The 230,686-nt window shown below is 36.4% G+C and carries 227 protein-coding genes, 2 tRNA genes, 4 pseudogenes and 1 riboswitch (1 of these 234 cut by a window edge); of the genes and pseudogenes, 108 read left to right on the forward strand and 125 right to left on the reverse strand.

What is annotated here, in order from left to right:
* Positions 1–163: 163 nt before the first annotated feature.
* Positions 164–1,837: a glutamine--tRNA ligase/YqeY domain fusion protein gene (locus OK18_RS01545; protein ID WP_053329264.1), complete on the reverse strand. Its 1,674-nt coding sequence runs from the start codon at positions 1,835–1,837 to the stop codon at positions 164–166.
* A 154-nt stretch (positions 1,838–1,991) separates the two neighbouring features.
* Between OK18_RS01545 and OK18_RS01550 the strand changes: the two genes are divergently transcribed.
* Positions 1,992–3,122, forward strand: coding sequence for an alpha/beta hydrolase (locus OK18_RS01550; RefSeq protein WP_053326855.1), 1,131 nt, complete (start codon positions 1,992–1,994; stop codon positions 3,120–3,122).
* A 407-nt stretch (positions 3,123–3,529) separates the two neighbouring features.
* On the opposite strand, the gene menC is transcribed toward OK18_RS01550, so the two are convergent.
* A complete protein-coding gene (gene menC, locus OK18_RS01555; protein ID WP_053326856.1) occupies positions 3,530–4,534 on the reverse strand; it encodes an o-succinylbenzoate synthase in 1,005 nt (334 codons plus the stop codon).
* Complete coding sequence (gene fbp, locus OK18_RS01560) at positions 4,534–5,550, reverse strand: class 1 fructose-bisphosphatase (protein ID WP_050020086.1); 1,017 nt, start codon at positions 5,548–5,550, stop codon at positions 4,534–4,536. Before fbp ends, menC begins: the two co-directional genes overlap by 1 nt.
* Before the next feature lie 323 nt (positions 5,551–5,873).
* Here fbp and OK18_RS01565 point away from each other — a divergent pair, with 323 nt between their 5' ends.
* From OK18_RS01565 to OK18_RS01585, 5 genes are all read left to right on the forward strand, one after another.
* Positions 5,874–7,112 carry an aspartate kinase gene (locus OK18_RS01565; RefSeq protein ID WP_053326857.1) on the forward strand — a complete coding sequence of 413 codons (1,239 nt, stop codon included), beginning with the start codon at positions 5,874–5,876 and terminating at the stop codon, positions 7,110–7,112.
* Positions 7,113–7,134: 22 nt separating this feature from the next.
* On the forward strand, positions 7,135–8,976 hold the full coding sequence (locus OK18_RS01570; RefSeq protein WP_050020085.1) for a lysophospholipid acyltransferase family protein: 1,842 nt from the start codon (positions 7,135–7,137) through the stop codon (positions 8,974–8,976).
* Between the two features lie 108 nt (positions 8,977–9,084).
* A tRNA-Phe gene (locus OK18_RS01575) sits at positions 9,085–9,157 on the forward strand.
* 605 nt (positions 9,158–9,762) lie between these two features.
* Positions 9,763–10,650, forward strand: a complete 888-nt coding sequence (locus OK18_RS01580) for a tetratricopeptide repeat protein (protein ID WP_053326858.1) — start codon at positions 9,763–9,765, stop codon at positions 10,648–10,650.
* Between the two features lie 140 nt (positions 10,651–10,790).
* A tRNA-Phe gene (locus tag OK18_RS01585) sits at positions 10,791–10,863 on the forward strand.
* A gap of 252 nt (positions 10,864–11,115) precedes the next feature.
* On the opposite strand, the gene OK18_RS01590 is transcribed toward OK18_RS01585, so the two are convergent.
* The 7 genes from OK18_RS01590 to OK18_RS01625 all read right to left on the reverse strand — a co-directional run bounded on the left by OK18_RS01590 (position 11,116) and on the right by OK18_RS01625 (position 22,543).
* Positions 11,116–11,610, reverse strand: coding sequence for a hypothetical protein (locus tag OK18_RS01590; RefSeq protein ID WP_053326859.1), 495 nt, complete (start codon positions 11,608–11,610; stop codon positions 11,116–11,118).
* A gap of 193 nt (positions 11,611–11,803) precedes the next feature.
* Positions 11,804–12,460: a hypothetical protein gene (locus tag OK18_RS01595; protein ID WP_053326860.1), complete on the reverse strand. Its 657-nt coding sequence runs from the start codon at positions 12,458–12,460 to the stop codon at positions 11,804–11,806.
* A 296-nt stretch (positions 12,461–12,756) separates the two neighbouring features.
* Entirely contained in the window at positions 12,757–13,518 is a 762-nt protein-coding gene (locus OK18_RS01605) for a LytR/AlgR family response regulator transcription factor (protein WP_053326862.1), read from the reverse strand.
* A 74-nt stretch (positions 13,519–13,592) separates the two neighbouring features.
* Positions 13,593–14,912, reverse strand: a complete 1,320-nt coding sequence (locus OK18_RS01610) for a RagB/SusD family nutrient uptake outer membrane protein (protein WP_053326863.1) — start codon at positions 14,910–14,912, stop codon at positions 13,593–13,595.
* A gap of 10 nt (positions 14,913–14,922) precedes the next feature.
* On the reverse strand, positions 14,923–18,255 hold the full coding sequence (locus OK18_RS01615; protein WP_053326864.1) for a SusC/RagA family TonB-linked outer membrane protein: 3,333 nt from the start codon (positions 18,253–18,255) through the stop codon (positions 14,923–14,925).
* A gap of 6 nt (positions 18,256–18,261) precedes the next feature.
* Positions 18,262–20,847, reverse strand: coding sequence for a zinc-dependent metalloprotease (locus tag OK18_RS01620; protein ID WP_053326865.1), 2,586 nt, complete (start codon positions 20,845–20,847; stop codon positions 18,262–18,264).
* Positions 20,848–20,959: 112 nt separating this feature from the next.
* Complete coding sequence (locus OK18_RS01625) at positions 20,960–22,543, reverse strand: histidine kinase (protein ID WP_053326866.1); 1,584 nt, start codon at positions 22,541–22,543, stop codon at positions 20,960–20,962.
* 230 nt (positions 22,544–22,773) lie between these two features.
* Here OK18_RS01625 and OK18_RS01630 point away from each other — a divergent pair, with 230 nt between their 5' ends.
* From OK18_RS01630 to OK18_RS01640, 3 genes are read left to right on the forward strand one after another with little or no spacing between them, the layout of a single operon-like run.
* Entirely contained in the window at positions 22,774–23,949 is a 1,176-nt protein-coding gene (locus tag OK18_RS01630) for a thioredoxin family protein (protein WP_053326867.1), read from the forward strand.
* A gap of 7 nt (positions 23,950–23,956) precedes the next feature.
* A complete protein-coding gene (locus OK18_RS01635) occupies positions 23,957–24,577 on the forward strand; it encodes a DUF3575 domain-containing protein (protein WP_053326868.1) in 621 nt (206 codons plus the stop codon).
* A gap of 4 nt (positions 24,578–24,581) precedes the next feature.
* Entirely contained in the window at positions 24,582–24,788 is a 207-nt protein-coding gene (locus OK18_RS01640) for a hypothetical protein (protein WP_050020078.1), read from the forward strand.
* On the opposite strand, the gene OK18_RS01645 is transcribed toward OK18_RS01640, so the two are convergent.
* Positions 24,789–25,979: an exo-beta-N-acetylmuramidase NamZ family protein gene (locus OK18_RS01645; protein ID WP_053329265.1), complete on the reverse strand. Its 1,191-nt coding sequence runs from the start codon at positions 25,977–25,979 to the stop codon at positions 24,789–24,791. It abuts the gene before it with no gap.
* A 4-nt stretch (positions 25,980–25,983) separates the two neighbouring features.
* Between OK18_RS01645 and OK18_RS01650 the strand changes: the two genes are divergently transcribed.
* Positions 25,984–27,213 carry an ABC transporter permease gene (locus tag OK18_RS01650; protein WP_050020077.1) on the forward strand — a complete coding sequence of 410 codons (1,230 nt, stop codon included), beginning with the start codon at positions 25,984–25,986 and terminating at the stop codon, positions 27,211–27,213.
* A gap of 124 nt (positions 27,214–27,337) precedes the next feature.
* Positions 27,338–28,336 carry a PLP-dependent cysteine synthase family protein gene (locus OK18_RS01655; protein WP_053326869.1) on the forward strand — a complete coding sequence of 333 codons (999 nt, stop codon included), beginning with the start codon at positions 27,338–27,340 and terminating at the stop codon, positions 28,334–28,336.
* An 83-nt stretch (positions 28,337–28,419) separates the two neighbouring features.
* Here OK18_RS01655 and OK18_RS01660 read toward each other — a convergent pair whose 3' ends face one another.
* Genes OK18_RS01660 through OK18_RS01670 form a run of 3 tightly spaced genes read right to left on the reverse strand, consistent with a single transcriptional unit; the run spans position 28,420 to position 30,213 of the window.
* Entirely contained in the window at positions 28,420–28,947 is a 528-nt protein-coding gene (locus OK18_RS01660) for a YcxB family protein (RefSeq protein ID WP_053326870.1), read from the reverse strand.
* 39 nt (positions 28,948–28,986) lie between these two features.
* A complete protein-coding gene (locus OK18_RS01665) occupies positions 28,987–29,289 on the reverse strand; it encodes a chaperone modulator CbpM (protein ID WP_050020072.1) in 303 nt (100 codons plus the stop codon).
* 3 nt (positions 29,290–29,292) lie between these two features.
* Complete coding sequence (locus OK18_RS01670; protein ID WP_053326871.1) at positions 29,293–30,213, reverse strand: DnaJ C-terminal domain-containing protein; 921 nt, start codon at positions 30,211–30,213, stop codon at positions 29,293–29,295.
* Positions 30,214–30,306: 93 nt separating this feature from the next.
* Here OK18_RS01670 and OK18_RS01675 point away from each other — a divergent pair, with 93 nt between their 5' ends.
* A complete protein-coding gene (locus OK18_RS01675) occupies positions 30,307–31,506 on the forward strand; it encodes a dicarboxylate/amino acid:cation symporter (protein ID WP_053326872.1) in 1,200 nt (399 codons plus the stop codon).
* A gap of 33 nt (positions 31,507–31,539) precedes the next feature.
* Here the strand turns inward: OK18_RS01675 and OK18_RS21595 are convergent.
* A pseudogene (locus OK18_RS21595) lies at positions 31,540–31,674 on the reverse strand (DUF779 domain-containing protein); the annotation flags it as partial.
* On the opposite strand from OK18_RS21595, the gene OK18_RS20820 reads away from it, so the two are divergent.
* A complete protein-coding gene (locus OK18_RS20820) occupies positions 31,666–31,827 on the forward strand; it encodes a helix-turn-helix domain-containing protein (protein WP_082129114.1) in 162 nt (53 codons plus the stop codon). The pseudogene OK18_RS21595 and the gene OK18_RS20820 sit on opposite strands and share 9 nt — an antisense overlap.
* Positions 31,828–31,947: 120 nt before the next feature.
* Here OK18_RS20820 and OK18_RS01680 read toward each other — a convergent pair whose 3' ends face one another.
* The 14 genes from OK18_RS01680 to OK18_RS01745 form a co-directional block, all read right to left on the reverse strand.
* Positions 31,948–33,630 carry a RagB/SusD family nutrient uptake outer membrane protein gene (locus OK18_RS01680; protein WP_050020461.1) on the reverse strand — a complete coding sequence of 561 codons (1,683 nt, stop codon included), beginning with the start codon at positions 33,628–33,630 and terminating at the stop codon, positions 31,948–31,950.
* Positions 33,631–33,642: 12 nt separating this feature from the next.
* The gene (locus OK18_RS01685) at positions 33,643–36,489 is read right to left on the reverse strand and encodes a SusC/RagA family TonB-linked outer membrane protein (RefSeq protein WP_050020070.1); all 2,847 of its coding nucleotides are present in this window, start codon (positions 36,487–36,489) and stop codon (positions 33,643–33,645) included.
* A 691-nt stretch (positions 36,490–37,180) separates the two neighbouring features.
* Positions 37,181–38,650 carry a RagB/SusD family nutrient uptake outer membrane protein gene (locus OK18_RS01690; protein ID WP_053326873.1) on the reverse strand — a complete coding sequence of 490 codons (1,470 nt, stop codon included), beginning with the start codon at positions 38,648–38,650 and terminating at the stop codon, positions 37,181–37,183.
* A gap of 19 nt (positions 38,651–38,669) precedes the next feature.
* Complete coding sequence (locus OK18_RS01695; protein ID WP_053326874.1) at positions 38,670–41,504, reverse strand: SusC/RagA family TonB-linked outer membrane protein; 2,835 nt, start codon at positions 41,502–41,504, stop codon at positions 38,670–38,672.
* Positions 41,505–41,922: 418 nt separating this feature from the next.
* Positions 41,923–43,251, reverse strand: a complete 1,329-nt coding sequence (locus tag OK18_RS01700) for a hydroxymethylglutaryl-CoA synthase family protein (RefSeq protein WP_053326875.1) — start codon at positions 43,249–43,251, stop codon at positions 41,923–41,925.
* 284 nt (positions 43,252–43,535) lie between these two features.
* Positions 43,536–46,046, reverse strand: a complete 2,511-nt coding sequence (locus tag OK18_RS01705; protein WP_053326876.1) for a M1 family metallopeptidase — start codon at positions 46,044–46,046, stop codon at positions 43,536–43,538.
* A gap of 23 nt (positions 46,047–46,069) precedes the next feature.
* Complete coding sequence (locus tag OK18_RS01710; protein ID WP_053326877.1) at positions 46,070–46,288, reverse strand: hypothetical protein; 219 nt, start codon at positions 46,286–46,288, stop codon at positions 46,070–46,072.
* Positions 46,289–46,370: 82 nt separating this feature from the next.
* Positions 46,371–47,165 carry a thymidylate synthase gene (locus OK18_RS01715; protein WP_053326878.1) on the reverse strand — a complete coding sequence of 265 codons (795 nt, stop codon included), beginning with the start codon at positions 47,163–47,165 and terminating at the stop codon, positions 46,371–46,373.
* Positions 47,166–47,311: 146 nt separating this feature from the next.
* Positions 47,312–47,962 (reverse strand): hypothetical protein, encoded by a 651-nt coding sequence (locus OK18_RS01720; protein ID WP_053326879.1) that lies wholly within the window; start codon positions 47,960–47,962, stop codon positions 47,312–47,314.
* 11 nt (positions 47,963–47,973) lie between these two features.
* Positions 47,974–48,414, reverse strand: coding sequence for a hypothetical protein (locus tag OK18_RS01725; RefSeq protein ID WP_053326880.1), 441 nt, complete (start codon positions 48,412–48,414; stop codon positions 47,974–47,976).
* 70 nt (positions 48,415–48,484) lie between these two features.
* On the reverse strand, positions 48,485–49,834 hold the full coding sequence (locus OK18_RS01730) for an alpha-amylase family glycosyl hydrolase (protein ID WP_050020061.1): 1,350 nt from the start codon (positions 49,832–49,834) through the stop codon (positions 48,485–48,487).
* A 126-nt stretch (positions 49,835–49,960) separates the two neighbouring features.
* Positions 49,961–50,557, reverse strand: a complete 597-nt coding sequence (locus OK18_RS01735) for an IS1096 element passenger TnpR family protein (protein ID WP_050020060.1) — start codon at positions 50,555–50,557, stop codon at positions 49,961–49,963.
* 134 nt (positions 50,558–50,691) lie between these two features.
* Positions 50,692–51,723 carry a sensor histidine kinase gene (locus OK18_RS01740; RefSeq protein ID WP_050020058.1) on the reverse strand — a complete coding sequence of 344 codons (1,032 nt, stop codon included), beginning with the start codon at positions 51,721–51,723 and terminating at the stop codon, positions 50,692–50,694.
* A gap of 48 nt (positions 51,724–51,771) precedes the next feature.
* Positions 51,772–52,449: a response regulator transcription factor gene (locus OK18_RS01745; protein WP_050020056.1), complete on the reverse strand. Its 678-nt coding sequence runs from the start codon at positions 52,447–52,449 to the stop codon at positions 51,772–51,774.
* 198 nt (positions 52,450–52,647) lie between these two features.
* On the opposite strand from OK18_RS01745, the gene OK18_RS01750 reads away from it, so the two are divergent.
* Together OK18_RS01750 and OK18_RS01755 are read left to right on the forward strand one after the other, a co-directional pair.
* Entirely contained in the window at positions 52,648–55,278 is a 2,631-nt protein-coding gene (locus OK18_RS01750) for a TonB-dependent receptor plug domain-containing protein (protein WP_053326881.1), read from the forward strand.
* Between the two features lie 36 nt (positions 55,279–55,314).
* Positions 55,315–56,535, forward strand: coding sequence for a hypothetical protein (locus tag OK18_RS01755; RefSeq protein WP_050020054.1), 1,221 nt, complete (start codon positions 55,315–55,317; stop codon positions 56,533–56,535).
* A gap of 138 nt (positions 56,536–56,673) precedes the next feature.
* Here the strand turns inward: OK18_RS01755 and OK18_RS01760 are convergent, their stop codons facing one another.
* From OK18_RS01760 to OK18_RS01775, 4 genes are all read right to left on the reverse strand, one after another.
* Complete coding sequence (locus tag OK18_RS01760) at positions 56,674–57,912, reverse strand: amidohydrolase (protein ID WP_053326882.1); 1,239 nt, start codon at positions 57,910–57,912, stop codon at positions 56,674–56,676.
* Between the two features lie 80 nt (positions 57,913–57,992).
* Positions 57,993–58,838: an AraC family transcriptional regulator gene (locus OK18_RS01765; RefSeq protein ID WP_050020052.1), complete on the reverse strand. Its 846-nt coding sequence runs from the start codon at positions 58,836–58,838 to the stop codon at positions 57,993–57,995.
* Positions 58,839–59,143: 305 nt separating this feature from the next.
* Positions 59,144–59,815 carry an ankyrin repeat domain-containing protein gene (locus OK18_RS01770; RefSeq protein WP_228377678.1) on the reverse strand — a complete coding sequence of 224 codons (672 nt, stop codon included), beginning with the start codon at positions 59,813–59,815 and terminating at the stop codon, positions 59,144–59,146.
* A 13-nt stretch (positions 59,816–59,828) separates the two neighbouring features.
* Positions 59,829–61,163: an amidohydrolase gene (locus OK18_RS01775; protein ID WP_053329266.1), complete on the reverse strand. Its 1,335-nt coding sequence runs from the start codon at positions 61,161–61,163 to the stop codon at positions 59,829–59,831.
* A gap of 157 nt (positions 61,164–61,320) precedes the next feature.
* Here OK18_RS01775 and OK18_RS01780 point away from each other — a divergent pair, with 157 nt between their 5' ends.
* Complete coding sequence (locus OK18_RS01780; RefSeq protein WP_050020051.1) at positions 61,321–61,674, forward strand: hypothetical protein; 354 nt, start codon at positions 61,321–61,323, stop codon at positions 61,672–61,674.
* 72 nt (positions 61,675–61,746) lie between these two features.
* Here the strand turns inward: OK18_RS01780 and hemL are convergent, their stop codons facing one another.
* From hemL to OK18_RS21600, 4 genes are all read right to left on the reverse strand, one after another.
* Positions 61,747–63,036 carry a glutamate-1-semialdehyde 2,1-aminomutase gene (gene hemL / locus OK18_RS01785; RefSeq protein WP_053326883.1) on the reverse strand — a complete coding sequence of 430 codons (1,290 nt, stop codon included), beginning with the start codon at positions 63,034–63,036 and terminating at the stop codon, positions 61,747–61,749.
* 68 nt (positions 63,037–63,104) lie between these two features.
* Entirely contained in the window at positions 63,105–64,163 is a 1,059-nt protein-coding gene (locus OK18_RS01790) for a glucosaminidase domain-containing protein (RefSeq protein ID WP_053326884.1), read from the reverse strand.
* Positions 64,164–64,177: 14 nt separating this feature from the next.
* The gene (locus OK18_RS01795) at positions 64,178–65,086 is read right to left on the reverse strand and encodes a 1-aminocyclopropane-1-carboxylate deaminase/D-cysteine desulfhydrase (protein ID WP_053326885.1); all 909 of its coding nucleotides are present in this window, start codon (positions 65,084–65,086) and stop codon (positions 64,178–64,180) included.
* A 205-nt stretch (positions 65,087–65,291) separates the two neighbouring features.
* A complete protein-coding gene (locus OK18_RS21600) occupies positions 65,292–65,618 on the reverse strand; it encodes a hypothetical protein (RefSeq protein WP_050020048.1) in 327 nt (108 codons plus the stop codon).
* A gap of 40 nt (positions 65,619–65,658) precedes the next feature.
* On the opposite strand from OK18_RS21600, the gene OK18_RS01805 reads away from it, so the two are divergent.
* From OK18_RS01805 to OK18_RS01815, 3 genes are all read left to right on the forward strand, one after another.
* On the forward strand, positions 65,659–65,841 hold the full coding sequence (locus tag OK18_RS01805; protein ID WP_053326886.1) for a DUF5522 domain-containing protein: 183 nt from the start codon (positions 65,659–65,661) through the stop codon (positions 65,839–65,841).
* Position 65,842: 1 nt separating this feature from the next.
* Positions 65,843–66,370, forward strand: coding sequence for a DUF4136 domain-containing protein (locus OK18_RS01810; RefSeq protein ID WP_053329267.1), 528 nt, complete (start codon positions 65,843–65,845; stop codon positions 66,368–66,370).
* A 369-nt stretch (positions 66,371–66,739) separates the two neighbouring features.
* A complete protein-coding gene (locus OK18_RS01815) occupies positions 66,740–68,536 on the forward strand; it encodes an endonuclease (RefSeq protein ID WP_053326887.1) in 1,797 nt (598 codons plus the stop codon).
* Between the two features lie 72 nt (positions 68,537–68,608).
* Here OK18_RS01815 and tssD read toward each other — a convergent pair whose 3' ends face one another.
* The 3 genes from tssD to namA form a co-directional block, all read right to left on the reverse strand.
* Positions 68,609–69,013: a type VI secretion system tube protein TssD gene (tssD, locus tag OK18_RS01820; protein ID WP_050020045.1), complete on the reverse strand. Its 405-nt coding sequence runs from the start codon at positions 69,011–69,013 to the stop codon at positions 68,609–68,611.
* A gap of 171 nt (positions 69,014–69,184) precedes the next feature.
* The gene (locus OK18_RS01825; RefSeq protein WP_050020044.1) at positions 69,185–69,463 is read right to left on the reverse strand and encodes a DUF2752 domain-containing protein; all 279 of its coding nucleotides are present in this window, start codon (positions 69,461–69,463) and stop codon (positions 69,185–69,187) included.
* Between the two features lie 20 nt (positions 69,464–69,483).
* Positions 69,484–70,536, reverse strand: a complete 1,053-nt coding sequence (gene namA, locus OK18_RS01830; RefSeq protein WP_050020043.1) for an NADPH dehydrogenase NamA — start codon at positions 70,534–70,536, stop codon at positions 69,484–69,486.
* Positions 70,537–70,639: 103 nt separating this feature from the next.
* On the opposite strand from namA, the gene OK18_RS01835 reads away from it, so the two are divergent.
* Entirely contained in the window at positions 70,640–71,122 is a 483-nt protein-coding gene (locus OK18_RS01835; protein ID WP_053326888.1) for a cytidine deaminase, read from the forward strand.
* Positions 71,123–71,299: 177 nt separating this feature from the next.
* Here the strand turns inward: OK18_RS01835 and OK18_RS01840 are convergent, their stop codons facing one another.
* The 6 genes from OK18_RS01840 to OK18_RS01865 form a co-directional block, all read right to left on the reverse strand.
* Positions 71,300–71,608, reverse strand: coding sequence for a barstar family protein (locus OK18_RS01840; RefSeq protein WP_050020042.1), 309 nt, complete (start codon positions 71,606–71,608; stop codon positions 71,300–71,302).
* An 86-nt stretch (positions 71,609–71,694) separates the two neighbouring features.
* Positions 71,695–72,204, reverse strand: coding sequence for a ribonuclease domain-containing protein (locus OK18_RS01845; RefSeq protein WP_050020041.1), 510 nt, complete (start codon positions 72,202–72,204; stop codon positions 71,695–71,697).
* Between the two features lie 57 nt (positions 72,205–72,261).
* Positions 72,262–73,053 (reverse strand): NAD(+) synthase, encoded by a 792-nt coding sequence (nadE, locus tag OK18_RS01850; protein WP_050020040.1) that lies wholly within the window; start codon positions 73,051–73,053, stop codon positions 72,262–72,264.
* Positions 73,054–73,067: 14 nt separating this feature from the next.
* Entirely contained in the window at positions 73,068–73,601 is a 534-nt protein-coding gene (locus OK18_RS01855) for a GNAT family N-acetyltransferase (RefSeq protein WP_050020038.1), read from the reverse strand.
* Complete coding sequence (locus OK18_RS01860) at positions 73,567–74,124, reverse strand: GNAT family N-acetyltransferase (protein WP_053329268.1); 558 nt, start codon at positions 74,122–74,124, stop codon at positions 73,567–73,569. The genes OK18_RS01855 and OK18_RS01860 overlap by 35 nt, the downstream gene beginning before the upstream one ends.
* 8 nt (positions 74,125–74,132) lie before the next feature.
* Positions 74,133–74,771 (reverse strand): leucine-rich repeat domain-containing protein, encoded by a 639-nt coding sequence (locus tag OK18_RS01865; RefSeq protein ID WP_053326889.1) that lies wholly within the window; start codon positions 74,769–74,771, stop codon positions 74,133–74,135.
* A gap of 52 nt (positions 74,772–74,823) precedes the next feature.
* Here OK18_RS01865 and gldB point away from each other — a divergent pair, with 52 nt between their 5' ends.
* The 9 genes from gldB to OK18_RS01910 all read left to right on the forward strand — a co-directional run bounded on the left by gldB (position 74,824) and on the right by OK18_RS01910 (position 82,256).
* Positions 74,824–75,810 (forward strand): gliding motility lipoprotein GldB, encoded by a 987-nt coding sequence (gene gldB / locus OK18_RS01870; protein ID WP_082129249.1) that lies wholly within the window; start codon positions 74,824–74,826, stop codon positions 75,808–75,810.
* A 472-nt stretch (positions 75,811–76,282) separates the two neighbouring features.
* Complete coding sequence (gldC, locus tag OK18_RS01875) at positions 76,283–76,606, forward strand: gliding motility protein GldC (protein ID WP_050020037.1); 324 nt, start codon at positions 76,283–76,285, stop codon at positions 76,604–76,606.
* An 89-nt stretch (positions 76,607–76,695) separates the two neighbouring features.
* A complete protein-coding gene (locus OK18_RS01880) occupies positions 76,696–77,835 on the forward strand; it encodes a cystathionine gamma-synthase (RefSeq protein WP_053326890.1) in 1,140 nt (379 codons plus the stop codon).
* Between the two features lie 65 nt (positions 77,836–77,900).
* Entirely contained in the window at positions 77,901–78,347 is a 447-nt protein-coding gene (locus OK18_RS01885) for a GNAT family N-acetyltransferase (protein WP_053326891.1), read from the forward strand.
* A gap of 44 nt (positions 78,348–78,391) precedes the next feature.
* The gene (locus OK18_RS01890; RefSeq protein WP_053326892.1) at positions 78,392–78,904 is read left to right on the forward strand and encodes a DinB family protein; all 513 of its coding nucleotides are present in this window, start codon (positions 78,392–78,394) and stop codon (positions 78,902–78,904) included.
* Between the two features lie 188 nt (positions 78,905–79,092).
* Positions 79,093–79,521: an IS200/IS605 family transposase gene (gene tnpA / locus OK18_RS01895; RefSeq protein ID WP_053326893.1), complete on the forward strand. Its 429-nt coding sequence runs from the start codon at positions 79,093–79,095 to the stop codon at positions 79,519–79,521.
* Positions 79,522–79,800: 279 nt separating this feature from the next.
* Positions 79,801–80,349 carry an L-threonylcarbamoyladenylate synthase gene (locus OK18_RS01900; RefSeq protein ID WP_053326894.1) on the forward strand — a complete coding sequence of 183 codons (549 nt, stop codon included), beginning with the start codon at positions 79,801–79,803 and terminating at the stop codon, positions 80,347–80,349.
* A gap of 106 nt (positions 80,350–80,455) precedes the next feature.
* Positions 80,456–80,800, forward strand: coding sequence for a nuclear transport factor 2 family protein (locus tag OK18_RS01905; protein WP_050020034.1), 345 nt, complete (start codon positions 80,456–80,458; stop codon positions 80,798–80,800).
* Positions 80,801–80,837: 37 nt separating this feature from the next.
* Complete coding sequence (locus tag OK18_RS01910) at positions 80,838–82,256, forward strand: CCA tRNA nucleotidyltransferase (RefSeq protein ID WP_053326895.1); 1,419 nt, start codon at positions 80,838–80,840, stop codon at positions 82,254–82,256.
* A 175-nt stretch (positions 82,257–82,431) separates the two neighbouring features.
* Here the strand turns inward: OK18_RS01910 and OK18_RS01915 are convergent, their stop codons facing one another.
* The 3 genes from OK18_RS01915 to pafA all read right to left on the reverse strand — a co-directional run bounded on the left by OK18_RS01915 (position 82,432) and on the right by pafA (position 87,311).
* Positions 82,432–83,502 (reverse strand): DUF5074 domain-containing protein, encoded by a 1,071-nt coding sequence (locus OK18_RS01915; RefSeq protein WP_050020033.1) that lies wholly within the window; start codon positions 83,500–83,502, stop codon positions 82,432–82,434.
* A gap of 18 nt (positions 83,503–83,520) precedes the next feature.
* Positions 83,521–85,347: a TonB-dependent receptor plug domain-containing protein gene (locus tag OK18_RS01920; protein ID WP_053326896.1), complete on the reverse strand. Its 1,827-nt coding sequence runs from the start codon at positions 85,345–85,347 to the stop codon at positions 83,521–83,523.
* A gap of 29 nt (positions 85,348–85,376) precedes the next feature.
* A riboswitch (cobalamin riboswitch) is annotated at positions 85,377–85,554 on the reverse strand.
* Between the two features lie 110 nt (positions 85,555–85,664).
* Positions 85,665–87,311 (reverse strand): alkaline phosphatase PafA, encoded by a 1,647-nt coding sequence (pafA, locus tag OK18_RS01925; RefSeq protein ID WP_050020030.1) that lies wholly within the window; start codon positions 87,309–87,311, stop codon positions 85,665–85,667.
* A gap of 228 nt (positions 87,312–87,539) precedes the next feature.
* On the opposite strand from pafA, the gene OK18_RS01930 reads away from it, so the two are divergent.
* Entirely contained in the window at positions 87,540–88,076 is a 537-nt protein-coding gene (locus OK18_RS01930) for a GNAT family N-acetyltransferase (RefSeq protein ID WP_053326897.1), read from the forward strand.
* An 83-nt stretch (positions 88,077–88,159) separates the two neighbouring features.
* Here the strand turns inward: OK18_RS01930 and OK18_RS01935 are convergent, their stop codons facing one another.
* On the reverse strand, positions 88,160–89,500 hold the full coding sequence (locus tag OK18_RS01935; RefSeq protein ID WP_053326898.1) for a M28 family metallopeptidase: 1,341 nt from the start codon (positions 89,498–89,500) through the stop codon (positions 88,160–88,162).
* Between the two features lie 154 nt (positions 89,501–89,654).
* Between OK18_RS01935 and OK18_RS01940 the strand changes: the two genes are divergently transcribed.
* On the forward strand, positions 89,655–90,203 hold the full coding sequence (locus tag OK18_RS01940) for a hypothetical protein (protein WP_053326899.1): 549 nt from the start codon (positions 89,655–89,657) through the stop codon (positions 90,201–90,203).
* A gap of 647 nt (positions 90,204–90,850) precedes the next feature.
* Here OK18_RS01940 and OK18_RS01950 read toward each other — a convergent pair.
* The gene (locus OK18_RS01950; protein ID WP_053326901.1) at positions 90,851–91,612 is read right to left on the reverse strand and encodes a S24 family peptidase; all 762 of its coding nucleotides are present in this window, start codon (positions 91,610–91,612) and stop codon (positions 90,851–90,853) included.
* A gap of 111 nt (positions 91,613–91,723) precedes the next feature.
* Here OK18_RS01950 and OK18_RS01955 point away from each other — a divergent pair, with 111 nt between their 5' ends.
* Genes OK18_RS01955 through OK18_RS01985 form a run of 7 tightly spaced genes read left to right on the forward strand, consistent with a single transcriptional unit; the run spans position 91,724 to position 96,754 of the window.
* The gene (locus OK18_RS01955) at positions 91,724–91,918 is read left to right on the forward strand and encodes a hypothetical protein (protein WP_053326902.1); all 195 of its coding nucleotides are present in this window, start codon (positions 91,724–91,726) and stop codon (positions 91,916–91,918) included.
* 32 nt (positions 91,919–91,950) lie between these two features.
* The gene (locus OK18_RS01960; RefSeq protein ID WP_082129115.1) at positions 91,951–94,002 is read left to right on the forward strand and encodes a hypothetical protein; all 2,052 of its coding nucleotides are present in this window, start codon (positions 91,951–91,953) and stop codon (positions 94,000–94,002) included.
* A 21-nt stretch (positions 94,003–94,023) separates the two neighbouring features.
* Positions 94,024–94,947 carry a hypothetical protein gene (locus tag OK18_RS01965; protein WP_053326903.1) on the forward strand — a complete coding sequence of 308 codons (924 nt, stop codon included), beginning with the start codon at positions 94,024–94,026 and terminating at the stop codon, positions 94,945–94,947.
* A complete protein-coding gene (locus OK18_RS01970) occupies positions 94,947–95,561 on the forward strand; it encodes an AAA family ATPase (RefSeq protein WP_053326904.1) in 615 nt (204 codons plus the stop codon). Before OK18_RS01965 ends, OK18_RS01970 begins: the two co-directional genes overlap by 1 nt.
* 13 nt (positions 95,562–95,574) lie before the next feature.
* Positions 95,575–95,874 carry a hypothetical protein gene (locus OK18_RS01975; protein WP_053326905.1) on the forward strand — a complete coding sequence of 100 codons (300 nt, stop codon included), beginning with the start codon at positions 95,575–95,577 and terminating at the stop codon, positions 95,872–95,874.
* A gap of 3 nt (positions 95,875–95,877) precedes the next feature.
* A complete protein-coding gene (locus OK18_RS01980; protein ID WP_053326906.1) occupies positions 95,878–96,075 on the forward strand; it encodes a hypothetical protein in 198 nt (65 codons plus the stop codon).
* A 19-nt stretch (positions 96,076–96,094) separates the two neighbouring features.
* Entirely contained in the window at positions 96,095–96,754 is a 660-nt protein-coding gene (locus tag OK18_RS01985) for a DUF3164 family protein (RefSeq protein ID WP_053326907.1), read from the forward strand.
* A 314-nt stretch (positions 96,755–97,068) separates the two neighbouring features.
* Here the strand turns inward: OK18_RS01985 and OK18_RS01990 are convergent, their stop codons facing one another.
* Entirely contained in the window at positions 97,069–97,239 is a 171-nt protein-coding gene (locus tag OK18_RS01990; RefSeq protein ID WP_156173197.1) for a hypothetical protein, read from the reverse strand.
* A 156-nt stretch (positions 97,240–97,395) separates the two neighbouring features.
* On the opposite strand from OK18_RS01990, the gene OK18_RS01995 reads away from it, so the two are divergent.
* Both OK18_RS01995 and OK18_RS02000 read left to right on the forward strand, forming a co-directional pair.
* Positions 97,396–97,635 carry a hypothetical protein gene (locus OK18_RS01995; RefSeq protein ID WP_053326909.1) on the forward strand — a complete coding sequence of 80 codons (240 nt, stop codon included), beginning with the start codon at positions 97,396–97,398 and terminating at the stop codon, positions 97,633–97,635.
* Between the two features lie 37 nt (positions 97,636–97,672).
* The gene (locus OK18_RS02000) at positions 97,673–97,870 is read left to right on the forward strand and encodes a hypothetical protein (RefSeq protein WP_053326910.1); all 198 of its coding nucleotides are present in this window, start codon (positions 97,673–97,675) and stop codon (positions 97,868–97,870) included.
* Positions 97,871–97,954: 84 nt separating this feature from the next.
* Here the strand turns inward: OK18_RS02000 and OK18_RS02005 are convergent, their stop codons facing one another.
* From OK18_RS02005 to OK18_RS21570, 3 genes are all read right to left on the reverse strand, one after another.
* Complete coding sequence (locus tag OK18_RS02005) at positions 97,955–98,275, reverse strand: hypothetical protein (protein ID WP_053326911.1); 321 nt, start codon at positions 98,273–98,275, stop codon at positions 97,955–97,957.
* A 527-nt stretch (positions 98,276–98,802) separates the two neighbouring features.
* A complete protein-coding gene (locus OK18_RS02010) occupies positions 98,803–99,540 on the reverse strand; it encodes an imm11 family protein (RefSeq protein ID WP_053326912.1) in 738 nt (245 codons plus the stop codon).
* A gap of 3 nt (positions 99,541–99,543) precedes the next feature.
* Positions 99,544–101,778, reverse strand: coding sequence for an AHH domain-containing protein (locus OK18_RS21570; protein ID WP_053326913.1), 2,235 nt, complete (start codon positions 101,776–101,778; stop codon positions 99,544–99,546).
* A 727-nt stretch (positions 101,779–102,505) separates the two neighbouring features.
* Here OK18_RS21570 and OK18_RS02020 point away from each other — a divergent pair.
* Genes OK18_RS02020 through OK18_RS02030 form a run of 3 tightly spaced genes read left to right on the forward strand, consistent with a single transcriptional unit; the run spans position 102,506 to position 103,576 of the window.
* Positions 102,506–102,805, forward strand: coding sequence for a hypothetical protein (locus tag OK18_RS02020; RefSeq protein ID WP_053326914.1), 300 nt, complete (start codon positions 102,506–102,508; stop codon positions 102,803–102,805).
* Positions 102,795–103,052 carry a hypothetical protein gene (locus tag OK18_RS02025; protein WP_156173198.1) on the forward strand — a complete coding sequence of 86 codons (258 nt, stop codon included), beginning with the start codon at positions 102,795–102,797 and terminating at the stop codon, positions 103,050–103,052. The genes OK18_RS02020 and OK18_RS02025 overlap by 11 nt, the downstream gene beginning before the upstream one ends.
* Before the next feature lie 2 nt (positions 103,053–103,054).
* Positions 103,055–103,576: a hypothetical protein gene (locus OK18_RS02030; RefSeq protein WP_053326916.1), complete on the forward strand. Its 522-nt coding sequence runs from the start codon at positions 103,055–103,057 to the stop codon at positions 103,574–103,576.
* Here OK18_RS02030 and OK18_RS02035 read toward each other — a convergent pair whose 3' ends face one another.
* The 7 genes from OK18_RS02035 to OK18_RS02065 are packed head-to-tail and all read right to left on the reverse strand — an operon-like array spanning position 103,577 to position 111,430.
* Complete coding sequence (locus tag OK18_RS02035; RefSeq protein ID WP_053326917.1) at positions 103,577–104,128, reverse strand: hypothetical protein; 552 nt, start codon at positions 104,126–104,128, stop codon at positions 103,577–103,579. It lies immediately after the preceding gene.
* The gene (locus OK18_RS02040; protein WP_053326918.1) at positions 104,125–104,634 is read right to left on the reverse strand and encodes a phage virion morphogenesis protein; all 510 of its coding nucleotides are present in this window, start codon (positions 104,632–104,634) and stop codon (positions 104,125–104,127) included. Before OK18_RS02040 ends, OK18_RS02035 begins: the two co-directional genes overlap by 4 nt.
* The gene (locus tag OK18_RS02045; protein WP_053326919.1) at positions 104,627–106,543 is read right to left on the reverse strand and encodes a tape measure protein; all 1,917 of its coding nucleotides are present in this window, start codon (positions 106,541–106,543) and stop codon (positions 104,627–104,629) included. The genes OK18_RS02040 and OK18_RS02045 overlap by 8 nt, the downstream gene beginning before the upstream one ends.
* 7 nt (positions 106,544–106,550) lie before the next feature.
* A complete protein-coding gene (locus tag OK18_RS02050; RefSeq protein ID WP_053326920.1) occupies positions 106,551–108,983 on the reverse strand; it encodes a phage portal protein family protein in 2,433 nt (810 codons plus the stop codon).
* 22 nt (positions 108,984–109,005) lie between these two features.
* Positions 109,006–109,437 carry a phage protein Gp36 family protein gene (locus OK18_RS02055; protein ID WP_053326921.1) on the reverse strand — a complete coding sequence of 144 codons (432 nt, stop codon included), beginning with the start codon at positions 109,435–109,437 and terminating at the stop codon, positions 109,006–109,008.
* Positions 109,438–109,448: 11 nt separating this feature from the next.
* On the reverse strand, positions 109,449–110,999 hold the full coding sequence (locus OK18_RS02060; RefSeq protein WP_053326922.1) for a hypothetical protein: 1,551 nt from the start codon (positions 110,997–110,999) through the stop codon (positions 109,449–109,451).
* Complete coding sequence (locus tag OK18_RS02065) at positions 110,999–111,430, reverse strand: hypothetical protein (protein WP_053326923.1); 432 nt, start codon at positions 111,428–111,430, stop codon at positions 110,999–111,001. Before OK18_RS02065 ends, OK18_RS02060 begins: the two co-directional genes overlap by 1 nt.
* 167 nt (positions 111,431–111,597) lie before the next feature.
* Here OK18_RS02065 and OK18_RS02070 point away from each other — a divergent pair, with 167 nt between their 5' ends.
* The 28 genes and pseudogenes from OK18_RS02070 (at position 111,598) to OK18_RS20825 (ending at position 128,402) form a co-directional block, all read left to right on the forward strand.
* Entirely contained in the window at positions 111,598–112,758 is a 1,161-nt protein-coding gene (locus OK18_RS02070; RefSeq protein WP_053326924.1) for a head maturation protease, ClpP-related, read from the forward strand.
* Positions 112,759–112,761: 3 nt separating this feature from the next.
* Positions 112,762–113,700 carry a hypothetical protein gene (locus tag OK18_RS02075; RefSeq protein WP_053326925.1) on the forward strand — a complete coding sequence of 313 codons (939 nt, stop codon included), beginning with the start codon at positions 112,762–112,764 and terminating at the stop codon, positions 113,698–113,700.
* 11 nt (positions 113,701–113,711) lie between these two features.
* Positions 113,712–114,167, forward strand: a complete 456-nt coding sequence (locus OK18_RS02080) for a CHAP domain-containing protein (protein WP_053326926.1) — start codon at positions 113,712–113,714, stop codon at positions 114,165–114,167.
* Position 114,168: 1 nt separating this feature from the next.
* Positions 114,169–114,681 (forward strand): hypothetical protein, encoded by a 513-nt coding sequence (locus OK18_RS02085; RefSeq protein ID WP_053326927.1) that lies wholly within the window; start codon positions 114,169–114,171, stop codon positions 114,679–114,681.
* Positions 114,674–115,219: a hypothetical protein gene (locus OK18_RS02090; RefSeq protein ID WP_053326928.1), complete on the forward strand. Its 546-nt coding sequence runs from the start codon at positions 114,674–114,676 to the stop codon at positions 115,217–115,219. The genes OK18_RS02085 and OK18_RS02090 overlap by 8 nt, the downstream gene beginning before the upstream one ends.
* The gene (locus OK18_RS02095; protein WP_053326929.1) at positions 115,188–116,444 is read left to right on the forward strand and encodes a DUF2586 family protein; all 1,257 of its coding nucleotides are present in this window, start codon (positions 115,188–115,190) and stop codon (positions 116,442–116,444) included. The genes OK18_RS02090 and OK18_RS02095 overlap by 32 nt, the downstream gene beginning before the upstream one ends.
* 2 nt (positions 116,445–116,446) lie before the next feature.
* Positions 116,447–116,881, forward strand: a complete 435-nt coding sequence (locus OK18_RS02100) for a hypothetical protein (protein ID WP_053326930.1) — start codon at positions 116,447–116,449, stop codon at positions 116,879–116,881.
* A gap of 101 nt (positions 116,882–116,982) precedes the next feature.
* Positions 116,983–117,318 carry a hypothetical protein gene (locus tag OK18_RS02105; protein WP_156173199.1) on the forward strand — a complete coding sequence of 112 codons (336 nt, stop codon included), beginning with the start codon at positions 116,983–116,985 and terminating at the stop codon, positions 117,316–117,318.
* 44 nt (positions 117,319–117,362) lie between these two features.
* On the forward strand, positions 117,363–117,515 hold the full coding sequence (locus OK18_RS21025; RefSeq protein WP_156173200.1) for a hypothetical protein: 153 nt from the start codon (positions 117,363–117,365) through the stop codon (positions 117,513–117,515).
* Positions 117,502–118,098, forward strand: coding sequence for a DUF6046 domain-containing protein (locus tag OK18_RS02110; protein ID WP_053326932.1), 597 nt, complete (start codon positions 117,502–117,504; stop codon positions 118,096–118,098). Before OK18_RS21025 ends, OK18_RS02110 begins: the two co-directional genes overlap by 14 nt.
* Positions 118,098–119,099 (forward strand): hypothetical protein, encoded by a 1,002-nt coding sequence (locus tag OK18_RS02115; protein ID WP_053326933.1) that lies wholly within the window; start codon positions 118,098–118,100, stop codon positions 119,097–119,099. The genes OK18_RS02110 and OK18_RS02115 overlap by 1 nt, the downstream gene beginning before the upstream one ends.
* Entirely contained in the window at positions 119,074–119,574 is a 501-nt protein-coding gene (locus OK18_RS02120) for a hypothetical protein (RefSeq protein ID WP_053326934.1), read from the forward strand. Before OK18_RS02115 ends, OK18_RS02120 begins: the two co-directional genes overlap by 26 nt.
* Positions 119,575–119,579: 5 nt before the next feature.
* Positions 119,580–119,876, forward strand: coding sequence for a hypothetical protein (locus tag OK18_RS02125; RefSeq protein WP_053326935.1), 297 nt, complete (start codon positions 119,580–119,582; stop codon positions 119,874–119,876).
* A 31-nt stretch (positions 119,877–119,907) separates the two neighbouring features.
* Positions 119,908–120,054: a hypothetical protein gene (locus OK18_RS02130; protein WP_156173203.1), complete on the forward strand. Its 147-nt coding sequence runs from the start codon at positions 119,908–119,910 to the stop codon at positions 120,052–120,054.
* Positions 120,054–120,353, forward strand: a complete 300-nt coding sequence (locus OK18_RS02135; protein WP_053326937.1) for a hypothetical protein — start codon at positions 120,054–120,056, stop codon at positions 120,351–120,353. Before OK18_RS02130 ends, OK18_RS02135 begins: the two co-directional genes overlap by 1 nt.
* Position 120,354: 1 nt before the next feature.
* Positions 120,355–121,242, forward strand: a complete 888-nt coding sequence (locus OK18_RS02140) for a hypothetical protein (protein ID WP_053326938.1) — start codon at positions 120,355–120,357, stop codon at positions 121,240–121,242.
* Positions 121,242–121,736, forward strand: a complete 495-nt coding sequence (locus tag OK18_RS02145) for a hypothetical protein (protein WP_053326939.1) — start codon at positions 121,242–121,244, stop codon at positions 121,734–121,736. Before OK18_RS02140 ends, OK18_RS02145 begins: the two co-directional genes overlap by 1 nt.
* Positions 121,736–122,623: a hypothetical protein gene (locus OK18_RS02150; RefSeq protein WP_053326940.1), complete on the forward strand. Its 888-nt coding sequence runs from the start codon at positions 121,736–121,738 to the stop codon at positions 122,621–122,623. The genes OK18_RS02145 and OK18_RS02150 overlap by 1 nt, the downstream gene beginning before the upstream one ends.
* A 3-nt stretch (positions 122,624–122,626) precedes the next feature.
* Entirely contained in the window at positions 122,627–124,561 is a 1,935-nt protein-coding gene (locus OK18_RS02155) for a hypothetical protein (RefSeq protein ID WP_053326941.1), read from the forward strand.
* 9 nt (positions 124,562–124,570) lie between these two features.
* Positions 124,571–125,065, forward strand: a complete 495-nt coding sequence (locus OK18_RS02160) for a hypothetical protein (protein WP_053326942.1) — start codon at positions 124,571–124,573, stop codon at positions 125,063–125,065.
* Between the two features lie 2 nt (positions 125,066–125,067).
* A complete protein-coding gene (locus OK18_RS02165; protein WP_053326943.1) occupies positions 125,068–125,484 on the forward strand; it encodes a hypothetical protein in 417 nt (138 codons plus the stop codon).
* A complete protein-coding gene (locus OK18_RS02170; protein WP_053326944.1) occupies positions 125,481–125,861 on the forward strand; it encodes a hypothetical protein in 381 nt (126 codons plus the stop codon). The genes OK18_RS02165 and OK18_RS02170 overlap by 4 nt, the downstream gene beginning before the upstream one ends.
* Positions 125,862–125,872: 11 nt before the next feature.
* Positions 125,873–126,001, forward strand: a complete 129-nt coding sequence (locus OK18_RS21815) for a hypothetical protein (RefSeq protein ID WP_262486621.1) — start codon at positions 125,873–125,875, stop codon at positions 125,999–126,001.
* Positions 125,998–126,684, forward strand: a complete 687-nt coding sequence (locus OK18_RS21605) for a hypothetical protein (RefSeq protein WP_228377679.1) — start codon at positions 125,998–126,000, stop codon at positions 126,682–126,684. The genes OK18_RS21815 and OK18_RS21605 overlap by 4 nt, the downstream gene beginning before the upstream one ends.
* A pseudogene (locus OK18_RS21920) lies at positions 126,630–126,818 on the forward strand (hypothetical protein); the annotation flags it as partial. The gene OK18_RS21605 and the pseudogene OK18_RS21920, both read left to right, overlap by 55 nt.
* A 39-nt stretch (positions 126,819–126,857) precedes the next feature.
* Positions 126,858–127,130 (forward strand): hypothetical protein, encoded by a 273-nt coding sequence (locus OK18_RS21820; protein ID WP_262486622.1) that lies wholly within the window; start codon positions 126,858–126,860, stop codon positions 127,128–127,130.
* Positions 127,117–127,773 carry a formyltransferase family protein gene (locus tag OK18_RS02180; protein WP_053326945.1) on the forward strand — a complete coding sequence of 219 codons (657 nt, stop codon included), beginning with the start codon at positions 127,117–127,119 and terminating at the stop codon, positions 127,771–127,773. Before OK18_RS21820 ends, OK18_RS02180 begins: the two co-directional genes overlap by 14 nt.
* A 98-nt stretch (positions 127,774–127,871) precedes the next feature.
* The gene (locus OK18_RS20825; RefSeq protein WP_228377721.1) at positions 127,872–128,402 is read left to right on the forward strand and encodes a putative glycolipid-binding domain-containing protein; all 531 of its coding nucleotides are present in this window, start codon (positions 127,872–127,874) and stop codon (positions 128,400–128,402) included.
* A 149-nt stretch (positions 128,403–128,551) separates the two neighbouring features.
* On the opposite strand, the gene OK18_RS02190 is transcribed toward OK18_RS20825, so the two are convergent.
* From OK18_RS02190 to OK18_RS02200, 3 genes are all read right to left on the reverse strand, one after another.
* The gene (locus tag OK18_RS02190; RefSeq protein ID WP_050020025.1) at positions 128,552–129,478 is read right to left on the reverse strand and encodes a malate dehydrogenase; all 927 of its coding nucleotides are present in this window, start codon (positions 129,476–129,478) and stop codon (positions 128,552–128,554) included.
* Between the two features lie 116 nt (positions 129,479–129,594).
* Positions 129,595–130,146, reverse strand: coding sequence for a biliverdin-producing heme oxygenase (locus OK18_RS02195; protein WP_053326947.1), 552 nt, complete (start codon positions 130,144–130,146; stop codon positions 129,595–129,597).
* 20 nt (positions 130,147–130,166) lie between these two features.
* A complete protein-coding gene (locus tag OK18_RS02200) occupies positions 130,167–132,365 on the reverse strand; it encodes an ATP-binding protein (RefSeq protein ID WP_053326948.1) in 2,199 nt (732 codons plus the stop codon).
* A 379-nt stretch (positions 132,366–132,744) separates the two neighbouring features.
* Between OK18_RS02200 and OK18_RS21030 the strand changes: the two genes are divergently transcribed.
* The 6 genes from OK18_RS21030 to OK18_RS02225 are packed head-to-tail and all read left to right on the forward strand — an operon-like array spanning position 132,745 to position 138,920.
* Positions 132,745–132,912 carry a hypothetical protein gene (locus OK18_RS21030; protein ID WP_156173204.1) on the forward strand — a complete coding sequence of 56 codons (168 nt, stop codon included), beginning with the start codon at positions 132,745–132,747 and terminating at the stop codon, positions 132,910–132,912.
* 28 nt (positions 132,913–132,940) lie between these two features.
* Entirely contained in the window at positions 132,941–134,104 is a 1,164-nt protein-coding gene (locus OK18_RS02205; RefSeq protein ID WP_053326949.1) for a porin, read from the forward strand.
* A gap of 19 nt (positions 134,105–134,123) precedes the next feature.
* On the forward strand, positions 134,124–135,554 hold the full coding sequence (locus OK18_RS02210) for an anion permease (protein WP_050020022.1): 1,431 nt from the start codon (positions 134,124–134,126) through the stop codon (positions 135,552–135,554).
* 16 nt (positions 135,555–135,570) lie between these two features.
* The gene (locus OK18_RS02215) at positions 135,571–136,227 is read left to right on the forward strand and encodes a succinate dehydrogenase cytochrome b subunit (RefSeq protein WP_050020021.1); all 657 of its coding nucleotides are present in this window, start codon (positions 135,571–135,573) and stop codon (positions 136,225–136,227) included.
* Between the two features lie 10 nt (positions 136,228–136,237).
* Positions 136,238–138,154 carry a fumarate reductase/succinate dehydrogenase flavoprotein subunit gene (locus OK18_RS02220; RefSeq protein ID WP_053329269.1) on the forward strand — a complete coding sequence of 639 codons (1,917 nt, stop codon included), beginning with the start codon at positions 136,238–136,240 and terminating at the stop codon, positions 138,152–138,154.
* A 13-nt stretch (positions 138,155–138,167) separates the two neighbouring features.
* The gene (locus OK18_RS02225; RefSeq protein WP_053326950.1) at positions 138,168–138,920 is read left to right on the forward strand and encodes a succinate dehydrogenase/fumarate reductase iron-sulfur subunit; all 753 of its coding nucleotides are present in this window, start codon (positions 138,168–138,170) and stop codon (positions 138,918–138,920) included.
* A gap of 282 nt (positions 138,921–139,202) precedes the next feature.
* Here OK18_RS02225 and OK18_RS02230 read toward each other — a convergent pair whose 3' ends face one another.
* The 3 genes from OK18_RS02230 to OK18_RS02240 form a co-directional block, all read right to left on the reverse strand.
* The gene (locus OK18_RS02230) at positions 139,203–139,973 is read right to left on the reverse strand and encodes a cyclase family protein (RefSeq protein WP_053326951.1); all 771 of its coding nucleotides are present in this window, start codon (positions 139,971–139,973) and stop codon (positions 139,203–139,205) included.
* Positions 139,974–140,165: 192 nt separating this feature from the next.
* Complete coding sequence (locus OK18_RS02235; RefSeq protein ID WP_053326952.1) at positions 140,166–141,128, reverse strand: hypothetical protein; 963 nt, start codon at positions 141,126–141,128, stop codon at positions 140,166–140,168.
* A gap of 211 nt (positions 141,129–141,339) precedes the next feature.
* On the reverse strand, positions 141,340–142,353 hold the full coding sequence (locus OK18_RS02240) for a nucleoid-associated protein (protein ID WP_050020017.1): 1,014 nt from the start codon (positions 142,351–142,353) through the stop codon (positions 141,340–141,342).
* 511 nt (positions 142,354–142,864) lie between these two features.
* Here OK18_RS02240 and OK18_RS21420 point away from each other — a divergent pair.
* From OK18_RS21420 to OK18_RS02270, 8 genes are all read left to right on the forward strand, one after another.
* The gene (locus tag OK18_RS21420; protein ID WP_167336347.1) at positions 142,865–143,029 is read left to right on the forward strand and encodes a hypothetical protein; all 165 of its coding nucleotides are present in this window, start codon (positions 142,865–142,867) and stop codon (positions 143,027–143,029) included.
* A 6-nt stretch (positions 143,030–143,035) separates the two neighbouring features.
* Entirely contained in the window at positions 143,036–143,392 is a 357-nt protein-coding gene (locus OK18_RS02245; protein WP_050020015.1) for a DUF7674 family protein, read from the forward strand.
* An 82-nt stretch (positions 143,393–143,474) separates the two neighbouring features.
* On the forward strand, positions 143,475–143,606 hold the full coding sequence (locus tag OK18_RS21825) for a hypothetical protein (RefSeq protein WP_262483483.1): 132 nt from the start codon (positions 143,475–143,477) through the stop codon (positions 143,604–143,606).
* A 51-nt stretch (positions 143,607–143,657) separates the two neighbouring features.
* Entirely contained in the window at positions 143,658–144,053 is a 396-nt protein-coding gene (locus OK18_RS02250; RefSeq protein WP_050020455.1) for a DUF7674 family protein, read from the forward strand.
* A 142-nt stretch (positions 144,054–144,195) separates the two neighbouring features.
* Complete coding sequence (locus OK18_RS02255; RefSeq protein ID WP_156173205.1) at positions 144,196–144,786, forward strand: hypothetical protein; 591 nt, start codon at positions 144,196–144,198, stop codon at positions 144,784–144,786.
* Between the two features lie 340 nt (positions 144,787–145,126).
* Positions 145,127–145,918: a helix-turn-helix domain-containing protein gene (locus OK18_RS02260; RefSeq protein ID WP_053326954.1), complete on the forward strand. Its 792-nt coding sequence runs from the start codon at positions 145,127–145,129 to the stop codon at positions 145,916–145,918.
* 158 nt (positions 145,919–146,076) lie between these two features.
* Positions 146,077–146,502 (forward strand): DoxX family protein, encoded by a 426-nt coding sequence (locus OK18_RS02265; protein WP_053326955.1) that lies wholly within the window; start codon positions 146,077–146,079, stop codon positions 146,500–146,502.
* A gap of 6 nt (positions 146,503–146,508) precedes the next feature.
* Positions 146,509–146,862 carry a cupin domain-containing protein gene (locus OK18_RS02270; protein ID WP_053326956.1) on the forward strand — a complete coding sequence of 118 codons (354 nt, stop codon included), beginning with the start codon at positions 146,509–146,511 and terminating at the stop codon, positions 146,860–146,862.
* Positions 146,863–146,951: 89 nt separating this feature from the next.
* Here OK18_RS02270 and OK18_RS02275 read toward each other — a convergent pair whose 3' ends face one another.
* The gene (locus OK18_RS02275; RefSeq protein WP_053326957.1) at positions 146,952–148,088 is read right to left on the reverse strand and encodes a cytochrome-c peroxidase; all 1,137 of its coding nucleotides are present in this window, start codon (positions 148,086–148,088) and stop codon (positions 146,952–146,954) included.
* 91 nt (positions 148,089–148,179) lie between these two features.
* Positions 148,180–148,713, reverse strand: a complete 534-nt coding sequence (locus OK18_RS02280) for a hypothetical protein (protein WP_053329270.1) — start codon at positions 148,711–148,713, stop codon at positions 148,180–148,182.
* 233 nt (positions 148,714–148,946) lie between these two features.
* Between OK18_RS02280 and OK18_RS02285 the strand changes: the two genes are divergently transcribed.
* On the forward strand, positions 148,947–150,902 hold the full coding sequence (locus tag OK18_RS02285; RefSeq protein WP_053326958.1) for a TonB-dependent receptor plug domain-containing protein: 1,956 nt from the start codon (positions 148,947–148,949) through the stop codon (positions 150,900–150,902).
* 89 nt (positions 150,903–150,991) lie between these two features.
* On the opposite strand, the gene OK18_RS02290 is transcribed toward OK18_RS02285, so the two are convergent.
* From OK18_RS02290 to OK18_RS02305, 4 genes are all read right to left on the reverse strand, one after another.
* Positions 150,992–151,840, reverse strand: a complete 849-nt coding sequence (locus OK18_RS02290) for a carboxypeptidase-like regulatory domain-containing protein (protein ID WP_053326959.1) — start codon at positions 151,838–151,840, stop codon at positions 150,992–150,994.
* Between the two features lie 223 nt (positions 151,841–152,063).
* Positions 152,064–153,959, reverse strand: a complete 1,896-nt coding sequence (dnaK, locus tag OK18_RS02295; RefSeq protein WP_053326960.1) for a molecular chaperone DnaK — start codon at positions 153,957–153,959, stop codon at positions 152,064–152,066.
* A 198-nt stretch (positions 153,960–154,157) separates the two neighbouring features.
* Positions 154,158–154,862: a hypothetical protein gene (locus OK18_RS02300; RefSeq protein ID WP_053326961.1), complete on the reverse strand. Its 705-nt coding sequence runs from the start codon at positions 154,860–154,862 to the stop codon at positions 154,158–154,160.
* Between the two features lie 49 nt (positions 154,863–154,911).
* Positions 154,912–155,454: a hypothetical protein gene (locus OK18_RS02305; protein ID WP_053329271.1), complete on the reverse strand. Its 543-nt coding sequence runs from the start codon at positions 155,452–155,454 to the stop codon at positions 154,912–154,914.
* 181 nt (positions 155,455–155,635) lie between these two features.
* Here OK18_RS02305 and ppk1 point away from each other — a divergent pair, with 181 nt between their 5' ends.
* The 5 genes from ppk1 to OK18_RS21040 all read left to right on the forward strand — a co-directional run bounded on the left by ppk1 (position 155,636) and on the right by OK18_RS21040 (position 159,941).
* Positions 155,636–157,735, forward strand: a complete 2,100-nt coding sequence (gene ppk1 / locus OK18_RS02310; RefSeq protein WP_053326962.1) for a polyphosphate kinase 1 — start codon at positions 155,636–155,638, stop codon at positions 157,733–157,735.
* Positions 157,704–158,588, forward strand: a complete 885-nt coding sequence (locus OK18_RS02315) for a Ppx/GppA phosphatase family protein (protein WP_050020008.1) — start codon at positions 157,704–157,706, stop codon at positions 158,586–158,588. The genes ppk1 and OK18_RS02315 overlap by 32 nt, the downstream gene beginning before the upstream one ends.
* A 244-nt stretch (positions 158,589–158,832) precedes the next feature.
* Entirely contained in the window at positions 158,833–159,300 is a 468-nt protein-coding gene (locus OK18_RS02320; RefSeq protein ID WP_316932803.1) for an NAD-dependent epimerase/dehydratase family protein, read from the forward strand.
* 181 nt (positions 159,301–159,481) lie between these two features.
* Complete coding sequence (locus OK18_RS21035; protein WP_156173207.1) at positions 159,482–159,631, forward strand: hypothetical protein; 150 nt, start codon at positions 159,482–159,484, stop codon at positions 159,629–159,631.
* A 136-nt stretch (positions 159,632–159,767) separates the two neighbouring features.
* Complete coding sequence (locus tag OK18_RS21040) at positions 159,768–159,941, forward strand: hypothetical protein (protein WP_156173209.1); 174 nt, start codon at positions 159,768–159,770, stop codon at positions 159,939–159,941.
* A gap of 54 nt (positions 159,942–159,995) precedes the next feature.
* Here the strand turns inward: OK18_RS21040 and OK18_RS02325 are convergent, their stop codons facing one another.
* Positions 159,996–160,244, reverse strand: coding sequence for a NifU family protein (locus tag OK18_RS02325; RefSeq protein ID WP_050020005.1), 249 nt, complete (start codon positions 160,242–160,244; stop codon positions 159,996–159,998).
* A 49-nt stretch (positions 160,245–160,293) separates the two neighbouring features.
* Complete coding sequence (locus tag OK18_RS02330; RefSeq protein WP_053326963.1) at positions 160,294–161,400, reverse strand: Mrp/NBP35 family ATP-binding protein; 1,107 nt, start codon at positions 161,398–161,400, stop codon at positions 160,294–160,296.
* Positions 161,401–161,551: 151 nt separating this feature from the next.
* Here OK18_RS02330 and OK18_RS02335 point away from each other — a divergent pair, with 151 nt between their 5' ends.
* Positions 161,552–162,007 (forward strand): hypothetical protein, encoded by a 456-nt coding sequence (locus OK18_RS02335; protein ID WP_050020452.1) that lies wholly within the window; start codon positions 161,552–161,554, stop codon positions 162,005–162,007.
* A 344-nt stretch (positions 162,008–162,351) separates the two neighbouring features.
* Here the strand turns inward: OK18_RS02335 and OK18_RS02340 are convergent, their stop codons facing one another.
* Together OK18_RS02340 and OK18_RS21045 are read right to left on the reverse strand one after the other, a co-directional pair.
* Entirely contained in the window at positions 162,352–164,694 is a 2,343-nt protein-coding gene (locus OK18_RS02340) for an outer membrane beta-barrel family protein (RefSeq protein ID WP_053326964.1), read from the reverse strand.
* A 190-nt stretch (positions 164,695–164,884) separates the two neighbouring features.
* Positions 164,885–165,052, reverse strand: coding sequence for a hypothetical protein (locus OK18_RS21045; protein ID WP_156173211.1), 168 nt, complete (start codon positions 165,050–165,052; stop codon positions 164,885–164,887).
* Between the two features lie 49 nt (positions 165,053–165,101).
* On the opposite strand from OK18_RS21045, the gene OK18_RS02345 reads away from it, so the two are divergent.
* Positions 165,102–165,938: a discoidin domain-containing protein gene (locus OK18_RS02345; protein ID WP_053326965.1), complete on the forward strand. Its 837-nt coding sequence runs from the start codon at positions 165,102–165,104 to the stop codon at positions 165,936–165,938.
* A gap of 113 nt (positions 165,939–166,051) precedes the next feature.
* Here the strand turns inward: OK18_RS02345 and OK18_RS02350 are convergent, their stop codons facing one another.
* The gene (locus tag OK18_RS02350; RefSeq protein ID WP_053326966.1) at positions 166,052–166,774 is read right to left on the reverse strand and encodes a phytanoyl-CoA dioxygenase family protein; all 723 of its coding nucleotides are present in this window, start codon (positions 166,772–166,774) and stop codon (positions 166,052–166,054) included.
* Between the two features lie 5 nt (positions 166,775–166,779).
* On the reverse strand, positions 166,780–168,030 hold the full coding sequence (locus tag OK18_RS02355) for a dicarboxylate/amino acid:cation symporter (protein WP_050019999.1): 1,251 nt from the start codon (positions 168,028–168,030) through the stop codon (positions 166,780–166,782).
* A gap of 221 nt (positions 168,031–168,251) precedes the next feature.
* On the opposite strand from OK18_RS02355, the gene OK18_RS02360 reads away from it, so the two are divergent.
* The 4 genes and pseudogenes from OK18_RS02360 to OK18_RS02375 all read left to right on the forward strand — a co-directional run bounded on the left by OK18_RS02360 (position 168,252) and on the right by OK18_RS02375 (position 174,160).
* Entirely contained in the window at positions 168,252–168,734 is a 483-nt protein-coding gene (locus OK18_RS02360; protein ID WP_053326967.1) for a BON domain-containing protein, read from the forward strand.
* A gap of 6 nt (positions 168,735–168,740) precedes the next feature.
* The gene (locus tag OK18_RS02365; RefSeq protein ID WP_050019998.1) at positions 168,741–169,160 is read left to right on the forward strand and encodes an SH3 domain-containing protein; all 420 of its coding nucleotides are present in this window, start codon (positions 168,741–168,743) and stop codon (positions 169,158–169,160) included.
* Between the two features lie 94 nt (positions 169,161–169,254).
* The gene (locus OK18_RS02370; protein WP_053326968.1) at positions 169,255–171,999 is read left to right on the forward strand and encodes a TonB-dependent receptor; all 2,745 of its coding nucleotides are present in this window, start codon (positions 169,255–169,257) and stop codon (positions 171,997–171,999) included.
* A 301-nt stretch (positions 172,000–172,300) separates the two neighbouring features.
* Positions 172,301–174,160 (forward strand): annotated as a pseudogene (locus OK18_RS02375) (CocE/NonD family hydrolase).
* Between the two features lie 263 nt (positions 174,161–174,423).
* Here OK18_RS02375 and OK18_RS02380 read toward each other — a convergent pair.
* The 3 genes from OK18_RS02380 to speB form a co-directional block, all read right to left on the reverse strand.
* A complete protein-coding gene (locus OK18_RS02380) occupies positions 174,424–175,035 on the reverse strand; it encodes an alpha-ketoglutarate-dependent dioxygenase AlkB family protein (protein WP_053326969.1) in 612 nt (203 codons plus the stop codon).
* 232 nt (positions 175,036–175,267) lie between these two features.
* Positions 175,268–176,110: a bifunctional helix-turn-helix domain-containing protein/methylated-DNA--[protein]-cysteine S-methyltransferase gene (locus OK18_RS02385; RefSeq protein WP_050019995.1), complete on the reverse strand. Its 843-nt coding sequence runs from the start codon at positions 176,108–176,110 to the stop codon at positions 175,268–175,270.
* A gap of 69 nt (positions 176,111–176,179) precedes the next feature.
* The gene (gene speB, locus OK18_RS02390; protein WP_053326970.1) at positions 176,180–177,037 is read right to left on the reverse strand and encodes an agmatinase; all 858 of its coding nucleotides are present in this window, start codon (positions 177,035–177,037) and stop codon (positions 176,180–176,182) included.
* Between the two features lie 367 nt (positions 177,038–177,404).
* Between speB and OK18_RS02400 the strand changes: the two genes are divergently transcribed.
* The gene (locus tag OK18_RS02400) at positions 177,405–178,064 is read left to right on the forward strand and encodes an HAD family hydrolase (protein WP_053326972.1); all 660 of its coding nucleotides are present in this window, start codon (positions 177,405–177,407) and stop codon (positions 178,062–178,064) included.
* A 114-nt stretch (positions 178,065–178,178) separates the two neighbouring features.
* Here OK18_RS02400 and OK18_RS02405 read toward each other — a convergent pair whose 3' ends face one another.
* The 5 genes from OK18_RS02405 to OK18_RS02425 all read right to left on the reverse strand — a co-directional run bounded on the left by OK18_RS02405 (position 178,179) and on the right by OK18_RS02425 (position 182,750).
* Complete coding sequence (locus tag OK18_RS02405; protein WP_050019993.1) at positions 178,179–179,573, reverse strand: type III PLP-dependent enzyme domain-containing protein; 1,395 nt, start codon at positions 179,571–179,573, stop codon at positions 178,179–178,181.
* A 122-nt stretch (positions 179,574–179,695) separates the two neighbouring features.
* Positions 179,696–180,571 (reverse strand): tyrosine-protein phosphatase, encoded by an 876-nt coding sequence (locus tag OK18_RS02410; RefSeq protein WP_053326973.1) that lies wholly within the window; start codon positions 180,569–180,571, stop codon positions 179,696–179,698.
* A 220-nt stretch (positions 180,572–180,791) separates the two neighbouring features.
* Positions 180,792–181,421 (reverse strand): thiamine diphosphokinase, encoded by a 630-nt coding sequence (locus tag OK18_RS02415; RefSeq protein WP_050019991.1) that lies wholly within the window; start codon positions 181,419–181,421, stop codon positions 180,792–180,794.
* On the reverse strand, positions 181,411–181,980 hold the full coding sequence (locus OK18_RS02420; protein WP_050019990.1) for a cob(I)yrinic acid a,c-diamide adenosyltransferase: 570 nt from the start codon (positions 181,978–181,980) through the stop codon (positions 181,411–181,413). The genes OK18_RS02415 and OK18_RS02420 overlap by 11 nt, the downstream gene beginning before the upstream one ends.
* Before the next feature lie 185 nt (positions 181,981–182,165).
* Positions 182,166–182,750 carry a hypothetical protein gene (locus OK18_RS02425; RefSeq protein WP_053326974.1) on the reverse strand — a complete coding sequence of 195 codons (585 nt, stop codon included), beginning with the start codon at positions 182,748–182,750 and terminating at the stop codon, positions 182,166–182,168.
* A gap of 184 nt (positions 182,751–182,934) precedes the next feature.
* Between OK18_RS02425 and OK18_RS02430 the strand changes: the two genes are divergently transcribed.
* The gene (locus tag OK18_RS02430; RefSeq protein WP_053326975.1) at positions 182,935–183,426 is read left to right on the forward strand and encodes a DinB family protein; all 492 of its coding nucleotides are present in this window, start codon (positions 182,935–182,937) and stop codon (positions 183,424–183,426) included.
* 82 nt (positions 183,427–183,508) lie between these two features.
* On the opposite strand, the gene OK18_RS02435 is transcribed toward OK18_RS02430, so the two are convergent.
* Positions 183,509–184,462: a helix-turn-helix transcriptional regulator gene (locus OK18_RS02435; RefSeq protein WP_050019988.1), complete on the reverse strand. Its 954-nt coding sequence runs from the start codon at positions 184,460–184,462 to the stop codon at positions 183,509–183,511.
* A gap of 75 nt (positions 184,463–184,537) precedes the next feature.
* Between OK18_RS02435 and OK18_RS02440 the strand changes: the two genes are divergently transcribed.
* Complete coding sequence (locus tag OK18_RS02440; RefSeq protein WP_156173213.1) at positions 184,538–185,131, forward strand: Crp/Fnr family transcriptional regulator; 594 nt, start codon at positions 184,538–184,540, stop codon at positions 185,129–185,131.
* A 204-nt stretch (positions 185,132–185,335) separates the two neighbouring features.
* Positions 185,336–185,773: a carboxymuconolactone decarboxylase family protein gene (locus OK18_RS02445; RefSeq protein ID WP_228377680.1), complete on the forward strand. Its 438-nt coding sequence runs from the start codon at positions 185,336–185,338 to the stop codon at positions 185,771–185,773.
* Positions 185,774–186,007: 234 nt separating this feature from the next.
* On the opposite strand, the gene OK18_RS02450 is transcribed toward OK18_RS02445, so the two are convergent.
* Both OK18_RS02450 and lptB read right to left on the reverse strand, forming a co-directional pair.
* Entirely contained in the window at positions 186,008–187,735 is a 1,728-nt protein-coding gene (locus OK18_RS02450; protein ID WP_053329272.1) for an ABC transporter ATP-binding protein, read from the reverse strand.
* 562 nt (positions 187,736–188,297) lie between these two features.
* Positions 188,298–189,023: pseudogene (gene lptB, locus OK18_RS02455) on the reverse strand (LPS export ABC transporter ATP-binding protein); the annotation flags it as partial.
* A 246-nt stretch (positions 189,024–189,269) separates the two neighbouring features.
* On the opposite strand from lptB, the gene OK18_RS02460 reads away from it, so the two are divergent.
* Positions 189,270–189,563 (forward strand): TM2 domain-containing protein, encoded by a 294-nt coding sequence (locus OK18_RS02460; RefSeq protein ID WP_053326977.1) that lies wholly within the window; start codon positions 189,270–189,272, stop codon positions 189,561–189,563.
* 62 nt (positions 189,564–189,625) lie between these two features.
* On the opposite strand, the gene hemB is transcribed toward OK18_RS02460, so the two are convergent.
* On the reverse strand, positions 189,626–190,615 hold the full coding sequence (gene hemB, locus OK18_RS02465) for a porphobilinogen synthase (protein WP_053326978.1): 990 nt from the start codon (positions 190,613–190,615) through the stop codon (positions 189,626–189,628).
* A 118-nt stretch (positions 190,616–190,733) separates the two neighbouring features.
* Between hemB and OK18_RS02470 the strand changes: the two genes are divergently transcribed.
* The 3 genes from OK18_RS02470 to OK18_RS02480 all read left to right on the forward strand — a co-directional run bounded on the left by OK18_RS02470 (position 190,734) and on the right by OK18_RS02480 (position 193,415).
* Complete coding sequence (locus OK18_RS02470; protein WP_050019983.1) at positions 190,734–191,084, forward strand: T9SS type A sorting domain-containing protein; 351 nt, start codon at positions 190,734–190,736, stop codon at positions 191,082–191,084.
* A 105-nt stretch (positions 191,085–191,189) separates the two neighbouring features.
* On the forward strand, positions 191,190–192,101 hold the full coding sequence (locus OK18_RS02475; RefSeq protein ID WP_050019982.1) for an ABC transporter ATP-binding protein: 912 nt from the start codon (positions 191,190–191,192) through the stop codon (positions 192,099–192,101).
* Between the two features lie 3 nt (positions 192,102–192,104).
* Complete coding sequence (locus tag OK18_RS02480; RefSeq protein WP_050019981.1) at positions 192,105–193,415, forward strand: ABC transporter permease; 1,311 nt, start codon at positions 192,105–192,107, stop codon at positions 193,413–193,415.
* 107 nt (positions 193,416–193,522) lie between these two features.
* Here the strand turns inward: OK18_RS02480 and OK18_RS02485 are convergent, their stop codons facing one another.
* From OK18_RS02485 to OK18_RS02520, 8 genes are all read right to left on the reverse strand, one after another.
* The gene (locus tag OK18_RS02485) at positions 193,523–194,191 is read right to left on the reverse strand and encodes a porin family protein (RefSeq protein ID WP_050019980.1); all 669 of its coding nucleotides are present in this window, start codon (positions 194,189–194,191) and stop codon (positions 193,523–193,525) included.
* Positions 194,192–194,212: 21 nt separating this feature from the next.
* Complete coding sequence (gene sucD, locus OK18_RS02490) at positions 194,213–195,085, reverse strand: succinate--CoA ligase subunit alpha (RefSeq protein WP_050019979.1); 873 nt, start codon at positions 195,083–195,085, stop codon at positions 194,213–194,215.
* A gap of 90 nt (positions 195,086–195,175) precedes the next feature.
* The gene (locus tag OK18_RS02495) at positions 195,176–196,078 is read right to left on the reverse strand and encodes a UDP-3-O-(3-hydroxymyristoyl)glucosamine N-acyltransferase (RefSeq protein WP_050019978.1); all 903 of its coding nucleotides are present in this window, start codon (positions 196,076–196,078) and stop codon (positions 195,176–195,178) included.
* A 67-nt stretch (positions 196,079–196,145) separates the two neighbouring features.
* Entirely contained in the window at positions 196,146–196,712 is a 567-nt protein-coding gene (gene efp / locus OK18_RS02500) for an elongation factor P (RefSeq protein WP_050019977.1), read from the reverse strand.
* A gap of 105 nt (positions 196,713–196,817) precedes the next feature.
* Positions 196,818–197,612 (reverse strand): acyl-ACP--UDP-N-acetylglucosamine O-acyltransferase, encoded by a 795-nt coding sequence (gene lpxA, locus OK18_RS02505; RefSeq protein ID WP_053326979.1) that lies wholly within the window; start codon positions 197,610–197,612, stop codon positions 196,818–196,820.
* Positions 197,613–199,010, reverse strand: a complete 1,398-nt coding sequence (locus tag OK18_RS02510; protein WP_053326980.1) for a bifunctional UDP-3-O-[3-hydroxymyristoyl] N-acetylglucosamine deacetylase/3-hydroxyacyl-ACP dehydratase — start codon at positions 199,008–199,010, stop codon at positions 197,613–197,615.
* Positions 199,003–200,034, reverse strand: coding sequence for a UDP-3-O-(3-hydroxymyristoyl)glucosamine N-acyltransferase (gene lpxD / locus OK18_RS02515; protein WP_053326981.1), 1,032 nt, complete (start codon positions 200,032–200,034; stop codon positions 199,003–199,005). Before lpxD ends, OK18_RS02510 begins: the two co-directional genes overlap by 8 nt.
* 80 nt (positions 200,035–200,114) lie before the next feature.
* On the reverse strand, positions 200,115–201,332 hold the full coding sequence (locus OK18_RS02520; RefSeq protein ID WP_050020451.1) for an HD domain-containing protein: 1,218 nt from the start codon (positions 201,330–201,332) through the stop codon (positions 200,115–200,117).
* A 190-nt stretch (positions 201,333–201,522) separates the two neighbouring features.
* On the opposite strand from OK18_RS02520, the gene OK18_RS02525 reads away from it, so the two are divergent.
* The 3 genes from OK18_RS02525 (at position 201,523) to OK18_RS02535 (ending at position 205,811) form a co-directional block, all read left to right on the forward strand.
* The gene (locus OK18_RS02525; protein WP_082129119.1) at positions 201,523–203,184 is read left to right on the forward strand and encodes a S41 family peptidase; all 1,662 of its coding nucleotides are present in this window, start codon (positions 201,523–201,525) and stop codon (positions 203,182–203,184) included.
* A gap of 131 nt (positions 203,185–203,315) precedes the next feature.
* On the forward strand, positions 203,316–204,860 hold the full coding sequence (porX, locus tag OK18_RS02530) for a T9SS response regulator signal transducer PorX (RefSeq protein ID WP_053326983.1): 1,545 nt from the start codon (positions 203,316–203,318) through the stop codon (positions 204,858–204,860).
* 186 nt (positions 204,861–205,046) lie between these two features.
* Positions 205,047–205,811 carry an exodeoxyribonuclease III gene (locus tag OK18_RS02535; RefSeq protein WP_050019972.1) on the forward strand — a complete coding sequence of 255 codons (765 nt, stop codon included), beginning with the start codon at positions 205,047–205,049 and terminating at the stop codon, positions 205,809–205,811.
* 67 nt (positions 205,812–205,878) lie between these two features.
* Here the strand turns inward: OK18_RS02535 and OK18_RS02540 are convergent, their stop codons facing one another.
* The 25 genes from OK18_RS02540 to OK18_RS02660 form a co-directional block, all read right to left on the reverse strand.
* A complete protein-coding gene (locus OK18_RS02540; protein WP_050019971.1) occupies positions 205,879–206,250 on the reverse strand; it encodes a septal ring lytic transglycosylase RlpA family protein in 372 nt (123 codons plus the stop codon).
* A gap of 869 nt (positions 206,251–207,119) precedes the next feature.
* Complete coding sequence (locus tag OK18_RS02545; protein ID WP_050019970.1) at positions 207,120–207,854, reverse strand: hypothetical protein; 735 nt, start codon at positions 207,852–207,854, stop codon at positions 207,120–207,122.
* 33 nt (positions 207,855–207,887) lie between these two features.
* Positions 207,888–208,529 (reverse strand): hypothetical protein, encoded by a 642-nt coding sequence (locus OK18_RS02550; RefSeq protein ID WP_050019969.1) that lies wholly within the window; start codon positions 208,527–208,529, stop codon positions 207,888–207,890.
* 392 nt (positions 208,530–208,921) lie between these two features.
* On the reverse strand, positions 208,922–210,223 hold the full coding sequence (rimO, locus tag OK18_RS02555) for a 30S ribosomal protein S12 methylthiotransferase RimO (RefSeq protein ID WP_050020450.1): 1,302 nt from the start codon (positions 210,221–210,223) through the stop codon (positions 208,922–208,924).
* Positions 210,224–210,319: 96 nt separating this feature from the next.
* Complete coding sequence (rfbC, locus tag OK18_RS02560; RefSeq protein WP_053326984.1) at positions 210,320–210,865, reverse strand: dTDP-4-dehydrorhamnose 3,5-epimerase; 546 nt, start codon at positions 210,863–210,865, stop codon at positions 210,320–210,322.
* Between the two features lie 17 nt (positions 210,866–210,882).
* Positions 210,883–211,845, reverse strand: a complete 963-nt coding sequence (locus OK18_RS02565; protein WP_053326985.1) for an MraY family glycosyltransferase — start codon at positions 211,843–211,845, stop codon at positions 210,883–210,885.
* Positions 211,845–212,750, reverse strand: a complete 906-nt coding sequence (locus tag OK18_RS02570; protein ID WP_053326986.1) for an NAD-dependent epimerase/dehydratase family protein — start codon at positions 212,748–212,750, stop codon at positions 211,845–211,847. The genes OK18_RS02565 and OK18_RS02570 overlap by 1 nt, the downstream gene beginning before the upstream one ends.
* 1 nt (position 212,751) lies before the next feature.
* Positions 212,752–213,696, reverse strand: coding sequence for a CgeB family protein (locus tag OK18_RS02575; RefSeq protein ID WP_156173214.1), 945 nt, complete (start codon positions 213,694–213,696; stop codon positions 212,752–212,754).
* A gap of 97 nt (positions 213,697–213,793) precedes the next feature.
* Positions 213,794–214,927 (reverse strand): NAD-dependent epimerase/dehydratase family protein, encoded by a 1,134-nt coding sequence (locus OK18_RS02580; protein WP_053329273.1) that lies wholly within the window; start codon positions 214,925–214,927, stop codon positions 213,794–213,796.
* 5 nt (positions 214,928–214,932) lie between these two features.
* Entirely contained in the window at positions 214,933–215,526 is a 594-nt protein-coding gene (locus OK18_RS02585; protein WP_053326988.1) for an LbetaH domain-containing protein, read from the reverse strand.
* Positions 215,523–216,635: a glycosyltransferase gene (locus OK18_RS02590; RefSeq protein ID WP_053326989.1), complete on the reverse strand. Its 1,113-nt coding sequence runs from the start codon at positions 216,633–216,635 to the stop codon at positions 215,523–215,525. Before OK18_RS02590 ends, OK18_RS02585 begins: the two co-directional genes overlap by 4 nt.
* Before the next feature lie 3 nt (positions 216,636–216,638).
* The gene (locus tag OK18_RS02595) at positions 216,639–218,309 is read right to left on the reverse strand and encodes a glycosyl hydrolase family 28-related protein (RefSeq protein ID WP_050019965.1); all 1,671 of its coding nucleotides are present in this window, start codon (positions 218,307–218,309) and stop codon (positions 216,639–216,641) included.
* Entirely contained in the window at positions 218,296–219,285 is a 990-nt protein-coding gene (locus OK18_RS02600; RefSeq protein WP_053326990.1) for a glycosyltransferase family 4 protein, read from the reverse strand. Before OK18_RS02600 ends, OK18_RS02595 begins: the two co-directional genes overlap by 14 nt.
* 9 nt (positions 219,286–219,294) lie before the next feature.
* Positions 219,295–220,401, reverse strand: a complete 1,107-nt coding sequence (locus tag OK18_RS02605) for an EpsG family protein (protein WP_050019964.1) — start codon at positions 220,399–220,401, stop codon at positions 219,295–219,297.
* On the reverse strand, positions 220,401–221,399 hold the full coding sequence (locus OK18_RS02610; protein ID WP_050019963.1) for a CgeB family protein: 999 nt from the start codon (positions 221,397–221,399) through the stop codon (positions 220,401–220,403). Before OK18_RS02610 ends, OK18_RS02605 begins: the two co-directional genes overlap by 1 nt.
* Before the next feature lie 3 nt (positions 221,400–221,402).
* Positions 221,403–222,296: a glycosyltransferase family 2 protein gene (locus OK18_RS02615; RefSeq protein ID WP_053326991.1), complete on the reverse strand. Its 894-nt coding sequence runs from the start codon at positions 222,294–222,296 to the stop codon at positions 221,403–221,405.
* On the reverse strand, positions 222,293–222,919 hold the full coding sequence (locus OK18_RS02620) for a CatB-related O-acetyltransferase (protein WP_053329274.1): 627 nt from the start codon (positions 222,917–222,919) through the stop codon (positions 222,293–222,295). The genes OK18_RS02615 and OK18_RS02620 overlap by 4 nt, the downstream gene beginning before the upstream one ends.
* 46 nt (positions 222,920–222,965) lie before the next feature.
* Entirely contained in the window at positions 222,966–223,772 is an 807-nt protein-coding gene (locus OK18_RS02625) for a glycosyltransferase (protein WP_050019959.1), read from the reverse strand.
* A 46-nt stretch (positions 223,773–223,818) separates the two neighbouring features.
* Complete coding sequence (locus OK18_RS02630; RefSeq protein WP_053326992.1) at positions 223,819–225,300, reverse strand: oligosaccharide flippase family protein; 1,482 nt, start codon at positions 225,298–225,300, stop codon at positions 223,819–223,821.
* The gene (locus tag OK18_RS02635) at positions 225,300–226,400 is read right to left on the reverse strand and encodes a DegT/DnrJ/EryC1/StrS family aminotransferase (RefSeq protein ID WP_053326993.1); all 1,101 of its coding nucleotides are present in this window, start codon (positions 226,398–226,400) and stop codon (positions 225,300–225,302) included. The genes OK18_RS02630 and OK18_RS02635 overlap by 1 nt, the downstream gene beginning before the upstream one ends.
* A gap of 13 nt (positions 226,401–226,413) precedes the next feature.
* Positions 226,414–226,899, reverse strand: coding sequence for an acyltransferase (locus OK18_RS02640; protein WP_053326994.1), 486 nt, complete (start codon positions 226,897–226,899; stop codon positions 226,414–226,416).
* Positions 226,892–227,320: a sugar 3,4-ketoisomerase gene (locus OK18_RS02645; protein WP_053326995.1), complete on the reverse strand. Its 429-nt coding sequence runs from the start codon at positions 227,318–227,320 to the stop codon at positions 226,892–226,894. Before OK18_RS02645 ends, OK18_RS02640 begins: the two co-directional genes overlap by 8 nt.
* Entirely contained in the window at positions 227,307–227,711 is a 405-nt protein-coding gene (locus tag OK18_RS02650) for a sugar 3,4-ketoisomerase (protein ID WP_050019953.1), read from the reverse strand. The genes OK18_RS02645 and OK18_RS02650 overlap by 14 nt, the downstream gene beginning before the upstream one ends.
* Position 227,712: 1 nt before the next feature.
* Positions 227,713–228,705: a mannose-1-phosphate guanylyltransferase gene (locus OK18_RS02655; RefSeq protein WP_053326996.1), complete on the reverse strand. Its 993-nt coding sequence runs from the start codon at positions 228,703–228,705 to the stop codon at positions 227,713–227,715.
* Positions 228,705–230,686, reverse strand: the 3' portion of a protein-coding gene (locus tag OK18_RS02660; RefSeq protein ID WP_053326997.1) for a GumC family protein. It continues 373 nt past the right edge of the window; only the last 1,982 of its 2,355 coding nucleotides appear in the window; its start codon lies beyond the right edge, outside the window; its stop codon occupies positions 228,705–228,707. The genes OK18_RS02655 and OK18_RS02660 overlap by 1 nt, the downstream gene beginning before the upstream one ends.

The following is a 230,686-nucleotide window of genomic DNA, read 5'->3' on the forward strand; positions in this document are numbered from 1 at the left end:
TTTGTATTTGTTTTTTTGTTGTATTAAGTGCAAACTGATATATTTTTCCTCACTAATCTTCCAAACCGGCCCGTGAGATCTGTAAAATATTTGTACTTTCTTGCTTAAATAAAAAACAGGACTTAAAAATTAAGCCCTGTCCTATTTATCTATATAAATATTTTTACTCCGGCTTATAAGAGTCTTTTAAGGTCACAGTTCTGTTGAATACAAAATTTGTATCCGTAGAATCCTGATCCTTCGTAAAATATCCTATTCTCTGGAACTGAAGAGGTTCCCCTACCGCAACATCTTTTAAAGACGGTTCAGCAAAGCCCTGAACTGTTGTTACAGATTCAGGATTAATAAAGTTTAAGAAGTCTACATCTTTTTCCGCATCCGGTTGTTCAACGGTAAACAGTTTATCGTAAATTCTTACTTCCACCGGAATCGCATGTTTTGCGGATACCCAGTGTAAAGTTCCTTTTACTTTTCTTAAACTTTCTTCTGTACCACTTCCTGACTTACTTTTTTCATCATAAGTAGCATAGATGGCCGTGATTTCTCCGTTTTCATCTTTCTCTACCCTTTCCGCCTTAATGATATAAGCTGATTTTAGACGGACTTCCCCACCCAGTTTCAGTCTGAAGAATTTATTGTTCGCTTCTTCTTTGAAGTCTTCACGTTCAATATATAATTCTCTGGAAAAAGGGATTTCCCTTGTTCCTGCATCTTCCTGTTCCGGATTATTTTCGGTCTCCAGCCATTCTTCCTTATCTTCAGGATAGTTCTCTATTATTAATTTAACAGGATCTACAACCGTCATTACACGTTTTGCTACTTTATTCAGGTCTTCCCGTACGCAGAAATCGAGCAACTGGATTTCGATCAGGTTTTCTCTTTTTGCTACACCTACTTTTTCAATAAAGTTCCTGATAGCCGTGGGAGTAAAGCCTTTTCTTCTCATTCCCGAAATTGTAGGCATTCTCGGATCATCCCATCCTGTCACTACTCCTTCTGCTACAAGCCTTTGCAGCTTTCTTTTGGAAGTGATCATATAGGAAACATTCATCCTTGCAAACTCCCTTTGTTTTGGAGCGACTTTGGATTCGTCATACACCTGCTCCAGATACCAGTTATAAAGAGGTCTATGATTTTCAAACTCCAATGAACATAGCGAATGAGATACCTGCTCCAGGTAATCCGATTCACCATGAGCCCAATCATACATAGGATAGATCTTCCACGCGGTACCTGTTCTGTGGTGGGGCCTTTTCAGTATTCTGTACATCACAGGGTCACGCATATTCATATTAGGTGATACCATATCGATTTTTGCACGAAGTGACATTGCCCCTTCCTCGAATTCACCGTTTTTCATTCTTTCGAATAAATCAAGGGATTCTTCAACAGGACGGTTTCTATATGGAGATTCTATTCCCGGCTCTGTAGGATTCTTTCTTTGCTCTGTAATAACTTCAGACGGCTGCTCATCTACGTAAGCTTTTCCTTCTTTAATCAATTGCACTGCCCATTCGTAAAGCTGCTGGAAGTAGTCTGATGCATACAATTCCTTATCCCACTTGAACCCAAGCCATTCAACGTCTTTTTTGATAGAATCTACGAATTCCTGTTCTTCTTTTTCAGGATTCGTATCGTCGAAACGAAGGTTTACGGGAGCATTGTATTTTTCACCCAAACCAAAATTGATGCAGATGGCTTTTGTGTGCCCTACATGCAGATATCCATTCGGTTCAGGGGGAAAACGGAAACGAATCTGATCTCTTTTCAGTCCGTTTGCCAAATCATCTTCTATAATTTGCTCAATAAAATTGAGTGATTTTTTTTCTTCTTCCATTAAAGTTGCTTTTATTTTATGCAAAAAAAGTGGTACAAAGTTACGGAAAAATAAATCTTTATGAAAGTCATAATTTAAAAGCTTATTAATTGCTAATTCAGTATTTTTCATTAATTTAGAGCAAAACTAAAACCACTGTAACAAATTAAAAATCATGGCTGTTTATATACTAAGCAATCGGAAGATTGTACGTTATAAAGGAGAAAGGGTCGATTCTTTTTCCAACGACGAATACTCAATCCCCAATTTCAGGATTGCTAAATGTAATTTCGACAATTACAAAGAACCCAGTGCCCAGGCAAAAAAAAAGAAAGATTACACCAACAGGAATATACTAGATTACAAACTTTTCTCCGAACCCGAAAAACAAGGATACCAGGAAGTACTTGACGTTTTACTCAGTGAAAAAGGCATAAAACCATCAGTATTAACAGCCAATAATTTAGGTGGAACACAACGGATGTTCTATGAATTATACAAAAATATGTCGTCAGCAAAGGACAGAAGTGATGTATTAATTTTCATTCATGGCTATGCCTATACGTTCGATGATGAGTTAAAAGCTATAATTGATCTGAAAAAACTCTTCATTGACAATCCAGCTTCTCCCGTAGAACATATCCTTTTTGTAAGCTGGCCGGCCTCCAGCAGCCTTGTTCCGCTGACTTATTTTGATGACAAGGCATCAAGCATTAATTCCGGAACCTCATTATTAAGATTATTCTATTTCTACACTCAGTTCCTAAAAGATATTTTTTCCAGCCGCGACCTGGCCCCATGCAATCAAAGGATCCATATTATGGCTCATTCTATGGGAAACAGGGTACTTCAAAGCATGCTGTACAGTCTTAAAAGCGAAAATATCCTACGGGTAATTGATCAGGTCATTCTGCTGAATGCCGATGTTACCTATAAAGTATTTGAAGACTCTGAAAATTCATTTAATAAACTACCTTTATTGGCTAACCGGATTTCTGTTTATCTGAACAGGCAGGATGTCATTCTGGGGATTTCACAGTTTACCAAAAATATCCTTACCCCAAGACTTGGTAAAAACGGACCCAGCAATATTGAACCATTTAAGGATATTGTTTCCATTATTGATTGTACGTTTGTAAAAGACGACCTTTTAAACAGCTTTAAATTTGAAGTGGGAAATCATTGGGGATACCTTTCAAGTTCGCAGGTTCAAAGTGATATTTTCCAAAATTTATACGGAATAGATAGGAATTTAATCACCAATAGAATCAAAAATAACGAAAACATTTTCACAATTATTGCTTAACAATGACGTAAAATTAGCTTAATAAAGTTAACCGTATGTTAAATTTATTCTTGCCTATGAGACTGGCACAGAGATTGCCAATTCATAAACAAGGGAATTACAATTTTTTTATCATGAAACAGATTAAAAAAAAGCTTTCTCATATCGTAAAATATATCAAGAAAGCGATTTTCGTAAAAGATGTGATTTAAATAAGGGACAATAACTTATAAAATTATAGATATCCGAGCCTAGCATTACTACTTCAGCTTATTACCGTACCGGAGATTAATTCCTACAATTCTATTGCAGGAATTGGTTCCTAATGCTCATTACATGATAAATGTTTGATTAGCTGTATGAACTGAAGCCGGATCAGGCAACAGAGTGCTGGACATTGGAATAATCTTTAATCCTGATTATGTTGCTTATTTTCTGAACCACAACAGCTCGTTTCTGAGTTCAAGATGTGATTCAAAGTTATTGACAAATAAAGCTCCGGTACCTAATCCCTGAGGCATCGGATTTTTTTTGGTAAAAGTATACTGGGCAATAGCATTCAATCCTATATTACTTTCCAGTGCAGAGGTGATCCACCAGCCAATATTCTGGTTTTCGGCTAAAGAAATCCATTCATCTGAACCGGAAAACCCACCCACTAAAGCTGGTTTTAAGATAATATACTGCGGTTTTATACATTCTAAAAGCCTTTTCTTTTCTTCTGCATCAACTATACCGATCAATTCTTCATCCAGAGCAATCGGCGTAGGCGTGGTAGCACATAATCCGGCCATATCATCCCAACGTCCAGCTTTAACAGGCTGTTCAATGGAGTGAATATCCAAATCTGCCAGTTGCTGCAAAACAATTACCGCTTCATCTTTGCTGAAACCTCCATTGGCATCAACACGCAATTCCAACTGATCTTTAGAAAACTTTTTCCTTAATTTCTGAAGGATAATATGTTCTTCTTGCCAATTGACTCCTATTTTTAATTTAATACAATGGAACCCTTTTTCCAGTTTGTCCTGAATCTGTTCTTCCATATATCCGGCATCACCCATCCAGATCAGACCATTGATGGTAATGGCAGATTTTCCCTCCGTAAATTCGCTCGGAAAATATAGGTTGCCTCCGTTTTTTAAATTTAAAAGAGCCTGTTCATATCCAAACCATATGGATGGAAAATCCTTTAATTCCTCTTTTAAGTAGGCAGAATTTTGTGTAATATTGTTACAAAGCCATTTTAACCGGTCTTCATAGTCTGGTCTGTCATCAAAACTCAACCCTCTGAAAATTGCACACTCTCCTGTTCCTTTCTTACCCTCTTCTGAAATTTCCAGAATGAAAGTTTCCTTATCAAGCAAAACGCCGCGAGATGTTCCACTCGGGCGCTTAAATTGTAATAAGTATTTAAAATATGATGCTTTCATTATTTTACGCTGTCAATACGCATAAATTCTTCTGCTTTCTCTACCATTTCAATGCTTCCGCAGAAAAACGGAATTCTCTGGTGAAGTTCTGTAGGTTCTACTTCCAAAATCCGTCTGAATCCGTCTGTTGCTTTCCCACCAGCCTGCTCTGCAAGGAATGCCATAGGATTACATTCATATAATAATCTTAGTTTACCGTTCGGAGCCTGCGAATAAGAAGGATAGATATAAATTCCTCCCTTCAGCATATTTCTATGGAAATCCGCTACTAAGGAACCAATATATCGGGAAGTATAAGGGCGGTCACCTTCTTCCATCTGGCAGTATTTAAGGTAATTCTTTACTCCCTGAGGGAACTTGATATAGTTTCCTTCATTGATGGAATAAATTTTTCCGCTTGCCGGAAACTTTAAATTCGGGTGAGAAAGATAGTAGGTTCCCAAGGAAGGATCCAGCGTAAATCCGTTTACTCCGTTACCCGTTGTATACACGATCATTGTTGAAGAACCATAGATAACATACCCTGCGGCAATCTGATTCACTCCTTTCTGTAAGAAGTCTTCCAGCTGTACCGGAGTTCCCGGTTCAGTAACTCTCCTATAAATGGAGAAAATCGTTCCTACGGAAACATTGACATCAATATTTGAAGAGCCATCCAAAGGGTCAATCAATACGACATATTTACTTAAATGCCCGTTTTCTCCGCATTTGATATCGATAAAGTCATCATTTTCTTCTGATGCGATACCACACACCACTTCTCTTTGGGAAAGCGCAGTAATAAATATTTCGTTGGCAAGAACATCCAGTTTCTGCTGCTCTTCTCCCTGAATGTTTTCATTTCCGGATTTACCTAAAATATCGGCAAGCCCGGCTTTATTTACTTCTCTGTTTACCACTTTTGAAGCCAACCTTATAGCACTTAGAAGACGGGAGAGTTCCCCTGTGGAATACTGAAAATCTTCCTGTTTATCAATAATAAATTCTCCTAGCGTCTGTAATGATTGATCTGACATATTTTACTTTTTATGTTTTCCCCAAATTTCGGAAAATTTATCACATTAGGAAAATTTAATTACAAAAGAGATTAAAGACTGTATATCAACACAATACACATAAAAATTCTCATTATGTTGAATAAAGACAGATAAAGATATCTTCAGATTTGTTGTCTGAGGTTAGCAAAAACTCAGATTATGTGAGGAATTATTGGATTTTAAGGAAATCTTAATTTCATCGGATTATCAGGCTATTTCATATCTCGTTGTAAATTTATAATTTTGACGTCCGTAAAAAACTCATGTAATTTTTATCTAACAATTTTATTTTTAACAATTTAATGAAAATTTTCAAGTTTGGTGGAGCGTCTGTAAAGGACGCTGACAGTGTGAAAAATGTGTCCATGGTTTTAAAAAGCCAGGGATTTGCCAAGTGTTTGCTGGTAATTTCGGCAATGGGCAAAACGACAAATGAGTTGGAAAAAGTTGTAGAACTTTATTTCAAGAAGGATAACTATCAAGCTGAGATTGAAAAGATAAAACGAAAACACATTGAGATTGCGGAAGGTCTATTTCCTGAAAATCATGCGGTTTTTGCGGAAATCAATCTCTTTTTTGATGATATCGACTCATTTTTAAGGAGAAATAAATCTCCTAATTATAACTTCGTGTATGACCAAGTGGTGAGTTGCGGAGAAATGATTTCAACAAAGATTGTGAGTGAATACCTGAATGAAATTCAGTTTACCAATCAGTGGCTGGATGCCCGGGATTATGTAAAAACAGACAGTGCATACAGAGAAGGGATTGTGGATTGGGTGAAGACCGAAGAGTTTATTTCCAGTTTAAATCCCGAGATTTGCTATGTTACTCAAGGTTTCATCGGTTCGGATGATAATAATTTCACTGTAACATTAGGAAGGGAAGGATCAGATTATTCTGCGGCTATTTTTGCGTATTGCTTAAATGCAGAAGCCATGACGATCTGGAAAGATGTACCGGGAGTAATGACAGGAGATCCGAGAAAATTCAATGATGTATCTCTTCTCTCCCATATATCTTATGAAGAGGCAATTGAAATGGCTTATTACGGAGCAAGCGTCATCCACCCGAAGACATTACAGCCTTTACAGCAAAAAAACATTCCTTTTTATGTAAAGTCTTTTGTAGATCCTACGAAAGAGGGAACTAAAGTAGGGGCTTCAGAAAAGAATCAACAGGAAGAAACTTATATTTTAAAAGAAAACCAGGCTCTGTTAAAAATTTCTACAAGGGATTTTTCTTTCATTGCAGAGGATCATATGAGCTTAATTTTCGGGTATTTATCCAAATATAAAATCAAAGTTTCCCTGATGCAGAACTCTGCTATCTCCCTGGCCTTATGCCTGGAGGATAAGTTTAATCACCTTGAGGAACTTAACGAGGAGCTTCAGAAATTTTTTAAAACTGAAGCAATTAAAAATGTATCTTTATTCACAGTAAGAAATGCGAAGATGGATCATATTGATAGATTTTACCAGGAAAAAAATGTATTATTGGAACAAATTTCCAAGAATACACTTCAAATGGTAACACAATAATATTAATTGCGACTAAACACACATGAGTTTAATTTCGAAAAACGATCTGATCAAAGCTTCCGGCTTAAGTAAACTGGGGTTCCTAAAGAATCCTGTAGCATCTGCTGTGATGAGCGTTGCTAAAATAAATGAAGTAAATAAATTATACGATAAACTAAAAGACAAGGAAGGTAAAGACTTTTTCGACTCATTTGTGAGAGAAAGAAATCTAAGCTATGTAGCTTTTGAAGAAGATTTAGCGAAGATTCCTAAAACAGGACCGTTTGTTTTGGTTTCCAATCATCCGCTGGGTGCTATTGACGGGATCCTGATGTGCAAAATTCTTACAGAGGTTCGTCCTGATTTCAAGGTAATGGGTAATTTCCTTTTGGATAAAATCAAGCCCATGGCTCCATACGTAATCGCTGTAAATCCGTTTGAAAACAGAAAAGAAGCTTACAGCAGTTCTTCGGGCATGCGCGAAACCCTCAAGCATTTACAAAACGGAGGCTGTGTAGGTATTTTCCCTGCAGGAGAAGTTTCCAACAAAAACAATCCTTATGGGGAAATCTTAGATAAAGAATGGGAAAAAACGGCACTTAAGCTCATCAGAATGGCTAAAGTGCCGGTAGTTCCTATGTATTTCCATGCCAAAAACAGCCGTTTGTTTTATCAGGTTGCTAAACTGCATCCGAATTTACAGACCCTGATGCTTCCTGCAGAAATGATGAATGACAGGGAAAAACCCATCAGAATCAGAATCGGGCGACCAATCGCCGTAAAGGCAATGGACGAAATGGAAACCATTGAGGAGCTCGGAGAATTCCTGAAACGTAAGGTATATATGATGAAATCTTATTATGAAAAGAGAAAATCCCTTGCGCAAAGCATTAATCTTCAGAATCTATCCGTAAAGTTTCCTTTATTAAAAGAAGAAAATATTGTTCAGAACATTATTGATGAAACTCCTGTAGAAGACATTATCAAAGACGTTGATAAACTGAGAGGAACGGATAAAATGTTGTTCAGCAATGGAAATTATGAAATTTACTTTACTACTTATGAGGAAATCCCTTCTATTATGAGGGAAATCGGACGCCAGAGGGAACTTACCTTCCGTGCAGTAGGTGAAGGAAGTAACCTTCCGTTCGACCTGGATGAATATGACAAGCATTATCACCATCTTTTCCTTTGGGACAATGGCGAGAAAAAACTGGCAGGAGCCTACAGAATGGCACTGGGCAGAGAGGTAATGAAAAGATACGGCATCAAAGGTTTCTATACAAGTTCTTTATTTGAATTTGAACAGGACATCCATCCTTTCTTTAAAAAGGTAATCGAAATGGGCCGTGCCTACATCTGTCAGGAATATCAGCAGAAACCTCTTCCGCTTTTCCTGTTATGGAGAGGAATTGTACATGTCTGCCTGAGAAATCCTGACCATAAATTCCTGATGGGAGGAGTAAGCATCTCCAACAAATTTTCAGAGTTTTCAAAATCGCTGATGATTGAATTTATGCGTTCCAATTATTTTGATTCCGCAGTGGCTCAATACATTACCCCAAGGAATGAATACAAGGTCAAATTGCGCGACAGGGATAAAAATATCTTCTTTGAAGAAATGGAATCCGACCTGAATAAACTTGACAAGATTATTGATGATCTTGAACCGGAATTAAGATTGCCTGTTCTGATCAAAAAATACATCAAGCAAAATGCAAAAGTGATTGCTTTTAATGTAGATCCTAATTTCAATGATGCAATCGATGGATTGATGTATATCCGGATCAGTGATCTTCCGGAAAACACCATTAAACCGGTATTGGAAGAGATGAGCGAACAAATCAGAAAAGAACAGGAAAATAATACAACTGAGAATCAGTAAGTTTTAGCTTTACTCAAAAAAAGTGCGATGAATACTTGCTTTGTATACTAAAACTTGCTACTTTTGCATCACTTTAAAACAACGAAGTAAGACAAACAAAAATATAATGGTTTCTTAGCTCAGTTGGTAGAGCAATGGATTGAAAATCCATGTGTCCCTGGTTCGATTCCTGGAGAAACCACTTGAAAACCTCTGATTAGTCAGAGGTTTTTTTGTTATAGGATAATTACTACATTTTTGCTTCCAACTTACCCTGGATAACAACATTACCGGATCAAGCGCAAAAGTTGTGGTCTTATAATATTCAGATCTATTTAATTTTCAAAATTCACGCAAAGGATTCTTTTTGATTACTCTTTATTTTAAGTAAGCTAAGAAATGAATCGATTTTTAATCGATTCTGATGAAGCGAAGACTTTGCATGCACTTAGCCAGCAGCTATGCTGTCTTCTTTGCTTACTTGAAATAGAACATTATTTTTTAAACTTTGCGTGAAAAAACGATCTCAATAATTTTGACGCTAATCAATAATGAACAGAATTTTTATATTCAGACCAATTTATTATGTCCCCAACTTTTGCTCCTGATCCTATTTTGCCTCTTAACTCACTTACAAAATAGTAATCTGATAAGATCTTGCATTTAAATGTATATTTTGATCACTCAATCTCGCCAGCCATTAGCTTTGATATTTATTTCTTTTTCAAAAATTATCTGTAATACATCTCTCTTTTTTGTATTTTTATTTATCATTTTTTTAAATGATTATTTATAAACTAATACCCTATGAAAAGAAAAACCGACATTTACATGCTATTCTTTCTATTGTTTTCGGTAAAAATATTTTCCCAGACAACAGATAATCCGGAACTGCAAAAAATGGCAGATGATGACCAGAACGCCAGAAAAGCATCTAAAATCAACTGGAAAGTTTTAAACAAAGAAGACAGTTTAAGACGTGCCAGAATTTATGTGTTAATAAAGGAAAATAAAGTGAATACTGCAAAAGATTATTTTAATTCCGGTATTGTCTTTCAACATGGTGGAGATACAATTTCCTCCGGAATGGCTGTCAAAAGCTTTGAAAAAGCCTTGCAACTCGATCCGGGCTTAAACCGCTGGTGGTACGCTGCTGCTGTAGACAGACATTTGATGCATCAGAACAAACCTCAGATCTATGGCACCCAATATATCAAGGATTATACAACAAATAACAAATGGGCAAGATATAAAATAGATACTACCCAGGTAACTGATGAACAAAGAAAATATTACGGTGTAAAATCCCTTAAAGAGCAAGAGGAAAATGAAAGGGAAATGAATCTCATTCCCCTGAATGATGCCTATATTTCTCGTCCATCAATTGATAAGTTAATTTCATTTATCATTTCAGAGCATAAAAAAGGAATAAAGTCTACCTATAATACCAGTGAAAGTGAAATCAACAACTTCGGATATCAGCTTCTTCGGGAAAACAAAATAAATGATGCCCTGAAAATATTCAGATTAAATATTCAGCTCTATCCCAATGCCTGGAACACCTATGACAGTTATGGGGAAATACTTTTAAAAGTTGATAAAAAGAAAGAAGCTTTGGAAAACTATAAAAAATCCCTGGAGCTCAACCCTGATAATGAAAATGCCAAAAAAGTTTTAAATACCTCAAACAACTAGTATACAAATATTTGAGTTCATAATACCATTCTATGTTTTTATTTTTTCAAAATTAATTGTAAAAAACTTGCATGATATTACAAAATATTATACTTTTGCATCACTTTAAAACAACGAAGTAAGACAAACAAAAATATAATGGTTTCTTAGCTCAGTTGGTAGAGCAATGGATTGAAAATCCATGTGTCCCTGGTTCGATTCCTGGAGAAACCACTTGAAAACCTCTGATTAGTCAGAGGTTTTTTTGTTATAGGATAATTACTACATTTTCGGCTTCCAACTTACCCTGGATAGCAACATTATCACAGTAGGAATATTAATTCCTCTATCAATATTTAATTTAGTCGTTTCATTTAATAACTTCCGCCTTTACTTTACTTTCGGCATTTACTTAGTTTCTTGTGGTGTTGTAATGTTTCAGGAAGATGAATAGGTTATCAATTATTAACCTATACTCCTCTATCACTAATCTACCCAAGTTTCAAATGGCATATTTAAATTAAGAGCATTTTGAAATAAATTTCTTAATTCTATAAAGTAGTATTTTAAAACTTCTTTATTATCATCATAAAATTCACCTCCGATACTTAATATTTTTAAATACTCTGTACTTTGGTAATAAACAGTATTTTCAAAGTTATTCTGTCCACCATATTTTTGAAGAATAGAATTAAAGAATTCATTTTCCAGTGTAGGAATAACCTGACTATCAATAAAGTTTATTGCCTCTTGAATATCTGCAGGTACAAAATGAGCTATATCATTATCACTAGTATAAATTCCTTCGGAAATATTGTAACTAACCCGATATGCCCATTCAGAAAGGGTGGCATCAAAAACTTTTTTATTTCGTTGATTATCAATCTGTGTAGAATAATACATCATTAAAGAGTATGTTCCAAAATCGATTTCAACAAATGAATTATTTTTTAATTCAAAATATATTTTTCTTGTTCTCATTTTTAGACTTTCAAAAGAAACTTTTGGATGAATCAAAATTACCCATTCAATGTCTCAAAATTTACTCTAGACTTTTCCTACATATCCCATATTTACAGATATCCCAGGTTATTTCTCAGATAGGAAAACTTTAATTTCCATTTTTTATTCCTTATATTTAATCTGTACGGGATGTTTTCAAAGAGAAATCAACTTATGAATTCTCTAATGACTGATACTCTGCCCACATTGCATTAACTTTTTCCTGATCAAATATATCAGTTACGTATCTCCCTTCGGGTACCAGTAATTTATATTGGGCATCAATATATTCCATAAACCCATCATCCATAGATGGTAAACTAAAATCTACACTAGCGGGATCTTTGCTTACTTCGTAATAAAATTTATCTACGCTTACACTTAAGTATCCTTCAAAACACTGCACACTACCCTTTGACAAAAGTCTGTAAGCAGATTCATATGGGTGGGGCAAATGAAAATAAGGTTCAAAAACAGTTGGATATTCTGCCCTTAATATATTCCAGTAAATGTAATAATACAGATATAAATAATCAAAGGATCTATGATCTATATTGATGGAAACTCCTTCAAGCAGGTTGAGCCTGTAAAAATCTATATCCAGTAATTCTTTTCTAAGTTCAGGAAATAAGATCCGGATCAGATCATTTCGATCTTTATACCGCATGAGGTTGTATGAAAAATCAAAATTTAATGTTTCGCACCATTGTTTCATGGTATTCAGATAATTCTTAAACAAAAGGATATTGCTGGGACCACCATTCATATCGGGATTTTTCTGGGCTTTAAAGACCAACAGTTCTTTTATAAAGTCTTCGTTTATTTTCATTAAGGTTATATATTAGTTAATCTCTTTTACTAATCCATCAATGTTATTGAATAATTAAATTGCTCAAAATAAACTTCATAAATTTATAATTTGTACAATGTATTTTCTAAAAACCATCACTAATATTATGATTAGCTATCTTAACATTGTATTTCCGAACAGGATTAAATGTAATTTTATTGTAAAGTTTAATATTATAATTATCAGTATATTCATTATTTTAAATATACCTAAAATTGAAGTAAATGTTAGGTTTTGTATTGATGATAAAATCCCGAAGACCGTTTCAGGCCTTTTTAATTTTTCAGCCAGTTCAGACATTCAGTAATCTGCATTTTACTGATAAACACCTCATCGCTCACTTCAGGCTTGGGAGAAAGTTTTAATTCTACTTTTTGGCTTGAGTGTTTGATAATTTCTGCAATTGCTTCTTTATTGATGATAAACTTCCGGTTTACCTTAAAGAAGACCTGTGGATTCAGTTTCTGAATAATATCCTTAATTGTATCATCATAAATATAGGTCTGATTATCCATTGTAGTAAGGAAAAGGTATTTTCCGGAAGCAAAGAAATAAGCGGTATGATGTTCGTCTATAGATTTAAGCTTATTGCCTTCTCTTACCATGAACCGTTTCATGATTTCAGAGCTCCTATTCTGTAAGGTAGATATTGATTTCAGGGTAAGTTCCGGATCAAAATTATTCCTGATGGAAACAAATTTCTGTAACGCCTGATGGAGATCTTCGTCTTCAAAAGGTTTCAGGAGATAATCGATTGTAAAATGTTTGAAAACCCTCATTGCATATTCATCAAATGCCGTAATAAAAATAACAGGGGTAAACAATTCTACCTGCTCAAAGATTTCCAGGCTCATCCCATCCCCTAAATGAATATCCATAAAAATAAGATCAGCGGAGCTGTTCCCGAAGAATTCTATTGCCTGCTTTTTAGAACGAAGAATTACGATTTCAGTGACGGGGACAATGTCTTGTTTATCTAAAAGGCCTTTCAGATAATTAACAGCCAGCAATTCGTCTTCTATAATGGCAATTTTCATAACCTTACAAAAATACAAAAAAACCGCCAGAACGGTTAAATTCTGGCGGTTTCAGGGAATGTTAATATGAAATTTTATAAATTAGGATTGTTCTTTTTCGCACTCATCGGATATTCTATGGTATATCTTGGATCATTTTGCTGGAGAATATATTCCTTACCATTAATCATATGGCTTATTTTTTTCTGGTTTGTCCTTCTTAAATCGAACCAGCGTTGTCCTTCTAAGGCGAATTCCCTGTATCTCTCATCCATGATGAAATTCATGAACGCTTCCGAATTCATTGAAGACACTGCATTTTGCACAGCAGTAAAACCGTCCGGTGTATATCTGTTCTTCAAAACTTTAAGAAGTGTTTCTTTAGCTTCGCTCATTTTATTCAGCTTTACTAATGCTTCAGATTTTATAAAATACTGTTCTGCCGTTCTGAAAGACACCCTGAAATCTGAGCTTCCTCCTTTAATGACCTTGTATTTATTCCCATTTTTTTCAAAATAGATTCCAAACCTTTTGTCTGTAGAGCTATTGTATGATGATAGCAGATCCTGAGACACAAAACATAGGTTCTTAATAGAATTATCCCATGTATTATCCAAAGCCATAATAGATTCGGGAGAGGCATAATGGTTGGGAACTGTATTCGCTGTATTCAAATCCGTCAGGTCTCCTTTTACAGCCAATACCTCATCAGCATAGTATAACGCCTTGCTCCAGTCTCCTTCATAGAGAGCAATCCGTGCCTGGAAAGCCATTAATGCTGTTTTTGAAAATCTATAGTTGACACCCACTGACTGTTTTTGCTCTACCATAAGCCCCTCCGCTTTTTGAATATCCGCATGAACCTGCTGATAGACTTCCTGTACAGAAGAAGGCTTTAGCACCTGCTCAAGGTCAATTTCCAGACTGACAGGCACTCCCCTGTCTGTAGAAGCTGTAGCACTGTTGTATGGCTTCCCGTAGAGGTTAACCATATCAAAATATAAATAAGCCCGGAGTGCATAGGCTTCTGCAAGAATTTGATTTTTTTCGGGAGATTCTTTCATCGTCTTACTGCCTTCATTGATGATCTGATTCAGATAAAAATTCACGGCATAAAAACTTACCCAGGGAAACTCCGTGGATGAGGAATCGTTATTGGAGTCTTTCCACATCGCAATTTCACGGTAAGAAATAAAGTCCATTCCGTTTTCATCAAGATTCACTTCATCAGTACGAAGTGCTGTCAATGATTTATGAACCGGGTATTTTGAGTAAGCTGATGTAAGTACTTTACGGTAATCTTCAACAGTAGCAGGAATGATTTTCCCTTCAGGCTGAATATCCAAAAAACGGTCACAACCTATATGAGTAAAGCTAATGACTGCTAATGCTATGAATGTAGTTATTTTTCTCATTTTTCAAGTTTTAAAAAGAAACATTAAAGCCTACTGTAACTGATTTGGTAATAGGCTGTGCATAAATATTACCATAGGTTTCCGGATCAAAATATCCTTTGTACCCGTTACTGAATACAAACAGGTTACGTCCTTCAATACTCAGCCTAAGACTGCTGATCCCCATAGGACTTGTAAATTCCTTCGGGAGGGTATATCCCAAACGGATACTGCTGATTCTTACATAGCTGATTTCCTTTGCCCAAACATCAAGCAGGCTGTAAGCATTGGAACGGTTTCCCGCAAACCATTTGTTTGCCATCCATCCATTTGGGTTAGCCTCCATATCCGGGCTTGTAATTCCCGGAAGAGAAGAACCAGCTTCGTAGATATCCCGTGTGTAATTTCGCCCTCTGTCTAATTCCATTCCGCGGTAGGAAGGCGTTCTCATTACAGTCTGCTTTAGATTGACCGTTGCAGAAACAGTCAGGTCAAAATTGTGTATTTTAAAGGTATTGATGATCCCTCCTGTAAATTTCGGGTCTCTATCTCCCACGTATGTAAAAAGATTTCTCAGTTCAGCATTTGAAAGTTTTGTATCTACAAGCTGCCCCGGAAGAAAATCTTCGTATACATCATATAGTTTGAAAAACTCTGCTGCCGATACTTTTTCATCCCCTTTCCAGAACATTGGATTTCCAAATTCATCCATTCCCGCTGTTTTCAAAGCGAAAACAGCATTTACCGGAAGACCTTCCCTGGAAGGAAGCAAAGAATTGTCACGAGGCTGTTCACTTAATACTGTACTTTTATTATGGGCAAAGTTAATAGTAGTGGTCCATTTGAAATGATCCTTATTGATATTTCTTGTAGACAATGCCAACTCAAAACCTTTGTTCGTTAAACTCCCCCAGTTCATCATTGTATATTCAAATCCTGTTTCAAGCGGGGTTTCTTTCATACTGATCATATCCGTTCCCTTTCTATTGTAAATATCTGCGGTAAGATTGATACGGTTTTGGAACAACCCTAAGTCAACACCAAAATTGACGTTGGTTGTTTTTTCCCAGCGAAGCTTATCGTTCGGAGGGCTGATTACATTGATAATTCCTTCTTTCATCCCCGGGAGAATCGTTGCGTCATTATATTCTCCAATAAAGAAAGGTGAAGTATTACGGTCAATATTTCCCTGAAGACCATAGGAAGCCCTGAATCTAAGATTAGAAATTGCAGAAATATTTTTCATAAAATTCTCTTTGGTCACCAGCCACGATCCTGAAACAGCCCATATTGGCAGGTATTTATACTTTTTATTAACCCCGAATAGGTTGGTTCCATCATATCTTACACTTCCGAAAAATGTATACTTCTGATCATAGGTGTAAGAAGCAGTAGCAAACATAGAAGCATATGCATTCTCTATTGGCGGGTTTTCACGATAGGTTTCATACCTTTTGTCCGCTGCAAAGCTTGAATTCGGAAAAACAATTGCTGTAGCCCTTCTCGTTGCAGGATCATACCCGAATGCCCTTGTAACCGTAGTATTATCTTCTGTTTTACGGATTTCAGTTCCTGCCATCAAATCAATTTCATGCTTTGAATTAATTTTGGTACTGTATGTTCCCTGTAATTTCCAGTTATACTGGAAGAAATCATTATCCCAGTTCTGTTTTACCGCACCGGCAGGTAAGAAATAATGGTATCCCCCATCTTTATAATAGCGGGTATTTTCCTTCATTTTCCTGGTAAAATACGTATTCTCAGCAGCATACTTTTCGGTTTTATTGGCATCATACTGAATACCTAACTGAGAAGTGAATCTCAAATTTTTTGAAGCCTTATATTCTAAATCCAATATTGCCTTCAATGAGTTGTTTTTCAGGGTATAGCTGGTATTTTCCCTTTCTTCCAGGAAATTAAAAGGAATATACCGGTCATCAAAACCATCCATATCTCTGTCATACCTGTAGCTTCCGTCCGCATTGAAAGGAGTCAGGTAAGGATTGGCATTCCTTGAATAATTTACAGGATTAATAGACGCATCAGCATCCGTAACAAATGACTCACGCTCACTTTGGGTCCCAAAAACAGAGATTCCTGCGTTTAGTTTATCGCTTAATTTATAGTTGTTTTTCAGAGTCAGGTTATAACGCTTAAAACCTGTTCCTATCGTTGTACCTTCTTCATCATAATATCCTAACGAGAAGTAATAGTCTGCACGGTCACTACCTCCTGAAACACTCAAACCGTACTGCCTGTTGATGGCGTTTCTGTACAATAATTTTCCCCAATCCGTATTGCTATTCCTTAAACCATCTATCTGCTGGCGGGTCATTGAATTCAACGCATCCAAACCACCATTTCTGAAGGCATCAAGTTGCCCGTTTTGAGTTAAAATTCGCATCACTTCCCCTTTATCAGCGCGATAGGTTAAATCGGTACGTCTGGCAAGCATCAGTTCAAGATCAACTTTCTCCGATGCATTTAGGAGATTAAGCTTGCCAAAATCAGGGCGGGCAGTTACAAAGGTATCTGCGGAGAAATTCAATTTTAGACTTCCTTTTTTCCCTTTTTTGGTTGTAATTGAAATAACCCCGTTTGCTGCTCTTGCTCCATAGATTGCAGTAGCTGCAGCATCTTTAAGGATGGTTATATCTTCAATATCATTAGGATTCAGTCCTGCAATAGAAAAATTCTGAAGCTGGTCAATATTATCTTTATCACTGAAATTAGGAACATCGTTTCCTTCTAAAGGAAGCCCGTCAATCACCCATAACGGATCCTGCGGACCGGATAAAGAAGCTGTTCCACGGATTCTGATTTTTGCAGGACTCCCCGGGGATCCTGTTTCAGGAGTAACCGCTACCCCCGCGATCTGGCCTGACAGCATCTGATCTACACTTGCAACCCCAGCCTGGGTAATTGCATCCATTTTAACGGTAGAAACTGCTGAAGTCTGCTTACGCTTTTCAATCTTCTGATATCCGGTGATGATAACTTCCTGTATTTTATTTTTATCTGAAACTTCAGGAGTCAGCCTTATCATATAATTGGTTTTCCCTTCACTGATCTGAATGGTCCTGGACTCATATCCCGGATAACTCACCAATACTGATCTGGTATCTGCAGGAACTTCCAGAATAAATTTCCCATCCTTATCGGTTACAGTACCTACAGACACACTTTCAATAATCCCGTCCAGCTCGGTTTTAGTAGACACAGATTGTGTTTCAATCTTTATAGATGCTCCTGTAATGACAGCAGAGGTATTTCCGTCTTCTATTTTTCCGGTAATGGTTCTCTTTTCCTGGGCCAGTGCAACCTGAGCCGCCAAAAGAGGTAAAAGTATTAGAGATTTCTTCATAGTTGATTATTTTTTTAAAGCCTCTTCAATTCGAATGATTAAGTCTGTGTAATGAGCCCTGGAAGCCTCATCTCCTTTGTATCTGGTCCTGTTCAGCAAGTCTAGTACTTTTTGCAGCTCTGCCCTTTTATAAGTGGTTACTTCAGAAACCCTTTTCATGGATGAATAATTAATATTTCTGAGATTCTTATCTGCTTCGTGATAATTGCAGATCAACGGCATATTCAGTGTTTCACTGGTTTTCAGGCTTTTCACAGCTGTTTTTTCAAATAGTTTATTCACTGAAACAATCAGGGCATCCACATAATTTTTCTGTGTCATCCTTTCAAGAATTGTAAGGCTTCCTCTTTTATTAAAAATGGCACTTCTTACCTGGTCAAATAGGTTTTCCACCGTATAGATTTCTTCTTTTGAACCTGAGACTTCATGTTTCAATTCATTTTCAAGTAATCTCAATAGCCTGTCGTCCACAAACAAAGAATAGATATTGGCATACTGCATTCCTCTTGCTAAAGTGTATGGAGTCTGCTCAAATGGCCCCATTGGTGAATTTTTAACAGGATAGGTTTTCTCAGTAATCGGATTGAAGAATAACCACTCCGGAAGATTAATTGAATTTGTAATCAGATAATCTACTGCCCTTCTCTGGGTTTCAGCAGGCACTGCTTCATATGCTTTTTTCTTATTACCAAAAACCGTGTTATTCAGGTAAATTCCTCCTACATTCGCCATGACATGACCTGTATACAGATCCCATTGCCCGATAGCCCCCAAATACAGTTTGCCCGCATCCGTATAATCTTTACCGTCTTCATAAGCCCATTTTAAAAGGTTATTGACTACTACCTTCAGGTTTTTCATTCCGTATTCACTGGCTTTCATTGCATCATCACCCAAATCTTCCGATTGTGAACGCGGATCGATTGTTTCCAGGTAGTTTTGCTGTTCACCATAGAAATACATAGGATCATCCTGGTGCTTTTCGATGAGGTTTCTTAATGCTTTTTTTTCGGAAAATTCATCCGGATACCACCTATATCCCCATTCTATGGCATATTTGTCATAAATACCGATTTTAGGGGTAATGGCAGTAACACCATCTTCTGGTTGAGCCACATAATTATAACGTGCATAGTCCATGATGGAAGGAGCCGTTCCCCCCATTTTATCTGTAAATTCTTTTGAACGAAGGGACTCTACCGGAAAGGCAAAGGAGGCTCCCATATTGTGTTTCAATCCAAATGTATGTCCTACTTCGTGGGATGATACAAACCGGATAGCCTCTCCCATATGCTCATTGCTGAATATATTTCCTCTTGCTTTGGGATCTATAGGCCCTGTCTGGATCCTCATCCATTCCTGGAGGGAAGTCATCACATTGTGCCACCAGATGATATCCGCTTCGATAATTTCACCACTCCTCGGATCCACTACTGAAGGCCCCATCGCATTTGATTTAGGAGAAGCAGCATACGTGATTACCGAATATCTTACATCATCAATATCAAAATCTTCGTCTTTTTCATCCGGCATTCTGGCTATTATGGCATTTTTGAAACCTGCCTGCTCAAAAGCGACCTGCCAGTCGTGAACTCCCGCAATGATTTTTTCACGCCATTGTTTTGGGGTTGCCGGGTCAATATAATAGACAATCGGCTTTTTAGGCTCAACAAGTTCTCCTTTTAAATATCTTTCACGGTCTTCATCTTTAGGTTCCAGGTTCCATCTGGTAATAAAGAACTTTTCATCCATTCTTTGCTGCTGATCATTAAAGGCCCAGTGTTTTTCGCTGAAAAATCCCACTCTCGGATCGGCTATTCTCGGCTTCATCGGGGTTTCAGAAAGCAGTACAAGATTAGTGGTTACTCCTAAGGTCACCGGCAGATCAACACCTCCTTCGTTTACAGAAGTGGTTAATTGGGATTTAACAACAAGGTTCTTAGGAAATGTCTTTACGCCTTCGATATAAGAAAGGCTTGATTTCACTGATCCACCAAGACCTACGTTCGCCAGAACGTCATTAAAGCTTTTCTGGTTACCATCAAAGACTTTATTAACTTTAATGGCTACCGACGTAGAATCATTGTTTTGAGCTTCAATATCAAAAACTTCAATGACAGATTCTGAAAAATTGTCTTTTACAGATTTTGTAATAGCATCATTTTTAGGAGAAGACACTTTTGCCACTGAAGTTTTAACCCAAACTTTTCTGGCTACCGTATCCCGGTGAAAGGAAATCACTTTATTTTCGTAATTCATCCCTTTATTCAACCCTGCTTCATTCACCTGCATAGGGACTTGGGAGAGTTTGTTGACAACCAAAAACTGACGTCCCATTAAAGTATCAGGAATTTCAAAATAAACATCTGTTTTTACCTGAATTGTATTGAAAAGCCCTTTTTTATAGATACCTTTCTTGATCAGGTCTTCAATTTTTTTTGTTTTTTTTGATGATGAAAGTTCTGTCTTTTCAGTTTTTTCCTTCGTTGTTTTTACAGTGTCCTTTTTCTGTGCCAGAACTGCCGGCGATGCCATAGCAAGTCCTAAATACAGAGCCAGTCTGTAATTCTTCATTACAATAATCCGATTCATTCCAAATAGTAAATATCTTAGTTTCAGCGGGCAAAGCTATAGGTATACAAAATCATATAGATCATATTAGGGAGTGAAAGGTGATTTTTCGGGAGTGAGTGGATTTTCAATTTCACTTCATTAGCGGTAAAAAACATATGAAATATTCACCATCTACAGAAATATTAAGAGAATTAATCCTAAAATATTCATAAATTTGAGTTAAATAATTAATTCCAAACTTCTCTCCTTGCACAGGTTCTGTTTTAGGCTGCCAGGTATTTTTCACAACAATCCCGTTTTCTTCAATACTAATGATGATTTCCAGCGGCTGATCTATGGTGGCAACATTATGTTTTATTGCATTTTCCGTAACGATTTGAAGTGACAGATAAGGAATACGTTTTTCCAGGCTTTTGGAATCATTAATAATGACTTCGAATCTCAGTTCCTCATCAAACCTGCTTTTCAAAAGCTCCATATATTTCCGGATAAAATCAATTTCTTTCGAAACCAAAACAATATTTTCTTTTGGAGGTACAATAAGATATCTGTAGATCTTGGAAAGATTCATGGTAAACTTCTGAGCATTCTCCTTATTAATTCCAATGAGCATATATAAAGAATTCAGGGAATTGAACAGAAAATGCGGATTGATATTATTTTTAAGCTGCTGAAGCTGGTTGATTATTTCCGCTTTATGCATTTTTTCATTTTCAATCAATAACAGATTCTTTTCTGATTGAATTTTTTCTTTTTCCTGGTAAGCAACATTGGCAGCTCTTTGAAATAAAATAAAAACGGTTACAATAAGAAATAAAGCCGCCAGAAAAATATAGGTTGTATAGGTTTTAATCTTATATACATTTTCATCGATGATGAAATTGACATGGTTCACTACTGTATATCCTTCAAAATTATCCGTTTTTAATGGTTTTATGAAGCGGGTGACTTCTACCCCAAGATATTCAGAAGTGGCAGTTCCCTGGGTATATCCGGTCCTGCTTGTACTGCATACAGTGTCTTTTGGGTTAATATCTGTAAATTCAAAAATATTCTTTCCCAAATATTTCTTCTCAGGATGGGTAATGCAAATGCCTTCTTTGGTGAAAACATACGCATAGGTATTAGAATTTTTATCTACATTGATAAAATACTGGTGAAGGTCATCCAAACTTACTGTAGATCCATAATACAGGACATTTTTATCAGGTAAAATCAGAGAATCATAGCTCACCCAAAACAAACTGTCTTTATGGGTAACCAAAATATTCCTGAAATCTCCAGCCCCATCATTTTCTAAAGTAATTGTTTTTTCTATATCCTTCTTGTTCCTGAAAATATCTGATAAAAAACCATCTCTTTCGGATTTTCCAGCTGCTTTATTTTCATAGTAATACCAGCTATCCGTTAATAGATTGCGTTTTTTATTCAGGTCATTCAATACCGAGGAATAGTCTTTATAATTTTGTAAACCATCTTTCCGGATCAGTGCCCGTAACAGATATTGATAGTCTTCAATATTTTTGAATTCTTTTTCTATAGATTCATATTTCCGGAAGAACGTCTTCTTAGCAAAGTCTTCTGTATTTTTCTGGCTATCACGGGTGATTAAAAAACTCAGAATAGCCAATGCTGCCACAGCAATTAAGCAGGCAGATAAAGCAGTGATATAAATAGATTTCCGGGATAAGGCGTGTTTAAAATTAATCGTCAAGATTCTCTAAATTGTTGTATTACTTCCACATATAAATAAGCAGTTGCAAAATTATAACAAAGTATTGAGGACTATAAAGTGAATTATTTTTTATCACTGTAAACATTACTCATTTACAACAATTGCTGTTTGATAGTCTTAAAATTAGTTAATATAGCGGTATCAATTGCAGATTGATCTTTTTATATTTTGAAAATTAATTATCTTCGCCTACAAATCTTATTTGAAAAATGAAGAAGCTCATCTCCGGGATATCTATTTTTTGTACTGTAATCGTCTCTGCCCAAGAGTCCATCCAATTTCAGGAATTACCATTCAAGGATATCATTGCAAAGGCTAAAAAGGAAAAAAAACTGGTCTTTATTGACGCCTATGCTTCCTGGTGCGGACCGTGCAAACTGATGGAAAAAAATGTTTTCACTCAGAAATCTGTCGGAGAGTATTATAATACCAACTTTATCAATGCAAGATTTGATATGGAAAAAGGAGAAGGAAGGGATATTGCTGCAAAATTCGGGGTGCGATCCTATCCTACTTATCTTTTTCTGAATGGTGAAGGCGAGCTGGTGTCACGAAATACCGGTTATATGGAAGAAAGTATGTTCATCGCTATGGCGCAGGACATCAATTCCCCGGGTAATAAGAAAGGATCTCTGAGAGACCGGTTTGCCAGCGGAGAAAAAGATCCTGAGTTTCTGATCAATATTATGAAGTTAAACTCTTCTTCAGACTATGATTTTGCCAAGAAAGCTTCTGAAAGATATTTCGAAAACAAAAAAAAGACGGAGGAGCTTTCAAAAGAGGAAATTGGTTTTCTTTTATATTTTTTAAAATCAACTGAAGACAGTAATTATGCTGCCTTCACTTCCAGAAAGGCTGAAATTATTAAATACCTTCCGGAAGAAACCTATAAAGAATTTGACGCACAGCTGAAGTTATCCAAAATAGTGGATCAATCCATTGATGAAAAAAACAAAAGGATCAATGAAGAATATTTCATGAAATCTGCCATACCATTGGTAGGACAACAGGCAGCCACAACAAAACTTAATCAGACAAAGCTTGCGTATTATGAGCAAAACGCCAATTTCCCGGAATATGAAAAGGCAGCCTTAGAGTATTATAAAAACGCTGATGCATTCGAACCTAATGAACTTTTAAGAGCTGCTTGGGTATTCGTTGATCATATCAAAACACCAGCTTCATTAAAGAAAGCTACAGAATGGGCAGAAAAATCTGTTATGAGGGGAGAGACATCTGAAAACACTTATATTCTTGCAAAGCTTTATTTTCTTACCGGCAATAAAGAAATGGCAAAAAATTACGCAGAAATGGCAAAAAATATAGCTGTTCAGAGCAGCAAGGATTCCAAACTGGCGGAAGAATTATTAAATCAAATAAAATAACACATTGATGAACTACAAATTATTAACAGGAAGTATCCTGGCCCTTTTAACAATAGAAACCCTAACTGCTCAGGAACAGGAAAATCAAAAGAGCTTATACATAAAAGGGAATGCATTATTTGCACCAATAGGAATACTAAATATTGGGATAGAAAAACAAATAAAGCCTAAGTACACCCTTCAGGGAGATATCTTTATCTCACCATGGAAATCTTTTGCAGGGCATAAATTACAGATTTATTCCGCCTCCATAGAAGGAAGATATTATTTCAAGGAAGCTTTTAAACATTGGTATATAGGAGCTAATATTGGTCTTTCTGCTTTTAATCTTCAAAAATGGAATTATTGGAGCGGCACCTATGTTACCAATGAAGGAGAATTCCTTGATAGTTCTAATCTTTATCAAAAAGGATTTTCAATTATGCTGGGGGTAACAGGAGGTTACCAATTCCAGTTATCTGACCGTTGGAATCTTGACGTTTACGCCACAATAGGTACATCTCAAGGTTTTTACAAAGGATATGATAGCACTACCGGAAAACGCTATGATGGAACAGATGGCGTTAACAGAAGCGGAGAAATCATTCCTTACAGGGGAGGCATAATGATCTCTTATAAATTAAAATAATACAATGAAGTTATTAGGAAGAAATCATATTATCATTTCAGTGATCACATTTGTGATCCTTTTTTTAATGAATTATATAGGGAATGATTTGCCTGATAAATTACAACGAGCCCTGCTTACTGCTTTTGCAGGGGTGATTGGGCTAACAGTTGGGCTTTTCATTTTAAATAAAGGAAAAAATGATAAAAACCCGCCTCAAAATTTTGATTAATCAGTCTTTATAAATAACGTATCGGGTTCTTATTTTTTCAAAATTTTCCAGATCTTTTTTCCATGAAGATTTAATTTCCGGAATCGATTTGCCAGCAATAATTTGTTTCCTAAGCTCATCGGTTCCGGCTAATGTATCAAACCATAGGTTTTTCAAAAAGAAATCCTGTTGAGGGTTTTTATAGGCTTTATAAGCTTTTATTACCCACTCAAGGTTTAATTCTCTTAAATCCCCGGGATAGTTGGAAAGATTTTCTCCATAACATAATTTTCCGTTCAGGAAAGGATCCTTAGCTCCAAAATTAGGCCTTGGCGTAAACTGATAAGGCAAACTTTGTGTCCACGGAGAACCATAAACCTGGAAAGGCAAATCTGTACCTCTTCCTACAGAAACCTGGGTCCCTTCAAAGAAGCATAAACTTGGATATAAGTTAATCGATTTATCGTTAGGCAAATTTGGTGATGGCCTGTCTGACATTGCGTAACGCTGTTTTTTATGATAATTCTTCATCGGAATAAGGGTGTATTTTGCCTGTACTCCATTTTTCAGCCATTTTTCTCCGTTCACCATTTTCCCATATTCCCCTATCGTTAACCCATATACTACAGGAACTTCGTGCATTCCCACAAAGCTGGACCACTTTTTTTTCAGAACCGGCCCATCCGTATAACCATCATGCGGATTAGGGCGGTCAAAAACCATGATTTCAACATTATTTTCAGCACCGGCTTCCATTAAATAAGACAAAGTAGAAATATAAGTATAGAATCTTACCCCTACATCCTGGATATCAAAAACAACTATATCGATATCCTTTAATTGCTCGGGTTTCGGCTTTTTGTTGCTGGCATATAAAGAAACAATCGGGATTCCTGTTTTCACATCCACGCCATTTTTCACTTTTGCACCGGCATCAGCATCTCCTCTGAAACCATGTTCGGGGGCAAAAATAGCTTTAACCTTAATATTATTTTTAACTAAAAAATCTACTACATGGGTTTTGTCACTCATCAACCCCGTCTGATTGGTAACCACCCCTACTGTTTTACCCTTTAACAATGGTAAATACAACTCTGGTTGATCTGCTCCGGTTTTAAAATCAGATTGAATTTGAGAATAATATTGGTTGAATACTCCTAAAAAAATTAGGCAAATCAGAAGTAAATTTTTAATTTTGAAATCTAAATTCATAAGCTTGAAATTTCCTTTATATTTCTCTAGAAAAATAGCATTTTCCAAAGATAACAAAAATAACCTTTCAAGGGTTATCATCTTCATTGGCAGACTTTCTGTAGCTTTGGGGATCATTGTGTCCTTAATCACGGTGGCTACCGGTTTTGGTTCTAAAAAAGCTATTAAGGAAAGACTTGCGGATTTCAGCGGTCATATTACTGTAAGGTCTACCCGGTCCAATTCTTCATACAACACTTCTGTTCTTGATAATCAGGGGTTAAATCTTCCTAAAATAAAAGAGCTCCCGGATGTGGAAAGTGTTCAGAAGTATGCAACAGTAACGGGAATTATGCGGAATGAGCATAGTTTTGCCGGAATTATTTTTAAAGGAATCGGGAAAGATTTTGACAGTGCAAGGTTTAAAAAATTTCTCATTGCAGGAACTACTCCTAAGGTGACTGAAAAAGGATTCAATAACAATGTTACCATTTCACAAAAGGTGGCCAATGATCTTCATCTTAAACTTAACGACAGTATTGTTACCGTATTTTCAAAAACCGACCAGAAACCTATCTACCGGAAATTCAGGGTTATCGGAATTTTCAAGACCGACATCAAAATGATAGATGATCAATTTGTCATTGGTGGTATCAATCACGTAAGAAAAATCCAGGATATGAAACCTGATGAAATCGGAGGTGTTGATATCTTCCTTAAAAATGTCAATGACATTGATAAAGACTTCCCTGAAATTGAGAAACTGATCGGTTATAAAAACTATGCAGAGAAAGCCACTGAAAAATTCCCTCAAATTACTGATTGGATCAGTATTTTCGATACCAATATTGCTTTGATTATCATTATTATGCTGATTGTTGTGGTAATTAATATTATTATGGTTCTTTTAATTCTTATTATTGAAAGAACTAATTCTATTGGTCTTCTTAAAACTTTAGGGGCAAGCAATTCCCAGATTAGAGCAACTTTCATCAATTATACGCTGATCATCATGATTCCGGGGCTTCTATACGGAAACGCCATTGGACTGGGACTTATCCTGATTCAGAAATTCTTTGGAATAATCAAACTCAATCCTGAAAATTATTATGTGAGTACGGTTCCTGTGGACCTCAACCCAATCGCTATTATTTCTATTTCCGTAGGGATCCTGATTATTTCCGGGCTGGCTCTGATCATTCCCAGCTATCTGATCAGTAAGATTTCACCGGTAAAAGCCATTAAATATAATTAGAAATTAAAAACAGGCTGCTGTTAAATATTGTTGATCAATCCTCTTCAATATATAGCATCCATCTATCAGTCTAAGGTATGGATAATTTTAAAAGCATTATCTTTGCACCGCATATAAAACATTTATGAAATACGCAAAAAATATTCTTGAAACTATAGGAAATACACCCTTAGTACAACTTAACAAAGTATTGGGAGAAGATTTTCCTGCACTGGTTTTAGCAAAGGTAGAAACATTCAATCCCGGGAATTCCGTAAAGGACAGAATGGCTCTTAAAATGATAGAAGATGCCGAGAAAGATGGCAGACTAAAACCGGGAGGAACCATCATTGAAGGAACTTCCGGAAATACAGGAATGGGACTGGCACTGGCTGCTATCATCAAAGGATACAAATGTATTTTTGTGACCAATTCCAAGCAATCAAAAGAAAAATGTGATATTCTTCGTGCCGTAGGAGCTGAAGTAATCGTTTGTCCTACTGATGTAAAACCAACTGATCCGCGTTCTTATTATTCAGTTTCCAAAAGACTGGCTAAAGAAACGGAAAACGGATGGTATGTAAATCAATATGATAATTTATCCAACAGAGCGGCTCATTATGAATCTACAGCACCTGAAATCTGGGAACAGACAGAAGGCAAGCTGACTCATTTTGTGGTAGGTGCCGGAACCGGAGGTACCATTACGGGATGTGGGACTTTTTTCAAAGAAAAAAATCCGGATATTAAGGTAATTGGAGTAGACACTTATGGTTCTATTCTGAAAGAATTCCATGAAACCGGGGAACTGCATTATGATCATGCCTATACCTATATTACAGAAGGAATCGGGGAAGATATTATCCCTGAGAACTATGATATGTCGGTGATTGATCATTTTGAAAAGGTAACAGATAAAGACGGAGCTATCTATGCAAGAAAGCTGGCAAAAGAAGAAGGAATTTTCTGTGGATATTCTGCCGGTAGTGCTATTGCTTCTCTTGTTCAGATGAAAGAGCAGTTTACCAAAGATGATGTCATTGTGGTTTTGCTTCATGACCATGGTTCCAGATACGTAGGAAAAATCTACAATGATGAGTGGATGAAGGAAATGGGCTGGCTGGAAGAAAGCAAGGAAGCCTAAGAAAGCAGATAACGAATTATTATAGGCAAAAAGCCATTCGTATATAATAAAAAACGGGACAAAATTTTGTTCCGTTTTTATTTTTATTGTCTGATATTTTCTTTCAATGTTTTCTTGAGAAAACTGTATTCCTTATCACTCATTGATTTCTTTGGAAACATGTAACTGTATTTTCCTTCGAGGGAAATAAATTTTTCATTAACCTCAAAATGCTCAAAATCTTTCCACTCACTGGTTTCTTTTTCTCCATCAATGTTGATGGTAAAAAAATTCTGATCAAACCTGATCTCATATATTGTACAGTTTTCAATGAGGTTCAGGTAATGATTAACCTGCTTTTTCCATCTTGAAACTTTGTTGATGCTTACAGAAAGAAAAACAGCGCAAAGTAAAAGTATAAAACTTAAAAAGTATAAAATACCTACATTATCTTTACCTAAACTATCTTTAAATAGAAAGACGACCAGTACAACAACAGCTGCAGCAATAGTTGTTATCGTCTTGCTTTTTGTGGTAGGCGAAAAAAGCAGACTGCCCTGATTACCATTAAAATAAATATCTTCAAAATTCTTTCTGTCTGATTTTAGTCTGATCACCTTTTCCTCGCTCATAGTTTGTATATAGTTTGTTGTAAAAGCTACAAAACTAAACTAAATATCTTCATATTCATTATTTATGGCAGAAAGTTTATTCATCAGCTCTCTGTTTCTTCGTTTGAGAGCTTCCAGCTTTTTCAGCATATTATGAATTACTTCTAAACCAGGCAGGTTAATTTCAAGATCATAGTACCAATTCGCAAACTTCTCCAGCTCAGGTAAATCTTCATACATTAAATAACGGATGTTATCTTCTGTCTGTACATGAAGCAGGCCGTAATCTACCAATTCGTCAAAAAAAGTGACTTCTATATTATATATTCTTACGAGTTCTTCCCGTGATATTCTTTCGCTCATGACCTAGGAATTTTTCAATTGTTCAAAAAGTTCTTTCTGCTTTTCTGTAAGGTTGGTAGGCAGCTTTACTTCATAGGTTACAAATAAATCACCATACTGTCCTTCTTTTTTATAGACAGGAAACCCTTTTCCTTTCAATCTTACCGTAATCCCGGATTGGGTTTCCGGCTTCACTTTAAGATTAACACTTCCTTCCAAAGTATTGACTTTAACCTCACCTCCTAAAACCGCTGTATATAAATCTATGGATACTTTCGTTTTCAGATCATCACCAATCCTTTCAAAATTGGGATCTACCGGAATGTTAAATGTGATATAGAGGTCTCCGTTCGGGCCACCGTTTACTCCCGGATTTCCGTGGCCTTTCAATTTGATCTGCTGGCCATCGTAAACTCCCGCAGGAATTGTGATTCTTACCTTTTTGCCATTGATCTCAAAAGTTTGCGGATGAGTTTTTGCGGCATCTCTTAAATTTAAATTCAATTCAGCATGTATATCCTGTCCTTTGAATTTCCCTGAGGCACTTCCCCGGGAACTTCTGCCAAAGCCTCCGCCCGCACCCCCAAACATATTCTGGAAGAAATCTGAAAAATCTTCACCTTCTCCAAAATCCGCTCCTGAGAATCCTCCTCCATAGTCATAGTGGCTTTGCTGCTGGTACTGTCTTTGTTGTTGCTGGGCTTTTTCATATTCCTCACCGTGTTTCCAATGTTCTCCGTACTTATCATATTTAGCACGGTTTTCGGGATTGCTGAGTACTTCATTAGCTTCGTTGAGTTCCTTAAATTTTCTTTCAGCTTCTTTGTCGTCAGGATTAAGGTCCGGATGCAGTTTTCTTGCCAGTTTTCGGTAGGCTTTTTTAATGTCATCCTGGGTTGCGCTTTTATCTACGCCTAAAATCTTATAGTAATCTATATAAGCCATAGAAACGATGTTTACTCAAATTTATGAATTTTAGGTCTGAAAATTGTATAAAGAAATGTTAAAAATAAACCTATCTTTGATAAAAAGCCCTGCATGAAAGAGGTATTAAAAAACTATTCCGGAATTATATTTTTACTATTAGGAATTATCGTTGGAAGCATTATTGGTATTGTAGCCCCAGGTTTTGTAGAATACATTAAGCCATTGGGAGACATTTTTCTTAATCTTCTTTTTGTAAGTGTAGTTCCTCTGGTATTTTTTGCCGTTTCCAATTCTATCGCTTCGCTGGAACAGCAATCTAAGTTTGGAAAAATCATCCTTGTGATGGCTCTTACATTTTTATTCTTTATTCTGACAGCTGCTATTTTTACAATTTGTGCTGTCTACCTGTTTCCTGTTTCGGGAGTTTCCGGCAGTTCAGAGTTAATAGCAGAAGCTGCCGACAATGATACGTGGGGAAACCGGATTGTAAGTTTCTTTACGGTAGGAGAATTCACGGAACTGTTCTCAAGGAGAAACATGCTGGCTCTTTTAGTATTTGCATTTTTAACAGGTTTTGCTGCCAGAAAAACCGGGGAGAAAGGAGAACCTTTCAGCGTTTTTATTGCTTCAGGATATGAAGTTATGAAGGAACTGCTTTTATTGGTTATGAAGCTTGCGCCTATTGGTTTGGGAGCTTATTTTGCTTATCAGGTTGCTACATTAGGTCCGCAGCTTTTTGGGTTTTATGCTAAACCGCTGGGGTTATATTATATTGCAGGAATTATCTACTTCATTGTCTTTTTTTCTATTTATGCATTCATGGCGAACGGTCAGAAAGGGGTTAAAAGTTTCTGGACAAATGCGATCTACCCTACCCTTACAGCTATCAGTACCTGCAGCAGCTTTGCCACAATGCCTGCAAACCTGCAAGCTGCCTCAAAAATAGGTATTCCAAGTTCAATAGCCAATCTGGTTATTCCTATCGGGACAACACTTCATAAAAACGGATCTTCCATGTCTTCCATTATTAAAATTTATGTGGCATTTTTAATTATAGGGAAAGATTTTTTTGATCCGGCCAACCTGCTTTTAGCTTTAGGAATTACGGTTTTTGTGAGCATCGTAGCCGGTGGTATTCCTAATGGAGGTTATATTGGGGAAATGTTAATGATCTCAGTGTATAAGCTCCCTCAGGAGGCAATTCCCGCAGTTATGATCATCGGAACCTTGGTAGATCCCCTGGCTACAGTTTTGAATGCGGTAGGAGATGTTGTTGCCGCTATGTTTGTCAACCGGTTTGTGAAGGTCTGACTTCTCTTGATTGTTTAACGGAAACTCTATTGCTTATTCGCTTCGCTGCATAGGTTCCAGGTTTTTATATTCTTTAGGCGTAAAAAGTCTGTAATGAATCTTAAATGTTTTGCCTAAAGGAGTTTCCAGTGAAAATCCGTCGGTCACATCCAGAGTAAAATGAGGGTAAACCGAGCGAAAGAATTACTTACCAGTAAGAACACCATCAAGGAAACTGTTTTTCTGACGGGATTTTCAGACACCAACTATTTTACGAGGGTATTTAAACAATGGGAGGGAGTAACCCCGAAAAGTTATCAGAAAAGAATAGCTCTGAGATAATTTGTTTAGAAAACATATATATAAAAAGCCCCGAAGTAAAACTCCGGGGTTATTTTTAATAATGATTAGTAACCATCATTTTGTTTTACATTCGGGTTAGCCGAAATTTCCTTAAAATGATTAGTAACCATCATTTTGTTTTACATTCGGGTTAGCCGAAATTTCCTTAATTGGAATAGGTAATGTATATCGGTAATCACCATTTACAAGGTTTTTAACCGGGATGATATCATCCGTGTCATTTCTGTCCATGCTAGCATTAGCCAATCCCCCAAGTCTCTTAAGGTCAATGAAACGATGTCCTTCCAGTGCCAATTCAATTCTACGCTCTTTCAAGATATCAGCATAAGCTAATTGTGCAGTTGAATAAGCAGGTGTTATCGCTGCTCCCTTGAAATTTCTTGCCTCTCTCACTTGTTGGATTTTATCATGAGCTGCCGTAAGGTTTCCTGCTGCCACCTCAGCTTCTGCTATAATGAAATACATCTCTGACAATCTGAAAACTTTAATGTCATTTCTGGTTGATGTACTTAGTTTTCCCGGGTACTTGTCAATCACCAATGCATCATCTCTGGTAGCTCCCGCTGCTGCATTAGCGTAATCAGTATTTGGTTTTGATGAAGGATCAACGTAGGCATACTTTCTGATATCACCAGGAATATTCTGGAACAAGTTATATAAATTTCTTCCCCAGAACCACATTGGAGATCCCTTAATGTTGGACTGGTTTGTATTCCACTTCCCACCAATAGCAGCACCGGCTCCTAGAGGAAGTCTGTTAAGAGAGAAGATAGTCTCACCGTTATCCGAATCAGCCCACATTCTTCTGTATGGGTTGAAAGATCCTCCTACAATACCATTTCCAGTTTTTTCATCAATTCCTCCGTAGAATGCAATATCCCATTTGTCAGTAGTCTCCGGTTCAGTAAAATCTCCGGATTGGAAAACAGAACCATCAGCTTCAGTAACTGGAACTTGAGCATTGGTTCCTGTAATTGGTCCTGCTGCCGTAAGAGAAAGGCCTGAGCCGCTGATTACCAATTCTGCATATTTCTTTGCTAACGCCATCTCTCCTCTGTAAAGGTTAAAACGAGCAGCAACAGCATTTACAAAACTCTTATCAGCAAAATATCTTCTTGGAGTTGTAGCGTTGCTTAAGATCTCTCTTGCATAATCTAAATCAGCATTAATGAAGTCATATACTTCCTGGTTTTTCGCTCTTGGTAACTGAGCTTCTGTAGATGGTATATCTTTCAGAAGAATAACTCCTAAAGCATTAGGGTTTTTCATGTCACTAGAAAAATATGCCTCTAACTGTACATAGCAATATGCTCTGATTGCTCTTGCCTGCGCAAGAATTTCATTATATTGTTTTTGCTCTGTTGCAGAAGCAGGTGTAATTTTCTTTGCCCCTTCCAGTAGTCTGTTCACTCTGTTGATTACTCTGTAATTGTTCAACCAGATTCCATCACTTGCAACGGTACCTACTGTACCTCCTGTTATAACAGGGCTGGAAGGATCAAGGAAATGTCTGTGCAGTGTATATTCCTGTCCTCCACTACCAGATCCCGGCTTTACTTCGTCTGTAAATACAGCGGTAAAATAAATTTCATCAATCGGATCCAACTGAGCGTATACAGATCCGTTTAAAACTTCATTAAGGTTAGCAACACTGGTATACAGGTCTTGTTCCTGTAACTCTCCCGGCTGCTTTATATCCAATGCATCCTGACAGCTGGTTAATGCAAATGATGCAGAGGATAAGGTGGCTACAACTAATATTGTGTTTATAATTCTTTTCATAATTCTTCTCAATTAAAAATCAACATTTAAACCTACAGATACGGTTCTTGGGTTAGGATAAACATTTAGTGAATACGAAGTAATCGGCTCCGGATCAAATCCTTTCCAATCTGTCCATGTGTAAAGGTTTTCTGCCTGAACGAATACTTTAATACCTCTTACCGGCAATTTACCTAATTGATCTTTGCTAAAGTTATATCCTACAGTAATATTCTTCAGTCTTATGAAATCTGATCTGTGTAAGAATCTGTCTGAAGAACCTAAGCTTAGGTTACTCGCTTTCAAGGCAGGTACATCCGTGTCTCTGTTATCAGGAGTCCAGGCGTTCAGTAAGTCAGCAGAAAGGTTTCTGTTGGCAGCAGCACTTGGGTCCATAATCCATGATTGTAAGTTGTCATAGATCCATCCTCCTTGCTGGAAAGAGAATAATGTGTCAAGGAACCATCCTTTATGTTGGAAATTGAATCCGAAACCTCCTGTAAACTTAGCATATCTTGATTTTCCTGTTAACACTCTGTCTGCAGAGGTTGGAGCTTCAGTAATGTTTCCGTTTTTGTCAAGGAACTGTAAGTTTCCGTTATCACGATTTACCCCAACATAGGTATATAACTGATATTGTCCGGCAGGTCCACCAATAGCATTTACCACATCTCCTGCAAGGTTTTCGCTATTCATGGAAACAATCTTGTTCGAGTTGTATGCTGCGTTGGCGAAAATAGATAGTTTGGTATCCTGGTTTCTGATCACATTATATTTGATCAATCCTTCAATCCCTTTGTTATCAAGGACTCCGTCGTTACCTCTGATTGAGTAGTATCCAGTAACTGATGATTTCTGAAGATCATTGAACATTCTTGATGTTCTTTTCTGATAGTAATCAACACTACCTTCAATCAATCCTTTATAGTTGAAATCTAATCCGATATTGCTTTGTTTCACCTGCTCCCACTCTAAGTAAGGGTTTGATAAGTTAACAAAATTATACCCTAACATATTCTGATATCCTGAGAAACCGTTATATAAGTCAAGGAAGTTATTTGGAAGTAAAGCTAACGGGTTACCGTTATCCGTAGCAATTCCTAAATTCTGGTTACCGGTAGTACCGATCGATGCTCTTAACTTAAGCAATCTGAATCCTGAATTCGCCATGAAATCTTCTTTGTCGATATTCCATCTTGCTGCTACTGACCAGAAAGTCTCCCATCTGTTGGTAGGAAGGAAACGGTAAGAACCATCTCTTCTTACAACTCCACTTACCCCATATTTATCTTGGAAGTCATAGTCCACTGTTGCAAAGTAAGCTAATGTACCGGCTGTTACTTTTGAAGCACTGTTAGAAGGTCTGTAAATGTTTGGTGTATCGGGATTAAAAGGAATATAACCTGTTCCTGCACCAAACTCCCACTGTAATGGATTCAGACCATTTTGTCTCTGAGAAGTTGTACTGACATGAGCTTTGATATAATCCAAGTACGCAGCAGCAGTAATGGTATGATCTCCAAAAGATTTATTGAATGTAATATTCGTAATACTGTTGAATGTTAAATCTCTTGTTGTAGTGAAGTCTTCATTCCCTCCATATCTGGATCCATCTGAATTAGCAACACTGATAGAAAGGTATCCTAGTGGAGATCTTGCAAAAATTCTCTCATACTGTTTATACTCGATTCCTGTTCTGTTTCCAACGCTCAAGTAGTCTGTAATTTTATAGTTTACGTTAGCGTTAGCAGAGATACTTAATTCTGTAAACCTGTTTCTGATTCCACCATTGATGTTATCCTGAAGAATCCACTGTCTGTTGTTAGACGCATCTCCTTTGATAGCGTTATATAACTCCTGTCCATTAGCATAGGGAGATGGTCCGATATATGGTCTTGAAAGAACTCCCCCGAATAAAGGGTTCTGAAGCGTGTTATTGGCAATACCTGTATTGGTTTCATCATCCAGCTGGTTTCTTTTCGAATATCCTAACCCCATGATAGCCCCGAAGGATAATTTTCCATCTTTAGACTTACCGTTAAGGTTGTTTCTCATGGTAAACCTTTTGAAGTCTGTAGACCTTACCGTACCTTCACTATCAAGATATCCTAAAGATAAAAAGTTATTGATGTTTTCGCCACCTCCGGTAATTGACAAGTTATGTTGTTGGGAAATACCAATACGGGTAAACTGTTTGTTCCAGTCTGTATCTACTCCCCAGTTGTTAATCTCATCACGAGATAAGGTTTTTCCTAAACCGGTTTGTAAGTTCTTTTGAAGATGTAACAATTGCTGAGCATTTGCCATATTGTAGTCCGCATTAGGTAGCTTACTGAAAGAACTCAAAGCGTCATAAGAAACTTTTAGCCCGGAATTAAACTTCCCACCTTTTGTTGTAATAACCACTACTCCATTCGCAGCTCTGTTTCCATATATTGCTGTTGCCTGAGCATCTTTCAGGATACTGAATGTTTCAATATCATAAGAGTTTAAGTTTCTAAACTGGGATCCGGAAGTGATCACCCCATCCACAACATACAAAGGATCTGTAGAACCATTCAGGGAACTGGCACCTCTGATCAGGATATTGAATTTACCAGAACCCGGAGACCCTGATGCTGAATTCACTACAATCCCCGGAGCAGTACCCTGGATTGAGTTTAGCACAGAGATATTCGGTCTGTTTTCTAAAGTTTCAGCACCCACTGTTACCGAAGATGTTGTAGTTTTAGCTTTCGTAGCCGTTTTGCTATATCCTAACACCACTACTTCCTCAATTTTAGTCTCCTTGTCTTTCTTAGAGTCTTTTTCCTGAGCGAATGCAGCCTGTCCTGTAAAAAACAAAACTCCGGCTGTCAAAACACGTAACTTCACATTCATATTAACACATTTTAATATATTCAAGTGACAAATATGTTAATAAATATCTACAACATCAATTTATTAAAAGCCCAAAACCCGCATCTACAAAGGGAATATTCACAACGATCTCAAAAAAAACGTAAAGAATACATTTTATTATATTTAAAAAATTAACAAAAAATAAAGCATTTGGAATATTAATAGAATTTTAAGAAAAAGTAAAATTAAAATTAAAATACGTTATTTTTTTGAAAAGATAAAAAAAAATTAACTCAAAATGCCTTATTTATAAAAAAAATGAACTAAAATCATTTCAAATTTTAGCTTAAAAAGAGAAATATAAAGCCTAATTTTAGTTAAAAGGGAAAGTAAAAAGCTTAAAAAATCGCACTTTAAAGAAACATACTAAAGTTTACTTTAAATTTTTATTAATTATTCAACTATATTGATATATTTATTCTATTAGTTTCTGATAGTGAAACAGAAAGAGAAATTCGTATCAAGAAATATTATTATTGGAGTGTGGATAAATTCAAAGTTACAGCGATAGTACATGTCCTTATTTAGGTACGTTTAATTAATAATATAGGTTGAGAATCATTTAAATGAAAGTCCTTCTTATATAGTTAGGCTACAGAAAATTCCATAAAAAAGGCCGTTTTCACGAATTATGATACGGCCTCAGTTTTATTATATGTTAGTATAGTTATTAATAATTAGGATTTTGTACTATATTGGGATTTAAATTTATAGCATCTTGGGGAATAGGCAATACAAACCTAAAGTTATTAGCTGGGAGTGTTTTTAATGATCCAGTAGGAACATCTGTTCCTCCCCCATTAGCTAATGAACCATAATCAGACCTCACAACAGGCTGTCCTAATCTCTTAATAGTCCAGAAACGATCATTTTCAAAGGCTAATTCTAATCTTCTTTCCAAATAAATAGCATTTAATAAATCTGTTCCCGTTTCTGTACCTAGCACATACGATGCATCATATCTTTGAACTCTCAATGCATTTAGTAATTGTAATGCTCTTACAGGATTGGCTGTTGATGATTTCATATAAGCCTCTGCCACATTAAGATAAACTTCTGCCGATCTAAGAAATTTAATATCAACTACTCCTCTCACTGTTGAACCCGTTCTAACTCTATACTTTACAACATTATTATATGGTGTAGATCCAAAATTAGCAGTAAGAATATAAGCTGTTTTTCTAACGTCAGTATCTTTATATTTAGTAAACAAATCATAATTTATGTTATGTTCAGAACGAATACCTGATACATCCTGACTATAAGCCACTCCAACATTAACATTATCAGCAGAAACATTAGAGTTTAGAATGGTAAATAATTCTCCATCATCAGACGCATCTCTCCATATATTTATAAAATTATCCCTACTACCTACAGATGGATAAGCTGATATGCATTTTTCCCCATATTCTATAGCTTTTGAATAATCCCCCTTATACAAATATACTCTCGATAGAAAACCTAATATTGAAGTCTTATTCAGCCTTCCAATGCTTCCATTTGTAGTATTAATTTTATCTAAAGCATCTAGTAAATCAGCAATGATCTTATCATAAGTTACAATAACAGAAGCATCTCTTGTTGGCTTAATAGCTGGATTAAAAGTTGTAACATAAGCAATTCCTAAAGAAGATGAAGCATCAACGCTCTGGGTAGGAATCTTAGAATAAGCTCTGACCAAATCAAAGTGCGCTATTGCTCTAATAGCCTTTGCTTCAGCCTCAATATTCTTCATATAGTTAGTATAAGGAACCTTATTTAGGTTATCTAACACGAGGTTTGCTCTAGAAATAACAAAATATGCAGAAGCATATAGAGATGTGACATCTGAAGATTGTGGAGTGAAAGACCATTCATAGGCAGCTTTGTTAGTTTGCCTTCCCTCTGTATTTAAAATAAGATTATCAGCAAGCACGTCTCCAAGGATAATAGAACTCCCTGTATCTCCATTATAATAAGTAGGACTTTTAAATGCATCATAAGCACCATCTACAACAACTCTATAATTAGTTTCAGAAGTAAATATTGTTTCAGGAGAATCCTGATCATTAGGAAGAACGTTAAACCTATCATCGCTACATCCTATCAACCAGAAGGACGCAAATGAAAATACTGCTATATTAATTATTTTTTTCATATTTCTAATATCTTAATCATTAAAATTCTAATTCAATTCCAAATAAATATGTTTTCACAGCCGGATAACTATAAAGAGCAAAGGCTCCATTAATAAACGTTTGTCCTGCTCCTGTCTGGTTTTCTCCTGATCCAACAGACACCTCAGGGTCTCCTTCAAACTTTGTCCAAGTAGCTAAGTTTTGTCCTGTTAATGAAAATCGTATTTTATTTATAGGAAGCGACTCTCCAATTGTTTTCTTATCAATTGTATATCCTATACTTACATTTCTAAGTCTGATAAATGAAGCATCCTGTAAAAACCGATCCGTAATCTGTACTCCAGTAATACCACCTGGAGCATTAGTTGGATTATTCGGTCTCGGTAATACATTTGTTTGTCCAGGTGTCATCCAATAATTAGCAGCATCAGACCTCATATTACTTGTTGTTCCATTATTATAATTTAACATATTACGAGCCATATAGTTATAGGTATAATTTCCAGATTTATAAGTAAAGTCGGCTTGCAGATCAAAACTTTTATAAGACAAAGTGGTACCAAATCCACCAAAAAATTTAGGCAGTGGAGATTTATTATCTATTAAAACAGCGTCATTAGAATTATAGATTTCCGTTGTTCCTCCATCTTTAGTATAATATATTTCATTTCCATTAGCAGGATTTATTCCTGCACTCTTAACCAGAAAGAAAGAAAACGGCTCATAACCTTCTCTCAAAATATTAATTCCATAAATCCTTTCCATTTCACCATCTCTTAATTTTTTGAGTTTGTAGCTCATAATACTTGTATTAGCCCGTATGCTCCAATTAAAGTTGCTTGTTTTTATTACATCTGCAGACAAACTAATTTCTAATCCTTTATTAGAAAGATCACCAGCATTAATATTTGTTGAATATCCTCCGCCTTCTGAACTGAAATTAGGGACTGATAAAATAAAATCTTTCTTTTGATCAATAAAATAGTCTATTGTACCTCGTACTCTATTTCTTAAGAAACCGAATTCTGCACCATAATTTTGAGATTTAGTTACTTCCCATTTTAAATCAGGATTCCCATAATTACTATTAGCTACTATAGTTGGAAATGTACCATAAACACCTCCTGACATCAAAAAATTATTTAAATTGAGGCCAATGTTATTATATCCCCTTGTCCCTATTGAAGCTCTAAGCTTAAGCAAAGACACGACTTTGCCACTTTTAAAAAAATCCTCGTTTGTTACATTCCATGCTCCACTTAAAGACCAAAAAGGTTCTGAAGAAACATTATTTCGACCGAAACGAGAGTCTTTATCTTGCCTGATAGAAGCTGTTAAGATATATTTTTTAGAAAAGTCATAAGTTAAGAATGCACCATAAGAAAATGTTCTGTATAATTCATCATATCCTGCTATTGCAAAAGGAATAGAAGCATTGCCCAATTCACTTAAAGATGGTGAAGAAAAGTTCCGTCCTGTGCCGCTTATATAGTCATTTCTAAACTCAGTATATTCAACTAAAGCTAATAAATCAAAGTTATGATTGCCAAATGACTTTACGTAGTTTAATGTATTTGAGGTTGTATACCTGAAACGATTTTGATTTTGTTCTACTACACTTCCATTAATACCTAAGATAGTATCTAAAAATGATCCTCTCAAAGTTTTAGAAGTTCTCCTTATGTTATTATAGTAACCTCCTAGCTGAGTTTTGAAGTTCAATCCTTCGACAATTTTATACTGGGCAAATATATTTCCATCAATAATTAAAGAGTTTATATTTTCAGGGTTGTTTTTAAGAGCTTCTAATATAGGAAAACCTTGCCGCGTTGGATTATAACTCCCATTCGGCATATATACAGGTTCGAAGCTATTATAATCATACATCGCCCTGAAAGGATTTTGAGTATTATTCCGATCCCTTATTTCCTGAGATGAAGTATAGTTAACTCCCATTGAAGCACCGAAACTTAATCTATCCGTAGGATTAGCCTCATATTTCATCCTTCCTGTATATCTTTTATAGGCATGAATATTTCTAACAATACCATTATCCGAATCATAACCTAATGAAATTGTATACTTTGATTTTTCATTTCCTCCTCTAATACCTACTTGATATGACTCAATAGATGAAGTTCTTAAAATATCTTTTTGCCAGTTATGATCTAATTCTAAAGCTGACTGTGTTGCTTGATCAGTCCATTGATTATATCCCGGAATTCCCAAAGCAAACATTTGTTTTTCATAACTAATTTTTTCAGCAGCATTCATCATACGAAAATTAATATCTTTAATTTTCTCAGAAAATCCAATACGTGAACTAAAAGTAATAACAGGCCTTCCTGATTTACCACTTTTAGTCGTTAAAACGATTACTCCATTTGCTCCTTGTGAACCATAAATAGCTGCTGCCGCTGCATCTTTTAACACAGAAATATTTTCATAATCACTCGGGTTTATCGAATTAAATACATCTTGTGCTCTTTGATCATTTCCTACAATAAAACCATCAATGACAAACAAAGGATTAGATGCCCCAAGTGAAGTTGTAATATTACCAAGTCCTCTAATATTAATTGCTGATCCACCACCTGGTTTCCCATTCAATGCTGCAATATTTACTCCTGCTGCTTTTCCCTGTAAAGCATTAGTCCCCATTGTAGAAGATGAAAAATTTGACAAAGACTTACCCGAAACAACAGTAATTGCAGAAGTAACATCATCTTTATTTTTTTTCTGATAACCTGTAACAACAATTTCATCAATCTCATTCTCTTTAGGAATAGTATCCCTCTCGATTTTCTGCGCCCATGCAGCCTGCCCAATAAAGAACAAGGCACCGACACTTAGTACTTTTAATTTCACATTCATAATTAACAGATTTTAATATATTCAGAAACAAATATGTTAATTAATATTAACAATTTCAATTTACAAAGCATTGAAATACAATTAATTAAACAGTATGATTTCCGTTAAAAATCAATAAGAATGCTCAACAAAGAAGTGATATATTGTAAAAAAACAAAAAATTTCTTCGTTAAAAGATATTAACAGAATTTTAAGAAGTTTTAAAAATTTTAAGAAGTATCATAGAACTCGAAAAAAATATGAAAAAAAATAACAATAATAGAAATCTTAATAAATAAAATCCTTAACTCAATATCATAAAACCACAAATAAACAGCAAAAATTATATCAATTCAGTAACAAATGAGCCACAAAAACATAAAAAAAATAAAGCACTTCAACATGAGAAGTGCTTTTAATCATTTTTAAGTAATAAATATCAACCTTTACAGTGATAATATCTGGCGCCCGTTAAAACAGGATTTTCCATTTCTATAGAAGTTAACCCAAATCCTTTATAATCCGGATTTACAGATTGCTTCAGCTGCTTTCTATGCAATCTTTCATAGGTCTCAAAATTGATGGCTATTCTCTTGTTTAAATTTTCAAATAAGTTCCATTTTTCAACTACCTTTTTCCAGTCCGGAGAGATTTTCCCAGAAAAAACCTTAGATTTTGAACCGCTCCCATAGCCAAAGAATCCTATTTCTTCTCCGGACAATTCTTCATTTTCATTAAAAGAAATCTGTAAAGCAGAAAGTAATGCCATAAAAATAGAAGCAGTATACATATTCCCTATTTCAGAAGAAGCTCTTTGTGTCTTTTCAATTTTATGCTGAATCAGCTGAAGGTAATCTTCGGATTTGGCTATAGCTTTCTGCTCATCCGGAGACTCATAAGAAAGTCCGTTTTCAAGGCTGTAGATCTCTGTAAAAACTCTTTTCCCATGAAAAGCATAGGGAAGATGAAAGATCAGGTATCTCCAGGTTTCATAAGGTTTTACTTTTCCCGTTATTTCTTTATAATGATTGTAAGCTTCCCTTATTCTATCCTGGTAACATTGGTTGGAATACTGACCATCAAAAACAGGCTCATCGGTAAAAATTTCAATGCTATCCGGATAGGTGGCCGGAGCATTTTTTAAATCGTCTTTTTTATATGATCTTCTTGGCTTAAAAAAGTCAAAAACACTTTCTGATGCTACTCCCCAATTATTTTCAATTTCCAATAAATCCGGTTTTGAAGAAACCAGCAAAGCTACAGCTCCGCCTCCCTGTGTATACTCACCTGAGGAAGCCAGTTCGTATTTTGCATAATCACTGGCGATGACCACAGCTTTTTTATCCGGATTTACCCTTACAAAATCCAGGGAGTTGTGCAAAGCATCTACCCCTCCTACACAGGCAAAAGTCATATCCACAACATCACAATTTTTAAAGCATCTTTCTCCAAACTCTTTCTCCAGGACTTTTTCCACCATTTGTACAGCATAAGATGCTGTAGGTTTTGCTGCATCCAGCGCACTTTCCGTTCCCAGATACACCCTTGCAATTTCTTTCGGATTGATGTTATAATCTTTAATAAGTTTCAGTAATGCTTCCGCTGCAAAGGTTGCTGCATCTTCATGTACATCCGGTAATCCCATTTTATGCAATCCCAATCCTTTTTCCAATTTCGCCGGTTCTATTCCTCTTTTCTCTGCCAAATCATTGATCTCCAAATACAAACCAGGCACATAATAGCTTGCTGCCTCAATTCCAAAAGTCATTCTATATAAATTTTTATACGAATTTATAAAATGTAGCCTGAATAACCTTTTAATATGACCACTTTTTAAGTCCTTGTTAATAACTCTACTTTTTCAACAACAAAAAACAGCATTACAAGTCTGCAATGCTGTTTTTATTTATCTGTGCCTGGGTTAACAAAGTAAGACTGTGGAAGATCAACAAAGAGGTTGAAGTTACTTTAGTTAATTATTGACAGTCATGCTACAATTGATTTTACTCCTAAAGAAGATAAAAATTATCTTTGATCTTCATAACTTCCAGCTTATTTAAAATTTTCAATCGCCTTATTCAAAGCATCGATTTGTTTGTTGATACTTTCTGCTTTCTGTGGATTTTGTTTCAGTAATTCCATTTTTTTGCTTAATCCGTCTTTCAGCATCTGGACAATCATCATTTTGGCCTGTGGATTATCTGCCATCTGGTTTTTGGCATAACCTAGCATTTTAGTAATGCTTTCAACCGCTTTCAGGTTATCTGAACTCATAATCCAGTTATATCCTTCTTCTGCCGTTTTTCCCAATTCAGGATTCTGGAATTTAACAAAGGGATAAAATGCAGCTAAAGGCGCAATATAGGTCATCTGGGAAGTAATTTTATTTTTAACAACAACGGGAAGGAAAAGTGCCAGTAATTCATCTGACGCTCCATTCAAATCAATCTTATCTGCCAGGCTATTGGCTCTTGATGGATCGATACCCAATATTGCACTTAAAGAATTTCCTCTCACAGCATTGGAAACGGCATTGACTCCTTTTTCAAAGACCGGAAGGTATTTTTTATCTTTTGTTTTCGCCAGAGCTCCGATAGCAGCTGCCTGTACCAATGTTTTGGGATCATTGGCTGCCAGCTTTTCTACTTCTGCTCCCAGTGCTTTCATCTGCTCGGAATTGGTAAGATCCGTCAGTTCCAGTGCTTTAATTCTTATCCTAAAGAATGGATCCTTCAATGCTGCTGCTAATAACTTTGTAGCAGCAGGGCTTTTTCCAACCTGATCTTTTATTCCTGTTAAGGCTTTATACCTGCTCTTAAACTCTTTAGAATTTGTAAACTGCAGTAAATTCTGTTCAGGAGTTTTGGTATCTGTAATATCTGCCAGTAAAACTCCATCTGCATTAATGTTCACCAGATCCGGAGCTTTCGAAACGTCAAAATTAAATGTATTTCTGGCTTCTGCATTTACCCATACATTGTACCTCTTCGGTTTTCCATTATCATATACATCAATAGCCAAAGGAAACTCGAACAGCTGATCCTGGGTTTGGTTAATCGTTACTGCAACCTGCTTTTTCACCGGTTCAAAAGTAAATGAGTAATTGATCTTTGGATTTCCACTTCCAAAATACCATTGGTTAAAGAACCAGTTCAGGTCTTTTCCGGAAACTTTCTCAAAAGAAAGTCTCAATTGATGAGCCTCTGCATTCTGATACTCATAGGTTTTGAGATAATCATTCATTCCGGCAAAGAAGGCATCATCACCCAGATAGTTTCTCAACATATTCAGGATTCCTCCTCCTTTCTGGTAAGTCACCAGATCAAACACATCTTCCCGGGAATCATAGTTGAATCTTACCAGGTTTTTCTTGAAATCAGATGGATTATGAATGTATGAGTTCACATCAGACATCAGGTGATAATCTGCCTGATCTTTCCCATATTTATATTCGTTCCATAGATATTCGGAATAGTTGGCAAAAGATTCATTTACGGTAAGGTTGCTCCAGCTTTCTGCGGTAACCAGATCTCCAAACCAATGATGGAACAATTCGTGGGCAATGGTATCTTCCCATGTATTTTCATCAATAAGCTGTCCCGGTTTTTGAAGAATATCACTTCCGTGGAGTGTTGCCGTTGTATTCTCCATAGCTCCACTCACATAATTTCTTCCTGAAATCTGTGCATATTTGGCCCATGGATAATCATAGTTCAGTTTTTTAGAAAAGAATTCAATCATTTCCGGAGTATTTCCATAAATCTGCTTTGCATAAGGCTCGTATTCCTTTTCTATATAATAGTCAACCGGAATATTTTTCCATTTATCTTTTACAATAGCATACTCTCCTACTCCCATGAAGAAAAGATAGGTGGAATGTCTTTTATCCATCACCCAGTGGTCTGTTCTAAGTCCGTTTGGTTCTTTCTGTGACCCTTTCAAAACCCCGTTAGAAAGGGTCACATATTTGTCAGGAACGGTCATATAGATTTCCTGGGTTGTCTTCTGGTTGGGTTTATCAATAGTCGGGAACCATGCAGAAGAAGATTCCGTTTCTCCCTGGGTCCAGATTTGTGTAGGTATATCAGGTTCTTTTCCCTGAGCATTAATAAAGTAAAGTCCTTTTGCATCATTAATTGCCATACTTCCTTTTTGCTTCACTTCATTCGGGCGGGCCGTATATTTAATATATACAGTATAATCCTGATTTTTCTGATAGGTTTTATCAAGACTGATCTTTAAAGTTTCGTCTTTATAGTCGTACTTCAAGGGAGATTTTTTGCCATTGCTTTCAAGAGCCACCTCATGGATCAGCATGCCTTTGGCATCCAGTATCAGTTCATTGGCAGGGTAAAAATAGGGTGAGGCGGTAAGCCATTCTTCCCCATTCATCTGCTCTTTCTGATAATCAAAACTTACTTTCAGCTTGGTATGCTTTAGTTCCGTTACTTTGGTATGAGTAGCTCTGTATATTTTCTCTCTTCCTGAAGTCTCGGTTTGTGCTGCTACGTTGGCGGAAAATAAAATTCCAAGGATTGCAATCGATAAAATGGCCTTTCTCATCTGTCTACTTTATTATTTTTAAATTATTTTTTTATGATGATATCAAAAATATCGTTAACAAGGGTTTCGTAATCTCCTTTTTTCAACTGTTCTTTTGTTTTGGCAAAAGCTTTTTTCAGTTCACTTTCAGGATTTTCTTCGTCTATAATGTCTACAGAAGCAATTCCTTTAATCTGAAGTAAAATTTCTTTCAGTTTTTCTGCATCTGTATTTTTTTCAATACTAATTTTAAGTGATTTCATGATAAATAGGTAGAAAATTCGTTCTTAAAGTTACAAAAAAAGTGGAGTTTATAGCTCCACTTCCTTATATTATATATTGATATTAGACCGCTACAGGAGCTTTAATCCCCGGATACGGATCATAATTCTCCAACGTAAAATCTTCAAAACCGAAATCGAAGATATTTTTAACCTCAGGATTCAACTTCATTACCGGAAGCGGTTTAGGCTCTCTTGAAAGTTGTTTTTTTACCTGTTCAAAATGATTGTTATAAATGTGAACATCTCCAAAGCTGTGAACATAATCTCCAACTTCCAGCTCACAAACCTGTGCTACCATCATCAGTAATAAAGCATAGCTTGCAATATTGAACGGAACTCCAAGGAAGACGTCTGCACTTCTCTGATACAACTGTAAAGACAATTTTCCATCGGCTACATAAAACTGGAATAAGGCGTGGCAAGGAGCCAGGGCCATATTCGGAATTTCAGCTACATTCCATGCTGAAACAATAAGTCTTCTTGAATCCGGATTTTTTTTAATCTGGTCAATAACTTCCGTAATCTGGTCTACAATTTTCCCGTCAGCTCCGATCCAGCTTCTCCATTGCGCTCCATATACAGGGCCTAAGTCTCCGTTTTCATCTGCCCATTCGTCCCAGATACTTACTCCGTTATCTTTAAGATATTTGATGTTGGTGTCTCCTTTCAGAAACCAAAGCAACTCATAGATAATCGATTTCAAATGCACTTTCTTAGTGGTTACCAGGGGAAAACCTTTTGACAGGTCATATCTCAACTGATATCCGAATACACTTCTTGTACCGGTACCGGTTCTGTCTGTTTTATCGGTTCCGTTGTCTAAGATATGTTGTAAAAGATCTAAGTAGTTTTGCATGTAAGGAAATTTTATGGTCCAAATTTACTAAAAAGGATCAAAAAAAGCATCCCTTTTTATGAATGCTTTATATGCAAGGGATACTCATTTTCTATTAGATGTCTGAGTATCTGATCCCTGCGGGAAAGTTCCCGATAATAATATATCTACAGTACAGATACACTCACATCTTTACTATTTCCCTGAATCAACTTTAGCTGTCCGTATTTGTTTTTATCTATAAACTTATCATCCGAGTAATCCAGCTTCACCGGACCAAATTTTATAAGCTTCTTGAATCTGCTTTGATCAATGATATCCTTCGTTCCGTAATCTATAGAAATATCACCTATTGTTTTTAATTTTCCCCACCTGCTGTTATCCATGATATCGTCACCCCAGTAATCTACATTAAGGTTTCCTATTTTCTTCACCTTACCAGCCTTTTCCCTGGTAAACGCCGAATCATCCCAATAGTCAACAGTAATATTTCCTATGCTTTTCAGTTTGCCGGCTCGTTCATTATTAAAAGCTGAATCCTCCCAATAATCTATTTTTACACCACCTATACTTTTAAGCTTCCCGTATTTAATTTTATCAAAAACGGCATCGTCATAATATTCAACTTTCCCGTTCAGATCGGGAGCGCTGAAATCGGAAATTGATCCGTCAGCATTCAGGGTAATAACAAAACCTTCTACAGTAAGCTTTACCATTTCCAGATCGTAGGTTTTTCCTGAAACGGTAGCACGAACCTGGGCATTGATTGCGAGACTGCCCAATACAAAGGCAAAAAGAAGTAAATTTTTAAGTTTCATATTTCTGAGATTTACCAGATATTCTCAATATTCTGAGTCATATTGTTGATGGTAAATGTCTCTCCCATTTTCTTGCCAAACATGGCTTTAATAAGAGGGGATTCTGCAGAAACGGTCATGATCTTTTGGTTTTCAAACATAATTTCTCCCATAGAAGCGGAAACATAAAACAATCCTTTATTGGTTTTCACGATAGCCCCATTCTGAACTTTCTCAGCGGGGCCTGCATTTATTTTTTGCAGCACAGCATATTGACTCAAAACCTCATTAAGCTGACGCTGAAGATTATTGATTTCCTGTTGAAGCATTTCACGCCCTGTTTCATACTTATCTCCCATTGAGCTTTTTGTATCATTATTGGAAGCCCGGGTTCCGGCAATGAGATTTTCAAAGTACTGAATTTTATCCCTGATTTTTATGGTAACAATGTTTAATATGTCCTGTTTGTTCATTGCAGCTGTGGTTTTATTTCGGCAGAATTAGCCTAACTATCATAGAGCCAAAATTGTAATAATTTTGAATTTATTTTTCAAATACGGCATAATCTGAAACCTGGAAGTTGAAATCTTTTCCTTCGTTGAAATTTCTTTTAGTTTTTTCAAAAACATTCCTGAAGGTTCCTGATACATGCTCATCTTCAATGCTAAAGCTGACAGCTTCTTTCGACATATTCAGGACAACCAGTACTTCATCTTTCCCGTTCTTTCTCACATAAGCCAGAATCTTATCATTAGCTGTTGTATTCAGCAGATAAGTGGTAACATTGATATCACCTCCTCTTAAAGCCGGGTTACATGCCTTCAGGTCCAGCAATGTTTTATAGAATGCTGCCATCTGGTAAGTATTGCTCCATTTAATAGCATCTTTTTCAAAGAACTCCAGCCGTTTCATATTGGGAAGTTCCTGACCTGAGTAAAGTAGCGGAACCCCATTCCATGTTGCAGAAAATACAGCCATAGGTTTTGTAATGACCCCATATTTTTCATATTCGGTACCATTCCAGGAATTTTCATCATGATTCGTTGTAAACCATGCTCTCATAGAGGCATCTCCGATATTGGAATATTGCACCAGTAAATCTTTTAACTCCTGAAGAGGTTCATTCTTTTTGTAATAATCTTCGGATTTATGCATCCATTTCCAGGAATAGCTAGCATCAAAAACTTTCCCATATTCAGGACTTTCCAATTCATCGAATTCTCCTAACCAGAAAAGGGGTTTTAGTTGTTCCACCTCAGGACGGGCCTGTTCCCAGAAGTCTACTTCCACCCAAGAAGCAAGATCACACCTGAAGCCATCAATATCGGTTTCTTTTACCCAAAACTTCATAGCGTCTATCATCTCCTGACGCATTTCCTGGTTTTTATAGTCCAATTCGATGATATCGTCCATTCCGGACGCCCTGTGGAAGCTTCCGTCCGGATCTTTTAAATAAAACTCCGGATGTGTCCTGGTCCAAATATGGTCCCAGCCGGTATGATTGGCAACCCAGTCAATAATCACTTTAAAGCCCAGGCGATGAGCTTCGTTAACCATGGCTTTAAAATCCTCTAATGTCCCGAATTCCGGATTAATAGAAGTATAATCAGCTGCTGCATACGGGCTTCCTAAGCTTCCTTTTTTATTCTGCTGGGCAATAGGAGTAATAGGCATAAACCAAAGGGTTTTCACTCCCATCGATTTCAGCCGGGGCATTTCTTTTGCAAAAGCTTTGAAAGTTCCTTCCTGAGTATATTGTCTTATGTTTACTTCATAGATATTAGTAGTATGTTTCCATTCTTTTGGCAACTCTGTCATTTTCCTTCTTTTTTTCTGAGTGGTACAGGAAACAATTCCCAGACCAATGATAGCTAATAAAATTAATTTTTTCATTAATCTATTTTTAACAAAAGTAAGGATTGTTTTTCAGGCAAAAAGCAAAAATCTTTCAACTTTCTATATTCACCTTGCACCATAAAAAAGCCCCGGGTTAAAAACCCGGGGCCAATATTTGGTTGATTATCTTTCATCATCATTGTCATCTTCATCATCAAAGACATCATCATTGTAGTCTTCTTCTTCCTCATCATCGAAGCTGTCATCTTCATCTACAAAATTTCCTCCTGTTACAAAGTCATCGTCGAAACCAAACTCATCATCTACCAAAGGCATTGCTGACTTCTTTTTACCTCCGCCGGCACTTCCGTTTTTGCTAGGAGCCTTTAAAGGGACATTTCCAAACCTGTATACCGTAATTGGATAATTAACTCCTTTAGTTTCTTCAATTACTTCTACAAGCTCACAGAAGAACTCCCAAAGATCAAGAAGTCCATATTGAAACTGTGCTTTGTTACCTACACTTTCAAAAGCCTCATCAATATAAATATCCGACATAATCTCCCCATCACCATCATCACTCATATCTTCCAATGGCACGCTTTTCACTATTGTTCCGTCATCCTCTAACAGATTAAAAGTAGAAAGCTCGTCTCCCTGCAGACTGAATGCGCTTTTAATTCCTAAATGTAAGTTCCATAACGTTTGTTTTCCCTTGACTTCAATATCACGGAAAATATCCTCTTTCGCATCTAATATTACGCGGATTTTGTAAACCATATCAGTTTCTTAAATTACTTTTTTGCCTTTATAATTATGATAAATCTCTGGTGCAAATATATAATAAATGACATGTGACAAAAAAATATTTCTGAATTTTTTAAAATATTTTTTTTTCTTACATTTTGCCGGAATTATTTACTTTTTTCAAGCATAAAACTGAACTTGGTACCTTCAAGGTAAACACTTTCTACGGTAATGTTTTCGTTATGAGCTTCAAGGATATGCTTCACAATAGCCAATCCTAACCCGGAACCGCCTTCCCTCCTGCTCCGGCTGGTTTCCACACGATAAAACCTTTCGAAAATTCTTGGCAGGATTTCAGGTTTTATTCCCATCCCGTTGTCTATAACTTCTATCAGAACTTTATTTTTCAAAACACTGGTTTTTACGATCACCTTAGCTTCCTGCCTGTTGGCATAATGAATCGCATTGGAAATAAGATTAATAAAAACCTGGGAAATCTTTTGTTTATCGGCTTCTACAAAAATCTGCGGATGGAGGGTCTGAATCTGTAGTGTAGTATTGCGTTTTTCAGCCTCAAGGTCAAGAAGGTCAAAAATTTCTTTAATCAGCAGGTTGACATCAAATTTTGAAATAGTAAGATTGATTTCCCCCGCTTCCAGCCTGTTGATCATATCAAGATCGGTAACAATGGCAATAAGCCTTTCAACGGACTTGTCAATCCTTTCCAGGTATTTATCCCTGATGGTAAGGTTATCTACTCCTCCGTCTCTTAAGGTTTCCACGTATCCCTGGATAGAAAATAAAGGGGTTTTAAGCTCATGGGAAACGTTTCCGATATATTCTTTACGGTAACTTTCCATCTCCTTCATCATATCAATTTCCGTTACTTTCTGCTGGTTCAGGTCTGAGAAGCGCTCTCCTAATTCTTTGATGGTAATATTTTCATCGCTGTTATTAACGATTCCTTGGGGAAGAATTTCTGAAAGTCCTTTAACCTGTTTTCTGCCGTAATAATTGAAGAGGAGCTCCAATACGACACAATTGATAATAAAGATCAGGATAACGCAGATTAAAAGTCCTGTTTTAAACTGGGGAGTTTCGTAATAGATATCTTTTAGTGAGTCAAAAATGACCACCAGAAAAAGCATTACCAATGTCAGCAGACAAGAGGCAACGAGAGTAAGCCTGTAAAATTTCAATTTTACAAAGTTTTAATTATTGAACGTAAAGTTAGGATTTTAAAATGATTAAACGATAAGCTTATATCCTATTCCTTTTAAGGTCTGAATAGTATTGATTCCCAGCTTTTCCCTCAATCTCCTGATGTGGACATCAATAGTTCTCTCTCCTACAATCACATCGTTACCCCAGACTTTCTCCAGGATTTCTTCTCTTTTGAAAACTTTTTCCGTATTGGAGGCCAGAAGATAAAGTAAATCAAATTCTTTTTTAGGCAGGAGAAACTGTTGCCCGCTTTTAGATACCCTGAAGTTATCTTTATCGATTACCAGGTCACCGATCTCAATCAGTTTCGCATTATCAGAGACCTGAGAGGTCAGCTGTAACAAAGCATTTACTTTGGAAATAAGGATTTTCGGTTTGATCAGCTTTACGATATAGTCGTTGGCACCTGCCTGAAATCCTGCCAATTGGGAAAACTCTTCGCTTCTTGCAGAAAGGAAAACGATAAGTGTTTTTTGTAGCTCTTTCACTTTACGAAGTTCCTGACAGGTTTCAATACCATCTTTCTCCGGCATCATGACATCCAGTAAGATAAGATCCGGAATAATTTCCTTTGCTTTTTCTATACCTTCATTACCATTGGTAGCCGTATAAATATCATAACCTTCTTTTTCTAAATTGTAAGACAGAATCTCTAAAATATCCAGTTCATCGTCTATCAAGAGTATTTTCTTTTGGCTCATTTCAAATTTTTACTGTTTCAAAGTTAATCATTTTTGAATGATAGATTAATAATTTAATTATCGTTCACATAAAGTTAACAATAATAGCTCATTCTTAATGTTTAGTTAAAAAAAAATTAAATTTTACTAAACCATTTACCCCATCAATCTTTTATTCCTTTGCACCGAAAGAATCTAGTAAATAAAGTAAGTAAAAGAATGAAAATTAATAAACTTAGCATTGCAGTCTTATTTTTATCTGGATCAGTGTTTTATGCTCAGGAAACGAAGCAGGACACGATCACTAAGGAGAAAAAAATTGATGGTGTTGTTATCCAGGGAAGCAGTAATAAGAAAACGGAAACTGCCGTATTAGGAGAACAAAAGAAAGCGATTATTCAGAAACAGGCTGTGAGTGCTGAAGAGATTTCCAGAAAAGGGATCTCCAACGTAGAGCAGGGACTTACCAAAGTAACGGGGATCACTACGGTAGAAGGAAGAGGGCTTTTCGTAAGAGGGCTTGAAGAGCGATACAACTATTTATTAATTAATGGCCTTGGCTCCCCTTCCAACAACCCTTTCCAGAAAATTATTGCTTTAAAGCAGTTTCCAACGGATGTTGTAGGTAAATTGAATATTTACAAGACTTTCAACTCCAACCTTTACGGAGATTTTGCAGGTGCTACGTTTGATATTGAAACGCTTACGATTGATAAACCGTTTACAAAGGTGGAATTTGGTATTGGAGTAAATACCGTAAGTACTTTCAAAGACGGATTTAAGGTTTCAGAAGGAGCAGATGGATTTACTGGTTATCTTGGACTGAACTCCAGGGACAAAAAACTTCCTTCAGCTATTAGAAATTCAAGACCTAGTAACTACAGATTCTCAGGAGAAGAATCATTATCTCAGTTTAAAGATAGCTGGAATGTAGACAATGTAAAATCAATGCCTAATACAAGTATTGGTTTCACTACAGTGCAAAAAATGAAAGCCGGGGAAAACGGAAATCTTGGATTCTTATTTTCATTAAATCAAAGTTCGGAATTTTCCTATAAAGAAGGAGCAAAAAATCAATTTAAAGACTTCGGAGGTATCATCAATCTGAATAACGACCTGTTAAGAAAGCAATATAACTATCAGATAGAATCATCCGCATTATTAGGGATAGGCTATAAGAACAGAGGTACAGCAATTAATTTGAACGCCATGTATCTTCAGAATGTTAATAATATTATTGAAGATTATTACGGATATAAAAATAATCAGGTTCAGAATAAAAACATCGGGTTTTTCCGTACCAACCAACAGGATTTATCCAGATTTCTTAATATACAGCTAACCGGTTCCCAGAAAATTGGTGAAAGACATCAGGTAAAAGCCGGAGGAAGTTATGTAATCAATAATTATCAGCAGCCTGACAGAAAAATTCTGGAAGGAAGCCGTTTAGACTTGAATGGGAATGCCTTACCAGATAATCAACTACTTTTAGCCTATGGAGGGAATAACATTATCCGACAGTACCTGGATGTAAATTCAAGATTCTATGGCTCGGCATATGGCGAGTACTCTGTATTCCTGGGAGAAAAAGGGGACAAAAAAGACTTCCCAATGCAGCTATCCATTGGATATAACGGTTTTGCAGATCTTAGAAAAACGTCTTACCGATTCCTTTTCGGAAAACCTAATGGTACTGCGGGACAAAGTTTTATCATTGATAAAGACTCTCCACAGGCCAAGTTTAATCAGGATTTGGCAAACAACAGATTCTTTTTCCAGGAAGAAACTGATGCCTCCAGCTTCTTCACAAGTATGTATCAGTTTGTTAATGCAGGATATATTAACTTTAACTACAAGCCTTCGGAAACATGGGACATTCTCATCGGAGGAAGATATGAAAACGATATGACGTTAATTCGTTTCTCTGAGCAGGGAGCGGCCCGAAAAACAAACTTGGATAAAGAAAGAAACCTTTTCTTACCCTCTCTTTCCATCAAAAAAGCACTTAATACAAAGAACAATTTAAGATTTTCTTTCAGTAAAACAGTAACCCGTCCTGTCTTAATTGAAACGATGGAAATTTCATATATCAACCCTGATAACGAAACTATCAAAGGTAATCCGGATATTAAACTGAGTGACAACTATAATTTTGATTTAAAATGGGAATACTTCCCTACAAACAAGGAGTTGTTTGCAGTAAACTTATTTGCAAAAAGAATTAACAACGCTATCGAAAGATCTTTTGTTTCTTCGGGAGATGCAAACGGAGTTACCGTTACTTTCTATAATGCTAAAAAGGCTGATCTGGCCGGAATTGAATTGGAAGGAATCGTAAGCCTGGGAAGAATATCTGAGTCTCTGGATAAATTTACATTAGGTGCAAACGCCACCTTTATGTATACCAATGTTGAAAGAAGTGAAGACCAATTAAAACTCGAACAACCCAATCCGAATTTTTATACAGGAAAGCTGGAAAAAAGAGGACTTCAGGGTGCTTCACCTTACACCATCAATGCAGACTTAAAATATGAAACAAAAACCAAAAATAATTTAAGCAGAACTTTATCTCTTGTATATAATGTTTCCGGCTCCAAAATCTATGCTGTAGGAACATCAGGATCTGATAATTTCTATGAAAAACCTTTCCATCAGCTTGATTTCGTCTACCAGGAACAAATTACTAAAAACTGGAACATAAAATTAGGTGTCCGAAATATTTTAAATAACAGATACCGAATTCTTTTAGGAGACAAGAGCTATTATAATGTACAAACGAACGGAATCAATACGTATACAGACTATTTCAGAGGGGTGACCTTTAATATGACTGTAGGATATACGTTCTAAAAATTAATTAAAAAATAAAGTATAAAAAGTATAAAAATGAAAAGAAGAGTTTTATCATTACTATCGTTAACTGCTATGTTAACATTAGCCTTAAATTCATGTACTATTGATGTTAATGATGGATTAGGAGATGGTACTCCCGTTACTCCCGGAACTACTGAAAGCGTATTAAGCGGAAGTGGAACTTTATCAGGAACTATTACAAAGGATATTCTTATTAAGAAAGGAAATTACACCCTGGACGGAATTGTAAAAATAACAAATAATGCTACCATCACTATTGAGGCAGGAGCAACTTTCAATGTTTCTACTTCTAAAACAAGTGGTCTTGTAGTTCTTCAGGACGGAAAAATCAACGCTGTTGGTACTGCATCTGAACCAATTGTATTCACAACTTCTACTAAGACTCCTGGTGATTGGGGAGGTATCACATTATATGGAAATGCTCCAATCAAGGCAATCAATGGAAATACACAAGCACTTTCTGAAGATGGTAATAATGTATATTATGGAGGAACAGATCCAAATTCCAATTCAGGAACAATGAAGTTTGTACGAGTAGAATATGCAGGTAAAAAAATAGGGGACGGTACTTCTGAGACTAACTCTATGACATTCTATGCTGTAGGTGCAGGAACAACTTTAGAAAACCTTGTTACTTATAAAGGAACAGATGACGGGTATGAATTCTTCGGAGGAACTGTAAGTGCCAAAAACATTGTATCTTATGGTAATTATGATGATTCATTCGATTGGCAAGATGCATGGAGCGGACAAAACAATACAAATTGGTATGCATTTCAAACAGGTGTTGGAAACTTCGGAATGGAAATTGAAGCTTCCAGCAACGTAGATAATACAGCTCCGAAAATTTCCAATATTACATTGATCAGAGATGCTAATACAAATCCGGAAGTAGCCAATTCTCCAGAAATTTCAGCCATTCAGTTTAAAAAGCAGGGAACGGGTATTTTCTCCAATGTTTACATCAGTGGATATAAAAATATCGGTACTCAAAAAGCATATTCTGTATTAATTCAGGATGCTCCTACAGAGACCAGTCAGTTTAATACAGGAAAAATAAAAGTGGAACCGCTTACCTACTTAAATTCTGATAATGCTGGAGTTTGGGGATATGCGTATACACCTGCCAGTGTAAAAACATTCACAAACACTGCAACAGTTACCAAAGTTTCTCTGGTACCGGGAGCCTGGGCTACCGTAGACGGAGTAAATCTTTTAGCAGCTTTACAATAACTAGTTTCTTTATTTCAATAGAAAAGCCATCAGAACGTTTCTGATGGCTTTTTTGATTTTATCTGGAATTAAAAAGCCACCGGAAATACCGATGGCAATTACAAAAAACAAGTGTATAAAAAATATATACTATATGATTTACTTTCTCCAGAACAGGTTCCCGTCATGCATCAGGGCCTTTATTTCAGACATTCTGGAAACTGCTTCTGCTGAACATGAGGCATCTGCTAAAACAACAGCAGCTTCATCTCCCGCTTTTGGCCATTGCTGGTTTCCTTTATCATCCAGAGGAAGAATGCTTTGAGTCGCAAACTGTAAAGCTCTTGATAATGCAAATTCTGTTGCATAACCATACAATTCAGCAATAAGATTGGCTTTCTGCAGCATATTTCCTGACCCGAAAGTACTCCAGTAATCCTGTACATTATCATTTCCGATCAGAACATTTACCCCATATTTTTTCAACACAGGAACAGGCATTATAGTTTTTTTAAATGGTACGGAAGAGACAATACCTACTTTTCCTTGTGCCAGTCTTTCAGCGATCTGCTCTGTTTCTTTTGAGGTAAGATGTGCCAAAGCAAAAGCATGGCTTACAAAGGTTTTCCCCTGAAGTTCCGGATTTTCAATGGTTTTATCAATCAGATAGTTAATCGTTTTCATCCCGGATTCACCTATCTCATGCAGGTGTATATCAATTCCTTTTTTATGGTCTAAAGCCAGCTGAACCGTAAAATCCATTACTTTTTCGATACTTCCATCGATGCTTAACGGATCCAGTCCACCGATAAAACTTACGCTTTTCAGTTTTGCAGCCTCTTTCATTAAAGGTGCCGATTCTGTATAGTAAACTCCATGCTGAGGAAAGGCAACAAGCTCTGCTTTGAAAGAATCCTTCTTATTTTCAAGGGCCTGTTCAAGATGTTCAAGCGATTTCAATCCTGAAGTAGGATCAATATTGAAATGGGTTCTTGCAAAATGGGTCCCGTAATGTTGTTGGAGGCTGATCAGCTGCTCTGCCCTTTCTACTGATGTTTTTAACAGTTCAGGAATGATTTCCTGCTCATAAGCGATCATATCTTTCACCGTTTTTCTTTTGGGAGAAAGTGCCTGCCATGGAAGACCGTATAAAGTTTTATCCAGATGGATATGCATATCTCTAAACGCCGGAAGCATCAGAAAACCTTTAGCATCTATTGCATTGGAAGCGGGGTCGTTTACTTTTACCGATTTGATTTTTCCGTCTTCAATTTCAATACTGAAAAGGCCTGTTTTTGTTCCGGTTACCTCTTCATTTTCGTATTCAAAACCTGTTTCCAGGCGTACATTTTTCAGGGAGTATTTTCCTTTTGCAGTTAATTGATAGGGAAATTGCATGATTTAATTTTTTAACAATACAAAATTACATCGGCTTCTGTTCAAAACCGGTGTATCAATTATGTCTTGTGTTGTATAAATTATTCCTTGAACTGAGACGGGGTCATTCCTGTTTGGGCCTTAAAGAATTTTGAAAAGCTGGCATGATCATAAAAGCCGAGGTCATAGACAATATCTTTTACCGACATCTCGGAAACCTTCAAAAGGCGCTTGGCTTCCAGCAAAATACGATCCTGAATCAGTGAGGATGCAGAAGTATTAAGGTTCTTTTTGCAGACAATATTCAGATAATTGGCAGATATATTGAGTTTATCCGCATAGAAGGAGACTGATCTTTCTGTTTTAAAGTGTTCATCAATAAGATGTAAAAATTTGGAAATAATAGGATTCGAATTGTATACTTCAAAATCCTTAAAAGCGCCTTCTACAGATTGGCTTACCAGCAAACCTATCAGTTCGCTTCTTTTCTGAATCAGTTCCCAAAAGATTTTCCCGCCTTTTAATTCCTTTTGAATCGCCCGGAACTCATATAAAAAGGTTTCAAAAACTTCTCTGGAAAGATTAATTACAGGATGGTTTTGATAATAAGATGCCGAAAAGCGTAATGAGGGTAAAAAACTTTCAAACCAATCCCTGCTGATCATCAGCTGGTAGCCTACCGTTTCTTTTTCAATGATCCATTGATGAACCTGATCCGGAAAAACGAGATGAATCTGATGGTCTTTCACCTGATATTCGGTGAAATCTATGGTATGGGAACCTACTCCGTGTTCAAAAAGATTGATAATAAAAAAGTCATGTTTATGGGGATCATCAATAGAACGCGCTCCGTGAAGTTCGTTAAACAGCAAATGACAGCCGCTAAGCTGGTTCTCACTAAACTCCTGGATTCCTAAAATGGGAAAATAATCTGTATGATAACTCACGCTACCTGAATTTCTCCTAAAATTAATAAATTCCCGGGAGAAAAAATTAAAACAACCACAAAAGAAACAATATTGAATCTTTTGTGGTTAAAAAACACAACTAAATTATATCTCTGAATTATATCCTATTCAAATATGGTTTGAAAATAAAAATTTCATTTGTGGTACCATATTATTTTATGTTGTCCCGCTGATTTTGCAGCTTACATAGATTTTATATTTATCGGCCTTATGTCCTGGATCTGCGAGAATTTTTTAATCTTACTGAATACATTTGCTTCCCAATATTTACAATAGAGGTCTCTTTATGATTTTAAAATCCTGGCAATCTCCTTAAATCCTAATTCTTCCGCATGCTGCAAGGGAGTTTTCCCCGAATGATCCGGGATATTGATATCCGCTCCGTTGTCTTTTAAAATCCGTACGATATCCTGATATTTTTGCGTCCCGTTTCCAAGAATGACCGCTTCCATTAAGGCAGTCCATCCCAAACGGTTTACATGATTAACCGGAAAACCTTTTGTTTTCACTAAAACTTTCACCGTTTCCACATGTCCGCGTTCACATGCCGGAATCAAAGCGGTACCATTGTATCGGTTGAACACATCAAAACGGGCCCCGTTTTCCAGAAATAATTTCACCAATTCCGTCTGCCCACTTGCCCCGGCGTATAAAAACGGGCTATCCAGTTGATTGTCCTGAAGGTTCACATCTGCTTTATGAGATACAAGCAGCTTTACCATTTCGACCTGTTTTCCTATTGTTGCAATCAGCAGTAAAGAACGTCCTCTTTTATCCTGGGTATTGATGTCTGCACCAGTATTCAAAGCAGATTTTACGGCAACAATATCATTTTTCTTTACCAGATTGACAATATCTTTTTCCTGCATCCTATTTACTTTTGAGTGGTTAGCGGACTTCTTTTCACAGGCACCCAGGCTTCCAAATGCCAGGAGAAACAATAAGACTTTCATCATTTTTCCATTTGAATTAAAAGACAATATTTCCGTTATGCACCAATGATTCCACATTTGAAATTCTGGATACTGCTTCAGCAGAGCAGCTTGCATCCAATAACACAAAATTGGCCTGATCACCTGCCTTAGGCCACTGCTGCGTTCCTTTATCATCCAGCGGAAGTATATTTCCCGTTGCCAGCTTGAGGCTTCTTGACAATAAAAACTCTGTTGAATACCCATACAACTGTGCCATCAGGTTAGCTTTCTGAAGGACACTCCCCGTTCCGAAGGTATTCCAATGGTCTACAATACTGTCATTCCCTGTTAATACCGTTACATTATGTTTATATAAGGTTGGGATCGGCATGATCAATCTCCCGAAAGGAATCGTAGAAACAACTCCGATCTGGGATTCTCCTAATTTTTCAGCAATTTCTTCTTGCTTTGCCGCTTCTAATTTGGCTAAAATAAAACAGTGGCTTAAGTATGTTTTCCCCTTCAAAGAAGGATTCTCACTGACTTTTTTAATCAGGTATTCTACGGTTTTCAATCCTGAATCCCCTGTCTCATGCAAATGGATATCTATTCCTTTTTTATGATCTAAAGCCAGTTGGATTGTAAAGTCTATTACTTTTTCAATAGTACCATCCACATTGAATGGATCTACTCCGCCAATGAAGTCAATATCCATTTTTGCAGCCTCTTTCAGATAAGGTACTGAATCTGTATAAAAAACTCCGTGTTGTGGAAAAGCCACCAGTTCAGCTTCGAAACCTTTCTTTTTATTTTCTAAAGCCTTTTGAAGATTTTTTAATGACTGCAGTTTTGAAGTAGGCTCAATATTCACATGGCTTCTGGCGTAGGAAGTTCCTTTTGACTGCAATAGTTCAATCATTTTTTCAGCTTTGAATGTTGAATTTTTCAGCATTTCGGGAAGCATTTTCTGTTCCAGCTCTATCATTCCCTTTACTCCTCCTGTTCTTTTTCTCACAGCCTGCCATTTATCTCCATAAAAGGTTTTATCCAGGTGAATATGCATATCTTTAAATGCCGGAAGCATCAGGAAACCTTTTGCGTCTATTGCTTTTGCATCAGGTTCATTAGGAGAAACCTTTGTAATTTTTCCATTATCAACTTCTATATAAAACAGACCGGTTTTCGTTGCTGTAACTTCTCCTTCCTCATATTCAAATCCTGTCTCAAGACGAACATTCTTAAGGCTTAATTTTCCTTTTGTCAAACTATTTTTCTCATTAAAAAGTGGTGATGCTGTCATAATACCAGGTATTAAAGTTAATCCGGCCATTGCCAACGCTGAATGTTTGATAAAATCCTTACGTGATATGCTATTGTCTGAGGTCTTCATTTCCAAACTATTTATGACAAAATTAAAAAGAACTGCCATCAACAAAGTGTACGGTTTATTACAAAATCTGTATGATTTATATTTCTTTATTCCATAAAAGTAGCTGTTCAGGATTTAAGATATTTTACATAATCTTTATTTTTGCAAAAAAAATTCTATGAAAAACATTTTAAGCATTATTTCAATATGTACATTCTCTTTTTTATCTGCACAAACAGGCATTAATACGGATAAACCTAAAGCTACCCTTGACATTACTGCCAAAAAAGAAGTTTTAACTATTGACGGATTATTGCCCCCGAGATTGACACTTGCAGAACTTACAATGAAAGGTAATCATTTATATGGAATGGAACAGGATGGTATAATACTCTATATCACGAATACTTCCGGAGGAGACAAGCTAAGTCAAAGAGAGTATATTGAAAGCAAAGGGCTTTATATCTTCGATGCTGAGGCGGCCAATGGAGAAGGACGATGGATGTGCCTGTTTTGCTATGGTACTTTATAACAGTTTTACAGACCAATAATAAATAATGGCTGTATCGAAGAAGATACAGCCATTATAGTTCTCAATATTTTATTATTTATTTGAATATTCAAATTTTCTTACGGCTTCCATTGTCATATCAATTTCTTTATCTTTGATAGCATCACTGATGAAGTATGTTTCATAGCCGCTTGGCGGAAGATACACTCCGTTGGTCAGCATCTGATGGAAGAAATTATTGAACAATGAATGGTTGGCTTCCTGGGCTTCATCAAAGTTGGAAACTCTGTTGATATGGAAGAATACAGACATCATTGATCCTTTTCTATTGATTTTATGAGCAATTCCTTTTTCATTTAAAATTTTTCCGATTTCAAAATCCAGAGTTTCTGTAGTTTTATTCAATCTGTTGAAAAATTCAGGATCATTTTTAATCAATTGGAGGGTTTTTAATCCTGCTCTCATCGCCAATGGATTTCCACTTAAGGTTCCTGCCTGATATACCCCACCTTTTGGAGCCAGGTGGTCCATAATTTCATTTCTTCCGGCAAAAGCTCCTACAGGAAGCCCTCCACCGATTACTTTTCCGTAAGTTACCAAATCAGCTTTCACATTGAAAAGCTCCTGTGCTCCTCCGAATGCTAATCTGAAACCTGTCATTACTTCATCGAAAATCAATAAAGCCCCGTTTTCATCACAGATTTTTCTCAGGCTTTGCAGGAAATTGTTCTCAGGAAGCACACATCCCATGTTTCCGGCTACAGGCTCAATGATTACTGCTGCAATCTCTCCCGGATTATGCCGGAACAAATCTTCCACCTGTTCAAAATCGTTATAACGGGCTAATAATGTATCTTTAGCTGTTCCCTGTGTTACCCCCGGGGAATTCGGATTACCAAACGTTGCCGCTCCACTTCCTGCTTTAATCAGGAATGAATCTGAATGCCCATGATAACATCCCTCAAATTTTACAATTTTATCTCTTCCCGTATATCCCCTTGCCAATCTGATAGCGCTCATACATGCTTCTGTACCGGAAGAAACCATTCTGATCTGGTCAATATTCGGAACATTTTCGATAATGAACTTAGCAATTTCAGTTTCCAGTTCTGTAGGAGCCCCGAAAGAGAACCCTTTTTCAGCCTGGATTTTCAGTTCTTCCAGAACTTCAGGATGCGTATGCCCCAAGATGGCAGGCCCCCAGGAATTGATGTAATCAATATAAGTGTTATCATCCGCATCAGTAAGGTAAGCTCCTTTTGCTGATTTCATAAAAACAGGGACTCCCCCTACTGATTTAAACGCCCGAACCGGGGAATTTACTCCACCCGGAATGTATTTGTAGGCTTCATCAAATAAAGCCGAACTTCTTTGGTATTTCATATATACTTTAGTTGTGGATTGACAGTTGTAGTTGGCAGCTAACTGTCAACAAAACTCTCAACAAAAAATTAGTTTCTTGGTTTTTTATCTATTAAATAAATCAATTGCCCTGCAGAAGGCTGTTGTCCTTCATCCATTCTGTTTTTGGCATATAATTTATGTAATTTGATTCCGAATTTTTGAGCGATATCATGCATATTTTCGCCTGATTCCGCTTTGTAAGTAGCCGTATTTCCTGAAGAGTTTTTGGATTCAAGAAAAATAATATCGTTTTTCTTCAGGATATTTCCCTGCAGTTCATTCCATTTGATCAGTCTGCTTTCGCTTACTTTGAATTTATTGGCAATAAACTGTACGTTGGTATCTTCAGGAATGATGATATATTTCAAACCATCGTTCGGATGGCTTTTGATAAGAATGGAATTGAGAATCTCAGCTTTTGTTTTGATTCTTTCCACTCTTTTCTGCTGTTGTGCATAAGAAGTCTGTTTGTAAGGAACTTCCACCGTTACAGGTTCTTTAGTTTTTTTTACCGTTTTTGACGGGTCTAACTGCGCCATGAAAGTCCTGTCATCCTTCAGATCAGGATACATTTTAAGAACAGCATATAGTACTTCATTAGAACTGGTATTGTCGAATTCGTATAGTCTGTATTTTTCAATTTTGGAAATCAGAATGGAAGCGTAACGCGGATTGGTTGCATATCCCGCTTTTTTCAAACCATGGGCCCATGCCTTGTAATCTTTCATATCAAGCTTAAAAAGATTAGCATAGTATTTTCTGGTGGTTAAAAATATAGAATGATCTTCATAAGACTGCCTTGGGTCTTCATATACACGGAAGCATTCATTAGGGGCATCATCCGTATGCTTCATTGTTTTCCCCGTCCAGTCTTCTTTACATTTTATACCGAAGTGGTTTTTCCCTTCCAGAGCTAGTCTGCTTTGCCCGCCGCCGGTCTCCAAAAGACCTTGTGCAAGGGTAATAGAAGCAGGAATCTTGTATTTTTCCATTTCTTCTACAGCGTACTTTGCAAATTTTTGGATATACTGATCTTCAGTTGCCCACGTTTGGGCTGAAAATTTTGATAAAACTAAAAGGCTTATTGATAGGAAAAGTCTTTTCATGTTTTTCAATTTACTTATATAATTAAATTTCTATATTGTTTTTCTAAAAGCAGATTAGCCCCCTCAATCCCTTGTAATCCACCTGTATGAAAGCATAAAATCCTGCTGTTTTCAGGAAAATAATTTTCATCAATCAGCTCAAAAACCTTTTGCATCATTTTTCCTGTATAAACCGGTTCTAAAGGAATGTTATATTTCTCTTTGAAATCGTTGATAAAACTAACATTCTCATCACTTATTTTACCGTAACCGCCAAAACCTGAATCTATTAGATTGAAATTCCGTTTCAAAGTTAATTCAAATATTTTATTTTCCAATGATGAGTCATCAACTGCCTTAAACCCTATAACTTTCTGATTTTCTTCACAAAATTTTGAAATTCCGGCAATAGTTCCCCCCGTTCCGACTGCAGTGCAAAGATAGTCAAAATCTTTTGTTTGCTCATTGAGCATCATTTTGACGCCTTCCACGGCCTCCGGGTTGGTTCCCCCTTCCGGAATGATCAGTGCCTCGGGGAATTCGTGTTGTAAAAATTCGGTTAACTTTTCTTTATGGCGGTATTCTTCCCGGGTGACAAATTTCAGGTTCATCCCGTTTCTCTTGGCAAAAAGCAAGGTTGGATTATCGCGCCATTTATGCTGTAGCTCTTCTCCCCTGATAATTCCCAAGGTGGGAATATGTGCCAGATTCCCTACTGCTGAAACAGCTGCAATATGATTGGAAAATGCCCCTCCGAAGGTAATTATATAAGGGCTTTCAGGATTTTGATTCAGATAATTATTGACATTATAAAACAGTTTCCAATATTTATTCCCTGAAATACTGGGATGAATAAGGTCTTCCCTTTTCATAAAGAGCCTCACATTTTTGTCGATGGGTATTTCCTGGATGGGAATGGTTTCTGTCGGGAGTTGTAATAGCATTGTAACTTTGTCTGCTGATAATTATTATTGCAAAATTAACAAAAGATTATTTGCGGAAAATATTGCTTATTATAATGATTTTATGATGATGAATTTTGGGTTAAGTTCAGGTTTTGCTAAAGCCAGAAGTATTTTCATATTTTTATTTATTTGAGCGGGCTAAAGCCACTCCTATTGACGTTCATCAAAAATATTATCTGTCAGTCTAAAGGTATTTTCTGAAGTTCCAGAATTTTCTTTTCCTGAGGTAGCTCAAATCTCGTTCTTTGGCATAGGCTTCTCTTTCAAAAGAAATTCTTTGATAAGCCCTATCTGCGTTTTTAAGTTTGAAAAACCAATAATAATATTCAATAACATAAAAAATGTAGAAGAAAATAATAAGCATCTCGAGCTGTTGTCTCAAATGGATTTTTTCATGATTGATAAGTATTTTATTTTCCTTATCTTCGGGTTTCCTAACGAAGATAAAGGGAAAGAGAGCAATGCCATTAATTTTTAGCTTTTTTAATGGCTTTTGGCATACAATTATCATACTAACAAATATAAAAAGTTTTTTGACTTACGTTTAACTTATGGCCTATTTTGACATCAAAGAAGGTGAGGACTTTTACTATAATGAACAGGGATATAAAGTTTTTACGGAAAAATTCCATCTGAAAAGGGGATATTGCTGTAAAAGCGGCTGCAGGCACTGTCCTTACGGGTACGACAAAAAGACTGATACATTCATTAAAAATGATAAAAAAAATAAATAAAATGAAAAAATATATTTTTATTTTGTTGGCAGCAGCTACATTAGGTTTAACGTCATGTAGCCCTTTTCAGGTACGTTCAGATTATGCTGAAACAGCCAATTTCAATTCTTATAAAACGTATAAAATAAGAATTGATGATTTAAAATTGAATGATATTGATAAAGACAGGGTTTTGAATGAGCTTTCAAGACAACTTCAAAGTAAGGGACTGCAGTCCGGAGAAAACCCGGATCTTATTGTTAACGTAAAAGCTAATCATAAAAAAATCACAGATATCACTTCCAGTTCTCCTTATGGAATGTGGGGCTGGGGTGGCCCTTTCGGATGGGGTATTGGTATGAACAGAACCTGGACCAGCAATTATAATGAAGGGGCATTGGTTGTAGATCTTATCGATGCGAAAACCAACAAATTGGTATGGCAGGGCATCGGAAGCGGGATCTCCGTAGATTCACCAAGAGCGAAACAAAGACAGATTCCCGAAATCATGGCCGAAATTATGAAAAATTATCCGCCTCAAAGAAAATAAAACTGACCATTATTATAGATGCCGATGCAATTTGTATCGGCATTTTTTATTTGCCTAAAATAGCTATGGCAAACTTTGATGTGTTATGAATATTGTTGTAAGCTTTAGCTAAAGCCAATGGAATTTTGATCTATTTATTTAAGCGGGCTAAAACCCTCTCCTATTGATCATCTACATTATGCTGAAAACCGGCAAAGATGCTGTAAAATAAATTCAGGCTCTATCTATAGGGCTGAAGCTCACTCCTATTGATGTTTAACAAAAATATCATTTATAATAGATCAACCGAAGTGTCCTACATTTAAAATTAACCATAATGTAATTTTTTATTCATAAAAATGTAGTATTCTTGCTAAAAAGTATATTAATATGAAAAAAATTATCTTATTCTCTGTGTTTGTGGGACTTACGGGACTTGCCAATGCACAGGCTCCGGCAGGTTATTATAATTCTGCAAACGGACTAAGTGGTGCGGCACTCAAAACAGCATTAAGTACTATCATTACCAACGGTCATATAGATAAAGGCTACAATGGTTTGTGGACCGCTTATAAAACAACTGATATTGATAAGAATTACGAAAACGACGGTTCTATTCTTGATATCTATTCAGAAAAGCCTACAGGGCCTGATCCTTACCAATATACTCCGGGAAGTAATCAATGCGGGACTTATTCCACGGAAGGAAACTGCTACAACAGAGAACATATTATCCCTCAAAGTTTTTTCAGCAAGGCCGCTCCAATGGTCTCCGACATTCATTTTATCAGAGCTACCGACGGAAAGGTGAATGGCATGAGAAGCAATTATCCGTTTGGAAAAGTAGGATCAGCCACATTTACGTCAATGAATGGTTCAAAGCTTGGTACTTCTGCTTCTTCGGGATATTCAGGAACGGTTTTTGAGCCGATTGATGAGTTTAAAGGAGATGTAGCCCGTATGATTTTTTATTTCGTAACCCGCTACCAGAGTAAACTTTCAAGCTTTTCTTCAGGAAATATGCTGGGAAGCACAGCCTTCCCGGGATTACAGACATGGGAACTGAATGTTCTTTTGGCATGGCATAATCAGGATCCTGTTTCGCAGGCAGAGATCAATAGAAATAATGCATCATATACTTATCAGGGTAACCGGAATCCTTTTATTGATAATCCAGGCTATGTAAATCTGATCTGGGGTTCTCAGCAACCAAGCAATGATACACAGGCTCCAACTGCAGCTACCGCTTTACATGTAACCGGAAAGACATCAAGCAGCATTTCCCTTTCCTGGACTGCCGCTACGGATAATGTAGGAGTTACTTCTTATGCCGTCTACATGAATGGCAGTCTGAAAACTACGGTAAGTTCTCCTTCTGCAACCATTTCTGGCCTAGCCCCTTCTACAACTTATAATTTCTATGTTGTGGCAAAAGATGCTGCTGGAAATTCGTCTCCGAACAGTTCTGCCGTTTCAGCAACTACTGATTCAGGAACGACGATTCCGTCTACAGGTTGTGTGAATGAAACTTTTGAAACCATTCCTACAGCCAGCACTTCTTCATATTTAACAAGAACATGGAGCAACGGAGGAATTTCATGGACAGCAACAGATGCCAGAACCGATCAGACGATCAGCAATAAAGCAATCACTGTGAGAAGCGGTTCTTTAACTTCAGGCAATTCCGGCAATGGAATCGGTTCTTTAACTGTTACCACTCAACTGAAGTTTTCCGGTAATAACGGAACTTTCGACGTGAAAGTAAATGGGACGACAGTAGGAACCATTCCTTACAGTGCAACAGTAACAACAACTACAATTAATAATATAAATGTTTCCGGTAATGTAACGGTAAGCCTGGTTAATAATTCCACAAGCAACAGGGTGGCTATTGATGATCTTAAATGGACCTGCTACTCAGGAACGGCTGCAAGACAGGCTCAGACAATTGCCCCGGAAACGGCTACTTATAAAATCTCTCCCAATCCGATCTCAAACCAGGAAATTTTTGTAAAAGGTGATGTTCAGGGTATCAAAAAAGCAGAGATCTACAATCTGCAGGGAAAGGCGCTTCAATCTATCGACAGACCTTTCAGGAATGGAAATTCCATCAAAATTAAAAATCTTGAACAGGGAATTTATATTTTGAAACTGGATAATGCTACAATGCAGTTTATCGTAAAATAAATAAGCATTTTAATAAAAAAAGACTGGTCTCTGAGTAAGGACCAGTCTTTTTTATTCTTTATAATAAGAGGCTTAGCCTAATGGCCAAAACCCTTCATAATAGGAACTCCCGTAACGGATGCTTTCTGCACTCACCACAAAGCTGATCAGCATATTATTGCTATCGATAGCATCAAAATCCACTTCATGTTGGATTACATATCCGTTTTCCCATTTCAGGGAGATCAATGTTCCTTCTTCGTGGGATTTATTGAAATTAATTTCTCCGGTAGTCGGTTTGTATTTACTGTTGAGTAAGGTTTCCAGAATATCAGATTTCTCTGTTGCTTCAATTGTTATTTTAATAAGTGCGTTTGACGGGTCAGATGCTACACGTCCTGAAACATCTGTAGCTCTTGAAACACTGTAATTAAGTTTTAATAACTTCTGACCTTCTCCTCCATTGAATTTTAAGATTCCTCTTGAATTTCCTGCCATATTTCTTAAATTTATCCTTAATGATTTCTTCCTGTATAGATTATAAAGTGTTATCTAACAAAGATAGACTTCAGGATCCGGTTTTTAAAATTTTCTGACCATTGTTTTATAAATTGTCGTAATTCTACGATTATTCCAGTGCTGAGTCATGTGAAAAATTAAAAAGCATGGTCAGTAATGCTTATAAAAATAAGAAGTTATCATAATAACAAGATTGATGGTAATTATTATCCATAAAACGGAACCATATTTCCTTTTCCTGTCAATGAAGCTTAACGCCAATATTCCGAAGAACAGTAATAATGTATACACCGCGGGATACATTTTAAACGCTTCATAAAACTTTCCTTCAAAGACCAGCAAAATGGCTCTCTGAGCACCACACCCAAGACATTCTATCCCCAGATATTTCTTACTGGGGCAGGTCAGCATGAAATCTTCAATCTCCATTTCTATACTGTTTTATTCCATTATGAAGAAATTTTAGCTCTGGTATACTGATGAGGGAAAAAGCAGTTTTCTTTCATTTCAAATGAGCCTTGTACGGCAAGGTAGGGATTTCTTAGAATTTCCCTTGCCACGAAGATCAAATCGGCCTCTCCGTTTTGAAGAATTTCTTCTGCCTGTTCTGCTGTGGTAATTAAACCTACCGCTCCTGTTTTAACGGAAGCTTCATTTTTTACCTGTGAAGAAAAAGGAACCTGATATCCATCAAAAACAGAAATTTTCGCTCCATGTATATTTCCTCCACTTGATACATCTACCAGGTCTACGCCATGTTCTTTTAAAACTTTAGCCAATGTTACACTACTTTCAAGGTCCCAGCCATTCTCCGCATATTCTGTTCCCGAAATTCTTACAAAGAGTGCTGTATTTTCATTCAGTTCTTCATTGACGGCATCTACAATTTCAATCAGAAATCTGATTCTGTTTTCAAAACTTCCGCCATATTCATCCGTTCTGATATTGGATAATGGTGATAGAAACTGATGGATAAGATATCCGTGTGCTGCATGGATTTCAATAATATCAAAACCGGCTTTTACGGCTCTTCCAGCTGCTCTTTTAAAATTCAGGATCTGCTCTTTTACCTCATCGGTACTTAACGCGTGTGGAATCCTTTCTGCCGGATGATAAGGGATAGAACTCGGAGCGATGGTTTCCCAGCCCTCTTCAACGGAGATTTGCTTATTATTCCAGGTAGAACCTTTCCTTCCGGCATGGGCCAACTGGATTCCTATTTTACTTTCTGAATGTGCATGCACAAAATCTACAATTCTCTGCAGTTCCTGAGCTTGTTCATCATTCCAGATCCCCATACAATGGTTAGTAATCCTTCCTTTGGGCTCTACACCTGTTGCTTCTACCATGATTAATCCTGTTCCCCCTTGTGCCCTGCTTCCGTAATGTACAAAATGAAAGTCGTTAGCCAGGCCGTTTTCACAGGAATACATACACATAGGAGACATTACCCAACGGTTTTTCAACTCTACATTCCTGAATTGTATTGGTGTATATAGCATTTTATTTTTTTAAAAAAATTCAACATGATTTTCAGAAGAATAAAATAATTGCCTACTTCATTAAAAAGAAGTAATTTTACCCCCCTTTTTTAGTCTACAATATATGAAAAAAGACATACAGATCAGTTACGAATATTTTAAAAATAGCAGTGAACTGAATGATATTGAAAATCAATTATTCGAAAGAGCAAAGGAAGCCCGTGAAAATGCGTATGCTCCTTACTCACAGTTTCTGGTAGGATGTTCCGTATTGCTTGAAAACGGAGAAATATACTCTGGCAACAATCAGGAAAATGCAGCTTTTCCTTCGGGTCTTTGTGCAGAAAGGACGACTCTCTTTTGGGTAGCAGCCAATTTTCCTAATGTTAAGGTGAAAAAAATCTTTGTCGTAGGTGGTCCGAAATCTTCTCACGAAAAAACACCACCAATTCCACCCTGCGGAGCATGCCGTCAAAGCTTGATTGAGTATGAAACGAAGCAGAATGAGAATATCGACCTTTATTTTTCAAGCATGAATGAAGAAGTGGTAAAGGTACATGCTGTGAAAGACCTGCTTCCTTTTTATTTTGATTCGACATTTCTATAACAGCGTGAAAAACAAATTGTAAAAAACGAATACCATCTGATCAAATCAGCGGAAATTCTGCTGTTTTTTTAATTTGTACACGAACTCACGAATCATTCCATCAGGCATTTGTGGCAAACATAAAAAGAGATTGTTTCATTTTCAAACAATCTCTCTATTTTATTTATCTGTTACTAATTAATCCTCAGTTTCCGCATCTTCATCATCGTCTTCGTACTGTTCCAGATAATAGCTGAAGCTAAAATCTTCCACCTCCTCTTCAGCATCTTCCAGAGTTGTCAGCAGGTCTTCAAAAATTTCAAGCTGATCTACGGTCATATTAACGAATTCAAGGTGGAGGGGCATTTCCAGATCCCCGGTAATGGTATCAAAAAGTGCATCAAGATTATCACCAAAATGTTCAGGAAGCTGAATTTTTTCCTTTAATTGGGTATAAAAATCTTCATAATCACCTATGTCTGTAAAATCTATATATATTGTCTTCATATCTCTTATATTTAATTATAGTCTCATTTGAGATTGCTTCATCTTTACTCAGCTATGTTCAAAGCCTTATAGTCATTCACAATAATTTACTGCTTTTCAAAAGTTTTATAATGATTTTTAGTAAGGTAAACATCTCCGTTTTTAGTAAAGATTATTCTGTCTGCCTGTCTGCTGCCACAATGATAATTGACATCTGCCTCAAAATATTTTTCTCCCTCCGGCAATCTTTTTTCCCTGTTTCCGAATCTGTCGCCACCGATAGCTTTTCCGGGAAGTACCTCACAAAGGTTCCCTCTTGACGGGTTCCACCCTTGTCTTCTGGCCTCCCCTTTTGTGATATAATAATCCGGTAATCTGCGGTTTTGCTTTACATAATTGATCACGGTCTTTTCTTCCGTCAGTTTTTCAATGGAATCCGTATTTTCTGCGGTATGCTGATCTGAAGCCGCTGTACTTCCATAGTTCACTGTTTCTGTTTTTACAGTATTGGTCCGGCTATTTCTATCTTCAATAAAGTTTTTATAGACATACATCACAGACATCCCGAAAAGAAGCCCGAGAGACATAAAAAGTACTGCTCTTATTTTATTGTTCATAATAACAATTTATTAATATAACAGTCATGGTGTAAACTGTACATTGATCTGTTTATCCTAATCTCTCCATTCTTCCGGAATATCACAAACCGGAATAGGCTCCATTTTATGTTTTGCTGCTTTATGCATTCTGTCAAAGATTAAAAAGACTTCTTTGTCTCTGCCTTCATAATCTTCAGCAGCTTTAGTTCCGTATTCTTTTTGAATTTTTTCCAACTCCGGATAAGATGCCCCAATCTGTTGTTCGTCTGTTCTGTCCACATCCCAAAGCCCGTCTGTAGGGATGGCTTCCTGGATGCTTTTAATCAGATTCAAGCCTTTGGCAAGGGTATATACTTCAGTTTTATACAGGTCTGCAATTGGAGAAACATCTACCCCGCCGTCTCCATATTTGGTATAAAAACCAATGCCGAAATCTTCTACTTTATTGCCTGTTCCACATACTAAAAGCCCGTTTAATTGTCCATAATAATAAAGGGTCAGCATTCTCAAACGGGATCTGGTATTGGCAAAAGCCAGTTTCTCATTTGGATATACATCATCTTTCACATCAAAAGTTTTATAGAGTTCTTCAAAAGCCGGTGTCAGATCTACAGACATCATTTCTACATTGGAGAATCTTGCCTTCAGGTCGTTCATATGATCCTTTGCACGATCTACCTGATCTGCTTTCTGGCGGATCGGCATTTCGATCAGTAATGTTTTTAAACCTGTCATGGCTGCTAAGGTAGAAACCACACCGGAATCGACTCCTCCTGAAACACCTATTACATATCCGTTTACTTTGGCCTTTGTTGCATAGTCCTTTAGCCATGCCACTATATGATCTATAACTTTTTGTGTCTGCATTATTGTTTATTTTTTTAATCTATTCCAAATTCTTTAGGGTATTTTACTACACCTTTTACATTTTTCAACCCGTCTTTTACCAATTCTATTGCCATCCCGTTTTCTTCCGGAATTTCAAATGAAAAAGAAATCCCAAAATTACTTGTTTTTTCGTAACCAAACCGCGGATAATAATTTTCATGTCCGATAAGAATTACTGATGTATACCCTAATTCTCTGGCTATCTGATGGCCATGAACAATTAATTTTCCTCCAACTCCCTGATTTTGGAAATCCGGTTTTACGGAAACAGGGGCTAGAGCCAGTGATTCAAAGGATGATGTACCGTTTTCAATTTTAATTTTTGTAAATAAAATATGGCCGGCAATTTCTCCGTTTTCATCTTCTGCCACCAATGACAATTGCGGGATAAAAGCTTCAGAGTTTCTTAATTTTTCAACAAGAAAATGTTCCTGATGATCGGTATGTTCAATATTTCTGAAAGCTTCTTCTATAAGTTGAAAAACTTGCTGCTCATCTTTTTTTTCTTCCTGTCGTATTGTAATCATTAGTTAAAAATTTTTCACGTTTTAATTCATACCAGAAACACTTTACACCGGCATCTTCAAATTCTCCAGTATTTTCAAAGCCTAATTTTGTTAAAATATAATCAGATCCTGTATTTTCTGAATCAGCATAGGCATAAATAGTATCTGCCTCCAATTCGTTAAATCCATAATCAAGGGATGCTATTGCTGTTTCCATTGCGTAGCCTTTACCCCAGAACTCAGGTATAAACCGATACCCGAGATCTAAAGTATTAACATACCCGTTAACAGGCTGTTTTAATAATTTTAATCCACTCCACCCTATCATCAGCCCGCTTTCTTTTTCAATGACCGCTAATCTTCCAACTCCGTTTTTTACATATTGTTTCCTGATCATCCTGATGGCTTCTTTTGATTCTTCAACGCTCGTTACGGGTTTACCAAGATATTTCATCACTTCAGGATCTGAATCCATGAGAAACATCCGTTCAAAATCAGTCTCTTCAAGTTCCCTTAAAATAAGTCTCTTAGTTTCTATCTTCATGATACTTCTCATTCTCCTGTTCCAAAAATCGTGACATCTGTTTTCATTCCTTTTCTGATGTCTGTTTCCTTCATTTTATTCCCTCCTACATTCAGGGTTTGCAGGGCAGGATTTCCGGAGATATCGATTTTCCGGATACTATTATGTTCAATATTTAATTTTCTTAAGTTTTTAAGCTGAGACACATCAATCGTCTTTAGCTGATTTAAAGATAATGTTAATTGATCAATTCTTGGAGTTTCTTTCAATGAAATTCCCTGCAAAAGGTTGTTGTCCAGATACAGTGATGCCAGATTTTTTAAATTTCCTGCCTTGAATGAGGTTATTTTACAGCCTGTACACGAAAACAATTCCAGTTTTTCCAGATTTTCTACCGCTATATCAGAAATCGTATTCTCATCCAGCACAATCATTTTAACATTCCTGAAAAAGTGAAGGTCATCCGCAGATGCAATTCCTTTCTGAACGAGAAATAAATTCGTAACCATTCCGGCTTCCACCTGCTCAAGTACTCCGTTTTTATTCACATCAAAATTTTCAAGAACAGCCTTTTCAAAGTTTTTATCTTTAAAATCAAGCTTTTGCCCGTAACCGGAAGAAAAAGCTGAAATAAAAAAAAGCCCGGCAAATATTTTAATTTTCATCATGGATTGTGGTTTTAATCCTTATTTTTGTGTGTTTAATTTCCATGTAAAAATAATGAAGATTTTTAGATTTGTTACGCTTTATTCTATTTTAGTTTTAGGACTGTCTTCCTGTAAAAAAGAACCTGAAAACCAATGGAAGGTAGAAATAAAAAATTCTCCTGAAAAAGTTCAGATAACTGATATATCCAAAGAGTTTTACAATACTGAAGTACCTTTGGATCAGTTTAAAGCCCGGTTCCCATGGTTCCAGGGAACAGTTTCAGATACAGATTTTGAAAAAAGAAGGGCGGATGCAGACGAAATCAAAATTTATAGAGAAGCCATTGGAAAAATAGATCAGACCAAGCTGCAAAAAGAGCTGCAGGGATTATTTTCTCACATCCAGTATTATTTTCCTCAGTTTAAAAATCCTAAAGTTTATCTGTTTTCATCAGCTTTACAGATGGCTCAGGATCCCGTTTTTTATGATCAGAAGGGCAATCTTTTGTTTATTGACGTATCTGGATTTATGGGAGATGGAAATTCCTATTACAAAGGGCTGGAACTGTATTTTCAAAAATCTATGAATCCTCAGAATATTGTACCCAAGGTTTCTCAGATTTTTGCTGAAAACATTGTCACAGAATCGGCTGATCACCAAAAATTCCTTGATCAGATGATACTGAACGGGAAAGTAATGATTCTCCAGGATGCTTTTTTACCGGATTTTCCTGATTATCTAAAAATGAATTACACCCAGAAGCAATATGAATGGGCAAAATCCAATGAAGCTAATATCTGGAACTATTTTGTAGAAAACAATCTTATTTTCGGAGATGACCCGAGATTAGGTGAACGCTTTATTACTCCGGGACCGTTCTCTAAGTTTTATACCGAAATTGATAATGAATCTTCACCACAGATCGGAATTTTTACCGGATGGCAGATTTGTAAAGCTTACCTGAAAGAAAAACCGGAAACAAAATTGACGGACTTCCTGAAAATGGATGCAACAACTATCTTTAACCAGTCCGGATATAAACCCACTATAGCAAAATAATAAATCTCATACCAGAAGGCCTTTGTACTTTACAAAGGTCTTCTTCTTTTAATATCATTAGCAAAGCCTGGCGAAGAGATTTTTGAGATTTCTGAGCCTGCGAAACAAAAAATCCTTACCATTACTATTTTCAATCTACAGCTTTCCATTCTGAAAGGTTCCATAAACGACACCAGGAGTAATCAATATCGTCATTATAGTAATATTCAATCATATCAATCAGTCCGGATAACATTCCATCCAAATATACTTAATGATCCGGAAACAAAAAATTCCAAAATCCTGTAATTCAGACTACGGGACGATAATACAGTTATACACACTGTGCAATTCAGTCTATTCCAATTGTGTTATGGTGAGCACTGAGATCAAAATTTCCAACTTTAATACTCCACTTCCTGACAAAGATAACTTCACAGAAATTTTAGATAAGCTTAAGAAGTATTAACTTTGCGGAAAATTTTAGATTGATATGAGAAAAACTCAGATTACGATAGATGTAGAGCTGGATGAAAATCACATTCCTGAAAATATTACCTGGAATGCACAGGACGGGGGAATTGAAAAGGAAGAAACAAAAGCAACGATGATCTCTGTATGGGATGATAAAGCAATGGAAGCCTTAAGAATTGACCTTTGGACAAAGGAAATGCCTGTAGATCAAATGAAAATGTTTATTCACCAGATCTTAATTTCTTTAGGAAACACCTATCAGAGAGCTACCGGTGAAGAAGATGTGGCACAGTGGATGGAAGAAATTGCAGAAGAGTTTGCGGTAAAATCAGCAATAAAATAAAAATGTAACGGGGTATCAATTTACCGATGTAACAATCCTGAAATATTGGTAACTTGGTACATTCTTACATTGAAAAATTATAAAATATTATGAACTTTAATACCAAAGTAATTCACGGAGGGCAGCATCATGAGTCTGCAACAGGTTCTGTAAATGTTCCTGTATTTTTGACCTCTACATTTGCACAAAAAAGCCCGGGAGTACATTCCGGATACGAATATTCAAGAGCTGCCAACCCTACAAGACAGGCGTTGGAAGATTCCCTGGCAAGCATTGAAAACGGAGCCAGAGGATTAGCTTTCGGGTCTGGTCTTGCCGCTATTGACTGTGTTTTGAAATTATTAAATCCCGGTGATGAAGTGATTGCTGTAGATGACCTTTACGGAGGAACATACAGAATGTTTACCCGCCTTTTTGAAAAGTATCAGCTGAAATTTACGTTTGTTAATTTTGATGATGCTTCCAAAATTGCCGAGGTAATCACAGATAAAACCAAACTGATCTGGGTAGAAACCCCTACGAATCCATTGATGAAACTTGTAGATATCAAAGCCGTAGTAGAGGTTGCTAAAGGAAAAGATATTTTAGTGGCAGTGGATAATACTTTTGCAACACCTTATATTCAAAGGCCTATTGATCTGGGCGCTGATATTGTGATGCATTCTGCGACAAAATATTTAGGAGGACATTCTGACGTTATTGCAGGTGCATTAATTGCTAAAGATGCTGAACTGGGAGAAAAACTTCACTTTATACAGTTTGCAAGTGGCGGTATTTTAGGACCTCATGATTCTTATCTTGTACTGAGAGGAATCAAAACATTGGCATTAAGAATGCAAAGACATTCCGACAATGGTCTTGCAGTAGCCCAATATCTTGAAACCCACCCTGCAGTAGATAAAGTAATCTATCCCGGATTAGAATCTCACCCTCAATATGAATTGGCGAAATCCCAGATGAAGGAGTCCGGAGGAATGGTATCTTTCACTTTCAAATCCGGAAAAAAAGAAGATGCTATTAAATTCTTAGAAAAGGTAAGAGTATTTACTTTAGCTGAATCTTTAGGAGGTGTGGAATCCTTAGCCAATCACCCTGCTTTAATGACTCACGCTTCCATCCCTGCTGAAAAACGTGCCGAGCTTGGTATTACTGATGATTTGGTTCGTTTAAGTGTAGGTATTGAAGACGCTGAAGATCTTATTGCAGATTTAGAAAAAGCTTTTTCTTAAAAAACAAAAATAATGAGAGGGGGATTAATAAAATATCCCTTCTCTTTTATCATACCACCAATTACATGAAAAATACAAGGAAGGCAATCCTTTCCGATTTGCCGGAACTCGCAAAACTCTTCGACCAATACAGAGTTTTTTACCATAAGCCATCTGATATCCCTGCTGCAGAGAATTTTATCCGGGAAAGAATTGAAAATAAAGATTCCGAAATTTTTGTTGCGGAAGAAAATGGAAAGCTGACAGGTTTTGTACAGTTATACCCTATATTTTCATCTACCAGAATGCAGCGTTACTGGCTGCTCAATGACTTGTATGTCAATGAGAATTATAGAGGCAAAGGCTATTCTAAAGAACTGATTAACGAATCTAAAGAATTGTGCAGATCATCCAAAGCCTGCGGTATGTTACTGGAAACAGCTAAAAGCAATGAGGTCGGAAACCAACTATATCCGGCTTGTGGCTTTGAACTTTATGATTCTGTAAATTTTTACGAGTGGAGCAATTCATAAGCGCAAATTTCCCTTGTATTTTTAACTTATCCCCTAAAAACAACATGACAGATTTTCAAAAATATATCCAAAGATATTTAGACCAGATTCCATCCGGAGATTGGCTAGCTGAATTAAAAATTTCAGAAGAAAAAACAGTAGGAATTTACTCCAACCTTACTGAAGAACAATCCAGATTCGCTTATGCTGAAGGGAAATGGACCCTTAAAGGACTGTTGCTACATCTATCAGATACGGAAAGGGTATTTCAGTACAGAATATTAGCCTTTGCAAGAGGTGACAAAAACAATCTGCCGGGATTTGATGAAAATGAATATGCAGACCATTCTTTTGCTGATGAAAGAACTTTAGAATCTTTGCTGGAAGAATATAAGCTTGTAAGAAAATCCTCTCGGATTCTCCTGGAAACCCTTCACCCTTCTGCTTTACAAAATACGGGTATTGCCAATGGTCATGAAATTTCCGTAGAAACCATTGCAAAGTTGATTATAGGCCACAATTATCACCACCTGAATATTATTGAGGAAAGATATTTATCAAAATTGGGATGGATGTGAGAATCAAAATAAGTTTTGGCTAAAGGCCATTTCTATTGTTATGATAACACAATCATTCATTATTTTTGATATAAATCAATATATTAAACATTATTAGGAGCGGGCTTTAGCCCGCTTTTCATTAAATTAACCATCCATTGGCTTCAGCCAAAACTTAAAAGTTGTTATTTTTGATAAAAACAACACAAATGTCTTTTATCAAAATTTATATCCATCTTGTTTTCTCAACGAAAAACAGAGAATCACTACTTTCTACTTCTAACTTAAGAATAAAAGTTTGGAAACACATTAAGGAATATGCTACGGAAAAAGGAATTTTTCTGGATATGATTAATGATTACTCAGATCATTGTCATTGTTTGATTTCTTTAAGGTCTGATCAAAATATAGAAAAAGTTGTACAGTTATTAAAAGGTGAATCTTCTTATTGGATCAATAAAAATCAATTGACAAGAGGAAAATTTTCTTGGCAGGATGAATATTTTGCTGTTTCTGTTTCAGAGTCGATGATAGGTTCCGTGAGGAATTATATTAAAAATCAGGAAAAACATCATCAAAGGAAAAGTTTTATGGACGAATACAAGGGATTTATTGAAAAATACAATTTCAAAATATAATAAGTTTTGGCTAAAGCCAATGCATATATGATTTTTATTTAATGGGCTAAAGCCCATTTCTATTGATACGAATAACACAATATTCATTTATTTTTTCATGTATTTACACCAACAATATTAACTATCAATAGGAGCGCGGGCTTTAGCCCGCTTTTCATTTAAATAACCATCCATTGGCTTTAGCCAAAATTTAAAAACACACCGACATTTATATCTTAATTTTTTGCCTGAAAAACACAGATTCTCTACCTTTATCCATTCGTTTGAACCAATACAATTATGGAACATATTATCGAGATATTAAAATCCGGCGGAACTATTCTTTACCCTACAGATACCATCTGGGGAATTGGCTGTGATGCTACCAATACAGAGGCTGTCAATAAAATATTTGACATTAAAAAACGTGAAAAAAACAAATCCATGATCATTTTGGTGGAGTCTGAGAAGAGGCTTCAGGATTTGGTGGATGTCCCTGAAATGGCGTGGGAGATTATTGACCTTAGTGAAAAACCGGTAACTATTGTTTACGAAAATCCGAGAGGCCTTCCTAAAGAATTACTTGCAGAAGACGGCAGTATCGGAATCCGACTGGTAAAGAATGATTTCTGCAAAAAACTGATAACCAAACTGAATAAGCCTTTGGTTTCAACATCAGCTAATTTCAGCGGTGAAAAAAGTCCGTTACGATTTTCTGACATTTCCCCTGAAATGATTAAACTTGTTGACTATGCCGTAGAAGAAGACAGGGATAAAGTTTCAAAGTATTCAGGCTCTTCGGTGATTAAAATATGGAGTGATAACAGGATTAAAGTTCTTCGGGAATAAAAATTCTACATTGATTCTTGCATTTTTGAGGTCTTGTCAGTTCATATCGGCAGGATTTCTTTTTTTAGTTCTATCTTTGCAAAACTTCAACTATAAAACAGATGTTATGAACCATCAAGATTTTGCCCGTGAGTGGATTTCTGTCTGGAATTCTCATGATTTGGAAAGTATCCTCTCTCACTATTCTGATGATATTGAAATTACAACTCCTATGATTGCGATGGCAACGGGGGGTAAAGAAAGTTCATTAAAGGGAAAAAATACTGTTCGTGATTACTGGCAGAAAGCTTTGGATAAATTTCCGGATCTCCATTTCGAATTGATACAATCAACAGCAGGAGTAGGTTCAGTTGCATTATTTTATAAATCTATTATGGATAAACATGCTGTTGAAGTTATGTTTTTTAATGAAGAAGGTAAAATTAACAGAATGTATGCCCATTACGATTAAATGAGCAGCAAGATAGAAATTGACGCTATTACTAACGATGAAAATTAATCTTAATCAAAACAAAAATTTAAAACTTTTCAAAATAATTTCTGAGGCTGCAGACAGGAATAACCAGTCTGTATATATTGTTGGAGGCTACGTACGGGATCTTCTGATGAAAAGAAAAGCTTCTACGGATATTGATTTTGTAACCGAGCAAAACGGTATTGAACTGGCCCAGGCTGTTGCCCATGATATTGATCCCAAGTTAAAAGTTTCCGTATTCAAAACCTATGGAACGGCTATGATCAAATACAAGGAACTTGATCTTGAATTTGTAGGGGCAAGAAAAGAAAGTTATACTGAAAATAGCAGGAAACCGGAGGTAGAAGGCGGAACACTGGAAGATGACCAGAAAAGAAGAGACTTCACCATTAATGCGATGGCTATTTCTCTGAATAAGGATAATTTCGGCGAATTAATTGATCCGTTCAATGGTGTTGAAGACCTGGAAAAAGAAATCCTGAGAACACCTTTGGAACCTGCACAGACTTATTCTGATGATCCTTTGAGGATGATGAGAGCCGTTCGTTTTGCTTCGACCTTACATTTTAATATTGAAGAAAAGTCACTACAGGCCATTCGGCAGGAAGCAGAAAGAATCAAAATTGTCTCCATGGAAAGAATCATGGTTGAATTCAATAAAATCATGTTGTCTGAAAAACCTTCTGCAGGATTAAAGCTGATGGAACAAACCGGTCTTTTAAAACTGATTATTCCTGAACTGATAGACCTTAAAGGAGTAGAAGAAGTGGAAGGGCAAACCCATAAAGATAATTTTTACCACACTCTGGAAGTTGTAGATAATATTTCTGAAAATACAGACAATCTTTGGCTGCGCTGGGCTGCACTTCTCCACGACATAGGGAAAGCTCCCACAAAGAAATTTGTTGAAGGAACCGGATGGACATTCCACGGACATGAATTTCTGGGCTCAAAAATGGTAAAAACACTTTTTCAAAGATTGAAACTGCCACTGGGAAGTGATATGAAATATGTCCAGAAAATGGTAAAGCTTTCATCCCGCCCTATTGCCCTTATCACGGATGACGCTTCAGATTCAGCATTAAGGAGATTGCTTTTTGATGCCGGAGAAAACCTTGAGGATTTATTTACTCTTTGCAAAGCAGATATCACCACCAAAAACTCTAAGAAACAGGAGAAATTTAAAAAGAATTTCGAATACGTAGCAGTAAAAATCAGAGAGGTTGAGGAAAAAGACCAGGTAAGGAACTTTCAGCCTCCTATCTCCGGGGAAGAGATTATGGAGATGTTTAATCTTAAACCGGGACGCGAGATCGGTATTTTAAAAGAGAAAGTAAAAGAAGCCATTCTTGAAGGAGAAATTCCTAATGAAAAGGAAGAAGCTACAAAATTTGTGATTGCTGAAGCTGAAAAATTAGGATTGACCATATAATCTTTAACATTATAACGAAATATACAACTGCCGGATGTTCTCATCCGGCAGTTGTATTGAGGCTTTCATCCAAGTAAGGAACAAAGCCGGCCGGCTTCTACGAAGCCGGCCGGAAAAAAACACAAATGATGAAAAAAATAAAAAATTATATTTTTATACTGTATTGTACCTTATGCTATGGATTTACTACAGCACTATTAGCTCCTAAACCGCCTGTGTTAAAAGAGGATATTTTAGCTCCTGTAGCTGCGGAATATACTGACATTTCGCTATTGGCTTTAAAGCCTTTAACATCTGAGGTAAAAATTCTGCCATCAACAACTGAAAAACCATATAATACAAAATAAGCAGGTCCATTATCCTGAACTGTAATAAACGCATTAGCAGGAACTGTTGGAGCCGTTACGCTTGTTGTATAAATCTTATTTCCTGAACTGAAATAGAATTTACCATTATCAATCTGAAGATTTGTCCCGTTTGCAATACCTGTTAATGTGATCACCGGACTAAGGGCTCCTGTACTTGAGATCTTATAGATATAAGAATCTGTTGCTGTTCCTGAAATCGTATACACATCAGAATTATAGGAAACTGTTCTACCAATCTGCCCGTTTGGAATGGTAATTTCCGTTTTAGCATCATTGGAAGTGTTGATATAGGTAATTTTGTTTCCATATCCTGATGAAGCATTCTGAACGAAAACATTACCTCCCGCTTCTACAATTTTATCAGCCACCTCGGTGAAATCCATCTTGCTTACAAATGAAAAGTCAGAGATTTTATATTTCGTTACACTATATACTCCTGTCGAGAAATTCGTATTGGAAACGTAGATAAATCCATTGGCAAAAGTAATCCCTCTTGGATTATTGATTTGATCAGTGATTACGGCTACCTTTTTAAAAGTGATACGGTCTACCACCACAATTTTGTTTGAATTGTTGACAACCAGATAAGCGTATTTTCCATTAATAGCTATCGTTTGAAGAACATCTCCCAATATTTCATTGGAATTGTTCCCGGTCTTGTTGTTAAAACCATAAATATCATCCTGCTTTAACGCCAAGTCTCTTGTAAGAAACATTACGTTAGCACCATTGCTGTTAAAATTTCCTTCGTTGGCAATAAAGTATCCGTTCTGATACGTTAACTGAGGTACCGGAATCTCATTACTATCGCTGCTACATGAAATGTTGAACAATAGTACAAATGCAAAAAATACAGTTAAAAGTCTGGTTAGTTTCATATATATTCAATTTTAATTTTAAAAATTTATTGCGGCATACACACTGTAATTTCTTTTAGGCAAAGGGTAAAAAGAAACCGTTTTATAATAAGTATCGGTAACATTATTCACTTTGAACCCTAAAGTATATTTCTTAGAAATCGTTGCTGACATTCCCGCATTTAAAATAAAATAGGGGTCAATCGCTGTTTTCCGCTCTTCATCACTGGTTGTATAGGTAAGACCATTTATTAATCCCTGTGCAAAAAATCTGAAGAAACCGTACTCATAATCAATACCCGCCATTCCTCTGTGCATTGGAATATAAGGTCTCTGTTTCTGAGTTTCCTTATCAATTGATCTTGCATAATAATAGCCTGCGTTGGCTTTGATCCTATGCTTACCAAATTGCTGATAAAAAGACAGATGGGATTCCAGTCCGTAAGATTCTGCTTTATTAACATTAAAGGCCTGCCAATATCCATTGGCAGTAGGCAGCCAGACAATGAGATCCGTAATGTTCATATAATAAGGCGTCACATTAAGCTTAAAACTTCCAATTTTAAACTCATTGTTCATATCCACCTGGGTAGAAATTTCCGGTCTTAAATCTTTATTACCTCCCGGCTCATAATATATATCATTAAAGGAAGGATACCTGAAATTTTTTGAAAAGTTAAGTCCCAGATTATACCAGTGAGAGGTATTCCATTTCCCTGAAAATGAATACATGACCGGAGAAGTGACATTTTCCACAAAATCTTTTTTAAATCCTCCTTCAAAACGCAGGTTCTTTGTAGCAAAATACCTTAATAATCCGGAAACGGAACCTACGTTTCTGCTTACATCAGAAATTCCGCTTTTATAGCCTTCTCCTTTGTTCACCTGAAATTCCCCGATAAGGTTAATGTTCCATTTTGAATTCAGAAAATAATTAAAATCATTTTTCAAAATATAATTTTTTCCTGTACCACCACTGGATTTGGGAAGGTCCAACGCTCCGAAATACTGAAAGTTTTCTTCTGTATAGGCTGCTTTGAAGGCGTTGCTGAACTTTATTGCATTCCAGTCCCAGGCGATCAGGCTCCTTATGCTTTGGGTCTTATATTTTGTCTTTGTTGCGGTTTCTTCAAATACGGGATAATGCTGTGAAGAGTCAAAAAACTGACTTTGCCACGAAATCTTGTGATCATCCGTTATTTTATAGGACGCACCTACATTGAAGGTTGTATTATAGTAATTACCGTTTCTGTTGATATAATCCAGATCACTGACTTCATAATCGTTCTGGCTTACAGAATAGTTTCCGGATGCCTTAAAGCTGAATCTTTCATTGCTGTAAGAACCTTTCACAAAATTATTAAAGGTATTAAAGGATGCTACTTCTGAAAATACCGAACCATGAAAACCTTTATTAAAATCCAGGATATTATTCAGGTGAATACTCCCTCCGATCGCTCCACTTCCATAGACTACACTACCGCCACCTGCTTTTATACCAATCTGGTCATATCCGAACAGGGGTATATTATTGATATCTCCCTGTCCCAGAAAATTAGAATTGATATTGATTCCGTTCCATACAAAAGCAGTCTGCTGGGCAGAAGTTCCTCTGAACGCCGGAGAAGAAACCGCACCACGTCCGTTTTCTTTGATATAAACCTGTGATTGAAACCTTAATAATTCTGAAAGGTTGGTAGAATTTCTATCCACCTCTTCAGCTGAGATGGTATTTACCGGGTGAAAAAGCTTCACCCTGTTCATCTGGTTGTCGAAGACATAAATAGTATCAATACTTTTTTCCTGTGCCAGAAGAAGGCAGCCATAAGACGAAAAAAGCAGTACTAAAGATCGTTTTATACCCATACTTTTTACTTTTCCTCCGAAAGCATTATATTTTGATTATCATTCTGGCAGGTCTCCTGACTTTCGCTTTCTGCACCTTCCCGTTATTACACAGTGGTTCAAAGCAGAAACTTTTATTGCGATTTACAGTTGCGGGGACAGTCCGGGAGTTACACCCGATTCCCTTTTCATTCCAATATACTGGAAACCAAAATTTTTTGCAAAGATAGCTTTTTAAATGTATTGCACAAAAACCGGAATTGTTGCAAAAAGGTCTTTTAATAAAAAAGCAGCTTCCGGTATTGAAAGCTGCTTTTGCCGTATGATAATACAGTTGATTATTTTCCCATAACCTCTGTAATAGGATTTCCAACATTTCCACTCGGGAACTGGATTTTTAACAATGAAGAAACTGTAGGGGCAATATCCGTCATATGATACGCTTTATTACTTTCTCCATGCTGAACTCCCCACCCCATAAAGATCAATGGAATGTGTGAGTCATAAGAATTCCATACACTGTGTGTGGTTCCGGTTTTAGAATACGGAGGAAGCATAGAATCGTGGGAAATCAACTGGATATCCCCACTTCTCTGTCTGTTGATCCCGTTGATAATTCTCTGCCTGATAGGCTCCGGAATACTGGATTCCTGAACCTTGTCTACCGAAACAGCGTATAGAACAGTTGGGTCTTTTTCGAGTTCCTTAACAGTGAAGTTTCTTACATCATCCAACTCAAGTTTAGAATCTGCCAAAACTTTCCTGTCAAAATAAATCTGATAATTATCAATTGCATTGATCAGTTTATCGGCTCCAAATTTATCTTTAAGTTTCTGGTTTAGATTTTTTTCAGCTCCTTCTCCGAAAAAACCTGTAGGAATTTTATGTTCTTTAAGGAATCCTACAGAATGAGCACCTCCATGATCAGCAGAAAGGAAAACGGTGTACTCTCCTTTACCCACTTTAGAATCCAGGTATTTGAAAAACTCTGCCAGGTCCTGATCCAGTCTGATATAAACATCTTCTACTTCGATTGAATTAGGCCCGAATTTATGCCCGGCATAATCTGTTGAAGCCAGGTTGATAGCTAAAAAGTCAGTAATAGCATCTCCACCCAGTTTTTCACCTTCTACAGAAGCTTCCGCCAGCTTCAACGTCAATGTATTTCCAAAAGGGGTATAACGGATATTATCTTTTTTAGCCTGATAATCTTTGGCTAGATCATTGTAAGGGAATGTAGGGGTTTTCGCACTTCCCAATAATCCTTCCCAAGGGGAATTGTCTGGTGCGCTTTCCGTATACTGATTAATCGGAAGCAAGGTATTCCAGCCGTTTGCAACTAATTTCTCAGGTAAGTTCTGAGCGTTGAATGATTTTACCCACTGAGGCAGATCATTCATATACCATGTACTGGTGATAAAGTTTCCGGTGCTGTCATCAAACCAGAAAGCCCCGTTAGGAGTGTGTCCTGCCGGAAGAATAGAAGCCCGGTCTTTCAAGGAAACCCCGATTACTTTTCCCTGGAAATTGGTTGCCAACCTCAACTCATCGGTTACCGTTGTAGACCAAAGGTTTTTCGGAGAGTGGCTTCCGGTTTTGGTATTGGTAGTTCCTACCGGCTGAACGCTCTCATCAGCAGTACAGTATACCCCTTTACCTGTTTCCTTATCTGTCCAGTCATTTCCTGCAATACCGTGGATTGCCGGAACAGATCCCGTATAGATACATGTATGTCCTAAAGCGGTAATGGTAGGAACATAAGGAATGTGTACATTATTTAAAGAATATCCTGTATTCAAGAGTCTTTTGAAACCGTCGTTCCCGTATTTACCATAAAAACGGTATAAATAGTCCCAACGCATCTGGTCTACAACCAGGCCTACTACCAATTTAGGTCTTTCTAATTGAGAATTTTTGTTCTTCTGCGCATTGATTGTAATTACGGACAAGAAAGTAGCTGCCGCAATTGAAATATTCCTAAGCATCCAAGTAAATTTTTATTGACCACAAATTTAGGGGTTTTGAAAGTTTTAGAGTATGAAATTTTACTTAATTTTGATTATTATATAAATTTATCAATCTACAGCTGTGATTCAGAAGTATCCTGAGCCTAGATTTCCTGAAGATGACTGTCATCACAGTTTTTTTACAAGATATAGATAACATGCCAATAATGTTGTTAAACTATTGGTAAAATCAATAATACCTTTTCTATGGATATAAAAAAACTACTGAAACTAACCGATAATCCCAGCCTCACATGGGGACATAACGGTTATACAACAGACAGGATATATTCAGTTTCTTCCATCGAATATGCAGGGTCTTTTGAATTTTCATTAAGAGAAAAATCTTTCCCTTACACCAAAGTCTGGGAAACCGGTAGTGAAGATATTGAAGAGCTTAATCTTATCATTGAAAAAGGTCATTCTTTTGGTGCTTTTATTAATAATGAACTGATAGGCTGGATCATCTGTGAGCAAAGAACATGGAATAACAGTTTCTATATTGAAAACATCCTGATTGACGAAAAATACAGGAGACTGGGAGTAGGAATACAGCTGATTAAAAATGCCGTAAAAGAAGCCAGGAAATTAAACTGTCGGGTTATAGAACTCGAAACCCAAAACACCAATTACCCCGCCATACAGTTTTACAGAAGGATGGGTTTCAATATTACGGGGGTGAATACAAGGCTTTATGACAATGCGGAAGAAATAGCGCTTTTCATGACGTTAGATATAGAATAGTTTTGGCTATAGCGCGGATAATGTATGTATATTGGAAGCGGCTAAAGCCACTCCCTGTTGATATTTCATAACATTTTTTTTATTCACTTCACTTTCGGCACTACAATCAGGCTTTCATTTCCAGAAATGGTTACCGCTTGTACTGCAAAGAAATAATTATCTTTAGAATAAGGCAAACTGATGGAATTTTCTTTGGTAAAGGTTTTTTTCTGCCATATTGAGGCATCTGTTTCACGCATCAGCACATAATATCCTGCTACTTCTACCGATCGAGGTTTTTCCCAGGAAAGAGTTGTAAAGTTGGTAAGTTTATCCGCTTCAATCTTTACATTTTCAGGTTTTGAAGGTGACTTTGCCAGATTGGCCAGAACGGCAATATTGATCCCGACATTCTTTTTAAAATAATCAAAATCCATAAATTGCGGTAAATCTCCATACTGAACGCCATTCTCTTTTCTGATATCTTGATGCTGGTGGTTGAAGTTTTCGTTAAACTCCGTCAGCCGTACTGCGGGGAATCCTTTTTCCACAAAAGGAGTATGGTCGCCGCCTCTCAGAAACCGATCATTTCTGTAAATCAATTTCACCTGGAAATTATCTGTATAACGCTCCCCCACTTCTTTAATGTACCTTGCCAGTTGCCTGGAATCTCCGTCGTTCTCTAAACCGAATTTTCTGATTTCGGAAGCCTTTTTATCCAGTTCATACTGAGGTAGTCCTTCTGAAAAGACTCTCAGCTGATATCCATTGATAAGATTTGTTTCACTGCTCAGATTGTTTGAAATCATATCATTATTGAGCAGGGCTTCTAATTGCCAGCCTTCATTTTTCGCTTTTTCTGCCAGCATTTTTGATCCTAATAAGCCTTGTTCTTCCCCTGAAAAAGCCACCAATACAATACTTGCCGGAAATTTAGAAGTACTCAATATCCTTGCGCTTTCTATAAGGGCGGCTACTCCGCTGCCGTCATCATTGGCACCAGGGGCATTATCTTTTATATTCATGACATCGGTTACTCTCGAATCCAGGTGTCCGCTCATCATAAACAACCGTTTATCATCGGGATTGGTCCCATGAATGATAGCGATAACATTTCCTAAATCGGTAGGACGATCGATTCTTTTGCCGTCAGGCTGGATCAGCTGGCTTTGCATAAAAATTTCCATTCTTCCTTCCGCATTTTTCGAATAATCCCTGAACTTTTTCAATACCCATTTTTTTGCGGCTCCGATCCCCCTTTTAGGATCTGTGGCAGAACTCATGGTATGCCTGGTTCCAAAGCTTACCAAAGCATTAATATGTGCCTTTAGTGAATCTGTATTAACCTGTGATACATATTTTACAATTTCCGGATCCTGACGAATAATTTGTTGAGCTTGAAATGTGATGGGAATGAGAGACAAAGTGAAAATTATTTTTTTCATAATATAGTATCAATTAATCTTTTGTAATATGTTTTAGATCAATAAAATTAGGAAAAAAGACGGCAAATAAATTGTTTTAATTACTACTTTCCTCAGTATTCTCTTATTTTTTTTGATACAATTTCAGTAATTTCGGAAAAAATAATCTTTACAGATGGATACCAGAAAAAATGTGTTAGAAAAAATGTCGGATCAGGAGCTTGAACAATATATAAAGCCAGACAGTAAATTTGTTCCACAAGCCATTCAATATGCTTATGAAATTTTACAATCCAGAGGAAGATCATTTACCCATGACGAGCAGGAACACATCAATACCATACTTTCTATAACTGAAGGAAATAAAACAATAACAATACATCCTAACTATACGAAAGCCTCCAATCTCATCTACTTATCGGGAGCTGCAGGAATTGCAAGCCTGATCTGGACATCGGAACAATTGAATTCAGGTCTGGCTATTGTTATTTCTATAGCCATAACTGCCTTTGTTTTCGGAATAGGATATATAATGGGAAAAGGAAATGAAGTAGCCAGGTATCTGTTTATCATTTTTTTTATCTTAGGTCTCATCGGAATTCCAACATTAGTAAACCATTTAAGCACCAATCCTGTTCTCGGAATAATAAACATTATCCAATTGATTCTCCAAACCTGGGCAGTGATACTTCTTTTAAAAATTCCTAAAAATAAAAAAGTATAAACACTTTATACGGAAAACCAGAAACCTTAAGCAAATTCATAAAACAAAGAATTTTATTAATGAAAATTTTTTAACTATTAAAATACAATGAAAACATTAATCTACTCCCCTTAAAACGAAAAAGCGAAATTAATTAGTAAGTAAAAAAAGCTGAAAAAGCCCATTAATAAAAGATTTACGAGTATATTGAAGCCTCGTATTGAAAAAAAACGAAACGCCGAAAAATTACTATTCGCTACCATTTTATTACTATTAAAAAAAGATTTTCGCCATCATATAGCCCCTTTTTGGGGCTTTTTATTTTCTCAAACATACAAATTTACTATTCTATATAAAGACCTTGTAGTAAAGCGTTTCCTAAGTGCTGAAATAAATTTATTTAATCATCCTGACGGAAAAAAATATTGGATCTATGTATTTCTTGGGATTTCTCTTAAAAAGATGCTTTTTTGAGTTGGGGTTGCAGTTGGGGTTGCATTTGGGGTTGCAAAACCCGGTTTTTTAAGTTGGATTCAACTATATATAGGGGCTAAAAAACGTCAAAAAAAGCACTATTTTAAATTATTCAACTATATATAGGGACATCACGTTGTAAATTTACACTGCTGATAAACAGTAATTTACTCTAACATTGATTAAAATACTTTCTATTTTCGGTTATTATATACAATTCTACTACTATGATTACGTCTTACACAACCCAATACTAAAAATATTCTTCTTATATCATCAACCTTTACTTCAAATGGCTCATGTATTAAACGTCCCTTTTCTGATCCATCTTCCCATCTTTCGGTGTTATCGGAACAAAGTAATACAGTTTCTTTTTTTGTTCCTTTTTGTATTCTTTTCAAAGTTCTATATTCAGAAGTTTCTATTCCATAATCCTGGCCATACATTAATAACGATTTATCATAAACTTCTTTCAAAGCCGCAATACTGCCGGTATAATTTGGCATGCTGTCACCATGAACCCTCATTGCTGCAGTTGCATCCCTAAACCAATCTCCGGCATCAATAAATTCAACGGGATCCGTAATTGGTGTCATATCCACCTCTACCTGCCCCGCTGTAATTATACCATCATAAAGCGGAATTAATCTTGGGGCGTAAATTTCTTTAGCTTTTTCAAGTGTTATTAATCCCTCGGATTTATTAATATTTTCCTTTAGCATTTCTCCTTTTCCAACAATAAGCCATTCAGAATCAATTTTTATAAACTTGTTTATAATAGCCTGTATTATTTCAAAACTTACAAGTGGATATTTACCACTTCGGGTATCAATTGTAAATAATCTGTTGATTCTTGGCTGGCTGATTCCGATTTCCTTACTGAAGCGTAATACATTGCCATCGCAAAAATAATCTATAACATTTTTAACCCTTTGGTTTTCAATAGGTAAATTCATTTGTAATTAATTTTTTATAAACATGTTTATAAAAAATTTGGATTTATTAAAAACATGTTTATATATTTGTGAAAACATTTGAACAAATGTATAATAAAAATTTGATTTATCATGGAAAATAAGCAAAAAGAGAAAATTTACTATGGAGATTATCAGCTACTTGGCGAAATGTTAGACGCTTCATCTCATGCCGCGCGGATGAGATATAAAAGAAACGAAAAAGAGGCGGTCAAAGTAATGAATATGATACATGAAAACCGAAAACGACTGGTTCGGGACTACAGAAAAAGTTTACAAATAGATTAGGATAGATTTATTAACGAGATAAAAAAGAGATTATGCCGCACGAATGGGGAAATTTATTAGTAGTTACGAAAGACGAGCTTATCCCAAAATACTATAATTGCATGGGTACTTTAAAATCGGAAATCCACAGATACAAAGATTTACCTTATGGAATCAAAAAGGTTCAGAAAGGAGGCAATGGCAGACAGATGTATATTGATTTTGACAGCCTTTCAAAAGAAGTACAGGATAGCATGGGTGATCCACGCAAAATGAGACATCCTTTACTTTCATTTTTTGAATTTGATGCAACTGCAGTACGTTACTACACTGATTTCAGATTTGAGGACGGAACACCATTAAAAGAAAGTTTCAAAGAAGAATATATAACCAATGCCAGTGTACTTATTGCAGCCGAAAAATTAAGACAGGCGCGTTTAACAGAGTGGAAAAAATTAAAAAAAACTTCAGGGCGTGGGTTAATGCCTTCCATCATCACAGATGTTACGACATTTAACGAGTTCCTGCCAAAGGTATATAACACCACCCACACCATACCTTCATCCCACAGAGGGTTTGACCGGGTTTGGAAACCTTTCTTTCATTCTTTTGATGACGGACTCAATTTTGAAAGCCTGATTTCCGGTAAACTGAAAAACCAGAACCGAAAATTAATGACCGACGAAATGATGGCTCTACTCAATGATATGTTTGCCGGACAGGATTATAAACCTTCCCGTACTCAGGTCGCCGATCAATATCAGGCTTTTTTAAACGGTGAACTGGATATTATCAGTAAAGAAACCGGAGAGGAATACGACTGTACCAATCCAAATTTCAGGGAAATGTCCGACAATTCAATTATTGCGTGGCTTGGTAAATGGGAAAACAAGATCGGAACCTTTGCGAAACGTTCCGGTGACCGTCAGAAATTGATGCAGGAGTTTACTCCACCACATAAGCTAACCAAAATTAAGGAGGCGGGAACGCTGATTTCCATAGACGACAGACAGCCACCATTTATGTATAATGAAAACAGGAAACGTCCCTGGTTCTATATGGGTATTGATGTGGGAAGCGAAGCGTGGACTTGTTGGGTTTGGGGAAAGGATAAAAAAGGAATCATTATTGAGTTTTACCGCCAGATGATCAGAAACTACTCAGAATGGGGCTTTAACCTTCCGCTTGGGCTGGAATGCGAAAGTTCATTAAACAGTGGATTTAAGGATACTTTCTTGCGCAACGGGGCAATGTTTGACCGTGTGAACATCTATAAGAACCGTGCAAGGTCAAAAGTTGTAGAGCGAAAATTTGAGGAATTAAGATACCGCCACGAAAAAAGCCGCTTAGGATGGATGGCAAGACCTCACGCCTTGAAAGAAGAAAATCAGAAAAGCGGAGAAGAAGAAATCATTATCCCTTTTGACACGATTGTAGACCAATCGCTCAGCGATATTGAAACGTGGAATAATATGCCTCATTCTGTTCATACCGATAAAACCCGATGGGAAGTATTTTGTGAGATGCAGAACAAAAATACACAACCCACCAACTGGGCAGCAATCCTTCCTCATATTGGTAAAACGGAAAAGTCAAGCTGTAATGCCGGAATTATCAAATTCAGAAATACAACTTTTGTTTTAGGTCTGGACGGCGAAATTGCGTTGAATGATGATTTAATAAGGCTCTTAAAGTATGTTAATGGCAAAGAGTTTACGATTTACTGGCTTGACGGGAACGATGGGAATGTTTTAAAAGCGATGATTTATTATGATGATATTATGCTTTGTGATTTAGTTCCACAGCCGGAATATTCAAGATCAATTCACGAAAGAGACGAGCAGGGTGAAATCAACCGGAGGTTAATGAGTGCATACGAGAACACAGTTAACAAATTCATGGCTCAGCGTAAACGTGAAATTGATCAGGTCTTAATTATCGACCACCGTAAAAAAACACTGAACAATAAATTTCAGATTGCAGGTCGAAAAAAATATATTCCTAACAATAGTACACCAGAAGAAGTGTTCTCTGACGCTGAGGAAAGCAGCTACAACCACAACTCGAATACATCAACTGTGAGAAGTTGGGCAGCAAATTTTTAACAAACCAAAAATAAAATAGATATGATAACATTAGAACAAAAACAAAACATCCGTACTGCAGTACTTAACGGCAGGGAAAAATTCAAAGGAACTGATACCGCCTACGCAAAATCATTAGGTATCGACAGCATGGCTTACGGTCAAATAAAAGATGGAATGATTGAGAATATATTGTCATTGGGGCAATGGCTGAATATTGGCAGCAAATTCCAAACAGCGAAGAATGACTATGAAATGAAATTGGTAAAAACCGAGGTTTACCTTGCTATGGAAGACAACTTCAATTTTTGCCAAGCTACAAAAACATCAATGATTTTGGTAGATGACTGTGGGATCGGAAAAACACGGTGTGCAATGGATATTGTCTCCAAAATGAAAAATGCGTTTTATGTGGACTGTTCCCAGTCGCAGACTAAAATACGCTTTGTAAAACAACTGGCTGCCGCGTTAGGCTGCGATACCACCGGAAAATATTATGACATCTTGGAAACGGTAAAATATGCCTTGAATATTATTGAAAATCCGTTTGTCTGCGTGGATGAGTTCGGAGATTTAGAATACAACGCCTATTTGGAGTTAAAAGGAATCATGAACGCCACCAAGCATAACTGCACTTGGTACGCAATGGGAGCCGATGGGTTACGTGCAAAAATTACAAAAGGAATTAACAATCATAAAGTAGGTTTTGCGGAAATTTTCAGCCGCCTTTCCGATGACTTCGTGACACTGGTTCCAAAAAAACCTGAGGAACGAAAAGAATTTTATTTAAAGCTGTTCGGGGACGTAGCCTATGTCAACCTAAAAAATAAAAATGAGGTTAACGAAGTGGTCAAAAAATGTATGGTCAAAGTCGCCAATCCATTTGAAGGAAAGCAAAAAGGGGAACAAGGCGGGCGCATCAAATCACTCAGATATTTAGAAACATTGTTAAAGGTCAGGGAATAATGAAGGCACTATCAGTAAAACAAGCGTTTTCCATTGTGTTTAAACTGTTTGAATTTACTGGACTTTGGCTTCAAGCTTTTGGAAAACCGGAAACCACCGGTTTTTGGTACTTGGGTGGAGGAGAAAAGAACGGAAAATCAACTTTCGCCATGATGCTGGCTAAATACCTTACCACATTTGGAAAAGTGCTTTATATATCCGCAGAGGAAGGATTATCGAAGGACATTATCGCCGCTATGAAATTTGCGGGATTATCAGATAAAGACAAAAAATTTCACATTATAGATTACGAGCCGTGGGAGCAACTTCAGGCTCGTTTTAGCTCCCGAAAATGCGCTAAAATCATTTTTATAGATAATTCAACAATCTACAGGGACGAGATCACAAGGAAGATGGTATCAGAATTAAAACAGAACCATCCCAATAAATTAATAATAATGGTTTGCCACGAAGTAAAAGGACTGCCGGACAACGCTCTGGCAACAACATGGAGAAAGCTCGCTAAAATCATTATTCAGGCAGAAGGACTAAAAGCCATTATTTCCGGCAGATGTCCGGGAGGCACATTAATGATCAATGAAGAAAAAGCGAATCTTTATTGGGGAACAAAATAAAATTAGAAATACAATGAACAACGACATATTATTAAAAATTCTACAACTGGACAGCCTTGTCAGGTTTTTAGACTGGACGGAACGGGTAAGGATCCATTTGTACAGAGGAGAGAAATTTAACTCTACAACGCCAAAAATTCTGGCTGCGTATGAGTGGATCATCAATGAAAACTGGGAACCGCCGGTGATGCATTACGGGGAAGACCGCTTTCAATATTTCCATGATCCGGAATTAGACCTGTGGGTAGAAACTGAAAATTATTTAAACTATTTCCCGGAATACAAACCGGAATTAACCAAACTTATATTTTAGGACATGGAAGCCACAGAATTATTGGATGAGATTTTGAAAAATTATACTTTGGCGACAACCGTCTCGCAGCAAATACAGGCTCATCAAAAGAATATAGCCCTTTTAAACGGCGAATCGAAGAAAACCTATGATAAGGGATATAAAGACGGGAAACGCGACGGTAAAAAGGAGAAAATCGACAACCTTATACAGAAGAACTAATTATTAAAAATTACAAATTATGAATATCGAAGAACTATTAAAAAGACCAATTGACGAATTGTCTGCAGAAGAAATGGAAGCCGTACTCAACCATAAAAGAAAAATGGAGGCAGATCGGCAGGAAAAAGAAAAGCGTGCCTATGAAGCTGAAAGGGACAGCGATATGGGAGAATTGATTGCCTTAGCTCTGGAAGTTGAAAGCAAATCGTATTTATTGAAAAAACTTACTCATGCCAAGATGGAAAAACACCAGGAGAAATTAAATGAGTACGGAAAAATCCGTAGCAATTCCAAAGGGGGATTTTCTTTGATGCACAGTGATAAAACAATCAGAATTAAACGCCGCCGTGATACACAGCCCACTTGGGACGAAAGGAGTACTAAAGCTTTGGAGTTGATCCGCGCATTCCTGTACGACACTGTGAAAAAGAGGGACAAAGATTTATTTGAAATGTTGATCGGGTTTTTAGTAAAAAACAAAAAAGGTGATCTCGACTATGCAAGTGTAATGAATTTATTAAGCCATGAAACGCGTTTTGATGATCCAAGATGGAAAGAGGGTTTAAGGCTTTTGAAACAGAGTTACAGCAATTTTTTGAAAGGTTACCAGTATGATTTCGAGAAACAGAATGAAGAAGGTAAATTTGAAAGAATAGAACTCAATTTCTCGGCTCTGTAATACTTACATTTTCAACGTTTAAAATTATCGGGAAAACCCCCGAATTTATCAAAATTAGAATACCATAAATACAATAATAATGGTTGATTTAAAATAAACTCCCTTATTAGCTTTGCCAATAAGGGAGTATTTTATTTCTGTGGAGTACTCTTACTTCAATCTCACTATAACATCATAAGTAAACATTGACGAATTCCAGTTGTTTCTGCTACAAACAAATTTATATAGATCGTATGCCTGTTGTATATTCGTAACTCCCCCCAATTCATAGGTTTCATTTTTTGCCTGATTGAAATAAACAGCTGTTTTCATTTCTAATTAATGATTTTGATATTGTTTAATTTTATATATTCATTTGCAACAGATAAACTATTGAAATCTCCTCTCATATTTTCTCCTTCAATTTTAACCCCACCGTCTGAATAAATTCTATAATTCAAAATTTCACCGTCTTGTGTTTGTAAATTCCCCTCGGGTTTTTTCATGCTTAAATTGCTCATAATGAATGTGCTATAATGTTATTTTGTACAGCAAATATAAAACATAGCTGTTATATAAAGCAAGCTAAAGCCTTAAATAAATCCTTCTTTAACTTACTCAGGAGAATATTTTATCACTATATTAGTATAAAAGATATTATCATGGAAAAAAAAGAGGAAAACGACAGTCAGGAACTATGTAATGATTGCAAAAATCTGATCGGCAAAGGTAGGTATGACTCCCCGCATGAAAATCTAAAAAATACAGGTTTTAGACCTTTTGAATCAATGTTCGGTTCAGTAGACGAGTATTATTACACGTGTAAAATTTGCGGAACTGACTGGCTTCATGAAAAAGGATCTTACGGAGAAGGCTGGGTTCCTAACCAAAGATTAAATTAACAATCATTTTTGTATATAATCAATAAAAGTAATTATTATGGCAGATTTAAGAGGAGTAAAGGTGACTGAGAAATATTCAGGAACTAAATTTGAGGGGAAATTTCATATATGGTTTACTAAAAGTTATGATACTGGAGAAACTTTTCTTTACGCTATCATTGAGAATAATCACGGAAAAGTAGATTATTACGATTTAGAATCCTATGACATCGAATTTTTACTGGATAAAAATTAATCAGTGGATAAAAATAAAAAAGCATCCGAATGGATGCTTTTTTATTTTTATCCAGATGAGAATATATTATTGAAATTGCAGACTTTATTCACCATTGAGAATATTATCTAAAATTTCATAAATTATTCCTACACTGGTCATTTTGGGGTCTTGTTTTATTAAGTCATTGACAATGTCAACTAATTTGGTTAAGGTGTAAAGATTTTCATAAGTGATTCCGTTCCATTCAAATGTTTTTTTTCTGTCTGCTTCTTTTATGTCTAAGAAGCAAAATTTAGAATCTTCGTCAATATAATTTTCGGCGTAAACATCAATTGATTCATACTTAATATTGATAGAATTCTCCTCTAAAAATTCATATATTGTATTTGTTCTAATAGCCTCTATTATCTCGATAAATTTCATTAAAATATTGTTTTAGGGGTTGATATTTCTCTGTTTTCTGATTTGACTTTGTAAAATTTGTTAACAAATAAGATATTTAGTAAACAAAGTATCAGTAATAGGACTATTAGAGAAATTATTTCTTTTTTATTCATCTTCCTAACTATTATAGATTTGGATTTATTTATGCAATATCATATCCATCTTAAAACTAAGATGTAATTTAAAATGTTAAATGACTTTGATTGCCTATAGTATGAGGTAAAGGGATATTACTGAATAGTAATTTTTCTAATAGATAATTCTCTCAAATCTTTTGATGTTATTTTGTGTTTCTAAGATTTCGAGAGGATAATATGCTTCTAAGATTTGCTATGTAAGAATTTAATTATAGTTGTAACCTACATTTCTCTTTTATATATTATATCTCCTACAAATAAAATAAAAAGTAACCTTCACTAAATATAATTTCACCTATTGTAGGTGTTATTGGTTTAAAAGTTTGGGCATTAATGCCCAAACTTAAAAAAATTATAAGAGTACTACATTTAAATCTTTCCATAAATCTGCTCTCTTACCCCACCGGGAATAACCCATTCGTTGTAACTTAGTTCTGAAGGCTGGAACTCAATACCTGTACATCCCGCTTGTTCAATATCATTTTTCAATTTTTCTGAAACATAATATCCTAATCCCCCAGTAACATATTTCAAAGCAAAAAAATCTTCAACAATTATATTTTCATACAGTGCTAACTTTTCAATTGTAATTATTTCAAGTTTTTCTTTTGCCTTGTGTACGTAATCTTCAAAATCTCTTAATGAATTAATTTTTAATATAACTTGTTCTGTTCCTCCTCCAACTTTTTTCTTGCTATAAACAATCTTTGAGTTTGCAAAATCAATATACTCTTGATTTAACTCATACAAGTTTAACAACCAATAATCATTATAGGTTTCATTCTTTTTAATGATGTTTATATTAAAAAATTGAATACCCGTTTTTCTATATTTTTCTATTATTGACTTTAGCTTACCACTCAAAATTAATTTTGAAGATACTACACCTCCATCCATTATTAGGTCAGTTATTTTGGAGTTGGCAAAAAGCTCAATATCTACTAAGTAAGGCTCAAAATCAATCTTTTCATTATAAACATTACCAATAAATTTTGGTTCTTCCCAAAAAAGCTTTCCAGTGGGAATCTTAAGTTTATAATCTTTAATAAAGTTATCATTACCTCTTAACTTTGTATTTAGCGTAAAATTTATCTTATAATACTTCATAATCTAAAATACTAAATCATTTAAATGTGTATTAGGGTTATTAATAATGGCTTGTCTTGCATCATTAATAATATCCATTAACGCATCATAACATTGATTAGGAGTTGCATTGGGGTTTAATTGTTTAAATTGCTCCAATTTAGTGAAAATTCTATTATTGTAAAGATTGTGATTTGGTTGATTTCTCCATGATGCCACAGCAATACCATTTAAGGCTTCATTCAAATGAAATGCGTTCATTGATTTAGCGGCTTTTTGTACAATAGGATGTGTCTGTATATTATATGCCCAAGGTATAATGTGATGTGCCTGTTTTGTAACGTCAGTTAATTTTAGAACTTTTCTTAATTGGCTTGAATAGCCAAATTTAATTAACCCATCTGTACCAACAACCCATTTTAGTAATTGTCTGGAAGCTATATCAGAAGCATTCATGACTTTTACTCCAAATTTTGATCCTGATGCAAACCAACCTGCAATAGGTATTGCCGAAGCATAACTTAAACTTGCATTCAATCCGTCACCTTGTATGGTATAGATCACACCATTTGTTATGTCACATACTTCACCAATAACAGGAACTAATCCTCCTAAATCTAATAACAATTGTATGGTTTCTCGAGACGCTTCCCAGAAACATTTTGCCTTACTCCATTCTGGATAGAATTTTCTGTTAAACTTATAATTGGCAACAATCATTTTAGTTTTTTCTTGAATCAGATGTTGCGGGACAATAATTATAGAAGGACAACATTGGTTTAATACATTTTCTATTTGGGCGTCAGTCATACTTTCAACATCTGCATAAGATGTAAACGCCACAAATGCCTCATTGGTTTCTTTTACAACTTCTTCTTCGTATGGTGATGCTTCAATTTCTTTATTAACATTTACTAACTCTGTTAATTCATCTGTCGATAACGAAGTAAGCTTGTTTCTATAACCATATTCATATCCTTGAATAAACCATCTTTGGAATTGTTCCCATGATACGTCCGGATTATTAATTAGAAACTTTAAAGTGAAATTTGCAAACTTGAAATTATTCAACTTTACAGTTGTATCAGTATTATTCTGTGTGTTGAACCATGAAGCTATGTTGGTGAGGTTTTGTGTTAAAAAATCATCCCCAGACCCTCCTATCCTAAAATAATCTTTAATAGTAAATAACACTCCATTATATGCGGCTAATGAGCTTACCTGATGATTTAAAGATAACAAATATTGCTGTACCTGTATATCAAGCTGTCGCTCAGCCTCACAAACTGAGTCGCCTTCAGCACACATATTAAACATATCATCAAATGATTGAAAGATAAATGTGTTGTATGGATTTGTTGGGTTTTCTATATAACCGCCTCCAACACCACCAGAACCTCCACCAGAACCTCCAGTAGAACCGCCTCCGGTAGAACCACCACCTGTAGAACCACCTCCAGTAGAACCACCTCCAGTAGAACCGCCCCCGGTAGATCCACCACCTGTAGATCCACCACCTGTAGAACCACCTCCGGTAGAACCACCTCCGGTAGAACCGCCACCGCCGCCATCGCCACCATCGCCACAGTGGTTATAAGCCGCAATAATTTGAGCAGGTTGAGCAGCTTGACCCGTACCTAATGCAGTACAACTACCATCTCCATATTCATGATTTCCACCGGCTGTACAAGGATTAGTCTCATAAACATATTCCCAACATCCTTCATAATATGAATAGGTTGAACCTCTTCCTGTAATAGAAAGATTATTGATGACATAAGATTTAATTTTACCAGTTAAATTCACTGGCTCACCATTCATATATCGATCCTTTTCCTCTTTTGTGAGATTATATTGTATTAATGCTCCCGAATAAGTATTATCAGAATTTTCTCTCAATACAAGATTTTCTATTATACTATTTGGAAAAGTTCTGGATACAGGAATTGTATAGGTTCTTTTTGTACCATCAGTAATTTCTAAAACGTGATCCGTTTCAATAATAGCTCCATCTAAAATGGGATCCTGTGGAGTTTTTGCGGTAGCGGTAGTTTGCCTAAAAAAATTATTCTTGAGTTTTTCAACTTCTTTGTAAAGAGGCAACTTGCTTTCAAATTCTTTTTTGTTTAGAACCGCAATGTTTTTATTAAAATGTTGTTCTTGTTCCTGTTCTAAAGCAAAGCTTTCATTTCTACAAGACTGAATACTAAATAATAGGGATAAGACCAATCCCATTAGAATTAAAAAATTCTTTTTCATGGTTAAATAATTAATAAATTGTTATTTGATGATTAAGAGTTGTTTCATATCTAAATTGAAACTGCCATTTAAGGTGGGGAACGGTGTCACCGCGTATTCTTTCCATAATTTTTGTGTTGTTTTTTAATATTTTAATTCGACGTCAATTATAAGTAAAATCACTCATTTACTACATAGGTATTTTCCCCGTATTTTTATAGGTAACTTCCCCCGTTTTACTCATTCATAATTAAAAAGTAGAACCGCCCGTTTTTTTCAAGCATTAATTGGGCAGTTCTACAAAGTCCCTTTTACGGGAACATCACCAGTATCTCCATACTGTAAAACTAATAACCATGAATTTTTAATATTTTCTCAGGTAAGCTAAAATTCGGCGATCCGCCAATTCCTAAAAATGGAAAGGTGCGGAACTAAAGCCAATCCGACAAGGAGGTACTGCGAAGAACCCGACGCCCAGAAAGACTTAGCCCGCACCCATATAGTAAGCACGGGCGTAAGTCTATCGAGTTTGGGCGTTAGAAGATTCGCAGTTTTCCTTGTCCAAAACGATAGCTTACGCTGTGTATCGTTAAAATTGTGAGCCAAATTTAATAATTTTTTTGAAAACAATACTACCGTATTTTTACGGTATTTCGTAATAACATTTTATTTTTTCTGTATAGCTTTGTTTGATTTAGGGAAAACAGATCTATAATAGTAAGTGCTTCAAAATTTATTACTTTTGAGTATGGATTATTTAAAGTATATAAATGATTTAGAGTCTTTGCAAAAGAATGATAGGCGATGGATGTATTTACAATTATTAAATATTATAAAGGGCATAAGCAACCAGACTCATATTGAGGAGTTTAAAATTAAATTAAGACTGATTTATAAAGAAGTTTTGAAAACTCCCAATCCGATAAGGATGAGTGACGGTAGTGTAAGTGATGAAAAAGCCCTTATGGTACTTGATAGCTTAATTATTTCAATAATAGATCTATTAAACGATTATTACGGAAATTACAAATATATTAATGGCAAATAAACGCCAACTTGCACGAAATGAGAATACTTTTTACTTTTGTATTATGGCAGAAGTAAAAGACACAAAACAAGACGATATTATTAAGCGAAATGAGCGTATTCGTAAACGCTTTGCTTATTATACCGATACTAAACATCTCGATAGTGAGCATGTATTAGACCTGCTTGCAGATGAATATATCGGATCATTGAAAAGAGAGACAATTTGGTTAATTGTCAGAAGAACCGGGCATTACAAAAACCTTTAATTATGAAACAAATACTATTCCTTTTATTATTTCCTTTTTTATGCTTTTCTCAAACACAACTGCAAGATGAAGATATATCTGCGGCGGCAGGAAATGAATATGAAACTTTATTAACTAATATTGGAATAGATCGTGAAGGTGGGTTTGCAATCAATCATTTTTTACATAAAATGGGTTTTAATCCAGATGAAAAATTTACGCAACGCGGCGAAAATTTTAAACAGAAATATGTACAACAAATTGTATCAGGAAACGCAAAGCCGGCAGTAATATGGGTAAATTATTTAAACAAGAAAGTTAAAGGATATGATTTCCCAATTACTCAGAAAGTAGATATTTCAGGCGATACTGAGAACATCATTAAATTTTATGTAAACTTTTGGAGTCGTGCTATTAACTTTAAAGATACCAAGCCGGGAGAAACAGTTACCACGCGTTTTTTATCCGATGTTGCCGCACTTTCAGTTGGAAGTAACGGACAGTCTAAAATAGTAGTAACTACGGCAAAAGATTATTATAAGTAATCACATTTTAACAATAAAATCCGACTCAGTATTAACCTGCCTTTCCGGCAGGTTTTCTTTTGCAACATACTTAACAATAGGTTCGGCATCAACCTTTATCATTTGGGAACAATTCGCCTTTGTATCATCGGTAATGGTGGCTTCATATTCGTAAACCGTAACGATAACATTGTTATGATCCAAGTCGTCCTCGTCAGCCACCTTTTTTAATTCACTGAATTTTGTACCGCTCAATCCTTCCAGTGCAGCATCCACTTTTTCGTTAAGATCAAAAAAAGCCAATGCCAGTTCCTGGTCAATACTCCCCGTATAACTTTCTGCATAATTCTCACAAATTACACGTACACGGACAACGCCTTTTCCCTCTTTAATCCCATTCCCGATGTCTGACCACTCGAAACGCATAAACGCGATTAAAACGGCGGGTTTCGGAACCATGACAATATTTTCCTTTTCAACCTGCCCGCGGTCTTTATCTATATAGATCAGTTCCTCCACCTGAGCTTCCAGATGGTCGGATATTTCTTTAAATACAATTCCTTTTATGCTCATGATATTATTTTTTTAAGTTCTGATATTAACATACGATCCAATGTTTTTTCGAGTGCCTTTGAATCGCCAATAAATTTTCGCTGCGGGATATCAATATGTGTTTTTGTTGTCAGGGCGAGCCATTTCCAGTACTCCTTTCCCGATTCCTTATATTTTGCCCAGAAGAACCTGCGCATCTTTGGGGTGATGAGAATTTTTCCACCCTCATTATGGATTTTGGCATAATGGTTATGATTCCCAATTCCCACAACAACACGCGATTCCGAAACCTGTATTTTTTTAATTTCCCTTCGTGTATTCCCGGAACGTACCATTGTGGTTCTCGCTCCGGGATAGCTGCTTTTCTTCCATTTCTGGAAAGGAACATCCACAAAGCCACCAACGTTAAAATTTCGTTTAAAAAAATTCACCATTGTAATGGCTGCTTTCTGAGGAATGGTTCTTTTAAAATTCCTGTATTTTGCGCGGAGCCTGTCAAACTCCTGAGCATTATTCTGGTTACGCATTGGCTCTGATTTCTATATCGACGATCATTTCATTAAATATCTGTTCCAGTATTTTCCTGATCTCCTGCGGGTTTTCTTTGATGTTGGTAGTCTTAATGGTCAATTCCTTAACAAAAGACTGAATATTGAAAATCATTTTTTTACCGTCCCCGCCGGTTCCGGTTCCAGACAATAAATTTTTGGCTTTGTCCTTTTTGCCTTTCGCACTTCCTCCAGTCTGTGGATCCAAAGCTGCGGCAGGTTTTCCACCCGGTGGAACCAAGCCTGCAGACGGCGGAACACCAGCGGCCGTAGTTATTTTATTTTGGGTGGTGATCTTAACGGCTTTTTTAACCGGTTTTTCCAGTTCTTTGTTCCATCCGTCATAAGCTCCTTTTACTACGTTGGGGATTAATTTTGCTGTATCTTTTACGGCACCGAAACCCTTTGATAATGCTGACTTTATTTTATCCGTATCAAGGGTAAAAATGCCCACGAGCAAATCGCCCACTCCGCCTAAAATATTGACCGCAATATCTTTAATGCTTTTAAATACGGAATGAACCACCCCGACAAGAGCATTTAATAACCGTTGTACCCAGACCGTTTTTTTACCCCATTCATATATCGCATTGATAACACCGAGAATCGCGTCTACGGCTTTAAAAACAACGCCGATCACAACGCCCAATATTTCTCCTACGTAGCTAATTGCCGGAGCGATTAATTCCCATACCCATGTTAAAACACCCATGATATTGGAAAGGAACTGAGCAACGTTCCCGGATTCATACATTGCCATTATATTATCCATTAAGGCAATACGAACATAATTAAGAGCCGTTTCCACGCCACCAAGTATTTTTCCGATCAGTTCAAAAAGAGGGGTTAAAAATCTAATAACCCCGGCAATACCTTCCATTGCCATTTTGGCAAAGTTGGTATCCCCTGAAAGCCGTACAAAATCACTATTCCTGATTGCATCAATCACCGGCTGAAAAGCTTCCGCCACACCTGAAAGTGCATTTTTAACCGGCTCGGTATAATTCATCATATCAGCCAGGAATCCGAACAGGTAATTTCCGGCATCCAATACTCCTATAATCAGCGGGCGGAATGTTTCTCCGGTTTTCAGTTTAAACTGTGTTAACGCATTTTCCTGCCTGTTGATAGCTGATTGCATCGAGTTCATTGCTGCAGGTAAGCCGCCCTCAAAAGTGTTTTTTAATTCTTTTGAAAATTTGGGCAGGAAATCCTCCGCCATAATTTTACCACTGTCTAACATTTCGTTAAACTGTGCCTGCGTCATTCCCATAGCGCGGGCAGCAATACCCAACGCACCCGGAATCCTTTCCCCCAACTGCCCCCTGAGTTCCTCGGCAGAAACTTTTCCTTTAGAAGCCATTTGTGAAAGAGCCAAGAAAGCCCCCTCACTTTGTTCCGCCGACAGGTTCATCACCGAAGCGGCAATTCCGACAGCTTCGAAAATATCCCGCGTCGCCTGTCCTTCGAGGGCAGTCCCTTTGAGGGATCCGGTTAACGTCTGAAATCCTTTATATGAGGATTCCATATTAAGGTTAAGGTCTTTTATTGTAGTATCAAGAAACGCCATGTTTTTTGCCCCTTCCTGACCGGAAGCAAAAACAATTGCATTTTCCATTCCCTCGAATTTTGAAGTAATACCAGTTATTTCTTTTCCGAAGTTGATCACCGCACCCACAGACAATGCAGCAAGAATGGCAATCCCGGCAGTCTTGGCGTATTGTGCAAGACTGCTAAAAGTGCTTTGTCCGGTATTTTTTAACCTCCCGATACCGCTATTGGTCGTATTCACAGCATTATCCAAGCCCCGTGTTTCATTTCGTGCACGGCTGATCCCGTTACTAAAGGAGCGGTCAATTAAATCTAAAGCATATTGTAAACCGTTCATTTTTATTTTATTTTTTAGTGGTATTGACAAGCAAACCTTTACGGATTGTATCCGCATCGGCGATCAATTCAAAATCGGTTACTTTTACCGATTCGGTGGTCACTTTAAAAGCTCCATCCTTATAAAATCGTATAAATACCGACTGCGGAACTTTACTGGAATCACTCCAGTAGACCTCATCCGGTTTCATAAGCGTTTCCCTGATCTGGGTAAATAGTTGATCATCTAATTTTGAGGCTTTGGCATCAATCCAGACTGGTAAATTTTCAGAGGTTATAATTCGCGCCATTCCGGTTTTATCAATATGGCTTTTAATGGTAACCGCTTTTTCCGGGTAAGAATTTTTTTTGACCTTTGCCCATTCTGAAAGCCCGTAATCAGTAATTCCCAAATCATCCACATTAATGGGCATGGCATCTTGCGGCAGCTTTTTTAAATAGCTTTGCGCTTGGGTAAAGACCTGATCACTATCTCCCCAGTTGACATCAAAGCCTTGTTTCTGCATTCTTTCCCAACCATCCGGATCAATTTCTTTGGCACCGTCAAAGCTTGTAATTTCCCCGTCGTAATCATCGAAAATATCCTCAGCATCGGTGCGGCATTTCCAATGAAGCGGAGGCAGGAATTTCCATGAATTTTGATCCCTCTTGTCAAAGACTTTCCCGTCCAGACTTCTACAAATAACAGTCGTTCCGTCATCTATAATGGCATTCAATCTCCAGTAAGGTGCAATTTCTACGTCGTCCATCATTTCCAGATACCGCGCCGCCATATTGGAGGTGGCATTGGCGTGATCCCATTCCGTTCTCAAATACAATTCCTTATAGTTCGGAAATACTGATTTTGCCTTATTCCTGAAATCGTTAAAACTTTTTACTTCAGGATCCTTCAGCATCTCATTAAGCTCGTAGACTTCCGCCTGCGTTTTGTCAACCCCGAACCGGTGTATATTATTCATCCAAGCCCTCATCCTGCGGTGGTCGGTACTGTCAAAATCAAAGTCCATTTTCCCGAACCCCTGTTTTATAGCCTCCAATAATGGAGTATGCGATGCTTTAAATTCGTTGTAGCTCCAATTGATGGTTCCGGGATTTTCATACAGCTGCCGCAAAAAATTTTCTTCCTGTGGCGTTATATCCCTGACATTTGCTGGGTGTTCCATTTCTGCCTCACAACCTGAAAAATGATTGTGAGGCGTATTAAAATTTGTGCGCCTATTTTGTGGAATAGGCTGCGGCGGCTCACCGCCGGAAACTTCTCCGACAATTTCCACGTCCAGCTCGGTTTCGATCTGTTCCTTTTTGATTTTGTACCCTAAATCTTTAACCCCCTTGAAAATTTCCAGTCTTTCCTTTGGGGTTAATTTTTCGTTATCATTCCATATACAGGTGTCTGTTTCTTCAAAAGGATAGCCCAACCCGCGGAGCCACGGCAAGACATCATCATTGATAAAAAACATCACAAAGGTTTCATCGTCCATTGTGATGAGCTTTTGAGTCCCGTTAATGATTTCTCCCGTTTTAGCCCGGCTTCCGGTATCTTTTGCCGTTTCGGAATTTCCGTCAAAAAGATTGGCAAGCTCTTCGTTACAGGCTTTTCTTTTTTCGTTAAACACGTTAAAGCTGTCACGGCTGTTGGACTCTTTGATGTCAATTTCCACCCCTTCCGGGAACCTTGCCCATCCGGCGGAACCCAAATCTTTTAACCATTTATCAACTTCTTTTTTTACACGCGGATCCGTTGAAGCAACCTTTGCGGTACGCATCGGGATTCCGAACATTTCCTCGAACTCATCCCAGTTCTGCCATGAATGCTTTTTAAAAATCCATAGCGGGATCGCCTTATTTAAAAGCCCGATGGAATGCTCATGATTCACCCACAACATCCATTTTTTAAGGTCTCCATCCCTGAAGTTTTCGCCCTGCAGATCATAAGGATAGATTAATATTTCTGTGGTTTCCGGTACAATATGATCCCGGTACACAAAGGACAGGTTTTTAATAAATCCGTTTTCGTCCAGTTCCTTTGGGTACATGAGTGTATAGCTGAAATAAATGCTGTCAAGGGTATATTTTATAAGGTTCTTAAACCAAAGCTTTTGTAGCAGCTTGGTCTTTTCCTCGTTAATTTCCCCGTCTTTATCAACAATGGCAACCGATTTATTGGAAACCCTGAGTTTACGGGTTTCGCTGCGCCCGTAAATAAAAGGATCGTCCAACACTTCCTCCATAATGTCAATAAGCATCTTACGGCGTGGCATTATCGGATCAAGGGCTGTAGCTCTCGCAATTTTCCAATCCCTGATTTCCTTATTGTAGAAAGTCCGCTGACGCTTGATCGCATCTACCATCTGAGTGACGGCTCTTTCATAGTCTTTATCTTTACCGCCAACGAAGGCATTATGTAAAAAATCACTGACCGCTTGTATTTTAAATTTCATTTAAAAGGTATTTAAAAGGTGATTAATAGCGTTCCGAATATTTCGGGTTGCTTCCAAATTCGATAACCTGGCTTCCGGTTCCTTCTCCACTTTCTCCTTCGTCGGGTTTCTCCGGCAAATCCGGTGAAATATCCCCTTTGGATACGGCTTTCAGCCAGTCTTTGGCAGCGTTATAGCGGATAATCCTAAGCTCAGGAATAACATCTCCCGCAGAATTAGCGTGTAAATGATAAATAGCGATGTCAACCATGTACATAATAATAAGCGCGTTTCTATCGGCTCCGGTAGCGGAAAATATCTGCACCACGTTGTACCGTTGTCTCAGGTAGCTTTCCATTTCCGCCTGAGCGGCAAGCTCGGCTTGGTGCTGAACATCTTCTTTCCTTTGGATAATAATCTGTTTAATCCAGTTTCGGATCTGTACTTCGTAGTCTGTATCAGTTAAAAAAGGCATTGTTCCAATTTTTAATAAGCGTTATCATTTTTTCTTTCGTGTTTTCCCATGCCGAGGGAATCTTCGTCCCAGTCTTCCGAATCAGAAACAACAAACTGATCCAGAAAGAACCACGCGCCTTCGTCGGCATCCGGAGCGTCGTCCGCGGTATTATATCCCGGTTCTATTCCCTTGACCTGTAAGTTTCCTTCCACCATATCCGGATCGTTTTCTTCCTCTACATTGTAGACCACGTTTCCGGACGAGTATTCCGGCTCCATTCTTACCATACGGGTGTATTTATTGGGTTTTTGCCTTTCGTCGGTCAGTACACTAAGCGGGTATTTGTATTTTTTACAGGCGCGTCTGAGGGCTTTTTTTACCGGTCGGGTGTAAAATTGTTTTTCCATATACCAGATGATCCCCACACCGGGCGGCAGGTTTTTCTCAACTTTGATCATCCACTCGAAAACGTCCTCAAGTTCGCAGCGTCGAGTGAACCTTTTAATACAGTAGCGTTTGAACTTGTCCTGTCCCCAAACTGATACGGCTTTAAAGTCCGAAGTCTGGCTATTTTCAAAACTCGGATCAAAATACCCGATGATGATATCCATTTTGGAGAGGTGCGGAAGTTTGGCAAAACGGAAATATTTGTTTTTAAAGATTTTTCCTTCAATATCCGTTTCGTGAAAAAATTCCTGCTTGGCAAGAACGGTTCCCGCCTTGGCAATTTTCCGCAGGAGTTCTTGTAATGAATACCGCTGCCACCAAGCCGGCTTTCCGTTTTCGATGGCTTTTACTTTGGAATGATAAATGCCCTCTCTTTTCTTAGCTCCGGGTTTGGTATCTCCTACGATATTGGCAAGGATTGAATTATGGTGAATACGGTTCCCGCCCATAGCGAAACGCGCCCCTTTGATACTAAGGGCAAAATACATGGCTCCTAAAATCTTTTTAACCACCTTATCCACCCTTTTCGGATTGTGAACAATGTCGTCATCATCCACGTCATCCACCACACCGTAATTGGGACGTTTTTCGTTTTCCCTTGCCCCACGCGGGGACTGATCACGACCAAAGGCAAGGAATCGGATTCCGTCTTTTGTTGTAAAATCCCCGTCCTCCCATGACCCGAAATTATATTGCTCCCCAAAGTCATGGGCAAAGAGTTTATTGTATTGCAGCTGCGCCTGAAGGTCGGATAACAGATTACACGCGTCATCCTCATTTTTCCCCATTAAAAGCATTCCTGTAAGCTGCCCGTGGGCAATGAGCCACATGGGTATAATGATCGTCAGGTGTACCGATTTTGCGTGTTCCCGAGGCCATTCAGCAATCCCGAAAAAGTTAGGATCATCAAGGCAGGCGTTGGCAAATTCAATCTGAAAATCCGCGCAATCAGCATCTGCGTATAATTCAAAATAGGTTTTAACAAAAAAATTATAGTCGGTTAATGCCCTTTTAATTCTTAATTTTTGCGTTTCCTCCGTATCATTAAAGGCAACGGCAGCACTGTTCTGTACCTGTGAACAGAACTCCAGCCATTCGTTATAATCCCTTTTTGTGATGGTGAGTGCCGACATTACTTTTCCCCGATTTTATAGTCCACGTATTTTTTTTGCAGCAGGTTGATTTCTTTTGCCAGTTCTGCGTCCTGAGTAAAGGCGTACGTCGTGAAATCCTTAAATACATTAATGATCTGGCTGATGGTTACTTTTTTATTCGACAGCTTTTCAATACTGTTGGCAATCTGAATAATATCATTGGGTTTACTCTTCGGATCTTCACTCAGGGCATGCGCCTTTTTATACAAGTTTTCAATGATCTTTCGGGCGGTAACCGTTGATGCGCTTTTAAGCAAATCCCATTCACCCTCGGTTTTCCATTTGCCCAACGTTTTTTCTGTGACGTGAATGATTTCTGCTATTTCCTTCTGTGTTTTGTCCGTTTCCAAAAACAAGTCCTGAGCAATGGCATATTTCTCGTCATTGGTCAGCTTTTTCTTTTCATTCATTCCTTATATATATGAAGCAAAATTGCTTTATATAAGGGCATTACCGAAGCTGGCTGTTAGTGGCTACATGAAAATATATAACCACTAAATGAAAATATTTAGCCGCTAACCGGCAGCTTTTTTCGGGGTGTTTTTCAGCCAATCTTTGCCTTATCAAAATCAAAGAAATGTCTAAAAAACCCTTCCATTATGAACTCAAAAATCAGGTTTCCGGCGGTGCCGAAATCAGGATGTACGGTTATATCGGAAAATATGATGAGTTCGACTATAAAAGGTTCCAACAGGTTTTTAGGGATGCATTGCAAACTCATAGTGATTTAACCATAAGAATGCACTGCGGGGGCGGTTCCGTGTATGAGGGACTCGCCATTTATGACCTGATCCTAAATTCAGAAGGACATACCAAAGTCATTGTTGAGGGAATGGCGGCATCAATGGGCGGGGTGATTGCCCTTGCCGGTGATGAAATCGAGATGAACGATAACGCCTTCTTTATGATGCACGCTGTAACAGCCGGATGTTTCGGAAATAAAAATGATTTTAAAAACGGGATTCAGCAGATTGAAAACTGCGAAGAAAGGCTCGGGAAAATCTTTGGCGAAAGAACAAAAGCAGATGAACAGACGATTAAAAACTGGTTCGATTCCGGGCAGGATCACTGGCTGAGTTCCGATAAGTGCTTAGAACTGGGAATTTGTGACCGGGTGATTAAGCCTACCAAAAAAAGAAAGACTGGGCAGGAAGCCGAAAACATCACAAACAAAACTCCAGAAGAAGCCTTTGAATGCTTTAATCTGTATCCCGACCCCCCTGAGGACAATAATATTAATCAACATACTGAAATGAAAAAGGAAGCAATTTTCGCCGCTTTAGCTGCGGCAGGATTGGCGGGAAAATTAACCGCTTCGTCTTCGGATAAAGAATTTGAACAGCATCTGGAAGAGTTGCTTGGAAAAGCAAAAAGAACCGATACGCTCGAAAATGAGCTAAAGGAATTTAAGGAAACACAGGCGGAAGTTTTGATTTCCGGAGCCTTAAAATCCGGTAAGATCACCAATGCCGAAAAGGACGAATGGATCAAAGATGCCACCCAAAATTATGCACTCGTAGCAAAATCACTCGAAAGAATGTCCGGCAAACCTGATCCCAACGCGGGGTTAGAAAGACTAAAACCGATAGTGGACGGAGGTAAGCACGAACTGTTAAACGGACGTGAAAAATGGACGTTCTCCGACTGGCAGGAAAAGGATCCGAAAGGTCTGGAAAGGCTTAACGAAGAAGCCAAAGAAGAATTTGAAAAATTGTTTAACGCTGAATTTGAAGACTAAAAAATGGCAGAATTAATAGACGGGTTATACCTGAATAAATTTGTAGCCCCACAATTACTGAAGGAGTTTAAAAACTACAATGATAAATTTTTGGTGGCACTGGAACCGGCACCGGAAGGAGCTATTGCTGCAGACGGGTTACGTCAAAATAAGCTGATTAATAATGTTGGGTTTTATGTCAATAATACGGCTCCCTTCACCGCAAAATCAATGTCCGGTAAAAACAATATTATCCCGTGGGATAAACTGGATACCGATCCGACAAAGGTAACAGACGCGGAGGTCAGGGCTTTAGCTTTTGACAAAAGAGCCGAGGTGCGTGTAAAACATTCTCAGGGATTCAGGATCGGGATCCGCGATTATGTGATGAACAAACTGGCACCCGCTGAGAATGTTTCTGGAGCGATGCCCGTACTCAGAACAACAGGGGCGGTATTTAACGGCAGAAAAAGACTGACGTTTCAAGACCTGATCAATTTCTATAATGAAATTGAAACCTTGAATCTGATTGATGACGATACCTCGGAATCTCCGAACTTCTGGAACATGATCCTAAACTCGGAACACCGTTCCGATCTTAAAATTGATAAGGCGGGAACCGCTAACCACAGGGATAATCTGGAATTTGACAAAGATACCGGGGAGTTCAAGAGGTTCTATAAAATGAGGATGTGGGAAAATAACGCGGCTCCGTTGTATTCTGCTACTGGAGAGCTGAAAGCGCGTGGCGCAATCAGGGAAGACGGCGATCAATATGCTTCAACATTTTTCTATACGCCAAATACGGTGTACCATCTGGAAAAATTAAAAATCCTTTATAAACCGGAATATCAGGACACCACTAATGCGGATCCTACTTCCGAGTTCAGATTACAGGCATACGGGCTTTGTGATAAAAAGCAGGAGTACGGGTTTGGAGCAATCATTTCTGATAACGGTTAAAAGCATAAACAATGAAATTATCTATTAAAGCCTTGGAAATTGCGGCTACACAGATCGGGAAACAGGAAAACCCGCCCGGATCCAACTGGGGAGAACCAGTTAAAAGTTACCTCTCCAGTGTGGGGATCGGCTTTGCCGCCCCGTGGTGCATGGCTTTTGTGTATTGGTGTTTCCGTCAGGCTTCCCAAACAATGAATGTTAATAATACGGCAATCAAAACAGGCGGTGTGTTAGCCGCTTGGAATAAAGCCGCTAACAATATAAAATCCTCTAATCCCGCTATCGGATCCGTGTTTATTATGGATTTCGGCAAAGGGCAAGGGCATACCGGTCTCGTTGAAAATTTCGACAGTCAATTTATTTATACCATAGAAGGAAATACCAATGACGCCGGTAGCCGTGAGGGGATTAAAGTATGCAGGAAAAAACGCCTGAGAACTACTATTAAAGGTTATTTAAACTATTAAAATGAAATCTTTTTTTAACTCTATATCTATTTTATTTTGTCTGGCACTGTTGGTTTCCTGTGGAAGCAGGAAGCCACTGCCGCCGGAAACAATCACCGACACCCGATTTGTAAAACAGGTCATCCGGGATACGGTGTTGGAGGTTCAGGCAGATTCTACTTATTACAACGCCTGGATTGAATGCATTAACGGTAAACCGGTTCTAAGGGAACCCAAGCCGGAGAACAGAGAAAAAAGAGCCAAGAACCCAGACCGCAGCAAGTCGTTACAGAAGCCTAAAGTTATACTGGACGAAAACGGAAAGCTAACGGTTGAATGCCGCAAGGAAGTAGAACAGGTCAAAGCACAGCTTACGGCTTATTACGAATCGCGGCTCAAAGAACGCATTCAACCGGTTGAGATCGAAAAGCCCTTTGCATGGTATCATAAAATATTGATGTGGGCGGGTGGGATTTTTCTTTTCCTGATCGGGTTTGTCATCACTATTAAAATTAAAAATTCACTTCATGTCTAATAAAAAGAAATTTCAGGAAAAAGCCAACGCGCTTTTTGAAAAATACCCGGAGGCTAATAAAATCTTTATTTCAGAAAACGGGCAGTGTTTTTTTGAAGAAAAGGCGGCTAAAGATTACCACGAATTAAGAGGGTTTGAAAATCAGCCGGAAGTCTTTTTTCGTGAAGGGTATGAGGACGAGGACGATTCGGATTTACAGGAAGCTCTGCACAATTCTGAACTGGTAAGAAAGTCTTTAGAAGGAATTATCGAAGATGTGGCAGCGGTTTGTGATCTTGACCAGGACTATGAACCGGCAAACGCTGACACGGACGAAACCGTTACCGCTGTTATCTCGCTTCGTGAAAAATATGTTGAAAAAGACCGCTTGCTTACCGAAATGGGTGCCGAAGTAGAAAGGCTTTCCAATGTTGAAAAGGATAACGAAAATTTAAAGGGGCAACTGGAAGCAGCCAATAAACAGATTGAAGCTTTAAATAAAACCCCAACTATTAAAACCAAAAAAGATGCGTCCCAGACTGATAGTACAAAAGCTTAATGGCGGGCTTGGGAGAAGGAACCCCTCCGCCGATATGGTGACCGGCAGCGTGATGAACGCTGTTGCCACTTCTGAAATGGTATTGGGAAATATTTACACATTAAAAAATATTCAGGAGGTCGAATCATTGGGGCTTAGTGAGGAATATGACCAGACCAACAAGGTACTCGTATATGAAAGGTTACGGAGGTTCTTTGTTCATAACCCATCAATAACAGTATATTTTATGCCAGTGGCTCAGGGCGTAACCCTAACGCAGATGGTGGATAAGGACAATAACTATTTAGCCAAATTATTACGGGATAAAGCCGGTGAAATTGTTCAAGCCTCAGTTTCATTAAATCCGGATGAGGATTATACACCAACCATAGAAACAGGACTCGATAAGGATAGTATTGATGCTATTTACAAGGCACAGGCTTTGGCAGATTCCGAATGGGCAAAAGACCGCTACTGTGAAATTTACATTGAGGGCAGAAGCTTTTCTGGAACATCGGCGGCGGCTCTTAATTTAAGAACACTCTTAAGCGAATGCCCGGACATTTCTGTGGTGATCGGTTCAGATTATCAGGTTTCTAACAGGGATAACCTATACAAAGGCTATGCAGCTGTTGAAGATTATACCGCAATGGTTTCTAAGGCAGATGTTTCACAGAACGCAGGGGAACAAATAGGTGATTTTAACCTGACCAACGTTGATGCGAACACCTTTATCATTCCGGGCCTGAGTTCCGGTAATAAACTGAGTGATTATTCGGATACGGATTTGGATAATCTGGACGATAAAGGCTACATCTATTTTGCTCCCATTGTTAATCTGGGCGGGATTTCTTCAACTGCAGGAATCTATATCAACGATACGCATACCTGTGCTAAAATTACCTCGGATTTTGCCTATGGGGAAAATAACAGAACCATAAAAAAGGCGATCAAACTCGCCAAGGCAGCACTAACCCCGAAAGTGAAGGGACGTATATACGTGGATGAAAGCACGGGATTTATGGCACCGGAAACGGTTAAGGACTTAGAAACCATTACAAAGGTTTCGCTTGACCCGATGGTGGCAAACGGAGATATAAGCGGCGGTGTGGATGCGTACATCAATCCAGAGCAAAATGTACTGGCGACAAGTGAATTTATCGTGCTGTTGACCTTTATTCCGGTAGCTATCGGAAGGAGGATTACCTTAAAAGTGGGTTTCAGAAACCCTTTAAATACTCAATAAAAATGGTTACTCAGACAAGAATAAACGGAAAATACAGGAATTACGGAAATGTCCGTATTACCGCTTTGGGCGCGACCTTCATGGGCGTTACCAAAATAGAATACAAAAGAACCGACGCCATTGATCCGGTAAAGGTCGTGGGAACCACCAAATCGGTTGGATATACACAAGGCGACGAAATATGCGAAGGAAGCATCGGGCTTTTGAGTGAAACGGTGGACGCTATTCAGGCGAAACTGCCAAAAGGAAAAACCCTTCAGGACATTCCGCCTTTCCCGATCACAGTTTCCTATGTTGATGACACCGGATTACAGGTTTGTCATGTCCTTTACGGCTGTAAGTTCAAGGAGAACGGAAGATCAGCCGAGGCAGGAAGCAATGATGCTCTGGTCGTAGAAAGTCCATTATACATTCACGATATAGACTTTGCAGCATAATGAACCGGCAGGAATTAAGGGACAAATGCCGTGAAATGGGCATCCCATTTACATCAAAAGACACTAACAACCAATTAACTGAAAAAATAAGACTTAAAAAAATGAAAAACGAAACACAGGAAGGTAATATCACCGCTGAACAAATCGCAGAGTGGAAGAAAAAATTTAAAACGGATAAGCTCCACAAGCTGACGGTAAAAGATAAAGACGGAAACCCTATTGTCGGTTATCTGAAACCGCCGGGAAGAGAAATCAAAGCCACCGCGCTTTCCATGTATTCACAAAATAAAATTTTAGAATGCGGGGAATTTATCCGGGATAACTGCTGGCTTGGCGGTGATGAAAGGCTAAAAATGAGCGGTGACATTGCCGATACGGCGGCAATTCAGGCATCGGGTATTATCAAATTTTTAGAAGCAGAACTGGGGGAAGTTTAGGGCTTCCGATCAATAAGGAAGCCGGATTTGATTTCATACGAAAAGTGGGTGCCCTTATAAGCTATCATTTTAAAATTCCTTATCCAGAGGAACTGGATGACCAGACCTTCTGGAATAAATGGGAACAGCTGAAATGGGTACTGTTTTTTGAGAACAAAAGAGCTAACGCAAAAGAGGGAGAAAATGTCGAGTTATAATATTAACGTTAAAGAACTGATTAAACAGCACTTTCCGTTTAAGCTTGGGTTTGCCACTCAGACCGTAGCAGATGCACTTTTTAACGGTTTAGATGATATACAGGTGCTGCCAACTAATAATGAACTTGCCAAAGTTTCCGTCATGGGAACGCCGGTCTGGGATTTTATAGACCTAAAGCCCTCTTATATTGAAGGAACCGGTGAACAGTTCGGCGGGTATTCTTTTCCTCTTGAAACGACTATTGAACCCATAAGACCTAAAAAGATTGTGGAAACCGATATTTTCGGGCGTGACGGAAACGTAGAGGAACTTATCGCTCTGGATGACTGGCAATTGACCATTAGAGGGCTTATTATCAATTATGACAGTACGGATTACCCGGAACAGCAGGTTAAGGAATTGCAACGGGTTTGTGAACTCAAAACCTCACTTCTGGAATGCGAAGGAACCTTATTAACGATGCTCGGTATTCATTATATGAGCATTCACAAGCTGACCTTAACGCCGTCGATCGGATACTCGCATATTCAGGCTTTTGAAATTGAGGCAAAAAGTAAAATTCCTTTTATAATCTCCCCGTAATGGTACCCTGTATTGAAATATTGATCGGAAAATTAAAGTTCACGGCGGCAACGGAAATTAATATTAAAAAAAGTTGGCGAACCTTTACCGATACTGCGGCAATCAAACTTCCGAAAGCCATCTATTATTATGATGTTAACGGGATTTTAAAACCGGTGGAACACCTCGGAAATTTTATAAAAGTCGGTGACAAGGTAGAAATCAAACTGGGATACAACCGCCAGTTATTTACAGAGTTTACCGGTTATGTGGCAAGGTCGCCACGGGTTAATATACCCTATGAATTGATTTGCGAGGATGAAATGTGGCAGCTCAAAAGAAGAGAAACAAGCGTGTCTATTGAGAATGCTACGGTACAGCAAATTATTCAGGCTGTGGCTCCGGGGTATGAACTCGATTGTATTGATGAAGTCTACGGAGATTTTTCGATGAAACAGACTACCGCTGTAAAAGTTTTTAATGAGCTTCAGGAGAAAGCGGGCATTTATACTTTTTTCAGAGACGGACGCCTGGTATGCGGTAAAATCTATTCAGACGAGAAAGTTTCAAAGACTCAGCCAGTGTTTGAATACTGCGAGAATATTATTGATCACAACCTGCAATATATTTTCCCGGATGAAGCAAAGGTAAAACTGTATGCAAAATCTAAAAATAAGGATGGCAGCTATACACAGGTCGAAGTTGGAGAAGACGGAGGAGATATTGAACATTGGGAAGTGCCTGCAATGGATATGAAAGAAAAGGAGCTGAAAGCAATGGCTGAAAATCGTCTTAAAAGTCTCAAAAGATTTGGCGGGTATAAAGGTACTATAACCTCTTTTGGTTGGTCGCGTGTGGAACACGGACAGGTAGTACAAGTAAAAGATAAAAAATATGAAGAAAGGAACACCAAAAACTTTGTTGATGAAGTCGAAATCAATGTTAGCGCAACCGGAGGTTATAGAAGAACGATTGACATAGGAAGAACATACAGGGATGGAGAGTTTAAAAAAATTACTTAATAGGTTTCCGGTGGTTTTAGATACGGCAAAAGTTGTGAGTATAACTGATGATAAATGCCATGTTATAAGCCTTACAACGGGTAGCGATTTTAGAAAATGCTCAATCAATTCAATAATTGAAAATAAGGATAATAAATTATTGATATATCCCAAAATAAACAGTGTTGTCACTATCGGAATTTATTCTACCAATAATAAGGCTGTAGTCCTTTCCGTAAGCGAGGTTGAAAAGATTTACTTCAGGAACGAAAAATCGGAGTTCACATTTGATAGTTCCGGTTTTCAGTTCAACCGTGACGGTGAAAACTTAAAAGAAGTCCTCAATGGGTTTCAGGACGGGTTCGGAAAATTGTGTGATGAGTTGGCAAAAGTGGTGGTTTCAATTGGTGTAACTCCTGACGTTCCGGCAATCATGCAGATCAAAGATGATATTGTAAACGCCAATAAACAGGCATTAAACAAAATTTTAACTTAAAAATTATGATTGATATACTACTGAATGAAGACAACGACATTTCCATTGTAAACGGTGACTTTCAGATTGGGGAATCAGAACAGCAGGAAATAGAAAGCATACTCATTGCTTTTAAAGGAGAATTTAAAAATACACCGCTTTTGGGTGCTGAACTCCCCAGAATGCTAAAGGCAAGAAATACCCGTCAAGGAATCACCCGTGAGGTGAATGAACAGCTTAAATATGACGGCTTCACTCGCATTGACTTCAAAATTGAAGATGCTGAAAATTTCACCATAAACGCCCAAAGAGATGCCACTTAATAAAGCTCAGCTCATCCAAAGGCTTATTACTATGCTAAATAAACCAAAAACGACAAGTAATGTAGAAACAGCGGCTCAGGAATTGGCGGACGCCATCGAGGAATTTGTCAAAAGTGGAACTGTAACCGGAGTTTGTGGTGGCGCGGGAAGTCCTTTAACACAGGGAAAAGTGACATAATGAAAGTAATTATTTTAAATAATCAGTCTATTCTGGACATTGCAATACAACACACGGGATCAGTAGAAAACTGCTTTGCCATTGCCGTGGCTAATGGCTTGTCAGTTTCGGATGTGTTGTCTGCAGGATCACTCGCTGAAATTCCGGAGGATGTATTTAAAAATACAGATGTACTGAATTATTATAATGCTAAGAACATACAGCCGGCAACGGGTTCGACAGCCGAACAGTACAGCGAAATACCAACATTAAAAGGTATCGGATATATGCAGATTGCAAACGGTTTTAAAGTAAGTTAAGATGAACAACACAATTCAGGAACTAATCGGACTCATCCTATCGCTAAAAGAAGCCAACCCTTTTTTACAGGTACTTACTTCTACGTCAAAAACAGCGGTCTGGCGTAATATTCTGGAAACGGTGGCTTTTATGATTTTTAATTTTCAGGAAGCCCTCAGATTGCACATGAAGGAGATTGACGAAAAAATAGCCAGTCAAAAGGTGCCGAATGAAAAGTGGTACCGCGAGCAGGCACTCCGGTTTCAGTATGGGTTTGAATTGGATCCGCTTTCATACATCGGGGCATTTCTTCCAACGTATGAAGACGGAAACGGTAATATCATTACTGCGACGGAGCAGGAGATCGAAGATTCAAAAATTATAAAATATGCTTCGGTTACTGCCAATATCAGCGGAAACGGGGTGAAGAAAATTTCCATGAAAATTGCCGGTGAAAATATGGACGAGGTGATTTCGGACGAAAAAGCCCTTGCTTTTAAATCCTATATCGAAAGAATACAGGCAACCGGGGACAATATTGTGGTGGTCAATTTCCTGCCGGATATCCTTTTATTAAAATATAAAATATGTTTTGATCCCTTAATACTACATCCGGACGGTATGAGCATTTTGACGGCTGAATATCCCGTTAAAATTGCCATTCAGAATTTTTTAAAAAACCTGCCATTCAATGGCGAGCTTTCTGTCGAAGCCTTGGAAGATGTTATTCAAGAGGTTAACGGTGTGACAGACCTACAAAAATTAGAGGTATCGAGCAAATGGATTGAACCAGGAACAGGCTACGGATTATTTCAGCCAATTGAGATCAGCAGGATTCCAAAGTCAGGGAGGTTTAAAATTGAAGACTGGAGCGGAATAGAATACATTAATTATCAACCTACCGAATAATGAAAGATGAATTGTTTAATATCAATTATAAGCGGTTAGTGCTTTGGTGGTTGCCCACCTTCAGGAGAAAATCGGTAACTCTTAATTATTTATGGTGCCTGATTTTTCCACTTGAAGCTTTATACATCGAGTTTCTGAATAGAAGAAAACAAAACCTGATCAAGATGAATTTTAACTATCAGAAGTTTTCAATGGAAAGAAGGTTAAATGATGCTTTTGATCCAGCCAACAGAAGAATAGAAATTGTAAACTCCGTACAATATGAAGGGGTTTATTTATACACGGAAGCCGAGGACGATGTATTTTTTTCAAAAACCCAGTGGCTGTACGGAAACGAAAATCCGCTGTATTTAAGAACGGAAGCAGAACTGCATAGTGAATATGATTTTATTGTCAGAATTCCCAATACGTCAATCAATATGCATCAACTCAGGGCAGAAATTGACTTTTACAAATTAATAAGCAAACGCTACAATATAGAAATAATACAATAATGAGAATTAATATAAAATTTCTTCAAACTGGCGGGGTTCCTCTCACCAACGATTTAATGGACGTGCTTCAGGACGCTTACTCAATCTTTAATGTTTTGGGTGATGTTGCGGGACATTTGACAATTTTGTCAGGTTGTACGATAACTGGGCAGAGTGTAAGTCCGGGAATTGTAGTTATCAATGGAGATATTCTCTATTTTGAGGGTGGACTCATCAGTTCTTCTGTATATATCCACACAGCACAGATTACAAAAACCTTTCAGGATCAAACTGATAAAATTTTAGTTGAAAAGAAAACGGTAAAATTTGGATTATCCACGCCGGATAATATGTGGAACTGGGCTGACTTTAAAAGACTGGATACTATTAAAGTGATTATGGAAAAGCTTGAGGCAACCGCAACGCAGCTGGACTTAATAGATATTAAAAACAGGCTTGAAGTCGTAGAAATGAAAACTGCTCCAATCAGGAACGATGGCGTTGTGATGATCTGGCCTCGAAATATACCAATCCCGCCTTTCTGGAAAGAATGCACAGACTTGAGGGGAAGAACGCCAATTGGTTATGATCCGAACTATGTTTATAACAGCACCATTCACGCTTTGGATTATCAGCTTAACCAAATGGGAGCTAATATAGGAGACCTTTCCCATAAACTTATTGTGGCAGAACTCGCTAAACATGGTCACTCAGCCTTTGTTAACAATGACTGGGGCGGTGCCTATCCATCCGTTGGGCATTCTACAGGAGGAAATATGGGTTATGGCATAGTTGGAGGCGGAGATAACGGATGGTCATTCAGTGTGAGACCGGAGGGCGGAGACAAGCCTCATAATAATGTACAGCCCTCAAAAGTAGTACTATTTATAGAACCCAATTTCCCTTAAATCATGGCAACACCATTAAATACGATATTCAGTTGGTTTGAAACTGGCGATTTTCCGACACAAGCACAATTTCAGGCTTCGTGGTCTTCATTCTGGCATAAGGATGATTCAATCCCGATTTCCCAAATTACCGGGCTTACTCAGGTTATTGAGCAAATGGTAAGTTCTGAAGCTCTACAAAATCATATTAATGATTCAAATGCGCACGCCGGGTATTTAGCAAAACTTGACGCCTCAAATTTGACAACATCTCATGTCAATAATTGGAAGGAAAAATTGGGCGTTGGCGAAATTCCTGCCAATGTTGCGTTAGTAGATATGGGCGAAAATCAGTCGGTTTTTAATAAGGATCAGATTACTTCAATATGTATGCTTTTGGAAAACTATGTAAATAGTAACGGGAAGATTATGTCAGGAATGATTGAGGCATTGGGATTAACCGAGATGATTCCGGTTGACGAATTTACCTTACAGGACTTTATCACTAACCATTCAGTGTACGATTTTCAAGTCAACGATATTATTGCGATTCCTTCTTCCAATCCGGGACAGGGCTACAGATTATATTTTTATAATGGCGGGGACAAAACCTCTGAAGACAGTTATCTTGCCACCGGTTTAACCAATATCACCATTGCAATGGTTCAAGGCTTACAGGCTGCTCTGGATGGCAAAATGAATAAGCCGACAGCAAGCGGAAATTATTACGCAAGGCATTTTTTGGGACAGGTTTCATGGGCTGCCATCAATCCGGCTTCAAGTTATCTGCTTTTTTGGAATGGAAATGATTTTATAGGATCCGGAATTTATACAGATGGTACAAAATTCGGCATCGGTACAAATTCACCTACCGAAATGCTACATCTCAACAATGGAAGGATCCGGACTAAAGCGATGGTTTTTGACGAAAATACAGAAACATTGCCTTATCAGATAACGCACATGAATAGAGCGTATTATGGTTCTGATTTGACAGGAGCAAAATATAAATTCATGTACCAGACATATAATGATCTGCATAATTTGCTTATGGAATTGACAGATACCCAAAAAACACAGATCAGAAATGACTTGCGTTTATCAGGAGAAAGCTTTTCTACAGGGACACCCCGAATTGATGTTTTATTGCTGCCATTTATTGATAATACAAAGAATTTCATTCAATACACAACATTAGTAGGGGTCAATTTATTTGTTGATAACGTAACCCCAAACGCTTACATAAAAATCAAAAGAATAAAAGATGTAAACGGTACAAATTTATCAACACCAGAAGTTTATGATGTAGATAATTTCACCGTATTACAAAACTTTCCAAATAACCTGAATTTCGGTATTAATTGGTTTACAAAACCTGAAGGATATTATCAAGTTTTTATAACTCATAACGGGTTAACAAACGCAAGTTCACCGGAATTGATAGTAAAGTCAGGTTTAACTTACAGCCAGTTTACTGGTATAGCCAATTGGCAGAAAGCTTCGGGAGGTGATTCGTTAGTAAGTGATACTGCTATATCATCAGGGTCTCAAAGCACTTTATATTATTCGGATAATTTAATCACTACGACGGAAGTTAATGCAGGTTTTATGGTCTCATTTTCTTTAAATAACCAATTAAGTAATTACGGGGCGAACTTCGTAGGTTTCTGGAGATGTGGTTTAATCGGAAATGGTGATGGAGTGTTCTATGGAGTTCAGTACTACGATGGTGGAGGTACTGGTATGTTACCTAACGCTGTATTAGCGGTAAGAAATGATACATTCCATATTGCTTATTATAACGGAGTGGTTTATGTTATCGCCGAAGGTAATGGAAAGACTTACCAACAGTTCAATAGTACTTATAATTTATATCCTAAACGTTTTGTATTCCAATTAGGCGGAGGGGGGCAAGGTTCTATAAGTATGCAATTATTAGGAAAAATATTATTGTCTTAAATAAAAAAAATGAAAACAGAGCTTATAATAACGCCTGAGGTGCAGGCTATTTTGGACGCCATTAAGAACACTGGTAAATCATGGCATGAAGTTGTTCTTCCGGATCATCCTATTTATCCGCAATTCGCCCGCAAATTAGTCGTAACAGGTTTTAATACTCCCGATATGGAAGGAAGCGAAGACCGTATTTATGTCAACGTCCGTCAATACCTGATCGTAAGGGACGGAAACATTCTCCATAAAAGATTAAAAATGCCCGACTGGATGATTCATGAGGGAAATGTGGAGGAAATCTTAGGCGAAAACGGTTATTTGACAGGTATTAACCAGACTACAAATGATGAAGGAGAAATAATAAATGAAGAGGAAGTTATAATCAAAGCACAATCGGTACAATATGTCCGCTTTCTTATTAAAACAAAAGCTGCACATATAGTTGATGTTTTGGAGCGATTTATGGGGCTTTATATTACCTTGTTTGAAGAAGAAATTAACGAAATATAGAAATGAAAACAATTTTAAAATTATTACTTGAGATACTTTTCCTTTTGATTGGAGTTCCTGTATTTATGACATTATTCTGTACTGGGTTTATTTATACTTTGATCAAGCATATTATAAAATGGGACTACTCCTTATCAAAGCAATTTACCCCTATTCTCAGAAGTATTAATCTTGTTTTTGACGGATTGGCAAATGCCGGAGCCGGTGAGCTTCTAAATGATTCTTTAACTATCAAAAATGATTTTGTACGATTCGGAAAATGGTATGAAACAATATCTGCCGTAACGGGGCTTATACAACAATACGAAAAGGACACCTGGCTCCGGAAATTTTTAAAAATCTTGGGTAAGAACCATTGTGCAGAAGCTATTACAGAAATGCAAGCCTATTATTATAATCACTTATTTACTAAAAAATGAAAGAATTATTAACGGAACCAATCATCGCTTTTCTTGGAGCCATCTTAACGGGGCTTGCCGGATTCATATTCGGAAAAAGAAAGCTTCGGGCAGAAGTTGCCGGAATGAACGCTGACAACGAGGGTAAGGAAATTGAAAATGCCGATAAATTGGTTAAGCTATACAAGGAGGCTTTAGACGATTTGGGCAGTCGTTATGAAGCAAAGTTTAAGGAATTTTCGGACTTATCAGATAAAAAGGTTTTGATGCTTCAGGAACAGATCGACTTTCAGAAACGTATTAACGAACAGCTGAAAGCAGAAAATAATCTGTTAAAAGCGGAAAATACAATGCTCAAAACAAAATTAAAAGAAAATGGCATTACCATAACATCATAAAAACAAAGTACATGGCAGATTTTAAATACAAAGAACAGCATGCTGTTATCATAAAAGTAGACAGCGAAAAAGAACAAAAGGAATTGTTCGACAAACTAAAGAAAATGGGATTTAAAAATTTAAAAGTAGTATCCGTATGAAAATAGAAGTAAAACACACCTGCGAAAATTTTAATTCGTTCAGATCAGAAAAAGTAAAAAGTTTATTTAACGCTGAAAGCGGTCACAACTGGCAGCATACCGCCGAACTTCCGATTGAGGAGGAAGGATGGCAGATTGGTCTTATTGTCGGAGCTTCAGGAAGCGGGAAAACATCAATAGGCAGCCAAATTTGGGAAAACGGAATTGTAAACCTTACCGAAGGTTGGAACCCCAATCTTCCAATCATTGAGGATATCGCACCCGGCTCAGATATGAATACCGTAACGAGTGCATTGTCAGCCGTTGGATTGGGAGACGTTCCAGCTTGGCTCCGACCTTTTAAGGTTCTAAGTAACGGTGAACAGTTCCGCGCAGGTCTTGCCCGCCTTATTTGTGAAGCCCCGGACAAAGTTGTAATTGATGAATTTACATCTGTCGTGGACAGGCAAATTGCCAAAATCGGAGCATCTGCCTTTTCCAAAGCTTGGCGGAAAACAAAGGGAAAACAAATTGTATTGTTATCATGCCATTATGATATTGTTGAATGGCTGCAACCTGATTGGGTATATGATACCCGAACAGGTGAAGTAAAAAAAAAGCCTCAAAACGACCTCCTATTAAACTCGACATTTGGAAGGTCGACGGAAGTTACTGGAAGTTTTTTAAACAGCATTATTATTTAGATTTAAAACATCCACCTTGTGCCGAATATTTTGTCGGAACCGTAGACGGAGAATTGGTTTGCCACGTTGCCGTTTGTCCCAATTTTCAAATAAAAGGTTACAGGGCGACCCGATTGGTTGTGATGCCGGAATGGCAGGGTGCCGGAGTTGGTACCGCTTTTTTAAATCAGATCATGCAGTATCATTTAGAAGGTAACGGAAGATGTCAAAGAAAATATCCGACCTATTTTCATACCTCACACCCGCAACTTTGTGGATATATGAGACACTCCCCAAAATGGAAACAGGTGTCAGCAAAGCTTACCGGAGATAATAAGGCGAGAAGTATTAAGTCATTGCAAAATACATCCAAAGGTTTTCAAAAAGGAAAAATGACCACCGGAGGATTCGGCGGACATTTCAGAGCAATACAGGGATTTAAATATTTAGGAAATGAAGAAATTTAAAGTTTTTATATCAGGGCAGAAGTTCTTTGCCGAAGAAGTTTTCAGGCTTTGTCAAAAATTAGACATTGAAATTGTCGGGGTTTGTTGCCCCATTGATGACAAGTATATCGGAAAGGCTGCCCGGCGTTGGAATATTCCAATTATTCCTGCCGGCAGCCTAAACGCCGACAATATGCCGGAGTGTGATTTGGGCATTACTGCACATTCGTTTGATTATATAGGGAAGAAAACAAGATATATTCCACGTTTGGGTTGGCTCGGTTATCACCCGTCATTATTGCCAAGGCATCGCGGGCGCAGCTCTATTGAATGGGCAATCAGAATGAAGGAACCAATTACCGGAGGGACGATATTTTGGCTCAATGCGGGCATTGACAGAGGAGACATTGCCTATCAGGATTGGTGTTGGATACCTCCAGAATATCATTTAAGCCCTCAAAAATCGGCTGTAAGCCTTTGGCGCGATACATTACTCCCTATGGGTTTAAAACTCTTTGAAACGGCCCTTAATGACGTTTTAAATGGAATTGTAAAGAGGACACCACAGGATAAGCGGTTTAGCACATTTGAGCCGGACACCAATGTAAAAGATATTTACCGACCTGATCTGTTAATGATCGAATATGAAAACAGCCACGACTAAGTGGCTGCTTTTTTATATCTTTGGGTTTATATTTTTTTCGGCAATTTGGAAATGGGCTTTAGGCTTTTTGGAATTGTTGATTGTAAATCTGGCAAGGAATTGCCTTCCAGTCACTTGAATATTTCAAACTGAAGGAAGAAAATGGGAATCATATTGCAAACTCAAGAATCATAGGCCGTTACCATGATTCAATCTACACTATAGATTATCATATTACTATTGATAAAGACTGGAATACTCTGGATTTCCTCATTGAATCTGAAATCAATACAGTAAAACATACGTTAAAAGGAAAAAAGATACAGGATGAATGGGAAATCAATAATAGTATAAATCCTGATTTAAAAGGCTTTATCTACATCGACATTTCATTGACACCCTTCACCAATACGCTACCCATCAATAACTTAAAACTTCCGGTAAACAGTTCACAGGAAATCAAAGTCATTTATATTGATGTTCTGAATAATATTATAAAACCTGTATCGCAACAATATACAAGAATTGCCCCTGATACTTATCACTATGACAATCTCCAGACTGATTTTAAAGCTGATATTCTGGTTGATACAGATGGCCTGGTTGTCAGTTATCCTGAATTATTTGAAAAAATTGCAAAGCTTGCTTAACACTTTACAAGGGATATAAAAAGATAGCGTGCGATCTCTTGGTGTATGCTTTTTATAATAAAAATTGTTTCGGCGCAGCCAAAGGCTGCGCCGAAACATAAAAAAACGGTATCGAAGGGATACCGTTTTTTTATATAAAATTAGATGAATCAGAATTTAAGATCTCCATTCACTTCTCTCACTGCATTAGCAGCTTCAGCAAATTTCAATTGTTCTTCAGCAGTCAATGTTACGTTGATGATTTTCTCTACTCCGTTTGCTCCGATGATTGCAGGAACCCCTAAACAAATATCATTTTGACCATATTCTCCTTCAAGCATCAAAGAACAAGGAATCATTTTCTTCTGGTCGCAAGCAATTGCCTGAACCATTACAGAAACTGCAGCACCCGGCGCATACCAGGCAGAAGTTCCTAATAGTTTTGTAAGGGTAGCCCCTCCTACTTTAGTTTCTTCGATTACGTATTTTTGTTGCTCTTCATCAAGGAATTCCGTTACAGGAACTCCGTTTCTTGTCGCTTTGCTTAATAATGGAAGCATTCCTGTATCACTGTGAGCAGCGATTACCATTCCGTCCACATCAGAAATTGGAGCTTCTAATGCTTCAGCTAATCTGTATTTGAACCTTGCAGAGTCTAATGCACCTCCCATCCCGATGATTTTGTGTTTAGGAAGACCTGAAGTTTTGTGAACAAGATAAGCCATAGTATCCATTGGGTTAGAAACCACGATAATGATTACTTCAGGAGAATGTTTCACTAAGTTTTCAGTAACTTCTTTTACGATACCTGCGTTGATACCAATCAACTCTTCTCTTGTCATTCCTGGTTTTCTTGGAATACCTGACGTGATTACCGCCACATGAGAGCCTGCAGTTTTGCTATAATCTCCTGTTGTTCCTGTAATTTTTGTATCAAATCCGTTAAGCGATGCAGTCTGCATCAAATCCATAGCTTTACCTTCAGCAAACCCTTCTTTAATGTCTACCAAAACTACTTCTGAACAGAAGTTCTTCATTGCGATGTATTCTGCACAGCTTGCTCCTACAGCGCCTGCACCTACTACAGTTACTTTCATATTGTTACTTTTTAAATTATTTTTTGTTAGTTAAGTTTAAATTTGAAATCCCCCAAATTTAACAATTCCTGAAAAAATGCGCAATTTTTCAGAAACTTAATTAGAATTAAACCAGATTAGTTGACGTTCAGCAAAAACATATACAGTTTTCGGGCTCCTGATAACACCTCATTGTAGTTTTCTTCAGTCACTTCAGTATCCAGAACCTCTTTAAAATTTTTCCACATAGGGCCGGTATTTTCCTGGTAACATCCGAAAAAATTGAAGGTAACTTCATCAAAACCTTCTGTTTTGGAAAGCTGTTTAGCAATCACATTCCCTCCCAAAGTAGATCCTTCGATGACATACATTGCTCCTAAAGCCTCATGTACATTATTAAATTCAAGATCATGGGAAACTGACTGACTTTTCAAAGACAGGCTTTCAAGGTCTTTTTCAATAAGAGCAAGCTTTTTTCTGTCATCAAGCTGTAACTTTTCGGCATATGTACCGGAAAGTCTGCTGAATATCTGGTCTTCACTGTGAAGAAGCATCAGGTAGTTGGTATGGATGATCTTTTTATAATCTTCCAGAGTAAAGGTCTTGTTAAAAATTTTTTCGGAATTAAAGAGTTTCTCCGCAGCATCGTGATAATCTGCTGTATTTTGTTTAAGATATTCTGATACCATAATAACGTTTTAAAAGTTTCTCAAATGTAAGGCTTTTTAAACGTTAAAATGAAAGAGGTACCTTCTTTATTACTTTCATAATCCACACTTCCCCCTATCCTTTTCATAACCCTGTGAACTATGGAAAGTCCTACTCCATTTCCCTTAAATTTCTTTGCATTATCCATCCTGTTGAAGATTTTAAACATTTTGGGCTTATCCTCTTCCGGAATTCCGATTCCGTTATCCGAAATTCTGTAGATAATGGTCTGTCCTTCTTCAGTACCCTCAATTTCCACTTTAGGCTGTTCCCTGTGGGAAGAATATTTTACAGCATTGTTGATAATATTTAAAAATACCTGATGAAGCATGGTTTTATCAGCCAATACATCCGGACATTCTTTAATGATAATTTCACTTTTCGGACTGCCGTAGGTGATTTTTGCATTTTCAGAAATCTTTTGAATAGTAGTTGCCGTTCTTAGATTTTCGAGCTGCAATTCACTGTGCTTGGCACGGCTAAGCTGTAAAACATCCTGCATCATCTCTGCCATATTGTCGATTTCTTCAATAATTGCATTGATCTTTTTTTTGCTCTTCTCAGAGTCTTCGGCAAGATTTCCTAAAAGCATTTGAGCATTAAGTTTCATCACCGTTAACGGAGTACCCAGATCGTGAGAAATGGTGTAAGAAAAACTATCCAGCTCTTCGTTCACTTTTTTGAGCTCATCATTTAGCCTTTTAATGGTAATATAATTCTTGTGCGATGTTTCCAGAATAAGGTCCCTCACTGCCTGTACTGCCTGAATATTTCTGGAATTCCATCTCTTTGAATGCCCTTTGATATTTTCTGTAAAAATACGGAACGATGTTCTTGGTGAGATCATCTGCCTGTCTTCTCCGTTTTGAGAAAACACCTCAACCTTTTTTTCCGGATTTCCCGCCCAGTTGATGTGTTCATCAAATTCTTTACGGAACCAGATCAGCATTTCCTTTTTTTCTCTTTCAATAAAATAAATAATAATTCCCGCAGCATTATCGGGCAGGTCCAGCTCTTCACCGTGGTGTTTAAGAAAACTACGGTTCACATAAACAGGACCTTCCGTATTTTCCAAGGCCCATTGGGCAATAGTATTAATAACCGGGGAAGCGGGTGTTATTCCTTCTGTTACAATATTTTCATCCGAAATAATAGCAAGACCGTTTGCCTCCGGTAAATTTTTAATCTCCGTCTTATTCTCTACCAAGGAATCAAATAAGTAATTATGCTTTAGGAAATTTGTCTTTAGTTGGGATAATTTCCCGTTGAGTTCCACACGATAATTTAACTCACTTTTAGATTTAAATGATGAAAAAGCATTCGCAGCCAAAGCTGTAAAAATCCCTGCCTGCACCCTGTCTTCAAGATCAATATGCTTAGGTTTTATGTTCTGGCAGGTTACCAGCCCCCAAAGATGATTATCAATAATAATTGAAACACTAAAACTGGAAGAAACTCCTAAATTCCGTAGGTATTGCCCATGCACAGGAGACATGGCCCTTGATGCAGCAAATGTAAGATCTATTTCTACTTTTGCTTTGCTTAGAATGGGAATCCTATCAGCATCAATATTACTGAATATTCTTTTCCTTTTTTTCAAATAAAGCTCCCTTGCTTGTTTAGGAATATCCGATTCAGGATAATGAAGCCCCAGAAAACTTTCCATATCTTCATTTTTCTTTTCGGCAATCACTTTTCCCGAACCATCCATCATAAACTTATACACCATCATGCGATCATAGTTCACTACCTTTGAAAGGGTTTCCAGTAAATGGTTCCAAAGATCCTGTTCATTATCTATAGCATAAAAATTATCATATTTATTGGAAATTCTTTTATCGGGGTTGATCAAAACTTCTTCAAATTCCAGGAAGATATATTGTCCACTTTTAAAAACCGAGAAATGATATTCCTTGCCTCCAATAAAAATCTTGTCGAAATAAGTCTCATTTTCTCTTCTGGTAAATTTATTCAATGAAGTATAGATATCGGAATCTATGATAGTCTGAAAACTTTCGGGGAAGTCCGTAAGTTTTTTGTCAAACAGCTCATCTGAACTCCTGATGGTAAATATATCCGATATATTCCTGCTAAAAAAAGTAATGGAATGGGATTCCGCATCAATGCCAATCAAATAACCAAAACTCTGTATGTGGCCCGGAATATGGATAGGTTCTTCATGGCATTCTACAAAATTCATATATCTCTTCAGTATATTAATCAAAGATAACTCTTTTTTGAACAGCTTTCTATTTTATAAAATCAATTTTTAACATTTTTCTTACTTCTATTCTCCTGTCAATTATGGAATACAAAAGATAAAAATCGCGTTAAAACATTTTTTATTTTTAACTTATTTTAATACTGTTTTTCTAAAATATACAAAAAATTTCCCAATAATAGTGTTTTAACCATTTAACTATGATTCATAACATAAATTTAATATTATTGGTTTACATATCTATGTTATTCAAACCTTTTTTGCTAAATTTATATCATCAAATAACAGATATAATTGAAAATAAATTGAAATATTCACAATAATTTCAATATAATTTTACAATTCAAATAATACTACTATGAAAAAGTTCCCATTAATGTTTATTCCAGGATTATGGAAGCCATTACAAACCGGCGGCCGTGTTTCCTCAAAAGCTCACAAAATACCGTTTTCACCACCCGGTTTACAAAATTCCCGTCAACTTGCGGGAACACACTCATCTGCAGCATTCAGTCTTCAGGACTAAGCTAAAACACTCATTAAAAACAAAAGATATGGCCTTTTTTTCATTCAAAAAGAAAAGCCTGATACTCTGCATTCTTATTTGCTGGTTATCAGCCCATGCACAGATACAGGACTCTATGCAAATCAAACCACAACCACCGGAGGACAATATAAAATATCCGCAGCTCCAGATCAAAGGGCTCTTCCAGGCACGTTACCTGGTAGGGATGAGTAAAGATGTTGATGTGAACGGTCTCCATCATTCTGATGGTTCGGGAACCGATAACAATTTCATGCTTAAATACATGCGGGTCCAGGTACGGGCACAGATCAGCAAACGTACGGAAGTTGTCGTTTTGGCTAATCTTGCAGATTTTAAAAATGACCCTAAAAGCAGGGTTCTTGAAAATGCTTACCTGAAATATACTTTCAGTCCCAAACTGGCACTGACGGCAGGACAGTTCAGGCCGTGGTTTGGTATTGAGGAAACATATCCTATCGACATCATTAAATCTTTAGACTGGTCTAATCAGTATACGGAATTCGGGAAACTGGGCTGGACAAGTTTTCAGATCGGAATGTCTGCGACTGGACAGCTTCAGCTGGGTGAAATTCCTTTTCAATATGCGGTTTCTGTAGTCAACGGAAACGGAAAAAATCAGATTAATGATAATGACAATGGAAAGCAATACTCCACAAGACTGGTTTTCGGTTTATCTAAGAAATATAATTTTAATGTCGGATTAAATGGAGGTATTGGCGAGGTTTTCAGTAAAAAGGTATATGCTCTGGGAATTGATCTAAGCTCATTGGTCAGATTTGATCCAAGATGGAGTCTGGATATGCAGCTGGAAGCCAAACAGGCTACTAATCATGTCCTGTACAATTCCATTGCTCCGGAGCTACGTCCTGATAATCCTGATCAGTATCTGATCCGGGGAGTTTATTTCCTTCCAAATATCAGGTATGAGATCAATCACAAAAACCTCAGCGCTTTCGAACTGTCTTGCCGGTATGAATACCTGGATACCAATTTCAGAATGAATTCAAATCCAAGGCAAACCATTACTCCCATGTTCGGACTGGAATTCCTGAAAAATTATGGGGCAAGAATTCAGCTGGGAGTGCAGTTTGACCGTTACAAACATCAGGTAGAAAACACATCACAATACAACAACAATCTATTCATCGTCCAGGTGCAAAGTAGATTTTAACCGATAAACAGTTACTATCATGAAAGAAATTAATATCAAAAACGTTGCGATTACATTTGTCGTTGCATTAATCATCTGGTTCATTCCTGCACCGGAAGGAGTTGCCCAGAATGCATGGCACCTGTTCGCCATCTTTGCAGCAACCATTCTAGGAATTATTTTAAAGGCAGCTCCCATGGGCACCATGTGTATGATGGCCATAGGATTTACGGCGCTTACACAGGTTGTGGCTCCCGGAGATGCCGGAAAATCAATCACCAAAGCACTTTCCGGATTTGGAGATAAGGTGATCTGGTTGATCGGAATTTCATTCTTTATTGCCAGAGGATTTATTAAAACAGGATTAGGAAACCGCATTGCCTTTTTATTTATCAGGGTTTTCGGAAAAAGTTCATTGGGATTAGCCTATGGATTAGGACTTGCTGATGTTTGCCTGGCACCTGCTATTCCAAGTAATACCGCAAGAGGGGGAGGAATCATCTATCCTATTATGAAATCTATGGCTATCAGCTTTGATTCCGTTCCGGAAAAGCCTGAAACCCATAGAAAACTCGGTTCATTTTTAACTTTGAACAGCTATTATATGAACCTCATCGCTTCTTCCATGTTTCTTACAGGAACAGCGAGTAATCCCATGTGTCAGAAATTTGCTGCCAACCTTGGTATTGATATTACCTGGATGTCCTGGGCTGCAGCGGGATTTCTTCCGGGGCTGGTTGCATTCTTCGTCGTTCCTTTGGTTTTATACAAACTGTATCCGCCTGAATTGAAAAAAACAGGAGATGCTCCGAAAATGGCAGCTCAGAAATTAAAAGAAATGGGACCTATTTCCAGAAATGAATGGTTGATGCTTTTGGCTTTCTTCATTCTTTTATTCCTATGGATCTTTGGGGGAGCGCTTTCTATTGATGCCACCACTACAGCATTCATCGGATTAACTTTATTGCTATTAACCTCTGTGTTAACCTGGGAAGATGTAAAAGGTGAAAAAGGGGCCTGGGATACCATTGTCTGGTTCGCTGTTTTAGTAATGATGGCAAGCTCTCTGAATGAATTGGGCTTCATTGGCTGGTTCAGTAACCTTATTAAAGTTCAGATCGGAGGATTGAACTGGCAGGTGGCCTTCCCGGTTATTATTGTGGTCTATTTCTTCAGTCACTATATTTTCGCAAGTGCTACTGCTCACGTAGCGGCCATGTATGCAGCATTACTTGGGGTGGGAGTTTCTCTTGGGATACCGCCTATGTTATTAGCTATGATGCTCGGTTTCATGGGGTCAATCTATGGGGTGCTTACCCATTACGGCCATGGTCCTGCCCCGGTATTCTTCGGAAGCGGATACGTTGACCTGAAAGCCTGGTGGCTTCGGGGGCTTGAAATAGGAATTGTATTATTAATCATCTATATGGTTGTAGGAGGTCTATGGATGAAAGTTTTAGGATATTATTAATTATTAAATCAAATCTATGTTATCAACATTGTCAAGAAAAATGCTAATGTGCCTTACAGGGCTCTTTTTGGGATTCTTTTTGTTGATTCATTTCCTCGGAAATCTTCAACTTTTTCTTCCCCGGGATCAGGCTCATCTGCAATTCAATGCCTATTCGCATTTTTTATCAGGAAATATCATCATCAAAATAGTTTCTTATATTTTGTATGCCAGTATCATTCTTCATGCTGTAGATGGACTGGTGATTACCCTGAAAAATAAAAAATCCGGTGGCGTTTACCAGAATGACAAGCGCGGAAGAGCCAGCCAATGGGCTTCCAGGAATATGGGTATTCTTGGAACATTGATCCTGATCTTTCTGGTCATCCATTTCCAAAATTTCTGGTATATCTACAAATTTGGAAATCCACCCCTTGATGAAAATGGAAACAAGGACCTGTATATCCTTGTTGTAACGGTGTTTAAAGAATGGTGGTATGTGATTATTTATGTAATATCCATGGTTGCCCTATGTTATCACCTGATCCACGGGATACACAGTGCCGTAAGGACACTCGGGTTATACCATCCTAAATTTGTAAAGTGGTTCAAAACCGTAGGAATTGCTTATTCAATCATCATCAGCTTAGGTTTTGCCCTGATGCCTGTTTATGTATTTTTTACTTACCAATAAAAACCTCATTATGATTTTAGATTCAAAAATACCACAAGGCCCGTTGGAACAAAAATGGGATAACTATAAAAAGAAAGCTAAACTGGTCAATCCTGCCAACCGCAAAAAACTTGATATTATTGTAGTAGGAACAGGCCTGGCAGGAAGTTCTGCAGCAGCTTCATTGGGGGAAATGGGATATAACGTCAAATCGTTCTGCTTTCAGGACAGCCCCAGAAGAGCCCATTCTGTAGCGGCACAGGGAGGTGTAAACGCTGCCAAAAATTATAAAAATGATGGGGACAGTGTTTACCGTATGTTCGCAGACACTTTAAAAGGCGGAGATTTCCGTGCCCGTGAAGCCAATGTATACCGGATGGCAGAATGTTCTTTAAACCTCATCGATCAGGCCGTAGCTCAAGGCGTACCTTTTGGCCGGGAATATGGTGGCTATCTTAATAACCGGTCTTTCGGCGGAGTTCAGGTAAGCCGTACTTTCTATGCCAGAGGACAGACCGGACAACAATTGCTTCTGGGAGCCTATCAGGCTTTAATGAGACAGGTCGGAAAAGGTTCCGTACAGCTGTTTTCAAGACATGAAATGCTCGATTTAGTCATTATTGACGGCAAAGCAAGAGGAATTATCGTAAGAAATTTAGATACCGGAGAAATTGAAAGACATGCCGCCCATGCTGTCATATTAGCAACCGGAGGCTATGGAAAGATTTATTATCTGTCGACATTAGCCATGGGATGTAACGGCTCTGCGATATGGAGAGCTCATAAAAAAGGAGCCTTAATGGCCTCTCCAAGCTGGATCCAGGTACACCCTACTTCCCTTCCGCAATCCGGAGATTATCAATCCAAATTAACATTGATGTCCGAATCATTGCGTAATGACGGAAGAATCTGGGTACCTGCGAAACAGGATGAAAACAGAGCCCCGAATGACATTCCGGAAAATGAAAGAGATTACTATCTGGAAAGAAGGTATCCTGCGTTCGGGAACTTAGCTCCCAGAGATATTTCATCCCGTGCAGCAAAAGAAAGAATAGATGCAGGCTACGGAACCGGCCCATTGAAAAATGCCGTGTATCTTGATTTTTCAAAGGCTATTAAGGAACAGGGAAAAGAAAAAATCAAAGAAAAATATGGAAATTTATTCGATATGTATCTCAAAATTACCGGATATGATGCGTATAAAGAACCCATGATGATCTCCCCTTCTGCCCATTTTTCTATGGGTGGACTCTGGGTAGATTATGAATTAATGACTACCATTCCGGGACTGTTTGCTTTAGGTGAAGCCAATTTTGCAGATCACGGAGCCAACAGGTTGGGAGCTAACTCTCTTTTACAGGCTTCTGTAGATGGGTATTTTATTGCCCCTTATACTATTGCCAATTATTTAGCAGATGAGATTCACACCGGAAAAATTTCCCCGGATACCCCTGAGTTTGAACAGGCTGAAAATGCGGTTAAAAAGCAGATTCAGGATTTAATGAATATCAAAGGAACCAAAACCGTTGATTATTTCCATAAAACATTAGGAAAGTTACTGTATGATTATTGCGGGCTGGCCAGAAATGAAAAAGGATTACAATATGCCATTCAGGAGATCAGAAAACTAAAACAGGAATTCCACAAAGACGTAAGGGTTTCCGGACAGGTCAATACAATGAATGCTGAACTGGAAAAAGCAGGCCGCGTTGCCGATTATTTTGAGATAGGTGAACTAATGTGCTATGATGCGCTAACCCGTAATGAATCCTGTGGTGCACATTTCCGGGAAGAATTTCAGACCCCCGATGGCGAGGCCATGAGAAATGATGCGGAATATCAATTCATCTCTGCATGGAAATGGACAGGTGAAAATGGCGAACCTGAACTGATCAGGGAACCTTTAATCTTTGAAGAAATTCAGCCAACGGTAAGAAGTTATAAATAGAAAAACAAAAATTATGGATTTACATCTTAAAATATGGAGACAGAAAGATAGAAAAAGTGAAGGAAAGCTGGTGAATTACGACCTCAAGGGATTGAACCCTCACATGTCTTTTCTGGAAATGCTGGATACGTTGAATGAAAAACTGATCATTGAAGGTGATGAACCCGTAGAGTTTGATCACGACTGCCGCGAGGGAATCTGCGGACAGTGCGGAATGATGATCAACGGCATTGCCCATGGCCCTTTAAAGCATACAACAACCTGCCAGCTTCACCTCAGGTCTTTTAAAGATGGTGAAACTATTCTGATAGAGCCATTTAAAGCTGAAGCTTTCCCGGTAAAAAAAGATTTAAAGGTGGATCGTTCTGCTTTCGACAGGATTATATCTTCCGGAGGTTTTGTATCGGTAAATACCGGCCAGGCCCCTGATGCTACAGCCATTCCTGTTACTCATCAAACCGCAGAAGAAGCATTTGATTCCGCAGCCTGTATTGGTTGTGGCGCTTGTGTTGCCACCTGCAAAAACGGAAGTGCAGCTTTATTTACCTCTGCCAAAATCACCCATATGGCGCTCCTGCCTCAGGGAAAGGAAGAAAGAAGCAAACGTGTTCTGGACATGGTCGCCCAGATGGATGCCGAATTATTTGGCCACTGTTCCAATACCGAAGCCTGTGAAGTGGAATGTCCTCAGGGAATTTCCGTACTGAATATAGCCAGGATGAATTTTGAATACAACAGAGCCCTATTTTTCAATAAAAAAGGATAAGTAAAGGAAGAATGCTAAAAATGATGCTATGTGAAAGAGCGAATTTGCAAATGCAGGTTTGCTCTTTCTATTTTTATAATGAATTTTTATGGATCAGTCTCAAAAGCTGAGGAAAATATTGCTAAAATTTGTGAAATTTAATGTAATGCAAAGTTTTTAGCACATTGTCTTATATTTCAAGGGCGCAAAAGATGGAATCAATTTCATTGATTCTTTCTAAGTAAATGCATATCCACTACATCTCCTAAAATATCACCAAGTTTTGTCCATGATCGATTTTTGTTAATCCATCATGGCCACTACCCTTGCCGGAGCTGCAGAACCACCCACAATCTTTAACGGAAATACACAGACTTTGAAGCCTGAAGGTGGCAGTGCCTTGAGATTGGTAAGCTGTTCTATATGCAGATATTCTTTTTCTATTCCTACGCGATGACCTTCCCAGAAATATTCAGGGTCATTCAGTTCTTTTGCTTTTTTAGCCATAAATTTCAAGGGAAGATCCCAACCCCACTGATCGATTCCCATTACTTTTACCCCTTGATCAATCAGCCATTCCGTAGCTTCACGGCTCATTCCGGTGCCCCTTTCTACAAAGTCTGAAGTTCCCATTAACTTGTCCCGATCAGTTCTGATTAAAACAATATTTCCTTCCTGAATAGTAATTCCGTTTTTGTGGAGATCTTTTTTAAGGTCATCTACTGTAATGGCGACAAAATCTTCCTTGTGGCTGCAATCTATGACAATACCATCTCCATAACACCATTCTAAAGGAATCTGTTCGATTGTTTTCGCGGGTTTTCCTTCTACTACGGGTCCATAATGCCAGGGTGCATCAATATGAGTAGTGGCATGAAGTCCCATATTTTTAATTGTATCATCTGCCCATCCTGTCCAGTTTTTAGGGAAAAGCCTGAAAGGAAGATTCAAAGCCAAACGGATCAGCCAATGGGATTTCCTGTGAGGTTTATGTTTAATTTTCACTCTCATAAACCAAGGATCTCCTGCATTGTACTGAATAGGTTTGGATAAATCGATAATGGTTGTTTTCATAGGATCGGCTTTGGGAATAAAGATAACAAATAATGCTCGTTTTGAATAAAGGTTTCTGAGTTAGAAGAGGGAGGCTGGAAGTTATGGAAGTCATAAAGCATAGCTTTTTCTCTTTTTTAAATTTTAAATTGATAATGTGAATGATCAGTAATTATAATGGAAAATAACTTCCCTCTTCCAGCTTCTGACCTTTTAAAATATTTTCGGAATCATAATTTTCCCGGGATCATTTTCATCATACATAATCTCTATAGTTCCCGTTTTGGGCACAGAGGAAAGGTTCAGAAGACTTACAATTTTTTTATAGGTTGCTATGTGTTCATTTCCTCTGAAATCTTTAAAGCTCACCTGAAACATAATTTGCGGCTGATCGTTAATGGTAACCCCTGTTTCACTGACACTGAGAATATGGGCTTCTGCATTTCTTCCACCAAAGAGAATACGTTCTTCATTTTTATTTTTAAAGAACTTACCCACGATCAGCTGAAAGACCAATACATAAATGAGCGTCATGAATCCACTGAAAATAATCGGATGCATGAAAGTAAGAAACCTCCAGCCAAAATCAAAAGATTCCCGCATGTAGAAATAATAGTATAATCCGATAATATAAGCAATTAATAATATGATAAAAGCTGTTCTTAATATCATCCCTGAAGTATTGAATCCTACTTTCTGATCATTTAAAATAAAATAGGGTTCCTGGGATACATCGGGGTTCAGCAACACCTTTACGGTATTACCAGCATCGAATCTTTTCTCCTGAGGCTTGGAATCGTGAAACATCATTTCATGCTCAATCATCGTATTTCTAAGATTGGGAAATGAAAGAACAATCTGAATGACATTCATATTGGTTTTGGGAATGTATTTCAGAAGCTGATAACGGATAACTTTTGCTTCCCTCGGGATTCCGTTTCTCAGAATAGAGTGAATGGTATTTTTCTGTTTAAAAGTTTTAATAAAAAGATTATTAACGAAAAACGCAAGAATATACAACCATATCAATAAAGAAAAACCGAGGTATCCATAGCTCACAGCCAATGAATTTCTCGGTTCTGTTGCAAGATCCTCCGTCATCATATAAATGAAAATCGGGAAGGGTACGCAGAAAAAGAAAAGGAAAATTCCCCAGAAAATGATCATAAATTTCATAACTCCTGTTTTGTAAACAGCAATAAAGTTATGATATTATTTATTAATTATGGGCTGGAAGAGGGAAGATGGAGCTGGAAGTTACTTTCCGTTATCATAACTGACCGTCAACAACCTTATTAATATTACCTAAAAGAAGATAAAAAAATAAATAGCAGTCCTTATGGCCTTCATAACTTCTTCCGGCTTCCAACTCTCTAAAGCTCTTCAATTATACTTCTTTCTCGAAGTAAAGCCTGTAATATTTCCCTTTATCATCCTCTCCCATTTCAATTTTCTGCCGGTCTCCATGGATGTAAATATGGAAATTTTTATCTAATTTGATGATACTTTTAAAGTGTCTCTGAGTCTTTTTTACCGCAGCTTCACTAATTGGGAATTCTTCAGCAATATTCACCTGCATATCCTGTTCATAATCTGTTTTGAAATTCACAAAACTTTCAATTACATGCTCGTCACCCAATACTTCGTTAGCAAATTCATCCAGTTTAAATTCTTCTTTTTCTTTGAAGAAGTTAATTGATTTATTCAGGAAATCTGCCTGATCAGCCTTTGAAACCTCAAATTCCTGGGGAAGTTGCTTGGTGATGTAATCTTTATACACCATTAAAGCTTCCTGGGTATGGAAATATTCGTCGTCACGCTGTTTTACTTTTAAGAAATCTTCAAACCAGTAATACATATCCCCGTTTTTGTTGTTATCCACTACGGAAAGTACATATCCTGTTTCTTTATTATTGTTGTAGATTAATGCTGCCTTATCTATTTTAGACAAACCGATTCCCTGATCTTTTTCAATGTCAAAAGATTCCTCTGTAGGATTAATCTTAAGGAAGGATTCCCTTTTTTCAGTTTTGAAAATCCCGATTTTATCTACCTTATCCGGACGGTCACTTTCATCCTCAAAAAGTACAATAAACAACTCCCCACTCTGAACCCTGGGATTTTCAGCCGCTTCGAAAAGGTGTTTTGCGATATTTTCAGATTCCCATATAAATTTGGATTTATCATCAAAAATTTCAGATACAGCGCTGTAAACTGGGTTGTTCACCAGATAGGTATCACTGTAAAAATGAAAAGTCTCTTCTGATTTGAATGATCCTAAAAAGTAATCCTCCAGCAGTTCTGCCATTCCTTCCTCCAGCTTCAATTCCTCCTGGGAAAGCGTTAAAGAATCTCCGTTGATCTTATTACCTACTCTGTGTACTATTATTTTTGAAAACATTTTCTGAATATTTGGACTGCAAAGATATTCATTCTATCCTTCCCATGAAACTGAATTTTTTAAACTCCAAATCGAAGATTCGACGAAGTCAAAAGACACAAAAGTTTTTATTTTCTTAAACACTTTCACCTTACAAGTTGAAAATAATACAGCTGAAAAGTTCACTAAGCTGATCAATAACTTAAGTGTTATAATTCTTTTGTGGTTCATCAAAAAGGTTCCTAATCTTTATGTTAAAATCTTATTGGGAGTTCCTTCAAAATAGACGCAAAGAAATATAATTCATTGTAAGTGAGCAAAGAATGGAAACAATGAATTGTTTCTTCTGAAGCATACCTTACTACCTCTTCATATTTCATATTCATTTTGATAAAATCCTTATCATTTTGAAATGCTTTTTCCAATTAAAACCATTATCAAAAAGTATAAAAATAATTGAATATCAATATATTAAACAACAATCAAATTCAAAGGTATACCATTGGCATCATCATTTTCAAAACATAAAAAAATGGACTTGAAGACATTGAACCGCATAGACAAATTAGGAAGATTAAAAAGCAGAGGTCCACAAACCCCAAAATGGCTGAAACCTTATCATCTTCTCTTTATCGCCTTTTTAATCATCTTCCTATTTGGAGCCTTCATCAAACTGTTGGAACAAAACCATATTTAATATACTATGAACTATTTACAAGCCGTACAGGAAATCACAGAAGTGGTTCCCGATTTTGAAAATGAAGTAAAAAACATTACAATTCAAAACTCGTACAGTATCATCCGGACTTTTACGGACCGTATTAAAAATATGATCCGCCAGAATGACAGGAATCTTCTGTTCAGAAGTTTACAAAAAATGGACAAAATTTATACTGACGGAGACCCTGTATTAAAGAATGCAATTGAAAATACTTTTATCTGTTCACTGGACAATTGTACCGTATTTTGCAGTAAAGAATACAGGAAAATGATTTTCAGCCATATTTCTGATAATCTCAGGAACACCTATTCAAGACAAATTTACAGTCATGGCATATAAACGTTTTGTTACATTTTTCACCCGTTTCATTACAAAGCGTTTAAATTAAACAAAATTAAAAATAACTCACAATCAATAGATTATGAAAACGAAAATCAGAAGGATTTCAGACTGGAAAACATGGAAAAACACGACTAACAGGCATAATACAGAGGTATTACTTATTCATCTCGCCGTGATTGCCGGTGTATTTATTTTTGCAGCCTGTCTGTAAATTTTGGTATACATTTCGCTGCAATAAAAAGTGTTTGAAAAATTCTTAATTATGATGAAAGTACAAATGCAAACTATTAATCAAAAAATAGCTGTTGAATACTTAAAATTTTTCTATCCGCCACTTCGCAATGAAATCACGCAGCTGTCTGTTCAAGACAATTTTGCGGGTGTTATACAGGCTACCATTAATTATCTGAAAGACCTGCTGCAGGAATCCAAGATCAATATTATTGCCCATCATATCAAACTGATGGACTGGATCTACAGAAATGGGAATTCCTATGTAAGAACCGTGATTGAAAATCTCTTTGTAAGATCTTTTGAAAGTTTTAAAAAACATGCCAAGATCCAACATTGGAAACTTCTTTACCAGTATATGCCTGTAAGCTTTCAGATTATTTATAATGAACAGCAGAAACAGGATCAGATGTACTTTGGGAAATAATTTAAAAACAAAAGGCGAAAAGGTAATTAAATTTACCTTTCGCCTTTTTTACTTTTCCGCCTTTGCTGTATTACAGGCAGCTTTCACTTTATTCTATTTCACTATTACGTGCAAAAACCCCTATTTTTGTAAAAAAGTACCGATGAAATACCCATTTTATGCTGCGTTGATATCACTGTCGCTGATCTCATGTGGAAATAATGACAGCACAATTGACGATCCGAGACCGATTGATAAAGAAGTGTATCAATTTGAATACAAAAGCTATGCTGTAAAAGGAATCATCCTTTACAAAGGATCATCCGGCAGTAAATCTATGCCTGAAGAATCTTATCTGAACAACTATTGGAGCATGTATAAAGAGCCGGCATGGAAGAAAATAATCCTTAATCTGAAAAACAATTCCATACAATTAGTGGCCGGGAACTCAGCTGATGTAACGTATAACATTAAAATCGTCAACGATTCGGTATTAATAAGCAACAATACATCTGGCTATATAGGAGATTTTAACAAAGAGAATGCTACTTTTACTTTGAAAAGAACATTACGATACATAAAACGTGAATCCAGAAATAATGGGGATGGCCTGACAATAGTTCAGAATACCTCTTTTGGGACTACTGAATATGACAATATGTTCGGAACACTTTTTACTGCCCCATCTGATATGACAAAATCTGAAGATCAGGTTTTATGGAGTAATATTGAGTATTATTATCAAAAACTGTAATCAGCAGATTACTATATAAACATCGCCCAAAATAGATTGATTTTGGGTGATTATTTTTTATTTCCTACAAACACCTTTTCAATTGTCTGTGCATAAAATAGCAGTAAAGCGTTGCCTGCTTTAATTTCGTAAAAGCTTTATTAATATGGCCTCTGGTTTCTCCTCGACTGCTTCTAACTGAAACAGGAACAGGGTTACAACGATAATAATTTTAGAGTACTTCATTTGATTTTACTTTAAGACCATACGAACGTAAGTATTTTGCAAGAAATATAATCATTCATTAATTTTAATTACTTTTAAGTATTGAATAATCTCAGCATCTCGCAGAAGTAAAAATATGATTGAAATAAGAAAATATTCTGATCAGACAGGACATCCTGAACCACGACGGGTCATTAAATACACTTTATTCTGGTGCAATCAGGGAAGTGCTGAAATCCTGATTGACGAAAATATTTTTGTTCTGAAAACCAGTCAGGCTGTAACCATTACCTCAGGGCAGTTTCATCAATTGAAATCAATAGACGGAGAACTTACAGCATTGGAATTTACACTGGATTTTTTCTGTAAAAGTGACAGTGATATTGAGCTTATTTTTCACAATGGACTTTTTTGTCATTTCGGAATGAATGAAATGATCACCGTACGACACCCTTCTTTTTTTACGGAAACACTAAACACCATTGAAAAAGAAATTCTGGAACAACCTTACCAATACCTGATCTCTACACATTCTCTGGTTGAATTGCTTTTGGTAGAAATCAACCGGAGCAAAATTGCCAGTGGTGATGAGATCTGGAAACCGGATGCTTTATTCTTAAAGTTCCTTGAAAGTGTGAGGGACAACTTCAAAAACAATTACCAGGTCTCTCATTTTGCAGATTTTTTGGGAACAACCGAAGCTAAACTGAATGAGGTTTCAAAGTTGCACACCAATAAAACTGCCCAGAATGTGATCTACAGCCTTATCATTTCTGAAGCTAAGAGACTTTTGCTCTATGAAAAGTTCACAATAAAGGAAATTGCCTACCAGCTTGGCTTTAATGATCCTTTTTACTTTTCGAATTTCTTTAAAAAACATACTTCGCGTTCTCCCAAAGAGTATCAGAAAGCTGTAAAAGAAATTTAAAATCAGCCAGGAAAATTATTAAAATTAACCGATTCACAATACCACTTTTCAACACTCTCTTCATCTAAATATTACATGTTTTTCCCGGAATTGTCTATTTTTCAGGCAGCAGCTTTACCTGAACTTTGTACTGTAATTAAAATCTAAAAATTATAGGTATGAAAACGCAACAGGATACCGCTGTTTTTTTATTGAGAATAACATTGGCTTTCGGATTTTTATCAGCTGTGGCAAGCAGACTGAACCTTTGGGGAACTCATTCTTCCGGATGGAAACAATTTGTAGATTATACTGCTGAAACGAACTCATTTTTTCCATCGTCATGGGCTTCTTCTATTGCCATATTTTCGACTGCTGCTGAACTTTCAATAGGAATTTTTCTGCTTCTGGGATATCAGGTAAAAAAGACAGCTTTATGCGCTTCCATTCTCACTTTACTGTTTGCCGTTGCAATGAGTATTTCTTATGGTATTAAAGAACCTCTGGATTATTCTGTTTTCACATTCAGTGCAGGTGCATTTCTGCTGAGTACTTTTTCCAACTATCCATGGAGCCTGGACAATTTATACAACAATAACAATTAATATATTATGAACACCAACATCCACGATTACATCGTAAAAACAGAACAGAAAGAATGGCAGCCTTTAATTGAAAAAGGTATCCACTATGAAGGAATTTTTGTAAAATCTTTAAAGTTTGACCCTGAAAAAAACAGGTCTACTACCATTCTTTTAAAATTCGAGCCAGGAGCTGGCTATCCTTATCACAATCATCCTGCCGGGGAAGAATTATTCATAATGGAAGGTGAAGCCATTATCGCTGGTGCCCATCTGGAACAAGGGGATTATCTCTACACACCTCCAAATTTTAAACATTCTGTACAATCCGAGAAAGGCTGTATGATTCTTTTTATAGTACCGGAGGAAGTAGAAATTCTGTAGTATTGCCTACTACAAAATAAAATGCCCTAAAAAACAGACATTTTTTTAGGGTATTCCATTTCACCGGGATTTTATAATTATTCATTAGGCTATGGTAATTCCGGAGGATGTATTTTGTATTGGTAGCTATTTAAGGTTTTTAAAAAGGCCACGATATCAAAAACTTCCTCATCCGTTAAATTAAGCCTTTCAATCATTGCAGATTTATGCGGAAACTTTGGATCGTTGATCTGGTGTCCTTCCGGTATTTCTTGACCCATTCCTGCATTATACATCATGATAACATTAGCCAGTTCAGGAAAAAGCCCGTTATGCATGTACGGCTTGTTTCCAGACACTTCCCTGAGTGTCGGTGTTTTAAACCTTCCCACATCTTCATTTTTTTGGGTAACCAGATACCTGCCAAGGTCTTGATACTTTTTGCCGTAATGGGTAAGACCCAAATTGTGGAATTTCTGATCAGAGAAGTAGGGTGTGTTATGGCAATTTATGCAATTGGCCTTGGTACGGAACAAATGAAGGCCGTTCAATTCGGAGTCTGTCAAGGCATCTTTTTTCCCGGAAACCAGTTGATCAAATTGCGAGGGCGGACTTTTCAAAGAACGTTCAAAGGTGGCTATTGCTTTGGTAATCTTTTCTTCAGTCACTTCTTCGTTTCCGAAAGCTTTCACAAAAAAAGGCTTATATCCTTTAATATCCTTAATATTTTTCGTTGCCAATGACATGTGAAAATTCATCTCTACAGGATTTTCTATGGGTCCTTTTACCTGCTCTTCCAGTGTTGCAGCACGTCCGTCCCAGAAAAAAGTTCTGGCATATCCAATATTGACTATAGTAGGAGCATTTCTGGTGCCGGTTTGCCGGCCATGGCCAAAAGAAACACGATTTCCGTCAGACCAGCCGGTTTCAGGATTATGGCAGCTGGCACAGGAAATCTGTCCGCTTCCGGACAATCTCGGATCAAAAAACAACATTTTTCCAAGCTCCATTTTATCTTCGGAATAAGGATTATCTTCAGGAAATTTCATCTCAGGTAAAGGACCTATATCCTGAAAACCTTCTTTAGCTTCATTAAATAAGTGTGGTGCCGGCCATTTGGACGGGTCTCCACTGCTATATAAATCACGAAGTTCTTCCATTGTATATCCTGTAGGATCATTAGAAGTATAACTCAGTAAACATACGATTCCGGCAATAGCCAGAAGAGCCAGATATCTGTCTTTCATTTGTTTTTAACCTGCTTTTGCTGATCTTTCATAATCAGCTAAATTATGTTTTAATTATCAAAAATGATCTTATCCAGATTATCACTTCCATTTAATACGCTTTACTCCCCGAAATGGTAAGGGCATGTTTAGTCTTTATCGAAGGGCAGCATCTCCCGTCATCTTCAGCATACTCCAGTTTTTCTACAATGATTTTTCCATTTTTGATAGTATCGAAGGCAAACAGGTAATCCGGTTCATATCCGGCGATCACCTTCACTTTATGTCCATCATTTTTATATAATGATAATCCCTGTCCTATCAGAGCATTTCCACCTTCAGGTGCAATATTCCAGTAAATCGCTACATCTTCTATCCCATCCCCGGTAAAATCCCCAACATGAGGATCCTGAAGATCAATGACTCCATCATAAGTCTTAAGAATTTTGGGTAAATAGGCATCAAATTGTTTCATTGCCAACTTTACAGCTTCTTCTTTAGAAATTCTGTCCTGGGAAGATTCTGACTCTTTTTCTTTGGATAAAGCCTTTTCTTCTTTCAGTTCATCTTTTTGATGTTCCTTACTGCCAGAATTATTACAACTCGCCAATACTGCCAAACTTATTATACCGATAATCTTTTTCATATATTTTGTATTTCCGAAGATAAAATTGAAGGGATAAATATACATCAATATGATAAAATCAGGGCAATTAAAAACCCGGTAAACATTGAGATTAAACGTTTTTTTATACAAAAAAGGAGTAAAAATCAAGCTTATATAAACATCACATATATGAATTCTTAATTTTAAGCAAATTTTAAGTCCTTTTGAAAAAAAGAGTTTTGAATAATTTTAATTTTACACAAAATTATCCAATGAAAAAGCTCATCTTGCCTATTGCCCTGGCAAGCACTGTACCGGCATTTGGCCAACAGAAAACGGACACTCTTAAAACTCAGGAAAATGCCATTGAGGAAGTTACTATTATTGCTTCTACCCGAACTACGCAAAAGGCAGAAAATTCGCCGCAAAAAGTAGAAATATTAGGAAAAGAAGAAATGGCTGAGGAAAGCGGGATTAAACCTGCAGGTATCGGAAGTCTCATTGGTGATATCAGCGGAGTTCAGATCCAGCAAAGCAGTGCAGTATCAGGAAACTCTAATGTCAGGATCCAGGGTCTTGATGGTCGTTACACCCAGGTATTGCGCGACGGAATGCCTCTGTTTGACGGATTCAGCGGCGGATTAGGTTTACTGAACATTCCTCCTCTTGATTTACAGCAGATCGAATTAATAAAAGGGTCAGCTTCCACATTATATGGTGGTGGGGCTATTGGTGGACTGGTTAACATGATTTCAAGAAAACCGGCTGCAAAACAGGAATTGACTGCTCTTGTTAACTATTCTACTCTTGATGAAAAAAATCTTAATTTCTTCGCTTCAAAAAGGCACCATTGGATCGGCTATACATTCTTTGGCGGTGTTACTCATCAAAATGCAAAGGATGTGGATAAAGACGGCTTTTCGGATGTACCACAGGTACGTTCCTTAGTAATTCATCCCAAACTGTTTTTTTATCCATCTGAAAACGCCGTTATCAGCCTGGGCTGGAGTGGAAGTTTTGATAAAAATGTAGGTGGTGATATGCAGGTTATTAAAGGAAATTCTGATAATATCCATCAATATTTTGAACAAAATAAGCTGCAAAGAAATACCTATGAAATATTGTACCAGCAAAAACTGAATGACGATTCTAAAATTGAGTTTAAAAACAGTTTAAGCAATTTCAACAGGAAGTTCAGCAGCAATGATAATTTTCTGAACGCTAAACAAAACAGCTATTTTTCAGAGCTTACTTACATCCGGCCTATGAAAAATATGAATTGGGTGCTGGGTGCTGATTTTCAGGGAAGCAAATTTGTTCCTCAAAACTTTATGTATTTCCAGGTTCCGCAATTTGAGAACAACAGTTTTGGGCTTTTTCTGCAGAATACGCTGAAATTTAATAAAATGACTGTAGAAACCGGACTTCGTAATGATTTCACCAACAATTACGGAAGCTTCTTTCTGCCAAGTATTGCAGCTATTTATCACTTTGACAGCCATTGGGCAGCAAGAGGAGGAATCGGGCTGGGATACAAAGTACCCAATGCTCTAGCACCACAAATGATAGATTATTCCCTGGAAAATATCCGTCCAATTGATATGAAAAATACCCGGGCTGAAAAATCTGTGGGCTACAATCTGGAATTTAATTATAAAAAGAAACTGGACAATGGGGATGCACTGTTTATCAATCAGGCCTTCTTTTTAACCTATATCAACCGTCCGGTTATAGGGCATACTGATCAGAATAATCAGGTTTTCTTTATCAACGAAGCTTCTCCCGTTGTATCGAAAGGATTTGATACCTATATCAAAGGAGATATTGATGAGTGGGAGTTTTATATAGGCTACACTTTCACGATGGCAAAATATACGTTTCTTCAGGATAACCAGTTCATTCCACTTACACCGAAACACAGATTTGCCATGACTACGATAAAGGAACTTGAAGACGGATGTAAAATTGGAGTGGAGGCTTCTTTTACAGGGCAGCAATACAGGATGGATTATACCAAAACACCTTCTTACCTATTTATGGCAGCGATGGTTTCTAAAGAGATCGGAAATCATATTACTGTTGTTCTCAATTGTGAAAACCTTTTAGACTACAGACAAAGCCGTAAAGAAGCATTGTATACGGGAAATATCAGTAACCCTACCTTTAATCCGCTATGGGCTCCTATAGACGGAAGGGTGGTTAATCTTTCTTTAAAATGGAAATTGTAATCCAGGTTCTCAACAGACAAAACAGCAGAATACAAGTAGAAAAAGCTTATAGCTCCGGCAATTAAAAATACATTTCTATATCTAGTATATTATGTTGCAGGCCGTTTTTCTTTTTCAATCCTTACATCAATATTAATGGCCGGGCTTCCTGCCGTTATTTTTTCCCAATTGCTGTAAAAAGTTCTTTCAAAAACAGTTCTCAATAATGCCGCACTAAAGCCAAAATCACCTTTAAACCCACTCATAACCTGTACAGAGACATAAAAATCTTCTTTATCAACCCAAACAGAATAATTATTTAGGTCAAAAGTAAATGTCCCGTCTATAATTTTATCTTCCGTTATTTCTGTGGTAAGGTTTTCCAAAAGAATAGACTCTGCAGGTTGTTTATTTTTATTAGAGTAAACATTGAAATTGAGAACTATAGGCTTATCGGTTTTAAACTTTGCTATATTAAGATGGATTTTCTCAATTTTCAACCTTTTTTTATTTGAAAATGGGATTGCAAATTCCCTATAAACTGCCTGATTAGAACCATTCGAGCTAAACCCGTAAAGCATTTTTTTTGCTTTTGATTTGACTCCAATATTTTTACTTTCAAAAGTTTTTGGGCTTATTTTTAATTCAGCAATTTCGTTGACTTTTTCTTTAAGAATAATAGTATGATTGTTTGAATTGATAAAATCTTTGACAATTTGTTCAAAAGAAAGATAACCTCCTAACTGAACGATTATTTTCTTAGATGTATCAATATTGGATAAGTCAATACTGTAATTTCCATTTTCATCTGTAAGTGCTCCCCTGTTTTCATTTTCAATTCCAATTCTCGCATAAGGAATCACTTGATTATTTTCTTTAGAAATAATTTTTCCAGAAATAATCTGAGAATTTGCAAAACTGAATAGTAATAAAGAAAAAAAGATAAACTTTATTTTCATATGTATATTTTTATGCCCAATTCTCAAATATACTATTTATTATCAGTTTTCATTAGCCACCTTATAATTAAAAAATGCCTGAGCAATTATAAAAAGCCTTCTATGAACCTGGCAGACGACACCAATAAAAACATAAGATCAGAAAATATCAAAAACAAAACCGCCTTAGATAGCTATCTAAGGCGGTTTCTTATATATTTTATTAACTGTTGTTAGTCAATAATTACTTTACTTCTTCGAAGTCTGCATCCTGTACATCATCGGCACCTCCTGCATTGTTACCTCCAGGGTTCTGTGCTCCTGCTCCTTCAGCTTGCTGGCCTGCTGCATACAATTCTTCTGAAGCTGCCATCCATGCTGCATCTAAAGCTTCTGTTTTAGCTTTTACATCATCAGCATTCTTAGCTTCGAAAGCGGTTTTCAATTCTCCGTGAGCTGCTTCAATTGCTGCTTTTTTATCTGCAGAAAGTTTATCACCGAATTCTTTCAATTGTTTTTCAGTCTGGAAGATCAATCCGTCTGCTTTATTGAAGATTTCAACTTCTTCTTTTCTTTTTGCATCTGCTGCAGAGTTTTCCTGAGCTTCTTTTTTCATTCTTTCGATTTCTTCGTCAGAAAGACCTGAAGAAGCCTGGATTTTGATTGACTGCTCTTTACCGGTTCCTTTATCTTTAGCCGATACGCTCAGGATACCGTTAGCATCAATATCGAAAGTTACTTCAATCTGAGGAACTCCCCTTGGTGCCGGTGGAATATCTGTAAGATCGAATCTACCGATTTCTTTGTTGTCGTTGAACATTGGTCTTTCTCCTTGTCCTACCCTGATGCTTACAGCCGGTTGGTTATCTGAAGCAGTAGAGAATACTTCAGATTTCTTAGTTGGGATCGTAGTGTTCGCTTCAATTAATTTAGTGAATACAGAACCCATAGTTTCAATACCTAAAGAAAGTGGGGTAACGTCAAGAAGTAATACATCTTTCACATCTCCTGTTAATACACCTCCCTGAATTGCAGCTCCTACTGCTACTACTTCATCAGGATTAACTCCTTTAGAAGGCTTTTTACCGAAGAATTTTTCTACTTCTTCCTGGATGATCGGGATTCTTGTAGAACCACCTACCAGAATTACCTCATCAATATCAGAAGTTGATAAGCCTGCATCCTGAAGAGCTTTTTTACAAGGCTCCATGGATCTTCTTACAAGATCAGCAGAAAGTTGCTCGAATTTAGCTTTGGTTAAGGTCTTTACTAAGTGTTTAGGACCTGTAGCTGTAGCCGTAATATAAGGTAAGTTGATTTCTGTCTGAGGAGAAGAAGATAATTCGATTTTTGCTTTTTCAGCTGCTTCTTTCAATCTTTGAAGAGCAATAGCATCTGCTTTTAAGTCTACTCCTTCTTCAGCTTTGAATTCATCTGCCATCCAGTTAATGATCACATCATCAAAATCATCACCTCCTAAGTGGGTATCACCGTTTGTAGACAATACTTCGAATACACCGTCACCCAGATCAAGGATGGAAATATCAAAAGTACCACCCCCAAGGTCATACACTGCAATTTTTTGATCTTTATGGTTTTTATCAAGACCATATGCCAATGCTGCAGCAGTAGGCTCATTGATAATTCTTTCTACTTTAAGTCCTGCAATTTCTCCAGCCTCTTTAGTAGCTTGTCTTTGTGCATCATTGAAGTAGGCAGGAACAGTAATTACCGCTCTTGTTACCTCCTGTCCAAGATAATCTTCAGCTGTTTTCTTCATTTTCTGAAGAATCATTGCAGAAATTTCCTGTGGTGTATATTCTCTATCGTCGATTTTTACTTTTACAGTATCATTAGGACCTTTTACAACTTCGTAAGGTACTCTTGCAATCTCACTTCCATCATCTTTAAAATGAGTACCGATAAATCTTTTGATTGAGTATACAGTTTTCTTTGGATTCGTTACAGCCTGTCTTTTTGCAGGATCACCTACTTTTCTCTCACCATCTTCTGTGAAAGCTACAATAGAAGGAGTTGTTCTTTTACCTTCTGCGTTAGGGATAACAACAGGGTCTTTTCCCTCCATCACAGCAACACAAGAGTTGGTTGTTCCTAAGTCAATTCCAATTATTTTACTCATAATATTTTATATTTTTTCTATTTTTAATTTATTTTACACTCTCAATTTCTCAATATCTATACCATTCAAAGATTTGTGACAAAATGACAGTACAAAAATAAAAACCCCTGTATAGCGAGGTTTTTGGAATTATAATCAGGAAAAAACTTCTTTTTTTGAAGACCGGATGTGTCAGTTTGTTTACAGATCCCGTATGCTTTATTTGCTTTCCTTTAAAACCTGTATCAGGAAATATCCTAAATCCCTGTCTACCGGAAATATTCTGCCCGTATTGAATCCTATGGACGCTCCATTGCTGCCAAATCCTGCTCCATCCACGCCTAAGCCTGAAAAACTATAAAATTTATTAAACTGTTCAGGTTTCCATTTTACCCATATAGACATTCCCGTAATGCCTCCTTTGGTTATTTTTACTTCTTCATTTTCTTTCAATACCACTTTTACAAGCGCATTATTTTTCACTTCTCTCTTTTCTCCGTTTATTTTAAAATTTGAAGCACTGTTCTCTTTTGTAGAAGGATCCCCAAAAATATAAATCACATTTTTTTCAAGAGATCCGCTCACTTTATCTATTTCAGTTTCTTCAATAGAATAAGTATCCAATACAAGTTCAGAATCATTCTGCTGGCCTCCTTCTTTATAGCTGACAATATGATAGGCATTGGCCCCTTTCCTTTCTGCCTCTTCTGCAATGGCCGTAAACAAATGTCCGATATACGTATCCGGATAATAGGCTCTATATCGTCCTACAAAAGCTGACTGATATTCTTCCGTTTCCTTGAGCGGAATCATAAAGTCTTTCGGGCTAAGATTTTCTTTTTTACCTTTTTCTATAACCTCTACATATTGTCCGTATCCTGAAAATGATAATAACAATGTATATACTAGAATAATTTTTTTCATTTTATTTTTTTTGATTCAGATCATTTTAATAAACATCTTACCGGGAAGCTTACCAGTCTGCCTTATATTGTTTCCAATTTTCAGGGATTTTTTCCGATTTCTGGTAGACATAGCAGACATATTCTGATGGAGGAACTAAAAAATTATCGTGAAGGATATACAATTTGTCACCTTCTACCTTAGCGCTATAGGTTCCTTTAAAAACACGTCCGCCCTGATCAGCTTCCTGGGTATCAATTTTCAGTTTTCCATTTTTAAGATAAATGACGCCGCGCATCCCCGTTTTTTCCGGATCCGGTTCATCCATTGTAAAACTTAAAAATCTCATGCGTCCGTTATCATAAAATTGAATTCTCCGGTCTACATCCTTTCCGATATCTCTTATTTTACTGTAATTTTTATCAGCCATATAATAGTCTATTTTCTGATAAAAATAATCTGTATGAATATCGTTATATATTGACCGGTCGAACCTTTTACTATTTTTATATTTTTTGGTCAATACTTTTCTGCCATCTTCCAGTTTTCTCGTCTGGGCACAGGCCTGGACAAAAATGACACAACATAGTAGTAAGAAACTGTTTTTTATCATGGTATAAGTTTTATCTATTAAAAATACAAAAAAGCTCTGATTTTCAACCACATTCCAAAAACAGCTATATTACAACCATAGAAATATCCACGGTCTTTTAAAATTAATCAAAGTTTAATCTTATAAATAGGGATAGAAACTTTCTGAATTATTAATTTTGATAAAATATATACATTTAAGAATGTCATTACACTTTAATCCACGAGATATTACATGGCTGGCCTTTAATGAAAGGGTTTTACAGGAAGCCATGGATGAAAAAGTCCCTTTACATTTAAGAATACGCTTTCTCGGAATTTTTTCCAATAATCTGGATGAGTTTTTCAGGGTACGTGTTGCCGGATTAAAGCGTGCTATGGATTTTAAGGAAAAAGTAATCGCTGAGTCATTTTATCAGCCGCCTTCCAAAATCTTGCAGCGCATCAATGAAATTGTGATGAAACAACAGCTGAATTTCGATAAAACCTGGAAAAAAATCCAGGCTGAGATGGCTGACCATAAAGTATTCATTAAAAATTCCAGGAATTTATCAGCGAAGCAAAAAGACTTTGTCAGAAAATATTTTGATGAAGTAGTGGAATCCAATGTTATTCCTATTCTGCTTCATGAAAATACGCCAATGCCTTATTTAAGGGATAAAAGTCTTTATCTAGGTGTGGCCATGAGAAAAAAAGACTGGCAGTATTCCAGTAATTATGCCATTATTGAAATTCCTTCCCGCTTTGTAGGGAGGTTTGTATTACTTCCTACTGAAGATCCGGAGGAGAAAAATGTAATGCTGCTGGAAGATGTCATCACTTTTAATCTGCCACATATTTTCTCTTACTTCGGATATGATGATTTTGCAGCTAACGCTTTCAAGGTAACCAAAGATGCAGAGCTGGATCTGGACAATGATATCCGTACCAATTTTGCCGAAAAAATAGAAAAAGGCCTTAAAAACCGGAGAAAAGGAAAACCAACCCGCTTTGTATTTGATAAAGATATGGATAAAGCTCTTCTGGAGCTTCTTATCAGAAAGCTGAACCTGACTAAAAAAGACAGCATTATTCCGGGAGGGAAAATTCATAATTTCAAGCATTTTATGGATTTCCCGGAGGTTTTCGAAGCTTATGAAAGGCCTGTAGAAAGAACTTCTTTCACGCACCAGGCATTTGAACATGGGGAAAGAGTGACTGACGTTATTTTAAAGGAAGATGTACTGCTGACCTTCCCCTACCACAAATACAATCCTGTAATTGATCTTCTCCGGGAAGCTGCTATGGATCCGGATGTAAAATCCATACAAATAACAGCGTACCGCCTGGCAAGTAATTCTAAAATCATTAATGCATTGATTTATGCCGCAAGAAATGGTAAAGAAGTTACTGTCATGCTGGAACTTCAGGCAAGATTTGATGAAGAATCCAACCTCGAGTGGAAAGAAATGCTGGAACCTGAAGGAATTACGGTATTGGTAGGCCTTCCCAACAAAAAAGTACATGCCAAGCTTTGTGTTATTAAAAAGAGGGCCCACAGCAAGACCATTCAATATGGATTTGTAAGCACCGGAAATTTCAACGAAAAGACAGCAAGAATATACGGGGATCATTTGCTACTGACTTCTGACCGTGGCATTATGGCAGACATCAATAAGGTATTCAATGTCCTGAAAAAGCCAAAAGACGATTATCTTCCGGTGTTGAAAACATGCAAAAATTTATGGGTATGTCCTCAATTTATGCGTGAAAAAATTGTTCATCACATTGATAAAGAAATTGAAGAAGCCAAAGCAGGAAGAAAAGCGGAAATTATTGTCAAAGTAAATTCTTTAAGCGACAGGTCATTGATTGAAAAATTGTATGACGCTGCCAAAGCAGGAGTGGTCATCAAACTGATTGTAAGAGGAATTTATTGTGCTGTTAATCAAAAGGATTTTAAAGAAAAAATCAAAGCTATAAGTATTGTGGATGAATACCTGGAACACGCCAGAGTTATGTATTTCTATAATAAAGGATCTGAAGACATGTATATATCTTCCGCTGACTGGATGACCAGGAACCTTGATTACAGAATTGAAGCTGCCGCAAAAATTACCGATAAAAACCTTAAAAAAGAACTGAAAGACATTCTTGATATTCAGCTCAGAGATAATGTAAAGGCAAGAATTTTAGACAAAAAGCTGAGTAATGAATACATAAGAAATGATAAAAAAGAGTGTCGATCCCAAATAGAAACCTATATATATTTAAAAGCCAAAACCCACCGAAATGAAGATAGCAGCGATAGACATAGGAAGTAACGCAGCCCGGCTTCTTATTAATGAAGTAAAAATAAATAACAAAAAACCGGAATTCATTAAACTAAATCTTCTGAGAATCCCCCTGAGGCTGGGAATGGATGTTTTCACCATTGGGAAAATAGGAAGCGAAAGAGAAAAAATGGTGATCGATTCCATGAAAATATTCAGTGATCTGATGAAAATCTACAAGGTAGACCATTACAGAGCCTGTGCCACAAGTGCCATGCGGGATGCTATCAATGGAAATGACATCATTAAACAGGTTCAGGAGACTTCGGGGATCAATATAGAAATCATTTCCGGGGATGAAGAGGCTACTTTGATCTATGAAAACCATGTAGCAGAAGGACTTGACAAGGAATTTGCATACCTTTACATTGATGTGGGAGGCGGATCTACTGAACTTACTTTCTATGAGAACGGCAAAATGGTGTATGAAAAATCATTCAATATAGGAACCATCCGTTTACTGAATAACCTGGTTACAACGGATAACTGGCAAGAAATGAAAGATGAGGTCAAAAAGAATATTGTCAGTAAAAAGCCGATTGTAGCTATTGGTTCCGGAGGAAATATCAATAAAGTATTCTCTATGAGCAAAACCAAAGACGGAAAACCAATGACTCTTTCTCATCTTAAAAAAGTTTACAAAGAATTCAATGAGCTTTCAGTAGAAGAAAGAATGACCAAATACAGCCTCAGGGAGGATAGAGCTGATGTATTGGTGCATGCTCTGAGCATCTTCAATAATATCATGTCCTGGTCTGATATCAACAGGATCTTTGTTCCTAAAATTTCTGTAGCCGACGGCTTGATTCAGAATATCTACAGCCAGTTACAGCATAAAAAATAACTTTATAATTCAAGCCCGGGCAAATCTTTGTCCGGGTTTTATTCTGCGAACAAATTGCGCTTACTCCCCCATTAACCCATCAGGAAGATAGGGTCAGTATTTGAGTTTTAGTAACAAGATCTTTTATCTTTTATCTTTTATCTTTTATCTTTTATCTTTTATCTTTTATCTTTTATCAAAAAAATTACAATAATTTAAAGTAAAAACTCTTCGCCGGTCGTCATACGAGTATCAAAATACAACTATGAACTCAATCAAAATAATGATTACAGGGGCCACGGGAATGGTGGGAGAAGGTGTTTTAATGGAATGCCTTGAGAATCCCGATGTCTCTGAAATTTTAAGTATAAGCAGAAGACCTTCCGGCAAGAACCATCCCAAACTTAAGGAATACCTTGTTCCTGACTTTGCATCTATCAATATCAATGATGAAAAGCTAAAAGGGTATGATGCCTGCTTTTTCTGTGCCGGAATCAGCAGTATAGGCATGAACGAAGAAGACTATACAAAAATTACCTATGATATGACCCTGCATGTAGCAAAAGCTATGCTGAACCAAAATCCCGGAATGGTTTTCAATTATATTTCCGGGGCAGGCACAGACAGTACGGAAAGTGGAAAAATGATGTGGGCCAGGGTTAAAGGCAGAACAGAGAATGCCTTAAAAAAGATGAATTTAAGGGAGTCTACAATTTCCGGCCCGGATTTATGAAACCTGTTGACGGTCAATTGAATATAAAATGGTTTTTCAAACCTTTTATTTATCTTTTTCCTATTTTTTTACCGTCAAAATTATTAACTTTACACGAAGTAGGTAGAGCTATGATCAATGCCACACAAAAAGGATATCCTACATCTACTTTAGAAATTAGAGACATTAAAAATTTAGCGATATGAGAGATATGGTAAAAAGAATTGTTCTGGTTATTTTTGTACTCTTGCTTCTGACTGCCGTTTCAGGATTTTTCTATATGCAGAAACATCCTCTGGAAGGGAATAAGTCCGGGAAGATTTTAAATTTTTCAGGTAAACATGCTCAATAATAAACTCAAACTTTTTTATCTGTATCGTATTTTATTTTTTTCTTAAAAAGAACCTGTTTTTTAAACATTTCTTAATTCCATTAAAATAGTTGTCAAACATAAGTTCATTTTTGTATTCATCTCGTTGAAATAAAAAATGATCAACAGCTACCGGCCAAAAAGGTCTGTCATCTGCCTAGATTTTGTAAACGGTACCGGACAGTATTTCAGCAACGACAAACATGGTCCTACTCTACAGATAGGACCTCCTTTATTCCTTATCAGACGGGAAACCACAGGAGATTCTTTTCTGCACGAATCTACCCAATAAAAAAACAGGTATCCATAAATGAACACCTGTTTTAAAATATATCAGATATAATTTTTACTCTACATTGATGACTCTTTCAATTTCCGGGGCATGTTGCTTGATGGTATTTTCAACCCCCAACTTCAGGGTTGAAAAATTCAGTGAACATCCGGAACAGTTACCCAAAAGTTTTACAAAAACCTGATTATCTTTCACGTCAATAAGCTCTATATCACCTCCATCTTTATTCAAAAACGGCCTGATGCTTTCCAGAGCTTCCATTACTCTTGTTACTGTATCTTCGTGCGTTATATTTGTTTCCATATTTTTTCAGTTCAATTCGGTTTTTTTCAAAATTAATTGAAAATCTTTATTATTTTGCCTTTGGCGAGCATCCTGCCATCGTCGTAATTTTCACAGCTTCAGTAGGAGGCAGGTTTTTATTTCTTTCAACTAAGCTCTCCACCATTCTTCTGGCCGTTTCAGTATAGATTTCTTCAATCTTGGAACCTTCCTGCAATGCTGCCGGTCTTCCTACATCTCCTGCTTCCCTGATACTCTGGATCAAAGGAATCTCTCCCAGTACCGGAATTCCTAAATCTTCCGCCAGATATTGTGCGCCCTGATTCCCGAAGATATAATATTTATTTTCAGGGAGTTCTTCCGGAGTAAAATACGCCATATTTTCTATTAATCCAAGCACCGGAATATTAATGCTTTCCATCTGGAACATCGCGATACCTTTTCTTACATCTGCCAGGGCAACATGCTGAGGGGTACTTACAATCACCGCTCCTGTTACAGGAACTTCCTGAATAATAGACAAATGAATATCTCCCGTTCCCGGAGGAAGGTCTATTAATAAGAAATCCAATTCTCCCCAGGCTGCATCTCTGATCATCTGGTTCAAAGCTTTTGAAGCCATAGGACCTCTCCAGACTACCGCCTGATTGGCCCCGGAAAAATATCCTATTGAAAGCATTTTCACACCATAATTTTCGATAGGCTTCATTAAATTTTTCCCATTCACTTCTACAGAAATTGGTTTTTCTCCTTCTGTATCGAACATGGTAGGAACAGATGGCCCATAAATATCGGCATCCAGTAATCCTACTTTAAAACCCATTTTAGCCAATGTCACTGCCATATTTGCAGAAACCGTAGATTTACCTACCCCTCCTTTTCCGGAAGCTATGGCAATAATATTCTGAATTCCGGGAATTTGTTTCCCTTTAATCTGACTTTGCTGAATTTCGCTAGGTTCCGGAGAAACGATTTTAAGTTTTAAATGAACATTTTCTCCAAACTCACTGGCAAAAGCCTGTTTCATTGCTGCCTCCAGCTTTTTCTTTTCGTGCATAGCAGGCGAATGAGCTGTCATGTCAATATATACATCATTGCCCATGATCTGAAGATTATTCACCAAGTCGTCTACTTCTATTTCTTTAAGGAAATTCTGAACCTTTTCTTTCGTCAACATACTAAATATAAATTGTTCACAAATTTACGGATTTTTTTAATAATTTAGAATCAATAAAATCTATAACCTCAGGTGATAAATCAGATCATTAAAAATTTTGTTTATCCTGTTTTTTCATCATGAGGAATCGCCCATCACCAAAACAAAATCTATGAAAACTACTGCTTACCCATCTAAATATGCATTGCCAAAAGAAATATTCACTGTAGGGAAGACCAGATTCAAATGGTATGATCTGGCTCAAGATCCCGCTGAAGTTTCTTCACAAGACATTCAAAATGCTAAAATGTGTATTGAAAACGCCAATGAAAACTTTCAGAATATTGAAGATCTTGGATTCGTCATTATGCATAGATGTGGTGAAAACTACCTTCTGTTAATCTGTACCTGGCGAAGTGAAAATGAATTATGGGAAAGTGTTTATTATGACGGAACCGGAAAATTCGAGATCTGGGACAGAAATAAAACCCACCTCCCTACGTACTGCGTTTGGGAAATGGGCATTGTTTACCATGAATCTCAGGCATGGAAAAAATACCTGGGAACTACAAGGCAGGAGAATCATAAGGTGGAATATCTTAATGACTTGTTTGAGGGTGAAGTGTAGAAGTAAGGAAGTCGGAAGTTATGTTCAACCTTTCAATTAACCAGATGACTATAAAAATGCTACATAATTTGCATTATATTTTTTAAACGCAAAGCTTTTATTTAGATTATGTATTATTTGTAAGGGAGCTGAGACAACGACTTTGTCGCTGATGAAGCTATGTCGTCATGCGCTCGCTTGGAAAGAATCAATGAAGTTGATTCCACTCTTTGCTTCCTCAAAATATTACAGTTATACTGTAAGATCTTTGCGTCAAATTTAATAAACATAATTATCATAAATTACCTTCCTCTGATTACTCTTATTAAGCGTTTACAATTAATCATGATTTCCATCTTTTCATATTAATTCGCTCTGTTCTTTTCATCAAAATTGACATTGCGATTCGTTCCTTTTACCTTTTTATTCCCGAATGAATAAGTTGCAGATACAGTAAGCCTTCTCGCATCGTAATAATTATTAAAATAGTGAGAGCCGGTAGTATAAAATATTTCCCCTTTACTTCTTGATTGCTTAAAGATATCCGACACAATGACATTAACCTGGAGATTTTTATCCATCAGACTCATCTTTACTCCTGCTGTAAAATTTCCTACAAAATCCCAACGAATATTTCCTGAATTAGAAGGTAGGCGGAACCAGTAATTGGCAATAAGCTGAACCGTTTTCTTTTCATTAAGTGAGATATTATTCTGAATGTCAAAATCATATCCATATCCTTTTTTAGAAGAAGCATCAGTAGTAAAAACTCTCATATCCATATAAGATAAATCTGCAGAGTAATTAGCTTCCCAACGTTTAAAAAAGGTGTCTGAATAATTTATGGTTGCACCTATACTGTTTTGATTGTAATAATTAAAAAAAGTACTTGTTCTGCTTTCTCCGGATAAACTAGCCAGCTGCCCAAAACCATCCAATGTTCTCTGGAAATACAATGTAGTGGATAATTTCCCTTTATACACATGGGAAAATTCAAAATTATGGTTGATAGAAGGCTGCAAAAAAGGATTCCCTGTAAAATAAGAGTTTACATTAATATACCAGCGATAAGGATTGATTGCACGAAATCCGGGTCTGTTGATCCTTTTGGAATAATTGAGGCTGAAAGTATTGCTTTCATTACTTTTGTACATCACATAAGCGATTGGGAAAAATTTCCCGTAGGAACTTTCCGATTGCTGTCCGGAAGTCAGGGAATTTCCGTTGACTGTAGAATATTCATAGCGAAGTCCTGCTTTTGCTGACCATTTTTCATTAAATGATTTTTCGAGACTGAAATAAGCAGCATAATTTTTTTCATTGTACTTAAACTCATTACTCTTCAAAGCATCGGTCACATAGTTTCCATTTTCAAGATTCTGATAAAAAATACTGGAATTATTATCAAAATTAGTAAACTTTACCCCCGCTTCAGTCTTTGCAAACTCATAAGGAAAGGTAAGATCTGCCTGTCCTGAATAAATTTTATAATCTACTACCGATGGTGATCGTACAATAAATTCATCTCCGGAATTTTCTATAGTTGTAAAATCAATAGTGGTCTTGGGAAGATTTGAAAAATAATTTCCTGTAATACTTAATTTATTATCCTGTTTTCCAAATGTAATGTCATAATAAGCACTGATGGTCTGCTGGATTGATTTTCCTCTGTGTTCTGCATCAGTAAACAAAGTATTGGTATACTGATCATGCTGAAAATAATCCGAAGTATTTTCAATATCCATATTGGAATGTCCGAATCCATAATCATAGATAAAACCTGCATTGGATTTCTTTCCTAACTGATAATCAACGCTCAGATTCGCTCCAAGGCCGTCTCCAAAATCCCTTCTGTCATCATGACTTTTAAGTCCCTCTATTCCTGTCATCCTATAATTTTCAAAAGAATGCTTTTCATATTTACTTTGTCTTAATTTCAAAGAAGAACGCAGTTTTTCATTCTGATAATTGATGGTAGCACTATTAGAAAACCCGGAATAGGTCTGCTGCTGAAAACTGGTAGTAAGACTTCCGTTCCAACCCAAATTTTGATTTTTCTTCAGAATAATATTAATAAGGCCGCTGTTTCCCTGAGCCTCGTATTTTGAAGGTGGAGTAGTAATCACTTCAATTTTTTCAATATTTTCGGATCTTAAACTCTTGAGATAAGTAACAAGTTCTGTTGAGGAAAGGTTTAATACCCTGTCATTGATCATCACTGATACTCCACTTTTTCCTGCAATAGAAACTCCGGCATTTTCATCTACTTTCACTAATGGTGTTGTAGCAAGCGCATCTGCACCATCCATTCCCTGAGAAGCTACAGAATTGGAAACATTAAAAACCAGCCTGTCTGCCTTTCTTTCAATCAGTTTTTTTCTGGCCGTGAGGGTTACTCCTTCAATTTGCTTTTCCTTTTTCTCTTCAATAAAAAAATCCTGTTTCACGTCACCTTGTATAGCAATGTCCATAACAGAAACTTCAGTTCCGTCCTGTATCAGTTTAATATTATAATTCCCGTTCTCGGAAAGCTTCATTGAGTAATTTCCTTGTTCATCAGAAATGGCAGTCTGCTTTTTCTGATCCTTTACAGCGATCACTTCAACATAGGAAACAGCCTTCCCGGTCTGAGTAATTTTCCCTGTGATCGTTTGAGAAAAAAGTGCTGCCGGTAACAGAATAACTGCTGAAAGTAAAATCTTCTTCATGTAGTTTGATAATCATAGTTTTATATAAGACAAGTGGTAAATGGTTTTTATTACAAGAAGAGCAAGGAAAATGGAGGCTGGAAGATGGGAGTTATTGAAGCCGACAGGCAAATAATATTTTTTTAACCAGATTTTACCAACCTTGCAATTAATTACAATCCACAGACTGTAAGCTATGCATAACCCAACACTACTTCCAGCCTCCCTCTCCCGGCTTCCAGTCCAATAAAGAAAAACTATATTTAAACTTATCAGTTAAATACAATCTACTCACTACCATTTCTCCATAACCCAACAGTACTTCCAGCTTCCTTCTTCCGGCTTCCAGCCTCACCATTTCAATTTCACACCCTTTCATTTCCTATTTGGTACTGTACTTGATTTACTCATCCATTATAATATAAAACATGAAAAAAGGACTGCTTGCATTGTCTTTACTGCTTATCCAGATTCTGAATGCTCAACATCATTCTCAACCTGCGGATTCTTTGAAAGGAACCGAAATTCTGACACCTACTTCTCAGGAGGCCGTTGCTTCCCCAATCATTAAAGCAGACAGAATTTTTGATTTTTCTACCAAAGTTGAGATCACTTCACAGAACCCAGGTGACAAAATCTATTATATGACTTTGGATGCAGGTGATGTCAATAAAAAAAAGAAATTTACAGCCTACAAAAAGCCTTTCATCATTAGCAGAACGACACAGATTCAAGCTTATACAGAAAGGAAAAGAAAAAAAAGCTCAATAGCAACAGCTAATTTCAACAGAAGACCCAATTATTGGGAGATCACTACCCTTTCAAAAGTTACTCCTCAATATGCAGCTACCGGAAAATTTGCATTAATCGACGGAATAAGAGGTGATTTAGATTGGAAAAAAGGAGAATGGCAGGGATATCTGGGGCAGAATTTTGAAGCGGTAATTGACTTTCAGTCCCCTTTGCAAATCACTCAAATTACGTCTACTTATCTTCAGGATAGCAAAGCCTTGATCCTGATGCCTAAAAAAGTGGAATATTATGCTTCTATGAACGGAAAAGATTTCTTTCTATTAGATAAAATCGACAATAATCTTGATCCTAAAGATGAAAAAGTACAGACCAAGGATTTTACCACTGAAATTCTTCCTACCGAAGCAAGGTATCTTAAAGTAAAGGCTTATTATTTCGGAAAACATCCGGGATGGCATCAGAAAACCGGTGGTGAAACCTTTATTTTTGTGGATGAAATTTGTGTCAGATAAAAAGTAAATCATTGATTATAAAAAAATTTGCAAAGACACTTCGCTCAGCAAAAATAGTATCATAGCTAAGTAAAATGCCTTTGCGAACAAGAATATTAGTACAATAAAATTTCTTAAATCATTCTTTCTGCCCATTGCAGGACTTCCGGAAGTTCTTTATCTGAAAATTCGATATGGATCACTCTTCTTTTTTTTCCATTGGTTGTTCTGTTTGAACCATGTAATGTAAGAGGTTTCATAAGCATTACCCCTCCTTTTTCTACTTTACAGATTTCTTCAGTCTCTACCGTCCAGTCTATTGTTTCGGGTCTGTAAATTCCTTTAGCATGAGATTCTGGAACCACTTTTAAAGCTCCGTTATTTTCATCTGTCTCATCCAGATGGATTCTGATCGTATAGATGTTTTCTAAAATATCTAATGGCGGTTGTACAGCAAATTGATTCTGCTTCGTAGTCCAGGGGCCAAAACCGGATAATTCAAATTTTTTATCTACAGAAATCGTCAGATCCTGATGATAGGCAACATACCAGTTAGAGGTTTCCGGCTTATCAAAATAGATACTTTTTACTACAAAATACCGGTTACCAAAGATCTCTCTAATGATTGTTTTAATATTATCATTGAAGATGAGGTTTTTAATTTCCGGAACTTCTTTTAAAAACTGTCTGATTGCAAATAGATCTTCAGACTTCCTGAAATTTTCTTTTGAAGTATCGATGTTGTCCAGAACATGGATAATCTGAGCAACTTCTTCCTCAGAAAACACTGCATTAATAACTGAAAAGCCATATTTTTCAATATGGCTTTTGTATGATGATAAGTCTGTTAAACTCATAAATTTTAAACTTTATCTAAAGGTTCGGTTAACTGTCCTTCCCATTTGGAAACGGCAGAAGTTGCCAATGTATTTCCCAACACGTTGGTCATACTTCTTCCCATATCGCAGAAATGGTCAATCGGTAAGATCAGGGCAATTCCTTCCGGTGGAATTCCGAACATGGAACATGTGGCTACAATGATTACCAGTGATGCTCTCGGAACTCCTGCAATTCCTTTTGAGGTAAGCATTAACACCAGAAGCATGGTGATCTGCTGCCCAAGGGTCATTTCAATTCCATAGATCTGAGCTATAAAGATCGAAGCAAACGTCATATACATCATACTTCCATCCAGGTTAAAGGAATATCCCAAAGGCAGAATAAATGATACTACCCTGCTGTTACATCCGAATTTTTCTAGCTCTTCCACCAATTTCGGGAATACGGCTTCTGAGCTGGTGGTAGAGAAAGCGATCAATAAAGGCTCTTTGATTCTCTTTAACAGATCAAAAAGACGGTTTCCTAAAATAAAATATCCTACTATTAAAAGAACCACCCAGAGTACTCCTATGGCAAAGAAAAAATCTCTTAAATAAATGGCATAGACTTTAAAGATTTCAAAACCATTGGTCGCCACCACGGCTGCAATAGCTCCCAATACCCCAAATGGGGCAAACCACATGATGTATCCCACCATTTTAAGAATAGCATGGGCGATGATATCAAAAAGTTTTACCACAGGCTGGGCATATTCTTCTCCTAAATTGGCTAATGCTACACCGAACATAATGGCAAATACGACAATTTGCAGTACCTCATTGGTTGCAAAGGCTTCAAATAAACTTTTTGGAATCATATGCTTTACAAAGTCTTCCAGGGAAAAACTTTTACTGCTTTTAAGCAATTCATCAGCAGAGGCAACATCCTGAATCGGTAATTTGGTAACATGCCCCGGTTCCAGCCAGTTCACAAGGATCAACCCGATAAAAAGGGAAATCAAAGAAGCTGAAATAAACCAAAGCATCGCTTTTGTACCCACTCTTCCGATCATTTTGATATCACTCATTTTGGCAATTCCCACCACCAAAGTAGTAAAAACCAAAGGGGCAATAATCATCTGTACCAATCTGATGAAAACAGTTCCCAGCAATTTTATATTCTTGGAGAAGGGTTCGGCACTTTCCGGATATTTCACGTGTACAATCCCTCCGATTCCTACTCCCAGGATAAGAGCAATGATAATTGCTATAAAAAGTTTATTTTGTCCTTTCATATATATAGTTCAATTTGCGCAAATATAATGGTTTTTCAATTGGCAGGAGATTTTCCTTCAAATCAGATGAATAGTATATTAAGTTTCTGAAACATAAAAATTAAATCCCTGGTTTAGAAAATATTGTAAAAAAATTAAGAAACATTTATTGAATTTTTATTCCTTTGGTACAAATTTTATTATTACATTTGATTGTATAACAACATTAATAAATATACAATATGAAAAAAACTATCGCAATGGCTGCATTAGCTGTAGCTGTATCTTTCGGGGCAGTTTCTTGTAAAAAGAAAGTTTCTGATGCCGATCTTCAGACTCAGGCTACAACTGTAGTAACTTCTAATCCCAATGCTTCTGTTGAAGTAAAAGAAGGTGTAGCACACTTAAGCGGAACTTTCGCAGATCAACAGTCTAAGGATGCGATGATTGCTAAATTAAAAGCGATCAACGGAGTAAAAGATGTAATGGATATGTCGACTATTGCTGCAGCTCCTGCCCCAGTTGAGACTACTTCTGCTGTAGATCCTGCAGTTCAGAAAAAAGTTCAGGATGCTGTAAAAGATTTCCCTTCTGTAAAAGTAGAAGTAGTAAACGGACAGCTTACGCTTACAGGAAATGTTTCAGGTCAGCAGGCCAGAAAAATCAAAGAATCTGTAGATGCTTTGAAAATCGGGAAGTATAACAATAACCTAATTGTAAAATAATTTAAAATGAGCGAATTACAAGATAAATATTCAAGTGTGGTTTCTGCAGCACAATCTGCAGGAATTTCAAATCTTCAGGTTCAGGAGCAGGACGGAATTCTTTACGTTTCCGGAAATGCTTCCAATACTGCGGCTAAAGATGCTGTATGGAATGCTTTAGGAGCTATCGATTCTACATATTCTGCTTCAGATATCAACATTGATGTACAGGTAGCAGGTCTTGCTTCAGGCGCTTCTTTAACAGTAGCTACTGATGAGTCTAACCTGAATATCAGACAAGAGCCTTCCACTGAAGCTGCCGTTGTAGGTAAAGCAGCAAAAGGGTCTTCTGTAACCTTAATTGAACAGACATCTGATGACTGGTGGAAAGTAAAAACTGCTGACGGTCAGGAAGGATATGCTTATTCAAGATATTTGAGAGCATAATTCAATAAAAAAGCATTTTTTTTAAAATATTTTTATATAAACATCCCTATTTGGGGATGTTTTTTATATTTTTAGCCTTTTGAAAAAAGATTCAATGAAGAAATTCTTAGCACTCCTGGTATTGCTTTTCAATGTCCTGATCATACATGCTCAAAAATTATATATCGACGGAAAAGTTTCTGACTTTGAAAAAAAGCCAGTAGAAAATGCTACGGTATATCTGCTGAAGGAGAAAGATTCATCTATTATCAACTATACTGCAACCAATAAAGAAGGCAAATTTTCGCTAAAAATTGATGAAGTAAAGGAACCTTCCATTCTTAAAATTGATGCTGAAAAATTATCTTCCTATTCTAAAAAATTTGAAAAGATCAGCCAGCAATTGTCTTTAGGAGATATTGAACTGGATAAAAAAAACAGGGTGACTACTATTGATGAAGTAAAAATCACCGTATCACCGGTAAAAATAAAGAAAGACACCATAGAATTTAATGCCTCGTCCATTAAGGTACGTCCTGACAGCAAAATTGAAGAGCTTCTGAAACAGATCCCGGGTGTGGAAATCAACAATGACGGGAAAATAACCGTCAATGGAAAAGATGTGGACCAGATTATGATCAACGGCAAACCATTCTTTGACAAAGACGGGAAAATTGCTTTACAAAATCTTCCTGCAGATATTATCAAAAATATTCAGTTTACAACAACCAAAACAAAGGAAGAAGAACTTAGCGGAAAAACTCCAAAATCTCAAAAAACCACCATTAATTTCAATATTGATGAAAAGAAAAACAAGGGATTGCTTTCAAGACTTACTGTTGGCTATGGTTCAGATAAACGTTATGAAGCCAGCGGACTGGTCAGCTATTTCAAGGGAGATACCAAAATAAGCCTTCTGGCTTCTTCCAATAATATCAACTCACAGGGTTTTTCCCGGGATGAAGTTTTTGACAGTATGGGAAGCGGCAGGAATTCATGGATGATGCAGGGAGGCTCATCTTCCGGAGGACAGGGAGGAGGCACAAAAGGGATTCAAACGTCTTCCACCGTAGGTTTGAATTACAGTGATAAATTAGGAAAAGATGCCGATCTTGATTCCTTCAGCCTGATGTTTTCCGATTCCGATTCGGAAACACAATCAAAGGTCTCAAGAACGACCCTTCTTCCTGAATATTCTCTTCAGACCAGATCTGAAAATAATGGAAAAAGTGAATCCAAACAATATAATTTTGATACTTCAGCAAGGATTAAGCTGGATTCTTTAACCAATATTTATGTTTCCCCGAGATTTACCAAATCAAGCAGTTTTAACAGTAATGTTTCACAGTCTTCTACATTAAGAGACAACATCCTTGTAAACGAGAGCAATTCCTACTCAAATAATCAGTCGGAAAACAATTCATTTACTCCTTCTATTTATTTTACCCGAAGATTCAGGAAGAAAGGCCGTGTTGTTTCTGCTAATATCAACAGTTCTATTGCTGAGTCTCAAAGAAATAATTTAAATCAATCCCAGAATACATTTTATCAGAATTCGGGAAATACGATGGATAACCGGGACCAGTTGACGAAAAATAAAAGCCAGAATAATAATTTCAATTTCAGTGCAGATTACACAGAGCCTGTTTCTGATTCAGCGACCATAAGTCTTCAATTAAAATACGGAACGCGATCATCACATGATTTGAGAGATGTTAATGATTTTGATGATGCAACGGGCCAATACTCAAAGTATAACCAGCTGCTTTCGAATAACATGAAACAAAGGATCAATCAGGTTACTCCTGAACTTACCTTCCAGGTCAGCAAAACAAAATTTAATTTCTGGGCTTCCATGAATCTGGATATTACAGATATGAAAGTAAATTCCATTTTCAACGGACAGCAATATAATCTTCAGAAAAATTTTGCCTTACCCGGATATAACATCAATATTTACTATCAGCTGGCAGAAGGTAAAAATATAAGCCTGTATAATTATTCCAATTTTACAATCCCCGGCGCGGAACAATTAACACCTTATAAAGATGAATCTAATCCGTTGATCACCTATACCGGAAATCCGGATTTGAAGAATACATGGACCAACAGTATGTATTTGTATTTCAACAATTTCAATAAAATCAAAAATATCAATTATTATATCAATATTGGTTTTACTTATCGAAATAATGATATTATCAACTATACCAAATATGACGACGCCGGAAAGCAGATTGTTACCTATGACAATGTAAGTGGAAATAAAAATTTCAATGCCGGTGGTGGTTTCAGCAAAACTTTTAAATGGAAACAAAATAAACTGACCATTAGCCCGAGATTCAATATGACGTATGCTTACAATAATGGTTTTATCAACGGACAGTCATTCACAAGCAACTCCTATAATCTTAACCCCGGATTAAATCTTATTTATGAAATCAGGGATAAAATGACCATTAAACCGTCGTACCGCCTTGGATACAGCTTTTCCAATTATACCAACTATAGTATTGACAAGATCAATACGGCAAACCAGTCGTTAAAGCTTGAATTAACCAATTACCTGTTCCAAGGCAGATTTGTATTAGGTAATGATTTTGAATACAATACCAGCTCCAATATTGCTCCCGGTTTCAAAAAGGATTTTTATTTCTGGAATACCAGTCTGGGCTATTCTTTCTTCAAAAAACAATTTACTGCAAAGGTGAAAATTTATGATGTACTGAATCAAAACCAGAGTGTAAGAAGAACAATTACAGACTCCTATTTTGAAGACCGTGAAGATCTCATCCTGAGACGGTATATTATGTTTTCACTTAGCATGAAGCTGAATAAATTTGCCGGCAAAAAAATGTAAACACCATACTTTTATATATTTTTAGATATGGCCGGGAATTTCCCCGGCTATTTTACTATCATTCTAAGCAAATGTTTTTTTAACCACAAAAGATTTAAACACTTAAGTTATTTTTAAGTTACTCTAACTATTTGATAAGTATACAAAAGTTCTCTGAAAACCTGAACTTTTTTAGCCAAATAAGTTGCTAAACTATGTTTATCCGATAGAAATTCAATCATATTCTCTTTTTAAAAGAAGATTCATATGGTAAACTACGAAAAGAGTATTTTTATTTTTAAATTAGCCGTAAATTTTATTTATGAAAACCCATATTTCAGTTTTATTTATTCTATTTTTCTTTTTCGGGAGAGCCCAAAATACCGAGCAAAAGGATAATTTTGTTAAAGATAATTTTACTAAAAAAGAATTTTATATCCCAATGCGGGATGGCGTTAAGCTTTTCACAGCAGTTTATATTCCAAAAGATATTTCCAATAAAAATAAATATCCTTTCCTGATGCAGAGAACCTGCTACAGCATTGCTCCTTATGGTGAAAATGAATATAAGACGAAAATAGGACCTAACCCCTATCTGATGAAGGACAAATATATTTTTGTATATCAGGATGTACGGGGAAGGTATATGAGTGAAGGAACTTTTACCAATATGACCCCGCAGGTGGAGCACAAAACAAAAAAAGATGTGGACGAAAGTACAGATACTTATGACACCATCGAATGGTTATTGAAAAACATCAAAGATAACAATGGTAAGGTAGGCCAGTTTGGTACTTCTTATCCTGGTTTTTATACTGCTGTAGGAACATTGGCACAGCATCCTGCACTTGTCGCCTCTTCTCCCCAGGCACCCATTTCTGATTTCTGGAATGATGATTTTCTGCACAATGGAAGATTTATGCTGGGGTATTTCAGAACATTTCCTGTTTTTGGCGTTCAAAAAACCAAACCGGAAAACAAAGCGTGGTATATGGATTCTTTCATTAAACAAACTTCTGAAGACGGTTTGAAGTTCTACAGGGAGCTTGGTACCTTAAAGGATGGCTATGAAAAATATTACAAAAATAATTTCTTTATGACGGAAATTATGAATCATACTAACTATGATGAATTCTGGCAAAAAAGAGGCCTTCTTCCACATCTTAAAAATATTAATCATGCTGTAATGACTGTAGGAGGCTGGTTTGATGCTGAAGACCTTTCCGGCCCTTTAAATATTTATAAAACGATTGAAAAAACCAGCCCTAAAGCAAAAAATACTATTGTAATGGGCCCTTTCTCTCATGGCGGATGGTCTCAGGAACAAGGGAAACATTTCCACAGTGAGACGTATTTCGGAGACAGTATCGCGACCTATTATCAGAAAAACGTAGAAACAAAGTTCTTTACCCATTATCTGAAGGGAAATACCAAAGAAGATGCCGGGCTTCCTGAAGCTTTGATGTATGATACCGGAGCTAAGGTATGGAAAGAATTTGCTTCTTATCCTCCTAAAAATACTCAGAAAATCAATTTTTATTTATCGGATAAAACATTAAAAAAGACTGCGGGGCAAGGGTATTCCGAATATTACAGTGATCCCGGAAATCCGGTTCTGAGTTCGGATCATCTTAAAGATTTTAATGGTTTCACTCCCAGAAACTATATGTCAGAAGATCAGCGATTTGCTGTGGGAAGACCTGATGTATTAACATTTACCACGGATGTTCTGACAGAAGATATTACGTTTGCCGGAGAAATCATGGCAAAACTGAATATCGCATCCTCTTCTACCGATGCTGACTTCGCAGTGAAGCTTATTGATGTTTACCCTGAAGATTTTAAACCTATTGAAAAGAAAGAAGGTGTTATTTACGGAAATTATCATCAGATGGTAAGAAGTGAAATTATGCCTGCTAGATTCAGAAATACCAGAGAGAAAGGAGAAGCACTAATTCCTGACCAGAAAACGGCAGTAAACTTCAGGCTATAGGATGTAGTTCATACTTTCAAAAAAGGACATAAAATCCAGATCCAGATCAGCAGCACATGGTTCCCGTTATTTGCTGTTAACCCACAAAAGTTTTTGGAAAATCCAAATTTCGCTTCCAAGGAAGATTATACTAAAGCATTTATTAAAGTGTATGGTGACAGTTCTATTGAAGCTGATATCTTAAAATAAATTGAAAAGCTGTTCAAAAGAACAGCTTTTTTGTTTTTATCTCTCGTTGATTTAACAGGTAACGCAGCCTTGTCAATGTTTTTATTTATACTCTCGCGGATTGAGCAGATTTTGCAGATGATTGCGTTAAACATCTGCGTGATTTGTGTAATCTGCGAGAATTTTTATTCTTTAAATAAAGAAGAGTATTTCCCGCAGATGGCACAGATTTTCACAGTTGACTGCGTTAGAATCTGCGTGATTTGCATAATCTGCGAGAGTCTTTATTCTTCAATTGTTCTGAAAGTAAGGTTCACTCTTGGAGTTTTCACTTTGGTTGTTGGTGGAAGTCTGTGAAGCCAGTTGTCCTGGGTAGCTCCTTTCATAATAAGTAAACTACCATTTTCAAGGAATACTTCAACCTTCTCTTTTGTTGTTTTATGCTTGAATAAGAATTTTCTTTCTGCTCCAAAGGAGAGAGAAGCAATGGCGCCGTGCTTTTTCAGATCAGTTTCTCCATCACTGTGATAAGCCATTCCCTCACTTCCATCGTGGTATAAATTAAGCAGGCAGGAGTTGTAAGTTTCACCTGAAACTTCTTCACATTTTTTCTTTAACTCCAATAATTCCGGAGTCCATAATTTTGCATACTTTGTCCGTTTTGAATACGTATATTCAAATGGCTTTTCTCCGAACCAGGCTACCTTTCTCCTGGTCAGTATTAATTTTCCAAAAATGACAGCCTCATCATTTTCCCATGGAATATGATTGAACAGGTAATCATAATAGATATCAGACTCTTCTTTTGAGAAGATTTTGCCATAGTACAACACCATCCCGTCATGCGGAAGAAGGCTTAAAGGATACTCTGGTATTTCATCAAACAGACTCAGCATTGTTTTTGTTTTGAGTATTACAAATTACGTAATGTTTTTGGAAAGGTCTGAAATTATAATAAGACCACCCGGCAAAAAGATTCCGCCATCCCAAGGGATTTTTCCTATTTAATAAAATAATTGAAAACCATAGATTTTCAGAAAATTTTTGTGTACTTCTAAAACAGTTAGCAATTGCTAAAAATAACTTAAGTGTTATAATTCTTTGTGATTTTATGATTAAAAAAATACCTTAAGAGTAAACCTGTGAACTTTCCCAGCCCACAATCATCTGCTTTCTGTCATTACCCCACCGGTATCCGCCAAGATGTCCTGTAGACTGAATGACACGGTGACAAGGAATAAGAAAGGCTACGGGATTGCTTCCAATGGCAGTTCCTACGGCTCTTGACGCTTTCGGACTTCCTATCTTTTCTGCCAGGTTACCATAGGTGGATAGTTTTCCCATAGGAATCTTTAATAAGCTTTCCCATACCTTAAGCTGAAAATCAGTACCTTTTAAGTGAAGTTTGATGGTATTGAGCTTTGTCCAGTCCTTATTGAATATAGACAATGCGTTTTGCTGAAGAGCATCTTGTTTCTCTGAAAAAGATGCATTAGGGAATTTACCTTTAAGATTCCCTAATGCTCTATTTTTATCGTCTTCAAAAGCCATATAGCAGATTCCTTTTTCGGTAGAGGCTACCAATAGAGTTCCAAAAGGACTTTCGGAGAAGCTGTAATGAATGCTGAGGCTTTTTCCACCGTTTTTATATTCCGCCGGAGACATTCCTTCTATTTTTACAAACAGATCATGTAATCTGCTGGTACTGGAAAGTCCTGTCTCATAAGCGGTATCAAAAATACTTGCTTTTTCTTCCTTCAATAAATTTTTAGCATGTTCAAGACTGATGAACTGTAAAAATTTTTTCGGACTTGTTCCTGCCCAATCTGTGAAAATCTTCTGAAAATGGGCGGGACTCAAGTGAATATTCTCTGCCACTTCTTCCAAACTTGGCTGAAGCCTGAAATTGCTCCGGATATATTCTATCGCTTTGGCAATCCTGTTATAATCTATTTGATTTTGTGTGGACATTTTACTTTTGTTTTACCTCACAAATTTCCAAAGAATATACGGCAGAAAAAATCCGATTCTTGCGGAATCTTAGTTGTTGTTATAAATATGGTTATAGGCAAGCATTTTATAATATAGCTTAGCCGCAAGGAAAGCGGTAGGTTTTGCCATTGGCGAATCCATCAGCTCTACAATGTCGAATGCTACTACATTACATTTTTCAAATACTTTTCTTAATAATTCCAGAGTAGAATACCATTGTAATCCTCCCGGTTCAGGAGTTCCTGTAGATGGAGCAATAGCAGGGTCAAAAGCATCCAGGTCAATCGTGATATAAACATTTCCTGAAACTTTTTCCAACACATCATTCACCCAGTTTTCATTATTCGCAATTTCATGGGCAAAAAACACTCTTCCTTCCGGAAGATATTGGGCTTCTTCAGCATCCATAGAACGAATTCCCACCTGTACCAGGTTGTGTTTCTGATTGGCTTCAAAAACAGCACAAGCATGATTAGAAGTAGAACCATGGAACTCAGGACGTAAATCTGTGTGAGCATCTAACTGAAGAACGGTAAGGTTTTCAAACTTTTCCCCTACTGCACGAATAGAACCAATAGAAACAGAATGTTCTCCTCCAAATAAGGTAAACACCTTTCCTTCATTTTCCAAGAGCTCCTTTGTTTTTTGATAAACAGCTTCTGTCATTGCTTCCGGACTTGAGTCTTCAGTAATTTCTCCTGCCAGGTATACTCCGTCAAGATAGGGTTCTGTTTGCGTTTCAATGTCATAAAGCTCCATATTTTCAGAAGCGTCAAGGAATAATTCAGGGCCTTTATCAGCTCCTTTTCCCCATGTTGAAGTTCCATCGTAAGGAACTGTCAGCAACATTACTTTTGAATTCTCCAACGTTGCGTTTTCTTCTGGAATTCCTGCGTATGTTCTCATGCTTTATTTTAATATTTTTAATATTGTAATTGACAGCAAAGATACGAAGAGTTTACGAGTTGGAGAGAAAGAGTGTGGAGAGTTTGTGAATGATATATATATGTTAGGAAGCTGGAGGCTGGAAGAAGGAAGTCATAAAGAGCAAAAAAACAATTTGAATTCAATTTTATCAGCATTTTTCAATTTATTTATCATAGTTACAGTAAAACTTATTCTACCATAACTTCCAGCTTCCCTCTTCTGGCTTCCAGCTTTATTAGACTTCATTTCCTATCTAAAACCAAACAATTATAAACCGACCTTCCCTAACGGTCTATTCACTTTCCTCTTTCAACTCAAATTCCTATTTTTGTGAAAAACTTAGAATATGTCTTTAAAAGCTGTTCTTTTCGATATGGATGGAGTTATTGTAGACACAGAACCATTGCATAGAAAAGCTTATTTCAAAACGTTTGATGAATTGGAAATTACAGTTTCCGAAGATTTATACGCTTCTTTTACAGGTGCTTCTACTAAAAGAGTTTGTGAAACATTAATTCAGCAATATAATCTAAGCCATACCTATGAGGCCATTGCTGATATCAAAAGAGCTCATTTCAAAGATTATTTCTATAATGACGATGAGTTTGATTTAATTCCGGGGGTCAGAAAACTGATTGAACATTATCATGAAAACGGGATAAAGCTGGTACTTGCCTCTTCAGCCACCATGACGACAATCAATATGGTCTTTGAGAAGTTCGGACTGGAGAAATATTTCAGCGGAAAAATCAGTGGTGCTGATTTGAAAGAATCCAAGCCTCACCCTGAAGTTTTCCTTCTGGCCGCAGAACTGGCTGGTGAAGCTCCTGAAAGCTGTATGGTCATCGAAGATTCCACCAATGGAATTCTTGCTGCCCACAGAGCCAGGATTTTCTGTGCTGCATACAGAAGTCCACATTCCAAAAATCAGGATTATACACTCGCGGATACGGTTGTGATGGATTATGAAGAATTAGTATTGGACAAGATTTCAAAATATTTTTAAATAAAGAAGCTCTCAGAATCTGAGAGCTTTTGTTTTGTATAAGTTTTGGCTAAAGCCAATCGAATTTTTAATTTTTAATTAAACGGGCTAAGCCCGTTCTTACTGATTACAGGATTATTTATACCCAAGAAGCTTCAATACATCTTCCGGTTCTTGTTTTTCACGGAAAATTTCATACTGAAGCTCACCGTTCTCATCCTTCTGGATCAGGATGTGTCTTGGCTGAGGCATAAGGCAATGATGTACCCCACCATAACCACCGATTGTTTCCTGATATGCACCCGTGTGGAAGAATCCGATGTACAAAGGCTTGGTATCACTGAAAACCGGCAGATAGATTGCGTTGGTATGCTGTTCAGAGTTATAATAATCGTCCGAATCGCATGTGAGACCACCTAAAAATACCCGTTCATAGGTATCTTCCCAACGGTTCAGCGGAAGCATGATAAAATGCCTTGATATGGCCCACGTATCAGGAAGAGTCGTCATGAAAGAAGAGTCGATCATATTCCACTTTTCTCTGTCATTCTGGCGTTTCTGAGAAATAATTTTATACAGGTTGGCTCCGCTCTCTCCTACGGTAAAGCTTCCGAATTCCGTATAGATATTAGGTTCTTCTACTCCTTCTTCTTCACAGAACTTCTTGATTTGGGAAACGATCTCTTCTACCATGTACTGATAATCGTAATCGAAGTTCAAAGAGGTTTTGATTGGGAAACCACCCCCGATGTTCAGAGAATCCACTTCAGGAGCAATTTTTTTCAGACGCGCATATACACGAAGACATTTATACAATTCGTTCCAGTAATATGCCGTATCCTTAATTCCTGTATTGATAAAGAAATGAAGCATTTTCAACCTTGCATTCGGATGTTCTGCAATTTTCTGGCTGTAATAAGGAATAATATCTTTATATCCGATCCCTAATCTTGAGGTATAGAATTCAAACTTCGGCTCTTCCTCTGATGCAATTCTGATTCCTATATCAAAAGTAGAATCAATACTTTCTGTAAGCTTATCCAGCTCTCTGTAATTATCAAGAATCGGGGTAATATTTTCAAATCCGTTATTGATCATATCTGAAATTTTAGCCAGATAATCATCGGTTTTAAAACCATTACAGATCACTTCAATATTCTTATCTACCTTACCTTTTTCATAAAGGGATTTTACAATATCCATGTCATACGCAGATGATGTTTCTATGGAAATATCATTCTTCAGGGCTTCTTCCAATACGAAGTTAAAATGACTGGATTTTGTACAGTAGCAGTAGGTATAATTCTTTTTATATTCGGTTTTCTCAAAAGCTTCTTTAAACCAGCCTTTCGCTTTCTGAATATTTTGAGAAATTCTCGGCAGGTAGCTAATCTTTAGCGGAGTGCCAAATTGTTCAACAACATCCATCAAAGGAATGTCGTGAAACAACAAATTGTTCTCAGAAACATTAAATTCCTCTGTAGGAAAATATAATGTCTGATCAATAAGTTCCGAGTATTTTATTTTCATTTCTAAACAAGTGAATTAAGAAATGCAAAATTGCTAAAAAAGTTTCATTTTTAGGTGTTAAAATTATTATAATTTTAAATTAGCTCCTAATATTGAATCTTACAAAAATTTATCTCTGATAATCAATAGGTAAACTTTTGGATATATTCAGTTCTTTTGGCATCTGAAATACCCAATACCTTCTGGATATAAGCATCCGTAGAACCATATTTTTTATTGATTTCCCCAAAAGCAGCATCAAGATATCGTTTTTCCACCCAGCTCAGTTTTTCCAGTACCTGCAAATCCATTTTGGGATATAGAAAATGTAAGTTTCCGGCAAGGTGGAGTCTTTTCCGGACGAGATTCTTTCTGTAGTTATTGGATAAAAGATATTCGTTGTAAATTGTTTCTTCGTCAAACTTCAGAATGGCTAAAATCAGGGCTGTGATTATTCCTGTCCTGTCTTTTCCTGCCGTGCAGTGATACAATACCGGATGATCTGCTTCCAGGATCTCTGCAATAATTGTTTTTATGATTTCCGGATTTTCGGTTACGTACTCACGATAGAAATCCACCATTCTTTTATCCGCATCCGAAGCCTTAACCTTTCCCTTAAGTACCAGTTTTCTTGCCTGGGCAAGCTGATCTCCCCGATCTTCAAAGGCTGAGTATTTTTTATAAGTGATCCCATTTGGAAGATGATCCGGTTTTTCAAAAATCTCTTTTGAATTTCTTAAATCTATAATTTCAGCAATTCCCAGTTTTCCAAACTCATCAAAAGACTTCTTTTTAAGTTGATGAAGATGGGCACTTCTGTAGAGCATACCTTCTTTTAAAGCTCTCCCTTCCGTATTTTTAATATTGCCTACTGTACGGAAATTATAAACCTTTTTGATGTTAAGAACTTTTTCCGTTTCATTTTTACCATATTCCGGGGTTTCAAAATGCTGTGTTTTGCATGAGAATATACAGCATAGTGATATGCTGAGAACTGATATTTTGATTAATGTATTCAAAAGTTTTTGGGATTTAACACAAAAGGTACGAAAGTTTTTATAATAACACTTTAGTTTACTTAAGTAAGCTTAAAAGTACACTTAAGCAGGAAAAGATTTTCAGCAAACTTAAGTGTGCTTCTTATTTTAAGTTTTGGCTAAAGCCAATGGAATTTATTTTTTTATTGAACGGGCTAAAGCCCGTTTCTATTTGAATTACTTGTTGGGTTATTAAATCCTATCACAAATAATTTTTTCCGATAAAAATCAACAGGTCCCCTTTTTCATATTCGATGGAAACCTCATCTTCAATCGCAAAGTTTCTTGTTCCGATTCTTGAGGTAATACTTAAGCTTCCGTTATGTAAAGGCCAGTTTAATCCTTTTGTGGTTACATTTTCTACAGAAGGGAATGGGTATAATGAAATCATTTTATCCTGAACTCCATTGATGGTAAAGCTTTTGGGGATAAAATAATATTCTGAAAATTCGTCGTAAAATTTCAAATTCATTTTATCTTTAAAAGCATAGGCTACCGTCAGATTTCCTAAAAAGTGGTCCTGCTCTCCGCCACTACCTCCCAAAATATCGACTGCTTTACCTCCTTTTTCAGCAATAATATCCAAAGCCTTATGGAAATCCGTTTTATCCTGATCCGGGGTATGAATAAATTTTTCCTGATAAATATTTTCATCTGTACCTGAATGAGAATCGAAATCGCCTGAAATAAAATCCAGTTTATCCAGCGGGAACCCTATTCTTTTTAAATAATGAAAGGCACCGTCCGTACAGGCGATCAGGTCATAATTCTCCGGATCCGGAAAGGATTCCGGTGCATCTCCATTGATGAAAAGCAATACTTTATCTTTCATTCGGATTCCAGTATTCTTCCGGTTCGTTATTCAATTTGGAAACGTATCTTGCCAGCACAAAAAGATAATCTGAAAGCCTGTTTAAATATTTGATCAATTCAGGACGTACTTCCTCAGATTCATTCAGAAATACCAAGGAGCGTTCTGCCCTTCTGCAAATGGTTCTTGCTGCATGTAGAAACGTTGCTGGTTTTCCGCCTCCGGGGAGAATGAAATACTGAAGGGGTTCCAGTTTTTCATCAAAAGCATCCATCCATTGTTCCAGTTCCTCAATCTCTGCTTCGGAAATAATTAAAGGAAGACGTGACTTCCCGTTTGCCAACATCAGTTTATCCACCGGTGTTGCAGCTTCCGAGCCTACTGTAAACAGATCAAACTGTATTTTTTTTAATTGCTTTAAAACTTCTTCATCCTCAATATGACTTTTGGCAATTCCAATAAATGAATTCAGTTCATCTATATTTCCATAACTGTCAACTCTTGCGCTGGCTTTGGAAACTCTCGTTCCACCGTACAATGCCGTTTGCCCTTTGTCGCCTGTTTTTGTATAAATTTTCATACTACTAAAATACTTTTTTTTGTACAATGTAAAAAGTAAAATGTTCGCATGATGTGCACACAATCATTTTGGAGAAGATTAACCACAAAAGGCCACAAAAGTTTCTTACAAAATATTACATTGAGATACTTCCTCCCCACTTACAATGTCCAAAAAATGGCCGGGAAAAACCGGCCATATCCAAATTATTTATTTACCTCTACGTATTGTATGATGGTCTGACTGGTGGGGCTGTAGATCAGTGTACTGCTGTTTGGAAACCTCTTCAGCTTATAATACTGAATGCTTTTATCGGTTTTAATTTCATCCAGGAAACGGGTGTCAAAAGTATTTTCGGGAAGAAATTTTGAAGCAAGACTTATTTTATCTATGATACTTTGCCCATCAATCTTACGGGCTTTTTTATCCGATTTACTTTCATCGGTAGTAGGCTGACTTTCCAAAAAAGGAAGCAGCGCTGCAATATCCGCTTTATATTTAAAGACATATCCTTCAGAACCGGTAGGAAATTTGAACTTTTTTCCTTTTTCATCAGAAATTACGGGTGCTCCTGTACCAGGAAAAACCGTGTTAAATTTAACATCTTTAGAGTTGGTTAGAGAATTAATAGATTCGTTCACTGTTTTTTTAACGCTTTCTTCTACTGCCTGCTGGGCTTTCTGCTGCACTGTTTCTTTTGTTTTTTGTACAGTCTGATCTATTTTCTCTTCGATTTTATTACATGATATTAATAAAAATGCCGTAATAACGGGCAAAATATACTTCTTCATAATGCAATTCAGTTAATGGTCAATTTCTTTTTTATTAATTCACTTTTCTTTTAACGGAAAAGCAGGTGCAGATATTTTAACAGAAAAAATATTTTTTTTAATCTCTAAAAATCCTGCTGACAAACTGTTGTCATAACCCCATTTTATCTTTGTATCAACAATAACAAACAAAAACCATACAATTATGACAACTACAGCAACAGCCACTAAACAATTCATGTCCACAGAACAGTTATTAGAGCAATGGCAAGGCCACAGAAACCTGACAAGGAGAGTGATTGAGAGCTTTCCTGAAAAAGAGTTATTTGAATTTTCAGTAGCCGGCATGAGACCTTTTGCAAAACTGGCAGTAGAATTAATCAGTATTGCAGGACCTGCACTAAAAGGAATTATTGAAAATAATATGGAAGCCTATAATGAAGAGGGCTTTAATCCCAAAACAAAGGAAGAGATCTTAAAAAAATGGGATGAGGAAACGGAGGTAATCAACCATTATTTCAACCAGATTTCTGCAGAACGCTTCCAGGAAACTTTCAACCTGTTCGGGCAGTACGAGTTTCCCGTATATCAGAACATCCTTTATTTCATAGATAATGAGATCCATCACCGTGGACAGGGGTATGTTTACCTGAGAGCCTTAGGTATTGAACCGCCATTTTTCTGGGAGAGATTCTAGTAAGGGCCTTTTTACTTCAGAAACCATTTCATTTATTTGTCTCAATTAAGTCTTTAAACCTCAACAATTACTCTGTTGGGGTTTATTTATGCCTCTCAGACATCTTTATCAGAAGCTCGCTCAGTCTTATACGAAGGCTTTCCGGCTCTAAGACCGTTGCATAATCTGCAAAAGTGACCAGCCAGCGTGGAAATCCATCATTAATCCATTCTGTTTCAAAGATCAGCTCTACTCCTTCAGCGGTTTCTACTTCTTCGATTAATCCATAATATCTTTTAGAATTTACGAGATGGGCCATGATTTTTTTATCTACCAAAATTCTGGCTTTTTCCTTTTGGCCGTGGGATTTTTTCCGATAATCATTTACCTGTCCGTATTCCTGCAGAAAAGGGTTTTGTGTTTTGGAAATTTTTAAAATCCTATCGATTCTGAATTGTCTGAAATCATTCCTCAGGGTACAATAGGCCATGATATACCAAAAATTAAATTCAAAGAAGACCCCTACAGTTTCAATTGTCCTGGTCGTCACCCTGGAATCTACCGTCTGGTACTCTATCGTCAACTGGGTTTTCTCTGCAATACTCTCCAGAATAATAGGGATCACATTTTTCAGGGAATCCCCGGGTTGCGCATGCACATTAAAAACATCAATCTGCTTTTCAATATTACTGATCAGGTTTTTGTCTGAATATCTCAATACTGAACGTACTTTTTCCATAGCAGTCTGGTAATGCTCCCCCAGGCTTTGATGAGAAAACTTCTGCATAAGCTTTTCGGCAGTAATGAAGCTTAGCACTTCTTCCTTGGTAAACATCACGGGAGGAAGTTTATATCCGTCCATTAAAGAATAACCGTTTCCTGCTTCTCCTACAATAGGAATACCTGCGTTTTCCAATGTTTTTACATCGCGGTAAATGGTTCTGATACTCACATCAAATTTTTCAGCCAGATCCTGTGCTCTCACAACAGGTTTAGACTGTAACTGGGTAAGAATAGCGGTTACCCGATCGAGTTTCTTAAGGTAGTGATCATTCATTTCTGTCAACAAAACTAAAATTCTTTTTTGAGGTATGACTTATAAAAGTATCAGCTTTTTTGTTAAATTTATTTTTTGAACCTGACATCATTGTTTATGCACCACCCTCCATTCATTCAAACTATTGAGAATATTTTTAAGCCGGATCAGACTGTTATGGATGAGCTGGTCTCCCATTTAGAACTCAGGAATTACAGAAAGGGAGATTATTTGTTGAAGGCTGATGAAACCTGCCGTTATTTTTATTTTATCGAAAAAGGGCTGGTCAAATTATTCTTTGACAATGGGGATAAGGATTTTATCATGACATTTTTTTCGGAAAACTCATTTTTTACAGAATTAAGCGGTTTTCTAACGGGGAATCCTTCCAAATATATGATTGTTGCCCTGGAACCCACTCAGGTTCTCCGTATCCATAAAGATGTTGTGGTAAGGCTTTGTAAAAACAATCATTCTGCAGAAAGACTTTTCAGCAAGCTTTACTCAAAAGCTCCCGTGAATATGATGGGAAGGATCAGTGAAATGCTGGAGGATGATGGTAAAAAACGGTACATCAATTTTTTAAAGCAAAGACCTGACCTTATTCAACGGATCAGTCTTGGAGATCTTGCCGATTATATCGGAATTACCCAGGTTTCATTAAGCAGGATCAGAGCCCGGAAATTTTGAGGGAAAAGAAAACGAAGCTGGAAGAACAAAACTATTGTAAGCTGAATATATATAATTTGTCCCATAATATCTTCCAGCTCAGCTTCCAAATTCTTTCTTCATATTATTTATCATTTGTAAAAAAAATGCGGAAAATTCAGTTTTACATTTGTCACATAACAATTAAAAAACAATAGTATATCACAAAGAATCAACGCATTTGCAATGGGGAACAAAGCTGTAAATGCACTTCACAACATGGGTTTTCAGGTACAACATTCTTCCTTGGACAATTCATTTCTGGAACTGTTATATTTCCGGGTTTCCCAAATGAACGGATGTGCTTTTTGCCTGGATATGCATTCTAAAGAATTGAGGGCTAAAGGGGAAACTGAGCAAAGAATCTACCTGGTAAGTGCCTGGAGAGAATGCTCGTTTTATACAGACAAAGAAAAAGCAGGATTACTGTGGGCGGAAACATTAACAGCTTTACATGGTAAAGAAGTTCCGGATGAAATCTACTCAAAAGTAAGCCTGCATTTCTCAGAAACGGAAATGGTAGATCTGACAATGGCTGTTATTGCCATTAACAGTTACAACAGAATCAATATTGCTTTTGGAGCAGATGTGGGAGCATATCAGGTTTCTGAAAAAACTAACTAAATAACTTGAGGTTAAGAAAATTAAGTATAAAGGCCGGAGTTGAAAGAGGGATACTGGAAGTGACTTTCAGTTTTAATTATTGACAGGCCCCCCAATTGATTTTACATTAAACAAAAAAGATGAATGGCTTTGTTTTTATGACCTTCATAGCTTCCATCTTCCACCTAACTAAATCAGAAATTATTATTCCGAACTGACGTTAAATAATGAGCTCATCTGTACAGTTGAGCTTATTTAATTTTCCTTATATGTATTGACCAATTTATCCAGATTCAGGCTCCGTGCGGAAGCATCAAAAATTTCACGATACACTCCGTCTTTGCCATATAGTTCATCGTGCGTTCCATTTTCTACCACACGTCCTTTTTTCATAACATAGATGGTATCCGAATCCAGGATCTGGGACAGGGAATGAGAAATAATTACTACCGTCCTTCCCTCTTTAATAGCATCCAGGGAATTTTTAATCTGTTCTGTGGCAATCGCGTCCAGACTTGCTGTAGGTTCATCCAGAAAAATAATAGGTGGATTTTTGAGAAACAGCCTTGCAATGGCAATTCTTTGCTGCTGACCGCCTGACAGCTGCGTAGCATCATGTTGGTATCCATCGGGAAGGTCCATAATCTGTTCGTGCAGATATGCTTTTTTGGCCGCTTCCTCAATTTCTTTAAAGCTGGCATTCATATCTCCATAACGGATATTGTCTTCAATACTTCCCTGGAAAATATGGTTTCTCTGCAACACCAATCCCAGATCACTTCTGAGAAAAGTATTGTTATATTCATTCAGGTTGACACCATCCAGCAAAATATCCCCGGAGTCCGGCAGATAGAATTTGCATAAAAGGTTAATCACCGTTGACTTTCCTGCACCACTCAATCCAACCAGTGCGGTTGTTTTCCCGTTTTCAATTTTCATCGATACATTGTGGAGTGCTTTTGTACCATTAGGATAGGTAAAGTCAATATTTTTTAGCTCAAAAGTTCCCTTTATTTTCTGCTCTACAAATTTTCCGTTAGGCTCTGTTTCATCATCATCATTAAGAATGTCAAAGTATCCTTCGGCATAGATCATGGCATCATTCATATCATCATAGATCCTGTGCAATTGGCGGATGGGTGCCGAAACATTATTAAAAAGCATAATATGAAGCATAATTGCCCCAATGGTCATCTGCTGATCAAGCACAAGGTATACGGTCAACAGAATGATTAAAACGACTCCGAACTGCTCAATAAAAGTTTTCAGCCCATCATAAATAAAGTTTGTTTTCCTTGTAAACATCTGGCTTTCCATCAGCTGCATCTGAAGGTCATATTGCTTTTTACCTTCAAACTTTTCCCTTACGAAACTCTTAATGACCATAATGGAGTTGATAAGGTTTAAAAGTCCTGATGTTTTCTTTTCCCTCTGGTTTCTGAGCTGCCGGCGAACCCCGCTTAATTTTCCGGCCTGTAGTGAACTTATATAAAAATAAATAGGAACAATGATTGTGGATACTGCTCCTACATAGATATTCTGCATATACATAATAACCAGCGCAATAATGGCATTGGAAAAAAGAGGAAGAATATCAATAAAAAAATTCTGGACCAGCTTGGTCAGGCTTTCAATTCCACGGTCAATCCTGATCTGCAGCTTCCCGGACTCATGATTCTCATCATTAAAATAAGCTACCCGATAGGTCAGGATTTTATCAATGGCTGATTGTGCCAGCACAGAGCTTACATTAATCCTGATCTTCTCACCATAGAATTTCTGTCCGAAATTAATAAAAATATTGAGAAGCTCCTTTCCTAATAAAATAATGGAAATAATGATGAGGATATGAATTCCTTCCGACATCGGATGAGGAAGATGGGTAAGCTCGGTTACTTCATCCACCGTATACTTCAGAACAATCGGGTTGACCTGGGCAGCCAATGCTCCCAGAAAGGTTAAAAATAATGTTCCATAAATCATTAACCGGTAAGGTCTGATAAATGGGACCAGCTGTTTGTAAATTCCGAATAAAGTAACTGTTCTGTTGAAAGGTTTTGCCATAGCATTATTTAAACTAAAAAACGTACCGTTTTCAAGAGAAAAGGTACGTTTTTATTATTATTTTCAGCTAAAATAAGTTGCTTAATTTCAGTTTTTATTTTTTAATTTCCATCTCAATATCCCGAAAGAATATTGAAATTTATCATTATCCTTCATACATATACGTAGTCAGATAATGTAATTCCGGCTTACTTGCCCCTTTGGATTCAGCTTCTGCCTGTTCCATAGAATATTGGCTGTTGATCTCTTTCTTCTGGAAAACAAAAGAATTGTTGGCATTCTTATCGACCACTTCATTAAAGATATGTTCAATTTCGGAGTTGGCCAATGAAGCAAAACTGATATCTTCAAAACCATACATCAGCCTCAGGTCATCAAACTGTTTGAAATGTTCACTTACAAAAACCTGTAGCTGGGCTTTTGAGTCAAAATTACCTGCCCAGATGTTATAGGCATATTTCTTCTTTTTCGGCTTATCCAAAATACTCTGATACACAAAGTTTTCACCAAGATACGCTTCTCTTACCTGCGGATCGTTGGCAAGATCTTCCGGAAGTCCTTCTTTAAGGATTTTCCCTTCAAACATGATATATGTTTTATTGGTAATGGCTAAAGTCTGCTGAACGTTGTGATCGGTAATCAGAATACCGATATTTTTATCTACCAGGCTTCTTACAATTTTCTGGATATCTTCTACCGCGATCGGGTCTACCCCGGCAAAAGGTTCATCCAACAAGATAAAGTTGGGATTGGTAGCAAGACAACGGGCAATTTCCGTCCTACGCCTTTCTCCACCGGAGAGGAGATCTCCCCTGTTTTTACGGACATGCTGTAAAGAAAACTCTTCGATCAGCTCGTCACATTTGATCTGCTGCTCACGTTTTGAAAGTTTGGTCAGCTGTAAAACTCCCATAATGTTTTCTTCTACGGATAGTTTTCTGAAAACTGAAGCTTCCTGTGCCAGGTAACCGATTCCCTTCTGGGCCCTGCGGTACATGGCATCAGTGGTAATCTCCTGCTTATCCAGAAAAATTTTCCCTGAAGTAGGCTTAACCAACCCTACGATCATATAAAACGATGTGGTTTTTCCTGCCCCGTTAGGTCCCAGCAAACCAACGATTTCTCCTTGTTGAACCTGTACGGAAACACCTTTTACAACTTTTTTAGGACCGTATTCCTTGATTAAATTTTCTCCTCGTAAAATCATGGAGCAAATATATCAAAAATATAAACTTAATGAGAGGCAAAATAAGGAAAAGGTAAAATAGCAAAATCGTAAATAAGCGGGTTTATAATTTCGGTTCCAGGTAAAATCCTACCAGTTTTCAGCCTGATACTCTATGCCGGCATAAAACAAAATGGCAATTCATTTCTGTCTTTTAGCTTCTGTAACTTTTTATCGTTTCAGGCTACTTATCGTGAAACATATCAATCATTTACAAAATAGCAAGAAATGGAAAATTACGGTTATACAAAAACAGAAAACAACCCAAACCAACAAAATGGTATTCCCTATCGTTCGGAAAAGAAAATTCCTGCGGCAATTTTGGGAATTCTTGTAGGTTGGCTGGCTTTAAATAAATTCTATCTGGGGTATACCAAAGAAGGTATTATTCAGATCATCCTTAATATTGTAACATTGGGAGCAGCCTCTATTATTCCATTTATAGAAGGGATTCTTTATCTTTTTATGAATGACAAGCAATTTGATGACACTTATGTTTATGGAAGAAAAGGCTGGTTATAAATCCCATGTATAATTTATAAAAAAACACCTCAATCCGGAGGTGTTTTTTATTTTCTTATGAATTATTTGTTTAAAATCATGGCCGCTTCTTTGGCAAAATAGGTAAAGATCATATCTGCTCCTGCCCTTTTGAAACACGTCAGGTTTTCAATAATTGTTTTATCATTATCCAGCCATCCGTTCTGAGCGGCAGCTTTTACCATGGCATATTCTCCGCTTACATTATAAACAGCAATCGGAAGATCAATCGCCTCACGTACTTTGGCAACAATGTCCAGATAAGGAAGTCCCGGTTTGATCATGATCACATCTGCACCTTCTTCAATATCTTTATATACTTCATTTAATGCTTCACGGGAATTGTGAAAATCCATCTGATAAGTTTTTTTATCTTTCGGGATCTCCATATCATCTTTCGGAGCACTGTCTAAAGCGCTTCTGAATGGTCCATAGAAAGAACTCGCATATTTTGCAGCATAACTTACAATCCCTACATCGGTAAATCCGCTTTCTTCCAATGCTTCACGGATGACCAAAACCCGGCCATCCATCATATCACTGGGTGCCACCATGTCAGCTCCTGCTTCTGCATGAGATACAGACATTCTGGCCAGTGCATCATTAGTTGCATCATTTAGAATTTTCCCATTTTCAATGATTCCATCATGACCATAAACAGAATAAGGATCCAACGCAACATCCGGCATAACCACCATTCCTGGAACCGCATCTTTGATTGCCCGGATCGTATTCTGCATCAAACCGTTTTTGTTCCATGCTTCTTTTCCGGTATTATCTTTCAGATGATCTGACACTTTCATGTACAAATTGACAGCTTTTACGCCCAAAGAAAATAATTCCTTACATTCTTTTACCGTCAGATCTATACTCCTCCTAAAAATTCCCGGCATCGACGGAATCGGTTCCTGCTTGTTTTCGCCCTCCATTACGAAGATCGGCATTACAAAATCATCAGTTGTAAGCACATTTTCTCTTACCAGACTTCTGATAGATTCATTAACTCTAAGTCTTCTATTTCTTGAATGTATCATTTTGGAATACTTTTTGAATAAGTTTTTACAAATTTACTACAAGTTCTATAAAAAACTATTGTATGAAATTGTAGAATTTATTACATTTGTTATATATATTCGAGAAATTATAAATTTGATGAAAAAATTTTTACTTTTAATTTTATTTGCAGGCACTTTTGTTGGGTTTTCCAACAATTTACAAGCTCAGCTGAAAGAGCCGGGTTCCATCTCACAGAAATCTGATGATGGAGTAATGATTGCCTATCCAAACCCTGCAAAGGATTATCTTATCATAAAGGCAAAGGATTCTTCTTTAAGAATCAAAAGTGTGACTTTTTATTCCATTTTGGGTATGCAGGTTGCCAGTTATACTGTCAATATGAATTCCGGGGAGATCAATATTGAAAAATTGAAACCGGGAAAATATCTGATCCGATATATTTTAAGTGACAACACGCAAAAGGTAACTCAAATCGTAAAACAATAAAACAGAATCCTGATAATCATCAGGATTTTTTCTTTTACATTGATCCTGTTTAATATTTCCGTAACTTTCTGGACTTTTTTATACCAATTGTAAAAGAACAATTTAATGTTAAAAGCTGAACATATTAAAAAGACCTATAATGCCGGAAAAAAGGTCGCCCTGGATGATTTCAGCATCCATGTTCCCAAAGGCAGCATCTATGGCCTTTTAGGCCCCAACGGAGCCGGGAAAACTTCTTTCATCCGTATCATCAATCAGATTACCCAGGCCGACTCCGGAGATATTTTTATCAATGGAGAAAAGCTGAATCCCGCTCATATTAAAGATATCGGCTATATGCCTGAAGAAAGGGGCTTATACAAGAATATGAGTGTGGGAGACCAGATCCTTTATTTCGGGGAGCTTAAAGGTATGAGTAAAAATGAGGCTCTGAATGAGGCTAAAAAATGGTTTGACAAACTTCATATTGATCAATGGTGGAAAAAAAAGCTCTCTGAACTTTCCAAGGGGATGGCGCAGAAGATTCAGTTTGTAGTGACTGTCCTCCACCGTCCGCATCTTTTGATTCTGGATGAACCTTTCTCCGGTTTTGATCCCGTAAATGCAAATTTAATTAAAGATCAGATTATTGACCTCAAAAACAACGGAACCACCATTATCCTTTCTACCCACAGAATGGAAAGCGTGGAAGAAATGTGTGATTATGTCGCCCTGATCAATCATTCAAAAAAAATCATAGATGGAAGAGTTTTTGACGTAAGGGAAAAATTTAAGAAAAATATTTTTGGAATTACTCTTTCTGAAGTAAATCATGATCATCTTGAAAGTTTTAAGAATAAATATGAAATTTTCAATCTTGCTCATGAGAACAATCTTGTCTCTTTTGATCTGAAGAATGAAACTGATCAGAACCATATTCTTCTGGATCTTATCCATGTAGGGAAAGTGCGGTCATTCGACGAAAGAATTCCGAGTATGAATGAAGTGTTTATTAATGCCGTAAGTAACCATTCTTAATTTATGAATAATATTTTTTTAATTACCAAAAGGGAATTTCTTACACAGGTTAAGAAGAAGTCTTTCATCATCTTAACTTTACTTGCTCCTATCTTAATCATTGCTTTCGGAGCAGTAATCGGGCTTATGTTTAAAGCCAATGAATCCCACAGCATTATAGAAGTTGTTGATAAAAGCGGACTGTTTACCAACCAACTCCAGTCTAACGACAAGCTCAATTATGTATTTGTTTCTGCTGCAGACGAAAAGTCAAAGATCAATAATTTAAAAGGAAATGAGTCTTTAGATGGCATCCTTATTTTGCCGGAACTGAAAAATCAGGACTTCAATGAGCTGGAAACCGGAACAAGACTGGTTATCAACAGCAAAATAGGATTGGATACGAAACAGAAGATCGTTTCTGATATCAGCAATGTTATTAAAAAAGAAAAAATCAAACAACTAGGCATCCAGGAGGCTCAGCTGATTGATCTTGATAAAGGATTCAGTTTGAAAACGATTAATGTTTCAGATAATAACAAGGAGGATTCTGATCTTGCTTTCGGGGTAAAAACAGGACTCAGCATGATTCTGATGTATGTAACTTTTATGTTCATCATTATTTATGGGGTACGGGTGATGCGAAGTGTTCTGGAAGAAAAGAACAATCGTGTGGTGGAAATCATTATTTCGTCTGTTAAACCTTTTGAGCTGATGATGGGAAAAATCCTGGGGGTAACTTTCGTTGCCCTTACGCAGTTTATTATCTGGATCACCATGTCTGTTATCGGAGCCTTGGTTTTAAATACCGGTTTTTCATCTATTCAGAAGAATATTCCGGGCGGAAACGAACAATTAGCGGATAAACTAGACATTACCCAGCTGGCAACCCAGATATCTCATAGCTTACTGGAAATGAATTTTCCATTGATTATTTTTGTATTTATTGTCTTTTTCCTTTTGGGATATATTTTTTACAGTTCAATTTATGCTGCTATTGGTTCGGCTGTAGACAATGAAACGGAAACGCAGCAGTTTACTTTATTTGCTATTTTACCTCTGATGCTGGGTATGTATGGCAGCTTTTCACTGATGAATAATCCTGACGGTCCACTGGGCTTTTGGCTGTCTATCATTCCTTTTACATCACCTGTTGCCATGATTGCAAGAATACCATTCGGGGTTCCGGTATGGCAGCTTGTTCTTTCTATAGCCCTATTATTGGGGACTACTATTTTCATGATCTTCCTGGCAGGGAAAATTTACCGGGTAGGTATTTTGATGTATGGGAACAAAGCAACGCTAAAAGAGCTCTGGAAGTGGATCAGAGGCTAAAATAATGGCTAGTTATTGTAAAAATAACCGCTCATTCTTAGAAATACATATAAAATAAAATCCCGGAAATTGAATTTCCGGGATTTTTTATATTCTGAATACAGTATTTACTTGAATATGTAGCTTAGAGTAAGTGCTAAAACCTGTTCTGATTTCTTCTTATCAGTTCCTCCTTTTTCTTTTGCAAGGCCAGGGAAAGTATCTGAAAGACCAAGATCATATTTAACAGCAAGTTCCAATTGTCTCTTATAGCTATATCCTACTCCCAATCCTATTCCCCAGTTAAAGCTTTTCGCTTTTCCATTCACAGCCGGGTTGGTAGGATCCGCAACATCCGGGTCATAATAAGGTCTGCTTACAGGAGCATTTTTAACATTCTGACTTAATAAAAAATTAAATCTAGGGCCTAATAACCCAAAGAATTCCGATTCAGCTTCTGAAAAATACCCTTTAAAGTATAAAGGTACACTCAGATAGTTATTGGCATACACCGCATCATAACCGTCTTTTCCTTTTGCATCTTTATCCTTCCCGGTTTCTCCTGCACCATAGTACAATACTTCCGGTTGTATAAAGAATTGGTTTGCCTTCCCTACCGGGATCATGGCCAAAGCTCCACCTTGTGCAGTGTATCTAGGGCCGGAGGGATTGTGGGCATTTGCTACTCTGGAATAGTTTAAACCTCCGGTAAGACCAAATCGTGTGCTTTTCCATTGAATTTGAGCAAATGATAAAGCGGAAAAAGTCAAAGCTGAGGCTAATAAAAGTTTTTTCATATATGGTTTGGTTTTATAAAATTATCCTAGAACTTTTGCTACAGTAGCACCAATATCAGCAGGAGAGTCTACAACGTTGATACCGTTTTCTCTCATGATTTCCATTTTAGCCTGAGCTGTATCTTCTGCACCTCCTACGATAGCACCGGCATGTCCCATTGTTCTTCCTTTTGGAGCTGTTTGTCCAGCGATGAATCCTACAACCGGTTTAGTAGATCCGCTTGCTTTGTACCATCTTGCTGCTTCAGCTTCTAATCCTCCACCGATCTCACCAATCATTACAACAGCATCAGTTTCAGGGTCGTTAATAAATAGCTCTAATGCTTCTCTTGTAGTAGTTCCGATGATTGGGTCCCCTCCGATACCGATTGCAGTAGAAATACCATAACCTGCTCTTACTACCTGGTCAGCAGCTTCGTAAGTAAGAGTACCTGATTTTGAAACGATACCTACTTTACCTTTTTTGAAAACGAAACCTGGCATAATACCAATTTTAGCTTCTTCAGAAGTAATGATTCCAGGGCAGTTCGGTCCGATTAATCTGCAGTCTCTGTCTGCGATATAAGACTTTACTTTTACCATATCAGCTACAGGAATTCCTTCAGTAATACATACGATTACTTTGATCCCTGCTTCAGCAGCTTCCATGATAGCATCTGCTGCGAATGCCGGTGGTACGAAAATGATACTTACGTTTGCTCCTGCTTTTTGAACAGCGTCAGCTACTGTATTAAATACCGGTTTTCCAAGGTGCTCGCTACCTCCTTTCCCCGGAGTAACACCACCTACTACGTTGGTTCCGTATTCAATCATCTGACCTGCATGGAAAGTACCTTCGTTTCCAGTAAATCCTTGTACAATTACTTTAGAATCTTTGTTTACTAAAATTGACATTTTATTGTTGTTTTAATTTATTTATTATTTTATTAATGCTCACAAATTTACTCAAATTTCTTTGATTTCGGATAAAACCTTTGGAATTGTTTATTTGAGATTTCTCAGCTTTACTTCTTTTTTCAGATATGTTTTAAAATCTTCTGCAAACATTCCGATATAGGTACCTTTTTCCAGATCCCTGTTCACTCCTGTTTTTCCCAGAAGTACAGATCCTTTCTCGACTTTATTACCGGAAGCAATGCCTACCTGTCCCCATATAGTAACTTCATCCTCTATGATACAGCATCCTGCAATTCCTACCTGAGAGGCAATCAGACATTTTTTACCGATAACGGTATCATGTCCGATCTGAATCTGATTATCCAAAACAGAGCCTTCTCCTATGATGGTAGAGTCTGTAACTCCCCGGTCTATCGTGCAGCCATTTCCGATTTCCACATTATTTTCAATGATTACATTTCCTACAGAGATCAGTCGGTCAAAGTTTCCGTTTAATTTTCTGTAATAAAATGCGTCGCCTCCTAACACCGTGTTGGACTGAATAATGACATTATCCCCGATTTCCGTACGGTCCCCTATGACAACATTTGGGAAAATAAGGGTATTCTTTCCAATTTTCACATTATTACCAATGACGGCTGAAGAATGAATTTTTGTCCCTTCGCCTATTTCAACATCGTGAAGTTCTTCCGTAAAATTGTATATTCTGGTAAAATGGGTATTGATTGCATTAAAGTCCCTGAAAGGATCATCAGAAACCAGAAGCGCTTTGCCTTCCGGGCATTCTACTTCTTTATCAATGAGAATAACAGTTGCTGCAGAGTTTAATGCTTTATCATAATATTTGGGATGATTAACAAAAACAATATCCCCGGGTTTTACCCTATGAATTTCATTGGTTCCCAGTACTTCAAAGTCTTCCGGGCCAATATATTTTGAGCCTATTAAATCAGCTATCGTTTTAAGCTTTTGTGGAGAATGAAATCTCATAACAATAGATTTTCTTATAAAACAAAATTCGGACTGCTAATGCAAACCGAATTTATGTAAATTTTATTTATTCTTTTACCCTTTCCAGGTAGCTACCGTCCTCAGTATTTACTTTAATTCTGTCTCCCGGCTCAATAAACAAAGGAACCATTACTCTTGCTCCTGTCTCAACGATTGCATTTTTAAGAGCATTGGTTGCTGTATTTCCTTTTACTCCCGGATCAGCCTCAATCACATCCAGGTATACTGATTGCGGAAGTTCAGCGGAAAGCGGAGTTTCATCAGCTTCTTTCAGAATGATTGTTACTTCTTCCCCGGCTTTCATAAACTGGGAGTTTTCGATCATTTCTTTGTTGATATATAACTGAGAGAAATCATCATTGTTCATAAAATGGAATCCGTTCTCATCATCATACAGATACTGAAATTTTCTGGTGATTACTTTTACTTCATCAATTTTGTGCCCGGCAGAGAAAGTATTATCAATTACTTTACCGTTAGTCACTGACTTTAATTTTGTTCTTACGAAAGCAGGTCCTTTACCCGGTTTTACGTGAAGAAACTCGATTACTTTATAAATATCATTGCTATACTCTATGCACAGCCCTTTTCTGATATCGTTACTTGTTGCCATTAATTATATTATCTTGTTTTTATTAAATTTTAACCGGCCATGGTGAATACCAAATTTGCAGAATCTGCATTTTCAACTTTCTTTGCCTTTTGCCTTGGTATTTCTTTAGTTGCTGTCTTTACTTGTCCCGTATCCTTTTACAATACCTCTCGGTGAGTTCTGGATAAACTGAAGAATCTCGTCTCTCTCAGCAGTAGGTAACATTTCTTTTTCAATGTATGCCAAAGCCTGGGAAACGTTCATTTTCATTTGGAAAATAGCTCTGTAAATCTTTTGAATTTCAAAAATTTTCTCATTGGAAAAACCTCTTCTTCTTAAACCAACAGAATTGATTCCTGCATAAGAGATAGGATCTCTGGCCACTTTCACATAAGGAGGAATATCTTTTCTGATCAAAGATCCGCCGGATATCATGGTATGTTTTCCGATTTTACCAAACTGCTGAACGGCAGATAATCCGCCCATTACGGTAAAATCCCCGATTTCCACATGTCCGGCAATACCGCAGCCATTCGCAATAATCACGTTATCTCCTATGATACAGTCGTGAGCGACATGCGAAGTTGCCATGATAAGGCAATTGCTTCCTACTTTTGTATATCCTAATGCCTTGGTTCCTCTGTTTACCGTTACACATTCTCTCAGAGTTGTATTATCACCAATGATTGTCTGTGTATCTTCTCCATCAAATTTTAAGTCCTGAGGAATGGCAGAAATAACTGTTCCCGGAAAGATTTTGCAATCTCTTCCAATTCTCGCTCCGTCCATGATGGTAACGTTGGGGCCTATCCATGTTCCTTCTCCAATTTCTACGTCCCCTGCAATTGTTGTAAAAGGTTCTACAATTACATTTTTGCTGATTTTTGCGCGTTTATCTACGGCTGCTAATTGATGAATCATTTAATCAACTTTATTTTTTGCAACTTGAGCCATTAGCTCTGCTTCTACTGCTACTGTATCTCCTACATATCCGTATCCCTGCATATGAACGATACCTCTTCTGATCGGCTCTATCAATTCAATTTTGAAAATAATGGTATCTCCCGGAACTACTTTTCTTTTGAATTTTACTTTATCGATTTTAATAAAATAAGTAGAATAGTTTTCAGGATCCGGAACACTTGCCAGTACCAGAATACCTCCCGTCTGTGCCAGCGCTTCCACCTGAAGAACTCCAGGCATTACAGGCTCCTTAGGAAAATGCCCTACGAAGAAAGGCTCATTCATTGTCACATTTTTCAAACCTACAACATGAGAATCAGAAAGTTCAAGGACTTTATCAATCAATAAGAATGGAGGCCTGTGAGGCATAAGCTTCATAATGCCGTTGATATCAAATACCGGCTCTTTGGTTAAATCAAAATCCGGAACGTTTTTCTTTTTCTGCAATTTCCACTGACGGTTTAATTTTTTTGCAAACTGAGTATTTACATAATGCCCGGGTTTGTTGGCAATAACCTTTCCTTTTATTTTCACTCCGGCCAGAGCTAAATCACCGATTACATCAAGTAATTTATGTCTTGCCGCTTCATTCGGATAGTTTAAATTTAAATTATCCAATATCCCGTTAGGTCTGATAGAAACATTATCTTTCCCAAATGCTTTTTTCAGTTTTTCTGTAGTTTCCGGAGTAAGGTCTTTATCTACATAGACAATGGCATTGGAAATATCTCCTCCTTTGATTAATCCGTGATCTAAAAGCATTTCCAGCTCGTGCAGGAAACTAAAGGTTCTTGCAGAAGAAATTTCGTCTTTAAATTCGGAAATATTTTTTAGGGTGGCATTTTGGGTTCCCAGCACTTTAGTGCCAAAATCTACCATTGTTGTTACTTCGTAAGTATCTGAAGGAATAATTGTGATCTCCGAACCGGTTGCCGGGTCACTGTACGTAAGAACTTCTTTAATTACCAGATATTCTCTGGCTACATTTTGATCCACTACCCCAACGCTTTCGATCGCTTCTACGAAGAATTTCGAGGATCCGTCTAAAATCGGGGGTTCGGAAGCATCCATTTCTAAAATTGCGTTATCAATATCGCAACCTACTAAAGCTGCCAGGAGATGCTCACAAGTTGTAATCTTTACTCCCAGTTTCTCTAATGTTGTTCCTCTCTCTGTTGCTACAACATAATTTACATCTGCTTCCACCTGGGGACTTCCCTCCAGGTCTGTTCTTACAAATACAAAACCTGTATTTTCTTTTGCAGGCTTAATGGTAAGTTTTACTTCTCTACCCGTATGAAGACCAATTCCAGAAAGAGTTACCTCTTGCTGGAGTGTTTTTTGCATATCACTCATTAGTATTATCTTTTGAGTTATTCTCAAGATTATTTATTCTGCTTACAATTTCAGGGAAACTTCTAAAATGAACATAGCTTCTCAAATAGTCATTATAACTAATTGCCGGAGATCCATACAGTGTTTCTTTATCATTAACGCTGGAATTCACCCCACTCTGAGCCTGAATTTTCACCTGATTTCCTATTTTAATATGTCCCACAATTCCTACCTGACCTCCAATCTGATTCCAGTCTCCTATTGTGGTGGAACCTGCGATTCCCGCCTGTGCTGCAATCACGTTATTCTGACCGATTTTCACATTATGGGCAATCTGGATCAGGTTATCAATTTTGGTTCCTTTCCCAATAATTGTAGAACCGATTGTAGCCCGGTCTATACTGCAGTTTGACCCTATTTCAACATCATCTTCAATAATGACATTTCCTAATTGAGGGATTTTCTTAAACCCTTCCGCTGTTGGTTGAAAACCAAATCCATCCCCTCCTACTACCGTATTGGAATGGATGACACAATTGTCTCCGATGACACAGTAATCATAAATTCTGGCTCCACTGTCTATTTTACAGTTTTTACCGATTTTCACTCCCTTTCCTATATATACATGAGGATAAATCTGTGATCCTTCTCCTATTTTAGCCTTTTCCGAAACATAGGTAAACGCCCCGATATAAGCTTTATCACCTATTACGGCTGTATCGTGAATAGATGATCCGTTTTCAATACCTTCTTTTCTTCCTTTCATCTCCTGATATAAATTCATCAGAACCTGGAAAGACAGATAGGCATCTTTTACAACGATTAAGGTAGGAGTATAAGTATCTTTAATCAGAAGTTTTTCCGAAACAATAATAACGGAACATTTTGAGGTATCTAAAAAATGAGAAAAACGATCTTGTGCTATAAAAGAAAGATGTCCTGATTCCCCATTTTCGATTGGTGAAACCCCTTTAATAAGTGCGTTCTCGTCACCTATTATTTTTCCGTCAATAAAACTTGCAATTTGCGAAGCTGTAAATTCCATATTCTGCAAAGATAAGAAATTCTAGAATTTGCAAACATGTTTTAATTTCAGATCGTAAATTTTAATAATTTTTAAGAATCTTACCGGGAAATATCCCTTGGAAACATGAGGATATATCTTGTGGTCTTATGCACCATTAAACCTGATAAAAGCTGATCTTCCGACTCATGCAGCCGTGTTTTTTTTCCATTTTTCTGTAGTAAATAAATGGGCTGTTTTTCGGTATTGTAAGGCAGCAGTTTTCTTTTAATTTCATGTACCAGTGCTTCACCATTGCCGATTCCGAAAAATTCATTAGTCTTTTTTATTTTTTCAGCAATCACCTCCTTATCAAACGGATGGGATGAAATGATAGTTTTCGGAAGGTTTCTCCCGATCACACAAGCACACCAATATGATAAAATAAAGTCATCCGAATGCTGCCATTCTTTCATCGCATGAATAATATCATTATCATCAAGCCTGGTAAACCTTTCAATATCTTCATCTGTTGCAGCGCTTTTTTCACGGTATAAAAAGTATTTCAGATTTTCAGTAGCCGGAAGGTTTATTCCCTGGGAAACCAGAAGCTTGGCTCTTTCCAGAATTTTTACCAGAAGATATTCCGCCAGAGCAGAAGTTTTATGATAGTATACCTGCCAATACATAAACATTCTGGCCGTTAGAAAGTTTTCAATAGAATAAATTCCTTTCGCATCAATAACCAGCTCTCCTTCTTCACAGACATTCATCATTGAAATAATCCTTTGTGTATTGATGTTTCCTTCCGATACGCCTGTAAAAAAACTGTCTCTTTTCAAATAATCCAACCGGTCTACATCCAATTGAGATGAAATCAGCTGATTAAAAAACTTTCTATGGTATTTCCCCTGAAACATTTCAATAGCAACAGATAATTGTCCCTGAAATTCATCATTCAGCTTATTCATCAATAATAACGAAAGGTTTTCATGATGCCAGTCATCCATCAGCATACTTTCCAAGGCATGGGAAAAGGGACCATGACCAATATCATGCATCAGAATAGCCAGCATTGCTCCTTTTTCTTCTTCTTCAGAAATTTTTACTCCTTTCTGCTTTAATGTTTCCAATGCTGTAAACATCAAATGCATCGCTCCCAGTGCATGATGAAACCTTGTGTGGGTAGCTCCCGGAAAAATCAGGTTTAAAAGTCCGGTTTGCCCGATTCTTCTCAATCTCTGAAAGTAAGGATGTTCAATGATATCAAATAAAATTTCGTGTGGGATCTTGATAAATCCGTGAACAGGATCGTTGATGATCTTTAGCTTATTCTGCATTGCAACGTCATAATTAGTAAACAAAGTTAGGCATTTTAAATTTGAGTGGTTATTAAATTTTTGAGAAGAAATGGAGTTTAAAAACATTCATCTTATTAATATTTCCGTTTATAATACAAGCTGTTGACGTATAAATTTTACTATTTATTTAAAAACTTTTGCCGCTGTTCTTTCAAAGAATTATCTTTGGATGAAAACACTATATCCCTTTATGAGGAAACATTTTATTTTCATTTTACTTTTTTTCAGTTTCAATTTTTCAGCACAGATTTTATCTGAAACCCAAAAGCTGGAATCTCTCTGCCGGGTCTGGGGATTTTTAAAATATTATCATCCCAGTGTGGCAAAGGGCAACCTTGAATGGGACAGACAACTGCTCCATAAAATAGATGAACTTAAAGGGATTAATGATAAAAAAGCTTTAAATAAATTGTATTCCCAATGGATTGAAAGCCTGGGAAATGTTCCGGCCTGCAAAAAATGTAAAGTAATTGAGGGAAAGTCCTATTTTTTAAAAAACTTCGACCTGGGCTGGATCGACAATTCTGATGTTTTTAGTAAAAAAATTTCTGAAAAACTCCACTATATCGAAAACAACAGGAATACCGGAGATCATTATTATTTCGGTGTAGGAAACAGGAAAATATATTTCCGGAATGAAAAGTCTTACGGAGCTGGGTATACTTCTAAGTCAATTGCTCTGCTGGAGCTATTCAGATACTGGAATTATATTGAGTATTTTTTCCCTTATAAATACGAAACGGACCAGCCTTGGAATGATGTCCTTACGGAAATGATCCCTAAATTCCTTCTGGCAAACAATGATGAAAGTTACCATCTGGCTTTAGCCGAATTAGTTGCAAAAACTGATGATTCCCATGCTTATCTTTACTCAAAACATATCAGTCTTTCTCTTTATGGAAACAGAAAAGTTCCTGTAGAATATTCTTATGCGGAAGGGAAATTGCTGGTTACGAAAATCAATTCTACCCGTTTTCGAGAAAAAAGCCTGCTGAACATTGGAGATGTGATTTATGATATTGAAGGTAAAACCATCCCGGAAATGGTTAACAGTTTTGCAAAATATGTACCTGCATCCAATTCGTGGGGGAAACTCCATAAAGTAAAAAACTTTTTTCTTATGAGTCCTAAAGATTCCGTGGCCATGAAAATCGAAAGGAGCGGGCAAAACTTGATGGTAACTGCGAAAACCTATTATAGTAAGGATATTATCACTGAAAAAAGTATAGCTCCCGCCAAGTGGAAATTCATTGATCCTGAAAAGAAAACCGGCTACGTGGATATGGGGATCATTGAAAAGGAAGATCTGGATGAAATGTACGGGAGTCTGAAGTCTGCCCAATCTATTATATTTGATCTCAGGAATTATCCCAGACAGACCATTATTCCTTTAAGCAGATTACTGCTACCCGCAACCGTCCCTTATTACCGGTTTATTTTTCCTGAAACCAATTATCCCGGGAAGTTTTATAGCATCACCAACAGTATCGGGAGGAATAATCCTGAATACTATAAAGGAAATGTAGTCGTTTTGGTAAACGAGAGTACCCAAAGCCAGGCTGAAACAACCGTAATGATGCTAAAGCAGCATCCGAAAGCCAAAGTGATTGGCAGCAATACTTCCGGAGCTAACGGAGATGTCATTACTTTTAAAATCGCAGGTCTTGATACCCGCTTTACAGGTCTCGGGGCTTATTATCCCGATGGCAGGGAAACACAAAGAATCGGCATTATTCCGGATATCATTGTAAGACCGACTATAGAGGGGCTTAAAGAAGGTAAAGACGAAGTTATGGAAAGAGCTTTGCATTACATAAAAACCAATGAATAATAGTGCAGATACAGGATGTCCTGATATGGATTTTCATTTAACTAATATTTAACTTTTAATCTTCCTAATTTGTGAGATTTTAAAAGGATTTGGTCAACATTTTGATACAATAACCATGTAAAAAATAAATTATGTCAGAAAAGATATTATGGATCGATGATGAAATAGATTTACTTAAACCTCATATCGTATTTTTAGAAAAAAAGGGTTACCAGGTAACCCCTGTTAATAATGTGAATGAAGCTTTAGAGCTTATGGATTCTGAGAAGTTTGCATTAACATTAATTGATGAGAATATGCCGGGCATTTCCGGACTGGAAGCAATTCCTATGATTAAGGAAAAAGATAATTCCTTAAAAATAGTAATGGTTACCAAAAGCGAGGAGGAGCACATTATGGAAGAAGCAATAGGCTCCCAGATTGCCGATTATATCCTGAAACCGGTAAATCCGAATCAGATCCTTCTTTCATTAAAGAAAAATCTCCAACAGGAAAACCTTGTTGAACAAAAAACAATTTTGCAGTATCAGCAGGAATTCAGAAACCTTTCGATGGAACTTTCTTACCTGAGAACATACCAAGATTGGGCAGAGTATTATAAGAAAATTCTCAGTTGGGAAATCAAATTTGATAAGGTTGCAGACAATGAATTCGCTGATCTTTTACAATCACAAAAGGAGGAAGCCAATATCCAGTTTGCCAAGTTCATTGAAAAGAATTACGAAAACTGGCTTACAGATTCAGATAAACCTATCATGAGTCACACTCTTTTCAAAGAGAAAGTAAAACCTGAGGTTGAAAAAGAAAAAGTGCTTTTATTGATGGTTGACAATCTTCGTTATGATCAATGGAAAGTTATTGAACCTTTATTTACAAAATATTACAATAAAATATCAGAAGACTACTATTACAGTATTCTTCCTACTGCTACGCAATATGCAAGAAACTCATTCTTTGCCGGCCTGATGCCATCAGAAATTGAGAAGCGTTTTCCTGAAAAATGGTTTAATGATAATGAGGAAGGAAACAAAAATGAATTTGAGCGGGATTTTCTGGAAGACCAGATGAAAAGGATCGGTCTTGGATCCAAATCCATGAAATATCTTAAAGTATTGAATGCTGATTTTGAAAGAAAAATCTACGACGATTTTAATCAGCATAAGAACAATGATCTGTTGGTTATTGTCTATAACTTTATTGATATCCTGTCCCATGCTAAAACGGACAATCATATTGTAGACCAGCTTATCCGTGATGATAAAACTTTCCGGTCCCTTACCTTCAACTGGTTTGAAAATTCTTCATTGATGAAAATTATCAAAACAGCGGCTGAAAACGGATATAAATTGGTGATCACAACAGATCATGGAACTGTTTATGTAAAAAAGCCAAGCAAAGTGGTAGGAGACAGGGAAACCTCTACCAATATCCGTTATAAAACCGGTAAAAGCTTAACCTATGATGATAGTGATGTATGGGCTATCACCAACCCGGAAAAACTGTTCCTGCCAAAAGGAAATCTCAGCTCTAAATATATTTTTGCCAAAAATAATATTTTCCTTGCCTATCCGAAGAATTACAATCACTTTGTAAATTATTATAAAGAAACATATCAACATGGAGGAATTTCACTGGAAGAGTGTATTATTCCTATAAGCATTTTAGAACCCAAGTAGTTTTTTTCATAGTTTATTTAATATTGGGTTTGGAGCGGAAAAAATCGATCGATTTTTTCCGCTTCTTTTTTTATAGTCTTCAAGAGTTCATATCTTCGTAAAAAATAAGTCATGCTTGTTATTTCACTTACTTATGCCAAGTAGAGTGCCTTACAATGAAAATTTTAAATTCTTTATAAAAGACTCATGAAATTAATTACATACAACGTTAACGGAATCCGGGCTGCTTTCACCAAAGATTTTCTGGGCTGGTTAAAAGCTGCCGATCCTGACATCATCTGCATCCAGGAAAGTAAAGCCGGAAATGATCAGATTGATATTGAAAGCCTGGAAAAACTAGGATATCACAGTTATTGGCATTCTGCAATAAGAAAAGGCTACAGCGGGGTGGGAATTGCTTCAAAAATCAAACCTAATCATATAGAGTATGGTTGTGGTATTGAAAGCTACGATAGCGAAGGAAGAATTATCCGTGCTGATTTTGACGGCTATTCTGCTATTTCAGTTTATGTACCTTCTGCCACCAATATTGAAAGACTGGATTTTAAAATGCAGTTTTGCCATGACTTTTTAGAGTATATAAAAAATCTGAAAAAAGAGATTCCCAACCTGATCATATCCGGAGATTTTAATATCTGTCATGAGGCAATTGATATCCATGATCCTGTCCGCTTAAAAAATGTATCAGGGTTTCTTCCTATGGAAAGAGAATGGATGACCAATTTCATCAACGAATGCGAACTGATTGACAGCTTCAGATATTTTAATAATGAACCTGATAATTATACCTGGTGGAGCTACCGTCAGAATTCCAGAGCCAAGAATAAAGGCTGGAGACTGGATTATAATTTCACCTCTTATAGTTTGAAGGATAAATTAAGCAGAGCCGCTATTTTAAAAGAAGCGGTACATTCTGATCATTGCCCTGCACTATTGGAACTAGACATTTAAAACAAATAATAATCATAAATACAAAAAACCAGCTTTTCAGCTGGTTTTATTAATTTAAATCATAAAATTAATCGACAATTTCATACTCCACCGGAATTGTACCTCTACTGATATCTCCGATTTCGTCGAACGCAGCTTTAGACATGTCTAAAGATCTTGATGAATGGAAAGGTCCTCTGTCATTAATTCTTACTATCACTTCTTTACCATTCCTAAGGTTGGTTACCTTAATGTTTGTTCCAAATGGAAGCGTTCTGTTTGCTGCGGTAAACTTTGAGTTATCAAAGATTTCTCCGCTGGCGGTTTTTCTACCGTTAAATTTATCGTGGTAGTACGATGCATAACTTGTTTTTTTCGCATCTAAGGCATTATTCGTAAATGAGTAAATACCTAAGGTTGAAATCATCATTATGATTACGAGAATGAATCTTTTCATCACTTTGAACTTTTATTGGTTTTTGACAGAGCAAAAGTATCAGGAATCTGCTAAAGTCCACAGTCGAAAAGTTAAAAAGCGTTAATAAAAACCAAATTATATGTTAACAATCCTTGTAATGTCCTTTTAATAGCCGTTTTCAGGTGTATTGTTAAAAAACGTTAAAAAAACAGCTTAAAAGTTAACATAATTAACTACTTTATGCATAATTTAAAAAATTAACTTTTATAAACATTTGAATAACAATAAGTTAAATAAAACACAATTTCGTTAAAAACCGTTTAGTTTTGTCTGTTTATAATGTATGGCCGACACTGATCAGTACACATTTGAAATGAATCAGCCAGTATATAAAAGCATACATTATTGCCAAATTCCGGATTAGATGCAAGGTTGGGGGAATTAGAATATTTGTACTTTGTATCTTTTACTTTTCACACAAAGAATTTCTGTGTTATATTGTAAGGGTTACAAAAAATAGAACCTGCTTCATTTAATCTTTCTAGTGACTTTATTCCTCTCTTTAGCTCATTTACAAAAAATGATCTTGGCGTTTATATCATTGGTAAATTTAATCTATGAGAGCTCAATGATGTTGCCACAACATAGAGATCTTCCCAATAACTGGGTTTCTCACTAAGTTTTGGCTAAAGCTAATGGAAGATATAATTTTCAAAAACGGACTAAAGTCCGTTCTATTGAATATTCATCAGTAAATTCTAATTCTTAACTTCAAACATTTTTCTATTCATTAACTAAACTTTGCTTAGCTTCCAATTTTTGAAACTGATCCAAACTCTTGATTCCCAATAATAAAAAACAAAAACCAATGAGAGACTCATTGGTTTTTTTATGTAATTAAATAAATTCTTTTATTTTAAATATTCTAATACGTAATCATAAGTATCAGCCGGATAAACGACAGACATACTTGGAGATCCTGTAATAGCGTTTCCTGCAGTAGTTGCTACGGTATAAGAATACAAGCTTCTATCATACACTACATTAGTACCGGCTTTGTAAATTGTAATACCATACAGAGACGTCATTCCGGCAGGGGCAGGAATATTTACTGCTGTAGAGTTACCTGTTGTAGTAAAAGTTCCTTTGATAGCATATACCTGTGCATTATTTACTAATGTATTGGTAACAGTTTCAGTAGGAAGAATGTTTACTTTCGCACTGCTATTGTTTCCACCCATTGGCAACCATTGTCCACCTGTAGTGGAAGTAGGGCTTCCTGGGTTTGAGAAATAATAGAACCCTGGAGTTACTGCCTGATTTCCTACACCTGAACCTGTAGCAGGAGTATTACCCGCTGTTGTGTTATATACAATCATCCCGTCAAATCTGTTCGGGTTGTTCGATGCATTATATAAAGTACCCTGGTTAGCTAAAACCAATTGGGTAAGATCTGCTCTAGGGAAAATAAAACCTTTACCTAAGTTCGCGTTATTAACTGTATTTGTAACTGAAGCATCAATGAAAGCTGATGATACGGGAATACTTGAACCTGAATATGCCTGGTTACCTTTAATTTGTGCTGAAAGCGTATTTCCAACAGAAGAAATAATCAAAGCTACAGCGATATATTTTAAATTTTTCATCTTTAATTAATTTAATAAATTATTGTATTTTGATTATTGACCAGCAAGGGAATACCAGTTTGTTCCGTCTGTAATAAATTCAGAACCAAACTGCTGAAGACTAGAGAAAGTATTAGTCTTGTAGTTTGCGTTTTGATTTGTTAAGTTCTGTGAAATACCTGATAATTCAACAATTGTCAGTTTTTTCCCTACCATAGAAGCATCGGGAGTTGGTAATTTGATATCACCTGAAACTCCTCCTGAGAATAAAACTACATTCCCAACATCACTTGGTAAAAGTGTAACCAGCGCTGCTCCAGCTACAGTTCTGTAAGTTGGAGTAGGAAGTGCAGCACCTCCTCCTAATGTTTTCCATGTGGAAGATGGAGCGTCATAGTAATAGAACCCTACTGCTGTTACGTTTGTAGTTTTAGCAGTAGCAGTACCATCAATAGTGGTAACAAAAGTAAGAGCACCGTTTTGTTCAGCTACATAGGCAGCATCTTTAGCAGCCAGCTGAGCTCTTGTCATACGAGGGACCAATACGGCATCAGGTTTTGTATTATCTGCAGTATTAGCTACTACATCTAATGTTGCGGCGGGTGTGGTTGTGTTAATCCCTACACGCCCTTGCTGAGCCTTGGAAAGTGCCGAAAGGCAAACCAGCATAGTTGCTGTTAATAAAAATTTTTTCATAAGTTTTTAAAGATTTTAATTACATTATTTTCCATCAATATTTCCAAAAAGGAAGATGCATATCAACTTGCGCTTATCATCTTGGAGCTAAGATACACAAAAATAATTCAACTTATTGTGTATTCAGCATCAAATTAATAAATAACTTGTTGAAAGCACATGATTTAAAAACATTGCTTCAGGCGCAAATTTAAGATATAATTTTTTAATTTTTATACTTTCATGAAAGAAAATTAAAAAATACAAACAACAATATCACATAAAAACCTGATAAACAACAATATAAATTCAAATTAAATAAAAACACATATATTAAATTTTATTCATATTTTTTTAGTATATGTGAAGCAATGAAGTATATTGTCTTATAATTAGCAATTATTGTTCTTTTTTTATACTAATTCTCCATATAAGTCGAACTCTTCAGCTGAAGTGATGATAACATTGGCAAATTCACCTATAGAAATATAGGTATCTTCTGCCGAAACCAAAACCGTATTATCCACATCAGGAGAGTCATATTCCGTTCTTCCTATAAAGTAGTTTCCTTCTTTACGGTCAAAGATACACCTGAATGTTTTCCCTATTTTTTCCTGATTCTTTTCCCAAGAGATTTGTGATTGCAGCTCCATAATCTCTTCTACCCTGGCCTCTTTTACTTCCTGCGGGATATCATCATCCAGTACATGAGCTGTTGTATTTTCTTCATGGGAATAGGTGAAGCATCCTAATCTGTCAAATTTTTGTTCTTTTACCCAATTTTTTAATTCCTGGAACCTCTCTTCTGTTTCTCCGGGATACCCTACAATCAGGGTAGTCCTGATAGCCATATCCGGAACTTTTTCTCTGAATTTAGCCAGAAGAGCATTTGTTTTTTCATGAGTTGTTCCTCTCTTCATCGATTTCAAAAGATCGGAATTGATATGCTGAAGCGGAATATCTATGTAATTACATACTTTTGGTTCTTCACGGATAATATCTAATACATCTTCCGGAAAACCGCTTGGAAATGCATAATGAAGACGAATCCACTCTACTCCTTCTACTTTTACCAATTCTTTCAGAAGATCTCCGAGGGCTCTTTTTTTATAAAGATCCAACCCGTAATAAGTAAGATCCTGAGCAATCAGAATCAGTTCTTTTGTTCCTTTCTTAGCCAACTTCTGAGCTTCAGAGACCAATTTTTCAATAGGCGTGGAAACGTGTCCTCCTCTCATTAAGGGAATAGCGCAAAAAGAGCATGGCCTGTCACATCCTTCTGAGATTTTAAGATATGCGTAATGCTTGGGAGTTGTTGTAAGTCTTTCTCCCACCAGTTCGTGTTTGTAATCTGCTCCAAGATGTTTAAGCAGAACGGGTAAATCTCTGGTCCCAAAATATTGATCTACATCCGGAATTTCTTTTACCAGATCCGGCTTATATCTTTCGGAAAGGCATCCTGTAACAAATACTTTTTCTACCTCTCCCCTGTTTTTGGCTTCTACATAATCAAGGATAGTATTAATGGATTCTTCTTTAGCATTATCTATAAATCCGCAGGTATTGATCACAACAATATCACCACGATCTTCATGAACCACTTCTTTACCATTGGCTTTCAGCTGGCTCATTAATACTTCAGAATCATAGACATTCTTGGAGCATCCAAGAGTAACTACATTGATTTTCTTCTTCCCTACAGATTTTGTACGCATCTTTTTGATTTTGAGTCTGCAAAGATACGAAATATTGACAGAGCAGAAATCAAAAAAATAAAAACCACTTCAGAAAAGTGGTTTTCAATATTTTAATTAAAAGTTTCCTTCGGCAAATGTTGGCAAAACCCTATCTTTATCTGATAGCTGTACAATATCTAAAGGTAGCTTCCAGTCTATATTAAGATCCGGATCATTCCAGATTACACTTCCTTCCGATTCTTTGTTATAAAAGTTATCACATTTATAAGAAAAAATGGCGGTTTCGCTTAATACAGAAAAACCATGTCCAAAGCCTCTTGGAACATATAACTGCAATTTATTTTCAGGAGTAAGCTCAATTCCATACCATTTTCCAAAAGTTGGAGAATTTCTGCGAAGATCTACAGCAACGTCAAAAACCTTACCTTCCAGACAAGATACTAATTTTGCCTGCGCATGTTCACCTTTTTGCAGATGTAATCCTCTTAATACTCCATAGGACGATTTTGAAATATTATCCTGTACAAAATGACCATTCATACCTGTTAATTCTTCAAATTTTTTTTCATTATATTTTTCAAAGAAGTAACCTCTGTCATCTTCAAAGATTGTTGGTTCTATTACATAACAGTCCTTTAAAGGAGTTTCTCTTATTTTCATATTAAGTGTTATTTATTTTATAAACTATATTTCTTTTTTAAATTTAATTTCAATCCCAGATATAAAGCTCCAGTAGGGATAAAAATAATCAGGACAATAGCCCAAATAGGAAGTTGTGACTGGATTAAAAAGACATTGATCATCAATTGTAAAATCGAATAAACACTACTAATCACTAAATGAGAAACTTTTTTTTCATTGGCGAAAAGCTGATATAAATGTCTTCTATGAGCTTCAAAAATATTTTCTTTCAACAATATTCTTTCAATAATGGTAAGCACCACTTCCATCCCATAAATAGCTAAAAGGAGTATATATTTATATTCTCCTGTTCTCATAATGAGCAAAGTGATCAACCCTATAACCCAAAATCCTATTCCCATACTTCCGACATCCCCTGCAAAGCATTTTGCTTTTTTTCTGAAATTAAAAAACAAGAAAACCAAACAAGCTAATAGAGGGTAGTAAATAAAATTATTGTCCGTAAACTGAATCACTTCTCTGTTAATGTAAGCTAGTGAACTTAATGTCACAAGGCTATAGGTACCCGTCATACCATTAATTCCATCCATAAAATTATAAGCATTAAGAGTTCCGATAATCAATATAAATAGAATTGGCCATACCCAAAAAGGCATCAAACTGAATGCCCCTGTAAAATATAATAACAAAATGACCGAAACAAGGTGAACAGAAAGCCTTATTTTATTAGATAATGTTCTGATATCATCTATAAAACTTATGGTACAAATTGCCAGTAAACCCAAACCAAAAGCCCAGTATTCCTCAACAGATTCTTTGATGTTGAATAGACAAAAAACAATAAAAGCTATCGGAAAAATGATTCCTCCTCCTCTTAGTGTGATTTGTGTATGTGCACTTCTGTGGTTCGGCTTATCTATAATGTTATATTTGTCAGCAATTCTGAAGTATATCAGAATTGAAATAAACAGTATGATTGTAACTAAGATATATTCCATTATTTTGAGTGAAAGCTTTTTATGGTTTTAACAAGTCCCTGTTCGGCCGTTATAGGCATTTTATCAATCTTTAATATTGATTTTATTTTCTGATTGGAGACTAATAGATTGCTTGTCATTTTCTTCACTCTTTTTGTATTAATAGGGAGAGGAAGAATATCTCCTATTTTTGCTATTCCTAATATTACAGATTTAGGGATGGATAAGCTGATTGTTTTTTTATGGGTTACGTTCTTGATGATGGTGATAATACTTTTAGTTGAAATTGGCTCATCATCGCAAATATGATAAATTCCGGATATCATTTTATCATTATTTTTAATAATTTCCGAGATATAAAAATTAAAATTATCAATCGATAAAAATGACCTGTTATTATCAAATGATTCCAACGGATATGGGATACCTTTTGAAATGATCTTGTATAGTAGTCCCAGGTTTCCTTTATCTCCTGGCCCATGGATCATAGGTGGTCTTAATATAATTACTTTTTTATCCTCTGGAAGTTTTTGTTCTAAAAGCCATTTCTCCGCCTCTCTTTTTGTTTTACCATATACAGAAACAGGGTTACAATCTCTTTGTTCCTGTAATGGTATTTGAGATTCAAATTCTTCTAATGCAGCTATTGAGCTTATATGTATAAAAAGTTTAGCCTTGGAATATATAAACACATTAAATATTTCTTTAACGAGCTCCACATTAGCAAAATAATAATCATTTTCAGAAGCTGTTCCCTGATGATCGTGTGCTTTACCGATTAAATTAATCACCACTTCTGAAGTTTCCACATTTTTCTTCCAGGAAGGATCCCTAAGAGACGCTCCTTGAAAGTTATGATCCAGTAGACCGGCTTTAATAAGATTCTTACCGACGAAGCCTGAAGCTCCTAAAACGGATATATTCATATTATTTTTTTAAGACCTGTTCCCAATGTTTAATAGATGAGAGACCGAATACTTCATTTACCCATCCTTTTAATGACATACTTTCTCTGATCTCAGAATTAATATTTTTAAAGTCTGATTTAAAAAAATTTTCCTCCAATACAATATTTCCTCTTTCGATGACATAAATATTCTGAGGGTCGTAAAAAGGATATTCTTTGATTTTAGGGTTGGTGGTAATTAATTTCCTACCTGCTCCCAAAGTCTCAAACGTCCTCATTGTCAATCCGTTCTGTCCCGGATGATTGATATCCAGAATCACTTTTGTATTACGGTAAACATCAATAATTTCATGGTGAGACAAGCTATTAAATGAAATATTTTTATAGTCAAAATTTTTAAAATTCTTATCGGTAGCCTTTTTATATTTAAAAAGAATTTTACTGGGTGAATAATAAAATGTAAACATTTTTAACTGGTGTTTGCTGCACCATGCTTTTGCCTGCTCGCTAATCGAATAACGATCAGAATGAGCAGTTCCTATAAAAGCCAGATCGTACTTATTGTTCTCATCTTTCCCGTTAAGTTCTCCATAATCTTGAGCAAAAAATAAAGGTCTAAAGCTCATTTTATATTCAACGGCATCCAGATTATCAAATGTAAACCGGCTATCAAAATAATTCAGAATATCAAGCCCATTGGAATTGTTTTTAAAGGAATCATAGGTATAAAAGATGAACTTAATCCCCGGATTATTTTCCTTTAGAAAATCCAGAAAAAATTTAGGGGTAGCTTCTCCTTTGATTAAAAGAAAATAATCATACTTCGTATCTCTGATCTTTTCAATAATTTCCTTAAAATATTGATGTATTTTAGTGAAATATATTTCTTTCTTTATACGAATTATAGCTTTGCTAAAAAAGGAATTTGATGGACGTTCATCAAACAGATCCACCTTTGCGCCCATGCTTTCCAACTGATTTTTTATTAAATTTTCGTAATTAAAAAATTTGATGGAGATTAATAAAATATTTTTTCCCTGAAGCATTTATCTTTTACTTTCGTTATTTATACAAACCTTTTGCTTTCATCTCCTCTAAAGAACTGCTAAGTTTGTCCTCCTGAATTTCCTGTTTAAGCACCCAGCTTGAAAAATTTTTTATCCCTTCCTCAAAATATACAGAAGGTTCAAATCCTAGTTTAGAATTTATTTTAGAAAGATCAGCAAAATTATGGCGTATATCCCCTAATCTAAAGTTTCCTGTAATGCTAACAGGAACTTCTATTCCGTAAGAACTGATTAAGGTTTTAGCAACAGTCAGGACATCAGTAGGTACACCTGTTCCTACATTGAAAACTTCCCCATTCGCTTCTTCTTTTTCAATCCCAAGAATAGTGGCATTTACCACATCATCAATATAAACAAAGTCTCTTGTTTCTTTTCCATCTTCAAAGATTTTGATTCCATTTCCATTTCTGATCTGTGTGGAAAATATAGACAAAATACCTGTATATGGATTGGAAAGAGACTGTCCGGGGCCATACACATTCTGATATCTGAATGCTACAGGTGCAATTCCAATAGTAGGACAAACCGTCATAATCATTTGTTCCTGGTTTTGCTTGGTAATTCCATAGACGGAAGAAGGATGAATCTTTGAATTTTCATCTGTAGCAAGCAATTCCAGTATTTTACCATCATGATATTTCACTTCAAAGTCTCCGTTTAGCATATCTTTTTCCTTTCTATGGGAAGGATAAACAATCCCCAGTTCAGGATGACGATATTTCCCTTCCCCGTAAATAGATCTGGAAGAAGCGATGACCACTTTTTCAATTGTGTTTTTATGATTAGCTAATAAATCAAGCATAATGGCAGTTCCTTGTATATTTACTTCGGTATATTTTTCTATACAATACATAGACTGTCCCGTTCCTGTTTCAGCTGCCAGATGTACGACAACGTGCTGCCCGGTAAGTGCTTTTTCCCAATCTTCCCTTGAAGTTACGGTTCCTTTAATAAAATTCACTTTATCTTTGATACTTTGGTATAAAGGTGATGTGACTTCAGGGTTTTCACCATGAATTTGAGGTGAAAGATTGTCTAAAATTGTGATATTGTACCCTTTTTCTATTAACTTAAGTGCCAGATTGCTTCCAATAAAACCACTTCCCCCTGTAATCAGTATATTTTTCATTGTATTTATATTTTTTCCCAATTGTTAGTAATAAAATTAAATTTTTTTATCGGTTTTGCAGGTATTCCTACCGCTATAACATATGGAGGCAGACTTTTGGAAACCAAAGAATTAGCACCCACTATTGTACCTTTACCAATAGTTACACCAGGTAATACGGAAACAAACTCTCCCAGCCAAACATTATCTTCTATAATAACTGGCTTTGAAAATAATTTCCTTTCATGCGGAATAGAGTCAGGAGAAGAATCATTGTTATCACCTGCATAGCTACCATGTGAACAATCAGACACATAGATTTTACTTGCAAAAAGCACATTATTTCCTATCTGAACTTTTTCCATCGCCGTAATATGCACATAATCATTCATTTGAAAATTTTCTCCAAAGAATAAAGTTGTTTTGTTGTCTTCAGGATAAGCTTCAATTCTACACCCTACTCCAGTAGTGAATCCTTTAGATACTGATATATATTTTCTACCTCTGATGTCTATCGGAAACCTTATTAACCTTGCGTTTTTAAAAACAAAAAAGCTTCTTATTTTAAAAATAATTACTTGGAGCAATCCAATTATGCTATATCTTTTAAATAAATTCATTTTAATAATAATTTGAATAACTCATCCCAGCTTCTACAAAGTGGTTCTTCATATTTTACATCTCCCTTGTTAGTATATTTTATACTTCCATCCATTACAGCTAACATACTTTCTGCTAATTTTTGTTCGTTTAATACATCAAAGTAATGAACTTTGCTATAGTTCCCAACAGTTTCATAGGCATAGGGCAGGTTAGCAACCAGCATTGGTTTATGATATTTTTTGAATTCTGAAATAGGTAAACCCCAGGTTTCTAATTTTGACGGAAAAACTAAACAATCTGCTAAAGCGTAATTATCCTCAACTTCATCTTTAGACAATAATCCTGTAAATTCAATTTCTTTATTTTTAGAAAACCGGTCAACAATATTTTTAGAATAGGGATTTTCTGAGCCATCAATTGTTAATTTAACCTTAAACTTCTGTTTTCCTTTTGCTTTTAATATTTCAACTGCTTTACAAATAATTTCAAAATTTTTAAATTCACGAGGAAAAGCAGGGTAAAAAAAAACAAAATCATTTGATTTTACATCTGCAAAATTTTTAATTACATTTTCAGTATTTCCTTTTCCCTGATTAGGTAAAGCTACAACTACTTTTTCATTTTTAAGATTGAAAAGCCTTAAAAACGCATCTTTTATCCATTTTTGTTGAACAACTACATAATCATTTTTATGAATATTTATTCTATAAAGTTGTTTATAAAATTTTGTATATAGAAACCTCTTGGGATTATTTAAAAAGTTAGACAAATTCTGTTTGTAAAATGGTGAAGCATTATGACAATACACCGCACGTTTTTCTGAAATTACATTTGGAGTAATATCATGTAGACTCAACCAGAGGTGGCTATCTAGTTTTTGCGATAAACTTCTGCATTCAAAATATTCAAATTTAATTCTGTTTTTCCATGCTTCTTTTACATGGGGAAATTCTAAAAGTTCAATATTCCTCAGGTTATCATATAGTTTTTTTGAATGTACAAGTGCAATTACATTATACTCTGCTATAATGGGGCTAGTATCTAAAAATTCTAGTGCTGACTTCATAACAGTTAATGGACCGCCTTCTGAGAAATTAACGCCTGAAACAATTATATTTTTTTTCATTTTCTATCTTGTTGATGCAAAAACAGGATTCTGGGATACAAATAATTCCGAAGTTGTACTATAATAAAAATGTGTATTCGCTAAAACATCTTTATTATAATCCATCATTGCAGTAAAATAAGCATTTTGTGCATTTTTAGGAAGAAAATTAGGGATTATTGCCATATTAAAATTCTTACCTTGTTTAAATCCATAATTACCATTTACTGATTTAGAGATAGTTTTTTTTACATTATTTAATTCATAAGTAATTACAAATGTAGTTGACCAACCTAAAAACATAGTCCCGATTTCATTTATTACTTCAATATTAGCAACTAAGTATTTATCTTCAGCTTTTACTGGTTTTACATTCGTTAATTTTTCGTTTAAATTAAATGCAGTAACTTTTTTAAATTGCCTATTTGCATTTAAATACTTAGCCAATGTTTCTTTTTTGTTGCTAGGATTATTATCTGTATCTTTTTTAGTATTAATTGGGATTTTAATTACTGTACCATTCTCTTTTGCAAATTCTGTTAAAAAAATATTTTTTTCATTGCTTTCATTTATACGCAAATCACATTGATCTAAAAATAAATCTACCTGATCATAATTATAAACCAAAATTCCTTTTAATGTAAATGCTTTATAATTATTTGAAATCCCATCAAAATTATTTCCTTTTATAAAAATTTTATTTTTCGGATTTAAAGCGGTCGTATTGTTGAAAGGAAGATATATTCCTTTGCCATCTTTAAAAACAGAGGAAACATATACTGCATCCGAAATAACAGATTCAAAGTGATTCCCTTCAAAATTTACAGTTGCGTTGCTTATTTCCATATCTACAATGTAATCTGGAGATTTGCCGTCAGCATATTTTATATTCCCTTCCATATTATTATTCCGGATATTTACCTCTCCTTTAGCAAAAGTTCCTCTGATAATTCTAGAATTATCATGGCACATATTATTTTCAAAGATAAACCCCCAAGCCAGGTTTCTAATTCCAACCGGACCGCCTTTAGATTGAATATCTGAAAAAAACACACATTCATCATTTTGATTAAATGCATTTTGTCTAAGTTGTATAAACGCAACTAAATATTGATTCTGTGCACTAAACTTTATGGCAAAGTTAAACCCTGTAAAGTGACATCTTTCGATAATAAAAGGCCATGTAGGTCCTCCCCATTCGGATTTGAATAATATTGCTGTAGTATTCCCGGTTTGTCTACTTTGTAAAGTTCTAAACTGAATATCCGCTATTCTAATAGGATCTCTTACATTTTTATCAAAAATGATTCCTGTACTATTTTTAGGAATGATAAATTCACTGCTATTTATATTATCAGTATTATTAGCTTTATTTTCCACATTAACCCAACTTTCCTCTCTTAATAAAGCACCTTCACCTATAAGCTGTACTCCTCCATTTTTAAAACTAACACTATTCTTCAGCAAATATCTACCAAATGGTATAAACAATGTTTTTCTTTTATTTGTTTCGCAAAAATCGATTGCTTTTTGAAAAGCATCACTGTCATCTGAAATACCATCACCCTTTGCTCCGAAATCCTTTAAAGAAACTACCCATTTTTGATTTCCAATAATTGATGTCTTATTCTGTCCTAAAATTAAGACTGAAAATAACAATAGGAATCCCAGAATTAAATTGCTATAGTTTCTCATAAATATTAATGTATTGATTAGAAATATTTTCAACACTAAATCGTTTTAGGTTCTCTTTGCCTTTCCTGATCATTTCTATTTTTTCTTCGTTAGAAAGAGTTAATGCAATATTGAGTCCTTTTTTAATATCATCAATAGAATTAGGATCGACCAAAATTGCACCTTCACCAGCAACATCATTCATGGGTAATATGTTAGATGTTACGACAAGAGTGTTTTGTGCCTGGGCTTCCAGAATAGGCAGACCAAAACCTTCATAAATAGAGGCAAACAATAAAACATCTGCTTTTTGATATAAAATTTTTAGCTCTTCATCACTGATATTGAAATAATTCTTATACCTGATCTTATTTGAATGCAACAGGTCTTCATATTCTTTTTCTAATTTACCTACGATAAAAACTTCGACCTGTAAATTATGCAACGCACTAATTGAATTTTTTATATTTTTATTTTCGCGTGTACCTACTATAAGTACTTTCGCTACTGTTTCCCTATTTATTACAATATCTTTTGCTATGTCTATTGTAACGCAATTGGGAACGACAACTACTTTTTTTAACACAGACGGCATAATCTGTGCAATTTCCTGCTTTGTTTTTTCCGATATTGCAACAATTACTTTGGCCCTTCGAAATGGAAGATATATCCAAAAAATTTTAAAAATTAAAAACCTCATAAAGGACCAGTTTTTATAAAGTCCTAAATCGTGTACAGTTATTATTATTTTTTTCGTTCTTAGACCTATTGCAGCAAAATGTATTTGTCCTGTAATATGAACTATAGAATCATTCTTAACTGATTTCCTATAAAATAAAATACTTTTAAATAAATTAATAATGCCATTTCCAAAGGGATTTTCTATATTTTGTATATATATTCCTTTGCTTGAAATACTCTTCTTAATAAAACCAAAAAGCTTTTCAAGACTTATTTCATTAGGATTAAATTTTCTATCTAAAAATACTACTTTCATATTTTATTTTTAATGCATTTTTCTAAAATAATCTGTATTATACCAAATACCTTTATATGGATCAAATAAGTCAGGGTATCCCCCAATTGACTGGTACATTAATACTATTCCAAGGATATATACAATTATTAAAAACAGAAACTTGTTTGTTGGTTTTTTCAGAATAATAAAAATAGAAGAAATTAACAAGCACTCCATGAGATTAAAATATAAACTTCCTCTACTTACCATTACAGTTAATGAATTGGAGAAAAATAAATAAATTAAAATTCCAACCCAATATCCATTAAAGAATAAATTATAGTTTTTAAACCGGGGAATGAGCTTTTCTCTGAGAGCAAAAAAAAGAAAGAAAAATAAAAGTCTTTTAAACGCTCCCATAACAGTTAATCCATAGGAGGCTGCATCAGACTTAGCACTGCTTAAATAGTCTTCAGTTTTAGTCATAAAATGATCACTAAGAGCCCCTAACGAACCAAAGACTTTTAAAGGGATTGGTGAGATACCAAAAGCAAAGGCAAGCAAGATACCTAAAATAATAGTTATCTTTGAAAGATACCTATTTAAAAAGAAGTAAACACTTCCCAAATAAGCTGTTGCATGAAAACTAAAACTGCTTATCAATAATATAATAAACTTTTTCTTGTTTTCATTAAGTAAAAAGCTTATTCCAAAAAGCAAGAAAACAACACCTAATAATTGTCTGTTTGAGCCTACAAAACCCAGATTTGATAAAAAGTAGTAAAAAAAAGCGGTTTGTGGATAGGGTACAATCTTTTTAAATGAAGTAATTAATAATCCATAAAAAATAATCGCATGGATAAACAAAAAGACTGAGTAATTATCTGTAACAGATCTTACAAGCCAGGTTAAAATTCCGTAACCAATTTCAGTACTCCATATTTCAAGTACATCATCTATCGACTTAGATTCGTGGAACAAATATTCATAAACAAACCAATCCGTTCCTGTATACCACCGACCACCAATAATTAAAACGGCCCCTAAAAATGAAACAAATAGAAATACGTTTTTTAGTTTTCCTTTTGTTAATTTAAAAATTTCTAAAAAGGAAAATATAAAAAGAATTATTGAAAATATAATATAAACCTCCATTAAACTCCTAGTAAATCAAACAATTGTTTCATCCTTATATCATAAGTGTGGTTCTGCAGAAAATGTTTTTTCTGTATATCAGCCAATGTGTGTCTTTCTTCTTGATGATTCAAATAATATTTAATCAATTCGATAGATTCATCAATTGTATTGAAAGTAAATTTTTCACGAGGAATAATTGAGTATTCTTCTAATGTAGGTTTATAATCACAAATCTGAAAAGCACCAATACCGGCAATTTCAAAAAATTTAGCATTCACGGACTGAACTTCAGCATAATGAAAATTATTAAATACAATCTTGGATCCTAACAGAACTTCAGCTTTCCTACTTCCGGTAATAAATTCATTTTGAAATTTGGCATTTATTTTATTCAGAGGAAATCTTCTGTCTGGTGTTCCAAAAAGTTTAACATTTATTTTTGCATCAATCAATTTTTCCACCATTCTGGCTCTGTAGGGATACATTGTTCCAAAGCACACGACATCAATATTTATTCTTTCTTCTAAGTCTTTTTTACTTTTAACATCGAAATTATGTACCCGCTCATTAAATGCTTCAGGAAAATAAAAAGTATTTAGTCCCATTTTATTTTTCATAAAATTTATCATAAACGGATCCTTTGTAAAATAAGCATCATATGGAGATATAAAAATCTGCTGATGTTCTAAAGTTGTTAATTGATCCGGATTGATATGTATTACCAATGTGCTTTTAAGCTGCTTTTTGATAAATTCTATACATTTTGGATGGATAAACCTATATGTACAAATAACTAAATCAGGAGTTTCGTCTACAATACGCTTTGCTATTTTTCCAAACACATATTCATCGTATTTAATAAATAACTTTCTTCCCCAATAATTATAACGATAAGGAATTTTCACCACATCTTTAATATCAATGTGGAAAATCTGATGCCCTAAATGTTTAAGTGAATCATGAATATGAAACTCTAAGCTATCATAATCCTTACTTCCTAATATTGCTATTTTCATAAATTAATATTTCTTAATTATATCTGTGATATACTTTAAATTTTCTGTAAACCTATATTTATAATTAAAAATACTCAAAAGTAACTTACTAATATCCAGTATTTTAAACTTATAATAATCTTTAGGGAAATTTTTCTTAGCATAGTAAACTCTACTTGTATGGACAATTATTCTTTTAAAATTTGAAATCTTCTTTTTTTCAGTAAAAGAACCTCCCTCTAAGTGAATTATTTTCGTACCAGTAAAAATATAGTTTTTATATTGAGATCTGGAAATTATGAGTTGTAAATCACTTTCTTCATAATACATAAAATAGTTAGGATCAAAACCTGATACTGTATCAAATAAAGCTTTTCGCATGAACATATCAGCACCTAGGACATATTCAACTTCAAAGTATTCTTGGTTAAGATTGTAGTCAGTTGTACTATTTTCTATAAATTTGCCTACAATAGGGATACTTTTTATAATTTCCCGGTTGAAAGACGCTACACTGGGGAAGGTGCTCCCAAAACCATTAACTTCATTATTCTCATCGATCATCAAACATCCTAAAACCCCAATATTCAAATCATTTTCATTCTTATTAAAAAAATCTAATATTTTAAATAAAGAATTTTCAACAAAAACAGTATCTGAATTAAGAAAAAAAAGATATTCTCCTTTTGCTAATGAAGCTCCCAAATTATTAGCTCTACCAAAACCTAAATTTTCAGCAGCCTCAACAATTCTTACATCAGGAAATTTTTCTCGTATTTGGGATACTGAATTATCTGAAGATGCATTATCAACAACAATTATTTCAAAATTTATATTTTTTGTATAATTATAAATACTTGCAATGCAATTAATGGTGAGTTGCATTGTATTATAATTAACTATAATTATTGAAATCATTCCTTCTCTAAGTTTATTATTTCTTGTAGGTTAGTTTCTGTTAATTCTGAATAAAATAAGTCTATATTCGCTATGATATCTTTTTTAGATATTTTCAACAGATCAATTTTCTTTCTTTTTTCAATCAAATTTTCGCTTAAACGAAACTTTATTATCTTAGCAGGATTCCCTCCTACAATGCTAAATGGCTCCACACTCTTTGTGACAACACTCCCCGCTGCAATTATTGATCCTTTACCTAATGTTACACCTGAAAGTATTATAACATTACTGCCAATCCAAACTTCATCTTCAACAATAATCGTTCCTTTAGATTGGGCATCATCTTCCGGCGAGTTTTTTATAAACATTGATTTTAGCGGATAAGAAGTAAAAGTACTTAATTGGTGATTACCTCCTAAAACAAATATTACATTACTTGCTATACTGACATAGTTTCCTATTTGCAATCCCTCATGAGAATTTTCATAAGATTCTGTTATAATTTCTCCATATGATTCATTTCCTACTTTAATTATATCAGAATTTTTAACCTTATGGGAAAGCGTTGTAGAATTATGTTTATTATTGAAACGCCATTCTATCTGCCTCTTGGTAGCCCGTAGGTCCGAAATTATTTTCAATCTATATGAATTGATAATTCTCAAGAACTTTATCATATTATTCAATTTATAACTTTTTAGCAATATTTGGCGTCTTTATAAAAAGCCCTGCCATACGTTTCAAGAGTTTTAATTTTCTTGTAAAACCTGGAATTTTAAAAAATAATCTTTTATATGTTTTTAATACAGCAAGCAGTAATTCCGGATTTACTCCCGATGTGTTACTTTCATGAATCCTGTATTTTGAAACTATTTTATCATAAAATAATATTTTATTTTTAGCTGCTGCACTTATATAAAAATATAAATCTTCTGCTCTTAAATCTTCAGGATATTTTCCGATCAGTTTAAAAATATTAACATCAACCATTAAAACAGCTCCGGAAATTGAAAAATTGAAAATAATTTCATCTAAGAGATTTTGTTCATCACGATATTTGTCCTTGTCAGCTTTATGAAAATCTGATAATGCGCTTTGATGGCTTATATTTCCATGACTATCTATAACTTCAGCATCAGATAAAAGAACCATTTTATCACTATTGCGCAGAATATCCACTCTTTCAGCAATTGTATTATTTATAAGGAGATCATCACTGGCAACAAGCACTACATAATCTCCTTTAGCATTTTCTAATAATTCATTAAGAGTAGCGCATAATCCCCTGTTTTCCCTATTTATAAAGGTAATCTTATTATCGGGATTATTTTTAATCCATTCGCGTATAACTTGTACAGAATCATCTTTAGACCCATCATCTATTATAACAATTTCCTTATTGGTATAGGTATCTTTTTTAACGGAATTTAATGTTTCTGTTATAAACCTTGAGTGATTATAGGATGGTATTAATATGCTAACGAGTGGATTCATTTTTTACTATTTTCTATTAATTCTGATTTACAAAAAGGATCATTAATTATTTTCTTTTTATTTTTGATATTAGCTCCTTAACATTAATAATTTTATTTATAGAATATAAAGAAAAAACCATTGTTATCGCAATCAATATACTACCTAAAATATAAGAAACAAGAGTATTATCAATTAACCTTATGCAACAGAGTGCTAAACAAGCAATAGCTAGTTGAATTATAAATACTTTTATAAAATAAGGCTCAAAATAAAAGCCATAAAATTTCTGTGTTACATATAGCATTTGTAATAAATACAAAATGTAGCCTACAATAAATGAAATACCTAACCCTTGTAATCCCCAATAGTAATATCCCACACAATTCATGATGGTAATGTAAAGATTGGCCACAAGTTCACATCTAAAAAATAATTTTGTTGATCCTTTAGCTAAAACAACAAATCCCAACAACCATGAAGCAGTTTTAAAAAAAAATCCTATAGCTGAATATTGTATCATCAGATTGATGGATAAGAATTCTTTACTATATAAAATAATAATAGCAATATTAATAAAGACTATAAAGGCGGTGAGAATTGGACCTAGTATAAGCAAGGCTACATTTCCCTGTTGATTAACAACAGAAATAAATTTTACCTTATCATTTATTACTCCTGATAAACGTGGATAATAATCTGTAGCCATTGCAGTAAAAATAATCCCTACATAAGAATTGAGAATTCCAAAACCTGCATTGTAAAAACCAACATCGGCTAAACCTCCAACTTTTGTAATAAAAATTCTCATTATATAGGCACATCCGGTTATAATTAAACCACTTAAACTCAAAAAGAAACCCATTTTTAACATAGATTTACCTTTTTCCCAGGTTTCTTTTTTTGAAACCTGTGGCAGAACTAATTTGAGCTTACCGTAAAAAAATTGGGTAATTACTAATGTACAACAGGAAATTACGATCATCCCTGGAACGATTCCCTTTAATCCGTAAAAATAATATAAGGGTAAGGTGATTATTAATGAAACAATTGAGCTTACCATATTAGCTGAAGCCAGCCATTTTAGCTGTCTTGTTCCCTGTAATACGGCATCTTTTCCTAAAGTAAGTTGGCCCAAAAACAAGGTACTTGATAATAGAATAAATGACCAGGTATATTCATAATTATTAAAAGTAAGCTTGGATAAAAGAGGTGATAAAACTAAAGTTAGGACGGTACCTAAAAGACCTGTTATCCAAACTAATTTATTTAAAATAGCGGAAATTTTTAATAGCTCTTCGTTCTTTTTGCTCTCATGGGCAGCTGCAATATCTTTAACACTACTAACTCCTAAGCCAAAAGAGGTTAAAGAAGACATTAATGTAACTGTTGATAATAATAATCCAGCGATTCCCATTCCTGTTGGGCCTAACAATACAGCAATGAATTTGGAACGGATGATAGAAATTAGGATATTAAAAACCTGCACCCCTCCAAAAATTGAAGTAGCTTTAAAAATCTGTTTATATGATGATTTGTCTTCTGACATTAAAATGCATTAAGAACACTTATTACTTTATTCACGTCATCACTACTCATGACCGGGCTTATTGGAAGGCTTAACACCTCTTCATGAATTTTCTCGGAAATGGGGAATGATAATCCTTCCCATTCTTTATACGCTTCCTGTTTATGGGGAGGAATTGGATAATGAATAATGGTTTGAATACCATTTTCTAATAAATATTCTTGTAAAAGGTTTCTGTTTTCTGTTCTTATAACAAAAAGATGCCAAACGTGCTCCTCTTTATTCGAAGGAAAGTCAGGCAAAATAATCTTTGGATTCTGGATATCAGAAACATATCTTTGGGCAATACTTCTCCTTATTTCATTCTCAACATCAATATATTGTAGCTTCACATCTAAAACAGCGGCTTGAATCTCATCTAGTCTGCTATTTAAGCCCTTATAAATATTCACATATTTCTTATTAGACCCATAATTAGCTATTGCTCTGACAGTTACAGCAAGATCATCATCATTTGTTGTCACTGCGCCAGCATCTCCTAAAGCACCAAGATTTTTCCCAGGATAAAAACTAAAGCCTGAAGCATCCCCTAAATTTCCTGTTTTGGTATCCTCCCATTTTGCACCAATAGCCTGTGCATTATCTTCAATAATTTTTAGGCTGTGTTTCTTTGCAATATCTTTTAATTTTGATGAATAAACTACCCGACCATACAAGTGAACAATTAAAATCCCTTTGGTTCTTTCAGTAATTTTCTCTTCAATCTTGTCAATATCAATGTTATAAGTATCTATTGAAGGTTCTATAAGAACAGGAATTAAACCATTATCCGAAATAGCTAAAATAGAGGCAATATAAGTATTAGAAGGCACTAAAATTTCATCGCCTTGTTTCATAATGCCAAGTTCGATGTACCCTCTTAAAATTAAACGAAGTGCATCTAGGCCATTTGCAACGCCAATTGCATGCTTCACACCAATATATTGAGCCAGATTATTTTCAAAGGCTTTTAGTTCATTACCTTGTAAATACCATCCTGAACGGAATGCATTAAGCATTCTATTTTCAATTTCGGCTTGATGAGCCAGATTTATTTTTTGTAAATCTAAGAATTTAATCATTTTTCGTATTTTTTTAAGAATAAGTAATTACACCATTCTGATCAATTGTTCCTTTCTGTTTTGCCGGATTACCAAACCATACGGTATTCGGAGGTATGTTTTTAGTAACAACACTTCCTGCACCTATCATTGCATTTTCACCAATAACATTTCCAGCTATAATTGTAGAATTAGCTCCAACAGAAGCTCCTTTTTTGATGAATGTCTTCTCAAATGCTTTCGGATATTGTTTTGAACGGGGAACTAAATCATTAGTAAAAGTTACATTTGGGCCTATAAAAACATTATCTTCTAATGTAATTCCATCCCAAATTTGAACTCCAGATTTTATAGTAACATTATTTCCGATAACCACATCATTTTCAATAAATACGTGGCAATTAATATTACAATTTTCCCCAATTCTTGCGCCTGAAAAAATTACAGAAAATTGCCAAACCGAAGTGTTATCCCCTATATTTTCGGACTGAACATCTGAGAGAGGGTGAATTTTAACCATTTGTTCTATAATTTAAAAAATCGTTATAATTTCTAATATAATCCTCTTCAGTGTACTCAATAGAGGCAAGTACAAGGCAAATACTCCCACTAGAAAAATCTTTCATTTCACGCCAGATACCCGGCTTAATATATAAAGCTTTATTAGGGTGATTTAAAAAAAATTCTTTTTTATTTTCACCATCATCTAAAAGAAATTTAAACGACCCACTTGCCGCAACAATATATTGATGAAGCTCATAGTGTGCATGGCCTCCCCGCTCTGCCCCCATTGGAACATCATATAAGTAATATATTCTCCTAATATCAAAAGGAATATTTTTTTTATTTTCAAGCACTGTAATGTTACCGGATTCGTTGTGAACAATAGGCAAATCAATTATTTCACAATCAAATACTGATGCTTTTTTATACCTCTCCATTGACTAAGTTTTTAAATTCAACAAAATCTCTTATATAATCGCTATCATCAAATAATCTGTCTGACACAATTAAAGCCAATGAATTAGTCGAAAAATTTTCTAATTTCCTCCAATACATATTAGGAATATATAGTCCATAATATGATCTATTCAAAGAGAATCTCTGTTCTGAAATTCCATTATGAATAATAACATCAAAACTTCCGGAAAGAGCTATAATAAACTCTTGCTGTTCTTTAAAAGCATGGCCGCCCCTGGTCTCTCCTCCTGGGACATCATATAGCCAATACGTTCGGGCAATTTTAAAAGGAAGCTGATTATCTCCCTCAAAAAAAGATAAATTACCCCTTTTGTCTATAATCTTTGGAAGATTGATAATTTTTGCCTCCATATTATTTCAATTTTTGATTTTCTATGGTTTCATAAATATCTTTTACTTTTTGAGCTTTTTCTCTTTTCAGAACTAAAATAGCATCATGTGTAACAACCAGAATGCTTTTTTTGATCCCTAAAAATTCTGTATGAATATTTGTTCCTATCACCATATTACCATGCTCATCTGTTGAATGACCATTGATTTTTAAATAGTTGTACAGAGATTCAAAAGATCCCATGTCCGACCATTTAAAATTTGATTTAACAACCTTAAGCCGATCTGTCTTTTCCATTACTGCATAATCTACAGATATGGACGGAATGTCCATACTCTCTTCAAGAGGAAGGCTATCTCCGTTTTTTGCATTAAAAGCAATTTCTGATTTTGCATAAACATCAGGCTGATACTTTTTAAGTTCTTCTAAAAAAATTCCGGCTTTAAAACAAAACATCCCAGAATTCCATAAAAAATTCCCATTCAATATAAACTCCTGAGCGGTTTCTTTGTTAGGTTTTTCTCTGAATCCTAATACATTATTTCCTTTTACCTGAATATAGCCAAACCCAGTTTCAGGCTTAGTTGGAATTAATCCAAAGGTGACAATTGAATCTTTTTTTGCCAGATTAATTGCCTCATTAACAGATCTTTCATATTCATCTTCATCTTCTATCAAATGATCTGATGGTGTAATGAGCAAAATATCATCTCTATCAGCAGAAAATGCAGCAAAAGCAATTGCTGCAGCAGTATTTCTTGGTGATGCTTCTATTATCTGACCATACCGGTCTATATTAATCTCTTTTAAGGCCTCAGAAGACAATTCAAAATTGTCTGTATTACCTATTACAATTAAATTATCACATAGGTTAATATTTCTAATAGCTGTTAACTGAAAAAGGGATTTATCTCCAAAAATATTCAGATATTGTTTAGGCCTGTGCTTTCTGGATAAAGGCCAAAGTCTGCTACCAACTCCTCCTGAAAGTATTACATTAATAATTTTATGCATTACAATCTCTCTTTAATTTTTTCCAGCCAGTTTTTTTCCTTAGCTGAGTAACCATAACCATATTTATTCCCATATCCATAATAATTTTTATCTACATCATTAAGAACAAAACCAACATTTTTAATTTTATGACTATCAATATTGCTATTGGCAAATTCAATAAGAGATTTCTCTGTGTATCTAGACCTTGTAACATATACTGTAGCATCTGCCAAATCTGCAAATAAGAACGTATCTGTAACTAATAACAAAGGAGCCGTATCTATAATGATATAGTCATATTTAGTTTTCAAATCATCTAATAGCTTTTCATATCTTCCATTGCTCAGTAGATCTGTAGGATTTGGAGGAATCATTCCTGAATAAATTACATCGCAATGCGGATTGAATGAAGTGACATGTATTATATCTTCTAATTTTGTCTGATCTGAATACAAATATTCGGTAAGACCCACCAGACCTCTTCGAGCAGTATTATAACGCTGAAGCTGAGGATTACGTATATCAGAACCAATAATGATCACTTTTTTATTAGGAGTTGCCAGGGTTAAAGCCAAATTAACAGAAATAAAGGTTTTTCCTTCTCCTTTTACTGTAGAAGTAACAAAAACAACCTTTCCTTTATCCTTTTTAGGTAATAGAAAGTTCATATTTGTAATTAAAATACGAAAAGCCTCTGCCATTGGTGAAATATCGTTAACCTGTACGATATCCGGTTCCCCTTTTAAAACACTTGGTAATTCTCCTAATACAGGGGCATGAGAAAGCCTTTCCAGATCATGTTTACTTTTGACTTTATTGTTAAGTATTTCTTTAAGGTAAATAAAAGCAAAAGGTAGAATAAGTCCAAATACCAACGCGCCTCCCAGAAAAAGCATTTTTTTAGGAGCAACAGGACCAGGAGATGCATAAGCATAGTCTATAATTCTAGCCTTACTTGCTGTAACTGCTAGCGAAATTGCTGTTTCTTCTCTTTTTTGCAGAAGAAGCAAATACAAATTCTCTTTGATTTGCTGCTGTCTTTCTATACTCCTGAACATTTTTTCCTGAACAGGAATTTTGGTGATTTTTGAACTGATTTTGTCCTGTTCACCCTGATATTGATTTTTAGCTAGTTGCAATCCTGTTCTACTTTTCACCAAGTTTTCCAATACGGAACTTCTGAGTGAAGTGATTTGTTTATTAAGATCAATGATTATAGGGTTTTGCGGCGTAGCATTTTCAAGCAATCTGTTTCTTTCTAAAACGAGCTGATTATAGGCTGTAATATTTGCAGATGCAGTTGGATTATTTAAACCTACATTAGCAGGCAAAATCTGAGTACTGCCCTGTCTTCCCATAAAATCAATCAAAGCATTGGTTAACTCAAGTTGTGATTCCAAATCAAGCTGTTTAGCTCTTGCCCCAGCAGAAGTTTCAAGATTAATCTTAGCTTCTGTAGTCAAGTCAGTAATTTGATTACTGGACTTGAAACGTTCCTTTTCGTTTTCAACCTGTCCCAGTTCTTTTGATATAATATTTATTCTATCATCAATAAAGTCTTTGGTTTTTTGCGACTCTGAATTTTTATCATTAATCGCATCATTGTTATATACTTTCACCAAAGTATTAACGATATCTTTGGCTTTATCTATATTGGGGTATTTTAATGATAATCCTATAACTGTTGCATCCTTATTGACTAAGCTTACATTTACTATTTTTTGAAAATAATTCACTGCATCTTCCAAGGGGGCATAAGTAAAATACATATTACTCACATCTGCAGACTTAGGCTTATATGATTTATTCCTGATAATTAATAAATTTGCGTAAGGAAGACTAATCATTTTATTGAACTGTGCCTTAATTTCCGGGAAATTATCACTTGTTAAAACAATAGTCTGTCCGGAAATTTTAATGCCCACAGGATTGATTTTTTCTGCATAATCTTTTTCATTGATAACCTGGATAATTATCGGTGAAGTATCTTTATAAAGTT

It is taken from the genome of Chryseobacterium gallinarum, from assembly GCF_001021975.1.
GTDB lineage: Bacteria > Bacteroidota > Bacteroidia > Flavobacteriales > Weeksellaceae > Chryseobacterium > Chryseobacterium gallinarum.

What these genes read in the sequence shown, in the direction of transcription:
- OK18_RS01545 (WP_053329264.1), bottom strand. Translation starts at nt 1,837, where the DNA reads ATGGAAGAAGAAAAAAAATCACTCAATTTTATTGAGCAAATTATAGAA.
- OK18_RS01550 (WP_053326855.1), top strand. Translation starts at nt 1,992, where the DNA reads ATGGCTGTTTATATACTAAGCAATCGGAAGATTGTACGTTATAAAGGA.
- menC (WP_053326856.1), bottom strand. Translation starts at nt 4,534, where the DNA reads ATGAAAGCATCATATTTTAAATACTTATTACAATTTAAGCGCCCGAGT.
- fbp (WP_050020086.1), bottom strand. Translation starts at nt 5,550, where the DNA reads ATGTCAGATCAATCATTACAGACGCTAGGAGAATTTATTATTGATAAA.
- OK18_RS01565 (WP_053326857.1), top strand. Translation starts at nt 5,874, where the DNA reads ATGAAAATTTTCAAGTTTGGTGGAGCGTCTGTAAAGGACGCTGACAGT.
- OK18_RS01570 (WP_050020085.1), top strand. Translation starts at nt 7,135, where the DNA reads ATGAGTTTAATTTCGAAAAACGATCTGATCAAAGCTTCCGGCTTAAGT.
- OK18_RS01580 (WP_053326858.1), top strand. Translation starts at nt 9,763, where the DNA reads ATGAAAAGAAAAACCGACATTTACATGCTATTCTTTCTATTGTTTTCG.
- OK18_RS01590 (WP_053326859.1), bottom strand. Translation starts at nt 11,610, where the DNA reads ATGAGAACAAGAAAAATATATTTTGAATTAAAAAATAATTCATTTGTT.
- OK18_RS01595 (WP_053326860.1), bottom strand. Translation starts at nt 12,460, where the DNA reads ATGAAAATAAACGAAGACTTTATAAAAGAACTGTTGGTCTTTAAAGCC.
- OK18_RS01605 (WP_053326862.1), bottom strand. Translation starts at nt 13,518, where the DNA reads ATGAAAATTGCCATTATAGAAGACGAATTGCTGGCTGTTAATTATCTG.
- OK18_RS01610 (WP_053326863.1), bottom strand. Translation starts at nt 14,912, where the DNA reads ATGAGAAAAATAACTACATTCATAGCATTAGCAGTCATTAGCTTTACT.
- OK18_RS01615 (WP_053326864.1), bottom strand. Translation starts at nt 18,255, where the DNA reads ATGAAGAAATCTCTAATACTTTTACCTCTTTTGGCGGCTCAGGTTGCA.
- OK18_RS01620 (WP_053326865.1), bottom strand. Translation starts at nt 20,847, where the DNA reads ATGAATCGGATTATTGTAATGAAGAATTACAGACTGGCTCTGTATTTA.
- OK18_RS01630 (WP_053326867.1), top strand. Translation starts at nt 22,774, where the DNA reads ATGAAGAAGCTCATCTCCGGGATATCTATTTTTTGTACTGTAATCGTC.
- OK18_RS01635 (WP_053326868.1), top strand. Translation starts at nt 23,957, where the DNA reads ATGAACTACAAATTATTAACAGGAAGTATCCTGGCCCTTTTAACAATA.
- OK18_RS01640 (WP_050020078.1), top strand. Translation starts at nt 24,582, where the DNA reads ATGAAGTTATTAGGAAGAAATCATATTATCATTTCAGTGATCACATTT.
- OK18_RS01645 (WP_053329265.1), bottom strand. Translation starts at nt 25,979, where the DNA reads ATGAATTTAGATTTCAAAATTAAAAATTTACTTCTGATTTGCCTAATT.
- OK18_RS01655 (WP_053326869.1), top strand. Translation starts at nt 27,338, where the DNA reads ATGAAATACGCAAAAAATATTCTTGAAACTATAGGAAATACACCCTTA.
- OK18_RS01660 (WP_053326870.1), bottom strand. Translation starts at nt 28,947, where the DNA reads ATGAGCGAGGAAAAGGTGATCAGACTAAAATCAGACAGAAAGAATTTT.
- OK18_RS01665 (WP_050020072.1), bottom strand. Translation starts at nt 29,289, where the DNA reads ATGAGCGAAAGAATATCACGGGAAGAACTCGTAAGAATATATAATATA.
- OK18_RS01670 (WP_053326871.1), bottom strand. Translation starts at nt 30,213, where the DNA reads ATGGCTTATATAGATTACTATAAGATTTTAGGCGTAGATAAAAGCGCA.
- OK18_RS01675 (WP_053326872.1), top strand. Translation starts at nt 30,307, where the DNA reads ATGAAAGAGGTATTAAAAAACTATTCCGGAATTATATTTTTACTATTA.
- OK18_RS20820 (WP_082129114.1), top strand. Translation starts at nt 31,666, where the DNA reads ATGAGGGTAAACCGAGCGAAAGAATTACTTACCAGTAAGAACACCATC.
- OK18_RS01680 (WP_050020461.1), bottom strand. Translation starts at nt 33,630, where the DNA reads ATGAAAAGAATTATAAACACAATATTAGTTGTAGCCACCTTATCCTCT.
- OK18_RS01685 (WP_050020070.1), bottom strand. Translation starts at nt 36,489, where the DNA reads ATGAATGTGAAGTTACGTGTTTTGACAGCCGGAGTTTTGTTTTTTACA.
- OK18_RS01690 (WP_053326873.1), bottom strand. Translation starts at nt 38,650, where the DNA reads ATGAAAAAAATAATTAATATAGCAGTATTTTCATTTGCGTCCTTCTGG.
- OK18_RS01695 (WP_053326874.1), bottom strand. Translation starts at nt 41,504, where the DNA reads ATGAATGTGAAATTAAAAGTACTAAGTGTCGGTGCCTTGTTCTTTATT.
- OK18_RS01700 (WP_053326875.1), bottom strand. Translation starts at nt 43,251, where the DNA reads ATGACTTTTGGAATTGAGGCAGCAAGCTATTATGTGCCTGGTTTGTAT.
- OK18_RS01705 (WP_053326876.1), bottom strand. Translation starts at nt 46,046, where the DNA reads ATGAGAAAGGCCATTTTATCGATTGCAATCCTTGGAATTTTATTTTCC.
- OK18_RS01710 (WP_053326877.1), bottom strand. Translation starts at nt 46,288, where the DNA reads ATGAAATCACTTAAAATTAGTATTGAAAAAAATACAGATGCAGAAAAA.
- OK18_RS01715 (WP_053326878.1), bottom strand. Translation starts at nt 47,165, where the DNA reads ATGCAAAACTACTTAGATCTTTTACAACATATCTTAGACAACGGAACC.
- OK18_RS01720 (WP_053326879.1), bottom strand. Translation starts at nt 47,962, where the DNA reads ATGAAACTTAAAAATTTACTTCTTTTTGCCTTTGTATTGGGCAGTCTC.
- OK18_RS01725 (WP_053326880.1), bottom strand. Translation starts at nt 48,414, where the DNA reads ATGAACAAACAGGACATATTAAACATTGTTACCATAAAAATCAGGGAT.
- OK18_RS01730 (WP_050020061.1), bottom strand. Translation starts at nt 49,834, where the DNA reads ATGAAAAAATTAATTTTATTAGCTATCATTGGTCTGGGAATTGTTTCC.
- OK18_RS01735 (WP_050020060.1), bottom strand. Translation starts at nt 50,557, where the DNA reads ATGGTTTACAAAATCCGCGTAATATTAGATGCGAAAGAGGATATTTTC.
- OK18_RS01745 (WP_050020056.1), bottom strand. Translation starts at nt 52,449, where the DNA reads ATGAGCCAAAAGAAAATACTCTTGATAGACGATGAACTGGATATTTTA.
- OK18_RS01750 (WP_053326881.1), top strand. Translation starts at nt 52,648, where the DNA reads ATGAAAATTAATAAACTTAGCATTGCAGTCTTATTTTTATCTGGATCA.
- OK18_RS01755 (WP_050020054.1), top strand. Translation starts at nt 55,315, where the DNA reads ATGAAAAGAAGAGTTTTATCATTACTATCGTTAACTGCTATGTTAACA.
- OK18_RS01760 (WP_053326882.1), bottom strand. Translation starts at nt 57,912, where the DNA reads ATGCAATTTCCCTATCAATTAACTGCAAAAGGAAAATACTCCCTGAAA.
- OK18_RS01770 (WP_228377678.1), bottom strand. Translation starts at nt 59,815, where the DNA reads ATGATGAAAGTCTTATTGTTTCTCCTGGCATTTGGAAGCCTGGGTGCC.
- OK18_RS01775 (WP_053329266.1), bottom strand. Translation starts at nt 61,163, where the DNA reads ATGAAGACCTCAGACAATAGCATATCACGTAAGGATTTTATCAAACAT.
- OK18_RS01780 (WP_050020051.1), top strand. Translation starts at nt 61,321, where the DNA reads ATGAAAAACATTTTAAGCATTATTTCAATATGTACATTCTCTTTTTTA.
- hemL (WP_053326883.1), bottom strand. Translation starts at nt 63,036, where the DNA reads ATGAAATACCAAAGAAGTTCGGCTTTATTTGATGAAGCCTACAAATAC.
- OK18_RS01790 (WP_053326884.1), bottom strand. Translation starts at nt 64,163, where the DNA reads ATGAAAAGACTTTTCCTATCAATAAGCCTTTTAGTTTTATCAAAATTT.
- OK18_RS01795 (WP_053326885.1), bottom strand. Translation starts at nt 65,086, where the DNA reads ATGCTATTACAACTCCCGACAGAAACCATTCCCATCCAGGAAATACCC.
- OK18_RS21600 (WP_050020048.1), bottom strand. Translation starts at nt 65,618, where the DNA reads ATGATAATTGTATGCCAAAAGCCATTAAAAAAGCTAAAAATTAATGGC.
- OK18_RS01805 (WP_053326886.1), top strand. Translation starts at nt 65,659, where the DNA reads ATGGCCTATTTTGACATCAAAGAAGGTGAGGACTTTTACTATAATGAA.
- OK18_RS01810 (WP_053329267.1), top strand. Translation starts at nt 65,843, where the DNA reads ATGAAAAAATATATTTTTATTTTGTTGGCAGCAGCTACATTAGGTTTA.
- OK18_RS01815 (WP_053326887.1), top strand. Translation starts at nt 66,740, where the DNA reads ATGAAAAAAATTATCTTATTCTCTGTGTTTGTGGGACTTACGGGACTT.
- tssD (WP_050020045.1), bottom strand. Translation starts at nt 69,013, where the DNA reads ATGGCAGGAAATTCAAGAGGAATCTTAAAATTCAATGGAGGAGAAGGT.
- OK18_RS01825 (WP_050020044.1), bottom strand. Translation starts at nt 69,463, where the DNA reads ATGGAGATTGAAGATTTCATGCTGACCTGCCCCAGTAAGAAATATCTG.
- namA (WP_050020043.1), bottom strand. Translation starts at nt 70,536, where the DNA reads ATGCTATATACACCAATACAATTCAGGAATGTAGAGTTGAAAAACCGT.
- OK18_RS01835 (WP_053326888.1), top strand. Translation starts at nt 70,640, where the DNA reads ATGAAAAAAGACATACAGATCAGTTACGAATATTTTAAAAATAGCAGT.
- OK18_RS01840 (WP_050020042.1), bottom strand. Translation starts at nt 71,608, where the DNA reads ATGAAGACAATATATATAGATTTTACAGACATAGGTGATTATGAAGAT.
- OK18_RS01845 (WP_050020041.1), bottom strand. Translation starts at nt 72,204, where the DNA reads ATGAACAATAAAATAAGAGCAGTACTTTTTATGTCTCTCGGGCTTCTT.
- nadE (WP_050020040.1), bottom strand. Translation starts at nt 73,053, where the DNA reads ATGCAGACACAAAAAGTTATAGATCATATAGTGGCATGGCTAAAGGAC.
- OK18_RS01855 (WP_050020038.1), bottom strand. Translation starts at nt 73,601, where the DNA reads ATGATTACAATACGACAGGAAGAAAAAAAAGATGAGCAGCAAGTTTTT.
- OK18_RS01860 (WP_053329268.1), bottom strand. Translation starts at nt 74,124, where the DNA reads ATGAAGATAGAAACTAAGAGACTTATTTTAAGGGAACTTGAAGAGACT.
- OK18_RS01865 (WP_053326889.1), bottom strand. Translation starts at nt 74,771, where the DNA reads ATGATGAAAATTAAAATATTTGCCGGGCTTTTTTTTATTTCAGCTTTT.
- gldB (WP_082129249.1), top strand. Translation starts at nt 74,824, where the DNA reads ATGAAGATTTTTAGATTTGTTACGCTTTATTCTATTTTAGTTTTAGGA.
- gldC (WP_050020037.1), top strand. Translation starts at nt 76,283, where the DNA reads ATGAGAAAAACTCAGATTACGATAGATGTAGAGCTGGATGAAAATCAC.
- OK18_RS01880 (WP_053326890.1), top strand. Translation starts at nt 76,696, where the DNA reads ATGAACTTTAATACCAAAGTAATTCACGGAGGGCAGCATCATGAGTCT.
- OK18_RS01885 (WP_053326891.1), top strand. Translation starts at nt 77,901, where the DNA reads ATGAAAAATACAAGGAAGGCAATCCTTTCCGATTTGCCGGAACTCGCA.
- OK18_RS01890 (WP_053326892.1), top strand. Translation starts at nt 78,392, where the DNA reads ATGACAGATTTTCAAAAATATATCCAAAGATATTTAGACCAGATTCCA.
- tnpA (WP_053326893.1), top strand. Translation starts at nt 79,093, where the DNA reads ATGTCTTTTATCAAAATTTATATCCATCTTGTTTTCTCAACGAAAAAC.
- OK18_RS01900 (WP_053326894.1), top strand. Translation starts at nt 79,801, where the DNA reads ATGGAACATATTATCGAGATATTAAAATCCGGCGGAACTATTCTTTAC.
- OK18_RS01905 (WP_050020034.1), top strand. Translation starts at nt 80,456, where the DNA reads ATGAACCATCAAGATTTTGCCCGTGAGTGGATTTCTGTCTGGAATTCT.
- OK18_RS01910 (WP_053326895.1), top strand. Translation starts at nt 80,838, where the DNA reads ATGAAAATTAATCTTAATCAAAACAAAAATTTAAAACTTTTCAAAATA.
- OK18_RS01915 (WP_050020033.1), bottom strand. Translation starts at nt 83,502, where the DNA reads ATGAAACTAACCAGACTTTTAACTGTATTTTTTGCATTTGTACTATTG.
- OK18_RS01920 (WP_053326896.1), bottom strand. Translation starts at nt 85,347, where the DNA reads ATGGGTATAAAACGATCTTTAGTACTGCTTTTTTCGTCTTATGGCTGC.
- pafA (WP_050020030.1), bottom strand. Translation starts at nt 87,311, where the DNA reads ATGCTTAGGAATATTTCAATTGCGGCAGCTACTTTCTTGTCCGTAATT.
- OK18_RS01930 (WP_053326897.1), top strand. Translation starts at nt 87,540, where the DNA reads ATGGATATAAAAAAACTACTGAAACTAACCGATAATCCCAGCCTCACA.
- OK18_RS01935 (WP_053326898.1), bottom strand. Translation starts at nt 89,500, where the DNA reads ATGAAAAAAATAATTTTCACTTTGTCTCTCATTCCCATCACATTTCAA.
- OK18_RS01940 (WP_053326899.1), top strand. Translation starts at nt 89,655, where the DNA reads ATGGATACCAGAAAAAATGTGTTAGAAAAAATGTCGGATCAGGAGCTT.
- OK18_RS01950 (WP_053326901.1), bottom strand. Translation starts at nt 91,612, where the DNA reads ATGAATTTACCTATTGAAAACCAAAGGGTTAAAAATGTTATAGATTAT.
- OK18_RS01955 (WP_053326902.1), top strand. Translation starts at nt 91,724, where the DNA reads ATGGAAAATAAGCAAAAAGAGAAAATTTACTATGGAGATTATCAGCTA.
- OK18_RS01960 (WP_082129115.1), top strand. Translation starts at nt 91,951, where the DNA reads ATGCCGCACGAATGGGGAAATTTATTAGTAGTTACGAAAGACGAGCTT.
- OK18_RS01965 (WP_053326903.1), top strand. Translation starts at nt 94,024, where the DNA reads ATGATAACATTAGAACAAAAACAAAACATCCGTACTGCAGTACTTAAC.
- OK18_RS01970 (WP_053326904.1), top strand. Translation starts at nt 94,947, where the DNA reads ATGAAGGCACTATCAGTAAAACAAGCGTTTTCCATTGTGTTTAAACTG.
- OK18_RS01975 (WP_053326905.1), top strand. Translation starts at nt 95,575, where the DNA reads ATGAACAACGACATATTATTAAAAATTCTACAACTGGACAGCCTTGTC.
- OK18_RS01980 (WP_053326906.1), top strand. Translation starts at nt 95,878, where the DNA reads ATGGAAGCCACAGAATTATTGGATGAGATTTTGAAAAATTATACTTTG.
- OK18_RS01985 (WP_053326907.1), top strand. Translation starts at nt 96,095, where the DNA reads ATGAATATCGAAGAACTATTAAAAAGACCAATTGACGAATTGTCTGCA.
- OK18_RS01990 (WP_156173197.1), bottom strand. Translation starts at nt 97,239, where the DNA reads ATGAAAAAACCCGAGGGGAATTTACAAACACAAGACGGTGAAATTTTG.
- OK18_RS01995 (WP_053326909.1), top strand. Translation starts at nt 97,396, where the DNA reads ATGGAAAAAAAAGAGGAAAACGACAGTCAGGAACTATGTAATGATTGC.
- OK18_RS02000 (WP_053326910.1), top strand. Translation starts at nt 97,673, where the DNA reads ATGGCAGATTTAAGAGGAGTAAAGGTGACTGAGAAATATTCAGGAACT.
- OK18_RS02005 (WP_053326911.1), bottom strand. Translation starts at nt 98,275, where the DNA reads ATGAAATTTATCGAGATAATAGAGGCTATTAGAACAAATACAATATAT.
- OK18_RS02010 (WP_053326912.1), bottom strand. Translation starts at nt 99,540, where the DNA reads ATGAAGTATTATAAGATAAATTTTACGCTAAATACAAAGTTAAGAGGT.
- OK18_RS21570 (WP_053326913.1), bottom strand. Translation starts at nt 101,778, where the DNA reads ATGAAAAAGAATTTTTTAATTCTAATGGGATTGGTCTTATCCCTATTA.
- OK18_RS02020 (WP_053326914.1), top strand. Translation starts at nt 102,506, where the DNA reads ATGGATTATTTAAAGTATATAAATGATTTAGAGTCTTTGCAAAAGAAT.
- OK18_RS02025 (WP_156173198.1), top strand. Translation starts at nt 102,795, where the DNA reads ATGGCAAATAAACGCCAACTTGCACGAAATGAGAATACTTTTTACTTT.
- OK18_RS02030 (WP_053326916.1), top strand. Translation starts at nt 103,055, where the DNA reads ATGAAACAAATACTATTCCTTTTATTATTTCCTTTTTTATGCTTTTCT.
- OK18_RS02035 (WP_053326917.1), bottom strand. Translation starts at nt 104,128, where the DNA reads ATGAGCATAAAAGGAATTGTATTTAAAGAAATATCCGACCATCTGGAA.
- OK18_RS02040 (WP_053326918.1), bottom strand. Translation starts at nt 104,634, where the DNA reads ATGCGTAACCAGAATAATGCTCAGGAGTTTGACAGGCTCCGCGCAAAA.
- OK18_RS02045 (WP_053326919.1), bottom strand. Translation starts at nt 106,543, where the DNA reads ATGAACGGTTTACAATATGCTTTAGATTTAATTGACCGCTCCTTTAGT.
- OK18_RS02050 (WP_053326920.1), bottom strand. Translation starts at nt 108,983, where the DNA reads ATGAAATTTAAAATACAAGCGGTCAGTGATTTTTTACATAATGCCTTC.
- OK18_RS02055 (WP_053326921.1), bottom strand. Translation starts at nt 109,437, where the DNA reads ATGCCTTTTTTAACTGATACAGACTACGAAGTACAGATCCGAAACTGG.
- OK18_RS02060 (WP_053326922.1), bottom strand. Translation starts at nt 110,999, where the DNA reads ATGTCGGCACTCACCATCACAAAAAGGGATTATAACGAATGGCTGGAG.
- OK18_RS02065 (WP_053326923.1), bottom strand. Translation starts at nt 111,430, where the DNA reads ATGAATGAAAAGAAAAAGCTGACCAATGACGAGAAATATGCCATTGCT.
- OK18_RS02070 (WP_053326924.1), top strand. Translation starts at nt 111,598, where the DNA reads ATGTCTAAAAAACCCTTCCATTATGAACTCAAAAATCAGGTTTCCGGC.
- OK18_RS02075 (WP_053326925.1), top strand. Translation starts at nt 112,762, where the DNA reads ATGGCAGAATTAATAGACGGGTTATACCTGAATAAATTTGTAGCCCCA.
- OK18_RS02080 (WP_053326926.1), top strand. Translation starts at nt 113,712, where the DNA reads ATGAAATTATCTATTAAAGCCTTGGAAATTGCGGCTACACAGATCGGG.
- OK18_RS02085 (WP_053326927.1), top strand. Translation starts at nt 114,169, where the DNA reads ATGAAATCTTTTTTTAACTCTATATCTATTTTATTTTGTCTGGCACTG.
- OK18_RS02090 (WP_053326928.1), top strand. Translation starts at nt 114,674, where the DNA reads ATGTCTAATAAAAAGAAATTTCAGGAAAAAGCCAACGCGCTTTTTGAA.
- OK18_RS02095 (WP_053326929.1), top strand. Translation starts at nt 115,188, where the DNA reads ATGCGTCCCAGACTGATAGTACAAAAGCTTAATGGCGGGCTTGGGAGA.
- OK18_RS02100 (WP_053326930.1), top strand. Translation starts at nt 116,447, where the DNA reads ATGGTTACTCAGACAAGAATAAACGGAAAATACAGGAATTACGGAAAT.
- OK18_RS02105 (WP_156173199.1), top strand. Translation starts at nt 116,983, where the DNA reads ATGAAAAACGAAACACAGGAAGGTAATATCACCGCTGAACAAATCGCA.
- OK18_RS02110 (WP_053326932.1), top strand. Translation starts at nt 117,502, where the DNA reads ATGTCGAGTTATAATATTAACGTTAAAGAACTGATTAAACAGCACTTT.
- OK18_RS02115 (WP_053326933.1), top strand. Translation starts at nt 118,098, where the DNA reads ATGGTACCCTGTATTGAAATATTGATCGGAAAATTAAAGTTCACGGCG.
- OK18_RS02120 (WP_053326934.1), top strand. Translation starts at nt 119,074, where the DNA reads ATGGAGAGTTTAAAAAAATTACTTAATAGGTTTCCGGTGGTTTTAGAT.
- OK18_RS02125 (WP_053326935.1), top strand. Translation starts at nt 119,580, where the DNA reads ATGATTGATATACTACTGAATGAAGACAACGACATTTCCATTGTAAAC.
- OK18_RS02130 (WP_156173203.1), top strand. Translation starts at nt 119,908, where the DNA reads ATGCTAAATAAACCAAAAACGACAAGTAATGTAGAAACAGCGGCTCAG.
- OK18_RS02135 (WP_053326937.1), top strand. Translation starts at nt 120,054, where the DNA reads ATGAAAGTAATTATTTTAAATAATCAGTCTATTCTGGACATTGCAATA.
- OK18_RS02140 (WP_053326938.1), top strand. Translation starts at nt 120,355, where the DNA reads ATGAACAACACAATTCAGGAACTAATCGGACTCATCCTATCGCTAAAA.
- OK18_RS02145 (WP_053326939.1), top strand. Translation starts at nt 121,242, where the DNA reads ATGAAAGATGAATTGTTTAATATCAATTATAAGCGGTTAGTGCTTTGG.
- OK18_RS02150 (WP_053326940.1), top strand. Translation starts at nt 121,736, where the DNA reads ATGAGAATTAATATAAAATTTCTTCAAACTGGCGGGGTTCCTCTCACC.
- OK18_RS02155 (WP_053326941.1), top strand. Translation starts at nt 122,627, where the DNA reads ATGGCAACACCATTAAATACGATATTCAGTTGGTTTGAAACTGGCGAT.
- OK18_RS02160 (WP_053326942.1), top strand. Translation starts at nt 124,571, where the DNA reads ATGAAAACAGAGCTTATAATAACGCCTGAGGTGCAGGCTATTTTGGAC.
- OK18_RS02165 (WP_053326943.1), top strand. Translation starts at nt 125,068, where the DNA reads ATGAAAACAATTTTAAAATTATTACTTGAGATACTTTTCCTTTTGATT.
- OK18_RS02170 (WP_053326944.1), top strand. Translation starts at nt 125,481, where the DNA reads ATGAAAGAATTATTAACGGAACCAATCATCGCTTTTCTTGGAGCCATC.
- OK18_RS21815 (WP_262486621.1), top strand. Translation starts at nt 125,873, where the DNA reads ATGGCAGATTTTAAATACAAAGAACAGCATGCTGTTATCATAAAAGTA.
- OK18_RS21605 (WP_228377679.1), top strand. Translation starts at nt 125,998, where the DNA reads ATGAAAATAGAAGTAAAACACACCTGCGAAAATTTTAATTCGTTCAGA.
- OK18_RS21820 (WP_262486622.1), top strand. Translation starts at nt 126,858, where the DNA reads ATGCAGTATCATTTAGAAGGTAACGGAAGATGTCAAAGAAAATATCCG.
- OK18_RS02180 (WP_053326945.1), top strand. Translation starts at nt 127,117, where the DNA reads ATGAAGAAATTTAAAGTTTTTATATCAGGGCAGAAGTTCTTTGCCGAA.
- OK18_RS02190 (WP_050020025.1), bottom strand. Translation starts at nt 129,478, where the DNA reads ATGAAAGTAACTGTAGTAGGTGCAGGCGCTGTAGGAGCAAGCTGTGCA.
- OK18_RS02195 (WP_053326947.1), bottom strand. Translation starts at nt 130,146, where the DNA reads ATGGTATCAGAATATCTTAAACAAAATACAGCAGATTATCACGATGCT.
- OK18_RS02200 (WP_053326948.1), bottom strand. Translation starts at nt 132,365, where the DNA reads ATGAATTTTGTAGAATGCCATGAAGAACCTATCCATATTCCGGGCCAC.
- OK18_RS21030 (WP_156173204.1), top strand. Translation starts at nt 132,745, where the DNA reads ATGAAAAAGTTCCCATTAATGTTTATTCCAGGATTATGGAAGCCATTA.
- OK18_RS02205 (WP_053326949.1), top strand. Translation starts at nt 132,941, where the DNA reads ATGGCCTTTTTTTCATTCAAAAAGAAAAGCCTGATACTCTGCATTCTT.
- OK18_RS02210 (WP_050020022.1), top strand. Translation starts at nt 134,124, where the DNA reads ATGAAAGAAATTAATATCAAAAACGTTGCGATTACATTTGTCGTTGCA.
- OK18_RS02215 (WP_050020021.1), top strand. Translation starts at nt 135,571, where the DNA reads ATGTTATCAACATTGTCAAGAAAAATGCTAATGTGCCTTACAGGGCTC.
- OK18_RS02220 (WP_053329269.1), top strand. Translation starts at nt 136,238, where the DNA reads ATGATTTTAGATTCAAAAATACCACAAGGCCCGTTGGAACAAAAATGG.
- OK18_RS02225 (WP_053326950.1), top strand. Translation starts at nt 138,168, where the DNA reads ATGGATTTACATCTTAAAATATGGAGACAGAAAGATAGAAAAAGTGAA.
- OK18_RS02230 (WP_053326951.1), bottom strand. Translation starts at nt 139,973, where the DNA reads ATGAAAACAACCATTATCGATTTATCCAAACCTATTCAGTACAATGCA.
- OK18_RS02235 (WP_053326952.1), bottom strand. Translation starts at nt 141,128, where the DNA reads ATGAAATTTATGATCATTTTCTGGGGAATTTTCCTTTTCTTTTTCTGC.
- OK18_RS02240 (WP_050020017.1), bottom strand. Translation starts at nt 142,353, where the DNA reads ATGTTTTCAAAAATAATAGTACACAGAGTAGGTAATAAGATCAACGGA.
- OK18_RS21420 (WP_167336347.1), top strand. Translation starts at nt 142,865, where the DNA reads ATGGACTTGAAGACATTGAACCGCATAGACAAATTAGGAAGATTAAAA.
- OK18_RS02245 (WP_050020015.1), top strand. Translation starts at nt 143,036, where the DNA reads ATGAACTATTTACAAGCCGTACAGGAAATCACAGAAGTGGTTCCCGAT.
- OK18_RS21825 (WP_262483483.1), top strand. Translation starts at nt 143,475, where the DNA reads ATGAAAACGAAAATCAGAAGGATTTCAGACTGGAAAACATGGAAAAAC.
- OK18_RS02250 (WP_050020455.1), top strand. Translation starts at nt 143,658, where the DNA reads ATGATGAAAGTACAAATGCAAACTATTAATCAAAAAATAGCTGTTGAA.
- OK18_RS02255 (WP_156173205.1), top strand. Translation starts at nt 144,196, where the DNA reads ATGAAATACCCATTTTATGCTGCGTTGATATCACTGTCGCTGATCTCA.
- OK18_RS02260 (WP_053326954.1), top strand. Translation starts at nt 145,127, where the DNA reads ATGATTGAAATAAGAAAATATTCTGATCAGACAGGACATCCTGAACCA.
- OK18_RS02265 (WP_053326955.1), top strand. Translation starts at nt 146,077, where the DNA reads ATGAAAACGCAACAGGATACCGCTGTTTTTTTATTGAGAATAACATTG.
- OK18_RS02270 (WP_053326956.1), top strand. Translation starts at nt 146,509, where the DNA reads ATGAACACCAACATCCACGATTACATCGTAAAAACAGAACAGAAAGAA.
- OK18_RS02275 (WP_053326957.1), bottom strand. Translation starts at nt 148,088, where the DNA reads ATGAAAGACAGATATCTGGCTCTTCTGGCTATTGCCGGAATCGTATGT.
- OK18_RS02280 (WP_053329270.1), bottom strand. Translation starts at nt 148,713, where the DNA reads ATGAAAAAGATTATCGGTATAATAAGTTTGGCAGTATTGGCGAGTTGT.
- OK18_RS02285 (WP_053326958.1), top strand. Translation starts at nt 148,947, where the DNA reads ATGAAAAAGCTCATCTTGCCTATTGCCCTGGCAAGCACTGTACCGGCA.
- OK18_RS02290 (WP_053326959.1), bottom strand. Translation starts at nt 151,840, where the DNA reads ATGAAAATAAAGTTTATCTTTTTTTCTTTATTACTATTCAGTTTTGCA.
- dnaK (WP_053326960.1), bottom strand. Translation starts at nt 153,959, where the DNA reads ATGAGTAAAATAATTGGAATTGACTTAGGAACAACCAACTCTTGTGTT.
- OK18_RS02300 (WP_053326961.1), bottom strand. Translation starts at nt 154,862, where the DNA reads ATGAAAAAAATTATTCTAGTATATACATTGTTATTATCATTTTCAGGA.
- OK18_RS02305 (WP_053329271.1), bottom strand. Translation starts at nt 155,454, where the DNA reads ATGATAAAAAACAGTTTCTTACTACTATGTTGTGTCATTTTTGTCCAG.
- ppk1 (WP_053326962.1), top strand. Translation starts at nt 155,636, where the DNA reads ATGTCATTACACTTTAATCCACGAGATATTACATGGCTGGCCTTTAAT.
- OK18_RS02315 (WP_050020008.1), top strand. Translation starts at nt 157,704, where the DNA reads ATGAAGATAGCAGCGATAGACATAGGAAGTAACGCAGCCCGGCTTCTT.
- OK18_RS02320 (WP_316932803.1), top strand. Translation starts at nt 158,833, where the DNA reads ATGAACTCAATCAAAATAATGATTACAGGGGCCACGGGAATGGTGGGA.
- OK18_RS21035 (WP_156173207.1), top strand. Translation starts at nt 159,482, where the DNA reads ATGAGAGATATGGTAAAAAGAATTGTTCTGGTTATTTTTGTACTCTTG.
- OK18_RS21040 (WP_156173209.1), top strand. Translation starts at nt 159,768, where the DNA reads ATGATCAACAGCTACCGGCCAAAAAGGTCTGTCATCTGCCTAGATTTT.
- OK18_RS02325 (WP_050020005.1), bottom strand. Translation starts at nt 160,244, where the DNA reads ATGGAAACAAATATAACGCACGAAGATACAGTAACAAGAGTAATGGAA.
- OK18_RS02330 (WP_053326963.1), bottom strand. Translation starts at nt 161,400, where the DNA reads ATGTTGACGAAAGAAAAGGTTCAGAATTTCCTTAAAGAAATAGAAGTA.
- OK18_RS02335 (WP_050020452.1), top strand. Translation starts at nt 161,552, where the DNA reads ATGAAAACTACTGCTTACCCATCTAAATATGCATTGCCAAAAGAAATA.
- OK18_RS02340 (WP_053326964.1), bottom strand. Translation starts at nt 164,694, where the DNA reads ATGAAGAAGATTTTACTTTCAGCAGTTATTCTGTTACCGGCAGCACTT.
- OK18_RS21045 (WP_156173211.1), bottom strand. Translation starts at nt 165,052, where the DNA reads ATGAAAGGGTGTGAAATTGAAATGGTGAGGCTGGAAGCCGGAAGAAGG.
- OK18_RS02345 (WP_053326965.1), top strand. Translation starts at nt 165,102, where the DNA reads ATGAAAAAAGGACTGCTTGCATTGTCTTTACTGCTTATCCAGATTCTG.
- OK18_RS02350 (WP_053326966.1), bottom strand. Translation starts at nt 166,774, where the DNA reads ATGAGTTTAACAGACTTATCATCATACAAAAGCCATATTGAAAAATAT.
- OK18_RS02355 (WP_050019999.1), bottom strand. Translation starts at nt 168,030, where the DNA reads ATGAAAGGACAAAATAAACTTTTTATAGCAATTATCATTGCTCTTATC.
- OK18_RS02360 (WP_053326967.1), top strand. Translation starts at nt 168,252, where the DNA reads ATGAAAAAAACTATCGCAATGGCTGCATTAGCTGTAGCTGTATCTTTC.
- OK18_RS02365 (WP_050019998.1), top strand. Translation starts at nt 168,741, where the DNA reads ATGAGCGAATTACAAGATAAATATTCAAGTGTGGTTTCTGCAGCACAA.
- OK18_RS02370 (WP_053326968.1), top strand. Translation starts at nt 169,255, where the DNA reads ATGAAGAAATTCTTAGCACTCCTGGTATTGCTTTTCAATGTCCTGATC.
- OK18_RS02380 (WP_053326969.1), bottom strand. Translation starts at nt 175,035, where the DNA reads ATGCTGAGTCTGTTTGATGAAATACCAGAGTATCCTTTAAGCCTTCTT.
- OK18_RS02385 (WP_050019995.1), bottom strand. Translation starts at nt 176,110, where the DNA reads ATGTCCACACAAAATCAAATAGATTATAACAGGATTGCCAAAGCGATA.
- speB (WP_053326970.1), bottom strand. Translation starts at nt 177,037, where the DNA reads ATGAGAACATACGCAGGAATTCCAGAAGAAAACGCAACGTTGGAGAAT.
- OK18_RS02400 (WP_053326972.1), top strand. Translation starts at nt 177,405, where the DNA reads ATGTCTTTAAAAGCTGTTCTTTTCGATATGGATGGAGTTATTGTAGAC.
- OK18_RS02405 (WP_050019993.1), bottom strand. Translation starts at nt 179,573, where the DNA reads ATGAAAATAAAATACTCGGAACTTATTGATCAGACATTATATTTTCCT.
- OK18_RS02415 (WP_050019991.1), bottom strand. Translation starts at nt 181,421, where the DNA reads ATGAAAGATAAAGTATTGCTTTTCATCAATGGAGATGCACCGGAATCC.
- OK18_RS02420 (WP_050019990.1), bottom strand. Translation starts at nt 181,980, where the DNA reads ATGAAAATTTATACAAAAACAGGCGACAAAGGGCAAACGGCATTGTAC.
- OK18_RS02425 (WP_053326974.1), bottom strand. Translation starts at nt 182,750, where the DNA reads ATGAAGAAGTATATTTTGCCCGTTATTACGGCATTTTTATTAATATCA.
- OK18_RS02430 (WP_053326975.1), top strand. Translation starts at nt 182,935, where the DNA reads ATGACAACTACAGCAACAGCCACTAAACAATTCATGTCCACAGAACAG.
- OK18_RS02435 (WP_050019988.1), bottom strand. Translation starts at nt 184,462, where the DNA reads ATGAATGATCACTACCTTAAGAAACTCGATCGGGTAACCGCTATTCTT.
- OK18_RS02445 (WP_228377680.1), top strand. Translation starts at nt 185,336, where the DNA reads ATGGGGAACAAAGCTGTAAATGCACTTCACAACATGGGTTTTCAGGTA.
- OK18_RS02450 (WP_053329272.1), bottom strand. Translation starts at nt 187,735, where the DNA reads ATGATTTATGGAACATTATTTTTAACCTTTCTGGGAGCATTGGCTGCC.
- OK18_RS02460 (WP_053326977.1), top strand. Translation starts at nt 189,270, where the DNA reads ATGGAAAATTACGGTTATACAAAAACAGAAAACAACCCAAACCAACAA.
- hemB (WP_053326978.1), bottom strand. Translation starts at nt 190,615, where the DNA reads ATGATACATTCAAGAAATAGAAGACTTAGAGTTAATGAATCTATCAGA.
- OK18_RS02470 (WP_050019983.1), top strand. Translation starts at nt 190,734, where the DNA reads ATGAAAAAATTTTTACTTTTAATTTTATTTGCAGGCACTTTTGTTGGG.
- OK18_RS02475 (WP_050019982.1), top strand. Translation starts at nt 191,190, where the DNA reads ATGTTAAAAGCTGAACATATTAAAAAGACCTATAATGCCGGAAAAAAG.
- OK18_RS02480 (WP_050019981.1), top strand. Translation starts at nt 192,105, where the DNA reads ATGAATAATATTTTTTTAATTACCAAAAGGGAATTTCTTACACAGGTT.
- OK18_RS02485 (WP_050019980.1), bottom strand. Translation starts at nt 194,191, where the DNA reads ATGAAAAAACTTTTATTAGCCTCAGCTTTGACTTTTTCCGCTTTATCA.
- sucD (WP_050019979.1), bottom strand. Translation starts at nt 195,085, where the DNA reads ATGTCAATTTTAGTAAACAAAGATTCTAAAGTAATTGTACAAGGATTT.
- OK18_RS02495 (WP_050019978.1), bottom strand. Translation starts at nt 196,078, where the DNA reads ATGAGATTTCATTCTCCACAAAAGCTTAAAACGATAGCTGATTTAATA.
- efp (WP_050019977.1), bottom strand. Translation starts at nt 196,712, where the DNA reads ATGGCAACAAGTAACGATATCAGAAAAGGGCTGTGCATAGAGTATAGC.
- lpxA (WP_053326979.1), bottom strand. Translation starts at nt 197,612, where the DNA reads ATGATTCATCAATTAGCAGCCGTAGATAAACGCGCAAAAATCAGCAAA.
- OK18_RS02510 (WP_053326980.1), bottom strand. Translation starts at nt 199,010, where the DNA reads ATGAGTGATATGCAAAAAACACTCCAGCAAGAGGTAACTCTTTCTGGA.
- lpxD (WP_053326981.1), bottom strand. Translation starts at nt 200,034, where the DNA reads ATGGAATTTACAGCTTCGCAAATTGCAAGTTTTATTGACGGAAAAATA.
- OK18_RS02520 (WP_050020451.1), bottom strand. Translation starts at nt 201,332, where the DNA reads ATGCAGAATAAGCTAAAGATCATCAACGATCCTGTTCACGGATTTATC.
- OK18_RS02525 (WP_082129119.1), top strand. Translation starts at nt 201,523, where the DNA reads ATGAAAACACTATATCCCTTTATGAGGAAACATTTTATTTTCATTTTA.
- porX (WP_053326983.1), top strand. Translation starts at nt 203,316, where the DNA reads ATGTCAGAAAAGATATTATGGATCGATGATGAAATAGATTTACTTAAA.
- OK18_RS02535 (WP_050019972.1), top strand. Translation starts at nt 205,047, where the DNA reads ATGAAATTAATTACATACAACGTTAACGGAATCCGGGCTGCTTTCACC.
- OK18_RS02545 (WP_050019970.1), bottom strand. Translation starts at nt 207,854, where the DNA reads ATGAAAAATTTAAAATATATCGCTGTAGCTTTGATTATTTCTTCTGTT.
- OK18_RS02550 (WP_050019969.1), bottom strand. Translation starts at nt 208,529, where the DNA reads ATGAAAAAATTTTTATTAACAGCAACTATGCTGGTTTGCCTTTCGGCA.
- rimO (WP_050020450.1), bottom strand. Translation starts at nt 210,223, where the DNA reads ATGCGTACAAAATCTGTAGGGAAGAAGAAAATCAATGTAGTTACTCTT.
- rfbC (WP_053326984.1), bottom strand. Translation starts at nt 210,865, where the DNA reads ATGAAAATAAGAGAAACTCCTTTAAAGGACTGTTATGTAATAGAACCA.
- OK18_RS02565 (WP_053326985.1), bottom strand. Translation starts at nt 211,845, where the DNA reads ATGGAATATATCTTAGTTACAATCATACTGTTTATTTCAATTCTGATA.
- OK18_RS02570 (WP_053326986.1), bottom strand. Translation starts at nt 212,750, where the DNA reads ATGAATATATCCGTTTTAGGAGCTTCAGGCTTCGTCGGTAAGAATCTT.
- OK18_RS02575 (WP_156173214.1), bottom strand. Translation starts at nt 213,696, where the DNA reads ATGGGCGCAAAGGTGGATCTGTTTGATGAACGTCCATCAAATTCCTTT.
- OK18_RS02580 (WP_053329273.1), bottom strand. Translation starts at nt 214,927, where the DNA reads ATGAAAAATATACTGATTACAGGGGGAAGTGGTTTTATTGGAAGCAAT.
- OK18_RS02585 (WP_053326988.1), bottom strand. Translation starts at nt 215,526, where the DNA reads ATGAATTTATTTAAAAGATATAGCATAATTGGATTGCTCCAAGTAATT.
- OK18_RS02590 (WP_053326989.1), bottom strand. Translation starts at nt 216,635, where the DNA reads ATGAAAAAAAATATAATTGTTTCAGGCGTTAATTTCTCAGAAGGCGGT.
- OK18_RS02595 (WP_050019965.1), bottom strand. Translation starts at nt 218,309, where the DNA reads ATGAGAAACTATAGCAATTTAATTCTGGGATTCCTATTGTTATTTTCA.
- OK18_RS02600 (WP_053326990.1), bottom strand. Translation starts at nt 219,285, where the DNA reads ATGAAAGTAGTATTTTTAGATAGAAAATTTAATCCTAATGAAATAAGT.
- OK18_RS02605 (WP_050019964.1), bottom strand. Translation starts at nt 220,401, where the DNA reads ATGGAGGTTTATATTATATTTTCAATAATTCTTTTTATATTTTCCTTT.
- OK18_RS02610 (WP_050019963.1), bottom strand. Translation starts at nt 221,399, where the DNA reads ATGAAAATAGCAATATTAGGAAGTAAGGATTATGATAGCTTAGAGTTT.
- OK18_RS02615 (WP_053326991.1), bottom strand. Translation starts at nt 222,296, where the DNA reads ATGATTTCAATAATTATAGTTAATTATAATACAATGCAACTCACCATT.
- OK18_RS02625 (WP_050019959.1), bottom strand. Translation starts at nt 223,772, where the DNA reads ATGAATCCACTCGTTAGCATATTAATACCATCCTATAATCACTCAAGG.
- OK18_RS02630 (WP_053326992.1), bottom strand. Translation starts at nt 225,300, where the DNA reads ATGTCAGAAGACAAATCATCATATAAACAGATTTTTAAAGCTACTTCA.
- OK18_RS02635 (WP_053326993.1), bottom strand. Translation starts at nt 226,400, where the DNA reads ATGATTAAATTCTTAGATTTACAAAAAATAAATCTGGCTCATCAAGCC.
- OK18_RS02640 (WP_053326994.1), bottom strand. Translation starts at nt 226,899, where the DNA reads ATGGTTAAAATTCACCCTCTCTCAGATGTTCAGTCCGAAAATATAGGG.
- OK18_RS02645 (WP_053326995.1), bottom strand. Translation starts at nt 227,320, where the DNA reads ATGGAGAGGTATAAAAAAGCATCAGTATTTGATTGTGAAATAATTGAT.
- OK18_RS02650 (WP_050019953.1), bottom strand. Translation starts at nt 227,711, where the DNA reads ATGGAGGCAAAAATTATCAATCTTCCAAAGATTATAGACAAAAGGGGT.
- OK18_RS02655 (WP_053326996.1), bottom strand. Translation starts at nt 228,705, where the DNA reads ATGCATAAAATTATTAATGTAATACTTTCAGGAGGAGTTGGTAGCAGA.